Origin of the sequence: Paraperlucidibaca wandonensis (genome assembly GCF_042677145.1) — a bacterium.
Taxonomy (GTDB): Bacteria; Pseudomonadota; Gammaproteobacteria; order Pseudomonadales; family Moraxellaceae; genus Perlucidibaca; species Perlucidibaca wandonensis.
The window spans coordinates 346,029-576,714 of sequence record NZ_JBHTIT010000001.1 but is presented as its reverse complement, the minus strand read 5'-3'; the positions used below and the strand labels follow the sequence as shown (position 1 = coordinate 576,714).

Genomic DNA, 230,686 nt, shown 5'->3' with positions numbered 1-230,686 from the left:
TAAAATTGACTTAGATGTCATGCTCACCGATGAAGTGGTGAATATCATGCAGGAAGGCATAGACCTTGCTATTCGTGGTGCGCCGTTGGCCGACTCCGGGCTGCAAGCCGCCAAGCTGTCGACATTGCCGACCTGCCTTTGTGGAGCACCGGACTACCTCGCAAAACGCGGTCGCCCCACCACACCCGCAGAGCTAGAGCAGCATGACTGGGTTATTTATAAACTGACTGCTGGCGCTATTAAGCTACGTAAAGGTAGCCGCTCGTATAGTGTGGCCGTGAAAGGCAGTATAAGCACCAATAACGCTGCTGCTCGTACAGCCTTTATTGAAGGCGGGCATGGCCTAGGAAGAGTTCCACTCTACGATGCCTGGCCTAAGATTCAGGCCGGATCGTTGGAGCGAGTGATGGACGATTATCAACTCAATGATATCGAGGTCTATGGCGTATTTCCGCCTGGCAGCGCTGGCTCAAAAAAGCTGAGGGTGCTAATCGATTTCCTCAAAGACTACTTCAGCAAGTTTGATCGCCAAGCACTGATAACCTCTGCTGTGGACGCCTAGCAATGCCTTCTATCTAGGCTCAAATGCTCGGCGCGATACGGTTTGCGCCCCAGCTCGACTCAATCAGCGATTTCACATTTTGATAGGACTCGGCCGGCACTTTTTCAGGCTCGCCGTAATCAAGCGTGTCGTAATGGAAAATATATAAGCGCGAGGTAAACAGCTCAAACGGTAGCGAGGCTTCGCCAAAACGCTCGCCATGCCCAGCCGTACTAACAATGACCTCGTTACCCCAATCTTGACCGCTGTCATTGTTGGGGTTGAAGAAGTAAACGCGCATTTCCGAGTCTTGATCCAGAGCCACTCGCATGATGGCGATGGCGTGCCATCCGATAAATCGCGCGGCACTATCGGTAATGGCGATTCCCGCTGGCTGAGGATGAATCAAGGGCTGGTTACCGTTGTAAAACGGATGATAATGCGCATGAAAATTACGGATAAATTCTTCTAAATCAATGAGATGACCAGTTGCAACATCGACATTGATGCAAAATCCGCGGCCAACCCACCAGCCGTGAAACACAGGATTAATCCAGCGATGCGGATCACCCTCACGCCCGAGGCACAAACGACCCATTTCTAAATAGCTGGCATCGAGATGGGGCACTAACAGCATCGACACCGGATCAAGATCGAATGGCAAAGGCGACGTGGAAGCATCCAGACATTTTCGCGATGAAATCTGCTGGCCTTCGAAGTGCATGGTCAGGTCATTGTCACGCGCAATGGAAGTGATCATTTGCAGCAAATACGTGGGATCGCTGGTTGCCCATATCGAGAGCGCCCTTGCCGATTGGCAGGTAGGGTTATTGCCCTGGCCAATGCCTAGCGGCGAGCCCAGCATGCACACCACGCCCTCTAAAAGCCGTGTACGCGGTGTGATGGTGCTATCGCACATAAATTGCAGTCTGGCCTCGGCCCAAGCCGATAACGGCAGGTTGATTTGCCGCCAAAGCGATTGCGCTACGCCCTGCTGATACAAAATGCCACGCTCAAGCAACATGGCTATGCCGAATACCGCTTGTGCGGTGGAAGGATAAACACACTCGCTAATGAGGGATTTAATTAGATCTCGATAACACACCAAACCATCGCGGCCAGTGCCGGAAAGGCCAAGCGCATCAATGAGTAAGTAGTCGTTTTCATTCAAGATATAGCGCAGAAAACTGGCGTGGTAAGGCGACACCAAGCCAGTGTCGTGCATGGCTCTGGAAAATCCCAAGGCTTCTGCTTGCAAGGCATTTTCGTCCAAGCTCGCCAAGCGCTGCTCGTAATAGACCACGCCCGGATCGCCTGTACTTTCATGGGTTGGGCCATAAAGGCTGCTCACCAGCCTTGCCGCGCCTAAGCCGCTAGAGCCCAGATCAATCCCCTCACTCGTATGGCAAATGGCTATTTGCGTGATCATGTTTTTGACGGGATTGATTTGGATTGGGCGTTGGCGCAGTAGTCGCCAAATCTCATCGATTAATTGGTCAATGATGTGCTGAAAACCAATGCGCTGAGCCAAGTGCTGCATAAGCGCTCGCGGCACCATGGCCAGCGCTCCTTGCTTAATCCGCGCGGCCTCTGAGCTAGCAGCAAAAAGCAGCTCAAGATTGAGTGCAATAGACTGCGTTAAAAAATGATGGGCCTGCGCCGCCGAAAATTCAGCATGCTTGTAGTCGCCCAGCGCAATAGCCAGCATGCGCAACTCGCTTAGGCACTCGATAGTGACTGTCGCGGCCACAGCACTCGATAGCGCATAGGGAGTTAGCGCGGGGATCAATGCCTGCGGCTTAGCCCAATCGGTGCCGTCATAGACTCCTGCCGCATCCAGAGTTTGCGAGCGACTCTCGAGTGCGGCCACGCCGCCATCCTCAACAATAATGAGTCTGGCGGCATCTAAGATGCTTTCAACTAGTGCATATTTATCAGCAACTTGGGCTTCCACCAATGAACGTAAGGCAGCGTCAAGGTTGTTAAGTAATTGCGGCAATGGATCATTTTCTAGTTTCATAAATACGTAATTTCAAAACGTTATAAAACCATACTACTACGGGCTTGGGCCTAGCCGGGCTTTTGAGCAAGCCCGTGCCGCCGTATGCACTACACGAAAAAGTCTAAATCTTCCTGAGCTTTTAGCAGGTCGCGCATGGTTTCAGGGTTGTCTCCAAAGAAGAAAATCAAGCCCCAATGGGTGCCGAAAGCTGATCGATCAGGCACGGACTCTTCGGCTGGCGCGACCAATTCATGAGACTCAAAATAAGGATGCTCAGTAGTCTCTTTTGGCATTTCTAACTTGCTGACCACGCGGCGTCTTGGGTATACGCCGAAACAGCCGGCATGGCCCTTCGCATCGATCACTTCACGCGGGAAGAAGGCATCGACCTCTTCTTGCGTGCTTTTCGGGTCAAACACCAACATTGACGCCTGATAAGCATTGAAGCCATAGGCTCTCTCAATAAGCTCAAAGGCTTTGAAGCCTGGTGGTCGATACGCGACCTCACCAAAATACATCACACCATCGGAGGTGACGAAGTATTCGGGGTGAATCAAACCGAACTTGATGTCGAAGGTTTTGATCAGTAGCTCGACCTGTTTAGTAATGGCCGGCCGCCAGCTTTCGAGCCTGTCTGTTGCCGGCACAAACACCGAATATCCGAGCGTGACGTATTCGGAAATATTGAGAAATTTGATTTTGCCATCGTGAATCCACGCCTCAACAGCGAACTCCCAGCCGTCTAAATGGCTTTCCATTAACAGCGGGTATTCTTCGGCTGGAATGGAGTCAATTTCGGCAATCGTGCGAATCATGCGGTGACCAAGGCAACCGGCTTTATCAAAGGCTTTAACGTGGATGGGATCGTCTGGATCGCCATCGAGCTTGAGCAATGTCTGATTGACGCGCTTCATAAAGCGAATAATGTCGTCTTTCTCGTTCGCCTCTTCAAAAATACCCACGCGAATGCCGCCAAGTTGAGCACGGCGTTTCATTAATGATTTATCGCGAAATAAAATAGATTGGCCAAACATACGTGGGCTATTAAGTAAAACCGAGTTAATAGCGCCAGACCACTCAACTGTTTCTTCAAATAGCGGAATGGCAACATCGACACCCTCAGCCTTTAATCTTTGCGCTATTTCTAAAGAGCTGTCATTTAATCGAAGAAAGTTCCAAGAGATATAAGGGATTTTATTTGCCGTGCAAAAATCTTTTGCCCAATCGGGTGCAACTACGATATAGCGACGGTCAAATTGCTGAGCAGCGCGAATGGCGTTAACGCTCCAGCCAAGCAGCGCAATATAGCCTTTATTAGGATCTTTCGGTGTTTCGGTGCCCTTCACGGAGTCCATGGTCGGATCGATCCAGGATGCTACTTCTGGGGATAGCTGAGCTTCTGCTGTTGTCGACATTCGTGGTTCTCCTTGCTGATAAATTCAGATAGCTGAAACACGCTTGACCTCGCATCACGCCTTAATAATTAGTTAGTATATTTCAATACTAACTTTAATAAATATTTAATAAAAACATGCACCACCATAACATTTTAAGGCGCTCCTGACCAGCAAGGACATAAATACAACAACATATATGGCCTAAATAGTTAATCGTATTGTTATTAAACAATGTAGAATTAAACCATCAATTTTCGGATTTCAGCACCAATGACCTGTACATCGCGCCAACGCCTATTGGCACTGTTCTTAGGCACATCTTGGCTATTAGGCGGCTGCTCAGTTTTGCAAGGATTCGCACCAGCGGTGACGATCAATGTGCTGGACGCAAGCGAGGCGATTGAGCTCAAGCGCGGCGACATTCTTACCCGTGGCGAGATCAGCGATGCAACGAAACAGACATTGCGCGTGGCGGCATTAGACGCCGAGCTCTGCGCTACACCCATAGCCACGATATGCCTTGATGCACTCGCTGGAGTGACTGACGTTTCTACCGATCAACGCCTAGCAGCACTCGCAGAATTATGGCTGGCTCGCGCTCAGGCCTCTGACCCTGGCGAGGCGCAATACGCCGCTTGGTTTGAGTCAATCCGCTTCAGCTATGCCTATTTATTTTTCGGCGACCGCACACCTGGCGAGCGCGCATTTGAAGACCGCCAAACGCAAATTCGTGATTGGTACAACTACTCGGTCGAGCAGGCAGTCACCGCTAGTTTTAAGTTGTTGCATAAGCGAGCCAACCCGCTACCTGCAAACGCTATCCGTGAAATCGCTGGCTGGCAGATTCGCACAGATTTGGGCGGAGCTCATCTGCCAGGCAAGGTGGTATTACCAGACGAACTGATGCCGGCTTCATCGTTATCGTTTCGCGGCCTGCGCAGTCTGTATCGGCGCGATGGCTTTGGTGCAGAGCTCATTGCCATCATGCCAAATCAATCGCTCAACACCGCGCCAACGCAAACGGGGCGGCCGAAAAAGCGCAACGGCGATCGCTTGCCGTGGAGCGAGATGCCCGCTGCCTCTTTGACCGCCCTATTGCATCCAGATGGCGATGACTTGAGCTCCGTGCTGAGTGCGCACAGCGCTCGCTTAACGATTGATGACCCCTACGCTAAATCAACCGTACAGATTCATGGCCAGCCCGTGCCATTGGCCGCTAACTTCACCGCAGGCTATGGCGTGTGGCTAGCTCGCGCCGGCTTTAATCAACAATCGCTGCTGAGCTTACTTGGCCGAGATGGCGGCATTGACCGTCCTCACGTGTACTTGATGCAGCCTTATAATCCCAATAAACGCATTATTGTTATGCTGCACGGTCTGGCCAGTAGCCCTGAGGCTTGGGTTGAGCTCGCCAACGAAATATTGGGCGATGATGCGCTGCGTCAGAATTATCAAATTTGGCAGGTTTACTACCCGACCAATTTACCGATCGTGTTAAATCACGCCATGATTCGCAAGGCGCTGACCGATACTTTGAGCCACTTCGACCCTTCCGGTGCGGCACCGGCATCATCTAACTTGGTGTTGGTAGGCCACAGCATGGGCGGCCTGATAGCACGGCTGATGATTTCCACATCCAATGAGTCGCTGGAAAACATCGCCCCAGAAGAGCGAAAGCTAACGGCACGGCAGATTAAGGGCATGGGGCCAATGCTGCGCTTTAAGCCCTTCCCTCACGTCAGCACGTCCATGTTTATCGCAACCCCACACAAGGGCACAGCGGCCGCCGGCAGTCGTTTAGGGCGTTGGATAGCGGGGTTTATTCGCCTGCCCATTACGGTGCTGGAGGAAGTTGCTGAAACCGTCGTGCCCAACGTGACCGCCAACATCCGCGAAAGCCTGCAACTGCTGCCCAATAGTATCGACAGCCTCGATGAAAAAGACCCGTTCATTCAAGCCGCGGCGAGCTTTGAGATTTCACCCAAGGTGCGCTATCACTCCATCGTGGCTAGGGCCAACCCGGCTCAGCCACTGGCTGAGTCCGACGACGGCATCGTGCCCTACACCAGCTCGCATCTACCTGACGCTGCATCCGAGAAAGTCATTACTTCCGGCCATAGCGTGCAGCAAAGCGCGAGCGCGATTTTAGAAATTCAGCGCATCTTGCGTGAGGGCATCACGCCGATGATTGAGCGTAAATCGATGCGCTAGCGCTTCTCCTATTTCAAGCGCTCAATCAGGCGGTATATCGCGGGCAACACCACGAGCGTGAGCAATGTGCTGGTGATTAAGCCGCCTATCACGACAATGGCCAGTGGCTTTTGCACCTCAGCGCCGGTGCCCGTGGCGAGCGCCATCGGCACAAAGCCCAGTGAGGCCACCATCGCGGTCATGAGTACCGGCCGCAGGCGAGACAATGAGCCTTGTTCCACAGCGAGTGTTAACTCCATGCCCTCAGCGCGGAGTTGATTGATGCGACTGACCATCACCAGACCATTGAGCACCGCCACGCCCGAAAGCGCGATAAAGCCAATGGCGGCAGTAATGGAAAATGCGATGCCGCAAATCCACAATGCCAACACGCCACCAGACAGCGCCAACGGCACAGCGGTAAACACCAGCAATGCCTGGCGTACGCTACCCAAGGCCATAAACAGCAAGATGAGAATGAGGCCGAAACAGGCTGGCACGACTACCAGCAAGCGTGATTTGGCGGCTTGAAGATTTTCAAATTGCCCGCCCCAGTCCAGCCAACTGCCAGCCGGTAAGCGCACTTGCTCATCGATGACTTGCTGAGCCTCTTCCACAAAGGATGACAAGTCGCGACCGCGGACATTGGCCGCGACAACAACACGGCGCTTGCTGTCTTCTCGGCTGACTTGGTTCAGGCCATCTCGTAACGTTAGCGAGGCAATGCTGCCGAGGGTGACGAAGCTTTTTTCAGCTGCAGCAGTGCTTACTGCCACCGGTAATGCGCGGAGCTGATCAAGGTCGGTGCGCACGGCTTCGGGCAGGCGCACGACAACGGCAAAACGCCGATCGCCTTCAAATATCTCGCCCGCCTGCTTGCCGCCAATAGCCGCGGCCACCATGTCTTGCACATCGCCCATGCGTAGGCCAAAACGCGCCAAGGCATCGCGATCGAAGTCGATATCGAGCAGGGCCTGGCCTTCGACTTGCTCAACTTTGACCTCACTTGCGCCTTCTATGCCGCGCAACGCTTGGGCAATTTGATTGGCCGAGGCGAGCATTTGCGGAAACTCATCGCCAAAAACTTTAACGGCAACATCGGCTCTGACGCCGGAAAGTAGCTCGTTAAAGCGCATCTGAATCGGTTGCGTGAACTCATAATTATTGCCCGGCAACTGGCTAACTTTATGCTCGATGCGCTCGATGAGCTCAGGTTTAGTCAGGCTTGAATCTGGCCATTGCTCACGCGGCTTCAAAATAATGAAGGTGTCGGATGCACTCGGCGGCATAGGGTCTGCTGCCATCTCGGCGGTGCCTGTTTTGGAGAATACAAAAGCGACCTCTTTGAATTGCTTAACGGTGTTTTCCACCTGCAATTGCATCTGGGTCGATTGCTTGATGCCGGTGCTTGGGATGCGCAATGCGTGCATGGCAATGTCTTTTTCATCTAGCGTAGGCACGAATTCTTGTCCTAACTGCGTAAAGACCACGATGCCCACAGCAAATGATGCCATCGCAATGGCAATGGCTTTACGCGGCCACTTCATAGTCCATGCCAACGCCGGCGTGTAGAGCGCGTGCGCCTTGTTCAATATTCGGCTTTCTTTTTCCTCAATTGTGCCGGTAAAGAAGATGGCTATTAGCGCCGGAATCAAGGTCAGCGACAGCATAAAAGCAGCCAGCAACGCCAAGATAACCGTCGCTGCCATCGGATGGAACATCTTCCCCTCAACGCCTTCCAGCGCCAGTATCGGCAAATACACCGTGATGATAATGGCCTGGCCAAACACCGTAGGCCGCACCATTTCGCGCGTGGCCGCCAGCACGCCAGACAGCCGCTCCTTCAGGCTCAACTGCCGCCCCAATCGACGTTGATTGGCCGACAAACGGCTTAAGCAGTTCTCTACAATAATGATGGCGCCATCGACAATCAGGCCGAAATCTAACGCGCCTAAGCTCATCAAATTACCGCTAATGCCGAGCCTCACCATACCTGTGCTCATCAGCAAAACTGTGAGCGGAATGACCAGCGCTGTAATCAGCGCTGCGCGGACATTTCCGAGCATAAGAAAGAGCACGACAATGACTAGCAGCGCGCCCTCGCCTAAGTTTTTCGCCACCGTAGATACCGTGGCGTCGACCAACTTACTACGGTTTAACACCGTTTGCGCTTCGATGCCCGGCGGCAAACTTCGACGTATTTCAATGAGCTTGTTATCGACCGCGATGGCCACCGTGCGCGAGTTTTCGCCAATGCGCATCAAGGCCGTGCCAATGACAACTTCTTGGCCATCCTCGCTCGCCGAACCGGTGCGAAGCTCCTCGCCAATTTCAACGTTAGCGATATCGCGCACATACACAGGCGTATTGCTGCGCGTCGTTACTACCGTGTTGGCAATGTCATTGATGGTTTTTAGACGGCCATCGACACGAACAAGGTAAGACTCGCCACGCTGCTCAATATAGCCACCACCACGGCTTTGATTGGCCGCCTCTAGCGCCACAACCACATCACTTAGCGACAAACCATACGCGCGTAGTTTTAGCGGGTCGGGTTGGATGTGGTACTGCTTATCGAAGCCGCCAATGCTGTCCACACCCGCTATGCCGGCCAAGCCTTTGAGCTGCGGGCGAATAATCCAGTCCTGAACCGTGCGCAAATAAGCGGCCTGCGCCACCGTGCTGCGTAAAGATTCACCTTCTGGCGTGAGGTAGCTGCCATCGGCCTGCCAACCTGGTTTGCCATCATTGACCTGAGCGCCTTGGCCTTGCGGATGGGCAAATTTCACCGCCCACATATAGATCTCGCCAAGGCCGGTGGAGATCGCGCCCATACGCGGCGATGCCTTCTCAGGTAGCGACTCTTTGGCCTCGTTCAGGCGTTCAGTGACCTGATTTCTAGCGAAGTAAATATCGACATCATCGTTAAAAACAGCGGTGACTTGCGAAAAGCCATTGCGCGATAACGACCGTGTCGACTGCAGGCCAGCAATGCCCGCCAGCGCGCTCTCAATCGGATACGTCACCTGCTTTTCGATATCCTCTGGCGATAAGCCCGCGAGCACTGTATTGATTTGCACTTGATTATTAGTGATGTCTGGCACGGCATCGATGGGTAATTTCTGCAGCGAATACACGCCAAAGCCTGCCATCAGCAGCACGACCATGACCACCAAATAGCGTTGCGCTAGCGAGAAGCCGATGACTTTATCGAGCATGGCGATGCCCCTGATCTGCGCTAGAGGTATTAATGCGCATGCTCAGCCTCCGATTTGCTCAGATCGGCTTTGAGAACAAAGACATTGCCCGTAACAAAGCGCTCGCCCGCGCTCAAACCGCTAATAATCTCTTGGCGATCGCCGCTACGATTACCGACCTTCACCACGCGCGGAGCTAAACCTTCACTGCCTTCAACAAATACCGATGGCTCATTTTCAATCATCACAATGGCCGAGACAGGCACGCTAATCGCCTGCTTAGGCTCGTCGGTTTGAATCATCGCATCGACAAACTCACCCGATCGCCAAGCGCCCTGCGCGTTATCGATCTGCACTCGCACCGAACCACTTCGGCTAGCCGAATCCAGCTCGGGCTGCACAAACACCACCTGACCTTTCGTTTTCTGCCCCGACTTATTGCTAACCCATACCGGTTGGCCTGCACGCACAAGACTTAAGTCATTCACCGAGATGGCTAGGTCTATCCACAACACGGAAAGATCGGCGACTCGAAACAAGGGTTTATCGCTGCCGACTGCTTCGCCCAGCGTTAAGTCTTTGCTCAGTAAAGTGCCCGAAATAGGCGTTCTTAAAGCAAAGCGGGCCAAATGACTGCCGGCCTTTAATGCCCGCGCATTTTTCTCACTAAGACCCAATGACATCAAACTCTGCAACGCGCTCTGCGCCTCGATACGAGCTTCCGCTAATGCACCGCGAGCAGCCAAATAATCCTGCTCTGCGCTGATCTTTTTCTGCCACAGTGCCTGCTCACGCGTAAACAGCGACTGCGCCAAACCTAAGCGTTCTTTAGCCGACAAATAGCGCGCTGAAGCATCTGAAAGTTGCGCGCTTTCAATCGTCGCCAAAACATCGCCAGCTTGCACTTTGCTACCAATTTGAATGGGTGCTGAGCGAACCGTGCCAGAGACTGGGGACGATATTCGCGCCTCACGATCTGTGCTTAAGACCAGCTGTCCAGGCAGTGCCAATGCTGTGACAAAGTCGGCCATTGCCGCCGTTTCAATCGCTAAGTCACTGGCCTGTAATTGAGCCTCGCTTAGCTTCACATGCCCAGAGTCAGCATGGCCATCTCCTTCCTCTGCCATCGACTGCTTCGTTGAACCAAGGTGCATTTCATGCTGATGCTTAAGCGGGCTGTACTCCAACACACACCACATGACCCCAGCACCAACAGTCACAGCGACACATAGCAGTGATAAATTTTGGCTAATTTTCATAATGTATTTCCGGCAGACATAGCGAGGCCAAGCAGCTCATTGAGCGCTGCATCGCTTTGATGAAATGAGAGTCGAGCCGCGAGATACAGGCTCTGAGATTCGATTAGGCTGCGCTGCGCATCGAGCAAATCGAGCAATGAAAACTTGCCGGCTTGATAGCCTTCCCGCGTAGCCTCAGCGATTTCGCGAGCCAAGCGCAGCACGTCATCGCGCAGATACGCCGCCTCCTGAAAACTCGCCGCACGCTGCGTCTCAAGCTGATCACGCTGAGTGCGCCACTCTTGATTCAGCAGTGCTTGATCAGCCTCTGCCGCAGCAATATTGGCTTTGGCGCTGAGCACCGCGCCCTGGTTTCGATTAAAGAGCGGGATAGGAATCGACACCCCAACAAGCAGGCTTTCTTCACGGCTACCAGCCTCACGCTTCATACCGGCCATAAGGGTGAAATCTGACACTCGCTCGGCCTGCGCTAAACGCAATGCCGCCTGCTCTTTTTGCACACGACTGTCGGCCAGCTGAAGGATCGGCGTTTTGCTATTAGTTGTTTCAAGTTCGCTTAGCGTCGGTGGTAGCACAAGCTCATCGAGCAATGACTCAGTGAGCTTAGCCTCGCCCCATAACGCCGCTAGACGACGCTGTGCAAGCTGCCGCCATTGCTGCTGCAAAGCCAGCTCGCGTTGCGCCGACTTCAAGGCAACCGTCGCCCGCGATTGCTCAATGGGCGAGACTTTGCCGGCACTTACTCGTGCCGAAACAACATCCAGCGTTTGTCTGGCCAGCTGCAAGTTTTGCTGAGATGCAGCGAGCTTTTCCTGCGCAGCAATAGCATCGATATAGCGCTCACGCGTTAAGCGAATTAACCTCAATCGCTGGGCTTGGCTGTCGAGAGTCGCAAGCGCTTGCTCGCCTTCCGCTAGCGTCTGGCGAGCACTACGCTTACCAGGTAAGGAAAATTGCTGGCTTAAGCTAAATGTTGTGGTGGCATCACTCGCAGAACGATTTGTGTCGCCAGAGAAGTCTTCGAGCACATAGCTCAACTCCGGATTAGGCAGTGCACCGGCCTGCACAACACGGCCGCTAGCCGCCGCCTCTAGCGCATTGCTAAGAGCGGTTTGTGGGTTCTTTGCCAGTACACGTTGAGTTGCATCAAAAAGACTTAAGCCTGCGGCAGTTGATGTTGCAGAGCACAGTGGCGCGGCGAGCAAGATAAATAGTGAGAAATAGCGAAACATAATGATTTCCTGAAGACGAAAAGATGACAGGCAAAAGCCTGTCTCCAGCAGTCAGCAGGAAGCATCAAATATGTAGGTAGGCAGTATCGCGAATGATGACCGAAAAGGCTTTAACCGGCGGGCCAGTAGAATCTGGCTTTAACACATGCGAAAAAGCGATGGTAGGATTGAGCCAGCTCAGCATCAGCGGCTGAGTGGCAAGCGGGGGGTCAGTCAACTGTAGTTTTGAATAGACCGATGCATGATCGTCATGGCCATCTTGAGCTTGAAAGTCTACGCACGGTGTATCGCTGGCATGCTCTACGAGAGCTGAATGACAAGGATCTCCAGACTGCTCCCACACCACCACACCATCTGGCTCAACACACAGAGTGTCGGCCAATGCTGCGCACGAGCTAAACGACCAATGCAACAGCAGCATCACCATCATGGATAGTGATAAGCGACGCCTTTTAGCTGCTTGCTGGAATGCTGCCATGCTCAAGAAAGTTCTTGCAGGTGGGTAATTAGTGTTGGCAACGATACACGCACAGTTAAAAAATACAAATGCCCTGGGCCATTAACTCAGCTGGTTTTAGATGAGCTTATCTGGCGCTAATAACCCCGCCAGATAAGCCGGATCCAACTCCGTCATCTCAATAGCTACCTCTAACACTGGCCGCTTCTCAGCATAGGCCCGCTTAGCAATTTCAGCGGCTTTGCTGTAGCCAATTTCGCTATTCAACGCCGTGACCAAAATAGGATTGCGCGCCAAATTTTGCTCTAGCACATCGGCGTTAACCGTAAATTCACCAATCGCAGCGGCTAATGCGTGGCAGCTACCGCCGAGTAATTCGATGCTTTGCAGCAAGTTGTAGGCAATCACTGGCAGCATCACATTGAGCTGAAAATTGCCCGATGCGCCGGCCATCGTAATCGTCGTGTCATTACCCATGACCTGCACCGCAGCCATCGCCACTGCCTCAGGCAATACTGGATTTACCTTGCCCGGCATGATGCTGCTGCCTGGCTGCAAAGCCTTCAGGCTGATCTCACCTAAGCCCGCGAGTGGGCCGCTATTCATCCAGCGCAAATCATTGGCAATTTTTAGTAGCGCTACCGCTAATGCCTTGAGTTGGCCCGACATTTCGACCGCAGTATCTTGGCTGCTGAGTGCGGCAAATAAGTTATCGGCAGTGCGAAATGAGCTGCCGCTAAGGCTCGATAAATGCTGAGCAAACAGTCGCGGAAACTGCTCGGGTGCGTTCACCCCAGTACCTACCGCCGTGCCACCTTGAGCGATCTGGCACAGCCGCTTTTGACTATCGCTAATGCGAGCAAGCGCTAGCTCCAATTGTGCTCGCCAAGCAGACAGCTCCTGCCCAAGGCTAATCGGCATGGCATCCATCAAATGCGTGCGGCCAGTTTTTAGCTGACCGGCCAAGGCCTGCTCTTTTGCCAGCGTGACTGCTATTAAGCTTTTTAGCGCCGGCAGTAACTGCTGCTCAAGCGCTAACTGTGCGCTGAGATGAATTGCGGTGGGAATGACATCGTTGCTGCTCTGGCTGCAATTCACCATGTCATTCGGATGCACAGGCTTCTGTAGCTGCCGGCTGGCCAAGGTTGCAATGACTTCATTGGCATTCATATTGGTGCTGGTGCCGGAGCCAGTTTGAAAAACATCGACTGGAAATTGCTCGCTATGATGGCCTTTGGCCAGCTCCATAGCCGCGTGATAAATGGCCTTGCCAATATCCTCATCAAGCAAGCCAAGCTCTGTATTGGCGCTTGCCGCAGCAGCTTTAATTAGGCCAAGGCTTGCAATAAAGCGCTTGGGCATCACCAGATTGCTAATGGCGAAATTGCTCACCGCTCTTTGTGTTTGAGCGCCGAACAAAGCCTCTAGCGGAACTTCAACGTCACCGAGGCTATCGGTTTCTATTCGATACTGAGAGTGCGTCACTGAGTTGGCTCCAATCATGGTGCTCGGTCAAATGAGCTTACACCGCAGCAATGCGGCGCAATAGTTGTGGTTCATTGTATAAGGCAGTTAAGGTGAGTCGAGCATCTACATTTTTTACTTTCGGATTTAGTGTCACTATGAAAAAAAGCTTAAACGACAACGATAAAGCCCTTCGTGCCCGCGTAAGACTGTTTGGCAACCTGCTAGGCGAAGTCCTCAAAGAACAAACAGGCGATCACGTCTTCGATACCGTGGAGACTCTGCGCCGAGGCTTTATTAAATTGCGCACGCAACATAGCCCGAAGCTATACGCCAAGCTCATGACTTTAGTGCGCTCGCTCGACCCAGCCACGTTGAACTTTGTCGTGCGCGCTTACAACCTCTACTTCAGCCTAGTCAATATTGCTGAAGAAAATCACATGCATCAGCAGCGCCGTAAGCAAGTACGGCGAGATTCGCACTTATGGCAAGGGTCGTTCAATGACACCATGCATGAGTTTGCTAACCAAAACATGAGCCCTGATGATTTACAGACTCTGCTCAATCGACTGATTTATATGCCGGTATTTACGGCTCACCCGACTGAAGCTAAGCGCCGTACGGTGATGGATTTGCAGCGCAAAATTTTTCTAATTTGCGTGGAGATGGACCGTCCTAACGCATCGGGCGTTGATCGTGACCATCTACTTAGGCAGGCTAAATCGGTCATTTTATCTCTGCTTAAAACCAATGGAGTCCGCACTACTCGCCCCGAAGTTCATGACGAAATTCGCTTAGGTCTTTATTACTTTAGCGCGTCTATTTTCGATGCCGTGCCGCAGGCTTACCGCCATCTTGAACGCGCGGTGGATACGGTTTTCAACGAAAAAAATCCACAATCACCGGTAACCGTGCCTAGCCTTTTTCGTTTTGGCACATGGATCGGCGGTGATCGTGACGGCAACCCCCATGTCACTCATGAGATCACTCGCTTTGCGGTTTGTTCGGCAACACAAACTATTTTGCAGGAATACCTTGATCGCTTAGCGAGCTTGGACCGCGTACTTACCCACTCTAGCCAGCTCTGCCCAGAAATTAATTACGACGCGCTAGGCTTGCATCAGGATGCGGCCGATTTTGACCTGTCTTCAGTAGACAGGTCAGTCAACGAGGCTTTTGCCGAAGAGCCATACCGATTCAAGTTACACATTATTCGCCAGCGCCTGCAGCATTATCTGGACTACATAAGCGCTATTCAGGACAAGAAAGTCATCACTTTATCGGCGCTTGCCTATGCCAATAAAGATAGCTTTCTCGATGACCTTTATCGCATCCGCGATGTGCTGATAGCCACTGGTGACCGGCTACTTGCCGATGGTGAGGTCAAAGATCTCATTCGTTTAGCTGAAACCTTTGGCTGGCACTTATGCAAGCTCGATGTGCGCCAAGAGTCGACACGCCATAGCAATACCGTGGCGGATATTCTCAAGCAATTACAGCCCGGCACCGACTATTTGGCGCTGGATGAAACAGGCCGGATGGCACTGCTGACTAAGCTTATCGGTAGCAGTCATAAAGCTATCGATATGGCTGCCTTGCCCGCTGAATCTGCCGAAACCCTTATGGTATTTAAGGTGAAGCGCGAGCTCATCGACATCATTAGCCGCGACTGTTTTGGCACCTACGTAATCTCCATGACGCATGAAGCTAGCCACGTGATGGAGGTAATGTTCCTCGCCGTCTTGGCTGGCTTAGCCGGCAAGCGCGACGCCAAATGGTTTTGTGATATTCAGATTTCACCCTTATTTGAAACCATTGAAGATCTTCAGCAGATCGAAGAAGTACTCAGTGTCCTCTTCGAAAACCCTGTTTATCGTGAGCTGCTACGCGTTTCAGGCGACCTACAAGAAGCGATGTTGGGCTACTCCGACTCCTGCAAAGATGGCGGCTCGCTGGCATCGGTGTGGAGTTTGTATAACGCGCAGAAACGCGTGCTATCAATCACTCAGAAGAATGGTATCGAATGCCGTCTGTTTCATGGCCGTGGCGGCACCGTTGCACGAGGCGGCGGACCCACGCACGAGTCCATCCTGTCGCTGCCTGCTGGCACAGTAGAAGGCCAAATCAAATTTACCGAGCAAGGTGAGGTGCTGTCGTCAAAATACAGCAATACCGAAACCGCCATTTATGAGATCACCATGGGTGCGACTGGCTTGATGAAAGCTTCCGCGCATTTGGTCATGGGCCATAAATCGGCTCCCGCTGAGCATGAGCAAGTTGTGGCCGAGCTCGCCGCCTTTGGTGAAAAGGCTTACCGCGAACTCACCGACGACACGCCGTTTTTCTTCAACTACTTTTTCGAAGCAACACCTGTGCGAGAGCTTGGCCTGCTGAATATCGGCTCACGCCCCGCCTCGCGTAAAGTCGGCGACCTATCGAAATCGTCTGTGCGTGCGATTCCCTGGGTATTCGGCTGGTCGCAATCGCGGCACACATTACCCGCGTGGTTTGGCATCGGCTCGGCGCTAAAAGCGTGGCGAGAAAATCACAAAGATCAGCCAGAATTGCTGCACACACTATTTAAGGACTGGCCGTTTTTTCACAGCATGTTGCGCAACACGCAACTGTCGCTAACCAAGGGCGAGATGACTATTGCGCATGGCTATGCCAGCTTGGTTGCCGATCAAGCGCAAGCTCAGCCAATTTATGAGGCTATTCGCGCCGAATATTTCCTGGCCTTCGATGAGTTATTGCAGGTGGCAAAAGCCGAGTCTTTAGTCGAGATCGACGAATACATTGGCATGTCGATGGTGCGGCGAAACCCATACCTCGACGTGCTCAACCATATTCAGATCGTCTTGCTGCGGCGCTACCGCGATGAATCGACATCAGAGGATGAGCGGCAAAGATGGCTGCCGCCGCTGCTACGAACGGTGAACGCCATTGCCGCGGGGATGCGCAACACGGGTTAGCACTGCGTTTTGTCGCAGCTTACGGCGGCACTCATCTGATCAAGGTGATGTCGCTCATAAACTACTTTTGCAGTTGATAAAGCCGGCGCCGAGCATTGGTAAATAGCGAAGGACTCAAGCCTGCTTTAATCAGCTGCATAAACACCGCGTCTGGCAACACTCGGCGCGCGGCCATAAGGACTTTTGCATCAAGACCTACCGAATAGCGAATGCGACTGCTTTGATCGATAGCCGATTTGAAAATAACCTCAGCCGTAGCCTCTTTGCTTGTGCCATTCGCGCCAATTTCATCCATGACGGCTAACTGAGCTTGGCTAAACTCAGCATAGGCACACTCGCCAGTGCTGTTCTCACGATCACTTGAGCCTTGAAAAAAGGCGGTTTTCACCGAGCCTGGCTCAATTAATTTAACGCGAATATTGAATGGCTCAAGTTCATAAATTAAGCCTTCAGAGAAGCCTTCGACGGCAAATTTACTGGCGTTATAGATGCTGTAAAACGGCAGTGGGATACGGCCAACCATGCTGGATACGTTGATCAAGGTACCGCTGTTTTGTGCACGAAAATAAGGTAATACGGCTCGACAGACATCCATTAAGCCATGCACATTGGTATCGAACTGGCGCCGAATTTGCTCATCGCTCAAAGTCTCAAACGCGCCGATAAGACCGTAACCTGCATTGTTCACCACGGCATCTATACGACCAAACCGCTTCAGTGTTTCTGCAACCGCTAGCGCGATGCTGGCTTTATCTGTCACGTCCAATTTTGGACAGATAACTCGCGGTAACGCAGCCAGCGTAGTTTCACTTTCTGGGTTAAGCATGGTCGCTGACACACTCCAGCCCTGTTGCTGAAAATAATGCGCCGTGGCATTGCCGATACCCGTGTCACAGCCTGTGATCAATACGGTGCTGGTCATAATCGTTGTACTCATTCAGGAATCATTAGCGCAGGCTCATCAGCATCTAAGGTACGAGCTGAGGTAGTTGTTATGCCTGAACATTAATGCGAACCTGCATTCGCATTCAACTCGCGTTATGAGTATTTAGTATGAAAAAGTCGGTATGAGAAAGACACCTAAGCAAGAACGCTCGCGGCAAATGATCGATACGCTGATCGATGCCACAGCGCGTTGCATCATCGAAAAAGGCTTAGATTTCACCACCACATCGCGTATTGCAGAGCTTGCCAATGTGAGTGTGGGCTCGCTGTATCAATACTTCAGCAGCAAAGAAGCCTTGATTGAAGCCCTGATGAACAATATGGCGAGTGATATTGGTAAAGGCCTGCAGCGTCTACCGATTAGCGAAACCAGCACCTTGCGTGACCTAGTCACAGGCGCCATTCATTACGGCTTTACCATGCTGAATTCGCGCAATGGGCTGTATCTTGAGCTCGCTAGAAACTGGCACCGCCTGCCCACCGACAAAGTCGCCAACGCGCTGCAGCAGCACTTTCTCGAATTATCGCGCATCTATTTTTTGAAGTATTACCGCGAGTACCCGATAGAAAACCTCGAGGTGCGGATATTCATTATCGTCAATAGCACCATCTTCACCATGGTGCGTTTGATTAGCCAAGAGAACTCTATGTGGCGGGAAGAAGATGTAGAAAACGGCCTTATTGAGATGATTTTGGCCTATCTGCAAACGAAAACTACTGCGGCTTAAACGAGGCGCGGCTACTTTGTAGCGGACTCGGGCAGACCGAATACGCGGTCAAAAAGCCACGTGAAGGCAATGGCGTAAACAAAGAAGAACACTAAAAGGCCCAGATTTGCCATAAACGCACTCAGCAATGAGGTGTTTAGCCAGAAGGAAACCACTGGAACCAATATAGCCACAAGGCCGCCCTCGAAACCAATGCCATGCATTAACCGCCGAGCTAGTGAGCGGCCTCGCACCGACTGGCGCGCTTCCCAGCGCTCAAATATCGTGTTGAATACATAGTTCCAGCCAAGCGCAATACTCGACATAAGCACGGCAAGGCCTATTGTTGAAGAAGCCGGCTCATCAAACATAAAGCTCAAGGCCGGCGTCACGAAGGCAATAGCAAACGCCTCATAAAGCACAGCCTGTAATACCAAGCGTTGTTTCGGGCTCATGACACACGCTCGGTGCTGGTTAGGTGCTTTTTGTGATGAATAAGCAGCCCAATAAAGCACAACACAGCAACCGCTATGCCTATGGGTTTGCCGTAGGCCTCCGACAAGCTCAAGCCAACTCCGGCAGTGGCGATATAAGACACCGTAATCGCCGTACCGATCACCGCTGGCACGCTCGCAACCCAATGAAACGTGCCTCTATCCATCAGGTACTTACTGGCTAACCACAAGACACTGGTCGACAGCAGCATGTTGGAGAAGGCGAAGTAACGCCAAATCAATGAGAAGTCTAGCAATGTCATTAGGTAGGCAATGCCCAATAGCGGCGCTGCTAGCGCTAATCTGTGCGCGGCAGATTGCTTGATATTAAAGGCATCGGTAATGGTCAGGCGTAATGAGCGAAATGCCGTGTCGCCGGATGTAACCGGGAAAATTGCCACGGCTAGAATGGCCATGATCCCACCAAAAGCGCCGAGATAACCGGTAGCGATATGGCTCACCACCAAACCAGGGCCGCCTAAATCGAGTATGCCCTTGAGCTCGGCATAGCCGCCGGGAAACGCAGCAATGCCAGCCAGCGCCCACACGCAGGCAACAATGCCTTCGCACATCATCGCGCCGTAAAACACCGGGCGCGCGTATTTTTCATTGGTCAGGCAGCGAGCCATCATCGGTGATTGTGTGGAATGAAATCCACTGATGGCACCACAGGTAATCGTCAAAAATAGTAATGGCCAAACTGGCAGACCATCAGGATTTGGCGTTAGTAAATCGTGTACATGATGGCCATCGAAATAGGCGAAAACATCATTTGCTTGCGGCAGGTGTGGCGCTTCCAGCAATAGCGCAATGGCGATTAAGCTGGTCATCACAATCATGAGCAAGCCAAACAGCGGATATAGCTTGGTGATGACTTTATCGATGGGCAGCAGCGTGGCCAGAAAGTAGTAGCCCAATATCGCTAGCACCCAGAAGGTGTTGCCCGCGAGTATTGTGCCTTCAAAATACGGCAAATTACTCAGCAGCCCCGCCGGGCTCATGATGAACACCACACCGACAAAGAACAGCAACATGCAGGTAAAAACCAACATCACGCCTTTGAACACCACATTGTAATAATGGCCAGCGATTTCGGGCAGGCTTTTGCCATCTTCTTTTAGGCTCATGACCCCAGAGAAGTAGTCATGCACTGCCCCGCCAAGCACATTGCCAATCACGATCCAGACTAGCGCTATCGGGCCGTACAACGCACCAAGGATGGGGCCGAAAATAGGGCCAATGCCGGCGATATTCAAAAACTGAATGAGAAAGGCTTTGGCTGGACTGATGGCCACATAGTCAACACCATCATGCAGACGCTGCTGCGGCGTTATCGCCTCATGGTCGATGCCAGCTTGCTTCTCAACAAAGGGGCTGTAGAACTTATAACCAAGAATCAGTATGGCTAGGCAGATAAAGAAAATTAGCATGGATTAACCTGATGGCGTATTGGCTTGCACAAGCTCATGAGGAAAGTTCGGCAAGCTCATTGAGCAGTCTGTCGAGAAACAAAGTTTTCACCTCTGGTAGCACTCGCTCTGTCGGATAACAGCGAGCAATGCTGAGGTGATCAACACCCGCCGCTTCGGAGTAAGCAATGTTCTCCAGTCGCGTATTGTCAGACGTTGCGTGCGCTAGATTATCAGCCTTGCGGCGATCTGTGCCCAGCTTATCGTTGGCAGCAAAATAGTTAAGGTAACGGCTCACATTTGCAGGCACTCGACGGCCATTAAAGCCCCATTGAGCGGGATGCCAACGCCCAATACCACCCGCTGCCAACGAAATCACCAGATCACATTTGACCTGCTGCGCCTCCAGTAACTTGGCGACTTTCATCACCTGTATGCCGCCTTGGCTGTAACCAAGCAGCACAATGGGACGCCCTGCCTGCGCTGCTGGCGCTAGATCCTTGGCGATTGAGGCAGGCCTTAAATGGTTGCTATATAAGGTGGTGTCGGCAAAACCATGCTCGCGCAGGAAGCGAAGCAAATGCCATTGCATGTGCACGCCGGCCATAAAGCCATGAATGAGCGCGATGCGAGGGCCGCGGTAATCGCCTGGTACGTTAGGGCGCCACGGCATCGAAGATGTCATCGGAATTACTCAGCTAAATGTTGAAAAATGAGTGGCCAGGCCTGCTCCAAGAGCTTGGGCTGAGCCTTAGCATTGGGGTGAAGGCCATCTTTTTGCATTAACTCTGGCACTCCGCCAACGCCATCGAGAAAAAATGGCAGTAAGGCAATACTTCCTGCTTTTGCCACCTTCGGAAACACGGCAAAAAATGCATTGGTATAAGCCTTGCCGTAGTTCGGCGGAATCTGCATGCCGAGCAGCACCACACGTGCACCGGCCTGTTGCGACAAGCGGATCATTGCCGCCAGATTGCGCTCCATCAGCTTTGGTGGTTGTCCGCGCAGGCCATCATTGGCGCCGAGCTCCAGCACCACGACATCGGGCGTGTGCTGCTTGAGCAAAGCCGGCAAGCGGCGCAAACCGCCAGCCGTAGTTTCACCACTAACACTGGCGTTTATTACCTGATGCTTTCCAGGCGCGCGTTTCGCTAAACGCTTGTCGAGTAACGAGACCCAGCCCTGTTCAATGTCCATTCCGTATGACGCACTGATACTATCGCCGTAAATGAGTACAGTCGCGGCCGAAGCCGGCATGATGGCCAAGCAAAGTACGACACCACACAGATTTCGTATCCAGGTAGACATGACTTTAGACATAAAAACGGCAACTCCAAGCTTGATTGAAACGCGCCAGCTCCAGCAATCGGTGCCCATGCACGACGGTCAGCTGGTCATACTGCATGACATCAACTTGAGCATCAACGCCGGCGAGAGTGTAGCGATTACTGGCAGCTCGGGCTCAGGCAAATCTACACTACTGGGCTTGTTGGCGGGATTGGACACTGCCAGTCAGGGCCAAGTGCTGCTGGCCGGCCATGAGCTTGGCGCTCTAGATGAGGATGCGCGCGCGGCATTACGCCAGCAATTGATCGGCTTTGTTTTCCAAAGCTTCCAGCTCTTACCGCATTTAAGTGCGCTAGAAAACGTCATGTTGCCGCTGGAGTTAGCGGGCTTACCTGCTCGTGATAAAGCCCGACATTGGCTAGCACGCGTGGGCCTAAGTGCGCGCGAGGCGCATACGCCACGACAGCTTTCTGGCGGCGAACAGCAGCGCGTGGCGATTGCCCGTGCTTTTGCCATGGAGCCGAAACTACTACTGGCCGATGAGCCTACCGGCAACCTCGATAGCCAAACTGGCGCACGCATCATCGAACTTTTATTCGAAGCGCATGCCGATGCTGGCACCACGCTGATTTTAGTCACTCACGATGAAGCGCTCGCCTCGCGCTGTCAGCGCCAAATCCATCTCGATGGCGGCCGCATAGTGGCGGGTAGCCACGCATGAAACTGGCATGGCGACTGCTATCGCGTGATATTCGTGCCGGTGAAATCTGGTTGCTATTGGCAGCCTTAATCCTCGCCGTGGCCGCTACCACTAGCCTGCGATTTTTCAGCGCTAGCTTAGAGCAAGGCCTAACGCGCCAAGCTGCCAGCCTGCTTGGTGCCGATCTCGTGCTCGATAGCAGTCGGCCATTGCGCCCAGAAGTGCTTAAAGAAGCCAGCAAGCACGGCTTACAACAGGCCACCGTGACTGAATTCTCCAGCATGATTCAGTACAAGGATGAGTTTCAGTTAGCGGCAGTAAAAGCCGTCAGCGCTGGCTACCCTTTGCGCGGCGAATTACAGGCGCGTCGTGACAAGACACAACTCCCCGCCGGCAGCCTGCCCGCCTCCGGCACACTCTGGCTAGATGAGCGCCTGTTTGGCCTGCTCGCCATCGGCTTCGATGATGAGGTGCAGCTCGGCGATATCCGCCTGCGCGTCACTGCTGTGCTCACCAGCGAACCCGATCGTGCTGGTAACTTCTCGGCATTTGCCCCACGCGCGCTAATCAACGCCGCCGATGTCGAAGCTGCCGGCCTCATCCAGCCCGGATCGCGTGTGCAATACCGCTTATTGCTCGCTGGGCCGGCTAAAGCTGTGGCTGATTTCAACGATGAGCTAAAGCCAAAGCTCGCCATTGGCGAACGCCTGCAAGATGTCGCCAGCGGGCGCTCAGAAGTTGGCACACCACTCGCGCGTGCCAGCGACTATCTGAGCATCGCTGCCATTGCCGCCGTGATTTTATCGGGCTTGGCAGTCGCCCTAGCCGCACGCCGCCATGCCGAGCGTCATTACGACACCATGGCATTGATGCGCTGTTTGGGCGCTAGTCGCCGCCGCGTGCAGGGCATTTATCTACGCCAACTCGGGCTTATTTGGGCGGTGGCCATTGTGCTTGGTGCTGGGTTTGGTGCCTTAGCCTCGCAGCTGCTGTTTCAATTGCTCGATAGCATGCTGCCCACGGCAGAGCTGGATTTTGCCTGGCAACGCCCTCTGCTTACCGGCATTGCCACCGCCACGTTAACCTTGCTGGGTTTTGCACTGCCAGCCCTAATCGGCTTGTTTCGCGTTTCCCCATTGCGGGTTATTCGCCGAGAATTAGCGCCAAACTCGCCCGGGTTAATCGCCGTTACTGCACTGGCCTTATCGGCATTGGCCGCGTTACTGATGCTAGAAACAGGTCGCTGGCAATTAACGCTTTTGCTCGTTGTCGGTGGTAGCGCGCTGGCGTTTTTGCTCACCATCATCTTGCGCAGCGTCTTTGTGCTGCTGCGCAAGACATTCGCTGAGCGTTCACTGCCTAACGCCCTGCTTGGGCTGCGCGAGCTCTGGCGACAACCGCAGGCCAGCACACTGCAAATCCTTGCGCTGAGCATCGGTATGACCGCCATGCTCTTGGTCACCAGTGTTCGTGGTGAGCTCATCACGGCGTGGCAAAGCAAGCTCCCCGCGAATGCGCCCAACCAGTTTGCGCTCGGTATCGACGCACATGACACCGCCGAGTTTCGCCAAACGTTGGCCGATGCCGGCATCAATATCGACGCCTTATATCCGGTGATTCGTGGTCGCCTTACCGCCATCAATGGCGAGTCCGTGGTCACCGCGGTGACGAAAGACAAAGAGCCAAACCTTGAGGCCCTCAATCGCGAGCTAAACCTCACCATCTCCGACACTTTGCCATTGGGCAATGAGCTACTTGAAGGCGAATGGGCAAACCCGTCGAGCGCACCATGGCCGGTCTCGATCGAGTCTAAGTTGGCGGAAAAACTGGGCGTCGGCCTTGGCGATCGCTTGATGTTTACTCTGGCGGAAGGCGATGTTGAAGCTACCGTGAGCAGTTTGCGCAAAGTAGATTGGGACAGCTTTCAGCCCAACTTTTACATGGTGTTTCCGCCGGCAGCGCTAGCCGACTTTCCGGCGACTTACCTTACTGCTTTCCATGTGCCCAGCGGCAATCGTGACGTGCTCAATACATTGCTGCAGCGCTTTCCCACGGTGGTGCTAATCGACGTCGATGCCATCATGACGCAGGTGCGTAAGCTGCTCGATGATGTCTCGCGCGCGATTGAATTTGTGCTGTTGTTTGTGCTCGCAGCCGGCGTGCTAGTGCTGCTGGCTTGCATCGCGGCTGGGCAAGATCAGCGCCGACAAGAAGCGGCCCTGCTGCGCGCGCTCGGCGCTAGTCGTCGCCAGCTTATGCAGCGTGGCTTATCGGAAATGATATTGCTGGGCGGGATGGCAGGGCTATTGGCGGTGGTTTTAACTGAGCTTCTAGCCGCTGCGTTATACATCACGCTGCTGGACTTACCACCCACATGGCATGGTGAGCTTTGGCTTATTACTCCGCTGCTGGGCGCTGCGCTCACAGGCCTTGCCGGCATGGCCGCGACACGGAAAGTCTGGCGCACTGCCCCGGCCATCGTGCTCAGAGACGCTTAGCTTTACTAAGCGCTTGGGTTCAGCCAAGGCTTTATGCCTTAGCGCTGAAGTGCTCGAACTGGCGCAAGGTAATGCCGCACCTCTGGCGCTTTAGCGGCAGAGTGATAAGCACGCACGGCATCATGAATATCTTGGTCATGTTGAGTGACGCGCTCATGCTGGCGTAAATGCTCCGCCCAGCTCGACAGAAAGAACCATTCAAACCAAATGCTTGGATCGGCGGCATCTTGATAAACGCCCCAGCTATGAGCGCCATTACGGTAGCGCTCAGCCGACAAGGCGTGGATGGCCTGCAGAAAATCGTCGGCATTATTCGCTTCGATTACATACGAAATCGTCACCATTACCGGCCCGCGATCGGGGCTATCATCGAAACTATCGGCAATGATCGGCGCGCCCCAACTCATCGCCGGTGTTAAGTCGCGGTGCTCGCCTTGGCCCAGCTGCGCTCGCCACGTTAGCGGTATGGCGACTACTGCACCCACCGCGGCAATGAGCAATGTCGTCGATAGCGACGTGACTGAGGCCACTTGGCCCCAGACGATAGAGCCTGCCGCCATGCAGCCGAAAAATACCATGATGAAGATAGACAGGCCGCGGGCGCGCACCCAGTTTGGCAATGCGGTTTGTGCCGACACATTGAGGCTGGTGAGCACGGCAATCCAGCCTAAACCACCCAATAATGCAGCCGGAACAGCGAACCAAGCACTGGTCGCAAAGCCAAAGCCCAGCATTGCAGCAGCTGTCATGATGGTGCCAAGTACCTGCAGCTGATTGGCATCGAGCTTGGTTCGGATATGAGGCAATGCCAGCGCGCCTACAACAGCGCCAGCACCGATTGCGCCCAATAAAATGCCATAAAATCCAGCGCCACCGCCGGGAATCGCGCGTGCAATCAAAGGCAATAGTGCCCAGTAAGCGCTAGCGAACGTGAAGTAGCCTAGTGCACGCAAAAGCGTCGCCTTCAGCGGTGCATTATGGCTAGCATGCCGTAAGCCGGTGAGCATGCCGCCGAGTAAAGGCTCCGGCGGCAGTGTGCGCGCCGGTGCTGGAGGTCTCTTCCACGCTAGCAGCGCGCCGATGATCACCAAATAGCTCATGGCATTAACAACGAAAGGCGCTGCCAGACCAATATAAATGATCAGTGCGCCCGCCAATGCTGGCCCAATCGCACGGCTAATATTAATGCCCAAGCTATTGAGGGCGATGGCTGGCGGCAAACTCTCGCGCGTCACTAGTTCTGGCACCACCGCCTGCCATGCGGGCGCGATAAATGCCGCACCGGTGCCGATCATAAAGGTGAATACGAGCAACAAAAGTGGCGTCATCCAGCCAAGTGCGACCAGCACTGCGAGGGCAAATGTCACCGCTGCGATGACGATATTTACGATGATCAAAAAGCGCTGTTTATCGACACGATCGGCCAGCGTGCCGGCCAATAGCGCAAAGCAGAAAATAGGCAGCGCGCTAACCGCTTGCACTAGCGCCACGATGGCTGGCGAAGGGTCGAGCGTGGTCATCAGCCAAGCGGCGCCGGCATTGTGAACCCATGCGCCAATATTGGAAATCAGCGTTGCCGTCCATAACAAGGCAAAAGCGCTGTGCGCAAAAGGCGCCCATGTGGACGCCGGCGTTACAATATGTGTTGCGCGCTTGCTCATGCCATCAGCTCGTGAAGCTATTGCGGCAATGGAATGAATTCGTCTTCATCGCCAATCACTTTTGGAAAACGTTGAGCGCTCCAATCTGCCTTAGCTTGCTCGATACGCTCGCGGCGGCTAGACACGAAGTTCCATTCGACATAGCGCTTGCTCATCGTCTCACCACCAACAATGGCGATACGCGAATCGCGCGTTGCCGTCAGCTCAATAGTGGGCGCATTCGACAAGACCGCCATCGAGCGCTCAGAAATCAAGGTATCGCCCGAGCTCAATTCGCCTTCAGCCACATAGACGGCACGCTCTTGCGCATTCGGTACCGTAATTTTCTGTCCTGCGCGCAAATGCGCCTCGACATAAAGCGTGTTCGCATACATTTTGACTGGCGATGTTGCACCATAGGCGCTGCCAATAATCACTCGAATAGCCACTCCATCGACCTCAGCGCTAGGAATATCGGCACTGGGGTAATGGTAAAACGCAGGATCAATTTCCTCGTCGGCCTCTGGCAAAGCCAGCCAAAGCTGCAGGCCATGTAGACGATGTGCCACTTGCGTGACTTCTGGTCGCTCGCGCTCGGAATGGCTGATGCCTTTGCCCGCCACCATCAGGTTAACGTCGCCCGGACGAATAGCCTGAAAGCTGCCGAGAGAATCTCGATGCAGTATTTCACCTTCAAATAGATAGGTGACCGTGGCTAAATTGACGTGCGGATGCGGGCGCACATTAATGCCCTCTCCCGCAGCGAAGTTAGCCGGCCCCATATGGTCAAAGAAGATCCACGGGCCCACCATGCGGCGCTGCCTAGTTGGCAGCACGCGGCGCACCGTGAAGCCACCTAAGTCTTTTTCGCTAGTCTCAATCAACAGGTCGATGGTTTTGCATCCATCGGGATTAGCGCACTTTTGATCAAACTCTTCGTCGGACTTCATTGTCTGCGTGCTCATGGCATGTCTCCTATCTAAAGTTCTGCGGCTATTGCAGCCTAAAAGGCCATATCGAAGATGAGCAGCCATTAAGGCTGCCCATCTCGATGTGATTAACTCGCTTTCTTATTATCGAAATAGGCTAGCAGCGCGTTATCCAGCGCGAATCGGCCTGCACCTTGAACAGTCAATGCCAGCGTCACCACAAGCAAAGTCAGCGCATATTCATAGCCATTATTCGACATGAACAGGCCATTGCTGAAGTGCACGCTGAAGATGGCGATGAGCATGGTAAAGGCGGTAACCAGCGCCGCAGGGCGAGTTAGCAGTCCTAAGGCTAGCGCTAGGCCGCCAAAAAACTCGGCACTACCAGACATCAGTGCCATCAAATAACCTGGCTCTAGACCGATGCTTGCCATCCACTGGCCAGTGCCTTCTAGGCCATAGCCGCCAAACCAGCCGAAGAGTTTTTGCGAACCGTGAGCAGCCAAAATCAGGCCCACAGGTACTCGTAAAATGAACGCAGCGTAGCCGCCAGTAGATTTGAGCAAAGTCTGTATAAATGTGGAGTTCATAATTGTCACCTCAGATGTTGTGTTTTGAGAGTCTCCCGAAGCAACGCCTCAGGTTATGTACACACCTTACTATCATTGATTTAAAATACTAAGCCAGTAATCATTGTTATATTATCAACAAATTGTTGATAATTGCCTCTTTCGGAGTAAACAGTGGATCGTATTGATGCTATGCGCGCTTTCATCACCGTCGTGACCGAAGGCAGCTTTACTCTAGCCGCCGAGCGCCTAGCGCTGTCACCACAGCTTGTTAGCAAGCATATTGCTCAGCTCGAAAAGCATTTGGGCGCACGCCTGCTCAATCGCACCACGCGCAAGCTGCATCTGACTGAGGCCGGCACGCGCTATTTCCAACGCGCGCAGCAAGTGCTCAGCGACATCAGCGACATGGAAAACGAACTAGGCGATATGCAAGCGCACGCTAGCGGCCTACTGCGCATTAGCGCGCCCGCCTCTTTCGCTATTCGCCATATGGCCAAGCTCATGATCGACTTTCAGCAAGCTCATCCAGCCGTGGATATAGATCTGCAAATCAACGATCGCAAAGTCGATATTGTCGAAGAGGGTTTTGATATTGCGCTGCGTATTGGGCATCTAAAAAGCTCGTCATTAATTGCCAAGCGCATCGCGCCAGTACGCCTGGTGATGTGCGCCTCACCTGAGTATTTGCAGCAGCACGGCATGCCTAAAAGCCTGCAAGACCTTAAGGCACATCGTTATTTGCGCTATAGCTATTTAGAGGATGACGCCAATCAGCTAGCGCATCGCTGGCTGCGAAGCAGTGACCGAGCACGTAGCAATGAGCTGGTTTGTAATAACGGTGATGTCTTAGTCGAGTCGGCTATCGCCGGTGCAGGAATCGCCTTACAGCCCACGTTTATCTCAGGCGCGGCAATCAAAGAAGGCAAGCTGACGATTGTTTTGCCAGAGTATGAGCCCGAGCCGCTAACGCTGTATGCGGTGTACGCTAGTCGTCAATTATTAGCGAATAAAGTGAAGTGCTTTGTCGAGTTCTTAGATGGCTATTATGGCGATCGCCCTTACTGGGATCAGTTTGACTAAGCAAAAACTCATATATAAATCATGGGGATAAATAATACTGACACGCCACTGCTATTGAGAACCAAGGCTCAGTCACGCGTTTTTAATCAGGCAATAATACTTGTACATGCGGTGCGCCTAGACTCCATTCCCAATTCAGTAAGAACGACCCCGATATGCTTTGATAAGTGGCGGTTTGCTCTCTGGAATAGCCTGCTTTGATCGGCAGAATGTCATGCGTTGGAAAGCAAAATGACGCAATGCCAGCACGATGCCCAGCCATGCCTAGCGCCTCGACACAGTTGTACTGCTTCATTTTCTCAGCAAGCCACCACTCTGGATTATGCTCACAGACCATCCCAACAATGCTTGGGTCATCGTCTTCACTACGCGGGCAGCTACAGCCGCCAGGGTAGTAACTTAGCTTGACCTGCACCATTTCACCTTCATGGTTTTCGGCAAAATCGAACAAGCGTGCCAGCTCAGACTCTTCCTCTGGTGGCGGCACACCGCAGCTCAATGAAATATCAAAGCTAGGTGTTTTTTTGCTCATGAGCTGCTCGACATATACGCCAGCAGCTGCGAGCAGCGCCAACACGACTATTAGCCCGATAATCTTTAAGCGCTTGCTCATGTCTCAGTCTTCCATTTTGGAAATGATGATGGGGCTAGTTAATTTCTATCGACGTGCCAATCTCAGGCAGCGTGGCTGCAACAAAACGCTCAGCCTGCCAACGCATCACTTTATAGCCCGACAATGCCCCAGGCTTGAAAGAAAATCGAATTTGCAGCGGCTGGCCATCGGCATTTACCTGCTCAACGGTGATGCGCACGTCATCTAGCACCACTTCATGGCCAGCGCTAAAACCATAGGGCTTGGTCGCCATGCTGGCAAAGCCCTGCTCCGACTTCACCACCAAAGTGTCTTCTGATACGCGTCGCAGCCTGAAGGCATGCTCAGTGTCGACCAGACCGCGAATATGCGTCAGCGTTGGCAGGTTTCGACTTGGCGCGGCTCCATACGATAAGGCCTGATCTTTCAACATGGGGAATGTCACGCTACCGATATAGGTCGGGCTCGCCAGCAGCAATAGCCGTGGGTCTGAGTCGGTGGTTGGCAGCGCCACTGTTTCGCTGTCCATGGCTATGTCAAAAGCAGTGGCCATCTGCGGTAGAGCTAAAAATAGTAATGGGCTGAGTAGCAAATGCAGCGCGAGCAAGGTCTTGGCAAAAATGCCGGCACGCCGCAGCGAGGCCTCATTGCCACCAAAAGTCGCTACGGCTTCACGATAATGCGCGACATAAAGCGCTATCAGGCCAAACGCGCCAAAGCTGACATACCAAAGCGAGCGGCTAACTGGTGATGAAGCCACAAGCGGCAAAGCAGCAATGACTAGGCCGAGTGCAAAAAACCGTGCCATCGCTAGTTGCTTAAGCAATGGTCGGAAAAACCAAAACAGCAGACCCAATAGCGCAAAAATATAGCCGCCAGCTAACCATTGCATGGCTCTTGGCAAGGTCTGCAACTCCAGCGCGCCGAAAACTTCTACCGGAGGAAAAGCTATTTGGCTGACTACATACGCTGGCGCTCGATACACCAGCTTTTCAAAAAATAGCAGCGGTTGTTGAGCAATATCGATGTAGAAACCTGGGCCTGAAACGCCATAGCCTTGGGTCGCCCAAAAGCCTATCCAGCACAGGCCAATCACGGCATAGGGCAATAGTCGCAGGGCTTTTGTAGTGTTGGAGCGCCGGGTTAAGTACAGCTCATGCGCGAGTAAGTATCCCGACAAGGCCAATGCAGACTCACTTGCGGCCAAGCTACAGGCAAATAAGGCGACTGCGACAATGCTCATACGCACGCTATCGCGGCGATGACAAAGCAGGCACAACATGCTCAAGGTCATCGCCACTAAGACGTTACGGTTGCATAGCCAAGCAACGCCCGCGGAATGGCCGTGATCGAGCGCGAACATTAAGGTGGCTAAGGCGGCGGCCCAACGCAAAGGCAGCAAGCGCTTATACACCGAGGCGACGGCAGTGAGCAGCACCCCGTACCACGCGATGGAATGCAGATGCATGAGGGCAAAATTATCTGGCCATAGGGCGTAGTCGAGGTGAATGAGCAGCTCGCCGATGGGGCGAAAAAACCGCACTTTCGCCTCTTCCGACATCCACCACGGCAAAATGCCCGATTGCAGCTGCGCCTCGGTGAGCGGGTTGCCGCGACTAAAGAAGTCAAAGAGGTTGCTCGTGGGCGCGGTATACATCGCGATGCGCTGCGGGTAGTCATCCAAGAGCAGGCCGTTAGCTAACATCGGCAGACAAAACAGCATCGCCAAGAAAATGATGGCGATGAATATTTTGGGATGATTTAGCGTAGTTGAAAATTTCATGGCGAGTTACTTACGTCGACTTTTGTTTTTTCTGCGGCATTAATGGCGCTTTTCTCAGCTGCTTTTTGCCGCCATTCATAAGCCGCCGCGACAATGATGGAAAAGCTATTGGCGGCTAAATAGGAAAACCACGGCATGCAGTATGCAATCACCCAAAAGCTTTTCGTTAAGGTGTAGACGAAGTCATCCTGCGCCTCATAAAGCAAAACCAGCAATGGCAATTGCACGATAAAAAACACCGCGCCAATCAAGGGGTAGCGATGCACGGTGTTGGCGTGCATGCCATCGTTTACTGCATGACAGCGCGCGCGATTCAGCTTCATCAATATGATGGCGATATAGAGTAGCGCCACCGGCAAGCTAGCATCGATAAGAAAACGACCCGCACCGGCACTGCCACCGGCCGTGGCTAAGGCGCTATAACCCGGCCACTGCGCGAAATAATCGGGCGCGAGCAATACGAGAATGACTAGGGCGAAGCTCGACAAGAAAAAGTAGGGATAGATGTCGTAGGGCCGTAGCGCTTGGTAGGCACCTAGGTCTTTGAGAAACCGCCAAATAGCGCTTAGCTTTTGCATGCGTTGCTCTCGTTGCATCCGCCGCTGCTGCTTTCGTCACCATTTGCTTCGCCAAAGCGCTGCTGCAACCACGCCACCAAGGCCTGCTTGCGGCCATTGCTAGAGAGTATGCGCGGCAGGCTAATCATCATGCTGATTTCATCACCAATGGAGTACAGCACGACAAAGGCATTACCCGGCATAGGTGAAACGGTGTAGTCGTCGGCCTTAAATATCGACGACTGAAATGCCGTTAAGTAGACTTTGCCCATATTGGAAATGAGCACCGTTTCAACCGGCTTGCGGGTGGTGAAATTGGCTAAGCGCCGCCCCAATAAATAGTCAAACCAGCGCAGCGGCAACCATCGCAACCAATCGTAAATGGCCGGATACGCGCCCTCTCGCCGCGCAGCTAGCTGCTCACGAAGTTGACCATCGAAATCAGTGGCCTGCGCACCTTTATTGAGTCGGACAAACAGCATATTGGCGAAGTTGGCGCTCGCCAGCATGCCCGGCACGTGCTTGCGCAAATCGACAGGAATTGCGATGCGCACCGGCGCATCACTGAACTGATGCGCAAATTCGGTCAAAGCTAGCGCCACTTTCGAGAGCAGGCGCGGCTGCACTGGGCCAAAGCGAACTCGCCACCAGTCATCACCTACGTCATCGCCAGCAGGTGCGCCGGTCAGTGTGCAGGTGTCATAGGGCTCGTGTTTGGTCGACGTGATCGCCATTGCGCGCATCAGATCGGCATCGCTAAACGCCGCGTTACTGCCCAATAAAGGCTCGCCGCGTAGTGCCCGAAACAGCTCACTGAGCAGATGCATGCCGCCCAAACCATCCATCACGGCATGATGCGAACGCAAGATAAGTAAGCCGCGGCCTTGGCCTTGTGAGGCCCAAATAAACTCAGCACAAGGCCCATCGCGCAATGACAAACCAGGTGCATCGAGGATATCGGCACCGGCACTAGACTGCCCATCCCACTGGCACTCAGAGACAACCCTCAAACGCGGCAATGGCCCATCGCTAAGCCAACGTGAGTGGCCAAGACTGCCATGCCAGCGCATACGTAAAATAGGATTGCAGGCAGAAACTTGTGCGATGGCTTGCGTTAGTTTTTGAGTTAATTCCTGCTCATCTGGTGCATCAACGCAGCTTCCGTGCAGCACAAAAAACACATAGCGCGGCGACTCCAAAGTGTATCGACTGGTACCAACACTAGCGTGGTAATACTCAGAGGCCGTGACTGGTCGATCAACGCTAGTTTGCGGCGCTAAGCCTGGCAATTTGCCCAGATAATCAGCCGAATCGGAGGGCATTTACAATCTCCAAACGCGCGGCGCGAATAGCCGGTAAAACACCACCTAACACGCCCATAAATATAGAAAAAACCATGACCTGAACCGCGATGGTTGGAGTCAAAATCAGTCGGAAAACCACTTCAGAAAAGGTTTGAATATTGGTGGTGGAGATCTCAACCAATTGCATAAAACTCGCTAGGCCTAATCCGATGGCACCAGCCAAGGCGCCGAGCAACATCGCCTCTTGGATAAACGCGCTAATGATGTTCATGCGCTGAAATCCTAAGGCGCGTAAGGTGCCGATTTCCTGCGTGCGATTGGCCACACTGGCATACATAGTGATCATTGCGCCGATCACCGCACCGATGGAAAAAATCAGCGTAATCGACTTACCTAAAATCTCAATAAAGCCGGACATCTTCTTCGACTGGTCGGCATAAAACAGCGACTCACGACGAATATCGACTTTGATATTGGGCTTCTGCTCCAAGGCCTCGGCAAACGTGTCGAAGCTATTAGTGTCGCGTAAACCCACCACTAGCGAAGAGTATGACTGCCGGCGAAAGGCCTGCATCATTTGCTCACTATCGGCCCACACTTCGGAATCAAAACCGCTGGATCCCGCATCAAACACACCAACAATGCGCCATTCGCGCTGGCCGAAATTGAGCACACCGCCCAAGCGCAAACCAAGTTTGCCGCGCGTTAAACCTTTACCAATAATGACTTCCGATGAGCCTGGACGAAAGCTACGCCCTTCCAACACGCGTATTTGCTCGCGCATGCCAATGCCGACAGGCGTGGTGCCATGAACCACGATATTGGCCAAGCCCTCGCCATCCTGACGCGGCACATTGACCAGCACGATGACTTCGCGCGAGACCATCGGCCCTTGTGTGGAATGGCTGGCCAAGCCCGGCAGCGAGGCAATGAGATTGGCCTGCTCACGCGTTACTGTGCTCTGCACTTCGGTTTGCGAGCCTTGGCGAATGATAATTATGTTGTTGTAGGAGCCTGTGCCGGCCAAGGTATGGCGCAAGCCTTCGGTCATCATCAGCACGGTGGCGAAAACAAAAACCACCAGCGCCATGCCCGTTGCCGTGAGTAGTGTGGTGAGCTTGCGCGCCATGAGATTGCGCGCGACATAGGAAAACGACAGGCCTCTACGCATGATCGGCCTCAGGTCACAGCGCGCAAACCATCGACAATGCTAATACGCGCACTGTTGATGGCTGGAGCTAAGGCGGCGGCTAGACCGATGACAATGGCGGCTGAAAATTGCAGCACCACGGTCTCGGGCAAAATCGTAAAGACCACGAAAAGATCGCGGGTGGCGGCAAAAAAAGCATCCGCCAAGGGGTAACTCAACGCCACGCCCAAGGCTCCGCCAATCAAGCCCATGGTGAGCGACTCCACCAAGATTAAACTGGTCACAAACGACTGCGAAAAGCCCAGCGACTTCAGCGTGGCGTACTCGCGGGTGCGCTCGCGTGCCGACATCGCCATGGTATTGGCCATCACCGCCATGATGATGAGAATGACAGCATAGGCCACAGTTTGAATCGCCAGCAAAATGGTATCGACCATGGCAATAAAGCCGAGCTGAAAGGCTTTTTGCGTTTCCGTTCGCGTCTCGGTTAACGAGTTTTTGAATTGGCTATCGATAGCCGCCGACATCGTCGCGGCATTGGCCGGGTTTTTAATATCGACAATGATGATGCCGACCTGATCGGCGAGCGATGGCAGCAGCGATTTAATGCGTTCGTTTACATAGGCCCAATGCATGAGAAATTGGCCGGTATCGACGGTGTCATCGCGACCTTGATAAATGCCGCGAATGGTAAAGCTCCACACGCCAGGATAAATCGTGCCCAGCAACGGCACTTGATCGCCAACTTTCCAGCCTTCTTTCGCCGCCAACTTGCTGCCAATAATGACGCCACGACGATCACGGCGGAACTCGGCCAGCTGATTTTCATCCACGATAAATTCTGGATATACCGTGAAATAGCTATCGGGATCGATGGCAAATTGCGGGAAGAAATGTTTGTCGTCGATATAAATACCTCCGAACCAGTTCACCGATGTCACCGCTTTCACGCCATTGATACGACGGATTTGACTGACATGGCTAACCGGCAAGGGAAACGCCAATGACGCCGAATTTCGCGTAATGAGACGGCCTGAATCACTCAACTCCGCGCCGGCATACCAAGAGTCAACGACTGTGCGCAGCAAGCCAAAGGAGATGATCGCCACAGCAATGCCGGCGATAGTCATACTGGCACGCAGGCGCTGTCGCCAAATATTGCGGCTGGCAAGCTTGAGCACATAGAGCGCGTGCATTTAGTGCGACTGCCCGGCGGGCTCGCTGAGCAACAGGCCTTTCTCCAAATGCACTTGCTGCTTCGCGCGCGCCGCACATTTAGGGTCGTGCGTAACCATAACAATGGTCTTGCCTAACTCGACATTAAGCCTATCCAATAAGCTCAAAATATCATCGGCCGATTGACGATCTAAGTCGCCAGTGGGCTCATCGGCCACGATCAACTGTGGGTCGCTAATCAAAGCGCGGGCAATCGCCACACGCTGCTGCTGACCACCGGAAAGCTCATTGGGGTAATGATCCATACGATCGGCAAGGCCAACCATGGCCAGCGCCGTTTCAACATGTTCGCGGCGCTCAGACTTACTGAGATTAGTCAGTAATAAGGGCAACTCAACATTCTCAAAGGCATTGAGCACCGGCATTAAATTATAAAACTGGAAGATAAAACCGACGTTGGCGGCACGCCAATTTGCCAACTCACTTTCCGGTAAAGCAGCAATATCAATATCGTCGATGAGCAGCGCACCGGCTGTTGGTTTATCGATGCCCGCGATCAAGTTCAGCAAGGTACTTTTACCGGAACCAGAAGGCCCCATGAGCGAGACATAATCGCCGGCATGGATTTCTAGATTGATGCCCATCAGCACAGGCACGGGTTGGTTGCCGCGCTGATAGGTCTTGTAAAGCTCGCGTATGCTGATTAATGCCGACATTATTTAGGCTCGTTAATCTGAACTTCGCTGCCATTCTCCAAGGAATCATCTGGCGATAACACCAGCGTGTCGCCGGCCTTCAAAGCGCCGCTCACGGCCACGACATCGCCAAGTGAATTGCCGAGTTTGACCGCTTGCACTTGCACGAGTTTATCGCTGCCAATGACCAGTACTTCATGGCCATCCTTGGTTTTGCGCAGCGCTTTAGGGTCAACTGCTAGCAGAGCTTTCGATGCTCCCTTGGCGATGGCTTGCGAGAGAAAACTCACGCGCGCGCTCATGTCCGGCAAGATGCCATCAGGCTGTTCTAAGAGGCGAATTTTCGTGGTCACGGTAGCGCTGGCTTTATTGATCGTGGGCACAATGGCACTGACCTCACCGCGGAAGCGGCGCTGAGAAAATGCATCCAAGGTGATCTCGCAGGGCTGACCAACACGGATGCTCGACAGCGACGACTCCGAGACTTCGGCATTGATCTCCAGTGTCGACATATCGGCCATCACCATGACCGCACCGCGAGCATCGGCGGCGGATGATAGCGGCGTCACGATGTCACCGATATTTGCCGAGCGTGCGATCACGACGCCATCAAACGGTGCGCGAATTTCCGTGTTATCGATAGAAGTACGCGCATTGTCTTGGTTGGCACGAGCCGCAGCCAAGCTTGCTCTTGCCGAAGTCACTGCCGATTTCGCGCGATTAAAGCGCGACATGGCTTCACGAAGCGAGACTTGCGGTATCAGGCCTTTATTGAACACGGTGGATGTGCGCTGCAAATTAATATCGGCATCGTTGAGCTCAGCTAAAGCAGAATCGACAGCAGCGACAGCGACATTTGAGTTTGCGGCAGCGGCTTGATAGACCGCCGACACATCACTGCTTTCTAAGCGCGCCACGACTGTGCCGGCCTTCACAAAATCTCCCTCATTTGGCCCCAACCACTCCACGCGGCCAGTACCTTTCGAGGCCACAGCCGCGCGGCGCCTAGCCACCACATAGCCGGTGGCATCGAGCACAAGGTATTGCTGCGATGGCCAAGCCGTGACCACTTGCGTGGTTTGCACGGCAACAGGCGCTGGAAATAAGACGCGCCAGAGCAACACCAAGACGGCAATAAGCACAGCCGCATGCCACCAGCGCAAACTGCGGCGCTGCTTTAATTTCGGTGCTGCCGAGGCGGTACGTTCCACCTTGAGTTTGCTTAGATCAATGTCATTCACGAGGTAATTCCAGACGCTTGAAAGTGGTTTACATAAGCTGCCGTGAGGGCATCAAGCTGCCCATCATGGTTATAGCTTGCAGGTACTGAAAACGAGATCACGGTGAAGTCAGGGTAGTTTAAAAACACCACATTGAGCTTACCAACGGCACCGGGAATACCATAGAGCATGCCCGCCTTAAAGCCTGGGAAGCTATAGGTGTCGGCGTTGACTTGCCCCATGGAGACAATGCCGCCGGTGGGTAGCGCCGGCGATACCTCATGCAGCACGTCATCTACTTTTTTCTTGAGCTGGCGCAGCATGTACCACACCGGCAGCCAAAATAGCATTTTTATGCCTGGGAACTGGCGACAATCGGCCTTGGCTTTTAGGCGCTGGCCGAGCTGCACCATGAGCTGGCGCGTGGTTGCACCCTCGGGCACGGTCAGGCGTACATAACCGGTCAAATTGCCGATGCCCATTTCATCGGTGCGCAGACCGCGATAATCCACAGGAATGGTGAAGCCAACAGGGCCGGCTTGCTGCTTGCGTGCCCATTCGGCGAGAAAAATCGCCGAGCGCGGCAGTAGCTGAGCAACGGAGTGATCGATCATCACCCGCCGCCAAATAAAGTCGAGCTCGCCGCGCTGACCTTTCGCCGCAGGCTGCAACACCGGAATGCAGGCAGTTGGCTCAGCGGCTGGCTCTTCGGGTATTTCATCGGCATAACGCGCTTGAATATCTAAGTCGGTCAGGCAGGAATCAGAGCCTTGCAGCGACTCATCACGCATGGCGCGGCACACCTCGCTCACCCAGTGCAAGAAGCCACGGCCATCGATGGCGGCGTGCAAAGTGCGAAAGACAATGCGAGTTTTGCCATCGCGACATGGCACCACGAGCACGTCGGCAATCGGGCCGCCGCCACGCTCATCGAGGCGTTGACGAAGAAAGTCGGCACCGTTTTCGTTGCTGCCATCCCAATCGCTTAATGGCATAAGACGAACTTGCGGTGCTATACCGCTATCGACCCAGCGCGACCACACCAATAGGCCTCGAAAGCGCACCCGAATGGCTGGGTTAGCGGCGGCGGCGCGAGTCACGGCCTGCTGTAGCTGCTTGGCATCAACCTCGCCCTCGCCTTCAAGAATACCGTCGACGTGATAGCGATAGAGGCGATTTAGCACTAAGGAGTAGCGCTCTAAGGCGGAGACGCGGCGCACATAAGGCGTGCTCATGAGGACTGCTCCGATTTTTTAGAGGCGGTTGTGGTAGCTGGTACGGACACCGTAGAGTTTTTCATTCGGCAGACATAAATTAAGGTACGCGTGGCGACTTCAGCTGCTGGCAAATTCCACGCCTGCGCAACCTCACCAGTGGCATAGCAACGCACATCGTCAAAGCCGCATAGCTGCAGATCTCTTGCCACTGCCTCGCGGTCGCGCTCGTCATAGGCAAAGTCACCAGCAATGCCGAACCAATGCACGCGCAGATTGTGCAATACGCGACCCAGAAAACTACGCGCAGGCTCTTCGGTCAGCGGAATATAGTCGAAGATATAAACGCCATCGCTTTTTGCTAAACGCATGGCAATAGCGCGCCATAACGGCAGCTGCTGCGAGCGCGAAAAATACATCATCAGGCCTTCGGTCAATATCGTCATGGGCTTACTGACGGCATCAGCAGAGAAGTCGTATGTAGTGATGTCGCCGGCTTGCAGCGTGAAGTTAGGCCTCGCCAGTACTGCTTTGCCCGCGGCTGTGCGCTGAAATTGCAGGCGCTTGTGCGCAACCATGCCGGGCAAGTCCATTTCCGTGTAATGGCAATCTGGATTGGCACTCAGCGTTGCGCCACGCGGCGAAAAACCAGACGCAACTTCTAGCACGCGTGGGCAGTGCGCCTGTTTCACCAGATGGTCGATGGCGCTATGGCGATGCAAAAGCTGATGGCGCAGGCAGTAGCTTTGCGGGTTCAGCCAGCGATAAAAACGCATATAAGCATTGACCCAGCGAAACACGCCAGTAGCCGACTCAGGGGTGGTGAGCTCAGCATTGCTAAGGCCGGCCCACTGCCAAACGCCTGCGGTGTAAAGCGCCGAAACCGCCACGCCATCTTTATTCATATCCACGATTACCGCGCTCCCGATTGCGCCAAACTGGCAGTGTGCTGAGCGGCGTAAAATGTTTGGATGGTTTGCAACAAGGCCGCGTGCGCCTCGATAGGCACGTCATGGCCGGCATCGAGCAGCACAAGCTGTGCATTCGGCAGAGCCTGTAATAACTCATCACCAACAATTAAACATGGCGACAAACGGCCGTAGGACAATAGTGTCGGCACGTTCAGCGCCGCTAAGGCAGCAGCCGGAGGCCGGCCCATCGCCAATACATCGGCGACTAGGCTGGTATCAAACACTAGCGTCTCAATGCGTTGGCGCAGGCGCTCACGGCGTCGCCCCGTCACCCCTTTTGCCAAGTGCGGCTGCTCATCTATCCATGTCGCCACGCCATCACGCGAATTAGCAGCGAGCAGACTCGGGCCAACCCAATGGTTAGCCGGCATTGGTGCATCCACCAAAACTAAAGAGTGCACACGCTGCGGATGGCGCAGAGCGAACTGCAACGCGATTAAGGCGCCTAAGCTATGGCCAACTAGATCAACTTTGGCATCTTCTGGCAGCAACTCAGCTAAAACTGAACAAAGATCATCGACATGGCTGTCGAGATCAAAACCTTGCCTGGGCATGCTGCTGCTGCCATGCCCGCGTAAGTCATACAAAATTACTTGCCGAGAGGCTGCTAAAGGCAGCGCCACGGTCGAATACCACGTCGCCATATTGCCGGCGACTAGGCCGTGCAAAAACACCGTGGTCGTTTCCGATGGCCGCCCTAAGGTCAGTGTCGACAACTCAACATCACCGGCAGAAATAGTGCGCATCGCTTACGCCCTCGCCGCATTAGCGATGCGAACAATATGTTCAGCCGCACCCACAGCGCCGGAACTTTTGCGCAACACCGCACCTAATCGCGCGGCCTGATGATTCAGCTCAGGCGTATTCAGCAATGCATGAATAGTGGTCTTAGCGGTGGCAACGCTGACTTTGCCATGGCGCATAAACAGTGCTGCGCCGGCGTCTATTGCTTGCCTTGCGATGACCGGCTGATCATCACGAATAGGCGCGACGATCATCGGCAAATTATGCATTAAGGTTTCGCAGACGGTGTTGTGACCGGCATGGCAAATCACGCCGTGCATCTTTTTCAAAAGCTCAACTTGCGGCACAAAGTCGCGCACCAGCACATTAGCTGGAGCCTTTACGCTCAGGCTTTCTGGGCCGACAAGCACCGCCTGCACATTGGGCATATCGGCGATGGCAGCCATGATGACTTCAAAAAAGCGTGTGTCGCGATCACGGCTAATAGTGCCTAGAGTGACCAAAATATGGCGGCAGTCATCGCGCAGCCATTGCCATGGGAAGTCGATTTCACGACGCCCCTGACCGATAGCTGGACCTAGAAAAGCGTAAGGCGCTTCGACTCGCGCGTGCTCAGTGCCGAGCAACTCTTCGATGGAAAACACCAAATTTAGCCATGGCGAAAAATCTGGTCGAGCAACGCGTGCTGACTCTGCCTCACTCGGCATATAGCGCTGCTGCAAGCCGGCATATTGCCCCGCTACCCAGTCATCGAGCATAGGCGACATGCGCAAAATAGAGGCGCTGGTGGTGATGCTAGCGAGCCAAGCAATGCCTAATTTACGCGCCACCAAAGAGCCGGCAATCATCTGGTGGTCGACCACCATGACATCGGGCTTAAAGCTCAGCGCGGCTTGCTCAATTAACGGTAGCGACTGCTCCGCCATCGGCAAAGCATAGTCTTCGAAAAACAAACGCACGCTTTCCAAACCACGCACTTTCGGCAACACCACTGTGGTGACTTGGTCGCCCGCATCTAAGCTAAACACGCGGGCGGCATCGGGCAGGCTCGCACCGAGTTGGTGAGTATGAATAGCCCACGCCAATTCGTGGCCAGCGGCGCTAAGCTGTGCGGCCACTGCCAACATCGGGTTTAAGTGGCCGATGAGCGGTGGCAAGGCGAAAAGAATGCGTGCCACAGCGCTTAAGCTTCGTGCGTCAAAGCAGCGGTGACATAGGCGCTTAAATCGCCCACGCTCAAGCTGATGAGCTCATGAATGCTTTTGCCCGAAAGCCAACCAGAAACATCTAAGCGCTGGCCGAAATGCTGCTGAATGGCGGCGGCAATTTTGATGAATTCGATGCTTTCGATTTCAAGATCGTCATTGAAGCGTGTGTCGCGCTCGATCATGGTGTCGAAAATCCAGTCTTCGTTAATGGTGACTCGAATCTTCTCAATCACGACGGCTAAAATCGCATCTGGCGTCATAGCGTTACCATCAATTTCCATCACAACATCTCACTTTGATTATCGGCTAATGCCATGAGCAAGGGCTCAGCCAGCGCGCTTGGCAGGCTCCAACCCATGACATGGCCTTCTAAAACAATGCTGTAGACCCAGCAGTTATTAATGCGCAATGCACCGCCCTGATACGCCGACACTGGCCAGTTTTTCGGTGCGCCAGCGAGGCCATGACCCGACTGTTTAGCGGCCACTTCTTTTGCCACCCAGCCACGCGTGAACACCAACTCTTCAGGCTCATCGACAGCATTTAATAAGCGCTGCTCATCGCTACCGAAAGCGGCTTGCACGAACTCCTGTGAACGCTCTTTTATCGACTCAAGGTCAATGCCCACGGGCTCATCGGAGACAATCGCCACGGCCAAATTACCTTTATGAGCGATCGATAATGACAAGCCGTCGGGCAGTCTATTGGTGACGTTGGCGTGTATATGCGGCGCGCCCAAGGCATCATTTTCGATGATGATTTCTTGCGGATAAACACCGCTAATGCCGCGTGATTGCAGAAATACGCGGGTGGCATCTTTTGCCGCAACACGGCCATTCAACCAGGAGCGTTTGCGGCGCGGCGAAAGCGCGTCATATACCGTGCGTTCAGTAGCGGTTAAATAGCGGCGGCTTAGGTAGTCACGCAAAATAGCGGTGTCGTAGCGATCATCAAAGAGCACAACATTGGGCGCAATTTCGCGGCTCACTTTATATTCTGAGAGCAGTCGTGATGCCTCCCAGAAGGCTTTGTCCATTTGGTAGCGTCGAGTTTGCCAGTCATCAATGCTGATGATTAAGCGATCGTCGGCAGTGCGTAATTGATGGCTGCTATTACAGCTCAAATCATCAAGATGGTTGATACGAACTTGCGCCTGCAACGACTCCCCGGGCACGGGGTCGGGCCCATAAAAACGGATGCTGCCAACGCCGATGGGCATGGCTAGGCAGTTTTCTGGCTGCTCCATGACCCAATAACCGGCGAGCTGGCCCATATTGTCGAGCAAGGCGCCCTGTCCGCTTGGCACGCGTAATTCGCCATCGATGCCGTTGCTGCCGATGCCTTTAAAGCGTGTCACACCCTGATACGCGGGACCGTGGAACATCCATTGCTGCTGGTATAAATCGTTCGCGGCAACACGGGTGTCGCAAGCTTGAATTAGCGCAGGCAATGGCGCTTTATCGGCCGATGGCCAGTGCGCGGCAATGCGCAGAGTGGCACTGAAATAACCAACAATTTCGCCGCGTACACAGCTATCGCTAATGCTATTTAAGCGCAGCTCAACGTTCAATGGCGTGCTCACTACCAGCCAATTAAAGGCCTTGATATCGAAGACTTCCACCACATGCCAGCCTGGGTGCTGCTGGGCTAATTGCTCGCGTAGCGCATCGCGCAGCAGCAGCACCTCCATGGTCATTGGCACGACTGGGTGGCGGTCGGCGACGATAGGCCAACCTTGGCGTTGCGGATATAGCTCGTGATCACGAACGCAGGCAATGCTCTGCTCTAGGCAGAGGTATTTTTGCTGCACATGGTGGATGGCCTTGGCCTGCTGAGCCTTGGCAAGTGCTGATGTTTGTGTGTGCTCATGCGTCTGCCCAGCGGCTTGCGGCAACACGGCGTTAGGCAACTGCTGATGCTGATGCTGATGCCAGAGGCTAACTATGTCTTGACGAACGCGATCAATGTCGCCCAAAGCATCGGCCACTAAGCCGCCCATTGCGCCATCGAACAACACGGACTCTGTGCGTTGTTGTGGTGGCAAATAAGGCATTTTTACTGTTGCTGGACGCAGGCGAATAAGCGGCACGCCTAAAGCTAGCCTCCGAGTTTGGCCACTCATGGCAGCCAGCATTTTCGCGGGCGGAAGCGCATTAGCCTCAGCTTTAGCAATTAGCAGGCGCATATCGAAATGCGCACCTTCGACCCAAAGCGCCGCACATACTTGCTGCAACTGCACCAGACCCGAGCGTGCATCGTGGTTGGAGTGCAAGGCCAAGTGCGGCCGGCCAGCTAAGGTGTCGCTGATAAAGCCCGGCAGCGAACCGGTGCCGACTTGCACAAAAACGCGCACGCCATCGTCATATAAGCGCTCGGTTAATTCACGAAAACGCACCGGCTCTAGCAAATGCGCAATCGCCGTGTCGCGCTTGGCTTGCTCAAGCACAGGAAACTTATCGACCAAGGTTGCCGACCACACTGGCGTGGTGGGCTCTTGTAACGCTGCCGCATTAAAAAATTCGCGATACCACGGCAGATGATCGATAAATAATGGCGAGTGAAAGCCCGAGACTATCGGCAGTACTTGATGAAAAATTCCGGCCTCGCGCAGCCTTTCCGCCACTTGCGCCACCACAGCTTCGCGACCACAGGCAATGACTTGATGCGGGCAGTTATCATGCGATAGCGCGATCTCATCGAGGCCAGCCATCGCATTTTGCAGCGTGGCAACGTCACAGGCTGCGGCGAGAAAACGCACATCGGGAAATTGCTGAGCGGCGACATCTAACGTGGCATTGGTGCGATCAGACAGCGCCTGATCCATCATGCCGGACGCCAACATCGCGCTCCATTCGCCAATGCTATGGCCAGCGTACGCGTGCGGCGCGATGCCCAACTCGCCGAGCACATCATGCATAAATCGGTTAAAGCCCATCAGGCCGCGCACTACGCGCGGTAGATCTTGCGCAGGATCTAGGCTCTCGCAATGCGCTGGCAATGGCCGCTTAAAGTAAGTAGCGAGATCATCTGCCTGCGGCTTAAACACACTATCGACGCCGGGAAACACAAAGGCGAATTTGCCGCCCTGACTGAGCAGGCCCTGTGCGCTAAACCAGATTTGTTGGCGACCAGACCACGATTTTCCAGCGGCGACAATTTTGCGCGCGGCGAGCAAGCGTTTGTTATCAGGCGCTAACACGACTAATCGGCAGAGTGCTTCGTTCGCTGGCGATGAGCCATTAATCGAGCTTGCCGGCACTGGCATCAGGCTTATAGGCGGTGGCGTCTCGCCGGCAATCACTGCATCGAGTGCTAATAGCAACTCTTCCGGCGTATCGGCCTGCAGTAGTAACGCGCTCGCTAAAGTCGGTACTGGTTTTGGCTCCGCTAGCGCCGGCAATTTTTCCGCCGCAGCCACACCGCTCATCACCACATGAGCATTGATGCCGCCAAAGCCAAAGGCGTTAACTGCGGCAATACGTTCCTGCGCGGCGACAGTCCAAGGCTGTACCGCCGCCAAGGTGCGAAAACGCGTCTTGGCCATCAGCGGGTGTGCTTGCTGGCAATGCAAAGTCGGCGGCAATACGCCGTGATGTATCGCCATTGCTGTTTTAATTAGCGATGCCATGCCGGATGCTGGCATCGCGTGGCCAATCATCGACTTAACCGAACCAATGATCGCTCGCGGCGCATCATCGGCTGGGCCAAAAAACTGCGCCAAGGTTTCCAGCTCAACGCCATCGCCGGTGGGTGTGCCAGTGCCGTGCGCTTCCACCAAGCCGATGGCAGATTTTGCTATTGGCAAGCCGGCCCATGCCCGCTCTAAAGCCAGCAATTGCCCGCTCACCGAAGGCGCAACCAAGCTACTGCTACGGCCATCGCTAGCGGAGCCAATGGCATCGATAACGGCATAAATTCGGTCGCCATCGCGGGTGGCATCTTCTAGCCGTTTTAGTACGACCATGCCGACGCCTTCGCCGGCGAGAATGCCATCGGCATCGGCTGATAATGGTGCGATTACGCCGCGCCGCGAAAGTGCGCCAAGTTGGCAAAATGTCGCCCAAAATGTTGGGTCATGACTTAAATGCACGCCACCGACCATCATCATTTCGGCATCGCCGCTGCTTAATAAGCGCGAAGCTTGCTCAAGCGCCAATAGCGAGCTGGCACAGGCGGCATCAACGGTATACGCCGCGCCACCAAGATCAAGCCGATTGGCTAGTCGCGACGCGGTGAAATTGGGAATCAGGCTGGATGCAACATCGGGCCCATACGTCGTGAGCTCGCCCTGCAAACGCTGCTTAACGTCGGCTAGCGCCGCCTCAGTCATCTCAGGAAATAGATCCTGCAAGGTCTGTAATACTTGCGGCACCAAGCGCACATGCTGCTCAAGGCGCAGCACGCCAGGTGTGACGTAATTACCACGGCCAATGATGACGCCAGTGCGCGCACGATCAAACGCTCGCGTGTCATAGCCGGCATCGCGCAAGGCCTGATAACCCACTCTTAAGGTGAGTAATTGGTCCGGCTCAGCAGCTTCTGCGAGCTTGGGCATGATGCCAAATGGCAAGGGATCGAAGTCTGCTAGGTCATCGACAAAGCCACCGCGACGGCAGTAAAACTGATCAACTGCGCTGGAGTTTGGGTCGTAATAGCGAGCATCCCAACGCGCCTCGGGCACATCGGAAATAGCGTCAACACCGGCACAGATATTGTCCCAGTACTGACCTAAGTTTGCTGCACCTGGAAACAGGCAAGACATCCCGATAATCGCGATACGACTCACAAACTATGCTCCAACCGGTGTCGAAGCATCATTCATAAAGCGCTCAACTTCGCCCGAGACCATGACGACTTGCGTCTCACGAGATGGGTCTACCAAAGCACTAAACAGTGCAGCAACACCCACTTTCTGCGGGATGAGGCCGATGCCTTTGCGGGCATATTCGCGCTGCAAGGCTAGCGACACCATGCCGGTATCGGCCCATGGCCCCCAGTTCACCGACAACACACGACCGCTAATGCGCGACTGCCAATGGTGCGCAATTTTGTCGAGCATATCGTTGGCGGCGGCGTAATCGACTTGGCCCCGATTACCGAAGGCGCTAGCAACGCTGGAGAAAAACACCACGCACTTCACGTCGTTGCGAATGCACGCTAGCAAGCTCAGAGCACTCGCCACTTTGGTGTCATAAACACGGGTGAAACTGTCTTGCTGTTTGTCGCGAATCAGCTTGTCTTCAACAATACCGGCACCATGAAAGACGCCGTCGATGCGCCCTGCTCGCGCGTAAATATCGGCAACCAACGTAGTCAGTGCAGATTCATCGCGCACATCTAAGGAGTGATAATTCACTCGCCCGCCAGCCGCTTTGATGGCTGCAAAGGTGGCAGAAATATCGCGCTCGGCCAGCACACGGCGCACTAAAGACTCAACTTCAGCAGGCTTGCGCGCTGGATTTTCGCTGAGCAATGCTTGGCGCAATTGACGCTGATCCGTCACCCCTTTTGTCGCGACAGACTCTTTATTTATCGGCAATGCGGAGCGGCCCACCAGCTCAAGCTGGCATTGAAAACGCTGGGCTAGCTCGATGGCCATCAACGCCGTAATGCCTCTCGCGCCGCCAGTTAGCAGTACAACGCTGTCTTTGCTCAATGGCAACTCAGTAAGCTCGCCAGCGCTTGGCGCTAAGGCTGTAACCTGGCGCTGCCAACGCTGGCCTTTAGCCCACGCCACTTCGACTAAGCGATCCTTGGCCGTTAATTCTCGCGCAATATAATTCGCTAGCTGCTCCTCACCTTCGCTGGCATCTACGTCGAGGCAACGCACATTGGCTTGCTCGTACTCACGTGCCATGGTTTTGACCATGCCGGCTATGCCACCACCGCGAGGTAGTTGCGGCGCAGTCAGACCGAAGTCGCCGCCCAAGGCCGTTGCCACCAACAAGCGGCCAACACCGGCCAACAGCGCGCGCTGTAAAACAGCAAACTGCTGCACGAGCAAATGCGCATCGGCAGTGAAATCTAAGCCGCTTAAATCTAGCAAGGCATTGGTTTGAGCAAAGTCATAAGTGTCTGCCTCGGCCAAGCTCAGCAAGGTGACTTTTACCTGATGCGCGCTGAGCTGCTCGCTCAACATCGCTCCGAGCTTGCCATTTGGCGCGATAATCACGACGTGCTGACCCGCTAGTGCCGCCCAATTAGCCGTGATGTTTTGCGCATTTTGATTGCGAAAAACTACGCGCTGAAAAGGAAACTCAGCGGCAATATCTTCAGTTTCTTGAAGTGCTAAAGTCTCGGTCGGCGCGGGCTGAGAAGACGCTAAAGCCGTATCTAAAATGGCCGACAGCGTTTTACACGACGACAACTCTTCTACCGACAAAGCCACCGCCTGAGCTGCGTTCGCTTCAGACAAAGCACGCTTTAATTGACCAATCACTTCTAATCGTTTGATTGAATCTATCGATAAGTCGGCCTCAAGATCCAAGTCCAAATCTAGCGCTTCTTCGGGATAGCCAGTGGCTTCGCTCACTACCATGAGCAAGGTGCGCTGCAAAAATGGACGATCCCATTGGGTGCTTGCTAATGATGTAATCGCTGCAGGTTGCAAAGCTGGTGCAACGACCACAGTCACCGGCACATGCTCGCGCAACCAATCAATCACCGCACGCAATGTTTTTTGCCGCGTTAAGGCCTCAATACGCGCCTCAGCATCGACACCCAATTTAGCGCGCAAATCCAACACACGCGCCAGCTCGCCAACCACTTCTAGGCGCTTAATCGAATCGATGGATAAATCCGCTTCGAGGTCTAGGTCCAAGTCGAGCATATCGCTGGGATAGCCCGTGCGCTCACTGACCAAATTCAACAGCACGCTGGTATGGTCTAGCTCAATTGCCAACGCTGAAGCTTCTTGTGGCGCTTCGACCTGCTTTTCAAAAACAGGCGACACAATTTGCGCCGCAGGCGATGCGCGCACAAAAGCAGGAGCAGCCGGTGCCCCCATATAACCCAACAAAACATCGCGCTGTGCCGAAACCAGCTCGCGCATATTGTTTAAATAGCCCGCCAAAGCCTGATCACGCTCAGCAACATGCGGCAGAGTGCTGGAACTTGTAAAATTTGTCGCGGCCCCCAAATGCACCACTGGTGCTTTCACAACCTGCCCAGCATGCGCCGGCAATTTGCCTTTTACAGGCCATGCGCGACCACCATTGATCATCCAAGTTGTTGCCGACCAATACTTCGGTTGGCTCAAATCAACCAACTTAGCGCGACCAGCAAACAGCTTATCCGCATTGAACTCGGGCAATGCCACAGCCATTTTTGCCAATGAACCAAGCAGCCCAGCCAGACCCTTGCCTTCTTGATCTAGCGCAATGGCCATATGCGCTTTTTCAGTCAAAATACGACCAACCAAACCAGTCAATACACGGCGCGGGCCGACTTCAATGAAGGTGCGCGCGCCGTCGGCATACATCTGCTCAATTTCATCAACAAAGCGCACTGGCGAAACAATATGCTGCGACAAGCTCGAGCGAATAGCATCACTTTCAGCCGCATGCACAGCGGCCGTCACATTGGCGTAAATCGGCCATGCCGGCGAGCTCATATCGCACTCGCCCAGCGCCGCAGCGAAGCGCTCACTGGCCGCGGCCATTAACGGCGAATGGAAGGCGCAGGCGGTGTCGATGGCTTTGCCGGCCACACCGCGATCACGCAGAGCAACTAGCGCCGCTTCCACGTCGAGAGTTAGGCCAGAAATCACGGTTTGCTGCGGGCTATTTTGATTAGCCATCACTACTGATGGGAAGTCGCTGAGCATAGGCGCAAGCTCACGCGCCGACAGGCTGATGGCGGCCATGCAACCAGCATCATCGCCAGCGACAGACATCATCGCCTCGGCTCTAGCACGCGATAAATTAATCAGCGCGGCAGCATCATAAACACCCGCGGCAGAGAGCGCAGCGAGCTCGCCATAGCTATGCCCAGCGGCCATATCGGGCTTAATGCCCAATGCCTGCAGACACTCAAACGCCGCCATATCGACCATGCCCAATGCCGGCTGCGCTTGGCGGGTATCGGTGAGATGGCGCTGCTGCTCTGCGGCTGTCTCGGCGCTATAGGCAGATGGCGGATAAATCGCTGCCGCCACCGCCACATCATTCAGCAGTAAGTGTTGTAGCTCGGGGAAATAGATGAATAAGTCGCGCAACATGCCGACGTACTGGCTGCCCTGACCGGGGAATATAAAGGCGACTTTGCCCACCGCCTGATCTGCATTACGAATCGCCACACCGGCTTTACCAGCTAAAGCATCTGAGATCTGCTGCTTTAAACTTGTGATATCGGTCGCGACAAAGCCCATTTGGATCGGGCCTGAACCTGCCTGCCACAGCGTAAAGGCTAGGTCTCGCAGCGATGGCATCACATCCGAGGCAGAAAGAAATTGCTGCAAATTAGTCAGCTCAGCTTTAGCGCTGCTGAGGTCTTTGCCACGTAGCAAAAACAACTCGGCCGGCCACGTCATCGCGCCAACTGCACTTTGATGCTCAGGCCATGCCGACAAAACTGCGTGAAAATTCGCGCCGCCAAAACCAAAGGCGCTAACGGCACCGCGGGCAGCTTGCTCGGCTGGCATCAGCCAAGGCCGAGGCTGCGCGCTAAAAGTAAATGGGCTTGTGGCAGCATTATGCCAAGCATTAGGCTGGCTAATATTCTGCGTGCCGGGCAAGACGCGGTGATGCAGCGCCTTGGCAACTTTGATTAAACCAGCCACACCCGCAGCGCATTTTGTATGGCCAATTTGGCTTTTCACCGAGCCTAGCGCCGCTTGCGCCGGCATCGCGCCACCTTGCGAAAACACATCGGTCAGCGCCTGCAACTCCGTGCGATCACCGACCACAGTGCCAGTGCCATGCGCCTCAATTAGCTCAATGGCGCCAGGCAAAATTCCTGCTTGCGCATAGGTGCGCTCCAGCGCCAATTTCTGGCCATCTTTGCGTGGCGCGGTCAGGCCAAGGCCTTTGCCATCGCTAGAGCCAGCAACGCCGTCGATGAGCGCATAAATGCGGTCGCCATCGCGCTGGGCATCCGACAAGCGCTTTAGCACCACGATGCCAATGCCCTCGCCCAAAGCAATGCCATCGGCCTGATGATCAAATGAGCGGCAACGGCCACTCGCCGAGAGCGCGCCGACCGAGGAAAACATTAAGTAGTCGCTGATGCCATTGTGGAAATCGGCACCGCCGGCCAGCACCATATCGCTGCTGCCGCCACGCAGTTCTTTCACAGCCAAATCGACGGCGGTCAATGAGCTAGCGCAGGCCGAAGTGACCGCGTAATTGACACCGCCTAGGCCTAAACGGTTAGCTATTCGACCAGAAATCAGATTGACCAACATGCCGGGAAAAGAGTCTTCGGTCAGCGTTGGCAATACCTGCGCTAAGGCCGGCGGTAGCTCACCGGCGTATTGCTGCCAAAGATTGCGGAAGGTGTATTGATTGCCTAAGTCCATGCCCGCTTCGGCACCAAAAATTACCGAGGTGCGCTCGCGATCAAACCAGCGCTGGCTATAGTTGGCATCGACCAAAGCCTGCTGCGCAATTGACAGTGACAGCAGCTGCACAGGCTCAATGGCCGCCAGCGATGCTGGTGGAATGCCAAACGTTAGCGGGTCAAATGGCGTGTCTGGAATAAACGCACCCCAGCGGCTGATCGACTTATCTTGGCGCGCCTCATCAGCATGAAAATATTGCTCAACCGACCAACGATCACTCGGTACTTCGGTGACTAAATCACGGCCGGAAAGGATGTTTTCCCAATACGCCTCAAGGTCTGGCGAGCCGGCAAAAAGGCAGGACATGCCAACAATGGCGATAGGCTCTTGCGACTTCTCATTGCTAAATGACGGTAGCGGGCAGTTCGTCACGATGGTCTGCGAATCAATACACACGCGGCGATGCAGCTCGGCCATGGTGATGACTTCATCAGCCATGACAGCGACTTGCCCGAGCATATACATGCCCTCGTCGGCCTGAGTCTGCTCATCGATAGCCTGCAAAACGCCATCGACGCGATCAACACCTTTGCTCGCCACACGCAAGCGCCCAATCGTTAGGGCTTCTAAGTCTTTCCAAATTTGTTTCGGCTCAATGGCCAGCGCCTGCAGCCGCGCTTTTTCGCGCTCAAATAGCTGCGTAAAGCCCGATGGCACACAGCGAATGGCATGCCCCGGCGCGGTCTCCACCAGTTCCGTAGATTGGCTAGCAATAGCTTGTTGCTGGAAGCGCGGCAACACCGCGCCGGCGCTTACCGCTTCATGGGTGGCGATATAGGCGGTGCCCATCAAGACGCCAACTTTTGCCCCTCGCGCCGCCAATGGTGCCAGCAAAGCCGAGGCCATCGCCGCCGATAAAGCATCGTGAATGCCGCCAGCTAGCAGCACGTGAAAACGCTCAGGATGCTCATCGGCTAGCAGCCGCGTTAAGGCCTGCTCCCACAACACAAAGCTATAACGCGGGCCAACATGGCCACCGCATTCGCGGCCTTCAAAGACAAAGTGCGTAGCGCCTTCCGCGATGAATAAATCCAGCAAACCCGGCGATGGCACATGCAAATACGTGGCAATGCCCATGTCCGTAAACGGCTTCGCTTGCGATGGACGACCGCCAGCAATCAGCAGCACCGGCGGCATAAATTCACGCACTAACTCAAGCTGCGGCGCCAGCACATCGGCCTCGGCAAAACCTAAAACGCCAACGCCCCATGGCTTATCGCCCAGTGCGGCTTTTGTGTCTTCAAGCAAGGTACGAGACGACTGCGCATTCATCAGCGACAAAGCAATAAATGGTAGCGCGCCAGCCTCGGCAACAGCAGCAGCAAATGGTGCCGTGTCGCTAACGCGCGTCATCGGGCCTTGAGCGATGCCATAACGCGTGCCATGCGCTCGCGCCCAGGCATTGCCATCGGCTAAAGGTTGTAATGATTGCGCCTGAATAAGCGCCGCCTGCATGCGCGTGCGTAATGCCCGAATCAAGCTCGCAACCGATGTGCACTGATTCAGTGCTAAGCGCGCTAAAGCCGCATCTTGACCAACTGCCAACAAACGCTGATCGCCTAATTGCTCGAGCACTTCTGATCGATTTAGCTCAATAGCTGCACTGCCTTTCGGCGCTAAAACGTGGAGTCCAGCAAGCGCGCGCACTTCGCTGCCATCGAGGGCTAATACGCGCTGCTTCAGCTCTGCCGAAAAATTTGACTCAGGAAATACCGATAAAATCGCATCAATCACGACGCCCGCTGCACCGGCAACCATCGCCGCCACTGCGGTATTCAGCGACATACCGCCCTGACACCACACGGGGACCTGCTTGGCATTGGCCAGTAGCAAAACGCGTTGAAGCAGCACAAATGCACTCTCAGCGCCGCATACCCCACCGCTTTCCTGACCTTTAGCGATTAAGCCCTCTGCGCCCATGGCCAGTGCTTGCTCAGCCTCTTCACAGCTAATGACTTGCGCAATAACAGGTAGCTCACGCCACGCTTGCGGAATAACCGCTGAGTTCGGCAACACTAAGAAGCGCACAGACTCAGGCAGGGTTAAAGCGCCCACATCGACAAAGTCCGGCACACGTAAACCCAGCCACTCGCTACGATGCGTAGCGAGTGTATTTAGCGTAGCCGCCCATGTTTTCGAGTCACGGCCAAGGTCGACAACCACCGGTACTTGCTGGCGAATAATAGCCGCTACGAGGCTCGCATTTGGCTGCTCAAACGGTGTCAATGCCAATAATGGAGCAAAGTTTTTAGGGTGCGTACTCAGAGTGTTCTTGTTAGCGTGCGATTGATTCATGAGAGTTTTGTTTCTAATAATTTGATGCAGTGCTACTGACCAAGTCACTACCAATGCCAATCAGCTCACACGTCCAGTGTTAAGCAAATCCGTAAGTAGTTACAACCTGTGTAATCTGTGCGCATATGATGCAGGCATCTTATGTTACATTTTGTAGCTTATTACCCTACTTATGTATCATTTGCCCAAAAATTAAACGCATGTAGTCGATATAGCCCTAAAAAGCCTCGATACTCCCATGCGTTGGCGCACACACACGCCAAAATGACTTAACTACACTCTTATCGATGACGATTTCGCTCATGACTATCCGTAAATGTGTCACCTTGGCCTCAATGCTTTTCATCAGCCCAGCCACCTTTGCGACCAACTTGCTCGATATTGTGCATACGGCAGAAGTGAAAAACTCACGCTTTGCCGCACTCCGTGTCGAACGCGCTATTGCCAATCAAGCACCAGATATTGCGCGCGCCTCGCTACTGCCGCAGATAGTGCTGACGGCTTCGACTAGCACTGCCAACCTACAGCAAGACCCAATTAAGTTTGCCCCTGGCGTTCCAGCAGTAGGTGGCGATACAGCCTATGACAGCACCGAATGGGGTGGTCGTGTTGTTCAGCCTTTATTCAACTGGGGCGCTTTCCAGCAGTACCAAGTAGCTAAAATTCAGCGCTCCTATGAACAGGCCTTAGCCGATGCCAAGGCGCAAGATTTGTACTTCAATATCGCCGATGCCTACTTCAATGTTTTGCGCGCACAAGACAGCTTGAGCATTGCCAAAAGCCGCCTTGCATCTTTAGCCAAGCGCCTAGAAGAAGCGCAGGCGAAATACGCCTCGGGCTTCGTTTCACAGGTAGATATTTTGGAGCAAGAATCGCAGCGCGACGCCGCTGCCAGCCAAGTGTTAACAGCAGAAGATCAGCTCAATAGCCAGCGCGAAACACTAAGCGCACTGGTTGGCGAACCCACCACTGAGCTTGCCACCTTGCGCACCGACATCCCCGTATTGTTGCCAACACCTAACAGTGTTGATGCATGGGGCAAGCTCGCTATTGAGCAAAACCCCAACTTGCTGGCGTCACTACTGGGCATCGAACAAAGCAAAGCCAGCAAGTCGGCATTGAAGGCTGAATATCTGCCGCAAATTAACTTTTTTGCCAGCTATAGCGACCGTAATTTAAAAGGTAGTGACAGTGCAGCAGTTGCGCTCAACTCTGGCACGACTGATGTTGTAGGCGTTGAGGCGCGTTGGGAGATTTTTTCCGGCGGTGCAACCCATGCGCGCGTTAAACGCGCAGGCCTGCAAACCAACTTAGCGCTACAAAATCACGAATCCGATGCCAAAATCATCGAAAATCAGGCTCGGGCATTATTCCAAACTGCCAAGACTGACGCTTATCGCATTAAGGCAAAGCAACGCAGCCTGAGCTCAAGTGAGCTTGCTTATCGTGCCATTGAAGCAGGATATTCGGCTGGCACTCACAGCATCGTCGATGTCATGAGCTCTGAAACCAAGGTCAACACTGCCCGCGTTGAACTTGCAACCGCGCGTTACGACTATGTGATGAACTGCTTCCGCCTCTACCAAATCATCGGCCTATTAAACGAGAGCGCAATCACCCGCATCAATGGTTGGCTCGTGGCTAACTAAAGGCAACATAAGGGCTTCTGCGCGTTGATGAGCCAAAACTTGAGCCAAACAGCCCTGCCACTGCCACGTATTTGGCGTATTTGTTTGCCTGCTTCTTCCGTGCGAATGGCTAATGAAAACGCAACGGCTAAGTCTAATCCGCAGCCACTATTAACACTTATGTAACAAATTTGTTATATAAGGGGTGTTCCGTCAAAGAGGCTTGTCCAGCTTCCATACATTTTGCCGAGCACTACCTATGCGAATTACACCATGCTTAAGCCTTACCTTGCTTTCAATCTCACTCATTGCCTGTGGTGGTAATGGCTCCGGCAACACAGAACGGGCTGATAGCGGGGCACCAAGCATAGGTAATGAGTCAAGGCCTACTGCCGTTGCTGGCCCTAGCCAAACGGTTCAAGAAAACGATCTAATAATGCTTAGTGGCCAAGCTACTCCAGGGACAGGTCAATCGATACGCCGTGTCTTATGGCAGCAACTGGCTAGCGACAGCACTAAAGCCACATTGCCCAGTGACAACGGGCAAAAAAATATTCAATTTCAAGCACCTCAAGTTGAAAGCGATACGGTGCTGACCTTTATTTTTCTTGTCGAAGACAACCTAGGCCAAACAACAGAGGACAAAACAACTGTTTTAGTCCGCAACGTTCTGCCCAATAGACTTCCAATAGCGCATGCAGGCCAAGACCAAACGGTCGCCCACGGCACCTCTGATGTGACCCTGAATGGGTGTGAATCGATTGACCCCGACGGAGAAATTACCCATTACCGTTGGATTTTGGCCACCTCGCCAGCAGCAGTAGTCGGCACTGACTGTCAAATAACAACAGCGCTCAGCAATACCACCTCAACCGAAGAAGTGTATGTGTATGAGCTCAGCGTTACTGACAATGAGGGAGCTGAAGCTCGTGCCCAAACACGAGTAACTAAACGCGCATCAACCAATAACTCAGCCCCCATCATTGAACGAACTCAAGCCACCCCTACCCCTGCTCGCCCTAATGAACAAGTAGCACTATTAGTAAGCGCTAAAGACATGGATAACGATGGTTTACGTTATACCTGGACTCAAACAGAAGGAGAGGCTGTATATATAGCCAACTCAGAATCTGCAACGGCCTCATTCACTGCGCCGTCTAAAGCAGGTACATTAGTTTTTGCAGTGGCAGTTTCTGATGGCTCGGTAAGCGCCAATGACACCGTCAGTGTATCGGTAGCACCTCAAGAGCAATACGCTCAACCCACTATTGCTGAATGCTTGGCGGCGCCAACACAACCTAGCTGCTTCAGTGCGCTCAAGCAGCTGCTAACGAATAACCCCATTGCGTCCGCAGCCGGACTATCTGGAAGTCAGGACTCAGCGGGCACATGCAACCCTGCCGGCCAAACTAATTGGCCGCACTTCACTGGTGTTTTGCATGATCACACAGCCTATTCCGATGGCTACCAACTCACCAAGCCGGCGGATGTATTTGCCAGTGCCAAAGATAAAGGTTGGTCGTTTGCTTTCACCACGGATCACTCAGACAACTTAGGACTACCTATCCCACTAGTGCTTGCAAAAAACCCAGAATTTTGCGCAACCAACCCACTAGGGTGCCTGTTATCCGACCCAGACAACATCGCAAGTAATTTCACGAAGTGGGATGCAACGCACACTCAGGCACTTCAAGCGAGCACACCAAGCTTTACTGCTATGCGTGGTTTTGAGTGGACATCCGATCGATTTGGCCATGCCAATGTGCTGATGTCGCAGCACTTCATCAATCCAAAATTAGGGCCAGGATACTTGCTCACAATGGAAGGCTTCTGGGCATGGTTTGTCATGCCAACTAGCCTTGGTGGCGGCTCAGATGGCTTAATGATTTTTAACCACCCTGGTCGTGAGGATGCTATCCATGGCCCATTATCGGATTTAAAAAAGGCGCTCTCGCCCTTAGGCTTAGGAAAGCTTGCCGAAGAAAGCCCACTGCCTAGCAATCCACTTCAAGACTTACTGTCAGCCCCTGGCGATCCCGCTTATACCTTCAATGACTTGAAGTACGTGCCAGCCGCCGACTACCGTGTCGTAGGTCTTGAGGTCTTTGGCAAAGGTGATGAATACGACAGCGATGGTAAAAAACAAAGCTGGTTAGGCTACGCTCTAGATAAAGGCTGGTATCTCGCGCCTATAGGCTCAGAGGATCATCATGACAGTCGCTGGGGAGATGGAAATCTGCCAAAGACGGTGATTATTGCTCGCACACAAAGTCAAAGTGACCTTCGAGAGGCCTTATTAGCGCGCCGCGTATATGCCGTCGCGCAAAACTATAACCACTTACAGCTTAGTTTTACCGTAACGGAGTCGCCGCAAGGCAAGGCATACCCAATGGGCTCTCGCTTAGCAGCACCCACCGATCAACTAAAATTTCAGGTCAGCGTGGCCGATCGCTTGGGCAAGAAAACGCCACTACTTGCTCATAACACCATTATTGAAGTGATTAGCTCGCTTGCAGATAACTCCGTGAGTTACTCCCCGCTCATATCGCACAATGCAGCAACTACCACTTTCACCTTAAGCAATAGCGCAAAGCAAAACTGGGCTTTCGTAAGAGTGAGAGATAAGGCTACAGGTGCTCCTGTGGCTGTCTCAGCACCTATTTGGTTTAAGCAAGGAGGCACTGCTCTGCCAACTTGCAATAATGGCAGGTAACAATCTAGAGCTTAATAACAAGACTTTCTAAACGCTATGAAAGCCAGAGGTCAGTAGTGGGCGAAAAGGAGCTACCATAGGCGCTATTCGGCATGGCCTATTTCTCTTTGGGCAGCCAACTGACCTACGAGAAATTGAATGGCGCTGAAAGCCACCATCTGTAAAGTTGAACTCAATATCGCCGACATGGATCGTGGCTACTACGCCGATCATGTGCTCACACTGGCCCAACACCCTTCGGAAAATGACGAACGCCTCATGCTTAGGCTGCTGGCGTTTGTACTTTACGCGCACGAAGACCTCGCCTTCTCCAAAGGCTTAAGCGATCCCGATGAGCCAGACATCTGGCAAAAAGATCTCACCGGCACAATTGATCTCTGGGTCGATCTAGGCCAGCCTGATGAGAGGCGCGTGATGAAATCTTGCGGGCGCTCACGCCAAGTCGCCGTCGTTGCTTACGGTAATGCGGTGCCGATTTGGTGGGCCGCCATCGCGCCAAAATTAGAACGCGCTAACAACCTAGAGGTGCGCCGATTAGTGGTGCAAGGTGATACGCCACTCGCTGTCTTTGTGCAAAAAAACATGAAGTTGCAATGCACCGTACAGGATGGCCAGCTCTGGCTCAGCGACAACGAGCGCAGCATTGAGATCGATGCAATACCGCTGCGCTAAGGTTTACTCAATGGAATATTCAGGGGCAAAAATATGAGCGTAAACACAGAGACCGCTATTTTGGCTGGTGGATGCTTTTGGGGCATGCAAGACCTGATTCGCCAACAGCCGGGAGTGTTAAGCACGCGTGTTGGCTACTCGGGCGGCGATGTGCCAAATGCCACCTACCCCAACCACGGCTCGCACGCCGAGGCCATTGAGGTAGTGTTTGATCCAGCTCAGCTTAGCTTTCGCCTGCTGCTGGAATTTTTCTTTCAAATCCATGACCCCAGCACACCTGATCGACAAGGTAACGACAGAGGCAGCAGCTATCGCTCCGCGATCTTCACCACCTCAGATCAGCAACAACACGTTGCCAATGAAGTAATCGCTGCCGTCAATGTCAGTGGCCGTTGGCCAGGAAAGGTGGTGACAAGCGTTGAGCCCGCTGGCGATTTCTGGCAAGCAGAGCCTGAGCATCAAGACTATTTGCTACACAATCCAAGGGGCTATACCTGCCACTATATTCGCCCCGACTGGACGTTAGGTATAGGCTAAGTATTCGTAGTACAAACTGAAGAGGTGACCGAAATGAACCAAGCTCATCACCGCATGACCGAGCTATTTCAACAGCTTGGACTGCCTTCTGAAGATGCTGAAATACATGAATTTTTGTCTAAGCACCGGCCATTGCCAGCAGAAAAAACACTGGCTGAGGCCGAGTTCTGGACAGCCTCGCAAGCGAGCTTTATTCGCGAGGCACTAATGCTAGACTCTGACTGGACTGGCATCGTGGACCAGCTAAACGAAGCCTTACGGGCTAGCCAATAGCTGTAATCAAACGCGATTACTGAATGCTATTGATCTCGGCTTCGGTCAAGGCGCGATACTCACCCACCGCCAGCGCATCATCCAGCACGATATCGCCGATGCGCTCGCGGTGTAGCTCTAGCACGCGATTGTCGAGCGCGGCAAACATCCTTTTCACCTGATGGTATTTGCCCTCGCAAATCGTCAGGCGCACCTCATTGCTAAACACACGCTCTAGCGTGGCGGGCTTGGTCAGATGCTTTTCGTGATGCAGCTGCAAGCCGGCCTGCAGGCGCTCCTCAGCATCATCAGCAAGATCCGTTAGCAAGGTGGCGTAATAAGTCTTTTCGCACTCACTACGCGGCGATGTGACGCGATGATTCCACGGGCCATCGTCGGTAACTAACACTAAACCGGTGGTGTCGATGTCGAGACGGCCGGCAATGTGTAGCACTTGCCGATTAGGCTCATCGAGCAGCTCAAGCACCGTAGGGTGAACATTATCGCTAGTGGCACAGACATATCCTGCGGGCTTATTCAGCATGAAATAGCGGGGCCCAGCTGAGCTGAGCGTATCGCCATCGAGCTGCACCGTATCATTGGGGCCAATGACTAAGCTGGCACTTTTCGTGAGCTCTCCATTGACCATAACGCGCTTATTTCTTAAAGCTATCTTCACTAAGGCGCGCGATAGATCCGTGGTTTGAGCAATGTATTTATCGAGGCGCATGGATTAAACAATCTCAGAATGGTTGGTGGTTCGGCGCATGAAAGGCTGAACCATGCCCTAGTTTACTAGATACACCAAGGCATCTAAGCGATGGCATTTCGACTCTACAGTCACAAATAGCAATGACTGAGGATACTCGCTCTCATACAATGCGCGCCGCTTCTGGCGTTACGCGGCCAGATAAAATATTGATTTTGGAGACAAAATGGTCACTCCACGCATTGTTATCGTTGGCGGTGGTGCCGGCGGACTTGAGCTAGCAACACGCCTTGGGCGCAATTTAGGCCAGCAAGGTAAGGCCCGCATTATTTTAGTCGACGCCTGCTTAACGCATATTTGGAAACCACTGCTGCACGAAGTCGCGGCTGGCACCATCAACTCCTATGAAGACGAGTTGAACTATTTTGCCCATGCCTCGCAAAACCATTTTGAGTTCCAATTAGGACGTTTTGAAGGCGTCGATCGCGACGAGAAAACCATCACTTTGGCGCCATTATGCGACAGCCACGGCAAACCGTTAGCCAGCGCACGCCATTTGAACTACGACTGGTTAGTGATGGCAATTGGCTCTACATCAAATGACTTTGGTACCGAGGGTGCGCGCGAGCATTGCATATTCCTCGACTCACGCGCTCAGGCCGACCGTTTTCAATCCGAATTTTTGAATATGTATCTGCGCGCTCATGCCTACACTGACCGCCATGACAATCCACCTGAACTCAATATTGCCATTGTTGGCGCTGGCGCCACCGGTGTTGAACTTGCCGCCGAGCTGCATCATGCCGCGCATCAATTTGCCGAGTATGGCCTCGATGGCATTTCGCCTAGCCATGTCAATATCAGCTTGATCGAAGCCGCCGATCGCATTTTGCCCATCCTGCCAGAAGGCACATCGACGGCCGCGCGACAAAAACTAGAAAGCCTAGGCATCAAAGTCTTTACTCGCCAAAAAATCACGCAAATCAGCCAAGATGGCCTACAAGCAAGTAGCGGACTATTTGTACCCGCCTCACTTAAGGTGTGGTCAGCTGGCATCAAAGCACCTGATTTCATGAAAGACCTAAGCGGCCTTGAAACCAATCACATCAACCAATTGATCACTCAGCCAACACTGCAAACCACGCGTGATCCGCACATCTTTGCGATGGGCGATTGTGGCTCCTGCACCCTGCCTGGCAGTAGCCGCCCCGTGCCACCCCGCGCGCAGACTGCACATCAGCAGGCGAGCTACTTGCTCAAGGCCCTGCCCCGCCATATCGCTGGCAAGCCAGTGGCAGACTTCCGCTTCCAAGATAAAGGTTCATTGGTCTCTCTCAATAGCAGCGCTGTTGGCGTGCTCATGGGTTCGATTGCTGTGCAGGGTAAGCTAGCGCGAATTATGTATATTTCGCTGTATCGTCTGCACCAAGTCGCAATACACGGCTTCTTTAAAACCGCTGTGTTGTTTTGTAAAGACATTCTCAGCAGCAAGTCACGGCCTGAAATTAAGCTGCACTGATTGACGCCGCAATGCCGAGTTAGCGCTCGGCATAAAAGCGCTTTAACCATATTGTCTGACAATTTTTGCTTGCCGAAAGCGCACTGGCATTGTAGCGTGACCCCCTAGTCAACTCACTAAGGGATCCGCTGCGCCATGTCCGCCACTACCAATCGCCTGAAATCACTGCCAAAACTCAGCGCCCTCTGGGCAATTATCAAAGTCTTATCCATGCCAAGGCCATTGGTTATGCTTGGCGAAGGCTCAGCGCAACGCCTATGTCGCAGCATGGCCGATCAAGGCATCACACGCGTATTGGTGATTACAGATGATGTTTTGGCCAAACTAGGCACTGTCGATCCATTGATTGCCGAGCTAAAGAGCCATGGCGTGGAAACAACGCTATTCACTGGCGTACGCCCTGACCCCACATTTGAAGTCGTCGAAGCCGGTCTAGCGGCGTGCAAAGCCGCACGTGCGAATGCCATTTTGGTTGTTGGCGGTGGCTCAGCTATCGATGCCGGCAAGGTCATCGCGCTTGCTGCCTCCACAGGCAAAACCCCGCAACAACTAGTCGGCGTGCTAAAAGGCCGCAAACCATCACTGCCATTTTTTGTGGTGACGTCGACTTCGGGTACTGGTTCAGAAGCGAGTGTTGCTGCGGTTATTTCTGATAGCACCACGCACATCAAGTCGCTGCTAGTAGATCCGGCCATGGTGCCGAGAGCCGCCGCGCTAGATCCACTCATCACGCAAGGCATGCCGGCGTCGGTCACCGCAGAAACTGGCGTCGATGCACTCACACACGCGCTGGAAGGCTGGGTCAGTGGTTTCTCCAACGCCGAAACCGACGGCTACAACAGCACTGCCGTTCGCATGATCTTTAAGCATTTAGAAACCGCCTGCAATGAGCCAAAAAACCTCGCTGCGCGTGAAGCCATGGCCTTGGCATCGCACTATGCCGGCATCTGCTTAAACATCACGGCAGTGGGCTATGTTCACGCTATTGCGCATCAACTCGGGGCTAACTATGGTGTGCCACATGGCCGCGCCAACGCCATGGTGCTGCCGCATGTGCTGACCTTTAATAAACCCAACTGCCTGAAAAAATACGCGTTATTAGCACGCGACTTAGGCTTTGCCAGCGCGCAGCAAAACGATAGCGCTGCTGCAGATGCGTTGATCAGCAATGTGCATGAGCTGCTATCGCGACTGCCGCTGAAAAACCAAGGCGACTTGATCAAGCGCAGCGATTACGAACGCATCGCCCACGACGCACTGACTGAAGCTCACGGCATGTATAGCGTGCCGCGCTATATGGTCGAAGCCGACGTTTATCGCATGCTCGACGGCGTGGTTGCAGCTGCTCGCTAACACTAGTGTGAGAGGGTAGCTTTAACGAGCTACCCTCTCACGAATGTTGGTTGCGCGTTTAGGCTTCTGGGTGATGCACGCTGCGTGTTTGCTTGCTCAGGCGATCAAACCGCTGCAGACCACGCACCACTAAAATCGCCGCCACCGGCCCTGCAAACGGATACACAATGCCGGTGAGCACAGGCGATAGCAAAATCAAATTGCGCAGGCCTCGGCCATAAAGTACGCCCGCTCTACGCACATACAAGCCGCCAGTTGCTGTCCAGCGTAGGCGCGACTCTGAGCCAACCGGCATCGCACCGATAAAACCAGCATGAGTGTAATAGCGCACTGCCATTGCCGATGAAATTAGCGATGACAGCAGCAGCACCAAAAGCACCAGCTCCAGCGCTAAACGCGGCGTGAACATGGGCATGCCACCAAGAATAAAACTCTCGCGCAATAGCGGCGCCGACAACGTCACTGCACCCACCAAGCCAAGCACTGCCGTTGAGGCGGTAACGCTAGCCGACATCAATGAGTTGCGCAGAGTTTGCACCGCCAGCACTTCCGTGCCCGGCGTGGTGCTAATGGCAGCAAACCACTCTTCGCGTAAAGTCTCGTGCGCCTGCCGGGCCACGCGCTCAGTTGGACGGCGAGCTCGAATAGCAAAACGAAATTCATATAGCGCCAAAATCGCCATGGTGGCTGCTACCGACAACCAACTAATGGCCTCAATCATTGCTTCTGACATCCCCGCCTCCGCTGCGCTATTTACGCTAGAGTGTAGCGTGACTTCGCTAGCTTATGGAGACGATGACTATGCTACTTAGCGCCAAAACCAGTGTGATTGTCGCGGTCGATTTACAAGGTCGGCTATTGCCCGCCATCGATAATGGCTCGAATGTTTTAGCTCAGGCGCAGCGTTTATTGCGTATGGCTGCATTGCTCGATGTGCCGCGAATATCCACTGTGCACCGGCCCGAAAAGCTCGGGCCAACTGAGGCTATGGTGCGCAGTTTAGTCACGCACGAAGTTGAGAAAACAACGTTCAATGCCTGCCATGCTGAACTGCTCGATGCTCTGCCGAGCGCAGCTGATGATGTCGTGATATTTGGCTGCGAGGCGCATGTTTGCTTGCTGCAAACGGCCATGGGTGTGCTGATGAGCGGACGTCGTGTTTGGGTTGTAGAAGAGGCTTGCGGCTCGCGTCATGCTAGCGATAAAGCCACGGCGATGGCGAGATTACGTCAAGCTGGCGCGCAGATTATTAGCGTGGAAATGGCAGGCTTTGAATGGATGCACGATAGCCTAGACCCACGTTTTCGTGAGTTCCAGGCTTTGGTGAAGGCTGTCTAAAAGCGGCTTAGTAATGGCTTAGGGTTCAGCAGAGTGAATCAGTGCTCGCTACTCATGCGCTGGTTAATCCAACGGCTCATCCACGCCGGTGACAACTTAATCGCCAAGTTCAGCATCTTAGTTTGCAAGCCCACGGGGTAATGAATCGGGCTAGTCTCGCCACGATCATTGGCGGCATACCAAACCGCACGCGCAACGTCATCGGCATTGAGCTTGATGCCCAATGACTTCACGCTCGGCAGCTTATCCAAGCCAACAACCATATTGGTTTGCACAAATAGCGGCCAAATACTTTTCACACGAATGCCCTGCTCCGCCCATTCGCAATCGAGCGCTTCGGTGAGTCCACGCACGGCAAACTTGCTCGATGAATAACTCGCCAAGCCCGGCTGGCCAAACATGGCTGAAGCCGAAGCCATATTGATCACCGTCGATTTCGGCGTTTTGCATAGATAGGGATACGCCGTGTGGCAGCCGGCCATGACGCCGCTTACATTGATATCGATAATGGCCTGATGACGCATCAGCGGAATCTCGTGAAATGCACCCGCGGATAAAATACCGGCGTTATTGACCAACACATCGAGGCGCTCGCCCGAGGCTTTCCAAAAGCTCGCTAAGGCTTTGTCCCACTGTTTGGCATCGGCAACATTGAGCGCCGTCGTGAAGCAACGCTCAGCGCCAATTTCTGACTTCAATGAAGCGAGACCAACTTCGTCAAGATCGGCAGCACCGACAAACCAGCCTTGATGCGCAAACTCAAGCGCCACAGCGCGGCCAATGCCAGCAGCAGCGCCAGTAATAAAGACAGCTTGTTTCATATTCGTATCCAGCTAAAGATTGCGCAAACTTTAGCCTAAGCGCCGCCTTCTCGCTAGCAAAAGACCGAGGCAAGCCATGACAAATACGCCTAAAGCTTGCAGCCCAAGAATGCCATCACGCGCACCTTTGCCAAGACCATCGAGCCACATGGCTTTGTGAATATAGGCAAAGCTATAGCCCTCGACGCGTGCTAAATCGGTGACTACCGAGCTCACAACGGCGTCAATAGGGTCGATATAAATCGCGATGTGATCGGGCGTGTCGAGCTGTAATTGATAGACCGGCAGGCGCTTTTGCACGAAGCCATATTCTGCCGTAAAGCCAGTGACTGCCTGCTGGCTCTCAATACTTGCGCCGAGATGCTGTGCCAATACGCCAGCAGCTAGTTCCTGCACATAGCGCTCGATGGCTACTGGTTGGGCATTTTCGGCGCGCTGTAGGCTTATCGCTAGGTTGGGCGTGGCAGCATGGTGTTGATGTTCGGCATGCTCTTTATCGTGGCCACTATGTTGACTCTTGGCTCCGTGGCCGCGATCAACGGCATAGCTCATCCACAATGGGCCGTTGGCACTAGCCACCGCCAAACTGCGCTCGCCCATCACGCCTAAAACCGGAGGCAATGTGCGCAACTGGCCAGCGCTAAATGCTACGCGCTCGGGCTTAGCGTTGAAGCTAGGCTGGCTTTTATTAATAGCCAAGACGTGAAACATACCGCTGCTCATCGACGCGATGGCGCCAAGCGCGACAAACCAACCAAGGCGGCGATGCCAGCGTCGTGCTGCATGCGGCGCAGATAATTCAGTTGGATTGCTAGAGTTAAGTGCCTTAGACCCAACGACAGTCTTACGCCGAAATAAACGAAAAATCCCAGTGACCACCACAGCTAAACCAAGGCTCAACACAATGGCCATGGCGATATCACGCGAAGGCTCATGCGACCAAAAGCTCCAGCTATGCAGCCGCGAAAAGGTCGCGCTAAACCATGTTTTCCATGGGTCGCTCAGCGCCGATAAACGCAGGCCACGCGGCTCAATAAATGTCACAGTGTCGTGACCGCTAAACTGCACACGCCACACCGGCAAATAGCGATTTATAAAGGGATATTCGGCACTAAACGAAGTGATGAGCTGTAACTCGGCCTCGCCACTGGATATGCCAGTGAAATGCCGCGCCAAAGCTGTCATTAACGCTGGCTCAATGTCGCTTAGCTGGCCATCATGAGCGCGAAAATACTGCCGTGTGCCATCTGCGCCGCCAGCCATCCAGTAAGCCGTGCCCTGCCACGTCAGCGGGCGCAACTCAGTCATCACAAGATCTTTCGACAACACCGAGGCTGGCGCGGGCAAAGCCTGCCAGCTCGTGCCCGATGGCGCGTTGATGATTTCAGGAGGTGGCACCATGGCCGCCGCCGAAGGCTGCCAGCGCGTCATTAGTGGATGCAATAAGCCGGTTAGCGACCACGCCAGCAGCGGCAAAACCACTATCAGCGCCAATGTGCGATGCCAGCGTGCGAGCCGGCTCAAACGAGAAGTTATCATCAAAATGCCTGACTCACACCGGCGTAAACTGCACGGCCATCGCCAGGGCTAAACTGTGCTTGGTCCGCACCGCCAGCATCAAAAATCACCCCTGTGGTGCTGGCATAACGCTTATCGCCCAAGTTACGGCCTTCGACAAACCAAGCAAAACCATTGCTCATTGACTGATTAAGCTTGACGCCATAAACGCTATAGCCCGGTGCGTTTAACGTGTTTTTATGATCAACCCAAGCGCGTGAAGCCGACTGCAACGTTGGACCAAACCAAACATTGCCAGGTAGTTTTACAGCAACCTCAGCATTGAGCACTTGGCTAGGCAAGCCGGCAATGTCGTTGTTGCCAGCGCTAGCATCGCGAACAAAACGGAAGTCATTGTAGAGATAACTAGCTTGAGCACGCCATGCATTAGCTCGTGCCGACAGGCCAAGTTCGACGCCTTGATGTAGGGTTTTATCGGCATTGATGGTGGCAGAGCTAGTACCCACCGCCAAGGTCAACAACTCATTGCGAATGCGTGCGCGATACAGCGATGCATCCCAGCCTAAACGTGCGTCGGCGAGATGGATATGGCCGCGTGCACCGACTTCCGCAGTTATTGCTCGTTGCGCTTTTAAGGGCTGATTATTGAGCGCCTCGGAGAAACTCGGCGGCTCAAAACTGCCACTCACGTTGGCATACGCTTCGGTATCTTTCGCTAGGCGGTAAATCAGGCCTATTTTCGGTGAAGTGCGCTGATAGCTTTCGCTGTAGCTGCCCGTGGGGAGTAGCGTTGCGCCTGTGGCTGGATCTAGGCCGTTGTTGTCGATCTCAACCGTCTGTTTGCGAGTCGCAAAGCTACTTTGCACGCCAGCGACTGTCGTCAATTTTGGCGACCAATCCCAGCTACTTTGGCCATACAGGTCGATATTATCGGCGCTGAGCTGTTGCCGGTGATCTAACGCGCCGCGAGCCTGACCAACGGCAAAGCCCTGCCCTGGTACAAAGGCATTATTGGCATAGCCGTAGCGCTCATCATCGGTCAAACCATGGCGCCATTGCACACCAACAATATGTTGCTGGGTTTTACTATCCCATGTGGTATTGGCGGTGTGGCGCAAACCCACGCCCCAATCTTGTGAGTCCTGCTCAAGCACACCGGGGCCTGTGGGGAAAAACTCTATCGGATGGTACAAACGCTTTTTCGCCACAAATACTGAAGCCTCGGTGCTGTCACCGTTGGCGTGGGTGTATTGCGTGCGATTAGCCAAACGATAAAGCATAAAATCACGATGCTGGTCGCGCGCTACCGCACGTGTATTGGCTTGGCGCGGATCAGCTTTCAGTTGGGCATAGGTCAAATTGCCCGGCAACTCCGAGTCGGTCTCAACCACTGTCACATAAGTACGATTTTCTAGTTGCGGGCTAAGCTGCACACCAACATTGCCAACAAAGCGCGTGTTGCGCTGGCGAGCATGATCGCGAAATCCATCTTGCTCTTGAAAGTTGGCTGAGGCGAAGGCATCGAGCGCACCTTTCTGGCCGCCAGCGCTTAAGTTATAGCGCTGATAATAAAATGAGCCGGCTTCAGCACGTAGCGATAGTACCGGTGAGGTACGGCCAGTTTCGCTGACATAGTTGATCGCACCACCCAAAGTGCCGCCGCCGTAGCGCAAAGCATTAGCGCCGCGCTCAACTTCGATGTAGCGCGTGGCTTGTGGCTCGATTGCCTGCATATCAAAGCCGCCATCAGCGAGATTTATCGGCACACCATCCTGCAATAGCAATAGGCCACGGCCGTGAAAAGTACGCTGCAGGCCGGAGCCACGAATGCTAATGCGCGCTTCATCGGAGCCAAAACGCGAGGCGATAAATACCCCCGGCGCCAGTTTTAAAGTGTCTTCCATGGTGCCGGCGCGACCGGTCAGATAGTCTTGTGCATCGACCACACTGACGCCGCCTGGCGCTTTTTGTAGCTCGTTTAAGGCCTTGGCTGGACTCACGGAAAATGCGGAATTTTGTGCATCAGCATTTATAGTCACAGCCGGTAGCACATGCTCAGCAAATGCCGGCACGCTAAAGCCCGCGCTTATCGCAGCAATGGCCAGCGCTAATGGCCGTAGAGGTCTCGTCTCTTCTTGTTTTATCGGACGCATCTAAAAACTCCAGTAAGATAGACCGAGTTTATGTGACTCATCCGAGCTTTACCTGCGACATAATGTCGCACCTTGCGCATGTTTTCTCACCGCTGAGCCTCTGTGCCGCTGAGCTAAACCCCTGTTTTGGAATGTGTTTGTTATGACCACTGCGTTATCGTCAACAGTACTCACTTTGCCCGCCCTACCCACTCGTGCCGATGACAAACGTCATTGGGGCAGCATCAGCGGCGGCGCACAGGCGCTAAGCATCGCGGAGATCGTGCAAACACACACCGGCCTAGTCGTGGTCATCACCCACAACAGCCAAACTGCCGCGCGCTTAGAAGACGAACTACGATTTTTTCTACCAGATGCCACGAGCTGGCCCATCGCGCATTTCCCTGACTGGGAAACCCTGCCCTACGACCAGTTTTCGCCACACCAAGACATCATCTCGCAACGCTTGCAGGTGCTCTCCACGCTGGCGCAAACACCACGTGGCGTGCTGGTCATTTCTGCTAGCACCAGCGCACATCGCTTAGCACCGAAAGATTGGCTGCTAGGTCAGGCCGTGAGCCTGCGCATCGGTCAAAAACTCACACTCGATGACACTCGCACTCAGCTCGATGCCGCCGGCTATCGCTTAGTCGATACGGTCTATGAGCATGGCGAGTTTGCCGTGCGCGGTAGCCTCATTGATCTGTTTCCAATGGGTGCTGAACACCCCGTGCGCATCGAACTATTTGACGATGAAATCGAAACGCTGCGCCTATTCGACGGCGAAACTCAGCGCACCGTCGAGGCCATCGAAAAGCTCACTCTGATGCCTGCGCATGAGTTCCCACTCGACAAAGCCGGCATACGCCGCTTTCGCGACCAATGGGCCGATAACTTTACTGGCGACCCCAAGCGCAGCAGCCTCTACACCGACGTCATCAACCGCATTGCCGGCAATGGCATTGAGTATTATCTGCCGCTATTTTTTGAGCGCTGCGATAGTATTTTCGACTACTTGCCACGCAATAGCCTGATGGTCATGGAGGCCAATGCCGCCGATCAGTTAGGCCAATTTCGCGTCGAAGTGAGCAATCGCTACGAGCAATATCGTGGCGATTTAAGCCGCCCACTGCTCGCACCCGAAAAGCTGTTTTTAGCCGATAACGAATGGTTTAGCGCCCTAGCTAATTTTCCGCGCATCACGCTACAAGCCGCTGCTTTAAATGACGATCAAGCTTCACGAGCAGGTTTTCATCAGCTCGCCTTTAGCGAAGCGCCGGCGCTGCCCATCGACAGTAAAGCAGAGCAACCACTCGCGGCCTTGCAGCAATTTTTAAACGCTAAAACCACGCCGCGCGTGCTGCTCTGCGCCGAAACCGCTGGCCGCCGAGAAAGCCTAAGCGAGCTGCTAGCACGCCATGATTTACAGCCAGAACCCGTCGCCAGTTGGGCCGATTTCCTACTCAGCGATGCACCATTTTGCCTAACTGTTGCCTCGCTAGAACAAGGCTTAGTAAACGACGCCTTCGCACTGATTTCCGAGTCGCAGCTGTTTGGTGGCCAACGCGTCGCGCAACGTCGCCGCCGTAAAGCCACCTCTGCCGATGGCCAAGCGGAAATGGCCATCCGCTCACTCAGCGAACTACAACCCGGCGCACCCGTGGTGCACAACGACCACGGCGTTGGTCGCTATCAAGGCCTAGTCACGCTCGACATGGACGGCACGGTGCAGGAGTTTTTGCTGCTCGAATACGCCGATTCCGCCAAGCTCTACGTGCCGGTGTCGCAGCTGCAAGTGATCTCGCGCTATGCCGGCGCCGACGACGCCTCGGCACCGCTACACCGCCTCGGCACCGAGCAATGGACCAAAGCCCGACGCAAAGCTGCCGAGCAAGTGCGCGACACCGCCGCCGAACTACTCAACCTTTACGCTCGCCGCGCTGCCCGCCAAGGCTTCAGCTGCGCCTTCGACGAAGTTGAATATCGCCGCTTCTCCGATGGCTTTTTGTTTGAAGAAACTGCCGATCAAGCCGCCGCCATTCTCAGCACCTTGGCAGATATGCGCTCGCAACGGCCAATGGATCGCCTGGTTTGCGGCGATGTCGGCTTTGGTAAAACTGAAGTTGCTATGCGCGCGGCCTTTGTCGCTGTGCAAGCAGGTAAGCAAGTCGCAGTCTTGGTACCAACCACTCTGCTCGCTCAGCAGCATGTCGAAAACTTCCGCGACCGTTTCGCCGACTGGCCCATTCGCATCGATGGCCTCTCGCGTTTTCAATCGGCGAAAGAGCAAAAAGCCACATTGGAAGCCTGCGCCAATGGCCAAGTCGATATCCTTATTGGCACCCACAAACTCTTACAGCCCGATGTACATTTTAAACAACTCGGCCTAATCATCGTCGATGAAGAGCACCGCTTTGGCGTGCGTCACAAAGAAGCATTAAAGCAACGGCGTGCCGAGGTAGACCTACTCACACTAACCGCCACGCCCATCCCGCGCACGCTGAATATGGCCTTCTCCGGCCTGCGCGATTTGTCGATTATCGCCACGCCACCGGCACGCCGACTAGCCGTGAAAACCTTTGTGCGCGAGACCAATGAAGCGGTGATTAAAGAGGCCATCCTGCGCGAACTGCTGCGCGGTGGTCAGTGCTACTACCTGCACAACGAAGTCGATAGCATCGAGAAAACCGCTGAGGAACTTGGCCGCTTAGTGCCCGAGGCACGTATTGGTGTTGCCCATGGTCAAATGCGCGAACGTGAGCTCGAGCAGGTCATGAGCCAGTTTTATCATAAGCAATTCAATATCTTGGTGTGCTCAACGATTATTGAGACCGGCATCGATGTGCCCAGCGCCAACACCATCATCATGGATAGAGCCGACAAGCTCGGCCTTGCTCAGCTGCATCAGCTCCGTGGCCGCGTTGGGCGCTCGCACCATCAGGCCTATGCCTACTTGCTCACACCGCCACACAAATCGATCACTGGCGATGCTGAAAAACGCTTAGAGGCTATTGCTGCAGCTGGCGACTTAGGTGCGGGCTTTGCGCTGGCATCGCAAGATTTGGAAATCAGGGGCGCCGGCGAACTCTTGGGCGAAGGCCAAAGTGGCGACATCCACAGTGTCGGCTTCACGCTCTATATGGAAATGCTCGATCGCGCCGTAAAGGCCATTCGCAGCGGCCATACACCCAACCTCGACCAACCCTTTGAGCTCGCCGCCGACATCAACTTGCGCGTTTCGGCACTCATTCCCGACGACTATCTACCCGATGTCCACAACCGCCTGCTCATGTACAAACGCATCAGCAGCGCCGACACCGCCGACGCGCTCGACGAGCTGCAGGTGGAGATGATCGATCGCTTTGGCCTACTGCCCGAGCCGGTGAAAAACCTATTTGCCGTGAGCCTATTGCGCCTGCGAGCCAATGCCTTGGGCATTCGCAAAATCGACGCAGGACCAAGCAGCGGACGTATAGACTTTGCGCAAGACACCAGCATCGATCCACGCCGACTAATATCGCTGATTCAGCAGCAGCCGAAGAAATACAAGCTAGAAGGTGGCGATAAACTGCGCTTCTCAGAGGTAATGAGCGATGCTGCCGGTCGCTTAAGGGCGGTAAATGGCTTGCTCGATGCGCTAGCGAATTGAGGCAATCAGACTCAGTAGGCTTTATTTAGACAAGCCTTCCTCAGTCATCTTATCCCGCCAAATAATACGGTAGCGCAAAAGTAGCCACTAAGTAGCCAATAAATAGCCCCGGAACAAATGGCCACTCTCTCTTGGCAAGCTCTTCCTCAGGGCTTAAAGGCTCTGCTTTTGGGCTAATAGGTGTAGCGGCTTGGCGCATAGTATCGGCGCGCTGCACCATCAAGCGCTGGCTTAGCGCCACAATCACCAATACCAGAGTACCCACCACAAACGTCATCACTACCGTCAATGGGTCTGTCGCCAAGCCCAGCCCAGCCAGCAGCTTAACATCGCCACCGCCCAAGCGATTAAGCACAAATCCCGGCAAAGTAATCAGCCCCGCAAAAGCAAAGCCCAGTAAACCACTCTGCCAAGATGTGCCGCTCAAAGCCTGTCCTTGCAGCAGCAAACTCGCGGCTGCGGCAAAGAGAAACCCAAAGCTATAGGCATTTGGCACCCGCCGCGAACGCCAGTCACTCAAGGCACAGGCTAGCAACCACATAGAAATGAGTAACTCAGTAAGCGCCATAAGAAAATTCCATTCAGAAAATCACGATGCGACATGCTCAGAGATGCGGCGCGTGCTGTCCATAGGCCTCATAAGTAACACAATACAGTCAATAACAAGTTAGCTATACAGCCGCAACACAGGTCGCGTTATAGTAGAAGCATTGTCATAAAGAGATGCTGCCATGAGGCGCACCATGAAAACAATATTGCGCAAAGATCAAAGCGGAGTCGCGGCTATTGAGTTTTCGCTAGTATTCGCGCTGCTTTTCGCTACTTTTTGGGCGATCATCAGCTACGCGCTGCCGTTTTTTTTATACCAAACAATGAATCATGCTGTCGCAGAAGCAACTCGTGAATTGGTAAAATATGAGTCCCCCACTCCTACAAATGCTACAGACGAACTAAAAAAACAATTAAATAAGTTTTTACCTAGCGCCTTCTTCGACAAGCTGGAGTTTCCAGCACCTATAATCAAGCCAGTAGATTTAACTGGAAATGATGAGGATGGTAATCCTGTCACTTATTCGTATAAAACACTGTCAATCAAAGTGGTATATCCAGGCTGCAATAGCAGTAGCTTACGCACCCACTGCATTACTCCAGCGCTAAATTTATTAGGTGCAAGCATACCTAACTTAGGTCCATATACCGCCGAAACAGAAATTCGCTTGTCGAGGAGCTAAGCCATGCGCACAAAGACGCGCCAAATTTCAAAAAAAGATGCTCAGCGTGGCGTTGCCGTTATCGAGTTTGCTCTTGTATTTACGATCGTATGGGCGGTGTTTTGGTCGCTCATTTGCTATGTTGCCCCATTGATCGTGTTGCAAACAATGCATAGAGCAAGTGCCGAGGGCGCTCGAGTTGGAGCGATGATAGATTCGGCGTCATTACGAAAAGTACAAGCGGAAGCCGCAGCAAGCAAAGAACTAAAATCGCTCCCCGCTAGTTGGCGCGTAGGCATCAAGGCCATCGCTACTGTTTGTGCTGCTCCCAAAGATGATGAGCCTTGTCTACTTACTATTACTATCACTCAGCCATATGCAGCCAATGCACCGCTGAAGCCAATCATTAATCTACCCGGTATTGGTACGATTCCGGCCCTACCTGTGGAGCTGCGCTCAGAAGCTTCATTACTCCTAAATTAGCAAGTAAGCGAGCATCAATTAACTAGCTCTACTGTGTTACCGGCTGAGCAACTTAGATTACCACCAACTTCAGCTGTAGCTAGATTTACACCGAGTAAGCTTAACAAGCTATTGAGTAGAGGATCTAGCAGCCCAGCCACTCCACTTAGGAGCGAGCTCAAAGCGGGAATTAAGCCGTTAACAGCGCTCAATGTTGTGCCCAAAACAACGCCCAAAATCCCACCACCGGAGCTCTTATATGACTTAAGCTCTAAACCGCTTAACGATGTAGCCAACCCGCCTATAGCACTCTCCATCACAATAGACTTAAAGGCAGGCTCCAGATTAATATTTGGTGGACTGAGATAGTTCAATAGAGAGGGGGTCGCAAGCAAAGCTGTTCCTGAACTTCCAGTTTTCACTCCAATGCCAACTAAAACTGTCTTTTTCGCTGTTGATTCAGACCCAGAATTTCCTGATGGCTGCTCCCAAACAACATTACTATAAGAGCAAATAAGTAAAATCGTACACCAAGAGTATTTCTTCTTCTTATAGCCAACCTCTAAAAGAGGTGCAGGCGATAGGTTTACTGTTGAACTACTGTTAAAAAATCCCCCGCTATTTGAATCAGCTTGAATTTTTCCTACATAAACACGCCCAAGCTCAGAGGATGCTAATGCGTTTAAGTTTTTTGACGCGCCACAGCTATGATCAGACACAAATGCATTAGCACCACCTACATCTAGTCCAACATCTATGCTGCCAGCATCAATATATACCGCGTTCGAATATGGGCATGAAAAAAATCCATCACCACCACAACCAAGAAGCGCCTGTAGTGTTCCTCCCAAAAGATCGACAACCCCTCCCAAAACTCCTTTCTCAGACTGTAAAAGATTAATTACTGGGCTTATTAGAGGTCCGACAGGGCCAAGTAAGTTACTAAGCGCTACCGGCAAACCATTTAATTTCAATGAAACAAGTAAACGTATTTGCGCCGTGCGCACAAAAATATCACCACGCGCTAGGTCTGGCTCATAATTAGGATCCGTAATATTTCCGAATCCATTATTTATATCTCGTGGATCTCCCACAGCAGAAAGTTGTGGCTTCTCAATTACACGTGCCTGTATTGATGCAGTGCCTAAACCTGGAAGACTTAATGGCACAGCCGCATTCACTGCGCTGCCCTCTGAAGCCAACTGAACACTTCCCTGAACCAAATCTAAAATATTCAAGTTGATGTCAGCCCCAGATTTTGGAAGCCCCGTTTGCAAGCCTAAAAGCTCACCAAGATTGACCGCTAGTGCACCTACTTTCGGTCTAATAATATCTAGCACGCTCGCGTTAAGCGTATCTCCATTTTTACGTAAGACATCTGCAGAGGCCAGCATTAAGTCAGCCAAAGTCACATCTGTACTTAATAAGCTCTCATAACCGCCAAGATTCAAACCATCAACACCAATCAGATCTAGCAGCTTAATATTCGCACCAGCTAAGCCCTGCCAGCCTACTGCACTTATATTTAATGTCGTGCCTAGTAGGTTACCTAACACAGCATTCAGCAGCGGACTCTGGCTACTATTTACGGTGGCCACATTGCTACGAATGGTTAAACGTGCCAGTGGATTACCCGAGTGAATGGCTACTGCCCTTGCAGTTAATTGTGTTTGGCCGCGAAAAAAACCGCCGGCAACAAGACTAGTGGTTACAGCTCGAGCAACCACTACCTCAACTGCACCTGTAAGAGCAGGATCAAAAACTCGTGGATTACCGCTGACACCGCCACAGGTTACTTTAGAAATAGTTACCGGCTGCGAACCTTGAGCAGCATTGCCCTCAGCCTTCAAGCGAGCCAACGCCACGTTAGCCTTGGCTGCGGCCGTAATTGCACCATCGGCATCGAGCTCGCAACCTCGGAGCGATTCAACCTCTAAAGCAATAACATCCGCAATTCGCTGAAGACTGCGCTTCTCCATATACAGTCGGCCAGTGTCCACAACTAGCGCCAAGCACAACACACCTAGCAGCATGAAGCCGGCGGTCATAATCATGACTGCTCCACGCTGGCGCTGAGTTAGCGCACTGTTGCTAGAAAAGGCTGGCTTGGACATTAGTATTATTTTCCTGGCTTAAAGTTATCGCCGTAATAACTTTCCTTAATGGCATAGTCGTAAGTTTTCATAAAGCGCTCAGCGGCTTTATCGCGCTGTATGCCTTTCGCGGCCTGAATATTTTCAGAGGCCATGGTGCCTTTGCTTTGCGCATTCAGCCATGCGTCTGTTTGCTGGCCCGGAGCGATGATTGGGTCACTGCTTGTGGCTTCATCGGCTAGGGCAAAAGAGCCTACGCTTGCGGCCAGAGCAAATGCCAGTATGTGAATGTGTTTCATTGGGTCACCTCATCAAGACGAACTATCATTAGCCTTACGCCTTATGACAATGGATTAATAGGACAGTTTTGTTGCTGGCCGACAATTGCAGGAGTCGCAGCTTGGCGTTGGCGCATCATTTCGCGGCAGCTTTTAAGCAAATCTAAACGCTCATTTTCGGTAGGCGCTAAACGCTCTCGCCAAAACCACCAATTGGCACGATCACCCTTTAACAACGATAGCACCATCAGGTTGTAGCCAGGCTTACGGTCTGCAGGCGCTAGCTCGAAGGCTGTGCGAAGTTCGAACTCAGCTTGCTGATCATTGCTAGTGAGCATGGCAACGAAGCCTAGGTCATTGCGAAAATTAGCGCTGCTGGGGCGCGCTTTGGCAGCCTGCTGCAGGTAACGATGAGCCAAGGCAAGCTCGCCAGCATCGGCGGCGATGAGGCCAAGGCCGTGATCGGCATCGGCTGATACACAGCGGTCGCGCATAGCCAAGTACCATTGACGTGCTTCCGGAGATTTTAAACGGCGCAGGATGTCGGCGCGCAACACTGCCACAGCAGGCACGGACGCAGGCAAACTTTGCACTTCAGCTAATGCTGCATAGTAGCTGCCTTCGCGCACGCGCTCGGAGACGACATTACGCGTAAGCTCATCGGCAGGGCTTAAGGTCGCACCACAGTCAACTCGCGGGATACTGATGCCTGAAGCTGTCGGCGCAGCTAGGCGTGAAGCACTTTGCTTGGGAGATGCTTTATATGGTGCAGGGCTATTGATGTCGCGCACAGCTGTAGGGGTCTGACAAGCAGAGAGCATCAGCATGCAGCCTGCTACAACGAAAGCGCGCATCACATATCCCCCATGGCATCGCCAATGGAAATAAAGCCTGGGCCAGCCAGCAAAATAAGCAGCGCCGGGAAGAAAAATACCACCATGACAACTGTCATTTTCGCCGTGAGCTTACTCACCTTTTCTTGCAGATCGGTGAGTCGACGGCTCTCCATCACCTCAATTAGCTTTGTTAACGAGGCGCGAGCACTACCACCCTGCTTAATCATTTGTCGCACGATGACCATGACGTCGGTATAGCCAATATGGTCTAGCGCTTCAGCTGAGCTTCCAAGCTCACTTTCTAAATCCAAGCCCTGCTCGGCGCGGCGTAATATCGGTGTTAGCTCAAATACCATTTCAGGCAGAATGGCACTCGACTCTTTCGCCATTACACGCAGCGCCTGCTCTACGGCTAAGCCCGCATCGAACAAAATTCGCAGCATTTGTATAAATAGCGAAAGCTCATCATCGATCAGCTTTAAGCGATCCTCAGCTTTTGAATTAATGACGCGCTTTGGCGCAAGCACACTCAAAATGACAATTGAAATGCCAATAAGCAGTGAGTTTTGCGAGTAGCCATGAATCAGCACCCACAGGCCAGTCAAGGCAATGGCTACAAGCGGCAAAACCACTTGCACACCGTAGAGCATGGCGCGTTGAGTTGCAGAGCGATAGCCAGCGCGGTGCATCGCTAAAGCTAATTCGCTGTCTTTATTGATGTGTTTACGGATGCGCTCTTGATCGTCAAATAGCTCAGAGAAACGAAGACTTAGTAAGCGTGCGTCTTCTTTTGCGTTACCTCGCGTTGTTAGCCGTCGCTCTACCAAACGCCGCTCTGCTGCTATGCGCAAAGCCAACCAAATCGTCACGGCTGCAGCCACCACAATCAATAAAAATATAACGCCGCCATAGTAAGCATTCATTGCTAAACGCTCCTCAGCATTTTCCAAAGGACCAACATGCCTGCAGCCTGCATACCTGCCGCACCCATCAGTACTAGCTTGCCGGTAGGATCATCAATCATTTGATAGATATAGTCTGGGTTGCTAATGAGCATGAAGGCACCAATTAGTAGTGGTAGCGCCGACAAAATCACAGCGCTGGCGCGCGTCTCACCGGTAAAGGCCCTTAGCTGGCGCTGCAACTGCTCGCGCTGCTGAATCAAAGTAATGATGTTGTTCAGCAGATCAATCAAGCTACCACCGAAGCGTGAGTTCACACTCACACCTAGGGCTAATACCTGCAACTCTTTCAAGGCATAGGTGTCGGCCAAGTCAGTAAAGGCCTCAGGAATGGACATGCCTAGGCTGATATTGCGCTGCAGCTTAAGCATCACGGTTTTCAGCGGCTCATCAGCCTCTTTGGTAGCAATGATAAAGCTGTCAGCTAAAGTCTTCCCGGTACGCATCATGCGCACGACTTGATCAAGTAGGCGTGGTAACTGCGTGACAATTTGGCTCATGCGGCGTTGATAAATCGTGCTAATTGCTGCCCATGTAAAGAGCAATAACGTTACAGCTAAAAGCACAGATGCCAAGATACCAAACTGTAGCGCCACCAATAGCAACAACACGCCAAAGCCCAAGCCAATCATGCGCCGATGCGTCGCCTGCAAGCTTATGCCAGCGCGCTCAAGTTGGATTGTTAACCAGTCTTTACCTGTGAGCTCCAAGGTCTTCACACCAGCTATGGCCAAACGCTTAGATACCGCTTCTTCCTGCGCTTGTTTTTGCCCGAGCCATATCAAATATAAAGCGCCAAGGCACATAAATAAGCCAACGGCGACATAGGCAAAAATAATCATTAGCGCAAAGCCTCGGCTTGACGCATAAGCTCAATAACACGCGGCTTTGCCGGCCCACTGCTCGTTCGATGGTGTTCACCGGTTACTCGATCCAGCTTAAACAGAGGGTTAGTCACGTATTGCTCATCGCGAAGATCAACCACTTCTGTGATCTCTGATACACATCGGCGGCCATTCGGTAAGCGCGTAAGCTGAACGACAATATCAACCGCAGACACAACAATGGCACGCAGTGTCGCTTCGGAAATCTTCTGCCCCGACAGACCAACTAAGGTTTCCATCCGCAGCAATGAATCCGCCGCCGAGTTGGCGTGCAAGGTCGACATCGATCCTTCGTGGCCGGTGTTCATCGCCTGCAACATGTCCATGACCTCAGAGCCACGTACTTCACCAACAATGATGCGATCTGGGCGCATACGTAGCGCGTTACGAATGAGATCGCGAGCACTCACTTCGCCAAAGCCTTCGGCATTCGGTGGGCGTGTCTCAAGGCGCACCACGTGATCATTACTAAGCTGAAGCTCAGCAGTATCCTCAATGGTAACAATACGCTCGTGATGACTAATGAAGCTCGACAGCACGTTGAGAAAAGTGGTTTTACCCGTACCAGTACCACCGCTAACTAAGATATTGGCGCGCTGAGCAACCGCTTTCTTAATAAACTGCAGCATATCCTCACTAACCGAGCGATAGGTCACCAAGTCATTTGCCTGCAACAAGTCACGGCGAAATTTACGAATTGAAATGCTTGGGCCATCGAGCGCAATTGGCGGGATGATGGCATTGACACGACTGCCATCGGGCATGCGCGCATCAACCATAGGGCTGGACTCATCGAGTCGTCGACCAATAGGCGCCAAAATGCGCTGAATCACACGCGCCACATGATTATCGTCGACAAAGCAAAGCTGACTGCGCTGAATCACACCGTCGCGCTCATAGAAGATTTTATTCGCGCCGTTGACCATGATTTCCGTTACTGAACTATCACGCAGCAAGGGCTCAATAGGGCCAAAGCCAACAAGCTCATCGACTAGCTCTTCAGCTAAGCGGTCGGCCTCATAACGCGACAATGGCAATGAGTTATCGTTAACGTAAGCACTCAGTTTGATTTGCACGTAGTCAAAAATAGCTTGCCGTGTGCTTTCCAAAATATTGAAGTGGTCATCGTCAACGCGCGCGATTAAGAAGCGATGAAAGCGAAATTTAATATTCGCAATATCTTCATCGACCTTCTTCGGAGAAAGGCGGCCGCCAGGAATATAGCCTGCCATATCAGGCCCCTGTCAGCGTCTGTTTAAGCTTAGAAAGGAAACCTTGATCAGCAGAGCTTTTGCCCGCTTTTTTGGCAATGGCTGGCAGCTGAATCATAGCTGCCAGCTCACGATAACGCTTGGCCAGCACCTCTTGCGGAGCTAGCTCAAATAATAATTGACCAATATTCATCGCGCGCAGGCGAACTTCAGCAGCTGCTGGTAGCTCTATGTACTTGCTACTACCAAATGATTTAGCAATAGCAGAAGAATCTGGCGAAACCTTAGGTTGGTACTGATCCACTACCACGATGGTATCCGCCATAGGCACACCAATTTGACGCAAGCGAGCTTGAAGATCCAAGCCCGCGCGGCAGCTCGTAATCGACTGATCAACAACAAAAACCACGTGGTTAGCATTACCAATCAATAGCTCAGTCATGTCTACCGTTGGCAAGCCACAGGTGTTGAACACCACATGCGTAAATAAACTGCGCAGCGTGCCAACTAGTAGAAACATTTCTGACGTAGTGATTTCAGGAATATTAAGGCCTTCAGCGGGGGCGGATAGCACGCGTACGCCTGATTTATGACGCGAAAATGCGGACTCCACCAAAGTTTGATCTAGTCGACGCAAGTTGCGTAACGTGTCAATAAAACTGAACTGGCCTTCTAGGCCAAACAATAGCTGCGCTTCGGCAAATGGTACGCCAATATCGACTACTAACACCTTCGCCTCGGGTGTCGCTTTTTGGATAGCGGCCGCTATATGTAACGCGTGAAACGATGATTGCAGAACCGGCCTTTCACTCGCCAATACCACTAAGCTACCTTGGCGCATCGGGTTTTCAATGGCATCGGGCACGCGCTCGCCTAAGCGGCGAACCAGTCCAGCGACTTCGCTTGGGCGCGAATCAAAAGTAATAAAATCTTTCGCACCAGCGCGCATGGCACCGAGTAAGCGCTCCTGATCAATCGATTGCCCAACGGCAACACATGCCAATGATGGGCTAGCAGCCATCAGGCCCTCAATAAACTGAACATCGGCCACCCAGTCGTCTCGCCGAATAGGCACAAAAACGATGGAGGCAGTCGCCATGGTGATGAGCTGCAATACATCATTCAGCTCACTCTGCTGCGACATAACGACTTCGGCAGTACCCTCAAGCGCGCTAGACAACCAGTCAAACTGCTCACGATGCTTTGTGATAATTACTACGGATAGATCTTTAGCAGCCATGACTAATTACCTTGAAAAACCAATTGGTGTGTCGCCATAGGGGGATCTAGCACGATCAAAAAACAAGGGTAACGTTTCTGGTTCATAGCGACGCCAAGCATCGCCAGGAAGTTTTGGCGTCGCTGCGCCAGCGGCAATGGGACTAACCAAGTGAGGCGTTACTATCATCAGTAGTTCGCTGTCTTCACTGTTAAAGCTGGTTGAACGGAAAAATGCACCCAACACGGGGATATCACCTAAACCTGGGAACTTGCTGACATTGTCTCGCATCGTGCGCGACACCAAGCCACTAATAACGAAGCTCTCGCCATCACCTAGAGAAACGGTGGTGTCGGTACGGCGCACGCGTAAGGCGGGAACCGATGAGCCATTAACCGTGACAGCATTAGCAAAATCTAGCTCACTAACTTCGGGGGCTACTTTCAGGCTAACCTGTGAGCGACTCAGCACTGTAGGCGTTACCGACAAGCGCACGCCAAACTCTTTGTATTCAATGGTCACAGTGCCATCTGTACCACTCGGCACGGGAATTGGCACTTCGCCACCAGCTAAGAACGTCGCTGACTGGCCGCTCATGGCCGTTAGCGAGGGCTGACTTAGTGTATAGGCATAGCCTGACTGCTCTAGCATATCGATGGCACCAGACAGCTTGCCATTGGATTTTTGCAGAAAAAGACTAAACGGATTATTTAAAGCCGCTGCTGTGGTCACGCCAAAATTGCTCGTTAAACGATTAAGCTCAACACCTAACTCACGCAAACGGCTGCGGCTCAGCTCTACAAAGCGAATGTCTACCTGCACTTGGGAAGGCAAAGCCTCTAGCTCTTCAGGCGTTTGCGGTGCCAACGTTTGCGCCACGCTAGGCGGCGACAGCACGGCTACTTGTGTACGTAGCGGCTCAGCCTGGCATTTGGTCCAAACAAACAAGCTCGTGCTACCAACTTTACGGCCCTGCAAAAGCACGGTTTTGCTATCGATTAGCGCGACATCGGCTGTTGTTGGCTCGCCAATTGAAATACGAGTGATTTGCCCCGGCATGGTAATGGTCTCTTGCGAGCCCTCCACTAAGCTGTAAACACTAGGCAACTCCGTGCCTGGCGCAAAACAGCCCGCCTCCGCAGCCTGAGTTGACGCACTAAAGCCGACCAGCATGAGAGACAGAGCAAAAGATGACCAACGCTTGGACATCATAGTCATAGAATTTCCTTGCGCCATAGAACGGCGAAGCATTGGGTAGGCGGAAATCATCATTGCGTGGCCTGCTGGGCGTTTAAGCCACGATAAATCAATACAGGCGGATCTTTTGGTGCCGAAGGAGCGCTACGTGCGCGCGCCGGCGCTCGTGGTTTAGCCGAGGTCGGCTGGAATTCAGACTCTAAAGCAAACTCGCGCTGCTGCTTGCTAGGCACTGAAGTTTGCTTCGCTACAGAATCGCCGATCTGGTGCTCCGCTGCTTTTTTCGGATCTGCATTAGCCTCAGCTATCGCCGCCTGCGAGTCAGCGAGTGTTTCAGCTGTTGGGCGAATGGCTAAGCGCAAAGTACCCAAGGTACTGATAAGCAATAAGCGCGGAGCGTCTTTTTCGGTAACGGCCAATACTGCCGTGCTCGCCCTACCCCTTGCTTCTTTTCGCGCTGCCTTCGCATCAGTTTGCTCTACACCGCCACCGGAGCTAATGATTTCCGAGCCAAAACTAACTACTCGCAGCGACTGCATGGCAATTTGAGCAGAATCTTTACCACCCTGCTCACCACGCAAAAACAGTAGGACATCGACCAAGTCGCCGGGTTGCACAAACCCACCACTACCAATTACTTCACTAACAGGAATAGCAACTGCGCGCTCACCTACTCTTAATAGACGTGCAACATCGCTGCCAGGCTGCAAATGACCAAGCTCTAAAATAGTGCCTGCCAGCAGTTCCGTATGTACCGGCTGGTCGAGTGCTTCTTCAATTTTTCGGAAACTACGCGGCGGAACTACTTTCAAGTAGTCTATGGTGAGGTCTTCGGCCGTTAGCACATGATAAAGACCGACATCCTGCTTAAGCACGACGACTGACTCTTTACCAGGCACAGTAATTTCGGCTTTCTTTTTAGCCTCAACCACCTGCTGCTCAGCGGCAAGCGCCACTTGCTTGGCATCCTCTGTGGTTTTGTACCCCAGATAGCCAGCCACCCCGGCGCCAATGATTAACAATAACGCCAACAACATCATCACTCGGCTATTCATAGACATCCCTGACACAGACAGGCAAAATTTACGTAATTCGGATCCTATCAACTTACCGCAAGCTGTGGATATAGTTGGCAATAGTTAAGACAAAATATTACATGTTTACGACAAAATGCTGTCTCTAACACTGGAAAGTTGGACGTTAATAGTTACACTGTTGTCTATCCGGCAACGATACCGGAGAATTCCTCCAGGAGCTTCGCATGAAAAAATTACAAGAGTTGATGGCTAAACTGCGCCGTGATGAGAAGGGTGCAACTGTTATTGAGTATGCTTTGATTGCTGCTTTGGTTTCGATCGCTGCGATTGTTGCGTTTCAAACACTCGGAACCAAGGTTAGTAGCACGATGAATAACGTTTCTGGGCAGTTACCTGCGTCATAACAATAGTAAGCTGTATCAAGCAAGCGTAGCTACGCTTGCTTGATACATAGTTACTATAATTAGCCAACTTCATACCTGCGCCATCTGAATCCCCACACTCGCATTATCAAATATGCTATTATCTCAAATTCGCCGCACCAGCCTTATAATGCTGCCCGCAATTTTGCTATTTTTATTACTTGACCAATGGCAATACATATTTGAAACCTTTAATCGCGACCAAGATTTTGCGTGATGCATATAATCTTTGGTCGGCTGGCCTAATATTGCTAGAGGAAGGTAGCGCTGATAATATATATAACAATTCCGCTCTCACTGCATTTCAAATTGATCCTGCCAGCTAAGGCATCGGTTGGAACTCTTATTTTTACCCACCTCAGCATTTTTAACAGCGGCGCTTGTAGGTTTAGCGCCTTATTCCATTGCATTAACCCTTTATAGGCTTTCTGGCCTAATCGCTTTTATATTGGCCGTTAGCGCTCCTCACTACAAACGTAGCGTCATACTGCTGTTGATTATTGCCCCTATGACCAGCTTCAATATCATAATAGGTCAGAATGGCCTAATAAGTGCAGCATTATTAATCGGAGGCTTGCGACTACTCTCCTATCACCCCTCATTAGCTGGAGTTTTATTTGGTTTATTAGCATTCAAACCAATTATCGGCTTACTAATTCCTCTACTATTGCTTATCCGCAAAGACTGGAGTGCATTTATTAGTGCATCACTGACTGTCGTAGCTTCTGCTCTTTTGCCAATCCTACTCTGGGGCCCAGAAGTTTGGACATTATTTTTCTCACAAGCAATAGAGGTACAACAAAACACTCTGCACTACGCTACTGGCATTGGAATGCACTTAGCGCTCAAGATATTTTAATATTTACTCTTGCCACGACGATGATATCACCCTATATATACAACTATGGCCTTAGCATGATTGAGGGAGCTATACTGATATATTGCATCAGCCTTAAAAATAAAACCATAACTCCAACGCTTTATTTTTTAATAGCCTCTTGTTGGTGCACCGGCCTTATATCGCTTTTTGGCAATATGGCGTATATCCCTTTTGCTCCACTGGCTCTAATGATAGCTCTTTATATTATCAGCCGCAGAGCGCCAATAAATGCGCCAATCAACTAACGTCATATACTCTGGCAACCAATCAATAGCCTCACCTTCCGCCATTCGTTGCGCCAATGTGCGCTCATTTTTTCCTCGCTTAAAATTACTATCAATAACTGAACAAGTTAGTATTAAATTAATATTGCGAGTCGCGACTATAGATTGCGCATTAACGTTTGGCACAACGCTGCGATATACATCAAAATAATCTATTAAACCCTGCACATTGTGGTGATAATTACCTGCAATAATTCTGTGCCTAGTTTTAAATAAAATCTCTGGACCATTATTAGAGTTTGCTAATAATGTGCTAGCTGGAAAGCTATTGAGCAATGGCAACACGGAGTCTAATAGACAAACCTTAGCACCATCTCTATTATTATTTTTTCCACCTGCCGAAGGTTCAAAATACTCTAAGCCAATCGTGCCAAAAGTTTGCAATGGAATAATCAATATCAGTGCAGCGCCCATAATCTGCTCAGAAATTGGTAGCGTCTTATTTTTTAAGTCTTTAAAGACCCTAAGCTGGCTTATGCCAATACTAAAGGCCAGTGCTGACATCAACGCAGCAGCAGCTCCCATGCGAATATGGCCTGCACCTAACGCACCATAAATCAGAGTAGATAATGCCAACGCCAGCATCCACAGACTACGTTCTCTCCACGCCACGTAGCCAAATATCCCCGCGCTTATTAACGGGAGTAATAAATATGCCACCCATTGCGATGGATTGCTTACTGCCTGAAGCTCCTCAATCCGATCATACCAAAGTAATCTTAATTCGTTTGGAATCAGCCCATTTGGCCCCGCTAATGCCGCAGGAACTATCACTAACCAAGCGATAGCTAACACTACAAGAGCGAAAACTAATTGGAAAATAGAGGTTGGCAGTGGTGCTCCCCGAGCTATACAAAAGTCCGTTAGCAGCAATAAGCTTGCTAATAGCGCAGAAAATAGTAGCCACGCAAAACTAATATGATCCAGAGCCCAAGCCGAAAAAGTAGGCGGTGGCGGATCAATCGCCCATCCAGTCAATACCATTACCATCAATCCAGCTGCCACGGGCCAAACAGGGCCAGATGATGCATGCTGAAGACAAATAGCAGCCCGAAGTGCAGCAAAAGCAAACACTAACGGCATTGTTTCTGGAGAAATCCATAATGCGACCCCAAGCAATGCACCACCGATGAAATCTAGTAATCGCCCTGCTTGTAAACTTGGGCGCAAAAAGCACGCAGCTGCCGCTGCCACAGGAACTAGCATGAAAATATGATGAGTAATTTGCACCAGTTGCCCATAACCAAATAACGGTGGACTGGAGGCGACCACTAAACCAGACACAACAGCAGCCAGTGGACTCCCTACATTCGCGACTGCAAGTGCAACGAACAAAGCCAATAGCAACATGCTAAACAGCGTCAATCCGCCACCAGCCCAGAGCAAAGCAACATCTTTCTCAATACCAAAAGCCATTAAGCCACGATGAAGCTGCCATATTGACCATGTGTGCGGCAGAGACCAATGGATCCAACTACCGTAAGGAGCGTTATCTCGAGCGATAAATTGGAATCCAGTCTCTGGGGTATAGTCTTTTAAAATGACTAGCTTGTAGTAACTATCAGGATTAGGCAGGTTTGCTTTGCTGAGGTCTCCAGCTTGGGAAATGATATTGCACCCAAGCACTGCCAACATGATTAGCAAAACTGCTAGCAATGCTCTATTTCGAGTCCACGTGATTGACATATAAGCAGGCCCAAACAAGAAAATTACGGGTCATTTAGTGGTCAAGTCAATTAACGCTGACTCTCCAAAATCTCAGCCAGAAATCCAATGAAAACCAACTGAACACTCACAACCACAGCAGTACCAGAAATAATCATAGGCCTTAGCATACTGGCATAAGACAGATCACCAAAAGAGTGAGCGGCCCATTGCCACAAGCAAAAAGCCAAACCACTTAAGCCTGCTAATAAAACGAGCGCTGAACTCACTAGCACACGCTCAAGGCTAAACCATGCTAAATAACGACTAGTACTGTCAGATACTGGCAGCAGGCCTGATTTAGCCCCTTGTCGCCTAGCGATTAGCGCAAAGCCGCTGCTCAGACTCCCGACCATAAGTAATACACAGCCCATGACTAAGCTGTGAATATCTAAATGGATATTCTTTGAAATTGTAATAGGACCAGCGGCAAGACAGAGTACTAAAATAAAACCTAGCAACAAACAGCTAATGCCTGGGTATAAAAACAGCCAACGCGGACTATGAAGCAATAAAAATTTCAAATGCCGCCAACCATCTGCCCAAGTATTCAGGTGTGGTGGACGAGAGCGACCATCTGGAGAAAGCGTGGTTGGAACCTCAAATATGCTGAAGCTATGTAAATGTGCCTTAACAACCATTTCGCTGGCAAACTCCATACCCGTTGAGCTTAAACCAAGCTCAAGCATACGCTCACGATGAAAACCGCGAAGGCCACAATGAAAATCTCTGATGGGCACATTGAAAAATAGGCGCCCTAAAAAGCTCAACACAGGATTTCCTAAATAACGATGTAAAAATGGCATTGCGCCTTGTGCAATGCCGCCACGGAAGCGGTTGCCCATGACTAAATCATGATCGGCGCGAAGCGCTTGTACAAATGGCATAAGGTTTGAAAAGTCATAGCTATCATCTGCATCACCCATGATGACAAACTTACTTTTCGATGCCCGTATGCCGGTGATTAGCGCCGCGCCATAACCACGCTGCGGTACATCAACAACAAGAGCGCCCGCACTTATCGCGATAACTTGAGAGCCATCTGTGCTTCCGTTATCAGCGATTAATACGTCGCCATCGATACCATTGGCAATCAAAAAGCTCTGTGCTTTAGCAATACAGCTTGCAAGCGTTTCAGCTTCATTAAGGCATGGCATGAGTATTGTTAGTTCACTCATGATTAGACCCTGAAGCTTTGCATTCTATCCACCAAAAATTATGCAAGCGCCTGCCAAAAGCCCATAAAAGCGGAGCAGGATATAAGGGCAAGTTATCAACTCTAGATTTTATTTCAGCCCCACTATCACGCAACGCCTCTTGCCATTGCTGGCTAGACCAGTAGTTATTAGGTAACGCAATATGGTGCGCTCTATTGCCGACCCAATCCATAAACGCCAGCACCAAATGCTGCAAGCGATTATTTGCAACGTGATCTTTAATTAAGACTCCTTCGCGCGCGACACGAAGGCACTCTTGCAAAACCTGTAATGGATCGTCGCAATGATGAAGTACATCGATCAACATCACGGCATCTATGCTTTTGCTTGCTAAAGGCAAGTGATAACCGTCGTATGCTTGCACTGGAATCAATGTATTTGGGCGAACAAGAACATCTACACCACTTAGCGCGAGGCTTGAGCGATATTGCTGAAGAGCAATGGCCATTTCGCCGGTTCCAGCACCTACATCAAGCACGCTTTTTACGCGCAGAGGAAGCAGTCTAGCCGCAGAGCTAGCAAGCACGCTGACTCGCCGAGTCATTACAAGTCGCCGATGAAGTCGAACCGCTGCAGAGTCTTTCATTTGCTCAAAACTCGCCTTTTAAAATATAGCTAGAGAAAGCATAACGCTGAAGAGTCACTTTGTTTCTGCAGTAGCTAGATTGTTTGTTGGGGAATTGTTGGTTTACCCGTTGCACTTCATCACAAAAGTACCAAGGAACTACTGCCAAGTGTGCATTAAAGTGCCTACACTCCTTTGAGCAGAAACACTCGACGCGGACTTCGGGCTAATCATGGCCACGTGAGCCAAGGGATCTTAGGCCAAGAGCATGCAGCTGGAAGAAATCAAGCAACTCGACATAAACCGACAATGGGCAGTCTACTGGTATTTGCACGGTAAGCGCTCACCTGTATTTTTGTTTGGCCTGCCCGTGCTAGCTGCTATTTGCGCGCTATTAGCCACTATGGTGTGGCAGCAAACGCCCGCATTAGTTACTTGGTTTCAGTCGTTGCTAAGCCTACAAATGCCCGCACTATCAAGCACGCTCAGATTGCCATTAGCAGCGCTAATTATGTTGGCCGCTCTAGCTTTTTATCTTGCCCACTCGGCTGAGTTGGCCTGGCGCAAAGAGCGTGATGCACGAAACACACTTAAAGAGCGCACAGGCCTAAACCCTAGCAATCTAAATATCAGCACGCTAAAAGGCTTTCAGCCCGACCTACTCGACGGCCTGGAAACACGGGCTGCCCCCTCACCACCACCGACTCTACCTAAGCGGGAGCGGATTGCTGGCCATCACTAAGTAAAGTCGCTAGTTCAAAACCCGCAAAACCTCATCCCGCCGATTACAAATCAGCGCTACATCGCACCCAGCGGCCAGCGCCACATCCACACGATCCTGAATTGATCCAACGCCCACGGCGCCTTCCATGCACAAGTCATCAGAAAATACTAAGCCGCGAAAGCTCAGTTGCTCGCGCAACACGGTCTTCAGCCAAAATGGCGAAAAGCCTGCGGGCAATGGGTCGACCTGCGGGTAAACCACGTGCGCCGGCATGATGCCGTCTAGCTCAGTCGCGAGTGCAGCGAAAGGTTTCAGGTCGTAGGCTTCGATCTCGGCCCATGAGCGATCATCCACAGGCAAGGCCAAATGCGAGTCGGCGGCCACTGAACCGTGGCCAGGAAAATGTTTGCCAATGGTCATCATGCCGGCAGATTTCATGCCGCGCATAAAGCCGCGTAAGAGCGCGATGGCAGGCTCGGGCTGCGAGTGAAAGGCACGGTCGCCGATGACGCCACTAACGCCAGCATCCAAATCTAAGATGGGCGCAAAGCTGAAGTCGACACCGACTTCGCGTACTTCTCTGGCCATTAAGGCGCCGCACTCAAATGCCGCTGCAATCGCAGCTTGTGGGTCTATGTCGTATTGTTCGCCAAAACGGCGCATGGCTGGCAGGCGCGTAAAGCCTTCGCGGAAGCGTTGCACGCGGCCGCCCTCTTGGTCTACGGCGATTTGCAGCTCGGGCTTTACGGCGCGCATGGCATCGGTAAGTGCGCGAATTTGCTCCGGCGTGTCCACGTTGCGGCTAAATAAAATAACGCTGCCGACATTCGGATGCGCAAGAACTTCGCGGTCTTCCGCCGTTAGAGTCAAACCACCCACGTCCACCATTAGTGGGCCGCACATTGCCGCCATTGTTACTCTCCTAAACTGCGCACGTGCCTGAATTACTGCGGCGTGCCGCATATGCAATAAGCCGCTGACAATACCGCAGTGCTAGCCATTCATCTACGCTTTGATGAGACGCTGAAGAAATTCATTAGCGGTGCTATTATCGCGACACTGCGTCGCCAAAATCGTCGCCCACACACCAATCAGTGCCAGAAGCTTATGCCCACGCTGCCCGTCTCGCCCCTTTCCCGTGCTGTGAATTTATCTTTCTTATCGCGCCTTGGCGTGGGAGTAAGCGGCGCTCTGCTGTGCTTGAGCGTGACTACCGTGTGTTACGCCGCCGATGTAAATACGCAGCCGGCTAAAGCAACAGCAAAGGCCGCAGCAAAAGCGCCAGCAAAGGCAGTAGCGGCAAGTAAAAAGCTATCGCCAACCGCCGATCAAGCCAAGGCTTCACGCTTAGTCGCACGCCAACTCAGCGTTTTGCATTACAACAAAACACCACTCAATGACGCGCTTTCTGCGGATATTTGGGCGCGCTATTTAAACGATTTAGACGGCCAACATGTCTACTTTTTGGCCAGCGATATTGAGCAATTTAAAGCACAACGCCTACGCTTAGATGACCAGCTAAAAGCCGGCGATCTTGACCCTGCATTTGCCATTTTTAACCGCTACCAACAACGCGCCAATGAGCGTTTTCAGTTTGTGCTCACCAACTTAGAAAAGAATCGCAAAGGCGTACTCAATTTCACCGGCAATGAGCGCCTGCTCAACGACCGCAAAGATGCGCCATGGATCGGCAGCCTTGCCGAGATGAACACGCTCTGGCTCAACCGCCTGCGTTCGGGCGCTCTGTCGTTAAAGCTCGATGGTAAAGCCGACGATGAAATCATCCAGACCTTAACGCGGCGCTATCGCTCACAGCTAAAAGCCCTGAGCCAAAACCGCAGCGAAGATGCTTTCTCGCTATTTATGAATTCGCTGACCGGTGCATACGACCCGCACACCAGCTATTTTTCGCCGCGCAATTCGGAAAATTTCAATATTAATATGAGCTTGCAGCTCGAAGGTATTGGTGCCGTTCTGCAAACTGACGACGAATACACCAAAGTTGTGCGCCTAGTACCAGCCGGCCCTGCTGATAAAGCGCGCCAACTTAAGCCCAACGACAAAATCGTTGCCGTTGGCGAAGGTGATAAGGATTTGGTCGATGTCATTGGCTGGCGCATCGATGAAGTTGTTGAACTGATTCGTGGCCCGAAAGGCACGACCGTGCGTTTGCAGATCATTCCTAATGGCAATGATGATGGTGCCCGAAAAATCATCAGCATCGTGCGCAATACCGTGGCGCTGGAAGATCAGGCCGCCAGCAAAAAGATTATTGAAGTCACTCGTAATGGCGAAACCAAGCAGATTGGCGTGATCAAACTGCCGGCGTTTTATGCCGACTTCCAAGGTCAGCAAAATGGCGATCCAGACTATCGCAGCACCACTCGCGATGTGCGCAAGCTTATCGACGAACTGAAAACTGCACGCGTTCAAGGCTTGATTTTAGACCTGCGCAATAACGGCGGTGGCTCGCTGTCTGAAGTGAATGACCTGATCGGCGAATTCATTACCACAGGCCCCACCGTGCAAGTGCGCGATGCTCGAGGCCGCCTAGAAACCTTGGGCGACGGTAACCCAGACGTAGGCTATAACGGCCCCTTGGTGGTCATGACCAATCGCTTATCGGCCTCGGCGGCAGAGATTTTTGCCGGTGCCATCCAAGATTATGGCCGCGGTTTAGTCGTTGGCGGCACCAGCTTTGGTAAAGGCACAGTGCAATCGATTCGTGATTTAGGTCATGGTCAGCTGAAAATTACCGAAGCTAAGTTCTATCGCATCTCTGGGGCTAGCACGCAAAATAAAGGCGTTGAGCCCGATATTTACTTCCCTGAAGTCTTTGATCCTAAAGAAATTGGTGAGTCAGCTTTGCCACACGCGATGCCTTGGGACACGATCCGGCCATCGCGCTATCAGCAAGTTGATGATTGGAAATCTAAACTCGGCGCATTAGAACAGGCGTCGAAGCTGCGGCAGGCGAAAAACCCGGACATTCGCTATCTCAATGAGCAAATCAAGCTGCTAGCCGATGTTAAAGCGCAGAACACTAGCTCCTTAAACGAGAAGGTGCGTTTGAGCGAGAAGCAGGCCTTAGAAGAACGCCGTTTAGCCATTGAGAACCGCCGTCGCGTGGCGAAAAAGCAAGCGCAGCTCAAAGCTTGGGATGAAGTTGAGAAGCAGCTCGAGGCACAAAACCCCGATCACGACCCCAATTTTGAGCGCCCAGAAGAGCAGGCATTGTTGAATGAGGCCGCCGAAGTTTTGGTGGATGCTCAGCAGCTCAATACCGCTGCGAGTAACCTGCCCAGTTACTTAAAACGCAACGCCGACTCACCCTTGGTGAATCGCTAATAGGAGATGGCATGAGCGAGTCCAGCGACTCCCCTGCACTCACCGATCCGCGCTTATCGGCGCTGTTTCAACGCACCACCGGTGCCGCTCAGCAAGGCGGCCACCGCCTGCAATTATTGCGCGACAGCAGCGAGCATGAAGCCGCCACATTGGCGATGATTGCTCGCGCAGAGCGCCACATCATTGTTGAAAACTACCGTATTTGTGACGACGACTGGGGCCGCAGCCTACTCACTGCGCTCTGCCAACGCGCGCGTGACGGCCTACAAGTAATGGTTCTCGCCGACTGGTTAGGCAGCTTTAATCAGCTCAGCCGGCGTTGGGTTCGGCAGCTAAATGACGCTGGTGGCGAATTTCGGCGTTTCAACACGCCCGGCCTTGGCGAGCCATTGGCATGGATGGTGCGCAATCATCGCAAGCTGATGAGCATCGATGGCTGCGAGGCCATCATCACTGGTTGGTGTCAGAGTGCGCAATGGCGTGGGCATGCAGACCAAGCCCCATGGCGCGACACCGGCGTGCGCGTTGCCGGTGAAGTTGTCATCAATATGGAAGCCGCTTTCGCTCACACTTGGCAGCTCACCGGCAGCGATTGGCAGCCGCGCTCACAGCCACACTGCATTAATACACCACTTCCTTTCACCGTAAAAAACGCGAACGTTCGCCTAATCACTGGTCGCCCCCAAAACAGCCCGCTATTTCGCTTAGACCAGCTAATCATCAACCTCGCGCAAACTCGCATGTGGATTACCGATGCCTACCCAGTCGGCACGCCGGCGTATTTAGATAGCCTACGCCAAGCCGCAAAAAATGGGGTCGATGTGCGCCTACTCGTGCCTGGCAGCTCCGATTTGCCGTTGATAGGCTTGCTTGCTCGCTCTAGCTACCGCCCGCTGCTATTAGCCGGTGTACGCGTGTTTGAGTGGAATGGTGCCATGTTGCACGCCAAAACCGCCGTGGCCGATGGCTGCTGGGCACGCATCGGCTCCACCAACCTGAATCCCGCATCTTGGCTGGGCAATTACGAGCTCGACTTGGCCATCGAAAATGCCGACTTTGCCGCGGTGATGGAGTCGCAGTTTTTAGACGACTTAGAAAATGCTACCGAGATCGTGCTCAGCGATGCCGAACGCGTCAAACTCGTTGCCCCACGCCGCCCAACAAAGCGCTCACTACGGCATCACCAAAGCTCAACAACAACTCTCCGTGTTTCACGCGCAATGGCTCTTGCCGTACGTGAGTCGCGGCAGCTCGGGCCTACTGATGCCAGCCTTTTAGGCGGCTTGGGCTTGATTGGCTTAGTAGTCGCGGGAGTCGCATTGTGGCAACCCGAGGCCATTGCTTGGCCTGTCGCCGTTATCGCCGCCCTACTCAGCGTGAATTTATTGCGAATAGCACGCCGTCGTTTTGCAGATTACCGCAAAAATCAACAGCCTAAGGCTTGAGGCAGCAGCTCCAAACGGGTAGTATCCCACCCCGTTCAGCACCACAATGGAAGCGTGGCAGAGTGGTTGAATGCACCGGTCTTGAAAACCGGCGACCCGAAAGGGTTCGTGAGTTCGAATCTCACCGCTTCCGCCAAATTCGTAATACTTAAACGCCCTTCGGGGCGTTTTTTGTTTCTGGCTGATGATGCAGGAAACTCTTCACGCATTAGCTAGCTGGCGACCTGAACCAAGGTCACCGCTATACTGGCTAGTCCAGCTCTAGCTAATGGTTACTGTATGCGTCTTACCCAGCACGCCGACTTCGCACTGCGTACGCTCATTTTTCTTGGCCTGAAGTCGCCGGAACAGCTCTCGACTATTCAAGAAATTGCTGAGGCCTACCAAGTTTCACGCAACCATTTGATGAAAGTGGTGAGCCGCTTAGTAGCGCATAACTACGTGGTGTCAGTGCGCGGTGCCGGTGGCGGTATTCGCCTAGCGAAAGCGCCCAATGAAATACTTATTGGCGACGTCGTGCAGCATATGGAGCCTGAGGATGGTTTGGTGGAGTGTTTGCGCGAAAACAATCAGTGCGTGATTACACCGGCCTGCTTATTGCCCGGCATGTTGATGCGCGCGCGTGATGCCTTTACAGCCGAGCTAAACAAGCAAACCCTGCAAGACATTCTGCCGTTTAGCCGGCGCCATGAGCTTAGTGGCTTATTGAATATCTCGCAGGCAGTTAAGTTTGCGACCTAGTCGTCAAATACTCCCGCATATAAAAGCACTTTGTCATCGATAATCACTGCCCAAACACTCCGCCTTTTGCTTTACTCTTAAGCCCCTCGTTTACTGCTTAGGAGTCACACATGGCCACGGTCACCTTGCATGGCAACCCTGTCAGCGTCAGCGGCAATCTACCTACCAACGGCCAAACAGCGCCCGATTTCTCGCTAGTCAAAGGCGACTTATCTGATGTCGGCCTTGCTGGCTTTGCCGGCAAACGTAAAGTGCTAAACATATTCCCCAGTGTCGACACACCAACGTGCGCAACTTCAGTGCGCCAGTTCAATAGCAAAGTCGCCGCCCTCAGCAATACCGTGGTGCTCTGCATTTCTGCCGACCTGCCATTTGCTCAAGCTCGCTTCTGCGGCGCTGAAGGCCTAGATGCCGTGGTGAACTTATCAACACTGCGTGGTGCTAACTTTCTCGCCGACTATGGCGTGGCTATTGCCGATGGCCCACTGAAAGGTTTGGCTTCGCGCGCCGTGGTAGTTCTGGATGAGAACAACCGCGTGTTGCACAGCGAATTGGTGCCTGAAATTGGCGATGAACCTAACTATGACGCGGCCTTAGCTGCTCTTGCCTAAGCTGAGTTCATAGCGCATGGCATCGATCCCGTTTGTTTTGCGCGCCGGCGCTTTAGCTCGCGCGCATATCGAGGCGAATGGCTTCGATGCCAACCAAGTCGCGGCACTTGGCGCACCGGCTGGTGGGCCTAAGTTTCTCATCTTAAAACACCTGGATGACTACTTGTTTGGTCCTTGGCTAGCTCAACGCCGCGAGCGTTTACCAGTGTTCGGCTCGTCGATTGGTGCCTTTCGCTTAGTCGCTGCGGCGCATCAGGACCCTGCTGCTGCGCTTGATCGTTTAGTCGCGGCCTATAGCGCACAGCATTATGCGAGCAAGCCAGATGCCGCTGAAGTGTCACGGCAGGTTCGGCAAATCTTAGATAGCGTGTTGCAGACGGATGAGTTGGATCAGCTCATTGCACATCCCAAGTTGCATTTGCATTTGATCACCGCGCGCTGCAAAGGCTTAAGCGCACATCCGAAAGCTTGGTTGCAGGCGATTGGTTTAGGGCAGGCATTTCTGGCGAATTATCGCGGCCGCGACAAGCTTGCTCGGCATATGGAGCGCTGCGTGTTTCATAGTGGCGATGCTCCCTCGCCACTGCTAGACCGCGATGCCTTCACCACGCATTCGGTCGCGCTTACTGCGGAAAACCTTGCAGAAGCCACACTGGCTAGCGGCACGATTCCTCTACTTATGCGCTCGGTACGAGATATTGCTGGCGCACCCAAAGGCGCTCATATCGATGGTGGCATCGTCGATTACCATATGGATATGCCTTTAACTCCGGCAGAGCCTGGTCAGGCACCGATTTTATTTGTTCCGCATTATGAGTCGCGCTTGGTGCCGGGTTGGTTCGATAAAGGCATAGCTTCACGTCTGCCAACACAGGCAGACCGCCTTTTACTACTATCACCTTCGCCAGAGTTGATTGCCAAATTACCAGGCCAGGCCATTCCCAGCCGTAATGACTTCAAAACCTACCATGGCCGTGATGCTGATCGCCTAGTAGCTTGGCGCGCTGCCGTTGAGGCCAGCCGCGAAATAGCCGAAGCTTTTGCCGAGTTAAGTGACCGTGGTCGTTTGCTCGATGCCGTGCGGTAAAAACCGACTGCGAACGCAAGCTACGATGCCGCAGACTGCAATCACCATGCCCAATACCGCGGCATTATGACCCTGTAAGGCACTGACCACACTAGCTGCAACTGCACCGGAAACACTGCCGATAGTGCCGTAAAGTGCCGATGCTGTGCCCGCCTGCAACTTAAATGGCTCTAGCGCCAAGATCGTGGCATTTGGCAAAACAAAGCCCAAGCAGGCGGTGTAGATGGCTAACGGCGCGATCAGAGCCCAGAAGCCACCCCAGCCCGTATAGGCCAGCAACCCAAAGCAAGCCCCAGCAAACATTTGCAGCAATAGGCTGCGCTGCAACACAGTGCGCGGTGACCAAATGTCGAGAATGCGGCTATTGACCTGAGTCGCCATGATTAAGCAGAAAGCATTGGCGCCAAATAGCAGGCCAAACTGCTGAGCATCGAGACCGAAATAGACCATGAAAACGAATGGCGAGGCGGCAATAAAGGCATAAAGGCCGGCCATGCTAACGCTGCTGGTGAGCGCGAAACCACGGAATTGATGTGAGGCTAATAGTGAACCATAAGCTCTTAGGCTAAGACCAAGATGAAGAGGTTGGCGATCAGCTACCGCCAGGGTTTCGGGCAGCTTTTTATGTAGCAGCCACAGCACTAAGCTGCCATAGAGCGCGAGCATGCCAAAGATGCTATGCCAGCCAAACCAGACTAAAAGCTGCCCGCCGAGCATCGGTGCGACCATTGGCGCCACACCCATCACCAGCATCATCGCGGCATACATTCGCGAGGCTTCAGCGCCTTCGAAGCTGTCACGTACCACGGCACGAGCAATCACTACGCCGGCACAAGCCCCTAACGCCTGCACAAAACGTAGGGCAATTAAGGTTTCAACCGTCGTCACCCACATGCAAGCCAGTGAAGTAATCGCAAATAGACCGATACCGAAATACAGCGGTGGTTTACGACCAAAACGATCGGCCAATGGGCCATAAAATAACTGGCCAATAGCAAAGGCGGCAAAAAATGACGCCAGCGTGAGCTGCAAATGCGCCGGATCGGTCATCAAAGACTTCTGTAAATCGGGCAGCGCCGGCAAATACATATCGATGGACATGGGCGCGAACGCCGTCAAGCTGCCGAGCATAAATACTAGTAATGGTGTGCGCGCTAATGCGGTCATTCAGTGGGCTCGTTAGTGGTGTCGCCATTCGTTATATCGCGGTCAGCATCGTCGATATCAGACTCATCAAGCAAGGTTTGGCTGAGCTTTTTCTTCGGCGTGGTAATGCCTAATTTACGCAGCTTTTCGGCCTGACCTACTAGGTTGCCGCTGCCGGTTTTTAGCTGCTTAAAAGCGCTATCGTATGCCACTTGTGCCTGCGTAATACGCTCGCCAACCTTAGCTAAGTTTTCGCTAAAGCCAACGAATTTCTCATACAGATCCTTACCGCGATTAGCGATTTCCTGGGCGTTACGGGTTTGGTTTTCCTGCTGCCAAACATGCGCAACCATACGCATAACAAAGAGCAGCGTATTTGGGCTGACCAGTAAAATATTGCGCTTCCAAGCATCCTGCCAGAGTGCGGCATCACTGGTTGTTGCCAACAAAAACGCAGGCTCAATGGGCACAAACATCAGCACAAAATCTGGTGAGTTGGTCGGGAAAATATCCTGATAATTACGCTCAGATAAGCCTTTAATATGCGCGCGGATAGAGTCTAAATGCCGCTTCAGGGCTGCCTCGCGAGTGGCGTCATCGCTCGCATTGGCATAGTCCATATAGGCGTTTAGTGACATCTTCGCATCGATGATTAGGTGCTTATTATCTGGCAGATTAATGATGACATCGGGCTGAGCGCGCGTGCCGTCTTCGCGGGTATGGCTGATTTGCACTTCGTATTGCTGGCCTTTAATTAGGCCTGAGCTTTGCAGCACTTGCTCCAAGACCATTTCGCCCCAATCACCTTGGGTTTTATTTTGGCTGGTTAAGGCATTGGTCAGTTGGTTGGCGCGTTGGCTGAGCTCTTGGTTTAAGTTCATCAGCGTGCGCAAGCTTTCCGTTAGCGCCGAACGCTGCTTGGTATCGTCGCTGTGTACCGCATCGACGCGAGTTTGAAACTCATTTAAGCGCGTCTTTAATGGCTCCAGCATCTGCCCCAAAGCCTGCTGATTTTGCTCGCTAAAGCGTTTCGATTTTTCTTCCAAAATGCTTTGCGCCAGTATTTCAAATTGCTGGCGTAAAGAGTTTTTCGCCTCATCTAGCAAGGCGAGCTTTTCTTGACTGATTTGACGCTCAGTCGCCAATCGCTCTTCGCCTTGGCGACGCTCGGCGGCGAGTTGCTGATCTTTAGATTCACGCTCGAAGGCAACTTGCTCGGCTTTGGTTTCGCGCTCAGCCGCCAGCTGCTGAGCATGCGCTTGGCGCTCAGAGGCCAGTGTTTGCGTGAGCGCAGCAACTTGCTCACGCAGCGTAATGTGTTGCGCCTGACTATCTTTAGCAACGGCTTCAGATGTAGCTAGTGCCTGCTCGCTAGCACTCAGGCGAGCCTGCAAGTCTTGCTCACGCTGCACGGCGTGAGCTTGTTGCAATGCCCATTCGCGGCGATGACCACGGCCAAGCAACCACCACAAGATGCTTGCCAACACCAAACCAATAGCACTTCCTAACGCCAACGACACAATATCCATAAGCCTCTCTTAGTTAACTTTTTTGCGTTCTAAAGCGTGAGTTTGAGCGCCGCTAAAAACCGCTATCAAACAGCCCTAGCGGGACTTCGTAAATGAGCCCAATAATCCACGCAATAACTCATTGCCAACCTTACGGCCAATGGTAGAGCTAGCCGCACGCGCGGCGCTTTTGGCTGCGCTTTCCCAGAAGCTATCGGGCTCGCGTGCGGGACGCTTGTTAGCGGCTTTTTCAGCAGCTGCTTGCGCCTTGGCATTCGCAGTATCTGCCTTTGCTTGTGCCGCAGCTTCAGCATCTGCACGTGCCGACACCTCGGCATCTTGAGCCTTTTTCGTCAGTATTTCATAAGCCGATTCGCGATCTAAAGCCTGCTCATAGCGTCCAGCAAATGGCGAGCGCTGCATACTCAGCGCACGTTCTTCTGGCGTGATAGTGCCCATGCGCGAGCGTGGTGGGCGCACTTTAGCGCGCTCCACTGGCATGGGAATGCCGCCCTCGCCTAGGCATGACACGAGTGCTTCGCCAACACCTAAAGCAACAATAGCCTCAGCAACGTCGACACCCGCATTGGCACGGAAAGTTTCAGCCGCGGCGCGCACCGCCTTTTGATCTCGTGGCGTGAATGCGCGCAGCGCATGTTGCACACGATTACCCAGCTGGCCCAAGACGGCATCTGGTAAATCCAAAGGATTTTGCGTGATGAAATAAATGCCAATGCCTTTCGAGCGAATCAAGCGCACCACTTGCTCAATTTTATCGAGTAAGGCTTTCGGCGCGTCCTTAAAGAGCAAATGTGCTTCATCAAAAAAGAACACCAACAACGGCAATTCGGCATCGCCACGCTCAGGTAATGCCTCAAACAGCTCTGACAGCAGCCATAGCAAAAATGTCGAATACAAGCGCGGCTGCATAAACAACTTATTCGCCGCCAGCACATTAATGTGGCCACGGCCATCGAACGTGGTGCGCATGAAGTCGCTAAGCGTGAGCGCTGGCTCACCAAAAAATGCATCGGCGCCTTGCTGCTCTAGGTTAAGCAATGCTCGCTGAATCACACCCACACTGGCTTTACTGATGCTGCCGTAGGTCGAACCGATAGCATCTGGTGAATCACTGGCTAGCTGCAATAAGGAGCGTAAATCTTTGAGGTCGAGAAGGAGTAGCTGATTATCATCGGCATAGCGAAACAGCACGCTGAGCACACCTTCTTGAGTGTCATTGAGCTCTAACATGCGCGCCAATAATAGCGGGCCCAAATCTGACACCGTGGCACGCACTGGATGGCCTTGCTCGCCAAAGACATCCCAAAACACAACCGGATACGCCTGGGTTTGGAAGCCATTCATGCCGGTTTTTGCGGCACGCTCTGCCAATTTTGCATTGCTGGCATCGCCTGCCTGCGAAAGACCTGCGACATCGCCTTTGATATCAGCGAGAAACACCGGCACGCCAAGGTCAGAAAAGCCTTCCGCTAAAATCTGCAAAGTGACGGTTTTACCTGTGCCTGTTGCGCCAGCCACCAAGCCATGACGGTTGGCGTATTTTGTTAGCACGCTGCAGCGCTGCTCACCTTGGCCAATCAATACTTCTGCGCTCATGCCTCGCTCCTATTGCTCAAGCTTAAAACGGTTATTTTTATAACGCGCCAAAAAGCATCTTTGCCGGCGTATGTGTAAAAGTTAGTTCGGCATTCTAAAGCAACACGCCTCAGCCGCACGCGCAATCGGGTATGCTATGGGCCTGCTTGATGATGCGATGTGATCGTTATGCGCTTGAGTTTACTCATTACTGCCGCTCCCGACAGCGAAACTGCCCACCATGCGTGGCAATTTGTTGAAGCCGCTCTAGCAGCCGGCCATCACATCGTGCGCGTGTTTTTTGCCGATGCCGGCGTGCTTCATGGCCAAGCCCTGAGCACACCGCCGCGTGACTTCCCTAGCCTTTGCCAACGCTGGCAAACACTTCAGCAACGCGCCGACCTCGACCTTGTGCTCTGCGTTTCGGCAGCGCTGCATTACGGCGTGCTCGATGATGCCAACGCCAGCAGCTGGGAACAGCCGCACAGCAGCATTGCCGATGGCTTTGTTATCAGTGGCTTAGGCCAACTCGCTGAGGCGCAGCTGCAAAGCCAACACCTCGTAACTTTCCCTGGTCCGGCTTAATCATGCGTATTTTATATATCGCCGCCAGCGACCCTTACGCCAGCCAACGCGCACAAACCTTACTCGATGCATTGCTGGTCGCCGCCAGTTTTGGCGCGCAAGTGAGTTTGTTATTTCAAGGCCATGGGCTGCTGCAATTACTTCCTGATCAAGAGGCGGCATTGATTGATCGCCGCAGCCTAAGCGCTCAGCTCGATGCTTTGCCTTTGTTTGATGTGGAGGCGATTTATGCCGACCGCGCAGATGCTCAACGCCTGCATATCGATGCCAGCTCTAGCCGTGTTGATGTGCAATGGTTGGAGCCAGAAGCCATTGCTAGCTTAATTGCCGCGCATGATCAGGTGATTCGTTTATGAACGGCCTTTTATGGAGGTTTGCTCATGAGTACATTTTTATGAGTGCCTTTTCATGAGCACATTGCATATTGTCTTTGCCAATGAGCTACCGGAAGCGCTCACGCGCTGCTGGTCAGAGGGCGATGCACTGCTGCTAGCCGGGCCCTGTGTTGTGGCCGCACTTACAGCAGATACAAGCCTGCCTTCGCCCTGCTACGCGCTCGATGACGCCGTGCGCAGTCGAGGCCTAAACGCCCAATGGCCGTCGCACATCCCGCGCCTCAGTCACAGCGACTGGCTAAATTTACTGGCGCAACACCAACGCAGCCTGAGTTGGTCATGAGTCTGTTCTGGGATGTCACCGCGCTCGATAGCCGCCTAGGCCATCCAGAGCAATTCGACCCTGAAGGCTTTTTGCGCCAACCTAGCGAATGGACGCCGGAAATGGCAGAGGCCATCGCGGCATGCATTCCAAGCATCGGTGTCACTCACAAAAGCACAAATGAGCCAAATAAAAGCGCAAGCTTGAGCGCCGACCATCTCACCGTACTCAACGCCGCTCGCGACTTTTACCAACGCTTCCAGCGCATGCCAACCACACGCGTCTTTGTGAAGTTTTTAAGCCAAGAAGCACCACACGTGGGCAATAGCATTTCACTTATGCAGCTATTTCCCGACACGCCCATGCGCTGGGTTGCCATATGCGCGGGCCTACCAAAACCACCGAACTGTTTTTAATTATGCGCAATCAATACCTAAACGCCGAACACCCATTTGCCCAATACGTACGCATCTTGGGTAAAGGTAAAAGCTCCAGCCGCTCACTCTCGCTAGATGAGGCGCGTGATGCCATGGCGATGATTGTTGCCGGGGAAGTTGAGCCAGTGCAGCTAGGCGCATTTTTGATGCTGCTGCGGGTGAAAGAAGAAAGCCCTGAAGAACTGGCTGGCTTTGTCATGGCGGCGAAAATAGCCATTGAAAAGCGCCGCGATGAAGCCCTGAAAAACGCAGGCTTACCAGCCATAGCAGTGGATTTGGATTGGTCATCCTATGCTGGCAAACGCAAACATTACCCGTGGTTTTTGCTCGCGGTAAAACTACTCTGCCAGCATGGCGTACGTATTTTTATGCACGGTGCCAGCGGCCATACCAGTAATCGCCTTTACACTGAGGCCGTGTTGCCAAGCTTAGATTTAGCGGCTTGCCAAAGCTGGGCTGAGGCTAGTGCAGCCATTGCCAACAATAACTTTGCTTATCTGCCCGTGCGTGAGCTTGAGCCCATGCTCGATGACATGATTCAGCTGCGCAGCCTGCTCGGCCTTCGCTCACCAGTGCACACACTGACTCGCTTGCTCAATCCCACGCAAGCGCCAGCGGTGATGCAGGCCATCTTTCATCCTGCTTACCGAGAATCGCATCAACGTGCGGCACTGCTCTTGGGCTATGCCAATAGCTGCGTGATTAAAGGCGAAGGCGGCGAAATCGAGCGCAATCCTGACGGCACTTGCTTAGCCAAACGCGTGGTTAGTGGCGAGCCTGTAGACGAAGACTGGCCGATGATTTTTGATCAGCGCCATAGCCCTGAAGAACTGCTAAGCGATGACGTGATGCTGCGCGTTTGGCACGGCGAACAAGCGCACGAATACGGCGAAATGGCGATTATCGGCACGGTGGCGCTAACCTTGCGCACTTTGGCACTCAGCGACACGCCAGAAAACGCGATGATCATGGCGACAAGCTTATGGCAACAGCGCCATGACACGCCCGCCAAAGCATTAATAGCGCGCTTATGAGCGACTTCTGGCAAGCCTTTACGCAACCCGCTGTGCGCGATTTAGCATGGCTGATTGGCACGCCGCCGCTGCTAACACCATTAGGCGACACAGCTGGATTTTCCAACGTATATTGGCCAGATAACGCATTTTTCAGCGAACTTTTAACTGAAACCATGCCGCTACTGCAGAAGCTAGATCGCGAACCCGCAGCACTCATTGCGCATAGCGAAAATAGTCGCGACTACCGTCTTGGTTGCTACCTCGAGCGTCTGCTGAGCTTTTGGCTGGCGCACCCCGATAACCCGCGCTATGCGCTAGTCGCCGCCAATTTACCGATACGTGAAGATGGCATTACGCTGGGCGAGCTCGACTATCTCGTGCGCAACAAACGCGATGGCACACTGACGCATTGGGAGCTCGCGGTAAAATTCTATTTAGGCCGCCCTGAAACCGATCTTGATCAGCAATGGCTAGGCCCAGGTCTGCATGATCGCCTCGATATCAAGCGTGACCATTTATGCCAGCATCAGCTGCAGATAAGCCAAAAGGCAATCGCTCGCGAGATCATTAACGCGCATTTAGTAGCAACCGCAGAGCAGCCCTTAGGCAATGATGAGATAGCCCGCATGTGCTGGCTCAAAGGCCGACTATTTGCCGCCAGCGATAAGCAATGGGCTGTGGCCGACCCTACGCAGGGCAACCCAGAGGCGTTACGCGGCCACTGGTGCATAGACCACGAGCTGCCAAAAATGGCCGATAGCCGCCAAAAGCACGGCACCGTTAGTGCAAATTTCGACCAACCGCGCTTACGAGGCACGCGTTTATATCAGACTCAATGGTCAGTGCCGTCAGATTGGTTAAACACGGCGTATAGTCCTCGCCAACGCTAATTTTTCTGCGCCAAGTCACAATACTTTGTGATTTTATAGTTTAAAGTATGCTTAATTGATAACGAGGGTACGCTAGTGACCGATCCTGCCTTACTCGACGCCTTGATGCTTTCGCGCATCCAATTCGCCGCCAACATCAGCTTCCACATCCTATTCCCAACCATCAGCATGGGCTTAGCCTGGCTCATGGTGTTCTTCAAGATCCGCCACCATGTCACTGGCGACGATGGCTGGCTCCTCGTTTATCGCTTCTGGCTGAAAATTTTCGCGCTTACCTTCGCCATCGGCGTGGTCACCGGCATCACCATGTCATTCCAGTTCGGCACCAACTGGCCGGGCTATATGAATACGGTTGGCAATATCGCCGGACCATTACTCGCCTACGAAGTATTAACCGCGTTTTTTCTTGAAGCCGGCTTCCTCGGCATCATGTTGTTTGGTCGCGGCCGCGTGTCTGAAACCATACACACCATGGCCTGCTTACTAGTCGCCATCGGCACTAGCATCTCGGCGTTTTGGATTTTAGCCCTGAACTCGTGGATGCAAACACCCACGGGTTTCGAGATGATCGACGGCCGCGCGCATGTCATTAGCTGGATGGAAGTCATCTTTAATCCATCTATGCCCTACCGCCTCACACATATGCTAATCGCAAGCGGTCTAACTACCTCCTTTTTGATTGCTGGTGTCTCAGCTTATCGCTGGCTACGCGGCGACCATGGCTCCGATGTGCGCATGGCTTTGCGCACCGGCGTAGTCTTAGCCGCCATGCTCATCCCAGTGCAAATAATGGTCGGCGATGCCCACGGCATCAATACACTGGAACATCAGCCCGCGAAAATTGCGGCTATTGAAGCGGTTTGGAAACGCGAATCTGCGGTACCACTATTGCTATTTGCCATGCCCAATGAGGCTGAAAAACGTAACGATTACGCGATTGGCGTGCCCTACGGCGCCAGCTTAATTTTGACGCACTCGCTAGATGGCGAGCTGCCCGGCCTTGATGAGTTCCCCGCTGGCCACGCGCCGGTTGCCGCTGTGTTTTGGTCATTCCGCGTCATGGTCGGCATGGGTATGCTCATGCTCGCCATGGCATGGGGCTGGGCATTTTTGCTCTGGCGTCGTAAAGATAACTACCCGCGCCTAGCCTTACAGGGCCTAGTCGCCATGACTTTCTCCGGCTGGGTTGCAACCCTCGCTGGCTGGTATGTCACTGAAATGGGCCGCCAGCCCTGGCTCGTCACCAACGTCTTGCTCACCAAAGACGCCGTTGGTGCCGTCCCTGCCGCCACGATTTTCGGTTCATTAATCATGTACTTACTGATGTATGCCTTCCTCATGGCGGCCTATGTCTCGGTAGTGTTTTACCTAGCGCAGAAAGCGCAGCACAGCGATGATCATGTCGACAACAACATCGCTACTGGAGGTCACTAATATGTTGCCTTGGATTCCCGATGACATGCTGCCGCTGATTTTTGCCGGCTTAATGGGCTTTACGCTGTTGCTTTACGGCCTGCTCGATGGCCTCGATCTCGGTGTTGGCGTGCTCTTGCGGCGCGCCAATATTGACGACAAACACATGATGATTGCCAGCATTGGTCCCTTCTGGGATGCCAATGAAACCTGGCTGGTGTTGGGCATCGGCCTATTACTGGTGGCCTTCCCCTCGGCGCACGGCATCATCCTCGGCGAGCTTTATATCCCTGTTTTAGTGCTGCTCTTAGGTCTGATTTTGCGTGGCGTTGCTTTCGATTTCCGCGTTAAAGCCCGTGCCAATCATCAACCCTTATGGAATGCCGCCTTTTATCTCGGCTCGCTGATGGCCTGCTTGGCACAGGGCTTTATGCTCGGTCATTTCCTCACCAATTTCGCCCATTCGTGGATGGCCTACGGCTTCTCCGCCTTTATTGGCCTCTGCTTTGTCGCTGGCTATGCCCTGCTCGGCGCCTGCTGGCTGATTTTGAAAACCGAAGGCCTGCTGCGCCAACGTGCCGTGCATTGGGCTCGCGGAGCTTTGTGGCTAACGGCTGCCGGCATCGCCGCAATCTCCTTAGCCACACCCTTGGTTAGCGCACGTATGGCTGAGCGCTGGTTCAGTCTGCCCAACCTGTACTACTTGCTGCCAATACCCGTAGTTACTACAGCCTTAGTGCTGATGCTTGATCGCGTCTTAGCTAGCCTCATTGGTAACGATAATGAGCGCTATAGTTGGGTGCCATTTACTGGCGTAGTGACCTTGTTTTGCATCGCTTCAGGGGGCCTCGCCTATAGCTTGTTCCCCTATATTATTATCGACCAGATGACCATTTGGGACGCCGCATCAGACCCAGAGGCATTGCGCGTCGTCTTACTTGGCGTGATGTTTGTATTGCCGGTTATTTTGGCTTACACGGCATTTTCATATCGCGTGTTTTGGGGCAAGGCCGAGCCTTTACTCTATCGTTGATAGCGTCACTGGGCGCTAGTTAGCTAGCTTATAGCGCCTTTTAACTGCCATCGGCCTGCTCAAGGATATGACGCACGGCCGAGCGCAACTGCGTTAGCAAAGCCTCAGGATTTACTTTCGGGTTGCGAATGGCGCGAATGCGAATGCCATCAACCATCGCACCCAACATCTCCGCCTTCGCCACCACCACCGCATCACTCAAAACCTGCCCTGGATGCTTAGCTTGCCAAGATCGCCGCACCAAGCACTGCACAGCTTCACTGACTAAGACATCGGCGGCTTGCACCTGCTCAGCCACGCGCGCATTGCGCCCTGCCTCAGACAAAATTTCCATAATGAGTGCATTGCTGCTCGGATCTAGGCTGCGCATTAACGCGCCTTCAGCCTCCTCAACTAAGGTTGCCAAAACATCGTCGCTGCGAGCAAAACCCTGCATACGCGCAACAGTAATTCCGGCCTCATGCGCGACACTGGCGCCGATAATCGCCTCTTTATTTTCAAAATAATGATAAATATGGCCTGAGCTCATGCCCGCTTTTTTGGCAATGCTCGCGATACTGGCACCATGAAATCCACAAGCACGAAAACAATGCTCAGCGGCCTCAAGTACTTGCTGTCGGCGTAATTTAGCGCGGCTATCTGCGCTAGAACAGATGCCAGATTTTTCGGCAGACGCCGCCTTATCCATACTATATGCAGGTGTATGTTCAGACACTTTTTGCCTCATAGGCTATTGCTTATAGGTCAAGACTGACATATTTTAGAATGAACATTCAATCTATATTTATGACAGAGCTATTTCAGTCATAAACTCGAGGTCATGATGCAGCGTCTTCCTTACTTAGCCAGCGCCCTGGTGTTATCAAGCTTACTCAGTGCCTGCGGCAGCCAAGAAGCGCCTGCCAGTGCGCCGCCACCCGCCGAAGTGGGGATTATTACGCTAAAGGCGCAAGCGATTGACTTGACTACGACACTGCCAGGCCGCGTCACAGCCTTTCAAACTGCTGAAGTGCGGCCGCAAGTCGGTGGCATCGTTAAACGCCGTGTCTACGCCGAAGGCACTGAAGTTAAAGCCGGCAGCGTGCTCTATGAATTAGACCCAGCGACTTATCAGGCCGCATATGCCAGCGCCAGCGCATCCCTAGCCAAGGCCAATGCCCTAGCCAAACAGGCCAAATTGATCGCCAAACGCTATGAAGGCTTAGTGGCTATTAAGGCCGTTAGCCAACAAGAAAATGACGATGCCCAGGCCTCAGCCGCCCAAACGCAGGCCGATGTAGCACTCGCTAAAGCCGCCCTCGATAAAGCCCGCATCGAGTTGAATTACACACGCATCACTTCGCCTATCAGCGGCCGTAGTGGCAAATCCAGCGTTACCGCTGGTGCACTACTCACCGCCAATCAAGTGCAAGCACTTACTACCGTGGTTCAGCTAGACCCCATTTATGTTGATATGACGCAGTCGAGCAGCGACTTTCTCGCACTCAAACGCGCAATCGAGCAAGGCGGTGTAAGCCAAAGAAAGCGCATACCGGTGACATTAACGCTGAGTGATGGGCGCAGCTATGAGCATATCGGCAGCGTCGCATTTTCTGAAAGCACGGTAGACCCAAGCACCAATAGCATCACCCTGCGCGCACAATTTCCTAACCCTAGCGGCCAATTGCTACCCGGCTTATTTGTTCAAGCTAAAGTCGTCCAAGGACAACAACAAGGTGTACTAGCACCGCAACGTGCATTGAGCCGAAACCCACAAGGCGATGCCACTGCGATGGTGCTCGACCAAGACAATAAGGTGCAGCCACGCGTGGTGAAAACTTCGCGTGCCATTGGCGATAAATGGCAGGTCGTTGAAGGTCTGCAAGCGGGTGATCGCCTTGTAGTTGATGGCTTGCAAAAAGCTCGGCCAGGTAGCGTAGTAAAGCCCGTGCCATTTACGGGAGATCAGCTGGTAGAAAAAACTCCAGCTAAATCTGATGAAGCTGACACCGCAGCAGAAAAAACCGCCGCACCATCAGCAGCCAAAAAGGCGGAGTAAGTCATGTCACGTTTCTTTATTGACCGGCCTATTTTCGCCTGGGTCATCGCCATTCTCATCATGTTCGCCGGCATATTATCGATAGAAAATTTGCCGGTTTCGCAATACCCAAGCATCGCTCCACCATCCATTAGCATCAGCGGTAGCTACCCCGGCGCTTCGGCAAAAACCGTCGAAGACTCGGTGACTCAGGTTATCGAGCAAAAAATGCAGGGCATCGATGGCCTGAGCTATATGTCATCGAGCAGCGATGCCAATGGCAGCGTCAACATCACGCTCTCATTTGTCAGCGGCACCGACCCCGATATTGCTCAAGTGCAGGTGCAAAATAAGCTGCAGCTGGCCTTGCCACTTTTGCCCGATGAAGTGCAACGCAGCGGCCTGCGCGTGGCAAAAGCTACCCGCAACTTCCTGCTCGTGGTTGGCTTCGTTTCTGAAGATGGCTCGATGAGCCAATACGATTTAGGCGACTACGTTTCCGCCAACCTTATTGACCCCTTGAGTCGGGTGAAAGGCGTTGGTGATACTCAGCTATTCGGCGCTCAATACGCCATGCGCATTTGGTTAGACCCTGCGAAGCTGGTGAGCTACAAGCTAGTACCGGCCGATATTATCGCGGCCATTCAGGCACAAAATACGCAAGTCTCCGCTGGCCAACTAGGTGCTACGCCTAGCGTGCCCGGCCAACAACTCAATGCCACCATCACCGCACAAAGCCGCCTGAAAAATGCCGAGCAGTTTCGCAATATCCTGCTAAAAACTCAGGCCAATGGCGCCACAGTATATTTGCGCGATGTCGCTCGCGTTGAGCTTGGCAGCGAAAGCTACAACACCATTGCTCGCTTTATGGGCAAGCCTGCTACCGGCATGGCGATCAAAATGGCCACTGGCGCCAATGCGCTAGAAACTGCGCGCTTGGTGAAAGAGCGTGTGGCCGAACTATCGCCATTTTTCCCCGCTGGCATGAAGGCAGTATTCCCCTACGACACCACACCATTCGTGAAACTGTCGATTGAGGAAGTGGTGAAAACGCTGATCGAGGCCATAATTTTGGTGTTCTTGGTCATGTTTTTATTCTTGCAAAACTTTCGTGCAACTCTGATTCCCACACTCGCCGTGCCAGTGGTATTGCTCGGTACTTTTGGCGTGCTTGCGGCCTTTGGCTATTCGATCAACACCCTCACCATGTTCGCTATGGTGCTGGCCATCGGGCTCTTGGTCGATGATGCTATTGTCGTGGTCGAAAACGTTGAGCGCGTGATGCGTGAAGATGGCCTTAGCCCTGTTGAAGCCACGCGAAAATCCATGTCGCAAATAACTGGCGCATTGATCGGCATCGCTCTCGTGCTATCGGCCGTATTTGTCCCGATGGCATTTTTCGGCGGCTCCGCAGGCGTCATTTATCGCCAGTTCTCCATCACCATCGTCTCTGCCATGGTGCTCTCTGTCATCGTTGCACTAGTACTCACACCGGCACTTTGCGCAACCTTGCTGAAGCCTATCCACGGTCATGAGCACGAAGCGAAGACTGGCTTTTTTGGCTGGTTCAACCGCCACTTCGAGCGTGGCAGCGATGGCTATAAAGGCATCGTTGCAGGCTTGCTAAAAAAGCCTAAGCGCTGGTTGGTATTTTATGTGCTGATCATCATCGGTTTGGTGGCGCTATTCGTGAAACTGCCCACTTCATTTTTACCCGAAGAAGATCAGGGCTTTATGTACACGCTGATTCAGTTACCGGCAGGCGCGACGCAAGAGCGCACGCTGGCAGTGTTGAAGCAAGTTGAGCATCACTTTTTAGAGACTGAAAAAGACAATATCGAGTCGATGTTTGGTGTCGTTGGTTTTAGCTTTGCCGGCAGCGGCCAAAACGCCGGTCTAACCTTCGTGCGCTTTAAAGACTGGTCTGAGCGCACAGGCGAAGGGCAAAGCGTCAACGCTGTGGCTGATCGTGCGCGCGCTGCATTTAGCAAAATTCGTGATGGCATGGTCTTCCCTATCGTGCCACCAGCGGTGCGTGAACTCGGCAATGCCGGCGGCTTCGATTTGCAGCTGAAAGATCAAGGCGGACTAGGTCATGAAGCCTTGATTGCTGCGCGTAATCAGCTCTTAGGCATGGCGGCGCAAAGCCCAGTCATTGCTGGCGCTCGCCCCAATGGACAAGAAGACACACCGGAATATCAGCTCGATATTGATGCGCAAAAAGCCGCCGCACTCGGCATTAGCTTAGGCGACATTAACAGCGTACTGAGCACTGCTTGGGGTGGCCGCTACGTCAACGACTTCATCGATCGTGGCCGCGTTAAACGAGTCTATGTGCAAGGCGATGCGCCCTCACGCATGCTGCCATCGGACCTTGAGCGCTGGTTTGCTCGCACCAAAACTGGTGAGATGGTGCCGTTCTCGGCCTTCGCCACCGCGCATTGGGGCTTTGCCTCGCCGCGACTCGAGCGCTACAACGGCCAGCCATCGGTAAACATTCAAGGTAGTCCTGCGCCGGGCTATAGCTCAGGCGAGGCCATGGATGCGATTGAAGAAATAATCGGCAAGCTACCCGCCGGCATTGGCTTCGAATGGACCGGTGTATCTGAGCAAGAGCGCAGCACTAGCGGCCAAGCTCCTATCCTCTACGCTATCTCTCTGCTGGTGGTGTTTCTCTGCTTAGCGGCGCTGTATGAGAGCTGGTCGATTCCATTTGCCGTCATGCTTGTGGTGCCGCTTGGCGTGGTTGGCGCGTTGTTGGCGACACAGCTGCGTGGCTTGAGTAACGATGTCTACTTCCAGGTCGGCCTACTCACCACCATTGGTTTGGCAGCGAAAAACGCCATCTTGATTGTGGAGTTTGCGAAAGAGCTGCAAGAGGCTGGGCATGAGTTAATGGATGCCACACTGACTGCCGCACGCCAGCGTTTACGGCCTATTCTGATGACATCTCTGGCCTTCGGCTTGGGCGTGATGCCATTGGCCACCAGCCAAGGCGCAGGCTCAGGCTCGCAACATGCCATTGGCACAGGCGTACTTGGCGGCATGGTCAGCGCCACGGTATTGGGCATGTTTTTTGTGCCGCTATTCTTCGTCTTGGTCCGTGCACGTTTTAGTAAGCAAACACTCGTTACCGCTAAAGATTCTTCGGCAAAACCTGTTGCTAGTGACTCGGAGACGCCGTCATGAACCCTCGTTTAAGTATTCTTTTAGCCGCATCCATGATGGCCTCTGGCTGTAGCTTATTGGCGCCAAACTACGAGCGCCCGCTGCTACCAATCGCCGAGCAATGGCCAGCCGACATAAACAGCAGCGCCGATGGTCGCGAGATCAGCCAATGGCCATGGCAGCAAGTCATCCTTGAGCCGCGCTTGCAGGCAGCGATTAGCCTTGCGCTAGAAAATAACCGTGACGCACGCATCGCTGCCTTGCAGGTGACTCGTGCTCGTGCGGTCTATGGCGTGGGTCGCAGTCAGCTATTTCCTAGCATCGATGTCTCTGGCACCAGCACTAACTCGCGGATCAGCTCATCAAGTAGTGGCTTTAGCGGCATTTATCGCCAGCAGCAAGTTGGCGTAGGCATCAGCAATTTTGAGCTGGATGTCTTTGGCCGTTTAAGCAACTTAAGCGACAGCGCGCGCGAGCAGTATCTCTCCACTAGCGATGCTCAACGCAGCATCGCCTTGAGTCTGATTTCTGAAGTCGCCAATGCTTGGCTAACACTGGCCGCCGATGCCGAGCAGCTCACCCTCGCCGAGCGCACGCAGCAGGCACGCCAAGAGGCCTTCGACATCATCACTGAGCGCGATAAAGCCGGTGTTGGCTCACGCTTAGACATCACCGCCGCCGAAAGCAGCCTGCAAGTGGCTATCGCCAGCGCGGCTGAACTACGTGCATTGGTCGCGCAAGATCAAAATGCGCTGAGCTTATTGCTCGGTACACAGCTGCCCACAGAACTTGCGCCCACGCAGCTGCCCAGCCAAGCCACCATCGATGCCCTGCCCGCAGGCATCCCTGCCGAAGTCTTGGTTGCACGGCCAGATGTGATGTCGGCCGAGCACGTGCTGAAAGCGCGTTATGCCGATATTGGCGCAGCCCGCGCAGCATTCTTCCCGAGCATCTCACTCACGGCCAGCACCGGTAGCGCGAGTACAGAGCTTTCAGGCTTATTTGATGGCGGCACGCGAGTGTGGAGTTTTGCACCGCAAATTCGCATCCCGCTGTTCACCGCTGGGCGCAATTTAGCGAATTTACGCATCAGCCAAGCCGATCGCGACATTGCTGTGGCGCAATATGAGAAAACCGTGCAAACGGCCTTTCGTGAAGTTGCCGACGCTTTAGCGACGCTGAGCACACGCGATGAACAGCGCGAAGCTCGCCGTGCCATTGCCAAAGCCAATGACGAGCGCCTGAGCCTGACACAAGCACGCTACGACGCCGGTCTCGATAACTATCTATCCTTGCTCGATGCCCAGCGCGAAGCCTTTAGCAGTGCGCAAGATCGCATTCGTGCCGAGCTCGCGCATCAGGCCGCAATTATTACCCTGTATAAAGCCCTAGGTGGTGGAACGGCTGTGCCGCCTCCAACTCAAACGCCAGCGCCAATAGACGACGCTCCTCGCCCCTAGCGCCAGAAAGCTGCACGGCAATCGGCAAACCTTCTGCCGTGCGGCCCATGGGCATCGACAGCGCCGGCGTGCCGGCGGCATTGTTTAATGGCGTAAAGCTGACGTAGTTGCGCAGGCGCTCAAACAGCGACTCAAATGACTGCACTGGCGACAAATGCCCGAGCTTCGGAGTGGTGTGCGACAGCACCGGCGAAAGCAGCACATCACAGTTGCGAAAGATTTCCGCATAATCATTGGCTACACGCTTCATGCCCCAAAGCATCATCGGCGTACGCCACATATTTTTCCGATAATACTGCGCCAAACCTTGAGTGAGATTATCCGTCTGCGCTTTATCGAAATCGGCACCTAATAGCTTGTGGCCAAAAGTGCTGAGCAAATACGACAACATGCCCCAATACTGGCTGAAGTCATCAGCAAAGCTTTCGCGGATGGGTAGCTTGATGAGCTCCACGCTATGGCCTAGACCTTCAAGCACGCGCGCAGTCGCCTCAACTGTCTCACGCGTAGCAGCATCGGTGGCCTGGCCGGTGATCGAGTCAAGCACTAGACCAATGCGCATGCGCTTGTTTTCCGGCCCCGTGACATGCCCCACCGGCGACATTTTCTTGCCACGATAATGCTGCTCCATGGCATGCATAAATTCGGCGGTATCACGCACACTGCGCGTCACCACACCTTCACTGACAATATTAACGGGCAATATGGCCGCTGCCTCACCATCAATAAAACGTCCACGCGTAGGCTTTAAGCCAATCAAGCCACAGGCTGCAGCTGGGATACGAATTGAGCCGCCACCATCGTTTGCATGCGCTATTGGCACCACGCCAGCAGCAACCAATGCCGCCGAACCGCCTGAAGATGCACCAGCTGAATAATCCAAGTGCCAAGGGTTCGGTGTTGCAGGGCGGCTTTTGAACTCGGTTGAGGCGTTAAAACCAAACTCTGGCAAATTGCTTTTGCCGAGCACATTCATGCCCGTGCTTAAAAAGTGCGTAGTGAAGGCGCTATCTTTTTTTGCTGGATGCGAACCAACAGCAAGCGAGCCTTGGCGCGTCGGCAAGCCCTGCATATCGGTATTGTCTTTGATGAACGTTGGAATGCCAGCGAAGGCGCCTGAGTGCGACTGCTCAGCATTGCGGCGAGCAGCATCATACGTTGGCAACACGATGGCATTGAGCGTGGCATTGACCTGCTCAGCGCGAGCAATGGCCGCCTCAGTAAGCTCTAGCGCAGAAACCTCGCCACGCTGCAAACGCACGCGTAACGCAACGGCGTCGTCCAGGCCGAGCGCATCGTCGGTGGTGAAGGCGTGACATTGTTTGGATGAAGGCATGGATGTGGCGCTCCTTATTTTTATAGGCCGACTAATGTTTGAATCTAGCAGATATTATTGGCCTCAATTAACTAATAGTTTTTCCAGCACAAACAAAAACGCCCCAGCATAAGCTGAGGCGTTTTCGTGTCATATGGCGCAGCGGACGGGACTCGAACCCGCGACCCCCGGCGTGACAGGCCGGTATTCTAACCAACTGAACTACCGCTGCGCGTTGGTTACACTATGCGATTGGTGGGTGTTGACGGGATCGAACCGCCGACCCGCTCCTTGTAAGGGAGCTGCTCTCCCAGCTGAGCTAAACACCCGCTGCACATCGTGTGGGCCGCATTATAGGGATAATCCTAGCCCTGTCAAAAGGAAAATGCGCCTTAGGCGCTTGATTGGCCGTTTTCTGAACATGCCAGCCCTTTTGCCGCCTCCACAGCCGCATTTAGCGTTGAAAACAGATTGCCAACCGAATCGCCAGCACGATTACTAATCTGATAGCCCTGCACCTGCAGAGAAAAGCTTGCGCGATCGAGCTCACCGACCTCTAGCACGCTCCAGCCGGTATCTTCCACCGGATACACATTGCCTATCATTAGGCTGTCTCGCTGATGAAGACCGGTGTGCCTGCTCGCGTGCGTTCAAATAGCGCCATCATGTCGGCGTTGCGCAGGCGAATGCAGCCATGCGAGCGTGGCTCGCCCATGGGCTCGGAGTCAGGTGTGCCATGAAAATAGATATAACGGCGCTGGCTGTCGACATTGCCACCGCGATTGAACCCAGGCTCGTTGCCGCAAAGCCAAAGAATGCGGCTTAGAATCCAATCACGGTTGGGATGCTGTGCGTGTAGCTCGGGCGTCCAGGTCTCGCCCGTGAAGCGGCGGCCGCGCAGTACGGCGGCCTGAGGTAGGCCATCGCCAATGCGCGCGCGGATACGATGCCAGCCGCGCGGCGTACATTCGCTGCCGTTAAGCTCGCCTACGCCATTGCTAGCGGTGGAAATGTCGTAATGTGATTGAACTTGGTCGCCACGCAGCTGCCAGAGCTGCTGTGTGGCAATGCCTACTAGCAGCCAATTGCCCGCTGGCGTGACTGTGGGCATAAATAACGGCTTAGTGCAGCGTGGTGTGGTCGTCATCGCTGCCATCAGGATTGGCCATTTGATGGCTAGCAAGCTGTACGCCAGCGCCGATCATTGCGCGAGCAATATCTTGCGCACGGTCACCAAGCAATAGACGCGCTTCGCTAGAGAACTTTACGCTCACCAATGGCTCCGATTTGGCGCCGTCGCCACTGCGGCGCAATTGCATCTCGCCGTCTTCACTTTCCGATAACTCTAAGTAAGCAAATTCGCTCATGTTGCCCTCAACACACCGCCGCAAATGGTTTTCGCGGAGGGTTAATGTATTAAAACTCGACCAGCTCCGCGCGGAAAAAGCGAATCATATTGGTCAGTTCGCGATGGATTTCGTGCAGGCCTTCAAGATCACTAGCCGATAGCGGCTGATCTTCCTCGGTCATCACCAATGGAATAGCGATGCGCGCGGGTGACTCGTCGTCGAACTGCATTTCTGGCAGCTCGATAGGTTCGTAGCAGGTCGCACTTAAGGCGCTTAGGCGGCTGACCCAGCTCGATGAGTCTTCGCCCAGACCAAGGATGATCTCGGCCTCAGGAGAACGCGCGCCGCGAACGGCCATTGCTTCACGTAGAGCCTGAGCTGAGCATGCTGCGGGCTGCACTTTGTAAAATTTCGACAGCTCTTGAAACAGTGCGGCTAAACCCGTGTGCAAATGCCAAATTGCCGCCTCACGCGCACTCAGTGCACGCGGCTCACTATTGAACGCTTCACTGTCGGCCAAGGCCTCGGCCAGCATGTCTAGCTGCAAGCGCGCGAAGTACAACTTTTGGTTGGTGCGCGAAGGGTAAGGGTTGCGGTGCTTGCTCATGATTTTTTCACTACCGCCTTTTTCGCTGGTGCTTTCTTAACAGTAGCTTTCTTGGCTGGTGCCTTTTTAGCGGCCGCTGCTTTCGGCTCAGCTTTTTTCGGCTCAGTTACGCGCCATACGCCATCGACAAAGAAAGCCTGCCAACCAGTGGCCTTACCCTCTTCCTCAGTCATCACATACTGCTCTTTGGTTTTGCGGCTATAGCGCAAAATCGCCGGACGACCTTCGCCATCTTCTGCCGGAGCATCGAGCAAATAGACATGTTTCGGGTCGAGCTTTTCAGCCACCAGTTGAATCTCAGCTACCGTTGGCGCGCGAGTCTCACGGTTTTTCGGAAACTTGCTGGCCGCTAGAAATAAGCCGCTGGCACCATCGCGCAATAAGAAGTGATCATCGACTTTGCTACAGGCGAGCATCGGCATGCTGATTGGGTCGGCCTTGGGTGGCGCAGCTTCGCCATTGCGCAAAAGTTTGCGTGTGTTGCCACAGGCGCTATCGGTACAGGCAAAGTATTTACCAAAACGACCGGTCTTGAGCTGCATATCGCTGGTGCATTTATCGCACTGGATGATCGGGCCGTCATAGCCTTTGATGCGGAACTGGCCTTGCTCAACTTCAAAACCGGCGCAATCGGGATTGTTACCGCAGACATGGAGCTTGCGAGTGGCATCGATGAGGTAGCTTTCCATCGCCGTGCTACAAATCGGACAGCGATGCTTTGCACGTAGCTGCTGAGTTTCGGCATCTTCTGCGGTATCGAGATCTACAGCTTCATCGCCGCGCGTCAGGTTAACCGTGTGTTTGCAGCGCTCTTTAGGCGGCAAGGCATAGCCCGAGCAGCCCAAAAATACACCGGTCGAGGCCGTGCGAATTTGCATAGGCCGCGCACAGTCAGTGCAGGGAATATCGGTCGCTACCGGCTGATTCGGGCGCATGCCATCTTCTGCTTGAGCAGCAGCGAGCTTGGCCTTGAAGTCGGCGTAGAAACGATCGAGCACGCGCTTCCAGTCTTCGCTGCCCTCGGCGACTTGGTCGAGCTGCGCCTCAAGGTCGGCGGTGAAGGCGTAATCCATCAGTGCGCTGAAGTTCTCAGTCAGACGGTCGGTAACGATGTCGCCCATTTTTTCCGCGTACAAACGACGGCTTTCCAAGCGCACATAGCCGCGATCTTGAATGGTCGAGATGATCGCCGCATAAGTCGATGGTCGGCCGATGCCGCGCTTCTCTAGCTCTCGCACCAAGCTGGCTTCAGTGAAGCGCGCCACGGGCTTGGTGAAGTGTTGTGTGGGATCAAGCGCGCTCAGGCTCAAGGTTTCGCCAACGGCAACATCAGGCAAGACCACGTCTTCTTTGTCCTTACTCAAGGCACTCATCACGCGTGTAAAGCCATCAAAGCGCAAGATACGACCACGTGTGCGCAACTCGAAGTCGGCGGCGGCCACGGCCAAGCTGGTGCTGGTGTACTCGGCTTCGGTCATTTGGCAGGCCAAGAATTGCCGCCAGATTAAGTCGTAAAGGCGCTCAGCATCTTTCTCTAAGCCTGCGAGTGTGCCGGGTTTAGCGTTTGCGTCCGATGGCCGAATGGCTTCGTGAGCCTCTTGCGCGCCATCTTTGCTGCTGTAGCGAATTGGATTTTCTGGCACATAGCGCTCACCATAATTCGACACGATAAACGCACGCGCGCTGGCGACGGCATCTTGGCTCAAGTTGGTAGAGTCGGTACGCATATAGGTGATATGACCGGCTTCGTATAAACGCTGCGCCAAGGTCATGGTTTTCTTCACCGAGAAACCTAGGCGCGTGCTCGCGGCCTGCTGCAAGGTGGAGGTAATGAACGGTGCCGATGGCTTGGTGCGCGTGGGTTTATCATCGCGCTTCGCCACTTTATAAGCGGCCTTTTGCAGTACCGCTAAAGCGGCATCAGCCTGAGCTTTGTTGACTGGCTTGAAGGCTTCACCAGCTTGGCGAGTAACCTCTAAACGCAGCGCCACATCGCTTGGCGTTAAGGTGTCAGCGTGAATCTCCCAAAACTCTTCAGGCACAAAGGCACGGATTTCACGCTCACGCTCAACCACCAAACGCAGCGCAACCGATTGCACACGGCCAGCGGATAAGCCGCGAGCGATTTTTTCCCAGAGCAGCGGCGACACCATAAAGCCAACAACGCGATCGAGAAAACGTCGCGCCTGCTGTGCATTTACACGGGCAATATTGAGCTCACCGGGCGCTTTAAAAGCCTCGGTAATCGCGGTCTTAGTAATTTCATTAAACACCACGCGCTTATAGCGGCTGTCATCACCACCAATGACTTCGCGCAGGTGCCAAGCAATGGCCTCCCCTTCGCGATCCAAATCGGTTGCGAGATAGATGATGTCGGCATCTTTCGCTAGAGCTTGCAGCTCGCTGACCACCTTTTCTTTGCCGGGCAAAATCTCGTACTTAGCGATCCACTGCTTTTCCGGGTCAACGCCCATTCGACCCACTAACGCAGCTTGCTGCTTAGCACCTTTCTGGGCGGCTTTTTGCTCAGGCGTGAGTTTGCGCGTCTCGGCTGCGGCTTTCGCACGCTCAGCCGGCGTACTGCCACCACCACTAACTGGCAAGTCGCGCACATGGCCTACACTCGACTTCACGATAAAGTCTTTGCCTAGGTACTTGTTGATAGTCTTAGCTTTTGCAGGGGACTCAACGATGACCAGCGATCTGCCCATAGTGGGAGGTTTCCTCAAAAAGTGATGGGGTCGCGCGCTACCAACCCAATAAGCCGCCTATCTTCAAGGCCTTGCGCGAATGGGTCAAGCGCTGGCAGCGGCTAATACTGACCGCATAGTGTCAACCGAGGTGCTTTTTGCATCTTCACGCCAATAGACAATGGTGGCATTGGTCAAAACTTCAATACCCAACCAAGTCTCTGGCGCCGGTGTTGGCCAAGGCATGGCATTGAGCCAAGCTTCGGCGTTATCTACTGGCTGCCAATTGCCTAAACCTGCGTGCCAGCGCCATTTGCCAATGAGCGCTTTCGGTAATGCGTGTGGCCATTGATAGTGCGCAATCATGCGACGACCTTCAGGCAGCTCTAGCCATTCTGGCGCTGGCCGTAGGTGCACGCTGAAACCAGCATCTTTCGCTTGCTTGCGCTGCGCCATGAGTGCGCGATCACGCGGACTAGGTTTCAACCACATGATATTGCCGACAATAAAGGCAATGACTAAGAACAGGATAATGATGAAGGTCATCATGAATGAATTCACTTTTGAATTACTGGAAAGGCGGCAGTCTAGCCTGATTCGCCACTTGTCACACAACTACTGTACATAATGACAGGCTCGGTGTAAGGTTTGTCAACTGCTAATTGAGAACGCCGCCATGATCGCACTAACCACACGCCAAGCTGAAGTTTTAGATTTCGTCCGCGACTGCCTAGAGCGCAATGGCATGGCGCCAACGCGCGCTGAAGTGGCGATCAAATTTGGCTTTCGCTCGAAAACAGCAGCAGCCGATCACCTTCGTGCGCTTGAAAACAAAGGCTATATTCGCCTGCATCCAGAACTGTCGCGCGGTATTCAATTGCTTATTGATCCCGATGAAGATGCCGATCTGATACCAGTCATCGGCTCGGTGGCTGCCGGCTTGCCCTTAGAGGCAGTGGAAAATCATGACCATAGCTTGCCAGTGCCACGCGGCTTGTTTAGTAAGCGACCGACCTATTTGCTGCGCGTGCGCGGCGAGTCGATGAAAGATGCCGGCATTCTCGATGGCGACTTAATTGCCGTCTACAAAACTCATATCGCGCGTGCAGGCCAGATTGTCATTGCCCGTATCGATAATGAAGTCACGGTGAAGTATCTCGATTTCGAGAAGAAGATGATCAAGCTGGTACCAGCTAACACTACGTTTCAGCCACAAATCATCACTCCCGATAAAGTCATCATCGAAGGTGTGTTTGTTGGGCTTATTCGCGATAGCTTTTTGACTTAATAAGCTGGCAGCTCGGGCAGGCTACGCTCTGTGAATGCAAAGCCTAGCCTGCCTACTAACCGCTTCGAGGCTTAGTGCTTGTCCTGAATCAGCTCGATTTTGTAGCCATCGGGGTCTTCGACAAAAGCAATCACGGTGGTGCCATGCATCATCGGGCCAGCTGGACGCGACACCTTGCCACCCTTTGCGATCACTGCATCACAGGCGGCGTAGGCATCGGGCACTGCCAGCGCAACATGACCATAACCCGTGCCTAGCTCGTAGCTGCTGGTATCCCAGTTATGCGTAAGCTCTAGCTCTGCGCCGCCATCACCAAAACCTAGAAATGCCAGCGTAAAGCGGCCGCCCTCGTAGTCTTGGCGGCGAATCAGCTGCATGCCCAACACCTCGGTGTAAAAAGCGATGGACTTATCTAAATTGCCAACGCGCAACATGGTATGCAAGATTTTCATCTGTATCTCCCTCTTCAGTTAGCAAAAAGCCGCGATAGTCGCGGCTTTTTGCAGATACTACTTAAGCTATCAAGATCGCTTAAACGCGCTCGATGATCGTGGCAATGCCTTGGCCCAAGCCAATGCACATGGTCGCCAGACCGATTTGCGTGTCTTTCTGTTCCATCACGTTGAGCAAGGTCGTGGTAATACGCGAACCCGAGCAACCCAGTGGGTGACCCAAAGCAATCGCACCACCGTTGTGGTTAACCTTAGCTTCGGCCTGCTCAAGAATGTTCAGACCTTTCAGTACCGACAAACCTTGTGCAGCAAAGGCTTCGTTAAGTTCAATGGTTTGGATGTCATTGATGCTCAGGCCAGCGCGCTTCAAGGCTTTTTCAGTAGCAGGCACTGGGCCCCAGCCCATGATCGCAGCATCGCAACCAGCAACGGCCATCGAACGAATTTTCGCACGTGGTGTTAAGCCAAGAGCTTTAGCGCGTTCAGCACTCATGATCAGCATGGCAGATGCGCCATCGGACAAAGCCGATGAGGTACCGGCTGTGACTGTACCGCCTTTCGGGTTAAAGGCTGGGCGCAAAGCTGCGAACTGCTCTAACGAAGCATTTTGACGAATCACTTCGTCGATTTCGCAGAACTGCTTGAAGCCATTAGCGTCGTGGCCTTCAATGCCAACGATTTCATTTTTGAAACGACCGTCGAGGGTGGCAGCCCAGGCTTTTTGGTGTGACATAAGACCAAATTGGTCCTGCATCTCACGGGTAATGCCATTCATAGTGCCGAGCATTTCAGCAGTCAAGCCCATCATGTTCGAGGCTTTTGCGTAATGCTTAGACGCCGCTGGGTTCAGGTCGATGCCATGCATCATGCCAACGTGGCCCATGTGCTCAACACCGCCGATGACAAATACATCGCCTTGGCCAGTCATGATTTGTGCCGCTGCGGTGTGCAGTGCTTGCATCGATGAGCCGCAAAGACGGTTCACGGTTTGGCCAGGAACTGAACGTGGCAGCTCGGCGAGCATGGCGATATTACGCGCCACGTTCATGCCCTGCTCTAGCGTTTGGTTAACACAGCCCCAAATCACATCTTCCACTTCTTCGGGGTTGGCATTTGGGTTACGGGCAAATAGCGCCTTCACCAGCTCGGCCGAAATAGTATCGGCACGAACATTACGGAACATGCCATTTTTGGTGCGGCCCATGGCGCTACGCACGCCATCGACAATCACCACATCACGCGGGTTCAAAGTAGTCATGTCAGGCTCCTAGATCAGCCGAAAAATTTCTGGTTATTGGCGGCCATGGTTTTAATCAAGGCTGGGGCTTCATAGGCTTTGCCTAAATGCGCGAACTTCTCGCACAGCGCCAAGTAGTTAGCGATGCCCATCTGGTCGACATAACGGCAAGCGCCGCCACGGAACGGTGGGAAACCAATGCCCATGATCAACGCCATATCGGCTTCAGCTGCGGTATCAACGATCTTCTCTTCCAAGCAACGAGCGATTTCGTTAACCAGTGGCAGCATTAAGCGCGCGATGATTTCGTCTGCTTCAAACTCTTTGCGCTCGCCAACAACAGGCGCGATCAGCTCATAAGTAGTTGGGTCGACAACTTTCTTCGTTTTGCCCTTCTTGTCTTGTTCGTAGACATAGAAGCCTTTGCCATTTTTCTGGCCATAACGGCTATTGTCGAACATGATTTCAGTAGCCGACTTGTAGTCTGGCTTCATGCGATCAGGGAAACCTTCGGCCATCACGGCTGCTGCGTGCACGCCAGTGTCGATACCGACCACGTCGAGCAAATAAGCAGGGCCCATAGGCCAGCCAAATTTTTCCATGACTTTATCGATGGCTTGGAAATCAGCGCCATCACGCACCAACATGTCGAAACCACCGAAGTATGGGAACAGCACGCGGTTGACCAAGAAACCTGGGCAGTCATTGACCACGATAGGTGTTTTGCCCATTTGCTGCGCCAATTTCACAGTGGCGGCAACCGCTTCATCCGAGGTTTTTTCGCCACGGATCACTTCTACCAAAGGCATCATGTGCACTGGGTTGAAGAAGTGCATGCCGACAAAGTTTTCTGGACGCTTCAGCGATTTCGCCAAATGCGTGATCGAAATTGTCGATGTGTTCGATGCCAAGATGGTGTCATCAGTCACTAAACCTTCGACCTCAGACAAGACAGCGGCCTTCACCTTGGCGTTTTCCACCACGGCTTCAATAACAATATCAACGCTGCCGAAATCACCGTAGTTCAGTGTTGGGCGAATGCTCGACAGTACTTGGCCCATTTTCGGTACGGTTAAGCGGCCTTTGGCAACTTGGTTGGAAAGCAATTTAGTTGCCTCGCCCATGCCAAGATCTAGTGCCTCACTACGAATATCTTTCATGATGATCGGCGTGCCTTTGCTCGCCGATTGGTAGGCGATGCCGCCACCCATGATGCCCGCGCCCAATACGGCCGCTTGCTTAATGACTTTCCCTGATTTCGCTGAATGCTTTTTGGTAATTTTCTTCACAGCTTGATCAGCCATGAACAGACCAATTAATGCATTCGCTTGTGGCGTAACTGCTGCTTTAGCAAAACCAGCGGCTTCCGCTTTCATCGCGTCATCGCGAGTCATGCTGGCGTGCTTCTGCATGGTTTTCACTGCCAACACTGGCGCTGGGTAGTTGCTACCGGCTTTACCAGCGACAACGGCCATCGACGTGTTGAACGCCATCATCTGCTCCATCATATTGAGCTTGACGGGGGCGAGCTTCTCGGCTTTTTTGGCTTTCCAGTCGAGCTTGCCGGCAATGGCCAAGCCCAATAGGTCAATAGCGGCATCGCGCAGCATTTCAGGTGCAACAACAGCATCAACTGCGCCATCTTTCAGGGCGGCGTCGGGGCGTTTTTCGCTGCCACCGGCAATCCACTCAACGGCGTTATCGATACCAATGACACGGCTCAAACGCACGGTGCCGCCGAAGCCTGGGAATAAGCCCAATTTCACTTCTGGCAGACCAACTTTGGCGCTTGATGACATCACGCGGTAGTCGCATGACAGGCACATTTCGAAACCGCCACCGAGAGCGATGCCGTTGATGGCAACCACGGTGGGCACATTAATATCTTCAAATGCGCTGAAAACAGATGCCGCTTTAGCGGTCCATTCGATAACGCCGGCTTCGCCATTAGCAAATAGCGAACCGAATTCTGTGATGTCTGCGCCAACAATGAACACGCCTTTAGCGGAACTGACCAAGACGCCTTTGATGCTGCTATCGGCCTTAATGGCGTCGGTGGCAGCGGCTAACTCATTGACCGTTAAAGCGTTAAATTTGTTCACCGACTCGTTGGCGAGATCGAAGGTGAGCTCAGCGAGGCCATTGTCCAGCGCTTCCACGCGGATGGCCGATCCCGAATAAATCATGCAGTGATCTCCAAATCAGGGGATGACACACGCCACAGTCGCAACAAGCGGCTATTACAGCGCGTGACTCGAGTTTACTTATCTTGAAAGGTTTTGGCAGGTTCTAGCCCCGCCAATGCCCGTCTATTTGTGACCCGAGGGTCAGTTTACTACCGATTTGGTCGGCTTAACCGCTGCCGCCGCCTCGTCTTTCTCTTCTACTTTATCGTCATCTTTGTCATCGTCTTTTTCAGCATCGTGCCAGACTGCGAAGCGCTCACTAACGGCGGCAAAGACACTACCATCAGGATATTCACCTTCAGCATCGACAACACCAGCAGGTAACCCTAGCAGCAGTTCAATGGCTTCTTCTACGCGACTAACGGCATAGATGCGAAATTGTCCAGCGGCCACGGCAGCGCGAACATCATCGCGCAACATCAAGTGCCGCACATTTTGCACAGGGATGATAACCGCTTGCTCGCCGGTTAAGCCCTTAATCTGACATGCAGCAAAATAGCCTTCGATTTTCTCATTCACGCCGCCAATCGGCTGCACATCGCCAAATTGGTTCACCGAGCCGGTGATGCCAAACGACTGTTTCACTGGCAAGCGGGCGACGGCCGAGAGCAAGCCGCAGAGCTCGCCCAGCGAGGCACTATCACCATCGACACCAGAATACGATTGCTCGAAGGCAATATTGGCGGCAAAACGTAGCGGATGCTCAGCACCGAATCGTGCCTTTAAATAGCTGGTGAGAATCATCACGCCTTTGGAGTGAATGGCACCACCCAGCTCAACATCACGCTCAATGTCGGTGATCTCGCCATTGCCATAATGCGCGGTAACCGAGATGCGCGATGGCAGGCCAAAGCTAGCATCGCCATAGCTGACCACCGTGAGGCCGTTGACCTGACCAATGACCGATCCGGAGCAGCTAAAGAGCTGGCTGCCCATCTCAATTTCTTCTAAATACAGGCGGCGAATACGATCGTGGCGGCGCTCGCGGCCTTGCAGAGCATGAGTGATGTGCTCGCTGGCGATGATCTCGGCCTTAGCCTGCATCGCCCAATAGTTTGACTCGCGCAATAAATCAGCTACGCCGCGTGCATGCAGCGAAAGCAGGTTTTGATCATCAGCAGTACGAGCGCTCTCCTCGATCAAACGCGCCACGCCAGAACGATCTAGCGGCAGCAGACTTTCTCGATTAGCGATATCGGCAAGGAAATGTGCGTAAGCCAGTTCACTTTCCGGTGTACGCGGCATTTCCGACTCAAAGTCGGCGCGCATTTTGAACACAGTTTCTAGCTCAGGATCGAACTCTTGCAGCAGATAAAATGTCTCACGATCGCCCAAAAGCACCAGCTTTAAATTCAGTGAAATTGGATCCGGCTCCAGCGATACCGTACCGGTGAGCGTGAGCATCTGCTCTAGCGACGACAGCTTAAGATTTTTCGCACGCAATGAGCGTTTCAAGCTCTGCCAAGCGTATGGATGTTCCAGCACTTGCTCGGCTTCTATTAATAGAAAGCCGCCATTGGCCATGTGCAATGCGCCCGGGCGAATCAGCGTGAAATCGGTGGCGACCGTGCCCATATAAGTGACTTGCTCAACATGACCGAGCAAGTTGTAGTGCGTTGGCAAGTCTTCGTAAATCACCGGCGCACCGGCTTTTGGGTCGTTACTAACCACGGCATTGACTTGGTAGCGCACCGGCGGCAGCTGCTCACCAGCCTGCCCCACCGACACCGTCGCGTCTTGGTTTTCTTCGGCGTTTAACACCAGCTCAAGATGGCTGAGCAGGTCGGCCTTATAGGTTTTCAAATAATCCAACAGGCGCGGATGCTCAGCGTAGCGCTGCTGCAATTTCGCCAGTAAAGGCTCCAGCACCGCACGCGCGACTTCATCGTTGAGCTTGTCGATTTGCTCGCGATGACGCTCTTCGGCCTGATCCAGCTTGCGTGCAACTTTACCTAAGCGTTTTTCCATCTCGGTGATAGACACTTTAATTCGCGCACGCTGCTCGCTAGATAACTTGCTATGCGCATCTTCAGTCATCGCCTCGCCAGCGGCATCCATCGGCGAAAAACCATAGCCGCCGGGCGTGCGCAAAATCAGCTTAACGCCCTGCTTCTCGCCGATGCGCGTGAGCTGCGCGAGTGCATCTTGCTGAGCGCGGGTGATCTGCAGTTTCAGGCTATCGCGGCGCTCCTGATAACGATCGCCTTCGAAGGCATTAAGGATCCGATCGGCGAGCTGGCGCCAAAGCTTATGCATATCGGCGCGAAAGCTTTTGCCCATGCCCGCTGGCAGCTCAATGGCCTCGGGGTAGCGTGGATCGAGGAAGTTATTGACGTAAATCCAGTCGCTAGGCGCTGGCATCGACTTCGCCAGACCATCTAAATAGCGGCGAATCATAGTGCGTTTGCCAAGGCCATTGCTGCCGATAGCAAATAAGTTATAGCCGTCGTGTGGCATGGCCACGGCCATCTCGACCGATTCGCGCGCACGTTCTTGACCGAGGAAATCGGTCATCGGCTTTAGGCGTTTTGTATTGCGAAATGGCAGATTTTTCAGCCGCGTGGGGCTGTAGAGCTGACTTAGTAATAATGGCTTCATCATATGCCTTCTCCTGTTGCTGCGGCGCTGGAGGCATCGGTAATACTGGCCTCTGCTGTGCGCGAAAAAGGGATGGCGTAGGTGCCGGTGGCCTGAGCCACCAGGCTGTTATCTAGGCTGGAGCGAATGTGTACATCAATGACCGCCGAGCGACGGCCTAAGCGTAAAAGCCGCGCTTCGGCGAGTAAGTCGGCAGGCTGTGGTTTTTGCAGGAAATTGATATTGAGATTTTGCGTCACCGCCAAGCCTATTGGGCCCAGCGTGGCCAAAATAATCGCATACATGGCGGTATCGGCCAGAGCCATCATGGTCGGGCCAGACAAACTACCACCGGGGCGCAGCTGATCATCGCGGTAAGCGAGGCGCACTGTGGTGCTCTCGGCAGTGACCGTTTCCACTAGGCAACCCGACTCGGCGTAGGCCGGCAAACCGGCGCAAATAAACTGATCGACCTCGGCCGCAGTCATCTTCATAGCATGCATCTCAAAAAAACCTCCCGCAGTTTGCCATAAGCTGGGCTCATTCTCGTAGATAGTTGCGCCCGCAATTCGTAAACTACGCGGCTATATACATCTGCTTATTGAGAACTCAGCCATGCGCGCCAGTCAAACCTTGCTTGCCACCCTCCGCGAAACCCCTGCCGATGCCGAGGTGATCTCGCATCAGCTCATGCTCCGCGCCGGCATGATTCGCAAGCTCGCCAGCGGCTTGTACAACTGGCTGCCGCTGGGCAACCGCGTGCTGAAAAAAGTTGAGCGCATCATCCGCGAAGAAATGGACCGTGCCGGTGCGCTGGAAGTACTTATGCCAGTGACACAACCCATTGAACTATGGGAAGAAACTGGCCGCGCCGTACAATATGGCCCTGAGCTTTTACGCTTTAGCGATCGCCACGGCCGCCCTTTCGTGCTCGGCCCTACGCACGAGGAAGTAATCACCGATCTCGCGCGCAATGAGCTGCAAAGCTACAAACAATTGCCGGTGAATTTCTACCAAGTGCAAACCAAATTTCGCGATGAGATTCGCCCACGCTTTGGCGTTATGCGCTCACGCGAATTCATCATGAAAGACGCCTACTCCTTCCATATCGACCATGCCTCGTTAGAGCAAACCTATCAGGTCATGTTTGATACTTATTGCCGCATCTTCACGCGATTGGGCTTAAATTTCCGCCCTGTGCAGGCCGACACTGGCTCTATTGGCGGCACCGGCTCGCATGAATTCCATGTGCTCGCCGACAGCGGCGAAGATGACATCGCTTTTTCCGACACTTCCGATTACGCCGCCAACGTGGAAATGGCCGAAGCGCTGGCGCCATCGCAAGCGCGTGCAGCGGCTTCTCAGGCAAGGCAGTCGGTCGCAACGCCAACACAAACGCTATGCGAAGAAGTGGCTGAGCTGCTAGGCGTAACTCTCACTCAAGTCGTTAAATCGGTGGCAGTTGTTGCACCCGTGCCGGTTGATGCCGACACGCTGAAAGCCAACCCGAAAGCTCTGCCCGGCCAACGCTTTTTCTTACTTTTGCTGCGCGCTGATCATGAATTAAACGAGATCAAAGCCAGCAAGCTCGATGGCTTAAAAGATATGCGCTTGGCCACTAGCGAAGAGATTCAAGCGGCGCTCAGCTGCGTGCCCGGATTCATCGGACCTGTTGGTGTAAGCGCAGATGTGACGGTGATTGCTGACCGCACGGCGGCGGCAATGAGCGATTTTATCTGCGGCGCTAACCGCGTGGGCGAGCATTTGAGCGGCGTGAATTTTGGCCGTGATCTGCCAGAGCCCATCGTGGCTGATATTCGCAATGTGGTGGCTGGCGACCCATCGCCCTGTGGCAAGGGCACGCTGGCGATCAAACGCGGCATCGAAGTTGGGCATATTTTCCAGCTCGGTCAGAAGTACTCAGCGGCATTGGGCGCAAGCGTGCTCGGCGAAGGCGGCAAGCCACAAGTGATGACCATGGGCTGCTACGGCATTGGCGTCACCCGCGCCGTGGCCTCGGCCATTGAGCAGAACTACGACGACAAAGGCATCATTTGGCCAGATGCTATTGCGCCGTATCAGATCGCTTTGGTACCGATGAACTGGCAGAAATCGCAGCGCATCCAGACAGAAGCTACTGCACTTTACGAGCAGCTAAAGGCCGCTGGTTACGATGTCTTGCTGGATGATCGCAATGAGCGCCCTGGCGTGAAGTTTTCCGACATGGAGCTGATCGGCATCCCACACCGATTGGTGATGGGCGAGAAAGGTTTGGATGCGGGCACGATTGAATACAAAGGCCGCCGAGACACTGAGTCTCGCGATATTGCTTTGGATGAGCTGATGGCGTTTTTGGGCGAATCAGTAAAAGCCTAAAGTTAGAGAAACGCTTGCCTCTGTTGCTTCGGAGGCAAGCGCTTTAGAAGCCAAGCGCATCTAACCCTTCAGCGTCAAAAACAACCTCAAATCTAACTCTAGCTGATGATAGTCCGGCTCCATATGCTGGCAGAGCTGATAAAACGCCTTGTTGTGCTCCTTCTCGCGTAAATGCGCGAGCTCATGCACCACCACCATGCGCAGCAACGGCTCCGGCAGCGTTTTCAGCAACGCCGACACCTTGATCTCATTCTTGCGTTTGAGCTTGCTGCCCTGCACCCGACTCACGAAGCGATGCTGCCCCAACGCGTTATCGATGACATGCAGCCGCGCATCGTAAAACACCTTAGTCACCGCCACACTGCTGCGCATATGCTGCTGCTTTAGCCGCTGCGTGTAGTCATACAATGCTCCATCGTTTTGGATGGCATGCGCCGGCGCATCCGGATAGCGCTTCGCCAGCCACGCGCCGAGCTGACCATCATCGATAAGCTGCTGCACCTGCTGGCGCAGCGCTGGGCTATAGCCCCCGAGGTATTTAAGACTGCTCGTCACACACTAATCTCAATTTCAGTACACCCATAAATACACCTAAAAATCCTCATACTCAGTCAAAATACTGCTTTAAAAAACTTCATCGCCAAGCAATAGTTATCTAGCACTAGAGTGCCCCCGCATATAATGACTCATAGCTCTACCAAATCCATAGTTAACTAACATTATGTAGATAAAGCTTGAATTTTATTTAAAATGAAACTATAAAGCACGTGTCTCAACTAACCTTAGGTTTAACAAATGATTGATGTCTCCCATTTAACAGTAAATCAACTGGATGATTTAATTGCTCAAGCGCAAAAGGAAATTACGCGCAAAAAGGCTTTGGCTCGTAAGTCATTAATGGCAGATATGGAAAAGCTAGCACGCGATGCTGGTGTTTCCTTGAATGAGCTCTTCCCAGAAGCTGGCGCCGCTAAGCCAAGCAAAGTGAAGACGCCGGTTGCTCCTAAATACCGCAACCCCAATGATGCTTCGCAAACATGGACAGGCCGTGGTCGTCAGCCGCTATGGATTGCTGCACTGTTAGCTGAAGGTAAGCGCCTAGAAGATTTGCTAATTAAATAGCAATAACCCTCGTTCGGCGTCTTGCATCTAGACTATTTTGTACTAGAATGCGCGCACGCCGTACGCGGCGGGCGATTAGCTCAGGGGGAGAGCACTACCTTCACACGGTAGGGGTCACTGGTTCGATCCCAGTATCGCCCACCAAACATTAAAACCTGCAAAGCCTTGCGCGATGCGGGTTTCGTTGTTTTTGGGGCTTGGTTTTTCTTTTTATGGGCAATGGCAACTTTGTCCGTTGCCCATGCGTTGCCCAAATATTGCCCAAAGAAAATTCTAAAAAGTAGGGGGTCATTCGATTTATGACCCCTACTCTAAAAACTTATTGTATCGTTGCCCAAAATTAAGCTAAGTAACTGATTATAAATTATTTATTGTAAATAAAAATATCTTCAATCTTGCAATCGAAAAAATGGCACAGCTCTGCCAATGACCCAATATCGATCCGCTGTAAGTCATCTCGGTACATCAAATATAGCAACGTCCGAGATACACCTGTGATTTTATGCAACTCAGCAACTGTCATGCGTTTTTCAGCCAGCAGAATATTGAGGCGGCATGTAATAGAGCCCTTACCCATATAAAATGTCTCCTAAAGATATCCAATGCTTGACAAAGGCACATATTCGCTCTTACAGTGCCTCTTAGAGATCTTTGGTGGCCCTTAAAGGTAACCAGGATCTGTAACCGATACTTTAACTAGCGAGGAAATATCAATGAATCTTACATTGATTACAACAGAAGAGCTTGCCAAACGAATCAAGTACTCACCGCACTACATTCGTCGGCATTTAGTAGACAACAAACTTCTTGAAGGAGTGCACTACAAGCGCCCGTTTGACGGTCGAAAAATCCTCTTCATTTGGGAGCGCATTGAAAGCGAAATCTTCGGCAGCCAAGACAGCATTGTTATCCCAATGGCATCGGGAGGTGCTTATCATGGCTAGCATCCGTGTGCTGAAAAGCAACAAGCTATACATCGACTTTCGCTACCTTGATGAGCGCTTTCGTGAAGTCACCCTACTTGAAAATTCGGTAGCTAATAAAAAGACGCTGGCTCAAATGGCCAAGCGACTAGATGCTGAAATCACCCTTGGCACGTTCGACTACAAAAAGTACTTTCCTGAAAGCAAAAGCCTAAAAAAGGTTGCGCTATTAGAGCGACGAAAAAGCCAAGGTCGTCTAGGTGACGATATCCCAACGCTCAACCAACAAATAGACCGGTGGCTTAAAGAAAAAGAAGTTGAGTGGCGTATCAACTATCGCAACACGATGGCTAACCTCATAAATAAGCATATAAGGCCTGATCTAGGTGGCATATTGCTAGATGCATTCTTGCGAGACGGGGCAATAACCTTCCGGTCAGGGCTCGCAGAATATAGAACACCAAGTGGCAAGCCATTGTCTAATGCAACCATCAATCGAATTATGACGATTTTAAAAGCGATAGTTGAAGATGGATGTATCCAACACAAACTCATCACGCCATTTGACCGTATCAAAAAGCTGAAGGAGGTTAAAACTCACGTTGAGCCATTTAACCTCAATGAAGTGACGGCAATGATTGAAGATGTTCGTTCCGATTTCAGAAGCTATCTAATTACGCGCTTCTTTACTGGGATGCGCTCTGCTGAAATTAATGGACTGCGCTGGAAATGTGTTGACTTTGAACGTCGTGAAATTTTAGTCCGTGAAACCTTCACACAGGGCATTTTTGAGTACACCAAAAACGATCCCTCTCAGCGCGAAATCGCTATGTCTACTCCCGTATTGGAGGCACTAAAGCGTCAATTCGAAAGTACTGGGCATAGAGGACGAGATGGGTTGGTATTTTGCTCTCGACAAGGAACTCCTATCGACGCAAAAAACTTCACCAATCGCATATGGAAGCCCATGTTAGTAGATCTCGATATTGCTTATCGACGTCCCTATAACACTAGGCACACCTGCGCCACACTTTGGCTCGCCTCGGGCGAGGCACCTGAGTGGACAGCTCGTCAACTCGGCCATGCCAATACACAGATGCTTTTTAGTGTTTATAGCCGTTACGTGCCCAACCTCACTCGTAATGATGGCTCTGCGTTTGAGCGCATGTTAGCAAGTACAGGTACAACAGGAGTAGTCGCATGAGCGTTCACTACTTGCACGAAGAGCGCCTGCGTCGCCAGGTTGCTAAAGCGCAAACCCTAGTCACTCGCATGGCTAAGGCTTTGCATGACGGGTACTGCATTCACCCCGACTTATCACTCTCTGAGACATTGGGTTATGACATGGCTCTATCCAATATTGAAGCTATGGAGTGCTTTGTTAAAGACCAGCTTCAACTACCAGACGAGCAAATGGCGCAGTCTATATTTCAAGTCCTTTGCGATCGGCTACAGAACAGATTGACGCGCCTGCCTAGTCATATGCAAGGAGGTTTCCTATGATCTTGGCCAACACAATGTCACTCAACAAACACATTGGCCAAGACATATGCTTGCAGTGTCGCTTGAGCCAGCAAGAAAGCCTTGTTTCACAATATGGTAAGCCTTACTTTCGCCTTAAGCTCGAGGATAGCTATGGCAAAAGCTACGGCCTGATTTGGCCAAATAATGAGCTATATCAACACATACACAGCCTAGACCCACAGCAACTACCGCCAATCGAAGTGTCAGGTCGTGTAGCCCAGCTCAATCACTACATCTATATCAAAGTAGCTGACCTATCACTAATGACTGACCAGCACATAGTGAATGGTGCGCAAGTATTACCAAAAATGCTTGTGCCATTTCTTGCACATGAAGCCCATGCATGGCTAGTCAATTTTATCAGTGCGCTTTCATCTGATGCGCTACGTACTTTTATGACAAGAATGCTGTTAGACCCGAAAATTGGACTTAACTACTTTCGAGCCAGAGCCAGCGTCAGTAACCATCACAACTACCAAGGGGGATTGCTAACTCATAGCGTTGAAGTGGCACGCCTTGTAGCTAGTATGGGAAGGGAAATTGGTCTAAACCAACTCGATCTTGAGCTTTCACAAGTAGGAGCGCTTCTTCATGATCTCGGTAAAATATTAGTCGTTGGCGAGCGCAACCCTCGACCACTGCCATGGAAGTTGTTTCGTCATGAAGCGCAATCATTACTCTTGATTGCGCCACATCTCAGCAAACTAAATATTGAGTACCCAATGCTTGGTTGGGCACTGACTCATATGCTGGACCGCTTAGCTTCTGCTAAGTCATCGATAGATAGCCACTTCATTGGCGAGGATTTGATTCGACATGCTGACTATCTGTCGGCAGCAAATAGCGTTGGCAAGTCATTAGAAGACTTAGTTCAAAATGGTAGGTTTGATCAAGCGTCCAATGATCCTAGCGTCATTGATTCGAAAACTCATGCTCAACCATCGTAGTAATTGGTGTGATCATCAACCGAACCTTAACGATGGTATCGCTTACTCAAACTAGCGCCTAGGAAACTAGGTCCGTATCAATCATCAGGCCTCTACACTCGCCAACACTCCAGCCATTGCGAATCTTTTCAATAGCATGCCATTACGCTCAACTACCTGCTCTTCAACAACATTAAATCCTTTTGACTCAAAGAATGGCCGCGCCTCGATGCTAGCTTCAGTTGATAAGCTACACACCCCATTCGCAAGAAGAACTCTCGAAGTAATTTCATATAACTGTGATGCCACACCTTTGCGCGAGAATGTCGGAGACGTGTAAAGGAATACTATGTGGCCGTTGTCGGTATAAGTGATAAAGCCAACCATCGTCCCATCAAACTCTGCCACCAATGTCTCCAAGGTTGATAGTTTAGTACTCCATTGCTCTAAATCAGGTGATTTTGGTGCCCAAGCCGTCAACTGTTCAGGCGTATAGTTTCGTGCAGCCAAGAGGTGTACTGATGCAGTGAACAAAGCAACAATTGATTCTACGTCGCGACTAGTTGAAGTTCTTATATTCATGATCTAAGCGTCATCAATGCCGAATTTAGTTAGCTTCTGCAGTAGCCTTCACCGACAACAACTGTCAGACAGTTAGTTTTTCCACTCAACCATTTCATGCCAGTTCCATCACCGTCTGTTGCATGGATAGACACCGCCTCTTCATTGCGCTCAAACACGATTTCTTTACCAACAGCCTTGCCTTGGAAAGTCGAAAGGCCATCTAAGTTTTGAATTGTGATTTCATAAATCCCTTTACCACCAGCCAGCGATTAGTGAAACCAAAATAGCGCATACAGTTGGTTGTAGTGGTCAACTAATCTCGGACATAGTTTTAAGTTTTTCTTCCGCCATTGCCACCTCAACCTTAGACAGCAAAAAACACTGCAGCGCTACCTAAGCAGTATCAGCTCAGCTGCATCATTGGTGATGTGCACCACGGCATTCTGCGAAAAAATGCTGCCAATTTGCCTAGCCCCATCGCGACTTAGTGGGCTGATAAGCAGGCTCCGCTCGGCTGGCCATTTTGGATTCCCGCTGGCTAAGCGCGCCAAACCAACACCTTCCCCTAACCGGGTTTGTAGGCCTTCACCCATGACTAACTCAAGCAAATCGTTGTGGAGAGACTCATTAATAGCATCTGCAAGCTGATCGCCTAATGGGTTAACAGCGGTTATGTAGCCTGCTTCTGTGATGCCTTGTTTAGACAACCACTCCTTAACAGCTGGCGAATGCTGGCCTATGCGAAGTGTGATGACCTCGCCATCAGCCTGGATGGTGTAATGAGTCGCTTGGTAGGCTGCGATAAGCTCATTTGAAAGTACTGTCATGTATCGGCCTCCAAAACTCGCCTTCGATAGACAATCAGCAGCATCAACATAAGGCATGCCGCCGTAATGGCTGCTGGGAAAAGAACTGTAGCCACCGAATACCTTTCCAACGCCATCACCACAATACTGTTTCTCACAGCAAATAAGCCAAAAAATGCTAGCGACTCCGAGTTAGGTGCTGCGTAGGCTTTTCTAATGGTTGGCCCGAACCCCAAAAGATCTACAGCCGTCAGCACAATGACTGCCCACATGGGATCTGAGGTGAAGTACCACAGTGGTATAGACGACATAGCCGCTGTAAAAAAGCACCAGTCTGTTTTGGTAATGGCAATGTCTGCTCGCTTTATATAGGCCAGCACCGCAATCAGTATGGTGATTGTTCCGGAAACGCCAATGGCCCATGCTCCAGCACCGCCGCCGGATTGAAGCTGAGCCCCAAACACTACACAGGTTGTACTGCCCCATATAACCCATGAGAACACATGCGGCTGAATTTTCTCCTGAACGATGTCTCGTATATAGGGCAAGAATGCTGCCAATGTGAGCGCTATCGCTATAGCGCTGAGAACTTCTTTAATAGTCATGACGAGGCAGTATTGATCTACTTGTGGTGAGTTCCTCTGTTTTAATCCGCCAAGGCAACACCTGCAAAGCGTTTATTGTCCATGGCAGCACTACGTCTGCAGTGCATTATCCATTGACGATCGCAGACCTTCCAACAGATACTGCCCTTATGAACAGCATCATTGGCACACCCATACTTTCCTCATCACACCCACGCCTGCCATTACTGCAAGGCTCAGTGCCGGCTGGCTTTCCTTCGCCTGCCGCTGACTATGTGCAGAACACCATCGATCTGCATGAGCGTCTCATCCACAACCCTGAAGCCACATTCTTTATTCAAGTCAGTGGCGACTCCATGATTGATACCGGCATTGTTGATGGCTCGGTGCTGATTGTCGATGCATCACGTTCTCCGGCATCAGGCGATATCGTCGTGGCTAGCATTGATGGGCAGTTCACGGTTAAACGCCTTAAACGTGTCGCAGGTCGTTATGAACTTCATGCAGAGAATGAGCGCCATCCCTATCCTGTGCTGCATCCGACTGAAGAACTGCAAATCTTTGGTGTGGTCACGAGTCATATCGTTGAACACGCGACGCTAAAGCGTCCACGGCGCTGATATGACCATCTATGCCTTAGTTGATGCCAATAACTTCTACGCCACCTGTGAGAAGGTCTTTGATCCCTCTTTGGCAGATGTGCCGTTAGTGGTGCTGTCGAATAACGATGGCTGCATTGTGGCTAGATCAGCAGAAGCCAAAGAACTCGGCATTCCCATGGGTGCGCCGATGCATCAGTGGAAGGGATTTTGCGCCAATCATGGCGTGGTGATTAAGAGTTCGAACTACGCACTCTATGGCGACATGAGTTCGCGCATGTTGGCGATCTTGCAGAAGCTCTGTCCTGACGTAGAAAGCTACTCCATCGATGAGTCGTTTTTAAAGCTCGATGGCTTTAGTGATGCCACAGTGCTGGGATATGAGATACGCCAGACCTTACAGCAGCACATCAAAGTCACCTGCGGTGTTGGTATTGGGCCGAGCAAGACACTGGCAAAGTTTGCCAACCACATTGCTAAGAAGCACCCCGAGTATGGCGGTGTGTTTTCCGTAAGCGATGCACCAAAGATTGAGTTTGAGCAGCTAATGGCGTACTACCCGGTCAATGAAATCTGGGGCGTCGGACGCCAGCTTAGTAAGCGCTTAACAGCTGACGGTATTGAGACCGTGTTGGATCTTTCACGCTGTGATGCCAAGGCTATTCATGCACGCTATGGCGTGGTGTTAGCAAAGACCGTGCGTGAGCTGCGCGGAGAGGCGTGCATTAGCTTTGATGATATTGCTGCGCCTAAGCAGCAAATCATTGCATCACGCTCCTTTGCTGGCGTCACCACAGACTATCAAACGGTCAAAGCCGCACTCTCACATCACATTAGTCGTGCGGCTGAAAAGCTAAGACTGCAAGAGTCTGTGTGTGCTCATGTCTATGTGATGATTCGAACCAACCCCTTTCGAGAACAAGATCCTCAATATCGCAAGACCATCCTCATGCCGCTGCCTCATCCAACAGCTGATACCGCCGTATTGATGAAGGCGGCAATGGCTGCTTTGCGCAAAGGCTTTATTCCTGGCTTTCGGTATCACAAATGCGGCGTCATGCTCGGCGAAATACATCCGATGAACGCCTTACAGACCGATCTCTTTGCCTCTGTAGATGATCCAAAGCGACTTCGTCTGATGGGGCTACTGGATAGCATCAATAAGCGCCAAGGATCAGGTACATTGCACATGGCGAGCACACAGCTCAGTGCAGCCTGGCATATGCGGGCTGAAAATAGATCGCCCCGCTACACCACGTGCTGGGAGGAACTTCCAGTTGCCTATGCCTGAGAAAATGAAACTACTTATACTGATCAACCGAGCCCATACGGAGTGTGGCAAATGATGGACTCTCGACTACAGGCCCGTGTTAAAGATCACCTAGACATGCTGATGGCTGACATTCGCCCGCAACCCAGTGCGCGTAAAAACCATGACTTCAGCTATCGCCTGGGTGAAGAGCTATTCATCATTGAGCAGCAAGAGCCGCACGAGAATAGCGATGTCGTGACCTCAACGCCCTTAGTCAAAGTCGTGCATCTGGAAGAGCCCGAAGCCTGGGCTTTGTATGTACTAAGCGATGAGAGCAACTGGCAGGCATATGAGACCGTCAGTACCGCACCAAATTTAGCGCAAGCGCTCGTAGCAGTACGCTCGATCATTGCCAGTAAAGCCTCAAAGCAACTGATCGGCGACAATGTGTAGCGGAATTGAATACCAAGGTGAAATGCATCTGTGGTCTGACCCAGAAGTGCGGCTGCCAGTTCAGTTAAAGAACGGGGACTTGTCGTGGCTTCGCTGGGGTGCTCGGCATGGCATTGAAAGCCCGTTCTATCAAGGTCCTTGCGCTCGGCTTGAGTCCATCAAAATGGGCAAGTGGGATCGCTACCAACCTAAGGCTGTGAAAATCCCCATGGATCGTTACATGGAGCGAGATGCTAAGAACAAACCCTACTGGGTAAAGACTGAGCCTGAGCTAGTACTGCAAGGCCTAGTAGCAACATGGCAAGGCGAACAACGCATTTATGTTGTTACGGTCGAGACACCTGCCGAGTTTCAACATGTACAACCTAGATGGCCACGAGTCATTGGACCTAACTAATTATCACAAGCAGCGACTTAACTTGTCAGCACAATTAAACACAGGAGTCCTTTCGTGCTTAACCGTCTAAACGACACCGAGCTACAAGTCACTAAAGACTTCGGAGAGCTATCAATCCCAAGCAAAGATAGTCGTCTGCGACTGACTGCAATGATTCTTCAGCTATTTCGGCTTTGGAGCATTGATACCAATACGCAATCGGCACTTTTGGGTTTATCGCCAAAAAGCAAAACTATAGATACGTATTTGCTCGGCACAAAAGCAGTACCGAACTCGCCCGACTTACTCGATCGAATTGGTCATCTCCTAGCGATCCACAAATGCCTACGCACTCTGTATCCACATGATCACGACCTTGCCTACACCTGGGTGAGCTGTCCTAATCGTGCGTTTGATGGCCAGAGCCCATTATCGGTGATGCTGGCATACCGTTTTGCAGGCTTGCTGAGAGTCAAGTCATATCTTGAACACGCATGCAAGCATTAAGGGACTGACAAACTAACTTCCATAACTATCTCTATTACTCACGAATTGTGAGGTAAGAAGATGTCTAATGGAATAGGTCCGTATCAACTTCTAGCCTCGCTATTCGCTACAAATGCCGTAGACCCAGCGTGAAAGAATCTAAGCTTCATACTATCAAGTGACCCTGAATGTTTGTCACTTTGAGCGCTCTCGAAATGCACTCACTACAAGCAGCAAAGTAAGTGCCCCCACCACAAGAACTGCCACGTTGATACCAAATATGGCCATTTGCGTGCCATCCGAATGCAGCATCGAACCACCGTAGCTATTGGATGCTGCCCATGCAACTAGAAATGAAACCCCGGTTATTAGACAAAGAGTAATGGCAACCCAAGAGTCTCTGCGGCGTAATGCAAGAGTCAGTGCAAGAATCGCTATCCCTGCGTTGGTTAATAGCTGCCACGCTTCGTGAAGCCTCGCGTGTGATGGCCATAGCGGATTAGTAAGGTGGCTGCTGTTTAGCTCAAGTACGGGTATCAAAAGTGCGAATACAATGGCATGCATCGTGACCGCTACGATGGTTAGTCTGTTCATTTTGAGCCTTTTCAGTCAATATTGACACTGACAATATCAAACAATTAATTGACGGTGTCAACATTGGCCATATCCAAAGACAAACCTTTTCATCATCGCAACCTGAAAGAGGCGCTTCACGACACCGCCCTTTCGCTTCTCGACGCGAATGGAATCTCAGCTGTCACCATTCGAGCCGTTGCTCGCGAGGTAGGCGTGTCCCATGCAGCACCAGTGAATCACTACAAGGATCGGCAATCACTCTTAACCACGATCGCGATTCAACAGTTTCAAAGCATTCTTGTGGATATTGAAAAACAATTAGGCAACTCAGGTCTGAGCAACGCGGAGAGAGTTGAAGTCATTCCCAATGCCATGCTGAGTTATGGATTGAAGCACCCCAACCGCTACCAACTACTCTGGCGCAGAGATCTGATTGACTACGATGACCCGAGCATCATTAAAGTAACAGACCGAATCTACGATTGGTTGTGCGAAGAAATTCAACAAGCTATCCCCGAGTCAGCGTTTGACCGCGATACGGTTGCCATTGCTCTATGGTCAGTGGTGCATGGATATTTAGATATGCGTCAGAACGGGATGTTTCTGGAGAAGTCGGACACCGTTAATGGGCTACCAAGGCAAAGGGCGGTGCTTGATCTATTCCGAGCAATGTTAAGCGGCAGCTAAGGTACTGTGACCGTACTATCTAGGCGGCCGGCCATCATTACTGCGACTATGAACATCGGTATCAACTACTTCACTATCTTGATCAATGACAAGCAAAACTACTGACAGAGATACCCTTCCCTACCAGCAAGTCTTCAGTTTCATGAAGGCTCACATTGAATACGTAGTAGACCAAAACTGCATAGCTAATGATGCTGTGATGAAAGCAATGTCGTATGTCGGTACTCATCAACAAATTTCTCAACTGGCAAATTAACTTGCCAGTACCCTGTTGTTAGCGTATTTAGCTGTATTGTGATGAGCAGTCGGCATTAACTCGCGCTGAGCCACCCTATAACTTGCCAATTTATCAGTGACTATCGTTCGTGGCTCACCGCCATGATTGCGCAACAAGCGCTTAAAGAACTGCTTTGCCGCCGTATCATTGCGCCTACTCTGAACAAAGACATCGACCACTTCGCCATCTTGATCGACAGCCCGCCACAAGTAGTGCTGCTTTCCATTTATCTTGATGAATACCTCATCAAGATAAAACGTATCGCCAAATCCGCAATGCCTTTGCTTAAGCTTACGAGCATAGCTAGGCCCAAACTTGATACACCACAATCGGATCGACTCATAACTGACAGAGATGCCCTTCTCTGCCAGCAAATCTTCGATGTCACGAAAGCTCATGTTGAATCGATAGTAGATCCAGACTGCATAGCTAATGATGCTGGGATGAAAACGGTGTCGTCTGTAGGTACTCATGACCAAATTATCTCAACCCACGAGTTAACTTGTCAGTACCAGCGGGTACTGACAAGTTAACTTTTAAGCTTAGCAAGATTTGACCCTACCGCCTTTTACGCAACCACCGATCTCCACGTTGCAAACGCAGCTGTCCTGCTCCGGCGATAATGGCCTGCTGAAGTTAGGTGCCTGCCTAGATTAAATAAGTTAGATACTGCAGCATGATTCGTTAGAAATAGTTGGGCCTGGTTCGGAGACTTGAACCGTCGCATTCCTCGCTCTCTTAATCGCGTCGACTCATGCGATTGTTCAGCCCTATTGTTGGCGTACTTACTAGTGTCATGATGAGCGAAAGGCATTAGTTCGCGTTGAGCAACCCTATAACTTGCCAATTTATCAGTGACTATCGTTCGTGGCGGACCGCCATTGCTGCGTAACAAGCGCTTAAAGAATTGCCTAGCCGCTGCACCATTACGGCGACTCTGAACATAGACATCGACCACTTCGCCATCTTGATCAACGGCTCGCCACAAGTAGTGTTGTTTTCCGTTTATCTTGATAAATACCTCATCAAGATAAAACGTATCGCCGAATCCGCCGTGCTTATGCTTGAGCTTGCGAGCATAGGCAGGACCGAATTTGATACACCACAATCGGATCGCCTCATAACTGACAGAGATGCCCTTCTCTGCCAGTAAATCCTCGATGTCACGGAAGCTCAGGTTGAATCGGTAGTAGATCCAGACTGCGTAGCTGATGATACTGGGGTCAAATCGATGCCGTTTGTATGTACTCATGGGCAAATTATCTCAAGCAGCGAGTTAACTTGTCAGTGCCCGCTTACCCCTCCATTGGAGGGTATCGATCGAATTCAGGAAGCTCGTGAGCACTCGCCATCCATTGAACTCTTTCCGCAATCTGAATATGTACACGCGCTGGAATCTCGTCCGGCGAATCATATGTCCCACTCTGAATGTCTATAAGATCGGGAAGAGTTTTAGCATTCGAGTAAAAGAGCCCTGTTCCGCAATCTGAGCAAAATTGTCGGCGCGCATTCTCAGAAGATTTGTAAATTTTTGGAACGCCCTTGATGACCTTCAGGGCTTCTTGGGGGTACATGGTCCATCCAACCATCGGCGCGCCAGCATGACGCCGACAATCCGAGCAATGGCATAGCGCATGCGTGTAAGGCTCTCCTTCAACTTCGTAACGCACCGCACCACAATGACAACCACCTGCTAGCTTCATAATTTATTCCTCCAAAATTTCACTGCTTGCTTTCCGACGGTTGCGTCCCTTCTGCCCAAAACACAGATACGTCGCGCCACAAATGGCCGAACCGAAAATCAAACTGTTTGAAAGGACTCCGTCGAAGGAGTATGCGGACTGACTACCGAACGCAAGATGTAGCACTACATGCACCACGAGAAATACAGAAACCCAAAATTGTGCCGCAATTGCGCGTCTGGGAACTCGACTCGATAACCATCCAAGAACAATCGCGAAGATTGGAACGTGCATTGATACAAATATAACTCGACCGATTTCTGGCTCGAGCCAACTCGTCAGCGGCAACACCCGCCACTCCGAATGTGTCATCGCATCCATCTCGTGCGTAAACAGCAAGCTAACGCCAATAAGAAATGTCGCTCGAAGCCAAAACGGTTGTTTATATGAGCTCATAATTGTCCTAGCTGTACCAGCTCGCAAAGCCGACGGACCAAATCTCTCGCAAATATCTCAAGAGTACTGACGAGTTAACTTGTCAGTACCCAATCACTCACCAATCAAGAAGCACTGACTCGATACATCAAAGAGCAAATGCGCATGGTTGATGAGCCATTAGCCTCAGCTGTTTTCAACATCATGTGCGATCGCTTCCAGTACATGCTCAGCCGGCTTCCCTCGCATCAGCATGGAGGGCTTTGATCATGCTAATTAATACCTCCCAGCTTCACGATCACGTCGGTGACTCGATCTCCATTCAGGGACGATTAGTCGGTCTTGAGCAATGCTTGGCGAAGAATGGGCATAGCTACTTTAGGCTCAAGCTTGTCGATAGCGCAGGAGCCATTAAAGCCTATGTATGGCCTGAAGCATCGCTCTATGATTTCATTGAAACCATCAATGTAAGCGAACAGCATTTAGTTGAGCTAAATGGCCGAGTAACCCACTTGAATGGGTGTCATTTTTTGAAGCTCAGCGAGCTGTATGTCGTTTCAGCTAGCCATGTGCGCAATGGTGCTGCCCTGCTCCCTTTGCCATTGGTTCCTGTACGCGCTAGAGAGGCCTTGGACTGGCTCATTAACTTCATTGACGAGCTAAGCAATGAGTCGCTTCGTGCCTTTCTGACCGGCATATTGATGGATCCAACCATTGGCCATCGATTCATTCGCTGCCGAGCCAGTGCTAGCTATCACAGTGCGTACCCTGGCGGATTACTTGTGCACTCCGTGCAGGTAGCTCAACTAGCAGGAAGTTGGGCGGTAATGCTCGGTGAATCGGAGCTCTTTATTGCACTCACTCAAGTCGCTGCGTTGCTACATGACTTAGGCAAAATCGATACGGTCGGCGAGAAGAATCCACGCCCGATGAACCCCTCGTTGTACCAGCACGAAATACAGACCGTTCACCTCTTGGCACCACACATAAGTCGGCTAATAGCGGATGCGCGTATTGAGGGTATGGTGATATCACATTTGATAGGCCGCCTTGCCTCTACCAAGCACTATAGAGAGCAGTCGATGATCGAAGAGCTTGTTCGGTTTGCCGATCAGGCATCCGCTGGGCACCAGCAAAAGCAGTCGCTAGAGCAACTGATTAAGCTGCTCCCGCAACAATCTAGCAATGATGATAGCTTCTATAACCGCTTCTGTGTCTAGTCAGACAACATTGTGTGACTAGCGCCTTCGCCTAAATTAGTGTCTATAGAAATAGGTCCGTATCACAACGGCTCGCCACAAGTAGTGCTGCTTTCCGTTTATCCTGATAAATACCTCATCAAGATATAATGTATCACCGAACCCGCCATGCTTTTGTTTATGTCTGCAAGCATAGGCAGGCCCGAATTTGACACACCACAATCGGATCGCCTCATAACTGACAGAGATACCCTTCTCTGCCAGCAAGCCTTCGATATCACGAAAGCTCAGGTTAAAGCAGTAATAGATCCAGACTGCGTAGCTGATGATGCTGGGGTGAAATCGATGACGCTTGTAGGTACTCATGGCAAATTATCTCAGCAGTCGAGTTAACTTGTCAGTACCGTGCTACTCCTGACTTAATGTTTATCCGGAATAAAGGACATGGCACGCTCAGCCAGAGCAGTGATGGTGAGGCTTGGGTTTACCCCTAAATTTGCCGCAATTACTGACCCATCAATCACATACAAATTTCGGTAGTTAAACACCCTGTGCTTCGCATCTATAACACCGTCTTCTGCGCTACTCGCCATGTTGCAACCACCCATGCAGTGAGCCGTCATTGGGACATTAAAAAATATTTCGCTAAGAGAGCTCATGCCTACTCCACCCGTGGCAGCGGCAGCTTTTCGTGTAAATTCATTTGCCGCAGGGATAAAGGTAGGAATGGGCGCGCCATGAGTGCTTAATGTCTTCTTAAAAGGCCAATACCACGGCCGAGTCCACCGCATATCGAGATGACCTTCCAGAGCCTGCATCACTAGGAAAATTACCGTTTCACGCGAGAAGCGATAAGGAAGTACAGAGCGAATTGCGGTAATTGGGCGAGTTAAAAGCAGGCGAATAAACGCCAAGAGCCAGTACAACGGTCGGCTGGCTCCCTGTCTCCCTGCCGTCAGAGTTGTTAGCAAGCTGCTCAATAGATTGGAGCCATCCGCGTAACGAACAGCTTCAACATGTGTATGTTGATCTATATAAATTCCAGAGCCGATTGCCACACCTTTGGACATATCTTCTTGGCTGCCGGGATAGCGGACACCCAAAATAGATTCAGCATTTGTACGAACACGTTTGCCAAGGCTGACAGAGATATTTGGTAATGACCCAGAGTCACGCAATGAAAATAATAGTGCCTGACTACCCAGTGATGATGCTGAGAAAATCACCTTGCCTGCTGTGATATGTCGAACTTTAGGCTTCCAACGAGAGAATGTTGGAACAGTAGAAACGACATAACCATCAGCACCATCCGCGCAGTCATTCAAAGGCCTCACATCAATAACTTTTGTTTCAGCGCAAACAGTTACGCCTCGCTTCTCTGCCAAATAAAGGTAATTTTTATCCAATGTGTTTTTAGCATTGTAACGACAGCCCACCATGCAACCACCGCAACCTATACATGAGTTACGCGCAGGGCCATCACCTTTAAAGTATGGGTCGGGGTACTCCGTCCCAGGATCATCACCTTCTTTGCCAAAGAAGACGCCTACATCGGTATAGTAGAAGCTACCCCCAACTCCCATGGCATCTGCCATTTCTTTGAGTTTCGCATCAGCTGCAGCGGGGCGCTTATTGACCGTAACACCGAGCATCTCCTTCGCACGCTCATAATGCGCCGGCATCTCCGCATGCCAATCTGAAATCCCTGCCCAACTACCTTCTGCCCACACACTCGTTGGCGGGACCAACAGAGTCTGAGCATAAGTAATAGATCCGCCGCCAACAGCATTGCCATGCAAAATCATGACATGTCGAAAAAGACGTAAGCTAAGAAAGCCTCGAAAGCTAAGCACGGGCTGCCAGAGATAGTCCCAAAACTTCCAATTCGTCGACGGAAGGTTTTCTGGTGTCCAGCGCCGACCTTGCTCCAAAACACATACGCGATAGCCTTTCTCGGCTAAACGTAGGGCTGAAACACTGCCACCAAATCCGGAGCCAATAATTAGGTAGTCGTAATCAAGATGGTCTGTTTTACTCATAGCTTGCTCTTTGAGTTTTATTATTGATGTGAGTGTTCTTCAAAAATTAACGTCTCTCGATTCCTAGCGCAGCATCATTTAAACCTGATGCTCACCCACCAAGAATCCTAAAACCGCGCCGCTAGCGATCAGCTTCCATTCATCCTGCTCAAAAACGGGCCGTAGCACGCCTTCAAACTCCTCTGTCGTCATTTCCTGCATCTTACTGACCAATGTATTACGAACATCCATTGCATCATCTGCATATTTTTCGACATGCGTTAATGTTGCTGGTAATCGCTCAATTAACTTCCCAGCGATATCTTTCTTCATTTGTTGATAGCTTTCGCTTTCAACCGCTAAAACCACCAATGGCTGCGCTAAACCAGCCTGATCGTACACTAAGTCCTGAACATGCTTTTGAATTACATTAAATAACTTGTCAGAAAGTGGCCCTCTGAGCACTACCTAGAATATATTGTGATCTGCTATAGCTTCATCAGCGAGCATTGCGCCATACTCTGTAGAAACTTCTTTACGGCGCTTTAGAAATAACCCTTGCTAACTAATGAGTCAAAAAATATTTCTGCTTTTCTCTGGGTCGGAAAATCATTTTAAGAGCCATCCAGTCAGAGAACCTCCCAACGAAACCACCAAATAGTGGCATTATCCAAGCTGAGTGAGTAAGCGCCCATGCAACTTCCTGAACACAACCAACAGCAAAACCGAAATAAATGCCTGATCACCGAATAAGTTGAAACTACCCACGGCCGGCTTTTTGAAATTTTCTATTAATAAGCTCTTTATCTCTAGATAAATAAACCACCGCCGTGTCTTTTAGATCAATTATATTACCAATATTTCCTTGAATCTCTCTCATCATATCTTCTACTGTGCCCGTGGCTTCAGCCTGTACACGCTAAATCAATCGTTTGCGAATCACTAATGGCATAGAGTCTCAGAGCCCGGGTCGATAATGAGACATAACCTCATGAGTAATATCTTCGACAGCATCTAGAAGCGGAGTTTAAATTTTATGAGCAACACGTTTAGGATCAAGCTCCCTTGAACATCCGCTGCAATTTCAGCCCATGTCATAATGATGCTCCTTATAAGCACTTAATATAATTAGCTAGCGCATTTATTTTTATATATGCCAAGCCAGTTTATTAACTTTCGGCTGATGTCACACTAATTTATTCCACCAACAATGTGCAGAGCAGAAGTTGACAAAGATGGTTCATTTATTGACAATCAAAGAAAAGGCTACAATCATGATCGATGATGAGCTCTATCTAGCCTCTCAATACATTCATCAAATTGCTGAACAAGTCACGCGCATGGGCTCCCCCCTACCTGATTGGTTTAGTCAATTACAGCAGATGGGGCCAACAGGCGAACTTGAAATTCAGCAATTATCATTGCCTGACTTCAAGCGGTTAATTTTGGAAGCAGTCAATGTAACCAATGACACTGCATTTGGTTTATTGGTTGGTGAGCGACTACTCATCAGTAGTCATGGGTTACTGAGCTATGTGTCCTCAAAAAGTGTCTCTCCGAAAGAAGCACTTGAGTTGATCGCTCGCTACCTCCCACTAAGAACATCTTTAATGACTGCCAAGCTAGAGCATACAAAAACTCATACTCGCTTCGTACTCATCGAGAACTGTGATCTAGAAGAGGCATCACAGCCCGTAATAGAGGCCATCACACTAACCATTAAGAACTTGTTTGAGTACGTCACCATGGGGCTTTGCAAAGTGGATGGTGTATCCATTGCCTCTAATACCCCATCTCATCTTTCACTCTCCGAGCAACTTTTTCGCTGTAATGTTACCTATCAAGCAAGCTGGAATGGTTTTGAAGTTCCACACGAACTGCTCAATATTCCAGTACGTGCCTCTAGCAGCAAGGCACTTTTTGAAGCCGTTCATCGTTGCCAAGATGAACTAACTCGGCTCGCAAAGTCTCAAAAGCTCTCGGCGCAAGTCAGAAGCATAATGCTTGAAAGACAAAACAACCTTCCCTCTCTTGCAGTAATTGCACGGATGTTAAACCTGACGCCTCGAACGCTTCATCGGCGGCTTATTGATGAAGGATCCTCCTACCGAGACATCATCGAATATGTGCGCCATCAGTTAGCCATGGATTACTTACTAGATCAGCAGATAACCATAAAAGAAATAGCATTCATGCTCGGCTACTCTGATTTAGCAAGCTTTCGTCGAGCATTTAAACGCTGGACAGGAAAAACTCCTAGTGAGTATAGGACCAACTCCGTAAAGCTCACTTAATCTTGCTTTGGACCACAACAAGATAAAACACCTATCTTGCCTGTGCCCTCACAGCAACTCCTTAACCGCAACGCCGTCATCGACCAGGTGCGAGACATCCAGCGTAAGACCCTCGGCAATCACTCGCTTACTGAGCATGAACTCTTGTGGCCTATTCACGCAGTCGGCGGCAATGAGCTTGCCTGCCTGAAAGTAAAATGCGGCAAAGCTTCGGCCAGTCTCTTTATCACCACGAATAACTAGTTGATCGTAGCCTTGACTAAGACCGGCAATTTGCAGCTTCAGATCATATTGATCGGACCAAAACCACGGCAGGCTTTTGTATTCCTTGCTCAGTCCACACATCGATGCGGCGGCGGCCTTGCCTTGCTCACCGGCATTAGGCACAGACTCGAGGCGAATGCGGCGCTGATAAACCTTGCTGAAATGATTGGCGCAGTCGCCAGCAGCAACTATCGATGGATCATTGGTGCGGCAAAACTCATCGACAATAATGCCGTTTTCCACGGCAATGTCAGCCGCTTCCGCAAGCTCAACATTGGCGATAACGCCAACACCAACGACTACGATATCGGCAGGGAAAATGGCGCCGTTGCCACATAGCACAGCCTCCACTCGCCCATCGCCAAGTAAGCTCGTAATCGACACGCCGGTTTGAATTTGCACACCTTCTTCGCCGTGTACTCGGGCGTAAAATGCCGACAATTCGGGCGCGGTAACACGCTGCAAAATGCGCTCAGCCATCTCTAGAACAACCACCTGCAGGCCTTGTTTACGAAGCGATGCCGCGGTCTCTAAACCAATATAGCCACCGCCAATAATCACGGCAGTTTTGGCCTGAGCAAGCTCAGCTTGAATGCCCTCGACATCGGCAATATTGCGCAGATAATGCACACCTTTGAGCTCACTACCGGGCAGCTCAACACGTCTCACGCGAGCGCCCATGCACAGAGCCAACTTGTCATAGGCCAACTCTGCGCCATCACTCAGCGTGATGGCTTGGTGCTGCCTATCGATCGCAGTTACACGGCCTTGGCGAAACTGAATGTCATTTTTTTCATAAAAAGCTGAAGGGCGAATCGCCAACTCGGCAGTGGTTTTATCGCCTGCCAAAAACGTCTTCGACAGCGGCGGCCGATGATAGGGAAGATGCGGTTCCTCCCCTATCACCACGATATCGCCATCCCAGCCCTCTTGGCGCAGACTAGTGACTACTTGCGCACCAGCATGACTGGCACCAATAACAAGGGCCGTTTTTTTCATGATGGCCTGCCTTATTTTTTCGCGGTCAGCGTGACCATCATCTTCGAGTAGCCACGGACAAAGTTTGACTGCACTAACTCAGGCTCCGACACCACTTTGATGTCATCGAAACGCGCTAACAGCTCTTCCCAAAGGATGCGAATCTGCATTTCGGCTAATCGATTGCCCATGCAGCGATGCACACCAAAGCCAAACGACAGATGGTTACGAGCATTTTTTCTATCAATGATGAACTCATCAGGCTGATCGATCATGCGCTCATCGCGGTTGCCAGAGGCATACCACATCACTACCTTGTCGCCTTTTTTAATGACCTTTCCATTGAGCTCTACGTCCTGCTTAGCAATTCGACGCATATAGGCCAGCGGGGTTTGCCAGCGAATAATCTCCGAGACCATGTTCGGAATCAGGCTTGGATTCGCTTTAAGTTTAATAAACTCATCTGGAAAACGATTGAGTGCCAACACGCCACCGGTCATCGAGTTCCTCGTAGTGTCATTTCCGCCAACAATTAGCAGTGCAAGATTGCCCAAAAACTCCATCGGGCGACGGATCATGTCTTTAGTATCCTCGTTCGACAGCAGCAAGCTCATCAAATCAAAACCAGGCTTCTCTCCGGCAGCCTTTCTCGCCGCCTTTGAATGCCAAAGGTCTGAAAATTGCTTGGCCATATCGGCAACGCCAATGAAAGTATCATTTATATCAACATCACCACCTGTCGTTTCAGGGCTTGCTGCAACGATATCCGACCAGTAAACGAGCTTATGGCGTCTCTCGTATGGAAAGTCCAAGAGCGTTGCGAGCATGCGTGCGGTAAGCTCAATAGAGACCTCATGAACCCAATCAAAAGGCACACCTATCGGCAGGTCATCTAAAACCTCTTGGGCTCTGGTACGAATTAAACCTTCCATTTCTTTCAGATTTTGCGGGGCAACAACGCCCTGAACTGCCTGCCGCTGCAAGTCATGCTTAGGCGGATCCATGGAGATGAAATTAGCCAGCTCCAGTCCATCTGGTGTGTTGCCAATGACGATAATAGGCTCCGCAGAGAACAAATCGTGATGCTTATCAACAAACACAATGTCCTCATAGCGCGTTACAGACCAGAATGGACCGAATGGACTTTGCCTCTGAAAGTGTACTGGCGCTTCATCACGCAGGCGTTTGAAATATGACAGCCAGCGACCTTGTCGATACAAAAATGGATTACTGACATCGATATCTTCAATGGCTAGGGTCGAGACGTCCGGAATGGATGCTTCGACAAACCCAGGAAATGCCGCCCCTTTGACAAAGCGCCGCTTCACACGCTGAAACAAGTGCGCGCCCTTTACTTGTAAATGAATAGGAACGGCAGCGACTGCACCCTCAATTACTGAAGTTAAATTTGTCATATAAATCTCCTAATACGCAGATACGAAGCAGGCATAAAATCTACTTACTCGACGACTTACATTTGGAACTCAGGAAGATGCAGCACCATGCCAGCCATAGCGTCTGACATCTTAATCTGACAAGAAAGCCGCGATGTGTCGGCTTTTTCTGGTGTCATATCTAGCATCTGCAGTTCTTCAGCAGACGCACTCCCAGTTCCATCCATCCAACTTTTCTCAACAATGACATGGCATGTGCCACAAGCGCAGGCACCTCCACAATCGGCATCAATACCCGGTACGCCATTGTCCATAGCGATCTGCATTAATGATTTTCCTTCCTCAATCTCCACCACATGCTCTGTGCCATCATGTTCAATAAATGTAATGTTGCTCATAGCTCTATCTCCGATCTATCAACTACCAGTTTTCAGTATTTGCGCTGCACTCTGAGTCAGCCGAGCTGATGCTGCAGCGAACACGTTTGATAATCTTCAAACCAGGCTTGTCATAGACGCCCTGTTCGGCAATAGCTATGCGTGAATCACGCAGCATGATGGTGTACTTGACCATATTCTCGGGGGTTAAATCACCCCAAGTTGATGCCGGAATATCTTTCTCCGCCTTATTCACGAGTGTCATCGCACGATTAAATTGACCAAGCCAGTACTGGCGCGACTTCAAACCAAAGCCCTCAGGAAACTTCGTCTCGTTGATAATGATTTGATAAGTCAAAATAAGAATTGGGAAGCGTTGAATAGCACCTTTAGTACCAATACCGCGATATAGCTCTAGTGGACGATAAGCCATGGCCGGAGCAGCAATGAAGTCCACAGAGCCATTATTAAACTTGCCGGCAAAGTTAGTAATATCAGCTGAAACCGGTTGCGCGCCAATTTTCTGAATCATAATGGCCTGCGCTTTATCGTAATCAAACGAGGCAATTCGCTTACCTGCTAATGCTTCAACTGTATTAATTTTGCGATCATTAACCACAGGATACGCAGTACCAAACGGAATAATGCCAGCGACCTCATATCGACCATTGACCATCAACTTACTAGCAGCAGGTGATGAAAATGTTTGAATGGTTTTCCGCACTGTTTCATAGCTCGCCGGCATATCGACTTTGCCATTACGAATAATGGTCGACACACCTAACGAGTCTAATGCAGCGGCTGTTGGGTTAAATTGGCGAGTACGAAATCCGGTTGCCATCACCGCATCACACTCTCCAGCCTTCAAATCTTCGGTGGCTACACGCTCATCGGTGTATGCCTTGATTGATATTTTAGCGCCCATGGATTGCGCTGCTAATGAGTAGTCTTTAGCGATATTGACCATATCGCCAGCACTACCCAGTAAGTCATAGACACAAAGTGTTTGGTTTGCCTGCGCGAATGGCGCCACCGAGGCTGCGACTAAAAATGCAGGAAGAATCAGTTTGTTCATGTGCTTTTTCCTTTTTATTATTGAAGCCTTACATTTAATACAAGCAATTAAATTGATGGCATCGGCTTCGATATCCAACAGATACCTATCCTAGCCAGTCAATCCGACGATAGAGGGATCATCTATTGACATATGTGGGATATTTATTGACAAACATCATAGAAATCCTGCTTCACAGAGGTGCTGACTAGCATCTGCATCAGCTGCAAGCGCTCTGATAGGTACTGAAGCGGTTACTGCTTCGCAAGCGTGAGAATGAGCTGTTCATACAGAGCCGAAGCTCAGCAGGTAGCCGCAGCGTCTGTGACATGATGTGGCAGCAACATGGCATTGCCATAGGTCGTTTTAAAGTGGCTAGACTAATGGAAGAGTCAGGTCTAATCAGCATACAACCTGGCAAGCATGCCTATATACAGGCGACTGTTGAACGATCAGATATACCGAACATGCTGAATTGCGAGTTTGCTGTCTCGGCGCCTAATCAGGTCCGGTGTGGCGATATCACGTATCTGTGGGAGCAAGGGGCATTGGTGCTACTTAGCGGCGGTGTTGGCTGGACGCTCCCCGAGCATCTCGATGCTGACCTAGTGACTAAGGCGCTGGACATGGCCGTTGAGCAGTGAGGGTGTGATGCTTCACTCGGACCAAGGTAGCCAATATGACAGTCGCCGGTTCCGTCAGCGCCTATGGCGCTATCGAATTCAGCAAAGCATGGGTCGCCGTGGAGATTGCAGGGACAATGCGCCAATGGAGTGGTTGTTTAGAAGCTTGAAAACTGAATGAGTGCCGAGTGTTGGCTAAATGACTCGGCGAGAAGCGATGCAAGATGTGAGTTACTTGGTGGAGCGTTACACCTGGGTCAGGCCGCACCAGTTTAATGCTGGTTTGGCACCGACAGTAGCGGAAAAAAAACTTAAAACTGTGTCCGAGATTAGTTGACCACTACACTTGCCAACAGCTCGCAACAAAAATTATCTATTGACTGCTTGACCGTGACCAACCAGTCATGACACATTAAATGGAACATTACAAAATGTCACATGAGGTATACTATGGAATCATCCACCAACATCAAGTCATCAGGTTTAGCTGGTGCCAGCGTAGGCATCCCACCTCGCAATATTAAATTTTCCCATGATTACTACAACTCACATCGCTACCCCATAGCCAATAATGCCTTTGCATCCAGTTTTATTGCCGTGCTTTCGGGATCATTCCCACCCGGTGAACGTTTTTTTGTCGAATCTGTACGTCACTTTCGAGAGCAAATCACTGACTCCGAGCTCAAAGCCCAAGTTTCAGGCTTCATTGGTCAAGAAGCCTTACATGGTCGTGAGCATGACCGTCTGAATGCGATTTTTAGCGAGAAAGGTATTCGCGTCGACTTCGTCGATAAAGGCGTAAAAATGGGTCTTTACTTACTAGAACGATTCTCGCCAGAACAACAACTAGCTTGCACCATCTTCATGGAACACTTTACCGCTATTTTTGCCGAGTCATTTTTACAGGATAGTAAGTTCCGTGAGGCCTGTGAGCCTGAATCATTAAAGCTTTGGACTTGGCATGCGCTTGAAGAACTAGAGCATAAATCCGTGGCTTACGATGTATATACGCGAGTTAGCAATAGCTGGCGCTTAAAGTTACAAGCTGGACCACTAGTTGCTGCGGCATTAGTACCCGTCCTGATAGGGAGCTTGGTGGCCATTTTGGCCCATGACAATCAGTTACAAAAGCGACATATCAAATCGCACTTGAAAGGGGCTGCGATGTTGCTTGGTAGGCATGGTCTTTTAAAGCATGTACCTCGACGACTACCAGACTTCTTCAAAAGAAACTTCCATCCCACTCAAGATGACACACGATCATTAGAGCAGCAGTGGCGGGAGAACCTTTTTGGCTCGCAAGGGCTCCTAAGCGACATCTATGCATCTCCCACTTTGCAATAACTAAGATTTGCAAGTTACGAGTTATCGCATCTCAGCCTGCTAGGGTGATGGCTTATCACTAGGCCATCGCTTTGGCTTAGGTGGAGCCGCAACTACTTCAGGCTTAACTGCGACCTTTCCCTGCAATAAGCCTGACCACAGCCTTAAATAATGATCAGGCGCAGCAGAACTGCTCAGCAGGTGTTGATCGATTGTCATGCCACGGATCAGCCAGTGCGTCAAAACAAAGTAATCACTCACTGGATCTTCACTACTTCTACTCACAAAGTAATGTTTGGCTGCATTGTCCAGCATGTCAAAGCCTGCGAGCCCAAGCTTTCGCATCACCTCGGCCAACTCAGTATCGCGGCGACTAGCAAGCGTCAGCTCCAACAACGCAATGGTTTCCTGCTGATTAAATAATGTGCTCCAGCCAATTTGAATCATTTCAGTCAAACGGTTATCTGATGATGCAAGGCCGCTAAATGCTTTACCCAATTCGATATATAGCCGTTGAATGAGACGCGTAGCAGCTGCTTCCATGAGTGCAGCCTTGGTGGCGAAATGATGCAATGGCGCACCCAATGACACATCTGCTTCAGTCACAATGGATTTGAAGGTGGTGCCTGCGTAGCCATCACGATCTAAACAACAGATGGTGGCACTGATTAAGCGCTCACGCATGGCATGGCTGCGCTCAACTTGCGTGCGACGACTGGGCTTCTCAGGTGCCTTTGACGCCATGCGGCCTCTCCAATTCAGTTTTCTTCGAAAGCTAATCATACATCTGACTGATCAGTCATAATTTTATTGACAGATTGGCGCGTCGTGACCTATAAATAATACATGTTGAACGAACATATTGTAAATATTATCAGCGAGGCCCACTTCATGGCATTACGATTTGATCAACGCGTGGCGATTGTCACCGGTGCAGGCAATGGCTTAGGCCGATCACACGCACTTCTTCTTGGCTCACTAGGGGCCAAAGTAGTTGTTAACGATCTAGGTGGCGGCGCACACGGCGATGGCAAGTCTTCCACTGCTGCCGATGCGGTAGTCGCTGAAATTATCGCCGCTGGTGGCGAGGCAGTGGCTAACTACGACTCCGTAGAACATGGAGAGCGTATTGTGCAAACCGCACTAGACGCCTTTGGTACAGTAGATATTGTTATCAACAACGCCGGCATTTTGCGAGATGTTAGCTTTCATAAAATGACTCAGGCCGACTGGGACCTGATCCTCAAAGTGCACTTAACTGGCTCAATGAGTGTGTCACACGCCGCGTGGCCGATCATGCGCGATAAAGGTTATGGCCGTATCATCATGACTACTTCAGCCGCTGGCCTTTATGGCAACTTCGGCCAAGCCAACTATTGTGCGGCGAAGCTCGGCCTTGCTGGACTGGCGAACTGCCTAGCTGAAGAAGGGCGTAGCAAAGGAATTCAAGTCAATACCATTGCGCCAATCGCCGCCTCACGTCTCACCGAAACGATCATGCCGCCGGAACTGCTAGCTAATCTCAAGCCCGAGCATGTCAGTCCATTAGTAGCATGGCTATGCCATGAAGATTGCGAGCAAACCAAGGGAATATTTGAAGTTGGCGCTGGCTATATTTCGCAACTTCGCTGGGAGCGTACACAGGGGCAATCATTCCCACTGGGGAAAAACTTTAGCGTCGATGATGTGGCGAATAAATGGAACACCATTGGCGACTTTACCAACGCTGGCCACCCCGCTACCGTCAACGACTCTTTCGCGCCCATCCTGCATAACATCAATAACCCACGCTTAGGTGGCAACGAATTTATTGATCTAGATGAAGCAGTAAAATGCGAGTTGGTGTTGGAAAATAGCTATGACGAGCGCGATGTAGCTCTGTATGCCCTCGGTATTGGCGCTGCGCGTGACCCACTAGACAAAGCTGAACTAAATTATGTCTATGAGATGGGTAGCGACTTTGCTGTACTTCCAACTTACGGCGTGATGCCACAATCCAACGCCATGCTACAGGCAGCTAAAGCAGGTGGCTTGAAGTTACCCGGCCAAAATTATGGTTTTGATCGCATCCTGCATGGTGAGCAATACACTGAAATCAAACGTCCATTACCGACGAATGCAAAGCTCAAGCACATCTTTAAATTTAAAGAGGCCTGGGATAAAGATCCACACGCTGTGGTCACTTTTGCTGTGCACACCCTCGATGAAAGCGGTGAGGAAATTGCTTATAACGAAATGACCTCATTTGTGCGTGGTGCTGGTGGCTGGGGTGGTGATCGTGGGCCAAGCGCAGACGTCAACACACCTCCAAACCGAGAGCCCGATGCTGTTATTGAAGAGAAAACCGACGCCAATCAAACGCTGCTGTATCGCCTCTCCGGCGACTGGAATCCGCTACACGCCGACCCAGCATTTGCCAAAGCGTTTGGCTTCGATAAGCCCATCCTTCACGGCATGTGTACCTATGGCTATTGTGGTCGGCACGTTATTAAAGCCTTTAGCAATAATGACCCACGCTATTTCAAAAGCATTAAGGTTCGCTTCGCTAAAAGTGTCTACCCAGGCGAAACATTAATTACCAAAATGTGGCGAGAGTCAGACACTCGTATCGTGTTTGAAACCTCGGTTAAAGAACGCAATGAAGTTGTTATTAAAAACGCTGTCATAGAGCTATATACCGAAATTCCAGCACCTAAAAAAGCAGCACACACATCAGATGCAGCATCTGTAGAAGCAGTAAATTCTGTGATTGTGGATGATTACTTCGCCGCTATTGCAGACTTTGTTGCCAGCAAACCCGAGCTTGTAGCTGAAGTGAAAACTACGTTCCAATTTACCTTCCATAATCCTGAATCGAGTTGGTTTATCGATCTGAAAAATGGCCAGGGTGAAGTCGGAGCGGGTGAAATCGCTAAACCCGATGTCACCATTGAGCTGGATAATGAACACGTCAACACGCTGTTTGGCGGCGACCAAGGAGAGGTACAAAAACTCTACTTCGGTGGCAAGATGAAAGTGCATGGCAATGTTATGGCATCAAATAAACTATCGGCGCTAGCTGGCATGGACCCGGCCGCTATAGATGCCGCAAAAACAGCGCGAGTTAGCGCAGAAGTCACAACGCCTGCTGCTGCCGTCGTCGAAGCAGAAAATGCTTTTGTCTTAGCCGATGTATTTGCAGGCATTAAAGCTTTTGTTTCCTCGAAACCACAACTCTCAGAGCAAGTGAAAACTAGCTTCCAATTTAGCTTTCATGCCCCTGAATCAAATTGGTTCTTGGACTTGAAAAGTGCCAAGCCAATTGCTGGTGAAGGGGTGCTACCTAAGCCAGATGTCACTATTGAGATGGATGCAGAATATGCGCCAGTCTTATTTTCTGGCGATCAAGCAGAAGTTCAAAAGTTATTCTTCGGTGGCAAAATGAAAGTTCATGGCAATGTCATGGCGTCAAATAAGTTGTCTGTACTATCGGAGATGGATCCTGCTCTGATCACACAAGCCAAAGCTGATCGTTTAGCTAAAAATACAACAGGCGCTAATCCAGCAGCATCCGCACCAGCAACTAAATCATCAGAAGCTCCCGCTATTTTTGAGCAAATCGCCGCGCACTTAAGTGCCAAGCCTGCGACTGCAGCAAAAGGAGTTGTCCAGTTTTCGCTCAGTGATATAGACAGCACATGGTGCATCGATTTCAGTGCCAGTCCTGCACAAGTAACAGTTGGCTCTGCTGCGCATCCTGATGCTGAAATCACATTATCCGATGCGACGCTACAAGCGCTCTGCTCTGGCGAGCAAGGCTTACAAGACGCGTATCAGCGCGGGGACGTTCGCGTCGATGGCGATGCACTCTTGGCTCGCGAAATGAAATTCTTAAACGCTTTAGGAGCATAAGTTATGAAACAACGAGTCAATGTCATCGGAGTTGGTATGACCCAATTTACCAAGCCCGGCTCTAGCCCTGAATATTATGAAATGGCCGCCGAAGCAGGCAGAAAAGCCCTAGCCGACGCCGGCATTCCCTATGAGTCTGTAGAACAAGCCTTCGTTGGCTATGTCTATGGCGACTCTACTTGCGGTCAGCGCTCGGTGTATGAGCTAGGCCTCACCGGCATTCCTGTGGTGAACGTGAATAACAACTGCTCTACCGGCTCAAGCGCACTGTATTTAGCACGCCAAGCTATCGAGGGTGGTTTAGCCGAATGCGTGTTGGCTCTAGGTTTTGAGAAAATGAGCAAAGGCGCTTTAGGCACCATGTTTAACGATCGCGAAAACCCTATGGGATTGCATGTTCCAGTCATGCTTGACCTGCAAGGGTTTAGCTCGGCACCACCCGCCGCGCAGATGTTTGGCGGTGCCGGTCGTGAATATCGCTGGCAGCACGGCACGAAAAAAGAGACTTTCGGCAAGATCGCTGAAAAGGCACGTAAACACGCAAGCAACAACCCTTATGCACTATTTGGACAAGTACTCTCTCTAGAAGAGATTATGGCTTCACCTGAAGTCTTCGATCCGTTAACCCGCTTTCAATGTTGCCCACCCACATGTGGTGCTGGTGCCGCAATTCTTTGCAGTGAGGCTTTTGCCAAAAAGCATGGCATCAAAAATCCGGTCTACATTGCCGCACAGTCGATGACAACTGACTATGCCTCCAGCTTTGAGCCGCGTTCGATGATCAAAATGGTCGGATACGACATGACTCAAGCTGCTGCTAAACAGGTCTATGAGGAGTCAGGCATTGGCCCAGATGATATCGACGTTGTGGAGCTACATGACTGCTTCACGGCGAATGAACTACTAACTTATGAGGCGCTTGGGCTCTGCCCAGAAGGTGGTGCAGAAAAGTTTATTTGGGACGAAGACAACACCTATGGCGGCAAAGTAGTGACGAATCCATCAGGCGGCTTACTTTCAAAAGGTCATCCACTCGGTGCAACCGGCTTAGCGCAATGTACAGAGCTAGTTTGGCAGTTGCGTGGCACGGCAGAAAAGCGTCAGGTCAGTGGCGCGCAAGTTGCCCTGCAACACAACCTTGGCTTGGGTGGTGCCTGTGTCGTCACCATGTATCGACGTGATTAAAAATTAATTTTTATGATGAATGCTTATGACGATACTAACAAGTAACTTGTCAGCTCTGAGCTCGTGCCACTTTCAGTCAATTAGTCAAACTAAGCGGTACTGATATGTTAACTTCTAGACTCAGCAATAGTTAAACCTTTCACCTCTACGCACCTAACGCCCTCCAAGTTTAGAGCGCGGCTGTCCTAGTAAGTCAATAATGACTTGCTGGGACAAGGTGTCTTCCAAGGTTGAGAAAGTTTGAGACTGCCGCATCGTTCGTTAGGAATAGTTGTACCTGACTCGGGAACTTAAACCGCCCATTCCCCGCTCCCTGAATCGCGTCGACTCATGCAACTGCTCGGCTCTATTGTTCACGTGCTTGGCTGTATTGTGATGAACTTTTGGCATTAGCTCGCGTTGAGCAACCCTATAACTTGCCAACTTATCAGTGACTATCGTTCTTGGTTGGTCGTCGTGGTTACGTAACAAGCGCTTAAAGAACTGCCTAGCCGCAGCACTCTTACGGCGACTCTCAACATAGACATCGACCACTTCGCCGTCCTGATCAACTGCTCGCCACAAGTAGAGTTGTTTTACGTTTTATCTTGATAAATACCCCATCAAGATAAAACATATCGCCTAATCTGCCATGATTTTGCTTCAGCTTGGGAGAATAGGCAGGTCCGAATTTGATACGCCATAAGCGGATCGATTCTTAACTGACAGAGATGCCACTCTCTGCCAGCAAGTCTTCGGTATCACGAGAGCTCAAATTGAAGCGATAGTAGATCCATACTGCATAGCTAATGATACTGGGGTGAAAACGATGTCGTGAGTGGGTACACATCAGCGAGTTAACTTGTCAGTGCTAGGATTCGAACCAACCTTACTAAACTTATAGTTATTCATGGACAAATGCTTGGCCCGCCAAAGCATCTCGACTGATGTGGAAGGCCTTAGCATTGGCGCATCCCCATGTTTATCAAAGTAATAGCTATTGGACAAAGAACAGTTGTGATTTAGGAACACCGTGCTTTGTTGGCGTCGCTGAATATCTGCAAAGTAGCGGTCATGCACATCCTGACGCACTTCCACACAGGTTGCTTGTCTCTTGAGCCCTTCTTTGATGCAGCGTACTGCATGTATTGCATTGCCTTCCGCCATCTTAAAATAAGAAGTACCGATCAGCGCATAGGGACCAAGCATGACATAAAAATTGGGGAACCCAGGCACAGTCAGCCCTTCATAAGCTTGATAGCGATTACTCTCCCAAAAGGCTCCAATCTCTTGGCTCTTGCGACCGACAACATCATACGAGGGAAGGTTTCCTTTTTCGAATACGCGGTAGCCGGTTGCCAGAATCAGCACATCAATTTTCCGCTCGACCCCGTCGCGGGTTTTTATGCCTTTCTCGGTAATTCGCTCAATAGACGTTGTGATGAGGTCAGTATTATCGCGTGCAAAAATACGAAAATACTCATTCGAGAAAGATGGGCGCTTGCAGCCGAAACCATATTTCGGCGTCAGCTTCTCCCAAAGGTCCGGCCTGCTCGGCAACTGCTCTTTCATGTTGCGAATGCCAGCCTCTTCGCATTTGCGTACCAGCCAAGGGGCCTGCCGATAATAAATCGTAGAAATAACCATCAACGACTCGCTTATAACATCAGTACCTACACGCACGAGGCGTTGCGCGGCCGGCAACAGCCGGAACGAGCTTTTCAGCCAGCCAGGAAGCGCGTGGTCTGGTTTTTTCAACAGCCATATCGGTGTGCGTTGATAGACATCAAGCCGCTTCACCAGCGGAGCAATTTCAGGCAACAACTGTACGGCCGTAGCCCCCGTGCCAATCACCGCAACACGTTTGCCCTTGAGGTCTATACTGTCATCCCAGTGCCCTGTATGGATGATCTTGCCCTTGAAGTCATTGATACCTTCGATATCCGGCATCTTCGGCGAAATCAGGCCACCGGTTGCAGACACCAGATGACGGGCTGTGATGGTATCACCACCATCTACTTCAATGCGCCAGTAGTGACGCTCTTCATCGAACTCGGCACGGCTAACACTGGTCTTGAACTGGATGTGTGGATAGAGGAAGTACTTGGCAGCTACCCGTTCGGTGTAATGCTGCAACTCTTTACCCGGTGCGAACACTCTCGACCAGTTCGGGTTCTGCTCAAAAGAGTACGAATAGGTGAACGAAGTAATGTCGACAGCGATACCCGGATAGCGATTGTCTCTCCAAGTGCCGCCGACACGGTCGGCACGCTCAAGAATGATGAAAGACTCAATGCCCTGCTCTTTCAGGCGAATGGCAATGCCAAGACCAGAAATACCCGCGCCAACAATGACAACTTCGTGATCGGGACTTATTGCTCGCGTTCGTTGCACACTTACCTGTTCAGGTTTTGTGATGGCAATATTCATTGCTAATTTCTCCAAATTTATACTGTACGTGTATTTTTACAGTCAATTTAATGCACTAACCTGCTAAGGCCTTGCTTGCACTTTCGTGCTCAGAAGACAACTGAAATTCCGCGCTGCTCCGAACCAGACTTTCTCCCACATGCTTTTCAATAAACCGGATCAATACATGCATGTCTTGCCTGGCTTCAGGAAGCAAAAAATGAAAAATAGGCCACACATGCGGCATATCCAGACGCGACAGCAGCTCCACCGTCACCCCGGCCTGACGCGCGTTATGGACAACACGGTAAGCATCATCACGCAGGCACTCCTCTTCGCTCACCGTCACCAGCAAAGGCGGCAAACCAGAGAAGTTCCCCCGACAGGGAGAGGCATCGGGATGCGTGGAGTCCGCCCCGGCCAGATAAATATCGATCGCCCTATCTATCATTGACTTTGACAGCATGGAATCACTGGCACTGTTGGCCGTCAGCGCTGGCAGTGTGCCTGTTGCATCCGTACCAGGCGACAGGGTCAGCGCACACACTGGCATGGGCAGATTTTCAAGCTTGGCGCGCAATAGCGTGACCAGGGTCAGGTTACCGCCCGCAGAATCACCCGCAATCACCAGGGGCTCAGTTCCCTGCAACTCCGCCGACAATTGCCGATAGACCTGAAATGCATCGTCCGTTGCCGCCGGATAGGGATGCTCCGGAGCGAGGCGGTAATCTGCCATGAAAACCTTGGCATTCAAACGTCTGGCAACCTCGCCGCAAAACGTGTGATAGGTCGCCAGCTTGCCGCCAATAAAGGCACCACCGTGCAAATACAGGATGGTCATGCACGGCTTAGCCACCTCCAGCCACTCACCAAGAACCCCGGCAACGCTTGCCTGCCGGACCGTAATTCCAGAGGGCACAGGGCTGGGGAAGAGCTTGGTGTCCATGGCACTGCGCAAATGACGAACAAGTGCGGCATTTGATGTCAGCTCACGCTTTACCCGCATGCGCAGGAAGAGTTTCAGTAGCTTGGCCTGGCTAGATGCCATATCGATAATTCCGTCAGTGAAGTGTGGGGGTATATGCTGTGCTTGAAGATGGCTGCTACCACATCATCAAGACGGCGCAACAAGCCGGTAGGCCTCACCCAGGCTACGCGCATACAAACGTGGGGCGGCGCGCTTAAACATCCACGCAATGCGTCCGTCAATTTGCGGTAGCATGTACATCTGCCCTTTGTCGAGCGCGTCCAGCGCCTTGCGTACCACCGCGTCGCTGTCGGTCAGGGCAAACTTTGTCATCGCCGTTTTGGCAAACTCGGAGCGATAAGCAGGCAGATGACCATCGTTGACAATATTGGTTGGTACCACCGTCGGACACAGCACTGTCACTTTCACCCCCGTTCCCGTCAGCTCAGCCGACAAGGTCTCTGACAAGGCCATCACGCCCGCCTTGGTCACGTTGTAAGCACTCATTTCTGGTGCTGCGGCAAACCCTGCAGCCGACGCCACATTGATGATCCCGCCATAGCCCAGCGCCTTCAGTTTTGGCGCAAAAAAATGACAGCCGTGAATCACGCCCCAGAGGTTGACGTTGACGCACCAATGCCATTTTTCCAGCGATACTTCACCAATCTGGCCACCGAGGCCAACCCCCGCATTATTCACAACCAGAGTTACAGGGCGACCAAGCAAGCCCTCCGCCTCGTCTGCCAGCACTGCCATCTGTTCAGCATTGCCCACGTCACATGCATAGGCTACCGCGTGCGTATTCAGGCTGCGCAGCATGGCCGCTGTTTCTTCGGCACGTTCAATACGAATGTCTACACACACAACGGCACCACCTCGACGCCCAATTTCATAGGCAAAGCTGCGACCAATACCACTGCCAGCTCCAGTCACAATCGCCGCCGCACACTGTGACAACTTTTGGGCTTTCTTACTCATGAGACATTCCTTTAAAAAGAGCCGGGTGGCTCGAAAAATTACCGCTCTTTATTTACCACCCGCTAAAACCTCGGCACCCGCATAGTCCCCCACGGCGTCAGCTAATGATCAACTCGTCCTGATCGATTAACGAAACGGCATTGTCGCAACAAATGACAACAATGCCGTGATGACCGGGAAACGTCACACTTAGACCGAAGGCATCAGCGGAAATCAGTGCGCTTTACTGGCTGCTCAGGCCGCCTGTACAACAGCCTTCAGCTTCAGCTTGCCTGGCGCATTCTTTTTCAGCTTCCAATCGAGTAAAGCTTGATAGGCCTTATGCGGGTCGCCGGTTTTTTCGTAACTGCGCTTCCAGACATGGATGACTTCACGATTGTCATCATCCCAGGGATGAAAATCAGGCATGAAGTAAGGCAGATAATGGGATTGGAAAATGCGCGCAAGAATGCCGGGATTGCCGAACAGGATATTGCTCATCCTCATGGCTGAGCGCCAGTTGGTCAGCTGCTTGTCCTTGTGCAGCAGATAGGCCTGGTTGCCGACCATGAGCGGCAGACCAAGTACCGTCCCCATCGCCATTCCCCCGACGCGCCTCAGGTAGCCCTTGATGCCGCCACCACTGGCAGCGACATACACATCAAAGCTGACACCCTTGTGCTCCGTTTCTTCAACAAAATGCCAGTACAGCATTGCCCTGAGCTCAGGATCAGACTCGTTGAAAAGCTCAGGGTTCTCCAGCATGACCGAAGAGATGACAGCGGTAAAATGCTCGAATGCTGCTGCCATGGAGCTCTGCATATCAAGACTCAGCCGCTCCTGCATGGTGACCCTGATTTTGGTAAAAACCGCCTCCACTTTGTCAATCGGCACGCCTTGAGCAACGCATGCCTTGTTCATTTCATCATGCTCACGTGCATGAATGCGCTCCTGGCGACAAAAATCGATCGCAGCCTTACGCACTTCAGGGTCGATCAATTTGTCGAGTTGTGCTCTGGCTGAATTCATTACCCAGCGTTCGCCATCAGGAACCGCCGCCAGAATGGAGTTCATCCAGTGCGTGGTCCATGGATCACCGTTGAACCAGTGGCGCGCCACCGTATCCGTATTCATCTTGAAGTGAATGTCACGGGGAACAACTTCTTCATATCCAATTTCTTTGCTGATTACGCTCATGTCATTACTCCCAGCATCCTCGTAAGGGCACACTATCTAAGCCACATAACTTATTCATGATTTTGGTTGTCCAACCAACCAATAATGTATAAATTGATATATCAGCCGTGTCAACAAGTTTTGTATAACAGGTGGCAGTCTCAAGCTCCAAGTGCAAACACATTACAAGCACCTAGGCCCTGAAGAGCGGGCCGTCTTGATGCTGATGCACCTAGATGGGCATTCATTAAATGCCCATCTAGGTGCGATTACAGCGAACAGCGAGCAAGCCCAGTTGCTAGCTCAAGCGCTATTCGTCCTCACCCTGTGCGCCTTACGATGCCGCTAACGCAGGTGACGCAGCGCGACTAAAGCAGCGCCAAGTCCGTTAAATAAAGAAGCTTGCCGCTGAGCGCCATTAATTCCAGATCGTGCTGAGATGCAGGTGTCACATATAACCATTTGCACCGCGCTTTATGCCATGCCTCGTGGTTAGTTACGCAAAGGACTGATTCGCTGCCTTCGACGCGGACATGTCACGCGCCGCCATCGTGGCCAAGGCGAAGACCGGCGCGGCCAACTACCGAAGATGCTCAGTATCAATGAGCGCCCAGCCGAAATAGAAGATCGCTTGGTTCCTGGCCATTAGGAAACCGGCTTGATTGAAAACGCCGGTAATAAGTCAGCTATGGCTACTTAGATCGAAAGTACAACGCGCTTCGTCATCTTGGCCAAAATGCCCAACGTGACTGCCGAGGCGCCACTGAAGGCACTGACGTTGGCGATGAGCCGAATCGATGCACCGTTTCGACTAACGTTCACCTACGATCAGGGCTTGTGAAATGAGCCGTCATGCTAAGAGAACTGAAAAAACTGGCACTACTGCCTACTTCGTTGACCCACACAGCCCATGGCAACGCGGCAGTAATGAGAATATGAATGGATTAATTCGGCAGTACTTGCCCAAGAGCACTGACTTATCGCAGTACTCACAGGAATACCTTGATGTGATTGCACACAGCTAAAATACTCGGCCGCGCGCTGTGCTAAAATATAAGATGCCGATTGAGGTCTATGCTGCGATAACAGAGGCACTAGCTCAATCAAGCGCAGAAACTAAACACTATTGTCTTCGTTGCACTTGGGATTCGAGACTGCCGGTGATAAAAAATTAGCGCGCGCGCTTCGTAAACAAAGGACGTCATACGCTAAACTAAGTATTGTGACGCCATGCCGAGATAGCTGCCAATCTAAATCACATTAAAGTACCATTCGATAAAACCGAACTGCAATTGTGAATACCAATCTCAGTAAGATTAGGTCGATACTAGACTTATAAAGTCTCCGCCTCGTAACAATGCTTCGCAACCAAATACAATCGAATTTCGCTCAAAAATCAACCACACTGCACCTCCACTCAAGCTCTAAAAATAGCATAATTATAGTTCGGGATTTAGTATTTTATTTTGACTTACATGTGGCCAACGTAGGTTAAAGGAAAAACTCACCAGCACCCAAAGGCTAGTATAAATAGCAGCCCCATTGAAAGTGTTAAAGTTTTCCCCATTGCACTTGGTTATAAGTACCGACGTGAAAAATAGTCAATACTTAGAATTTATTTGCAAGCTTAAAATATTAGCATAGGTATCATAGAACTTTCCCCGAAAGGTGCCGCCAATACCAGTGCATGGCCCGGCATCCCCCTCTGGCCGATCATACCTACAGTTATTTCTATACTCAGACTCAGAGTCCGCAAAGGCAAGCAAGCTATATGCACCATCAACAGAGATATTATCGTTAATCTTATGGTTAAAACCAAATGATATCATATACCTATCACTCTCTGGTAGCGCAGGATGCCTAGACTCTTTTGATGGAATTGGCGTCTTATCAAACTGAATACCAGTTTTAAAAGTTGTCATGCTATCGTAATGATAATTTAAACCCAATGAGGTCTTATAAGAGTCGCGCCACTTCAGGGGTATCTTAGCATCACTGAGCACAACACTGTCACCATTTGAATCCTTCTGAACAGCAAACCCAACAGACAATTCACGCATAACAGAAGACTTTATAAACGTATAATCGAACATAATATCAAATTTATCACTTATTTCATTAAAATATGAAAGAGAGACTCTAGCAGGAATATTAAAAATAGCCTTTGTCGTAGTGTCCGGCAACAAATAGTCACTCAAGAAATTCCCTAAGTCAGGATCGCCTCCATTATTCAACAAACTAACAATTGTTGTACCTATAACTGGCCTAGCCTTTAGCCTCTCTGTACTCCATTCAGATTGACCTCTTAGATTAACTTCAACGGCTGAGCGAAAAGACAATCCAAGTCTAGACCGATCATTAAACCCATACATATAGCCAGCATTATAGCCAAATCCATACCCATACATCTCAATCAAACCAGATGCAGTACTTGAAGGGTCAACAACAACGTCAGCCAGTGGCGATGATAAAGCATCTATGGCCGACCCAGGCAATACGTCACCAACATTAATTCCACATACTGAATTTATGACCAATTTAATATTACACACAGAATTTATTATACTTTGAACCTCAGGCGTCACAGTCAATGTGTTTGCATTTAAATTATTCAATGCCTTTGATAAGAGGTATGGCTGTAGCCCTTTCGCATCCAGCTGTGTACTATATCTTAAGTGGCCACCCACTAGAGACACCCCGAAGCCGATGCTGTGCTTATCATCAAACCTCATCGAAATAGATGGATTAATATTCACAAGCTCCAGTGCAATAGCATCAACTTGATAAGCGCCGGACCAATCACTTTTATAATTAATATTTCCGCCGCCTGGAGAGAATATACCAATACCAAGAGTGATATTATCATTATATTGAGTCGTGTAGAATATTGAACCTAAGGCAAGTATTTTTGGCCAAAAACTCCCTGCGGCTCCAGCTGCATAAGGATCAACCCCGTCAGGCCCCAATTGTCTCCCCTCATCACTACTACTATCAAATGGCTCCGGTGTCCCCGTAGACCCCCTATCTTCGACTTTCCCTCTGAATGCTAAAAGTGTCCCACTAATGGAAAGCTGTCGGCCCCGAAGATAACTCATGCCTGCCGGATTATAGTATAGCACTGCAGCATCAGCTGCCTCCGCTCCGTTCGAGTTTGAGGTGCCCTGCTGTGATGCAGAAATCGCAGGCAAGTCGATACCACCAGCCCTAGCAAAACTCGAAAATATTACGACTATATAACAACTACATATCAACAGGAGTCTCATGTTAACTCTCTTTTTAATATTTTGGTTGGTCAATCAACCAAAATATTAGCCTGCACTCTGTATGTCAATAGACAAATGCATTCTTACAAGAAAAACCTCCTATCTAGCAGAAACTCATTTACTTCTTGCCAACAACTTAGACTGATTGGCTGTCAAAGTTCTGCAAAACTGTACTGCGCAACCATCTCAAACCTGTCGACTCTACAAATCATCGATGTTTAATTGGGACTTCGCCCAAGCCAAGCGTATTGATTAATCACAAGTCCGGTGACTACTTGTGCTCCGCACAAATGCTGCATGTAAAGCCACACAAACACATAAGCAAAGAAGCGTGCCATCAGCCATTAGGTCGCCAGCTGTAGCAAATCATATGTGGCTCATGAATGGCTTTTTTATCTCATAACCGAGGTCGGGGTCATAAAAGCCTCACCTCGTTGATAATGCAACAAATGCAGCCTTACCATACAGGAGAGGTAGGTCGGTGCTCAGCTACTCACTTGAGTCCTTGATCTCATATCGCCACAACGCGGCCATCGCTGAGATATCGGCAAGTCGCTGATCTAAGAGCTTGAACGAGGCGTCAAGTTGCTTCTTGTCGTGCTAAAGAACCCTAATCAGAATGCCTATATTAAGCAATTAAATGGGCGCTTCCGGAATGAGCATTGATTAACGACCGTGACCCACGTCCAAGGTCCAAGGTCCAAGGTCCAAGGTCCAAGGTCCAAGGTCCAAGGTCCAAGGTCCAAGGTCCAAGGTCCAAGGTCGCTATCGAAGCTTGGCAGCGGGAACACAACGCTAAGCAACCTAAGAAAACACTAGCGGCATATCGCCTTAGCATATGCCTCGGACCTGAAGAAAGCTTGCCTATTCAATTCGGACTATGAAGCAGGGGTTACTGTGCACGAAGAGAAGTCGGCGTAGCGATAATATTATAACAACAGCCCGACTACATCGAACACTATACTGACTATTTTCAGGCAGCTATGAGTTTATTTTTTAGTTATTGCGCCTGAGAAAGGACTTTTAAAAAATCACTGCACTTTAACTACCAGTAAGCATCAGGCACAATAACTTACTCAAAATATTATTAATGCAAATACCACCCAAGGTGGCGTATGATTAAATCAGCAAGATGGAGATATGACGCTTATTGCCAGAAAGTACTTTGATTTCAGTCGACTAGTGGGGAAGCACAGCCCAGTCAATATGCCGCATGACAGACATCGTAAAGTATAAACATGTGGCATCGTGCTCGAGAAACGAGGCCAACCCACAAACGGAATGGATGCCAACGTAACGTACATGATAATAATAAAAGCCATGACATTTTCTGACCTAATGCTTTTACGAGCCTTAGTTCCGCTAACGCTAGTATAGAATCATCGCAAAGACACCGCCTCTAGGTACGCTAGCGCATTACACTCCCAGCCTGCTCCGTTGCGAATGGCGACGAAAACAAGCTATCCTGAAAAAATCACTACTTATCTACTTTAACAGCGTGATAGAAGCTTATTGGTCAAAGTTACTATATCAAGAAGAAGGGGCAAACGCTAAGCTAGCACAGCGGCGAATTGAGCAACCCCTTAATTGATAGGTAAAGTTAAACAATGGAACGCCTGCAACAGTGCAGAGCCTCTTTGCTCATACGAACGAGTTAATTATATTATATAGATTTAGAGCACTCATTTTATACTAGTTTCGCTTGGCACCACGAACGCACTATTAATAACCAGCCAGACAAAGTCACCGATATCCTCTAACGAATAACGTCCATTTTCATTAAACCAAGTGGCAACCCAATTTAATGCACCAAGGCCAATGAGACGCAATAAGTTCAAGTCTACATCTTTGCGAATAGCGCCGTGCTGTGCTAGTAACGATAACATTGCAGCCCAAAGGGCCTCGTAACGATCGCGCAACTCAATCATTTCTTTACGTGCATCTCCTCGAAGCGCGCGCCATTCAAAAAGCAGCACATAAACCATATCGGAACCAGTGACCAACATTTTCAGATGAGCATTGATACCTCTGCGCAATTGCTCTACAGGATCACTAACGTTTACACAAGCCTCTGTTACTGCCAGGGCAGCACGCTCTAAACCCAAGCGCATAAGGTCGACTAAAATAGCTTCTTTTGTATGATAGCGGTAATGCAAACTACCTGGAAGCATATTACAAGCCTTCGCAACCTCTTTAACAGTCGTTCGCTCATATCCTTGATCTCTGAAAAGACGAGCAGCAGAGGTTAGCACTGCCTCTCGGCCTAACTGATCAATAATTTTAGTAGGTCGCCTTTTATTCACGTAATCCCCTTATTTTAGCTTTTTGAACTTTATCAGATATCTATCAAGCAAGGATAGTCACTCACCATAACCCTTGCCTCAACTGACATCTTTTTCCTCAGTCGGCGCACATTATGACAGAGGCTTTCACGAATAAACTAAGCCGAAATCACTGCAAGCCCTCAGTGGGCAGTCATACAGTGACCAAAATGTCGATAGCTGCAACTGCCTATATAACCTTATATAAATATTTCACGGAAAAGTCTCCGCCTTTACAGGCGCCGGACCGAGTATCGATCTGTAGTGGTCAACTAATCTCGGACACAGTTTTAAGTTTTCTTCCGCCACTGCCGGTGCCAAACCAGCATTAAACTGGTGCGGCCTGACCCAGTTGTAACGCTCCATCAAGCAACTCACATCTTGCATCGCTTCTCGCCGAGTCATGTAGCCAACACTCGGCACTCATTCAGTTTTCAAACTTCTAAACAGCCGCTCCATTGGCGCATTATCCCAGCAATTTCCACGACGACCCATGCTTTGCTGAATTTGATAGCGCCATAGGCGCTGACGGAACCGGCGACTGCAATATTGGCTGCCTTGATCCGAGTGAAGCATCACACCCTCACTGCTCAACGGCCATGTCCAGCGCCTTAATCAATAAGTCAGCATCGGGGTGCTCAGAGAGCGCACAGCCAACAACGCGGCGAGTATATAAGTCCAATACAACAGCCAAATAGCACCTGCGACCCTGAGCCCACAAGTAAGTGATGTCGCCGCACCAGACTTAGTTCGGCGACAAGACGGCGAACTCACGATTCAGCATATTCGGTATATCTGATCGCTTAATCGTTGCCTGTATCTTAATCGTTGCCTGTATATAGGCATGCTTGCCAGGCTGTTTACTAATTATGTAATTCCCCCAGAAATTAATCAGATTCAGAAGTAGAATTTCTCCCAATGCTTTGAGGAAGTTCTACATGCGCACATCTCGATACTCCGATAGCCAAATCATGGCGATTTTGAAGCAAGCTGAGGCCGGCACGCCGGTTCCGGACTTATGCCGTGAACATGGCATGAGCTCTGCGTCGTTTTATAAGTGGCGCGCTAAGTTTGGCGGCATGGATGCGTCGCTGATGTCTCGACTCAATGAGCTTGAGGATGAAAATAGACGACTCAAAAAGATGTATGCCGATGTGCAGCTGCAAGCGGATGTTCTTAAGGAAGCCATCACAAAAAATAGTGAGGCCGTCTCGCAGACGCGAGATGGCCCAACGTGCGGCGGCGACCAAAGGCTTGAGTATCCGGCAGGCCTGCGCTGCCTTTGCCATCAGCCAGGCCTGCTACCGCTACCAACCGCTGTGCCGACCAGTCTCAACGACATGTGGTCTATGGATTTCATGCATGATCAGCTGAGCGATAAGCGAACCGCAAGGCATGAATGGCTGGGCCAATACATGCTTACTGATTTAGCAGAAATGCAGGATCACGCAACGCGCTAGCTCTGGACATATAACCATGATCACCAGAATATGGGCCTGGGTGGCATCACCCCGAAAGTTGGTCCAAATGGCCTAGCCTCTGCTTCTGAGTCCCGTTAAAAATGGGGGGATTACCTCATCACAGGATACTGCCATCAAACGCAAGCGACAATTCATTTTCTTAGGAGTTTCGATTCAAGAGCAAAGCTTGTGAAAACTGGTCGCCAATACTCTTTATTCGACCGAATTACCTAAGCTAGCATAGCACCCCAAACGTAGCAGCAATGCTGAAGCAGTACGTCCGGCCCGCAATAGCAATCCTTACATCAACATGGATAGCTACCTAAAGAAACTCCAAATATACCACCTTAGGCAATAGTGCAAATCGAGATGATCTGGAGTCAATTTGGTTGAATGACCAAATATTGGTATAGTATGGTCGAACCCTTAGTGCTGTATGCGGAGGAGGACTCGCTCTGTCCCCTCACAATCTGATCACGTGGCACAAATCATGACTACATACGACTTCATAATTGTTGGCGTAGGTTCGGCAGGTTGCGTACTCGCCAATCGACGTAACAAAAGTGCCGCGTACAAGGTACGCCTTATTGGGGCAGGGTCGCCCGATAAGAGCATGCTCATCCTCTTTTACCATTCAGAAGCCAATCATGAATTTATTTACCCCATCAGATAGCGACTCCTATCAAATCCTGCCCTCTGCTATCAAAGCAGCGAAACAATTCTCAGATAACGTACCCCACAACCGTGATCTCGGCATGTTGGTAGAGTCACTGGGAGACTCATCTGCCATCATGCGACTTCCCTACCGTGACTTGCTGATTGGGGATTCTGAAAGAGGTTGGGTTTACAGTAGCGTTCTCTACAGCCTGGCAGATGCCACATCCGGCATGGCTGTGTTTTGCGCACTGAATGAACTCACATCAATTGCGACACTGGATTTGCGCATCGACTATCTGCGCCCAACACTGGCTGGGCACGACCTAATTGCCCATGCCATTTGCTATCGCTTAGCTCGCCAGGTCGCCTTCACCCGTTGCACATTACGACTAGAAGGTAGCAATGAGGTCTGCGCCATTGCTACCGGCACTTTTTATTGCGGTAAACGCACCGGCACCCACACTATCAGCACAATCGAGGATTAATCATGCAGGAAAAGCATATCACAGCGATGATTGAGGCCGTTATTGCCGGTCAGTATCAGTCCTTGCTGGACTCTATTCCCTATATCAACCATCTTGGCATCCGCGTGGAAAGTCCCACAGATAATACATCCGCGCCCCTGCACTTTCACCTGCCCTTTCGCGCGGAAATCATCGGCAACCCCATGCTGCCTGCTCTGCATGGCGGTGTTGTAGGCGCCCTTATGGAAACAGCTGGACTCATTCAAGTTATTGTATCCGAGCGTCAGCCACGCCTCCCTAAGGTTATTGACTTTTCAGTGGACTACTTGCGCTCAGCACGGACAAAGGATTGCTGGGCTACTTGTGATGTAGCTCGCATGGGCAGCCGCGTCGCCGCCATCAGTGTGCGTTGCTGGCAGGAGAGTGAATCCCGCCCGATTGCAACCGCACGCGCGCACTTACTACTGGTTGATGATAAGACGGCATGAGCGCGCAGTTAAGTGGCCGCTCAGTGCTGCCATGGACCGTGCGCGAATCAACAAAGAAGACCTGCACGCCCGCGTACCTAGTGAGCGCGACATGAAACTCATCTCTTTACCTCCAGTCACAAGTCAGTGTAATGCGGGCTCCCTTATACGATTAACCACTTTCATCAATGCCGCTGGCAGAAGACATGTAAGTCAATATAAGGTAGTGCATGTTGCGCTCCAGCAGCACCACAGATGATTTGTTGCCTGCACCTTTAATCAGACAGCATCCTAATGAACCGGCACTAAACGACTCTATACTCTCGATGGGCGCTCGTGAATCATCAGCATGTTGAGGATTTGTCACGCCAATCTTCGCCTGCTAAGCGCAGCTTATAGCCCATTATCTCACGCAGTAATTCGCCCTTGGGCATGGTGTAGCCGCAGAATAAATGACGTCGTGGATACTGTCTGATCAGGATACAACGCCCTAAGCTTGCTATTGATTTGCTATGACGATCAGCGAAGTAGCAACATCTTCTCACCTATGCCACAGAATTAGGAGTAGAGAGCGAGCTTACGCTCTCGTCGTCATTCGTACTTGCTTACCCGCCTGAATCACCTCGTAGCAAAACTAAGCATTGCGGGCAATCTCACAAATAATCGTACTGAGCAAGTGGCTTAGAAATAATACAACGTGTGTCAGGTATGGTGCCGAGCATGATGAAGGCATGTCCTTCAGATAAACATCATTAACAAGCTACTGCGTCGCCACCATCAAATATTCATTTGCTGCAAATGTCGTGATCAAGCTCCATGAGCTCCTAGAACGGGACTTATCACACTCGCTAATTTCTCAATTCGGCAAAACCTTTAACAAGATGCGCTCGATCGCCGTGTGTCAGAGACCCGTGTGTAATTAGCCGGAAGTAGTGGCCGACATCAAGCTCCTCGGTAACACCAATGCCGCCGTGAATCTGAATCGCCTGTTGCGCGATACGTACTGCCTTATCTGCATAATAGGCCTTAGCCGCAAGGCTAGCGCGTTGACGCTGAAAATCATCAGTAGACTCTGCCTTAATAGCCACCATCAGCAGCATCGACTCGAGCTGCTGAAGATCGATGAACATATCCACCAGATAGTGTTGAATAACTTGAAAGCTACCTATCGTTACGCCAAACTGCTTACGTATTTTGGCATACTCCAATGTGCGCTGATACAGAGCGCTGGCAGCGCCATACATGCGAGCGCAATCCAGCGCTCTCAAATAGGCCAGCAAACGGCCGAGTGCCTCTTCAACCACTTCACCACGGGCAATTATCATCTCATCCGTGATGACGACGTCTTCGAACAATACGTTGACCATGCGACTACCATCCAGCGCCCGATACCGCTGCGTCTCGCAAAGTTTGAGCGGCACAGCACATAATACCAGTTCACTTCCATTTAGTGCCGTCACCAGCAAGATGTCGGCATGTCCTCCATCAGGAACAAAGTGCTTCTGCCCTGACAGCCGCACGCCGTTGAAGTTCAGCGAAGGCGTCAGCACTTGATAACCGGCTTGGAAATCATATAGCGCGCAGGCAAGCCTCGCCTGCCCGTTAATCAGCTGTGTCAGCATGGTTGATGCAGCATCGGAGCCGATGAATTCAAGCAATTTACCGGGCGCGACTACCACATCGACATAGGGGTCGAGGCAGAGTGCTGCACCCAACTCCCTCACAATCATTGCCACATCCAACAAATCACCACCGTAGCCACCGGAAGACTCAGCAAAAGGCAAACCGAACCAGCCAAGCTCTTGCATCAGCGACCAGCGTGGGCTCTGAAGGTGGTCAGCCTGTTCGAGTTGTTGTCTGTAGGCATCAAAACTGTAGTTATTCTTAAGATACCGACGGGCAGTATCCGCGATAAGGGTCGTATTTTCCGGAAGAGTAAATTCCATCGTCGTGCCTCAAAGACCAAGTAACATTTTTGCCAGCACATTCTTCTGAATCTCGTTAGATCCTCCGTAAATTGTACAGGCTCGCAGAAAGTTGTAACGACGCGTGGCGCGATTGAAAATATCGCTGCCCACTGTTTTCTGGTTATCCCAAGTAAGTGACATCATGCCACCCAGCTCGACCATCGCCTGCGACACCTTCTGTTGAAACTCGGTGCCTTTGATTTTCAAGCCCGAAGACTCTGGGCCAAAGGGTTGACCTTCGTCGGTCGCTGCAACGGTACGAAAATTGGTGTACTCCAGTGCCATCAATTCGATTTCCAACTCGGCGATACGTTGCCATGCTTGACTTTTATCATAGCTGCATGGCGATTCGGCAACAGCCCTCTTCAATCGTGCAATTTCGTGACGGCTGTCCGCTACACCGGCGATGGTTGTACGCTCGTGGGTAAGCAAGTACTTGGCGATGGTCCAACCCATCCCTTCCTGCCCTACTAGATTATTAAGCGGCACCCGAACGTCTGTGAAATAGACTTCGTTAAGGTGGTGATGGCCATCGATCGAGTAGATCGGTCTTACTTCGATGCCGGGAGTTTTCATATCAATCAGCAGAAATGAAATTCCTTGCTGCTGTTTGACTGCCGGATCGGTTCTGACCAAACAGAACATCATGTCCGCCCAGTGCGCCTGAGTAGTCCAAACTTTCTGGCCATTGACCAAATAATGATCGTCTTTGCGTTCGGCGCGAGTCTTCAGGGAGGCCAGATCCGAGCCGGCATTGGGCTCGGAGTAGCCCTGGCACCATAGGAGCTCCCCACTGACAATACCGGGCAACCAGCGATCCTTCTGTTCCTGAGAGCCGAAGGTATACAACACAGGCCCCACCATCGCTACGCCAAACGGACTGGTTGGAGGAGCGCCAACCATGGCTCGCTCTAGATCAAAAATATACCTTTGTGTCGCCGTCCAACCTGGCCCGCCATACTGTTTTGGCCAAGTCAGTGCCAGCCAGCCTTGTTTGCCGAGCAGCTGCTCCCACTTTTGCTGCTGCTCCTTGGCAGGCATTTCACCAAGCGCGGAACATCGTCTGATGTCTTCCGTGACATGGGCACCCATCCAGTCACGAATGGATTGCTGAAACTCCAACTCTTCCCGAGTAAATTCAAGATTCACGGTATACCCCCCACCGATTATTCATTTTCACGGTGTACAATCGCTCAGTTGACTGCACGATCCCTACCTTCCCAGTAGGGCTGCCGCAGTTCGTTTTTGAGAATTTTGCCCGCGCCGCTCACCGGCAAAGGTTCTGCGCGAAACTCGATGCTGCGCGGCAGTTTGTATCCGGCAATCCGAGCTCGGCAATGAGCGACTAGTTCTTCCTCATTGAGCGAATACCCTTGCTTCAAAAGGATAATCGCATGAACCAGCTCACCCCATTCATGATGAGGAATGCCGACTACAGCGCACTCCTGAACCGCTGGGTGGCTGTAGATAGCACCTTCGACTTCCACCGAAAAAATATTCTCTCCTCCACTAATGATCATGTCTTTGGCACGGTCGACAATGAAGACAAAACCATCGTCATCCATGTAGCCGAGATCACCTGTATGCAACCAGCCATTACGAAGCGTTTCCTCGGTCTCCCGTATCATGCCCCAATAACCCAGCATGACATTTTGCCCCCTAGCACAGACCTCTCCGACTTCACCACGTAGCAACTCCACATCATCCTTGTCCATCACCGCAACCTCGACGCCTAAAGCCGCCCTGCCAGCACTACGCAGTTTATCCCCACCCAGCACGTGGTATTCGGGCGGTAAGGCGGTGATAATCGGCGACGCCTCGGTCTGCCCGTAACCCTGAGCAAAAGAGGCACCGGGCATCTGCGCCATGGCAGCGTCAAGTACAGCACCGGGCATCGGCGACGCACCGTAGAGCATGCGCCTGAGGCTGCTGACATCGAAAGCCTTTATGCGACCGGACGATACCAAAAGATTGATCATTGTCGGCACCAGCAGGGTATGAGTAACTTTCTCCTGCTGGATGAAACCCAGAACCTGCTCGACATCGAAGCGAGGAACAATCCCATGGGTACCCGCGGCCAGCGTCACGGCAAAGGTACTAGCCATATCGGCGAGGTGAAACATGGGGGCTGCATGCATATAGATGGAGTCTTGCGTATAGCCCAACTCCGGCACTACGTTCAGTGCATTGAATACAAGGTTATCATGACTAAGCATCACGCCTTTTGACCGTCCGGTCGTACCGCCGGTATAGAAAAGGCCTGCCAGTTGCGCGCCGCCCTTGCTCACATCCGCTATGGGCTGATGCCGCTCCATCAGAGTTTCATAGGCGATGCAACCTTGCGGCAACTGCCCTTCCCCCATGAACACCACATGCCTCACGCTTTCAAGCAACGTGCGAAGACTAGGTAGCATTGTGCTGAACACATCATCGATGAACAGAACTGACGACCCTGAGTCATTTAGGGTATAGGCAATCTCCGGCAACGCGAGGCGGTGATTGACCGGGTTCAGCACTGCCCCCGCCCAGGGGACTGCGTAAAAATACTCCAGATAGCGGTCAGAATTGAGCGAAAGGATAGCGACACGATCGCCCTCAACAACACCTAATGAACAAACGCCTGCTGCCAAACGCGCCACCCTATTCTCAAATTCGCGCCAAGTCTGCCTCCTGCACGCGTAAATCGTGGCCACACCGTTCGGATTCAGCTGAACCGCCCGACGTAATGTCTGGGTAATAAACATAAAGACGTCCTTATTAATCTACAAATAGTTAATATTTAGCGCGTACAGTAAACAATCCAGTCGAGACATATATTTCATATAGGAAAACACCAACAGAGGCCGCAATAAGGAGCTACACACTAATTAAGCTAGGCACAATTCGCCGCAATGGATTACCTTTTCCTGGTGACTTCTACAGTAAAATCCGAACTAAAATCTGCTTATTACCTGATGCACATACTGCGTTTCATGCAACTTGACGCGAATAATTGCAGCCTCAATTTCTCGAATTGGAAATACATCCGACTCCGACGCCATTTTCAGCAACGCTGCAAGCTCAGACCACGCCGTTGCAGAGCACTGCATCAGCCCCACAAGATTCGCAGTATGCACTGCCGGCAGCATCACGCCGGCCTCTAGTAGAAAATCAACATACATAGCCCTGAAGCCAGCGCCGCCGGTGCCACGCTTCTCAATAACCTGATAGGCAAAGCGCAATAGCCAGCGCCAATTTTCCTCCGCTCGCCAGCGAGGCAACAACTCAATCCAAGTATCTAGTGCCGAAAGACCACTATTGCGGTTACCCTCAGCGAGCGCGCGAGCATTGGCGATAATAGCTGCCCTCACCTGCTCAGCACTGACTGTCACCTTCAACGAACGCGGAGCAAACAGGTTGCCATAATGAACGAATGGTGGAGACGTTGAAAAACGAGCATCGGCAAGACTGGCTGCTGGAACAGATATTAACTCGGGGCGCTCGGTATCACTGACCAGCACTTCATCGCGCGCCTCATTCAGCTGCCAAGCAACTATGGCATGGCCTGGGAAATGAGTGCTGCTCCCGAAGTAAGGCAAGTGGTAAATGTCAGTGAGCAGCAGCGCCGGCACCCCATCACGCAGAGCCTCATGCAGGTCTGCGGTGGCCGCCTGCTTGTCCGTATAGCTCGACCAAGCAAATGGCACTCCCAGAGTGCTAAAGACACTTTCCTCAAAACCCATTGAGCGCACATGGACAATGAAGGGCGTGGCCGAGTCCGGAATCTCCACATAGGTAATGCCCAAGCCGGCACCCAGCCCGAAGCAGAAGGCCTCTGTGAGATCAAGACCATGAAACTCCAGCAGGTCACGAATTGCCGAGCTGCCACAGTGCCAACCCGGTCTGTGGCAGTGTTGTATCTGGCGGGTAGAACCGGTAGCGCCCAACATTTCCCCCGCTCCGACAAACTGCATCAGGCCACCCGCTCCAAGTACGCAGTCTCGTAAACTGCAGCCGATGCCTGCATGGGATCACCATGACGAGCATACTCCCCCAGCCAAGCAGCAACTTTCTCGGGCATACCGGAGTCCCAAGGATGAAAACCGGGTCGGAACCAGGCCATAAACTCCGGCAACATGCGGGTAAGAATACCTTGGCGACCGTACAGGCGATTCAGTCCACGCAAAATCACCATAGGCTGACGGGTTACACCATCCAGCTTGAGCATATTCCAGAATACTGGAGCCACCACAAGATGAACCATCAGGGTCGCGACCACCAAAGCCGATGCTCGGGTTACATAACCACCGCCTGCCGCAACCTGATAAAGATCGTAAGCTACAGCTTTGTGCTCAACTTCCTCAACACCATGCCAGAGAAACAGGGCTCGCATTACTGGATCCGCCTCCCGAAACATATCGGTCTCCTCCTTGAGCATGGCTTCACCTAAGGTCGCAGTGAAATGCTCAAACGCGGCTGTCATGGCCAGCTGGTATTTCTTTGGCAGATACTTTTGCGTGACTTTAATAAAGCGTCGCAAATTAACCGTGACCTCCTGTACATCTACTCCTTGCCCAGCCATGACCTGATTGAAACGATCATGGACGATACCATGCTGGCCCTCCTGCCGGATAAAATGGCGAATATCCTCGCGCAAGCGCTCACTGCCAGCCTGATCCTGAAAGTGGCGAACTGACTCAATAAAAAATCGCTCCCCCTCAGGAAAGTGCACGGATAGCGCATCAAAAAAACGTGTCAGAACTGGGTCTCCGCCATTCCAGTGTCGGGGCACGTTAGTTACATCAAAGACAACTTTCCGCGGCTGAATAGTTATCGCACTCATGTGACTCTCCATAACAAGCTTGAGAAGGCGGCAGAACCTCAAGTCGCCCGTATTCTCATATAGTATTGGTCGACCAACCAAATGTCAATTTTTTAGATCACGCTTATATCGCAATCTTTATAACAGGGTATTTTCGTACCTAACTTCATATAGATCCTATCTGCTAGGTACTAACAAGTTAACTTTTAGACTCAGCAATAGTTTTCCTTCAAACCTCTGCGCGACTACAGCTCTACAAGTTGCGCTGTAGTCCTAGTCGATAATAATCTACTGGGATCAGATGCCTTCCAAGCTTCAATAAGCTCGATACTGCAGCATGAGTTTATATAAATTGCTGAGCCTGACTCAGCGACTTGAATCGCTGCATGCCTCACATCCGAAATCGAGTCGATTCATGTGATCGCTCAGCTCTATTGTTCACATACTTAGTCGTGCCGTGATGAAAAATGGGCATTAACTTTTGTGGGGCAACCTTATAGCCGGCCAACTTATCAGTAACTATAATTAGTGGTGAGCAAGCATAACTACTTAACAGACGCTTGAAGAATTGCTTAGCAGCTGCACCATTGCGCCTACCCTGAACATAGACACTATCTACTACTCCGTCCTAATCAACGGCTCGCCACAATTAGTACTGCTCGCCTTTTGTCTTGATAAATACCTCATCAAGACAAAAGGCATCGCCGAACCCACAGCGCCTTCGCTCGGGTTACGGGTGAAGGCGGGTTTGAATTTTATGCACCACAAACGATAGCCTCGTAACTGGCAGAGGCTCCCTTCTTTGCCAGCAAGTCGTCAATATCACGAAAGCTCAAATTAAAGCGGTAGTAGACTCAGACTACATAGTTGATGAATAGACGAAAGCGATGCCGCTTTTAGGTGCTCACCCACAAGCTATCTCAACCGGTGAGTAAGCTTGTCACTAGCAGTAGCTTAACAGCGGTCAATGACCCGCACATGCCACTCAGCCGCCAGTATTTTTGGCATCTTCGAGAATCATGACCGCTCCCTTCTCACCGATCATCGTGGCAGGTTGATTGGTGTTGCCCCCAACCAAGGTTGGCATGATGGAAGCGTCGACCACTCGCAAGCCCTGTAGTCCATGGACTCGCAAACGCGGGTCTACCACCGCCATTGCATCCACCCCCATCTTGCAAGTACCCACAGGGTGATAGGCCGACTCACCGCTAGTCCTCACCCATTCAGCCAGATCATCATCACTCCTCAACGCAGACCCAGGCGAAATCTCGACATCATGGTGCGACTCGAGCGCTTGCTGAGCTAAGATCTTGCGCACCAGATGAACGCCACGAACCAACTGCTCAACGTCGGCAGTCTCAGCCATATAGTTAGGGTCGATCAGCGGTGCCTGGAGCGGGTCTGCGCTGTGTAAACCAACGCGACCACGCGATAATGGCCTAAGCCCGTAAATCATGACGATATAGCCATAACCACTCATCGCCGTCTTAAAGTCCCGGCCATGATCAGCGTACAACATAGGGCCGAAGTGCAATTGCAGGTCGGGTATGGACTCCTCAGGGCGAGAGCGGATAAACCCGCCGGCCTCGGCACCGTTGCTTGTCAGTACACCGCGCCGCCCGGTCAAATATTGCAGTAGCGCCCGCATTCCCTTGAGCCAGTAGCTGGGATGCATGGAGATACCAAGGCGGCTGAGGGCTCTAACACGCATGAATACATCAATATGATCTTGCAGGTTCTGTCCAACACCCTCTAGCGCATGCCGTATTTCGATGCCGTGCCGAGACAACTCGTCGCGCGGGCCGATTCCAGATAGCATAAGTAGTTGCGGAGAGTTAAAGGCACCTCCGCAAAGAATCACCTCGCGGCCGGCACGAACCTGTACCATCCCTGTCGAACACTGATACTCAACACCGGCTGCTCGGGAACACTCAAGCAACACACGCGTAACATGCGCCTCACTACGAATAGTTAAATTACTACGAGCTGCGGCAGGCTCGAGATAAGCTCGCGCATTACTGCATCGCTCGCCATCCTTCTGATAGGTATAGTAAAAGCCTACGCCCTCCTGCTCTCTGCCGTTGAAATCCTCATTATGCCGATACCCCGCCTGCTTCGCAGCCTCAACAAACACCCTACTAAGCGGGTTTGTATAGCGACGCTCTGCAACATTAAGCGGACCAGCTCTACCATGATATGCAACATTGCTCGAGTTCGACTTCGGCTCGAAATGCTCAGATCTGCGAAAATATGGCAGTACATCAGCATACGACCATCCATCGCATCCTAGCCTAGCCCACTCATCATAGTCCCATGCATGTCCGCGAATATAAACCTGAGCATTGATAGCACTGGAACCTCCGAGCATCTTACCTCGAGGTTGAAACAACGCTCGGCCATACATGTGTCTCTGCGGCTCAGTGTTAAACTGCCAATTGAAACGACGACTGAACATTAGCTGCAGAAAGCCCAGCGGCATGCTTACAAAAGGATTTTTTCTGCTCTCGGGTCCAGCCTCCAGTAATAACACTGAATAACGACCACACTCAGAGAGTCGATTAGCAAGGACGCACCCAGCTGAGCCAGCGCCTACAACCACATAGTCGAATTGTTCAGGCGTCATCTTGATCTGACTGATCATTAACTTTTTGCCGTCAGTTTAACCATCAACGTGGAGTAGCCGCGCACAAAGTTAGACTGCACACGCTCCGGCTCACCGACAACCTCAATATTATCAAAACGCTTGAGCAGCTCCTCCCACAGAATACGCAGCTGCAATTCGGCTAGACGGTTACCCATGCAACGATGAATACCGTAACCAAAAGAAATATGATTGCGCGCGTCCTTTCGATCAATAATAAGTTGTTCAGGATTTTCAAATTTACGTTCGTCCCGATTCCCTGATGCATACCACATCACCACGCGATCGCCCTTCTTGATAGTTTGACCACGCAGCTCCACATCCTTCGTAGCAACCCGGCGCATATTTGCAAGTGGAGTTTGCCAGCGAATGATTTCAGAGACCATATTTGGTATCAGCTCTGGATTCGCCTTTAATTTAGCGAACTCTTCAGGGAACTGATTTAAGGCCAGCACACCGCCACTCATGGAATTACGAGTAGTGTCATTACCACCAACAATAAGTAAGGCTAAATTCCCAATAAACTCCATTGGACGATTAATTAAATCCTTTGTTTCTTCGTTACTCTGCAGCATGCTAATTAAATCAAAGCTGGGTTTTTCGCCGGCAGCACGGCGCACTTCTTTGTCGCGCCAAAGCCTAGAAAAAGACCACGCCATTTCAGCAGCAGCATCAAACATGTTATCTTCATCGGTATATTCACCACCGGTCGCCGATGATGCGCCAGACAATCGATCCGACCAGTCTACTAACTTGTGACGCTCCTCATAAGGGAAGTCAAGCAGCGTAGCAAGCATACGCCCCGTCAGCTCTTTCGATACGGTAGGAACCCAATTGAAAGGCTCGCCTAGAGGCAAACTGTCGAGCACCTCGCAGGCGCGACTGCGGATCAACCCTTCCATTTCCTTCAAGTTCTGCGGCGCTACCACACCTTGAACTACCCGACGTTGCACATCATGCTTGGGCGGATCCATGGCGATAAACATTTCTACCGATAGCCCTTCTGGGGGATCACCCAAAACAATTTGTGGCTCGGAAGAAAAAAGCTCGTAATTTTTGTCTACGAACAAAATATCTTCATAGCGCGTCACCGACCAAAATGGACCGAACTGACTATTTTTCTGATAGTGCACTGGAGCTTCATCACGAAGTCGCTTGAAATAAGCATCCGACTGACCTTGTCGATACAAGAAAGGGTTGCTGGTGTCGATGTCCTCGATCGCCAAGCTGTCAACGTCAGGCAAAGTCGCTTCGACAAAATTTACTTGAGGGCGCGACGAACCTAGGGCCTTCTTCTTAACCTTCATTAATATCTTCAGAGCCTTAATCTGCAGATGCATAGGCACTAATTTGGATGTGACATTTATCACTTTTGTTTGAATTGCATCTTGTGTACTTGAGTTCGATGACATGGTGACCTCCGCGCTCACATTTGAAATTCTGGCAACTTAATAATTAAACCGTCCATATCCTCAGAGGTTTTGACCTGGCAACCCAGCCGCGATGTCCTAGCTCGCTCTGGAGTCATCGAAAGCATCTGCTCCTCAGCATCGTTGACAGCCCCTGTCTTTCCGAACCACTCATCTGCAATAACCATGTGACAGGTACCGCAAGCGCACTCCCCACCACAATCTCCATCAATACCGGGAACAGCATTATCTAAGGCAATTTGCATCAGCGTTGTTCCAGCCTCAAACTCTGCGACATGTCTGGTGTTGTCACGCTCAATAAAGATTATTTTGCTCACTGCTACTCTCTTAACCATATGTTGTTTGAGGCTTAGCTTGTCGGTAACCCGATGTGCAAGCGAGGACATTTCTTGACATAACAGGGACATTTCAAGACAATTTAGGGAATTTTCTGAGAAGAGCTTATGGCTATAAAGCCACCGCAGAGAGGAAATCAAACCTCCGAAGCCGACATTCAATCAAGTTACTCGCGACTGATCGCTCGTGAACTTGGCTTATCAGCACGGCAATTGCCAAAGCTGCTATGCGGAACAGGTCTCAACGTTAAACAGTTTCTAATTGAGGACAGCCTCCTCTCCGTACATCAGCAGATCCTAATTCTACGAAATGCACTAACGCTATCTGAAAGATCTGGATTTGGACTCCGACTTGGTTCGCGACTAACCCCTGCAACGCACGGTGTAGTCGGCGTGGTCGCTTACAGCAGCCCAGACCTTCTCTCCGCACTACAAGCGTTTCAAGCATTCCTTCCCACGCGAGCAAGCTTTATTGAATTACACTTACATCAGATTGACGATCGTCTTGAGTGCATAGCTAGCTTTCAGGTACAGCTTGATGAAGATATTGAAAGGTGCCTAGCGGAGGCAGTCATCAAATCATTTTTCGAAATTGGCGAGTTCATCGTAGGTAGCCCTTTATATGAGACAGATGTCTATTTTCGCCATCCCCCACCCCCGTATCAGGATTTCTACTCGGACTATTTGCCGGGATCGATTCATTTTGGTTGCGCTCAATTAAAGCTTACTTTCCCAATGGCATTGTGCAGAGTAGCAAACGCCTCAGCCAATAATGAAAACTATCGCCTAGCATTTAAGCAGTGCGAGCTCATGCTTGCGCGACTTCAAAACCATAAACCGAACTATCAGACACTAGTCAAAAAATTAATGCTTTCACACCCTGCTGGAGCTCTATGCGAAGAAGAAGCCGCTGCAGCCTTATTCATGGGAAAACGCACTCTTTCGCGTAAACTTAAAGAGGAAAATAGTAGTTTTCGGCAAGTACGAGACGAAATTTTATCCCGACGGGCAGCTACCTATTTACGTGATACTCAACTGTCCGTAGAGGCTATCGCTTTGCTGCTTGGCTATCACGATACTGCAAGTTTCAGACGAGCCTTCAAACGCTGGTTTGTTATGCCTCCCGTCCAATACAGAAAATGCAACGGTACTGACAAGTTAACTTCTTAGCTCAGCAATAGTTGACCTTTACGCCTTTAAGCAACCACTGCTCTCCACACTGCGAACGTAGCTGTCCTACTGCGTCGATAATGACTAGCTGAAGTTAGGTGTCTTCCAAGATTGAATAGGTTAGATACTGCAGCATGATTCGTTAGAAATAGTTGTGCCTGGGTAATCCCCCCATTTTTAACGGGGCTCAGAAGTAGAGGCTAGGCCATTTGGGCCAACTTCTGTTTCGGAGTGATGCCACCCAGGCCCATATTCGGGCGATCATTATTATATGTCCAGAGCCAGCGCGTTGCGTGATCCTGCATTTCTGCTAAATCAGTAAACAGGTATTGGCCCAGCCATTCATGTCTTACGGTTCGGTTATAGCGCTCAACATAAGCATTCTGTTGCGGTTTTCCAGGCTGGATATGCGCAATCAATATGCCGCGTTGAGCGGCCCAAGCCATTAGCTTGGCGCTGATAAGCTCAGGACCGTTGTCGCATCGAATCGCTCGTGGCTGGCCGCGCCACTCGATGATCTGATTTAACGATCGAATGACACGCTCAGCAGGCAGCGAGAAGTCCACATCGATGCCTAGGCCTTCACGATTAAAATCATCAAGCACATTAAACAAGCGAACTGAACGGCCATCGCTAAGCTGATCATGCATAAAATCCATACACCACATGTCGTTTGGACTGGTCGGCACAACTAATGGCTCGGGTGTTTCGCGAACTAGGCGCTTGTGCGGTTTGATGCGAAGGTTCAGCTCTAGGTTCCGGTAAATGCGATAGACCCGTTTGTGGTTCCAGCCGTAGTTTTTGACATTGCGCAAATACATGAAGCACAAGCCAAACCCCCAGGCACGCTGATTGTGCGTTAGGCGAATGAGCCAGTCGGCAATCTCGGCGTTCTCAGACGATAGCAACGGCTGATAGCGGTAGCAGGTCTGGCTAATGGCAAAGGCCGCGCAGGCCTGACGGATACTCAACCCTTTGGTCGCCACCGCACGTTGGGCCATCTCGCGTCTGCGAGACGGCCTCACCATTTTTTTGTGATGGCTTCCTTGAGCACGTCCGCTTGCAGCTGCACATCGGCATACATCTTTTTGAGCCGCCGATTTTCATCCTCAAGCTCTTTGAGCCGAGACATCAGCGACGCATCCATGCCGCCAAACTTAGCGCGCCACTTATAAAACGACGCAGAGCTCATGCCATGTTCACGGCATAAATCCGGAACCGGCGTGCCGGCCTCAGCTTGCTTCAAAATCGCCATGATTTGGCTGTCAGAATATCGAGATGTGCGCATGTAGAACTTCCTCAAAGCATTAGGAGAAATTCTACTTCTGAATCCGATTAATTTCCGGGAGGATTACCATAGCTAGGTCCGAATTTGATACACCACAATCGGATCGACTCATAACTGACAGAGATACCCTTCTCTGCCAGCAAGTCTTCGATATCACGGAAGCTCAGATTGAATCGGTAATAGATCCAGACTGCGTAGCTGATGATGCTGGGGTGAAAGCGATGTCGTTTGTAGGTACTCATACGCGAATTATCACAAGCGGCGAGTTAACTTATCAGTACCAGGCTAATGCCATAATGCACCACTGTTTCGACGCTAAACATAGCCAAGTTAATCACCAGCGCAACGATCAATACTGAAACGTGCGCTGGCCTCCGATGCCTTGCTAGCATATTGACTATTGTAGAAATTAGGCCTTCTGGCGCCCTTCTTTCCAATGCTCGATTAATCGATACATTGCCGGCAAGGCTACTAGAGTTAACAATGTGCTAGTAATTAAGCCGCCAATCACAACAATCGCTAACGGTTTTTGCACCTCAGCGCCTGTTCCTGTGGCGAGTGCCATAGGAACAAAGCCGAGCGAGGCAACCATCGCAGTCATCAGTACTGGCCGTAAACGAGACAACGAGCCCTGCTCCACAGCAGTGTTCAATGACACGCCCTCCTCACGGAGTTGATTAATTCGGCTGACCATCACCAAACCATTGAGCACAGCCACGCCCGAAAGCGCAATAAAACCAATTGCTGCAGTAATAGAAAAGGCAATACCAAAAGCCCAGAGCGCAAGGACGCCACCTGATAGGGCAAGTGGCACAGCTGTAAACACTAACAATGCTTGGCGAACGCTACCAAGCGCCATAAATAGCAAGATTAAAATGAGACCAAAGCAAGCTGGGACAACAATCATAAGCCGTGACTTGGCTGCCTGAAGATTCTCAAATTGACCACCCCACACTAACCAACTGCCTGCTGGCAACTGTACTTGCTTTTCAATGAGCTGCTGAGCCTCCTCCACAAATGATGACAAATCACGGCCACGGACATTTGCGGCAACAACTATTCGGCGCTTACTGTCCTCTCGGCTGACCTGATTGAGACCATCTTGCAACGAAAGCGTGGCAACACTGCCTAAAGTAATAAAGCGCTGCTCAGCAAACGTGCTTGCTACAGCCACTGGTAAAGCGCGCAACTGATCAAGATCGGTACGTACAGCCTCAGGCAGCCTAACCATCACTGCAAAGCGACGATCACCCTCAAAAATATCACCAGCTTGCTGGCCACCTATGGCTGCCGTCACCATATCTTGCACATCTCCCATACGAAGGCCCAAGCGTGCCAAAGCATCACGATCGAAATCGATATCGAGTAAAGTTTGGCCCTCAACTTGCTCAACTTTGACTTCACTTGATCCTTCAATACTGCGTAGCGCTTGAGCAACCTGATTAGCGGTAGCGAGCATTTTTGCAAAGTCATCGCCAAAGACTTTGACAGCAACATCGCCGCGTACACCAGATAACAGCTCGTTAAAACGCATTTGAATTGGCTGACTAAACTCGTAGTTATTACCAGGCAACTCAGTCACTTTATGCTCAATGCGTTCGATCAACTCAGACTTAGTCAAATTTGGATTCGGCCATTGCTCTCGTGGTTTTAAAATAATAAAGGTATCCGATGCGCTAGGTGGCATAGGGTCAGCCGCCATCTCAGCAGTACCGGTTTTGGAGAAAACAAAAGCAACTTCCTTAAATTGCTTCACTGTATTTTCAACCTGCAATTGCATTTGGCTCGACTGTTTAATACCTGTACTAGGAATACGCAGCGCTTGCATGGCGATATCTTTCTCATCAAGCGTTGGAACAAACTCTTGTCCGAGCTGAGTAAAAACCAGTAATCCAATTGCAAATGAGCCTAAAGCAATAGCAATGACTTTCCTTGGCCAACGCAACGACCAAGACAAAGCTGGCTTATACAATGCGTTTGCCCTGCCTAATATTCGCCCTTCTTTTTCCTCTATAGTTCCAGTAAAAAATATGCCAATTAGTGCTGGAATCAAGGTGAGTGACAACATAAAAGCTGCCAATAAAGCCAAAATTACGGTCGCTGCCATCGGGTGAAACATCTTACCTTCAACACCTTCCAGCGCTAGAATCGGTAAGTAAACTGTAATAATAATGGCCTGTCCAAACACCGAAGGCCGAACCATTTCACGCGTTGCAGCCAATACAGCCGATAGTCGCTCCTCAAGGCTCAGAGGCCTCCCCATTCGATGTTGACTAGCCGACAGGCGGCTCAAACAGTTCTCAACAATAATGATAGCGCCATCAACAATTAGACCGAAATCCAATGCGCCAAGGCTCATCAAATTTCCACTAATACCAAGCTTCACCATGCCAGTGCTCATTAGTAAAACCGTCAACGGAATAACCAATGCTGCTATTAGTGCAGCCCGCACATTTCCAAGCATCAAAAAGAGCACAGCAATGACCAACAGTGCACCTTCGCTAAGATTCTTAGCTATGGTCGAGACTGTGGCATTCACCAACTTACTACGATTTAGTACCGTCTGAGCCTCTATACCTGGCGGCAGGCTACGGCGTATCTCAATGAGTTTCTTATCAACCGCTATGGCTACGGTGCGCGAGTTTTCGCCAATACGCATCAAAGCCGTGCCAATAACAGCCTCTTGGCCATTTTCGCTTGCCGAGCCTGTACGCAACTCCTCCCCAATCTCCACTCGGGCAATGTCGCGCATGTAAATTGGCGTATTGCTTCGCGTGGCGACTACGGTATTGGCAATATCATTTAGAGTTTTAAGTCGGCCATCAACACGAACCAGATATGACTCGCCTCGCGACTCTATATATCCTCCGCCGCGACTTTGGTTGGCTACCTCCAATGCCTCAACCACATTGTTCAACGATAAACCATACGCTCTTAATTTCAGTGGATCGGGTTGAACGTGATACTGCTTGGCGAACCCGCCAATACTGTCTACACCTGCAATACCGGGCAACCCCTTTAACTGCGGGCGAATGATCCAGTCCTGCACTGTGCGCAAATAGGCGGCTTGCGCCACTGTACTGCGCAAATATTCACCTTCTGGTGTCAGATAACTACCATCCGTCTGCCATCCCGGTTGACCATCGGTAATCTCCGCACCTTCACCTTGTGGGTGCGTAAATTTCACGGCCCACATATATACTTCGCCTAGGCCGGTAGAGATTGCACCCATGCGAGGTGATGCTTTATCAGGTAGCGCCTCTTTAGCTTCATTCAGCCGCTCAGTGACCTGATTTCTTGCGAAGTAAATATCAACATCATCGTTAAAAACTGCCGTGACTTGCGAAAAGCCATTCCGAGATAACGACCGTGTTGATTGAAGGCCAGCAATACCTGCCAAGGCACTTTCAATTGGATATGTCACCTGCTTCTCAATGTCCTCTGGTGATAAACCTGAAAGCACGGTGTTTATTTGCACTTGATTATTGGTGATGTCCGGCACGGCATCGATAGGCAGTTTTTGAAGCGAATACACGCCAAAGCCCGCCATCAATAGCACTAGAACGACAACCAAATAGCGATGCGCTAAAGAAAAACTAATGACTTTATCGAGCATGATGATGCTCCTGCTGAGTCTTGAATAAATTAATCATCATGTGCCGCCTCCGATTTACCTAAATCGGCTTTGAGCACAAAGACATTACCCGTAGCAAAACGTTCACCTTCACTTAGGCCATTCAAAATCTCTTGGCGATCGCCGCTACGACTGCCAAGCACAACAGCACGTGGCGTCAACCCTGCAGCCCCCTCAACAAAAACTGATGGCTCATTTTCAATCATCAAAATAGCTGATTGAGGCACACTAACCACCAGCTTAGGCTCGCCCATTTGTATGGACGCGTCGACAAACTCTCCTGATCGCCAATCGCCCTGCGAATTATTAATCTGCACCCGCACAGAGCCACTTCGGCTGGCAGGGTCTAGCTCAGGCTGTACAAAAATCACGCTGCCTTGCGTCTTTTGGCCAGACTTATTACGAACCCAAACTGATTGACCTACACGCACACTGGCCAGCTCACTTACTGGAATAGCTAAGTCAATCCACAACACAGACAGGTCAGCAATTCTAAATAAGGGTTTTTCACTGTCGACAGCCTCACCTATCGTTAGATCCTTACTAAGCAATGTGCCTGAAATTGGGGCTCTTAAACTAAATTTCGCCAAGTGACTACCAGCCTTCAATTCGCGAGCACTTTTCTCGCTGAGCCCTAATGACATTAAACTTTGCTGTGCGCTCTGAACCTCAATACGGGCTTCCGCCAATGCGCCACGAGCAGCTAGATAGTCTTGCTCAGCACTGATTTTTTTCTCCCACAACGATTTCTCACGAGTAAATACCGATTGCGACAAAGCGAAGCGCTCTCGCGCGGACAAAAACCGAGCAGAGGCATCTGAAAGCTGTGCGCTTTCAATCGTTGCCAAAAGATCACCAGCTCGAACCTTACTTCCGATTTGAATGGGGGCGGAGCGAACCGTGCCTAATACTGGAGACGAAATACGTGCCTCGCGATCAGTACTCAATACAAGCTGGCCAGGCAAGGCCAATGCCGTGACAAAATTAGCCTTAGCAGCAGTTTCTATTGCCAAACTATTGGCTTTTAACTGAGCCTCATTGAGCTTCACGTATTGAGGGTCAGCATGCTCATCTTCAGCTTGCTCAGTCTGTAAGGCTGAGGTGTGTTGCTCATGCTCCTGAGCTAGCGGGCCGTACTCCATGATGTACCAGACAGCTCCGGCGCCAATCATCACGAAAAAGAATATAAGCAATAAATTTTTGATAATTTTCATAGTGTACTTCCGGCAAATGTAGCAAAGCCAAGCAGCTCATTGAGTGCCGCATCGCTTTGATGAAATGTGAGTCTCGCCGCCAAATATTGGCTCTGTGAGTCGATTAGACTGCGCTGTGCATCAAGCAAATCGAGTAGTGAGAATTTTCCAGCGCTATAGCCTTCTTGAGTCGCCTCGGCAGCCTCACGAGCCACGCGCAATACATTGTCGCGCAACTGCTCAGCCTCCTGATAACTTGCCGTACGTTGTGTCTCAAGTTGATCTCGCTGAGTTCTCCACTGCTGATTAATTAGCGTCCGATCAGCCTCTGCAGCAACAACGTTTGCCTTAGCAGTAAGCACAGCCCCTTGGTTTCGATTGAAGAGTGGAATCGGGACGGACACACCAACGAGGAGACTTTCATCACGAGTGCCAGCATCGCGCTTCATACCCGCAGAGAGTGTGAAGTCAGGCACGCGCTCTGCTTGCGCTAAACGCATTGCCGCCTGCTCCTTTTGCACGCGAATATCCGCCTGCTTGAGTATGGGAGTTTTATCACTTGGCTCATTTGGCTCAATTAAGAGCTGAGGAAGCACTAACGCATCATTTAGTGATTCAGTAAGCTCAGCCTCGCCCCATAGCGCTGCTAAGCGCCTTTGCGCTAGTAGTCGAGACTGACTCTGTAACCTCAAAGCACGTTCCGCGCCCCTCATGGCAACGGTTGCTCTAGACAGCTCTATTGGAGAGACCTTCCCGGCACTAACTCGCGCCGACACAGAGTCATGCGTTTGTTTGGCCAAGCCCAGTCTTTGGTCAGCTATATCGAGCTGCTCCTCAGCAGCCACGGCATCGATATATCGTTCACGCGTTAGTCGAATCAGCCGTAAACGCTGAGACTGGGAATCAAGAGCAGTAAGGGTTTGCTCATCTTCAGCAACTGCCTGGCGAGCACTGCGCTTGCCAGGCAACGAAAATCGCTGACTAAGAGTGAAAGTTGTAGTGGCATCGCCAGTAGAGCGTCGAGTATCGCCAGAGAAATCCTCGAGCACATAGCTCAGCTCTGGATTGGGCAATACTCCGGCCTGCACAGTGCGGCCGGCCGCAGCCTCCTCCAGCGCATTACTGAGGGCTGTTTGTGGATTCTTCGCCAGTACGCGTTGAGTAGCGTCAACTAGACTTAAGCTCGCTGCTGCTGTCGTTGAGCACAGCAAAACAGAAAGCAAAGTGAAAACTGAAAAATAGCGGTACATGATAATTCCTTGAGGACAAAAAGTTGACAGGCACGTGCCTGACTCCAGACGTCAACAGGGAAAATCAAATATGTAGGTAAGCGGTTTCGCGGATAATGATGGAAAACGGCTTTACCGGAGGGCCAGTGCCATCAGGAACTTTCAGCTGAGAAAACTCACCTGAGATATACGCGGGATTGGTATAGAAAGGCTGAATAAGCGCTGGAGGATCTGATAATTGCAACGTCGAATAGAGCGATGCGTGATCGTTGTGGCCATCTTGAGCCTGAAAGTCCACACAGGGTGTCTCAGAGCTTTTCTCATCAACTGCCGAAGGGCATGGCTCACCAGTGTGCTCCCAAACGACCACACCATCAGGCTCAAGGCATAAAGTGTCAGCTAGCGCCGTACAAGAGCTAAACGTCCAATGCAGCAACAGCATCACCATCAAGGATAGTGTTAGCCGGCGCCTCTTGGTTAACTGTTGTGATGCTGACATCATGCTTACACTAGGGCTCTTATAAATTAGTAAATACCAATAGAACTATACACAAATTACATCAAATATTCCGACTTTATCCCCGCATAAAGCCCAAAGACAGCTATCAGTAGGGGGGAGCCTCGCAAACTGGCTCGCAGCTTCTTGGATGGCCAACACTTTTATGCGAGCTTTTCACCGTTTACTAGCAGCCTACGAGCAGTTTTGCCCCAAAAAACCAACACTACTGGAATCAAAATCAGTGAATCAGCTAACCAAACACCATACTGCAAGACTCAGCTGGAGCAAATGACACTTCACACTGCTGCCAAAACCCTATCAGGGATTGCTACCTACACTATTTTCTTAGCAGCCTCATCCCATTACCTACAACTAAAAGGCTAGCCCCCACATCAGCGAACACCGCCATCCACATGGTACCCACGCCCATTAGGGTGAGCACAAGGAACACAGACTTGATACCTAATGCCAAGGTAATATTTTGGATCAATATTGAATGCGTAGCCTGCGACAATTTAACGAAAGCAGGTATTTTACGTAGGTCATCATCCATCAAGGCAACGTCAGCTGTTTCAATTGCGCTATCGGCGCCCAAAGCTCCCATCGCAAACCCAATATTGGCACGGGCAAGTGCCGGAGCATCGTTAATGCCATCACCAACCATACCCACTGTACCTTTAGCGCTGAAATCTTCAATTGCTCTCAATTTGTCTTCGGGCAGTTGATTACCGCGAGCCTGATCGACCCCTACTTCGTCAGCAATTGCTTTAGCAGTATGCGAGTTATCTCCGGTAAGCATCACAGTCTTAATTCCTAAGCGATGCAGCTCAGCGATAGCCATACGGCTGCTATTCTTGACCGTATCGGCTACAGCAAACAGGCATAGTACCTGCTTTTCGTCGACAAGCATCACGACCGTTTTCCCTTGGAGCTCCAACTCACTCAAACGTGCCTCTAGCTCAGGGGAACAAAGGCCAAGATCATGCACTAAGCGATGGTTTCCCAACGAGTACAACTGACCATCAATCAGGCCACGCACTCCGCGACCAAGCAGTGCCTCGAAAGAAGCGACATCTTTCCGCTCAATCTCATGTTGATTCACAGCATTTGCTACTGCTCGTGACACTGGATGGTCGGAGCGACCAGCTAAGCTGACTGCCAATTGACGACAGTGAATTGCATCCATATCAGCAAGCACTTTGAAGTCAGTCTGCACAGGCTTACCATGTGTGATAGTGCCGGTCTTATCAAGTGCTAGCCAAACGAGCTTGCGGCCTTCCTCCAAATACACCCCACCCTTTATTAAGATACCCTGGCGAGCGGCGGAGGCTAGCCCACTGACAATAGTCACTGGGGTCGAAATCACTAGCGCGCATGGACACGCGATGACGAGCAAAACTAATGCTTTGTAGATCCAGTCAAACAGATCTCCATTCATCAACAGCGGTGGAAGTACAGCTACCATTATCGCAACGGCGAATACTATCGGTGTATAAACACGGGCGAACTGATCAACGAAACGCTGAGTCGGCGCCTTAGCGCCCTGTGCTTCCTCAACGGCATGAATGATGCGAGCTAGGGTCGTATTACTTGATGCCGCTGTGACTCGATACTCAAAGGAGCCGGACTCATTGATTGTCCCCGCATAAACCGGGTCACCTTCAGCCTTATCCACCGGCAAGCTTTCCCCGGTGATTGGTGCTTGATTCACCGACGAATGACCATTCAGAATTTCACCGTCAAGTCCGATACGTTCGCCGGGCTTTACTCGCACTACGCTGCCTACAGCCACTGTACCGGGATTTTCCTCTTGCCAAGAGCCATCTGCCTGCTGCACAGATGCTGTTTCTGGAGCAAGCTCCATGAGCCCCTTAATTGCATTTCGCGCGCGATCAAGTGACTTAGCTTCGATCAGCTCAGCAATAGTGAACAACACCATCACCATGGCAGCCTCCGGCCACTGCCCCAACGCAAGAGCACCGGTCACGGCGATACTCATTAATGCATTGATATTGAGGTTGCCATTACGAATCGCGACCCACCCTTTTTTATAGGTGGTCAAGCCGCATGCAGCAACGGCCACGATTGCAAAAATAGCAGATAGTGCACTCGGCAACCCGATCCAGCTCACAGTTTCCGACAATACTGCCGCTACCCCAGCCAAAGCTAACGGCCACCAAGAAGTCTTTGCCTCCTTACGATCGACTGGTTTGGCGCTATCAACACTCAACTCAGGTCGAAAACCTAATGAGCGCAGGGCCTCCAACACTTGGGCCAGTGTGTTCGAGGCATGTACTACAGTCAGCTCTCGTCTCATCAAATTAAACGTTAGGCTCTTGACCTGCACCATACCAGCTAGCCTCTTGCGGATAAGCGCCTCTTCGGTAGGGCAGTCCATCTGCAAAATACGTATGGACGTGCTGGTGGTGTCCGTCGTCATTTCCGTTTCTGCTAAGTCGCTAAGTGCAATTGGAGTACTAGAGCAACACTGACCATCTGAGCCATCAAGCAAAACAGAAGGTATTAGGTCGCTACTCTCAATTGCTGAATCTTTAGTGTTTTCAATCTCATGATTTGAGCTTCGGTTTTGCTCAAGCTCACCACCCTCAATGTGATCATGATCTAAATGGTTAGTCATGGTAAATCTCCATTTCTCATCGTATGATTCTCATTCAAAACCCTAAAGTAACTTTAGAGTCAAGCGTATTGGAGTCCAATCAATGAAGATAGGAGAGCTTTCTCACGAGGCACAATGCACCGTAGAAACGGTGCGCTATTACGAAAAAGTTGGACTTCTGCCAGCACCCGCGCGAACAGCAAGCAACTATCGTCACTATGGAAGCGTGCACGTCGATCAACTACGCTTCATTCGCAATTGTCGTGCACTAGATATGACACTGGAGGAGATCCGTGCACTACAGAGTTTTGTCACTCAGCCTGCAGGTGATTGCAGTGCTGTGAATCAACTTCTTGATGAGCACATCGACCATGTCGACTTGCGCATAGCTGAACTGTCCCAGCTCAAAGAAAAACTCAGCGAGCTTAGTCGGCGATGTCAAAACAAACAGTCAATTATAACTTGCGGCATTCTTCAAGGACTGACCTCAATGGAATCAGAACCACAGCATGATAGACATACTCATCTGTAGTAAGCCAAAACCATCTCATAACGGTACTGACAAGTTAACTTCCAGGCACAGCAAAAATTGACCTTTGCGCCTCTATGCAACCACCGCTCTCCATGTTGCGAACACAGCTGTCCTACTTCGGCGATAATGGCTTGCTGAGGCTAGGTGTCTTCCAAGACTGAATAAGCTTGATACTGCTGCATGGTTCGCTAGAAATAGCTGCGTCTGGCTCAGAGATTTAAACCGTCGCATTCCTCGCTCCCGAAACCACGGCGACTCATGCGATTGCTCAGCCCCGTTGTTCGCGTACTTACCTGTATTGTGGTGCGACGTAGGCATTAGCTCGCGTTGAACAACTTTATAGCTTGCCAACCATCAGTAACTATCGCTCTTGACTCGCCACCATTGCTGCGCAACAAGCGCTTGAAGAGCTGCCGGGCTTCAGCACCGGTACGGCGACTCTGAACATAAACACCTATCACTTCACAGTCTTGATCGACTGCTCACCACAAGTAGTGCTGCTTGCCGTTTATCTTGAGGAATACTTCATCAAGATAAAACGTATCGCCGAATCCACCATGTCTTTACTTGAGCTTGCGAGCGCATGCTTGTCCAAACTTGATGCCCCACAAACGGGTTGCCTCATAATTGGCAGAGATACCCTTCTCTGCCAGCAAGTCGCCGATATCACGAAAGCTCAGATTGAAGCGGTAATAGGTCCAGGCTGATAAACTGATAATGATGGAATCAAGGCGATGTCGCTTGTAGATTCTCATCAACCAGTTAGCTAATTTTCGGCACAACCCATCGCCAAAGTAGCCAAGCACAACTTAGCCAAATAGCAATAATCACTACTAAAGCGGCCGCACTGTGTACTTTAGCGGGCTTACTAGATAGCCATATCTCAGCCTTTTTTCTGTTATCCGCAATTAAAGGCGAAGGTATCAGTCGTAAACAAATCCAAACTCCAATAGGCACGATAATAAGGTCATCGAGATAACCTATGACTGGGACAAAATCAGGGATAATGTCAATGGGACTTAACGCATACGCCACGATTACCATCGCAAGCAGCTTTGGCAAGAGTGGTGTCTCTGGATCACGACTCGCAAACATGAGTGTGACAACATCGTTTTTAAGGCGTGTAGCCCAAGCTTTGAGTGAATCTAGCATACCGCTTCTATTCTCTATCCAGATTAGATGAAAGCTGGAGCCAAAACCCTCAGTTTTCATCGAAAAACCCAATCAACCAGCGAGCCAATTTGTCAGAAAAAACAAGGCTAGCTACGCGAGGTAAGTATCCAACTACATCAACTCAATGCCATATCGCCCTCAACATACACCAGACAACTGGCAGGAAGTGCGCTTAAATTAAGCGCAGATTCTTAAGCCGAGTGCTAATGAAGATGGAGGGACGTCGCCTGAGGAGTTTGAGTGGCAGCTTTTGCATATTCGAAGCGAGGATGTGTACGCCTCGCAGAAGGTAGTTTAGCGGTGAGTTTAAGTGGCATCTGCTTGCCAAAATGAAGAGCTATTTGGTACAAGTTATTTGTAGCTTTCTCAGGGAATGCGGTCGCACACCACTTTCGCCAGCGTACCGGCTTGGATGTGCCAATCACCCACTTTGCACTGTCTCCAAGGATAGACTGATCTCATTGCACTACGTCAACTGAGTGGCGGTAGCGTACCTAGCCAGTAATTCACAATTTGTCGCTAGCCTTTTTGTTGTGCAGCGAAATTGTCGCCGCAAAAAAAGCATGGCGTGCTTTACGAAATAGGAAGTGCGGTATTTGATGGCAAAGAGTGCTGCGTTCAAGTTTCCAAGGCTTTGATGTCTTTGAACTCTCTTCACGCTACACTGCCTTATGCAGCTGGTCAAAATTATTAAGCCGCAACCCTGCGGTTTAAACTAAGTTATGAATACAGAAAATTAGAGAAAGAGTACTGAAATGAGTGAAAAAATTAGTCAGTCTTCTCTAAATGCATTGAAAATTGCGTTTACCTACATGCCAAAATCAATTGAAGTAACTAAATTTGAGTATGGGGATAGTTACCAAAAGGTATTGGATCATATTGAAGTAGTTAGAGAGATGTTGTTGATTAATGATGTTGATCCTGATGAGGTTTATGGCGAAATTAACCCCGAGAATACTCCTAACTCAACATATTAATTTTGTAAAAGCAGTGAAATTATATAATGATATTTGTCTTTATTCTGTACATGCGAATTCATAACAAGTTTGTCAACGAACGCCACTTTATGGCAGGAGAGCTAAACCTTCGGTTTGTCTGCCCGTTACAAAGGTGTTAGGACTCATGTACGGCCTTCTGCGATCTTGACTAAATACAGGGGGCACTTCATGAGAGTGTTTCACCTCCAACCAAGGAGTCTCGCTATGAAAAAAATTGCACACGTAGTGGTTCACCTCGACGATGACATGCCAGAGGACATGCTCGTCGTACTTCGCTGCGGCTCGGTCATCTCAGACGATGAAGATGGGAATGAACTTAAAGACCACCAACAGTTGATAGACAACATGGAATTTCATTCCGAAGAGGCATTGATTGCGCATGTTGCAAAGCAGTTCGGCGTCAGCTCAGACTCGGTAACGGTTGAGTCCTAACAATTCATTCAAGCCGAAGCCGCTTCGCGGCTCGGCTTAATTCAGGCCTTAGGCATCCGGTTAAGCCTTGAATAGAAAGAGCAAATGCTATGAAAGATTTACTTGAAAAGCTTTCTACATACAATATTTTCAACTATCTCCTGCCAGGGATGGTTTTTGTCGCGATAGCAAAATCATTAACTAAATATAACTTCGTTCAAGAGGAGATTTTTACTGGTGTTTTCCTATATTATTTCATTGGTTTAGTGATTAGCAGGATTGGTTCTATTATTATTGAACCGCTCCTTAAATGGATAAAGTTTGTTAAATTTTCGGAATATAGAGATTATGTTGAAGCATCCAGTAAAGACAAGCTTATAGAAGTTCTTTCAGAAGCAAATAATATGTATAGAACCTTTCTATCATTGTTTATATTTCTCGCTTTTTTAAGGATATATGAATCATTGTCTGAGCACTTTCAATTTTTGAATGATTTTTCACCAGAGCTAGCAATTATAGGATTGCTAGCTCTATTTGCTTTCTCATATAGCAAGCAAACCGCTTACATAACTAGGCGCGTAGCTAGTGCAAAAGACAGGGAATAAATTATGACTGACTTTTTCGAAATAGATTTTTTAAACGTTGAATCAAAAAAAAGCGGTGATGCAATACCTCTCCGGTATTCAATCGGTGGTGCCACCAGAATTCATGTGACTGACGGAGGGTTCCAAGCCACAGGAGATTTATTAGTAGAGCATATAAATAAATATTATGGGGGGCCGAAATATATTGACGCTATAATCGTTACTCATCCCGACGGTGATCATGCAGGTGGGCTTAGAAAGCTGTTTGATGAGTTCGTAATAGGTGCATTATGGATGCTGCGACCCTGGCTATATGCAGATGAGCTAATTGATCGATTTAGCCGCTTTACCTCTTCAGATAACCTGGCGAAGAGGCTTAAAGAAATATATCCAAACCTAGCGGCTTTAGAAGAGCTCGCAATAGAAAATGGGGTAAGAATATCAGAGCCATTTCAAGGTGCAAAAATAGGAGAATTTAATGTGTTGGCTCCATCTAAAACGAGATATTTAGATCTTGTTGTGGAATCAGAAAAAACCCCTGAAGCCACAAAGGAAGAGGAACAAACTTTGGCCGAGGCAGCCGGCCTGATTATTAGAAAAGCTATAAATTTTATCAGGTCAGCTTGGGGTGATGAGTATTTTCCAGCGGACGATACAAGCCCTGAAAACAACATGAGCGTAATTCAATATGCTTGCTTATGTGATATGAAAATACTACTCACTGGTGACGCAGGAAGAGCAGCTCTTGATGAGGCCGCAGATTTTGCTCCTTATGTCGGGCTGGTACTTCCAGGAGTAGATCGAATACAAATTCCCCACCATGGTTCAAGGCACAATGTGTCAACAGAAGTATTAGATAGGTGGCTTGGAACTAAACATGATACGCAGCCTGATTCGCAGAGTTTTACGGCAATCGTTAGCGCAGCAAAAGAAGATAAAGACCACCCGCGTAAGTCTGTTGTTCGAGCCTTCATTCACAGGGGCGCGAAAGTAATATCGACCGAAGGCGGTCACAAACAAACTGGTCACAATGCACCTGATCGTGAAGGATGGGTGGCTGTAACTCCTCTACCTTATCCTGAGGATCAAGAAGATTAATTTGCGCCCATGCCTATCAAAGAACTGCTACCGGACAAATTTTACGCTGCGCTCCAAATTTGTCGCAGAGCGTGGCGTTGAGTGACAAGGAGCGAGATAAAACCATGAGCACAGTCGAAATACCCGCGATGTGCCCTGAATGCGGGGCAATCTTCGCGTCAAGAATGATCCATATCTCAGGAAATACACGAATACAGGAGCTAGCGCTCGGTAATCCCCCCTTTTTTAACAGGGCTCAGAAGTAGGGGCTAGGCCATTTGGGCCGACTTCTGATTTGTGGGGATTACCAAGCCATCTCAGTCATTTGGCGCTAGATGGAAGCGTATGATCATCTGAGCCACTCGAGGGGCGCCAAATGATATTAAGGTTATTGCATCACTTAGCGATCTAGCTTTGCAAACTCCAAGCGCTCCAGACATATTTGTGGCAATCACGCTGTAAATGCTGAGCACTGTTAGAAGAGGCGCTATGAACAAAATTAATCCCCGAAAACTTCTGCACAGCAAGTGGACAGCACAGAAGCCACAAGCAAAAGAGAAGCATTTCATGATCACTGATGTCGAGTTCGACGAAGAAGGTATTGTTACCTCTTGCCTAATAGAAGCCGTTATGACAAAGGGCTCAATGCCTATTGAATGGCAAGATCTAAAAAATATTGATATCTGGCAGCATGGTTGGACATAGAAATATGTTGACTACCCACTGTCGTGGAAAACTCCAAGCCAACCTTCAACTAACAAAGTTATGAACACTTTGACTTAAGAATCTAAGTTACTGTGATTTAGCAAATACGAATGACCGTATGCGAGATACATCGCTGTCATGACCCACGCCAGTACCGCTGGCTTATAGTTCTCATGCTGATTGACTGCTTCAATTCGCACCATGAGTCGGCCTTTTTTGATCTTCGGTAAGTCAATCAAGCGCTGCACATAGATCTTTTGACCATTTACGTCACGTGGCCCTTTGCCAGGCATACGCTTCTTCTCTCTCTGCCAATAGCACAACTGAACCTGTGAGCGATTTAAGATACCCATCACTGGTGTCAGCACGCGGGAGACATCATCCTTAGGTCCAAAACTAAAGGTCTCAAGATCCCGTGGGCTGTAAAAGTGCATCGCATCGACTAGACGCTCAGCTAACTCACGTCGCTGATCACGTGTCGCTTTGGGCTGATCTGGCACTGTATAAATACGCTCAATTTCGGCCAAGATGGCCCCAATCGCACTTTGTGTTGCTGCATTCACTGGCATGCGAAAAAGCTCAAATCCGTGATCTCTTTTTTTGCCTGTTCCTCGGCCTTCAACCTTCATCAATCCCACTTTTTGGTGGAGATCCACTAAATAATGAGCACGTCGATGTAGCAATGATAAAAATGGTGTGCGGTGACTTTGGTTTGGTAACAGCTCTTGAGTTGCTGTTTGTTTGGCCGCCACCGTTCTAAGCAACAAGATATCCGACACACGTATCAACAGCTTCTTGATCTCCTCACCGTCAGTTGCCAGTACCAAATTAGTCGGCTGCTGAGATGGCGTAGTAATCGAGATCACAGGAACACTCATTTCCTTTATACAAAAATCAAGCTGAACTGTGATGTGCTCATCATTTGGCAAATCGAATGGCACTTCCGTTACCGCCACCAAATAATGTGACTCATCTTTTAATAAGCTAGCCATATTAGTGAGCATCAGGTAGCTAGAGCGCAGGAGGCAGTAAAAATGAAAATAATGTGCTGCCGTGGTGCGATAGCTCAAATGACCTAGAAACGCGCTGACTGTTTTGTGCTCCAAAAAGTTCTGCGTATTTTTTCTTAACAAAGCTTTCTCGATTGCAAGAGACTCTTTTTCGATTTGATCGAAATATCGACTTCCTTCAATTTCAAGAAAGCTCACAAATTCCCAGTGTAAAGACAGCATAAATCGACAAGCAGCGCTGTGGCGCAGGCTATGAAAACTGACATCGGCTAAGCCGGCCACCTCTTTCAAGCTCGCTGAGATCACAGAAAACATCTTGCTCTCAGCACTTTTAATATCGAACCCTCTCGCCTCGAGGATATTGGTATTTTTGTCCTCAGCTGGCTGGCAAGTTGAAAACTGCTGCCAATCTTTAAAAAAAGGCTCGTCCAATAGATGCTGAAGAGTTAGCTGCCGAGTAGAGGCATCTGTTTTTAGAGCTCTGCTTAAGTTTTTCACAAACCTAATCATTGCCTCCAGTGGGCCCAAGACGTCAGAAAAATGAAGTCCTAGCAGCTCCCATCGGCGCGCACCCAAACCAAATGCCAACTCAACCAAGTAACAAGCGACATCTGCCATTAATGGATCGGAAGACTGCAACTTTAATCTGATGCGAGAGACCACCAGATCCTTCTGCTCCATCGTGATGATGTTAGCGTTGACGAGAGCTGCTGCTGAAAAACCAGCAGATGCGAACTGCTCCCCTTCGGTGCGCGTCAAAAAATCCGAAAACTTCGATACCGCGTCGATGGCCTTGGAATAGCGCGTCTCATCACCGAGCATATTTTCAACCATGGACTCCCAAGTGTCAGGGTTATCGATACGGTGGCTTAAGCTCGATACCATCGGAAACAACACCTGAGATAAGTTCTCCAAGTGCATCTTGGTTGTGCTGCTCTCAAGACCAACTACCCGTAACATCCAATCAACAAACTCCGCCAATTGGACCAACAACTCAGGCTGGGTGGTGTCACGATTAATGATGGGGGCCAACATGAAAAGCGTATGTTTCTTTGCTTTTTCCTGAGGTTTTTCAGCCAGTGAACGGCATATCTCTTGCACAAATCCCGGGCGCACAATTTTGGGCTTTTCGATCTCCCGCCGACGCAGTTCTCTGGCCTCCTCTTCGTGAACCAACATACGAAGGTCGGGTTGAAAATCAAACAATCTAGTCCAGCAGCTCTCTGATAGAGAGGTACTGGAGATCTCACCGGTCATGAAATCAACAACGTGTTGAGGCGTATTATCTTGAAGCCTCAAATATCTGATCGCCGCATTCTGAAGCCCTTTAAACTTTCTCCACGTGATATCTGCGTGCTGAGACAGTCTGGAGGCAAGCGCGTCAATGCCAACATTGATCGTAGTGACTGAGAACTCTTGGGCTGGTTGCAAGGTTAGCCACCGAAATATAAAGGCAAGTGTTAAGGGACTTAAAAATAGTCGCCGGAATTGCTGGCCGCCTTTTCCAATCGGTCCGCACACATAAAAAAGCTTTCCAAGTCGAGCCAAACGACCTGACTGCAGCTCAACAAGTACTTGTCTTAATTCAGGAAGCGATAACACCCCGTCTCGGGTCATCAGGCAAAAAATGACACCACCAAATACCTCGTCTTCGGTAAATGGCTTCGCTTTAGCGAGATAGATGCTATTTAACTCCTCGACAAGCGCATGCTGACTCAGGGCAATTTGGTGATAACTAAAGGGTGACAACTCAGGCTCATCCAACACCGCAGTCTCAGCGCCAGCATTGCTCACAAGCAGCTCATTCGCTCGTGCAAAGCCACAGGTCGACAAGTAGCGTCTTACGACTGTTTGCAACTCTATGCGATGTTTAAAAAGTTCATCGCTACTGCCCATGACCTTAAGAATTTCGCGCAGCGCAATCACAGCGCCATTTTTATTCGCTGTTGCCAAATACAATGGTTGGATTGCACCTGTTGTTTCCGCTTTCGCATGCGCTTCTAAGACACACTGCAGCAACCATTGTTGAGTCTCAGTTGATTCATTAAGGAATGAACTCAACCTGTTAGGCCACTGTGAAAAACGTGAAGCTAAAAGTTGCTCAAGAGACTGGGGCATTGGAACAGCCTCGGACGATTGGCCAATTGAGCTCAAAATTCAATAAATCATCGATTTTTTTCGCTATTCGAGACAGCTCGCTCATGCGAGCTCCAGACTGTTGAACCCAGGGCCTTAGCCCCTCTGTTGCATGACCAATAAAGATATCCAAGTAGGGTCCAAAGTCGCGCATCTCATATAGTCGGGTAAAAATCAGCCTACGTAAGCCGTTAAGCGGCATGTCAAAGTCGACACCAAACGCTTCAACATATCTTGAAAATGACTTCGGATGAAACGTTGCCGGATGACCTTCATCATCAAACAGGAAAAAGAGATCGGGATGAATCTCATCACTGGAGTGCGTTAGCCGCCAAATTTTGTTCAAAACAGCGTGGTGTTCGTCATAGGCGAGTAGTTGATCAATGACTAACTTCGGTAAGTACACGACACGCATTTCACTCTTTTCAACATAATGGCAAACGCCAAAACCATTGAAAATCTCAAAGGCATTTGGGTTAAGTGACAGTGCATCTCTGACGCCCACGGAGGCGGCGAGCAACATAATCGTCGCAAGTACTATCTGATTGTGTGCTTTCTGCCACTCACCAGTATCAATCGGAACAGAAGCCAATGTGTGAATCGCATCATGAACACTCGCCTCGGATGGGCACATGTGCAAACCAACAAAGTCATCGGAGCGGTTCCCTTTTTTTGTAAAATGCTCATTAGGTAATCCGAGCATTTCAACCATGGCATCTCTATACGCATCGATCACGCAATCTCGACGAGGAGATAAATAGTGGAGATTTATGAGACGACTCTTAGTACTTACTTCTGTGAGTAACATGGCGGTACAACCATGACCCTCATTTGCAATCAGGGTTTCAGCCAACATATTTTGGATTTGACCTGTAGAGATGCCAAATTGCTTTTGTATGCAAACTAAGTGCCTAGCTAGCGCTCCTCCTAGCTCAACTTCATTGATGACATTTTGATCAAGAGCTTTGACATATTTTAATACATCCATGAAGTCGGGAACGTTTATCCAGCGTTTAGTTTGCCGAGCATTTACTGAGTTAACTGGATAGACATCAGGTTGATTAAGCCGAATCCAGAGACGTCGATCATTCAAATTTAAGGCAACCGTATAATAATCTGGCAGAGTTTCAACCTCTTCATCCGCCCCAATATTGATTAAGTGGCTGCTTAGTTTTTCTACATCACGGCCCGTTACCCATGCCAGAGCGATCAAGATTGATGCTGCTGAATCATTACCTTGACCCATCATATTCGCCTGAAGATAAACCGCTAAACCGTAGCGTGCATCTAGACCGACGTATGACACCCTCGTTGGCTGTCTTTCCGCCATGCGCCGTCGAAAGTCGGCCGCGTTAATTGTCACAACCTTGAGCGTGTGCTCATCCTGCTCCTGGTCTTCGAAATCTAGTTTGTCGACCTCATAGGGCAAAAGCTCGACTACCTCCTCGATCGCTAAATCATTATCCTGCGCAAAGGTTAGATCAACATCAGTGGGCTCACTGAAAATCGGCCCTTCAAGGACTTCCTCCTCGTTACGAAACTCGATTCGAGTGGTTGGTAAAAATGTTGGGTAACTATCGGCATCGATGAGACTTCTGTAGCCACTCACACCAAGGTGATTATCTTTCTCCGGAGGAAAGCGTTGATGCTCTTCTTCTAGTAGTTTTTGCTCCTTAAGATTGGTGTCGGTGTCGGTGTCGGTGTCGGTGTCGGTGTCGGTGTCGGTGTCGGTGTCGGTGTCGGTGTCGGTGTCGGTGTCGTCGGCAGTCTTCCGCTTTGGTGCAGACTTTTCACCCAGCAGCCGAATAATTTTTTGAAGGTGATCTATGGTTATCCTGTGCTCATTTTCATCTTTACCAAAGCCATCTTTACCACGACCATTTGTTTCAGTTAATAAGCTAACTATGTCCGATAAGACATTTGATAATCCAAGTGCATTTTTATTTTTGTCGGCTAGCCTTTTAAAATGCTTAAGTGGTCCATGCATCTGTTGCAGTCGAACAAGACCTTGTGCAGCGGCCGCTGCTCGAGACTGAAATTGGCCTTTGTTGTGCTGCATATACTCCTGAAGGTTTTTGTGACTTACCTTCCTCAAGTAGTCAATCCAATCAACTTTCAAGTTGTACTTTATGGTAATTGCCAGCACCCAAGCTGAAACATGGTCAAACCCTTGCACTAGCGCAGGCAAAGAATCCTTTGTAGGCTTGGTCACAATCAAGGCTGCATAAGTCCCGTGAGACCACATGCCATACCCCTTGAGCGGATGTTGCGCCTCACCGACGGCTTTTTGGCTGGCCTCAATACCGCTCTTGTTGATGTGCAGAGCTAGTTCTCTATACTCATTTGGCCAAGTACTCATCTCCTCTCTAGCGGCTTTTGTCCATGCTCGCATTTCTTCACTGGGAGGAATTCCAAGGCCCGTAAAGGCAGCTGGATATGTATCAACCAAATACGCGAGACGATCAATAGCCGGAATAAAGCAGACGAGATATGCCGAGGCGTCTGTTAGATGAAGAAGCCTGTCGGTTAGCTGGAGCCCACCTAACAGCGATCTGAGGTCATGGAGATTATTTTTTTTCATTTGCCAATCTCCTCAACCGCTCACGACTTTTTCGTTTACGCAATGCGGCTGGAGAGATACCAAGGGACTCAGCCTCTCTTCTAGAAATATCACCCTTTGATAGGGCTTTTTTAGGGATTGGTAATTGTGATGCTTTAGTTGGCTTTGATGCTTTTTGACTCTTCGCCGTACTTTCCACAGTGATGTTACTCACAAGCCGATTCACCCAAACGACAGGATACAAACGCTCAGGATTTAGCTTTCTAATAAGCAAAGTCGAATGGCGAATATCGCCAGTAATGACAGGGTTTGGTTGCTTGACTAGAAGAATTGGTCGCAACAGAACAATGTCGGAAAGATTACCTGCAGGTTCTAACTCGCAATCAGCCTCATCTATGTCTTCAACCAACAGGGATTTAAGATAATTTCCCGATACAAACTCGACACCCTGGAGGTCTTGAATTGGAGGATTATCAGGAGGCTGAATAAATGCCTCTTCAGCCGAATAAGTTATTAAACAATCATCGCTTTTGCTGAAGCCAAGCCATGACTCAGCCAATCGGTCAGTCGGCATTGACCGGGATTGAATAGCTATTTTTTGAAAGGCTGCTTGGGCATCCACCTTGCGCCACCTACATAGCAATGCTTAGTAGTGTTTTTATCGCACGTAGTCACAAAAAAACCAAGTAGGGGTCACAAAATAGTGTCACGATGTCACATTTTTTGTGACATCGTAGTGACAAAAACCACAACCATAAAAACACCTAAAAGCACATTGTGTGCGCGATTAAAAATACCTAAAGCCCGTAAGAGCTAACAAATACAGGGCTTTTGAGTGCTTTAATGTAGAATCAGGTTATTTGTGACGGTAGTGTGTTTTTCTTTCACACGGGGGGTCACTGGTTCGATCCCAGTATCGCCCACCAAACATTAAAACCTGCAAAGCCTTGTGCGATGCGGGTTTTTTGCTTCTGGGATTTGAGAAACTTCATTTATATAAAAAACACCACTGCATTGCATTGCAATAGGACAAGAACAATACTAATACAAGTCACAACAGAAATAACAAATCACATCATCGCCAAGCCTCATCTACACCAAGGCAACGAGCTCGCATATGCGCGTGTTATAAAATCGTGCCGATTTAATTAGCGCTGGCGACGCTTTAATAGAAGTCATTCCATCTAGCGGTAGCTAGCCTCACAACACTCAGCCTTATATGGCCAAATGTTAAATCCAAACCCGGTACAACTACGCGAAAATAAAAAAAGCTCAATAAAGGTTTTGCCGACATTGCCCATGATGCTTTCCATTCATAGGCAATGCGTGATCGCCTAATCCACCGAAGGCTTACTGGCCATGGGTCGTTGGTTAAACCACGCTGAGGCCGATACCCGCACCCTACCGTTGACGCAGAAAATCGCCAGCCTTTTCCGGCGATGGTTGGACGTCACCTGCATACAGTGAAAGTCTTTTGGATCACAAGCAATAGGCAAAAAAGCCGACATTAGGCATTTTTATGACTATTGCTGCCTTCAGAGTCAAAATTGTTACACTATCTATACATAATGTCAGCTAAATTTGATTTAGCGTTACATACAAGAACTTGACTTATCTTGGCTGACAACGTCATCTCATAATGATAAGTTCCTCTGGTGAAACAATAACTACAAAACAGGGCACCTCATGAACATAAAAAAAATCTCGCTCATCGCGCTATGCGCGGCAAGCTTAGCGCTGACAGCCTGTGGCACCGAAGAAAGCTTCGGCACCCTAAGTAATGAAGAATCTGGTGGTGGCACTGGTGGTGGCACTGGTGGTGGCACTGGTGGTGGCACTGGTGGTGGCACTGGTGGTGGCACTGGTGGTGGCACTGGTGGTGAAAGCCCATTAGCAGCACTATGTGCCATCCCAACCCTAGGCCCAGCCATTGTTGAAGGTTCTGGCGGCACTTGTGGCGAAGGCACTGGTGGCACAGACGGTGGACTCCCTGGTGTAGAACAACTAGCAGCTTTATGCGCTATTCCAGCTATTGGCCCAGCATTAGTAGAAGGTGCCGGTGGCACGTGTGAAGCAGGCGCTGGCGGCGACTCCCCAATTTCACTTGAACAGCTCTGTGCCATCCCCGGTGTTGGCCCAGCACTAGTTGGCGGCGCAGGTGGTGCATGTACTGGTGGCGGCTCCATTCCTGGCGTTGAGCAGTTAGCAGCACTTTGCGCTATCCCAACACTTGGCCCAACCCTCGTAGAAGGTGCAGGCGGAACATGCACTGGCTCTGGTGGTGGCACAGCAATTCCTGCAATCCCCGGAGCTGAGCAGCTTGCAGCACTGTGTGCTATCCCAGTCATAGGCCCAGCACTAGTTGAAGGCGCTGGCCAATCGTGTGACAGCGGTAGCGGTAGCGACTCACCCATCTCACCTGAACAGCTCTGCATAATTCCTGGTGTTGGCCCAGCATTGGTTGGTGCAGCAGGCGGTAGTTGCAGCGATGCGCCTGCAGATGGCTCAGGCTTACCTGACGCTACAGCGCTTTGTGCCATTCCAGTAATTGGACCACAGCTAGTTGCAGCAACAGGCGGCAGCTGCGGTGATGGCGGAACAGGTGGTAGCCCACTGGATAGCCTACCCTTAGACATGTTGCCACTGGATCAGGCAGCACCTCTATGCGCACTACCAGTACTCGGCCCACTCGTGCTTGGTCTACTTGGTGTGAACTGTGGTTAGTAAGCAATAGCGTCACAAAAACGAAGAAGCCCCTAACTTAGGGGCTTCTTTTTGCCTGTAAATTTACTTCGACAAATACACATCCAGCGCAACACGGAAGCGACGCTTAATCAGCGTATACGTGGCGCGATCTTTCTTCGCCATTTCAGTCGCCCATGCCATTGCTGTTGGCAACAAAGCCTCCGCGCTCAGAGCATGCTCAATCACGCCTTTAGCCACGGCCTCTTCACCACCCCAGGCCACACCAGTGCTCATCATTTCCCAGGCGCCTGCGCTATTTGGTAATAGGCGCACGACTTCGGTCATCAATGGAGTGAAAGGCACTTTGATATTGACTTCAGGGAAGCAGAAACGGCCACGATCAGCGCGCATAAAGCGAATATCACCCGCAGAAGCCATAATGGCGCCGCCCGCATAGGTGTGGCCATTGAGCGCGAATGCTACTGGCATGGGAAAGCGTGCAACACGCAAGAACAGTGCCTCTAAGCGCGGGGCAAAATCATTGAGAAAGTAGGGAAAGCCATGAGTCGCTAAAATTGGCTCAATATCGATGCCATTGCTAAAAAACTTAGGATCATCGGCAGTAATTACCAAGGCGGCATTGCCTTCAGTGGCTTCGATGGTGTCTAGCGCTTCATTCCACGCTGCCATCGACTCGTTATTAAAGCGGTTATCGCCATGACACAAGGTCATCAGCCAGACATCGCCTTCACGGCTTAAATTCATCCACGACATAATACGGCTCACCATCGGAAAAAACACAGCATACCCAGAGAGCTACCCGCTTGTCACAAGCTAAACGCTTCGCCATCATTGGCGCCTTAGTGCCCAGCGCCCGCCAAGACCCGAAATTATTACTATGAAACTCAATGCCCGCCATTTAATTCTCGATGTCATGCTTGCTAGCGACGCCCATGTGCTTAGTGCACGCGAAGCTATTTTAGCCTGTCGCACCTTCGATATTTCCGAAAACTCCGTGCGTGTGGCTTTGGTACGCTTATCTGCAGAAGGTCTAATTGAAGGCGCAGGCCGAGGTAGCTACCGCCTAGCCACCGCTGCGCGCGACCTTGCTGGCGACATCGCGACTTGGCGACAGGCTGAACAACGCCTACGACCATGGCAAAAAGATTGGCTGGTGGTGTTTTCCGCCGGCCTTGGCCGTAGCGATCGCACCGCCTTGAATCGTCGCGAACGTGCCCTACAAATGCTCGGCTTCCGCGAACTCGACAAAGGCCTGCACGTACGCCCCAATAATATCGAGAAGGATGTTGATGCCGTACGCAAACGTCTGCACAGCCTAGGCCTTGAAAGCGATGCCAGCGTTTTTAGCGCAAATGATTGGGCGCCCGCGCGTGAGAAAGAAATGCTGAAACTCTGGGATATTGAGGCGCTGACTCGGCAATATGAAAGCGTGCAAATTCAACTTCGTGCATGGATGGCGCGCGCTAGTGACTTGGACCCAGAGGTGGCCGCACGCGAATGCTTTTTGCTTGGCGGCCAAGCGATTCGCCATGTGATTTTCGATCCCTTGCTGCCTGAGCCGCTGGTGAATGCCAAAGATCGCCAAGCCTTTGTGCAAACCGTGCGTGAATTTGATCAGCTCGGCCATAGCATTTGGCGCAAGCTTTACGACATTAATGAATAAGTACTACCGCTCATCGCACGATAAAAACAACTTTTGTCGGACTGTCTATGCGCTATAGTCCAAGCGTCGCTGTGCATCAAGCCAGCACTCAATAATCGAGGTCTTTATGACGCCCCTATCCCCGGCCATTTGCGCCCTTCTGTGTTTTACCGCACTCACCGTTGTTTTAGCGCTTGGCTATGTTGGCTATCGCGTGGCATTGGTACTGAGCTTTAAAGCCGCTGCCAATTCATGGACTCGCGGTGCAGCAAGCCATGTCGACCCCGCCATAGTGACTCGTGTTCAGCACGCGCACATGAACTGTATAGAGAACCTACCGGTATTTGCCACGGTAGTGTTTATTGCCTACGCAATGGGTCAGCTAGCACTGATTGATGAGTTAGCCATGGTCTTTATCGGCCTGCGTGTGGCACAAAGTGCGGTGCATGTGATCAACACCAATGCCACCATGGTCTTTATCCGTGGCAATCTCTGGCTCGCACAAATGAGCATCATCGTGTTCTGGCTGTACCAGCTCTACGCCGCTCACTGATCATGATAAGCGCTGCTGAGAGATTAGTAGCGCTGCTTTTATTAAGGCGTAAAAAAGCCCGGCTAGCCGGGCTTCTTATTTTTGGCAGCTGAAGCTTACGCTGTCAGTTCCAAAATTTGCTTGAACAGATTTTTCTGCTCTTCGCTTGGACGTGCAGATTGCAGAGTCATGAGCTTGCTCATGTCGCCCTCTACTTTGATCTGACCAGTCATGAAGCCTTGCATGCCAGCAGCAGCATCACCTTCTAAGAAGATTTTGCGCAGCAAGTCAGCAGGCAGGATCAATTTGGTGCCAGCGCTGGCATTGTGGCCACGCTCAAACTTTCCGCCATTCAGTGCTAGGTCTACGGAGCCATCTGGCGCGCCGTTTACCGTTACGTTCATCACCATGCCTGCAACAGCGGCAGGAATATTCAAATCGCCAGCAGCAGCGGTCAATGCGTCTACTTTGTCGAACCATTCTTGTGACAGGAAAGCGGCCATCGTTGCAATCTCCTAAAGCGACTCAGCGCTATAAATTCAGGGTTAATATCGGAAAACAAAACCGAATGCCGAAACTACACGATGGCTTCGCAGCGCGCAACAGCGCACTGCGAAGCCATCACTTGATAGGCAAAACCTAGAGGTCGTAACCACGCTCATCATGCAGCGCCAAATCCAAACCTGTCCGCTCTTGCTCACTGCTGACGCGTAAGCCACGAGTGATTAGTCCTGTCAGCTTGAGTAAGCCCCAAGTAACCACAGCGGTATAAATAATCGTAACCCCAACACCAAGTGCCTGTACTCCGAACTGGCTCGCAATACTGTCATTGGCGCCCGAAAAACCTTGGCCTGAAAAAATGCCCAAGTTCGGACTGGCAAGCACGCCGACCAACAGCGTACCCAAAATACCGCCAATGCCGTGCACAGGGAAAACATCAAGCGAATCATCAATTTCCCAGCGGCGTTTAACAATTTGAGTCATGTTAAAACAGACCAAACCAGCCAATAGACCAATAAGCAACGCCCCCATCGGCCCAACATTTCCAGACGCTGGAGTGATAGTCCCAAGGCCTGCCACCATACCGGTGACAATTCCCAGCATTGAAGGTTTGCCGAAGCGCTTCCACTCACAGGCCATCCACATCAGTGCGCCGGCCGAGGCCGAAATATGTGTCACCAATAAGGCCATGCCTGCCGAACCATTGGCAGCGAGTGCAGAACCGGCGTTAAAACCAAACCAGCCGACCCAGAGCATACCTGCACCTGTTACGGACATAGTCAGGTTATGCGGTGGCATAGCATGCTTTGGAAAGCCGTTACGCGGCCCAATCACCAGAGCAGCAACTAAAGCCGCAACACCGGCCGTGATGTGCACGGTGATACCACCGGCGAAATCGATCACACCGAGCTGACTTAAAAAGCCGCCACCCCAGACCCAATGCGCCACCGGTACATAGACAGCAGCAGTCCATAGCATCGAAAAGATCAGCATCGCCGAGAACTTCATACGCTCGGCAAACGCACCGATGATGAGTGCTGGAGTGATGATGGCGAAGGTCATCTGGAAGGCGACAAACAGTATTTCGGGGATGTCACCTTGCATGGAGTCGGTGCTAATGCCCTGAAAAAAGGCTTTCGATAGATCACCAATGACTGGCTGAAGGCTGCCACCATCGCCAAAAGTCAGGGAATACAAGCCAAACAACCATAAAATGCTCACACCACCGGCAATAGCAAAGCACGCCATAAGGACTGAAAGCACATTCTTGGTACGAACCAAGCCGCCATAGAATAAGGCCAGGCCCGGGAGAGTCATGAATAGCACTAAGGCCGTGGCTGTTAAAATCCAGGCTGTATTACCTGAACTAAGCGCGGCATCGGCCGCGAACACTGGGCTGGCGCAAGCGACAGCAGATAGGCCTACGGCCAGTTTGCGAAAATACACAATGCTCTCCTCAAAACACTGAGCCTTAAATGGCGTCGTCGTTGGTTTCACCTGTGCGAATGCGCACAACATGCTCTAAATTGCTAACAAAGATTTTGCCATCACCAATTTTTCCGGTTCCAGCAGCTTGCGTAATAACTTCAATCACGCTGTCGACCTGCTCATCACTGACGGCTAAATCAAGACGAACCTTAGGAACAAAATCGACCACATACTCGGCACCACGATACAATTCGGTATGGCCTTTCTGACGACCAAAGCCTTTAACTTCGGTGACGGTAAGACCAGTAATGCCAATGCCAGACAATGCTTCGCGTACATCATCGAGTTTGAACGGCTTAATCACGGCAGAGATCATTTTCATAAGTGAGTCCTTGAGGTTGCAATGAGGTTAGGTAGGAAGAGCATCATTAAACTCGTGAGATAGCATACCCAGAGTTAGTGATTTCTCCCATAACCTATTTTCAATGAGGTCTCTTAGGCCATCGTCAAAAACCCACCAAAACATGCAAATTAAACGCACATTCGTGTTGATGAGTTGTAAATAAAAGCAAAAAAAGGCCAATTAGCTGCATTTTGTCGGTGCACCAAAACGCTATTGGCACTAAAATGCGCCCGTCTAAATATACCCACTGATGTTGAAAGGTTATTTAGCAGCATGTCCGACACTTGCCGAGTTGCCCAGAAGCCCCTGCGATTGCATGCTTAGTGCGCAACCTCTGACGTGTTCGTCTGACGTTCTAATCTGTTAAACAGGAAGCAGCTATGTCCCACGCACAGACAGTCGCCCATCCGCAATACCATATGAAGGTAGTTAGGCAGCTCGCCATCATGACTATTTTCTGGGGCATTATTGGTATGAGTGTTGGGGTGATCATCGCCTCACAACTCGCTTGGCCGGCTTTAAACTTCGATACCGCTTGGTTCTCATTCGGTCGCCTACGCCCATTGCACACCAACTTGGTGATCTTTGCTTTTGGTGGCACGGCATTGATGGCAACGTCATTGTACGTAGTACAGCGCACCTGTATGGCGCCGCTATATTTGCCGCGACTCGCAAGCTTTGTCATGTGGGGCTGGCAGCTCGTCATCATTTTGATATTCATCACGCTACCCATGGGCCTGACCTCAACGAAGGAGTATGCCGAGGCTGAATGGCCTATCGACATTCTCATTACGGTGGTCTGGATTGCCTATGCCGTGGTGTTCTTCGGCACCATCGTGAAGCGCCAAACCTCGCACATCTATGTGGCTAACTGGTTCTATGGTGCTTTTATTATCACCATCGCATTACTACACGTCGTTAACTCGATGGCAATCCCTATCTCAGCCTTCAAGTCATACTCCATGTATGGCGGTGCGATGGATGCGATGATTCAGTGGTGGTACGGCCATAACGCCGTAGGCTTCCTGCTCACCGCAGGCTTCCTGGGCATGATGTACTACTTCGTACCCGTGCAAGCTGGCCGTCCGGTGTACTCCTATCGCCTATCGATCGTTCACTTCTGGGCTTTGATTTCAGTCTATATGTGGGTCGGCGCGCACCATTTGCACTACTCAGCATTGCCTGACTGGACGCAATCACTGGGTATGGCGTTCTCGATCATCCTTATCGCACCAAGCTGGGGCGGCATGCTCAACGGCGTGCTCACGCTCTCTGGTGCATGGGATAAATTACGCTCCGACCCCATCATTCGCTTCCTAGTTGTTGCCTTGTCGTTCTACGCCATGGCCACCTTCGAAGGCCCAATGATGTCGATCAAAACCGTGAACTCGCTGTCACATAACACCGACTGGACCATTGGCCACGTGCACTCTGGCGCTTTGGGTTGGGTGGCGATGATCACCATCGGCTCACTCTATGTGCTGATTCCACGCCTGTTTGATCGCAAAGCGATGTACTCCATCCCGCTGATCAACTTGCACTTCTGGCTCGCAACCATTGGTACTGTGTTCTACATCGTTTCCATGTGGATCTCCGGCATCACACAAGGTCTGATGTGGCGTGCAGTTAACGCTGACGGCACGCTGACCTACAGCTTTATCGAAAGCGTAGTGGCCAGCCACCCGATGTATGTTGGCCGTTTAATCGGTGGCCTGCTCTTCCTCACCGGCATGCTGATCATGGCCTACAACGTTGCCATGACCATCTATAACGATTCGCCAAAAGATCAACCGGCCGCGGCGTAAGGAGTACGATCATGGCATCTTCAAAACATGAGTTAGTTGAAACAAACGTAGGCTTGCTGATTTTCTTTATTGTTATTGCCATTAGCTTCGCCACCTTGGTGGAGCTAGTTCCGCAGTTCTTTCAAAAAGAAACCACGCAGCCGGTTAGCAGCCAAGTGCCACTAAGCCCATTGGCGATGGAAGGCCGCGATGTTTATATCCGCGAAGGCTGCCACGTTTGCCATACCCAGATGGTGCGCCCTTTACGTGCAGAAACAGCACGTTATGGCCACTACTCGGTCGCTGGTGAGTCGGTTTGGGAACATCCCTTCCTGTGGGGTTCCAAGCGCACCGGTCCAGACTTGGCTCGCGTTGGCGGCCGTTATTCTGACGAATGGCACCGTGCTCACTTAAACAATCCACGCGATGTAGTGCCTGAGTCCATCATGCCCTCGTACCCATGGCTTGAAACCACTCAGCTCGATGGCAAGATGACCGCGAAAAAACTGGAAACATTCCGTGGTTTTGGCGTGCCTTACACCGATGAAGACATTGCTGGCGCCGCTGATGCTGTTCAAGGCCATAGCGAGCTAGATGCTGTTGTGGTGTATTTGCAGCAGCTCGGTCACGCCTTCAAAGATCGGGGGATTCGCTAATCATGGATAAAGGCACTCTGCATGGCATTGCCACTATATTGGCGATGATCGCGTTCCTCTCTATTTGCTGGTGGGCATTTAAACCGTCCAACCGCAAACGCTTTGAGGCTGATGGACAACTGGCTATCGATACCGATCCGATTCACGGTATCGATGCCAAGCAGACCCCGAAAGGAGATAAAAAATGAGTGACTTTTGGAGTGGTTACATCATCGTTCTGTCGCTAGCAAACATCATTGGTGTGAGCTGGTTGCTCCTATGGACCCGCAAAATGGATCTGTCGGACTTGGCAGAAGATGGCACAACAGGTCATGAGTACGACGGCATTAAGGAATACAACAACCCGCTACCACGCTGGTGGTTGATTTCATTTTGGCTGTCGATTGCCTTCTCCTTGGGCTATCTCGCGCTTTACCCCGGCCTTGGCAAGTTTCCAGGCCTCTTGGGCTGGACATCGCATGGTGAACACAGCCAAGACCAAGCCAACTACGACACCGAGTTTGGCCCACTGTACAAATCATTTGCCGCCACTCCGATTCCTGAGTTGGCCAAAGATGATCGTGCCATGCGCATTGCCGGCCGTATTTTCGCCAACAACTGCGCGCTCTGCCATGGCTCTAACGCCCGCGGCGGCCAAGGCTATCCCAACCTGACCGACAACGATTGGTTGTACGGCGGCGAGCCCGAGAAGTTAGTTGAGACATTGACACACGGCCGCCAAGGCGTGATGCCAGCATGGAAAGACGCCATGGGCGAACAAGGCGTGAAAGAAGTGGTTGCCTATGCCTTGTCACTGTCTGGACGTAATGTTGACAACGAACTAGCCAAAGCCGGCGAACCGCGCTTTGCTGTCTGTGCCGGTTGTCACGGTGCTGACGGTCGCGGCAACCAAGCCATTGGCGCACCTAACCTAACCGATACTATTTGGTTATACGGTGGTGCTGAGCGTCATGTGCTCGATACAGTGTATTACGGTCGCAAAAACCGTATGCCTAACTTCGATAAAACACTAGGTCCAGACCGTGTGCACTTGATGGCTGCCTACGTTTATTCACTAAGCCACAAATAGACTAGTTGTTGTGAGATCGGTGAGCTGCGGCAATATGTCGCAGCTCATCAGCAGCACCCCCGCGTATAATCTACGCCCCGCTGACCTTAGGACACCGGTGCCATGAGTAATCAGATTCCCACTCGCGACTTATCTCCAGACCCCGTGCGTGTGGTGCAACCGAAATCAGCAGACCTCTACGCCAAGCGTGAAAAAATTCATGCCCGCGCCATCACTGGTTTATTTCAAAATATTCGTCTCGTTACTCTCTATCTCACCATGGCTGTTTTCTTTCTGCTGCCATGGATTGACTGGGAAGGCCGCCAAGCGGTGCTATTCGATCTCTCCAATCGACATTTTTATATTTTCTGGTGGACCTTTTTGCCGGAGGATTTCTTCTTCCTATCTTGGCTATTCATCATTGCCGCCTTCGCACTTTTTGCTGTAACCGTGCTCGCTGGGCGCGTCTGGTGTGGCTATGCCTGCCCGCAAACGGTATGGACAAAGGTGTTTATGTGGATCGAGGAAGTCGCTGAGGGCAACCGTAACGCCCGCTTGCGCCTCGATAAAGCGCCGATGAGCTTGCGTAAATTCATCAAACGGATAATCAAACACTCAGGTTGGGCTGTCGTCTCTATCGGCACCGGCATTGCCTTTATTGGCTATTTCACGCCCATGCGCGATCTCTGGGAGCAATTCACCACGCTCAGCATGGATCCATGGATGTTGTTTTGGATGCTGTTTTTTGCCGGCGCAACCTATCTAAACGCTGGCTGGATGCGCGAGCAAGTCTGCCTGCACATCTGCCCTTACGGCCGTTTCCAAAGCGTCATGTTTGATCGTGACACCCTGATTATTTCCTATGATAACTATCGCGGCGACCCGCGCGGCTCACGTGGCCGCCATCAAAGCAGTGAAGAGGTTAGCTTAGGCGACTGCATCGATTGCAAACTCTGCGTACAGGTCTGCCCTACTGGCATCGATATTCGCGACGGCCTGCAATTCGAATGCATCCAATGCGCAGCCTGTATTGATGCCTGCGACAGTGTCATGGATCAGATGGGTTATGCCCGTGGCTTGGTGAAATACACCACAGAGAATCTGTTAGAAAATACCGGCGATGGTAAATACCATTTCCTACGCCCGAGCTTAATCATCTACAGCTTGGCGCTGACCGTGATGATCTCGGCACTGCTCTTTGCCCTCTTCATGCGCACCCCGCTATCCATCGAGGCCATGCGTGATCGTGGCGCACTCTTTACTGAAAGCTACGATGGCGTAATCGAAAACAGCTACACGCTAAAAGTGCAGAACAAGTCGCAAAAAGACTATCAGTACCGTATTGAAGTTCGCTGTGACTCCATCCCCGTCACCATGGAAGGCGGCACAAAGTACATGACCTTGCAGGCCGGCGAACTCGCCACGGTGCCATTAACCGTAACGCTGCAAGATACCGACATGAAGGGTCGCAGTGCCGATATTGAGTTTGTGGTTACTCGTATCGATGATGAGTCCATACAGGATTCGACCGAAAGCACCTTTATGATGCCACGCCGCTAAACAGAGGATAAGTTGCATGAGTACGACCGCACAACGCCCGTGGTACCGCCAATTTTGGGTCTGGTTCATCATTGTTTTGCCATTTATCTCTATCATGGGCTCGCTGTACTTTGTCTACACAGCGGTAGTGAATCGAGACGATGTGGTGTCTGGCGACTGGTATCAAGACGGCAAGTCCATCAATGAGGACTTCGCGCGTGTAGACGTCGCGCGCGAGCTCAATATGCATGCAAATATCATCCTCGATGATATTTCTGGCGAGGTCTTGGTCAGCATGCAGGGCAACAAGGATGTGCAGTGGCCTGCTAGCCTGAAGCTGAATTTGTATCATGTGACGCAAAAAGTGCGTGATCAAACACTGAATCTGACGGCGGTATCGCCAGGCGAATATCGTGGCCAACTTGCTAAGGCACCAGTCGGGTTTTACACGCTTGATCTCAGCACCAGCGATTGGCATATGAGCAAAGACATCAATCTGCCCGCTGACGGCAATATTGATCTATCAGCGCAATAGATCGTTGATTACTCACTCATTGTGACCCTCTCCTGTTATCACTGCGGCCTGCCTAATCCCGAGCGCATTGGCCCATTTCAGGCGATTGTGCTTGGCGAAACGCGAGCATTTTGCTGCCCCGGCTGTTTGGCTGTGGCGGAGAGCATCGAAAGTAGCGGCCTCAGTGATTATTATCTCAGTCGTGATAGCCAGCCCGGCGCGGCCTTTGCTGCCGCACCGGCAGAACTCTTGGCGCGTTTCGATCATGCCGCCGTGCAGCGCGAATTTGTTAGCCACCAAGGTGAGCTTACGATTGCCGAGCTGAGCATCGAAAACTTGAGTTGCGCGGCCTGCGCATGGCTTATCGAGCGGCGCTTATTGCAGTCCGCTGGCATTGTTGAGGCCAGCGTTAACTTCAGCAATCATCGACTGCGCGTGCGTTGGCACGACGACACCATTCAGCTAAGTCAGGTATTGGCTGAGCTTGAGCATATTGGCTATAAGGCCCGCCCATTCCAACGCGACACGCATGCCGCCGCACTGAAACAGCAGGCGCGCACTCAACTCTTTCGCGTCGCCCTCGCCGGCCTCGGCACCATGCAGGCGATGATGCTTGGCATTGGCCTGTACTTGGGCGCATTTCAGGGCATCGACACCGAATATCGCGACTACATGCGCTATATCTCAGGCCTAGTCACCATTCCTGTGTTTGCTTGGGCTGGTTGGCCGTTTTATCGCTCAGCATGGTTGGCATTGAAAGCGCGGCATTTGACCATGGATGTGCCGGTGTCGATCGCGCTCATTGGTGCATTTTTCGCGAGCTGGTACGCCACAGTCATCGGTCAAGGTGAGACTTATTTTGACTCGGTTTGTATGTTTATTTTCTTCTTACAAACTAGCCGATTTGTCGAGCTAAAAGCCCGCCAGCGCGCCGGCGAACGCGCGGCTGACTTGCTCACCATCAACCCGCGCTTGGTCAAGCGTTGGCACAGCGGACAATGGCACTCGACGCCCAGTGATGAGCTTGTAGCCGGCGAGCGCATTCTCATCGATGCCGGTGATACGGTGCCGGTGGATGCGCAGCTTGAGCAAGACATGGGCTATGTCAGCGAGGCCATGCTCACGGGCGAGCCGATGGCATTGCGCAAGCGTCAAGGCGAGATAATTTTAGCCGGCAGCATTGCTGGCGAGCAGGCTTTGATCGCAACCGTGGTGCGCAGCGGTAATGACTCTGTGTTGGCGACTTTGCATCAGCTGATGTCGCGCGCGCTTGCAGAAAAACCGGCAATTGCCCAACGCGCCGATAGCCTTGCCCATTGGTTCGTCGCTCGCGTACTGGTTTTAGCCGTCTTTGTTTATATTGGCTGGCAGTTTGTTGACCCATCACAAGCCTTCTGGGCAACGCTCGCGGTGCTGGTGGCAACCTGCCCCTGCGCACTCTCATTGGCAACGCCAACGGCCTTAACCGTCGCCACGCAGCGTTTAGCCGAGCTTGGCTTTTTGGTTACGCGTGGTCATGTGCTAAGCACGTTGCCTGAAGCCACGCACATCGTATTTGATAAAACTGGCACGCTAACCGTTGGCGCACTGCAAGTTAGCGCCTGTGATTTAGTCGAGCCCAGTCTGCCACTTGAGCAAGCCTTGAGCTTTGTTGCGGCAATGGAGACTGGCGCAAGCCATCCAATAGCTCGTGCTTTATGCCGCTATGTTGCCGGGCAAGACATTGCGCTAATGACACTGAGCGGCAAAGCCGAAGCGCATGCTGGCCTCGGCATGTCAGTACTGCATGATGGCGCTTGTTATCGCATAGGCCACGCAGCTTTTGCCTTGGCTAAAGCACCACAACAAGCCGACGACACACTGGTGGTTTGGCTGAGCAAAGATCATCAGCCGCTGCTGCGCATTGCCTTAAGCGACCAGCTGCGCCCGGAAGCGGCTGAAGTCATTGCCAATTGCCGCGCTCAGGGTTTAATCACGGTTTTATTATCGGGCGATGCCTCGGCGCTGCCGGCAAGCATCGGCGAAGAACTGGGCATAGACATTGTTCATGGCCAGCAAAGCCCTGAGCAAAAACAAGCGCGCATTGCCGCTTGGCAGGCCGAAGGTGCAATCGTCGTAATGGTTGGCGACGGCATTAATGATGCCGCTAGTCTCGCGCAAGCGCATTGTGGCGTGGCCATGGGCTCAGGCACAGACTGGGCACAAACCAGTGCCGATGCCGTGCTCTTGGGCGACCGACTGGCGGCATTAACGCCCGCTTTCGCTCTCGCCCAGCGCACAGCGCTTACCGTGAAACAAAATATGCGCTGGGCTGTGACCTATAACTTGGCCATCTTGCCGCCTGCCGCCTTAGGTTTTGTGCCGCCGTGGGCTGCCGCCTTAGGCATGTCGCTAAGCTCATTGGTTGTGGTGTTTAATGCGCTGCGCTTACGCCGCGCCAAGCTTCACTAAAGGGTTTTTATGGAAGTTATTTATCTGTTGGTGCCACTGAGTTTGGCCTTTATCAGCATCGGTATTTATGTGTTTTTCTGGGCCATAAAAAGCGAGCAATTCGATGATATGGAAGGCCCAGCGCATCGCATTTTGATGGATGACCAAAGTCAGCGCCGCCGCGACTTAGCCGCGCAAGAGCAACGCCATGCGGAGCGTGCAGCTCAGGCTGCGAAAGCCAAGGACACTGGCAATGACTGACTTTGCTTGGCTGTTTACAGCGGCCACCATGGGTCTGCTCGGCGGCACGCATTGCGTCGGCATGTGTGGCGGCTTAAGTGGCGCCTTCACCTTTGCCCTACCTGCCGATCAGCGCCAAGGCTGGCGTCTTCTGCTCTGGCAACTGGTGTTCAATAGCGGCCGCTTACTGACTTACACCTTGCTCGGTTTAACTGCCGGCTATTTGCTCGCCGATCTGCAAAACCTTGGCCCTGCCAAGCAAATCATCCGCATCATTGCTGGCGTTTTTATGATTTTGATGGGCGCCTATATGGCCGGCTGGTTTTTGGCCTTGGCGCAAATCGAACGTTTAGGCGGGCCGCTGTGGAAAGCTTTAGCACCAATACGCCAACGCATGTTTCCAGTGCGCCATCCTGGCCACGCCATCGCTGCCGGTATGATTTGGGGCCTACTACCCTGCGGCCTCGTCTATAGCGCGATGACATTGGCCATTACCCGTGCCGATCCGGGCCAGTCAGCGCTAGTGATGTTGGCCTTTGGTCTGGGCACGCTGCCCACACTGCTGCTGACTGGCACTGCCGCCGGCCAAATCAAACGCGTATTGCAGCGACCTGGCACACGTAAAACCGCTGGCCTGTTGATTATTCTCTTCGGTCTGTGGACACTGCTCGGCACGCAGATGCACAGCAGCCATCAGCACGGTGGTCATGCGGCGGGAGCTGTGGATCACGAGATGCCAGCAATGGATCATGATATGTCGGGCATGGATCACGACATGCCTCATCACTAACAAGAAATCAGCAACGAGAAATCAGCCATGATTCTAAAATCGCTACGCCTAAGCTCACTACTATTTGGCCTAATGGCCTTCGCTAACCCCGCCCAAGCCGCCATCGGCGATTGGGTACAAGAAACCGCGCTCGGCCTAGAGCAGCATATGGCAAGCCTCGAACGCAGCAGTTATCGCGTCGATAACCATGACATCGTTGTCTTTAGCCGTCACATCGACAGCCCAGCACCGTGCATCGTGATGATTCACGGCTTCACAGCACGCGCCGCACATTGGTTCCGCATGGCAAAATCGCTGCCTAAAGATCGCTGCATCATTGCCATGGACCTGCCCGGCTTTGGCCAATCCAGCTTTCTGCCCACGGCGGCTTATGACCCTGCCACACAGGCCGATCGCGTTAGCGATTTGATCAAGGCCATGGCGCCGAAAAACCCGCAAGTCGACCTTATCGGCAACTCCATGGGCGGCGAAATTTCGGCGCAATTTGCGCTGCGCCATCCTGAGCAAACACATAGCCTTGCGCTGATGAATGCTGCTGGTGTTAGCAGCCCAACCTTAAGCACGCTGCGCAAGCAAATTGCGGCCGGTAAAAATGGCTTTTTCGCCACCACGGTTGATGGCTGGAAGCGCTTCTACGACATCACCATGATTGAGCCGCCCTTTGTGCCAGGTTTTGTCCTCGATGCTGTGGCCGCAGAAGCTATCGCTCGTGTGCCGCGCCATGAGTATATTTTTAAACAGCTAGGCGGCGTGATGGACACTGAATTGGGCAATATTCACACGCCAACGCTGATCATCTGGGGTGATCAAGACCAGCTGCTAGACGTGAGCATGGTCAGTGTTTGGCAGCGCATTGCCGGCTCCAAAGCCTATGTTTATAAAGATATTGGTCATATGCCGCAGCTCGAACGCCCCAAGCAAAGCGCAGCGCTATATCAGCGCTTTTTAGCCGGCGAGCTGAACTAAGCACTGCGAGAATGTCCGATGCCGCGCATTGCATAGGCTTTGCCCCTATCGTCAATGCCGATACCCGGCTGCTGATTTTAGGCAGCATGCCGGGGGTCGCATCGCTAGCCGCTAGCGCGTACTACGCACACCCTCGCAATGGCTTTTGGCCTATCGCGGCAGAATATCTCGCCACAGAGCACGACCTAGCCGCACTTCCTGATGATTTCGATGAGCGTTACGCGCTACTTTTGCAAGCCAACTGCGGCCTTTGGGATGTGCTTGCAAAGGCGCAACGCAAAGGCAGCCTAGATGCAAGCATCCGCAACGATAGCTTACAGATAAACGATTTTAGCCACTTATTCGACGAATTTAGCCGCATATCGCATATAGCTCTTAATGGCCAAGCCGCCAGCAAATGGTTTCATCGCTTGGTGTGGCCAACACTCTCAGCAGCGCAACAGCAACGCCTGCATTGCCACACATTGCCATCGACCAGCCCGACTCATGCCGCCCTGTCATTGCCGCAAAAGTCCCAGCAATGGCAGGCTGTATTTCAGCTAGCTCTGCGGCAGGCTTGAGTCTATCGGCATTAACGCTTAGCTTTAGCCAGTCCAAAATAGCTAAAGCAATACTCACTAACGACTATAAGAGAGAAGACTTATGACGCTTACTCGCACCCTGATGGCCAGCGCGCTGATACTCACCTCAACAGCCACTTTCGCCGGCAAACCTGCAGATATCGTCGTTGAAATGCACCAAGTGACCGATGCCGGCATTGCCGATAGCGTCGGAAGCATCACGCTCAGCCACAACCGCTACGGCACGGTCATCACGCCAAACTTAAAAAACCTGACGCCCGGCCAACATGGCTTCCATATGCACACCAACCCAAGCTGCGAGGCCGCTGAAAAAGACAGCAAAATGGTGCCGGGTTTGGCAGCGGGCGGTCACTTCGACCCAAAGAACAGTGGCAAACACGGCTCGCCCTGGGGTGATGGCCATTTAGGCGACCTACCCGTGCTATTTGTTGACGCCGATGGCAGCTCGACAAATCCTGTGCTGGCGCCGCGACTCAAGCTAAATGACATGCGCGACCATTCCTTGATGATGCATGTCGGCGGAGATAATCATCACGACCATCCCACAGCGCTTGGTGGTGGCGGCGCGCGCATGGCCTGTGGTGTGGTTGGTGCAGCCGCGAAATAATCAAAAATGACCATCCCTTTCTCAGCTGCCGAAGCTCAAACCTCGGCAGTGCTGGTTATTAATGCTGGCAGTTCTTCGATTAAATTTGCCCTGATCTCTTGCGACTCACCACAACCCATTGTGCGTGGTGAGATTGAGCGTTTGGGCAGCGCCGAGGCCACGCTTAATTGGCGCATTGCTGAGGATAAGCAAGCCGAACAAATCTTGGCACAAGCCTCACATGAGCAAGGCTTTGCCGCCATTGTGGCCTGCCTAGCACCTTATCAATCCATGCTGAAAGCCATCGGCCATCGTGTGGTACATGGTGGTGAAGACTTGCAAAATGCCGCGCTTATCGATGCCGAATGCCTAGGCATACTCGAGGCTAATAGTGCCTTAGCGCCACTGCACAACCCCGCCAATATTGCCGGCATTGCAGCTGCCATGGCGGCTTGGCCAACATTGCCGCATGTCGCCGTCTGCGACACCGCATTTCACCAAACACTGCCGGAAATGGCCTATCGCTATGCCATCCCAGATGCGCTGTATCGTGACCATGGCGTGCGCCGCTATGGCTTTCATGGCACCAGCCATCGCTACGTGAGTGAGCGCGCTGCCGAAGCCGCTGGCCTGAGCTATCAAAACAGTAGCTGGTTGGTTGCGCACTTAGGCAATGGTGTCTCCACCTGCGCTGTGCACAATGGCGAAAGCGTCGACACCAGCATGGGACTTACGCCGCTAGAAGGCACCGTCATGGGCACGCGCAGCGGCGATGTTGACCCCAATTTGCATGGCCATTTGCAGCGTAGTTTGGGCTGGAGCTTGGAGCGTATCGACACCATGCTCAACCGCGAAAGTGGCTTGCTGGGCTTGTCTGGCCTGTCCAACGATATGCGCACCTTGCTAGAAGCACGAGCCAATGGCCACGATGGCGCGCGCTTAGCCATCGCCGTATTTTGCTATCGTTTGGCGAAATCGTTGGCCGCCATGCGCTGCGCCTTACCCGCGCTCGATGGCCTGATTTTCACCGGCGGCATCGGTGAACACGCGCCAGATATTCGCCGCGAAACCATGGCGCACTTAAGCTGGCTTGGCGCCACGCTAGATGACGAGCTTAACCAGCAAACTGTTGGCGGAAAATCAGGCCGCATAAGCTCTAGCACGAGCACGGCCATCTGGGTTATCCCCACTAATGAAGAGCGACAAATTGTGCTCGAAACCCTCGCCGTCTTGGCCGCTATCCACTAAATCAAAAGGACCGCCATGCACGCGTTTTTATTAGCTCCGACCAGCACCCGCGTTGGCCTCACGTCCACTAGCTTAGGCATGGTGCGTGCGCTTTCTCGCGCCGGTCTCAGCGTTGGCTTTTTCAAGGCCGTCGCACAGCACCACTACAACGATGTTGGCCCTGAGCGCTCCACTGGTTTGGTGAAGCTCACGCACAATATCGACTCGCCAGAACCTCTAGCTCTGAGTGATACCGAGCGCTACATCGCAGAGCACAATCTCGACGACCTGCTCGAAGCCTTATTAACGCGCTTTCATGTCGCGGCTGAAGGCCACGATGTGGTCATTATTGAAGGCATGGTGCCCACGCAGCAGTCGAGCTATGCCACGCAAGTAAATGTTGCGCTTGCCAATAGCCTCAACGCGGAAGCCATTATTGTTAGCGCGCCGCATGAAGAAAATGCTGAAGCCTTTGCCGACCGTATTGCGCTCAATGTTCAGCAATTTGGCGGCCCTGACCAAGCCTGCATTATTGGTGCCGTAGTCAACAAACTACCCAGTGCAGAGTATGCCAAAGCCTTACGTGCATCCTCGCCATTATTCGCTCGCGATGACTTCCATCTCATCGGCTGCATTCCTTGGGATGAGTCATTAAATACACCGCGCGTGGCCGATGTCATGGCGCTGATGCAGGCCAGCCCCATTTCCGTTGGCGATGCCGCTCGCCGTCGCGTGAAAAAAACCGTGCTCTGCGCACGCGCCATGCCCAATACCGTGCAGCTGCTGCAGCCCGGCGTGCTCATCGTCACTCCCGGCGATCGAGATGACATCATCGTGGCTAGCTGCTTGGCAGCAATGAATGGCGTACCGCTCGCCGGCCTCTTGCTCTGCACCGATTTTCAGCCCGATGAACGCGTATTCACACTCTGCCGCCCAGCCATCGATGCCGGCTTGCCAGTATTTACCGTGGCCTCCGGCTCCTACGATACCGCGCGCGCCTTAGCAAAGATAAACCCGGAAATCCCACTCGACGACGCCGAGCGTGCCGAGGCCATCACCGAATTTATGGCCGGCCATTTGGATCAAGATTGGCTGCAATCACGCTGCGGGCAAGCCCCGATTGTACGCATGACGCCGGCGGCATTTCGTTATCAATTAGTTAGTCGCGCCAAAGCCGCTAAAAAGCGCATTGTTTTGCCCGAAGGCGCTGAGCCGCGCACCGTGCAGGCCGCTGCCATATGCCAAGCTCGAGGCATTGCTGATTGTGTGTTACTAGCCAAACCTAGCGAAGTGCATGAGGTAGCCCGCAGCAACGGCATCACCTTGCCAGCTGAACTAACCATTATCGACCCCGATAACGTGCGCGAAAACTATGTTCAAGCCATGGTAAAGCTGCGTGCGCATAAAGGCCTAAATGCCCCGATGGCACTAGCACAACTCGAAGACACCGTTGTCCTCGGCACCATGATGCTCGCCGAAAACGAAGTCGATGGCCTAGTTTCTGGCGCAGTACACACCACTGCCAACACCATTCGCCCAGCGCTGCAGCTGATTAAAACTGCACCCGGCTATAAGCTCGTGTCATCGGTATTTTTCATGTTGCTGCCGCAGCAAGTCTTGGTCTATGGCGACTGCGCGGTGAACCCAGACCCTAATGCGCAAGAGCTAGCTGATATTGCGCTGCAAAGTGCGGCCTCGGCGGAAGCCTTTGGCATCCCCGCCCGCGTGGCGTTAATAAGCTACTCCACGGGCGACTCAGGCACTGGCGATGAAGTCGAAAAAGTCCGCGAAGCCACGCGCTTAGCCAAGCTCGCGCGTCCCGATCTCGCGCTCGATGGCCCGCTGCAATACGACGCAGCCGCCATCGCTAGTGTCGGCAAGCAAAAAGCCCCGAATAGCGCAGTTGCCGGCCATGCCACCGTGTTTGTTTTCCCTGACTTAAACACCGGCAACACCACCTATAAAGCCGTGCAGCGTAGCGCCAACTGCGTCAGTGTTGGCCCCATGCTGCAGGGCTTAAATAAACCGGTGAATGATTTGTCACGCGGCGCATTGGTCGATGACATTGTCTTTACCATCGCGCTAACGGCGATTCAGGCGGCGACAAAGGCTTAAAACTCAAGCTTAGCCAATGCCAAGATTGCACTGACTAAGCATAAAAAGCCGCACTCGGTTTGCGACGCTAGCCGCATTTGGGTAAGGTCGGGGCTAACAAAAATACAGCCCCGACCCATGCCCTCATCATTTTTAAATCGCACACTCGACCGTTTTGAGCGCCTCGGCAACCGACTACCGCACCCAACCTGGCTATTTGTTTGGCTGTGTTTTGGCGTCGCCGTGCTCTCTGCTATTGCCAGCGGTTTAGGCTGGCAAGCACCTTGGCCCGATGGCAGCCGCGTGGTCACCGCCGCCAACTTAATATCGCTCGATGGTCTGCGTTATGTGCTAGCCAGCAGCGTTACTAACTTCACTCAATTCGCGCCCGTCGGCAGCGTTATGATCGCCATGCTGGGCCTTGGCCTAGCCGAGCGCTCGGGACTGCTCGGCGGCATGCTCTCAGGTCTGGTGCGCCTCAGTGGCGGCCGCGGCTTGGCCTTTATCGTGGCCCTCGCCGGCGTCTTGTCTAGCCTTGCTGTCGATGCCGGCTATGTCGTGATCATTCCGCTCGCCGGCCTGCTGTTTGCGCGCGCTGGCTTGCCGCCATTAGCCGGTATTGCCTGCGCGTTTGCCGGTGTTTCAGCGGGCTTTTCCGCCAATATCGCGATCGGCCCAGTGGATGCCATTTTGGCCGGCATCACCACGGAGGCCGCACGCACCGTCTCGCCCGATGCCACCGTGGCGATTACCGCCAACTACTATTTTATTGCCGCCTCAACGCTGTTGGTGACGCTGGTGATTACCGCGATTAATGCCTGGATTGTTCAGCCGCGACTGCAAGCGGCAGAAGCGATGATGGCGCATGACGCGGTGAAGCATGCACCGGGCATGGCGCTAGATATTGCCGAGTCAGATAAAACCGCCGCCGAGCTTTCAAGCGCCGCCGCCCAGCTGCAAACACACACCGCCGATGAACATGACGACAGCACCTTGCATCGCGCCGGCAGCCTCGCCGCCCTGCTCTGGACGCTGCTCATCATTGCCGCCTGCGTATGTGCCGTGTGGCCCGCCGATGGCGCTTTACGCGGCCCCGATGGCAGCATTTCACGCTCACCGCTAGTACAAGGCATCGTCGTCGTCATTGCCTTTACCGCCGGTGTCGCCGGCATCCTCTACGCACGTTTTAGCGGCCGATGGTCGCGCGCCAGCGACTCTGTCGCCGCCATGGAAGACACCTTTAAAAGTCTCGCCAGCTATCTCGTGCTGATGTTTTTTGCCGCACAATTTGTCGCTTGGTTTAACTGGAGCCAGCTCGGCCAGCTACTCGCCATT

193 protein-coding genes, 4 tRNA genes and 7 pseudogenes (2 of these 204 only partly in view) are annotated in these 230,686 nt (G+C 51.5%); 87 read left to right on the top strand and 117 right to left on the bottom strand.

Features of this window, described 5'->3' with window-relative positions; genetic code table 11:
* Positions 1-562 carry the 3' portion of a LysR family transcriptional regulator gene (locus ACFQ0F_RS02580; RefSeq protein ID WP_340675252.1) on the top strand. 368 nt of this gene lie to the left of the window's left edge, so 562 of the gene's 930 nt are visible here — the last part of the coding sequence; its start codon lies beyond the left edge, outside the window; it ends in the stop codon at positions 560-562.
* Positions 563-581: 19 nt separating this feature from the next.
* On the opposite strand, the gene ACFQ0F_RS02575 is transcribed toward ACFQ0F_RS02580, so the two are convergent.
* Both ACFQ0F_RS02575 and ACFQ0F_RS02570 read right to left on the bottom strand, forming a co-directional pair.
* Positions 582-2,561 carry a hypothetical protein gene (locus ACFQ0F_RS02575; RefSeq protein WP_379068794.1) on the bottom strand — a complete coding sequence of 660 codons (1,980 nt, stop codon included), beginning with the start codon at positions 2,559-2,561 and terminating at the stop codon, positions 582-584.
* Positions 2,562-2,650: 89 nt separating this feature from the next.
* Entirely contained in the window at positions 2,651-3,958 is a 1,308-nt protein-coding gene (locus ACFQ0F_RS02570) for an ATP-grasp domain-containing protein (RefSeq protein ID WP_379068791.1), read from the bottom strand.
* 252 nt (positions 3,959-4,210) lie between these two features.
* Here ACFQ0F_RS02570 and ACFQ0F_RS02565 point away from each other — a divergent pair, with 252 nt between their 5' ends.
* Positions 4,211-6,151: an esterase/lipase family protein gene (locus tag ACFQ0F_RS02565; protein ID WP_340675249.1), complete on the top strand. Its 1,941-nt coding sequence runs from the start codon at positions 4,211-4,213 to the stop codon at positions 6,149-6,151.
* A gap of 8 nt (positions 6,152-6,159) precedes the next feature.
* Here the strand turns inward: ACFQ0F_RS02565 and ACFQ0F_RS02560 are convergent, their stop codons facing one another.
* The 5 genes from ACFQ0F_RS02560 to ACFQ0F_RS02540 form a co-directional block, all read right to left on the bottom strand.
* The gene (locus ACFQ0F_RS02560) at positions 6,160-9,348 is read right to left on the bottom strand and encodes an efflux RND transporter permease subunit (protein WP_379068788.1); all 3,189 of its coding nucleotides are present in this window, start codon (positions 9,346-9,348) and stop codon (positions 6,160-6,162) included.
* Between the two features lie 29 nt (positions 9,349-9,377).
* The gene (locus ACFQ0F_RS02555; RefSeq protein WP_379068785.1) at positions 9,378-10,586 is read right to left on the bottom strand and encodes an efflux RND transporter periplasmic adaptor subunit; all 1,209 of its coding nucleotides are present in this window, start codon (positions 10,584-10,586) and stop codon (positions 9,378-9,380) included.
* Positions 10,583-11,818 (bottom strand): TolC family protein, encoded by a 1,236-nt coding sequence (locus ACFQ0F_RS02550; RefSeq protein WP_379068783.1) that lies wholly within the window; start codon positions 11,816-11,818, stop codon positions 10,583-10,585. Before ACFQ0F_RS02550 ends, ACFQ0F_RS02555 begins: the two co-directional genes overlap by 4 nt.
* Before the next feature lie 64 nt (positions 11,819-11,882).
* Positions 11,883-12,296 (bottom strand): hypothetical protein, encoded by a 414-nt coding sequence (locus tag ACFQ0F_RS02545; protein WP_379068780.1) that lies wholly within the window; start codon positions 12,294-12,296, stop codon positions 11,883-11,885.
* 96 nt (positions 12,297-12,392) lie between these two features.
* Positions 12,393-13,760, bottom strand: a complete 1,368-nt coding sequence (locus ACFQ0F_RS02540) for a class II fumarate hydratase (RefSeq protein WP_379068777.1) — start codon at positions 13,758-13,760, stop codon at positions 12,393-12,395.
* A gap of 137 nt (positions 13,761-13,897) precedes the next feature.
* Between ACFQ0F_RS02540 and ppc the strand changes: the two genes are divergently transcribed.
* Positions 13,898-16,711 carry a phosphoenolpyruvate carboxylase gene (gene ppc / locus ACFQ0F_RS02535; RefSeq protein WP_379068774.1) on the top strand — a complete coding sequence of 938 codons (2,814 nt, stop codon included), beginning with the start codon at positions 13,898-13,900 and terminating at the stop codon, positions 16,709-16,711.
* Positions 16,712-16,772: 61 nt separating this feature from the next.
* On the opposite strand, the gene ACFQ0F_RS02530 is transcribed toward ppc, so the two are convergent.
* The gene (locus ACFQ0F_RS02530) at positions 16,773-17,648 is read right to left on the bottom strand and encodes an SDR family oxidoreductase (RefSeq protein ID WP_379068771.1); all 876 of its coding nucleotides are present in this window, start codon (positions 17,646-17,648) and stop codon (positions 16,773-16,775) included.
* Positions 17,649-17,778: 130 nt separating this feature from the next.
* On the opposite strand from ACFQ0F_RS02530, the gene ACFQ0F_RS02525 reads away from it, so the two are divergent.
* Positions 17,779-18,384 carry a TetR/AcrR family transcriptional regulator gene (locus ACFQ0F_RS02525; RefSeq protein ID WP_340675241.1) on the top strand — a complete coding sequence of 202 codons (606 nt, stop codon included), beginning with the start codon at positions 17,779-17,781 and terminating at the stop codon, positions 18,382-18,384.
* Between the two features lie 11 nt (positions 18,385-18,395).
* Here ACFQ0F_RS02525 and ACFQ0F_RS02520 read toward each other — a convergent pair whose 3' ends face one another.
* Genes ACFQ0F_RS02520 through ACFQ0F_RS02505 form a run of 4 tightly spaced genes read right to left on the bottom strand, consistent with a single transcriptional unit; the run spans position 18,396 to position 21,586 of the window.
* Positions 18,396-18,818: a PACE efflux transporter gene (locus ACFQ0F_RS02520; protein WP_340675240.1), complete on the bottom strand. Its 423-nt coding sequence runs from the start codon at positions 18,816-18,818 to the stop codon at positions 18,396-18,398.
* Positions 18,815-20,287, bottom strand: coding sequence for a carbon starvation CstA family protein (locus ACFQ0F_RS02515; RefSeq protein WP_379068767.1), 1,473 nt, complete (start codon positions 20,285-20,287; stop codon positions 18,815-18,817). Before ACFQ0F_RS02515 ends, ACFQ0F_RS02520 begins: the two co-directional genes overlap by 4 nt.
* 34 nt (positions 20,288-20,321) lie before the next feature.
* Positions 20,322-20,951 carry an alpha/beta hydrolase gene (locus ACFQ0F_RS02510; RefSeq protein ID WP_379068764.1) on the bottom strand — a complete coding sequence of 210 codons (630 nt, stop codon included), beginning with the start codon at positions 20,949-20,951 and terminating at the stop codon, positions 20,322-20,324.
* Positions 20,952-20,956: 5 nt separating this feature from the next.
* Complete coding sequence (locus tag ACFQ0F_RS02505; protein ID WP_379068761.1) at positions 20,957-21,586, bottom strand: arylesterase; 630 nt, start codon at positions 21,584-21,586, stop codon at positions 20,957-20,959.
* Between ACFQ0F_RS02505 and ACFQ0F_RS02500 the strand changes: the two genes are divergently transcribed.
* Both ACFQ0F_RS02500 and ACFQ0F_RS02495 read left to right on the top strand, forming a co-directional pair.
* A complete protein-coding gene (locus ACFQ0F_RS02500; protein ID WP_340675236.1) occupies positions 21,573-22,274 on the top strand; it encodes an ABC transporter ATP-binding protein in 702 nt (233 codons plus the stop codon). The genes ACFQ0F_RS02505 and ACFQ0F_RS02500 overlap by 14 nt on opposite strands.
* Positions 22,271-24,751, top strand: coding sequence for an ABC transporter permease (locus ACFQ0F_RS02495; RefSeq protein ID WP_379068758.1), 2,481 nt, complete (start codon positions 22,271-22,273; stop codon positions 24,749-24,751). Before ACFQ0F_RS02500 ends, ACFQ0F_RS02495 begins: the two co-directional genes overlap by 4 nt.
* Before the next feature lie 38 nt (positions 24,752-24,789).
* Here the strand turns inward: ACFQ0F_RS02495 and ACFQ0F_RS02490 are convergent, their stop codons facing one another.
* From ACFQ0F_RS02490 to ACFQ0F_RS02480, 3 genes are all read right to left on the bottom strand, one after another.
* Positions 24,790-26,412 (bottom strand): MFS transporter, encoded by a 1,623-nt coding sequence (locus ACFQ0F_RS02490; RefSeq protein WP_379068755.1) that lies wholly within the window; start codon positions 26,410-26,412, stop codon positions 24,790-24,792.
* A 17-nt stretch (positions 26,413-26,429) separates the two neighbouring features.
* Positions 26,430-27,356, bottom strand: coding sequence for a pirin family protein (locus ACFQ0F_RS02485; RefSeq protein ID WP_379068752.1), 927 nt, complete (start codon positions 27,354-27,356; stop codon positions 26,430-26,432).
* 92 nt (positions 27,357-27,448) lie between these two features.
* A complete protein-coding gene (locus ACFQ0F_RS02480) occupies positions 27,449-27,910 on the bottom strand; it encodes a DoxX family protein (protein WP_340675232.1) in 462 nt (153 codons plus the stop codon).
* Between the two features lie 153 nt (positions 27,911-28,063).
* On the opposite strand from ACFQ0F_RS02480, the gene ACFQ0F_RS02475 reads away from it, so the two are divergent.
* Positions 28,064-28,972: a LysR family transcriptional regulator gene (locus ACFQ0F_RS02475; RefSeq protein WP_379068749.1), complete on the top strand. Its 909-nt coding sequence runs from the start codon at positions 28,064-28,066 to the stop codon at positions 28,970-28,972.
* Between the two features lie 82 nt (positions 28,973-29,054).
* Here ACFQ0F_RS02475 and ACFQ0F_RS02470 read toward each other — a convergent pair whose 3' ends face one another.
* The 15 genes from ACFQ0F_RS02470 to ACFQ0F_RS02400 are packed head-to-tail and all read right to left on the bottom strand — an operon-like array spanning position 29,055 to position 53,440.
* Positions 29,055-29,585, bottom strand: a complete 531-nt coding sequence (locus tag ACFQ0F_RS02470) for a hypothetical protein (protein WP_379068746.1) — start codon at positions 29,583-29,585, stop codon at positions 29,055-29,057.
* Between the two features lie 34 nt (positions 29,586-29,619).
* On the bottom strand, positions 29,620-31,347 hold the full coding sequence (locus ACFQ0F_RS02465; protein ID WP_379068744.1) for a hypothetical protein: 1,728 nt from the start codon (positions 31,345-31,347) through the stop codon (positions 29,620-29,622).
* Positions 31,344-31,925, bottom strand: coding sequence for a hypothetical protein (locus ACFQ0F_RS02460; RefSeq protein WP_379068741.1), 582 nt, complete (start codon positions 31,923-31,925; stop codon positions 31,344-31,346). Before ACFQ0F_RS02460 ends, ACFQ0F_RS02465 begins: the two co-directional genes overlap by 4 nt.
* Positions 31,913-33,226: a hypothetical protein gene (locus ACFQ0F_RS02455; protein WP_379068738.1), complete on the bottom strand. Its 1,314-nt coding sequence runs from the start codon at positions 33,224-33,226 to the stop codon at positions 31,913-31,915. Before ACFQ0F_RS02455 ends, ACFQ0F_RS02460 begins: the two co-directional genes overlap by 13 nt.
* Positions 33,207-34,379, bottom strand: coding sequence for an ABC transporter permease (locus ACFQ0F_RS02450; RefSeq protein ID WP_379068735.1), 1,173 nt, complete (start codon positions 34,377-34,379; stop codon positions 33,207-33,209). Before ACFQ0F_RS02450 ends, ACFQ0F_RS02455 begins: the two co-directional genes overlap by 20 nt.
* Before the next feature lie 8 nt (positions 34,380-34,387).
* Entirely contained in the window at positions 34,388-35,554 is a 1,167-nt protein-coding gene (locus ACFQ0F_RS02445) for an ABC transporter permease (RefSeq protein ID WP_340675225.1), read from the bottom strand.
* Positions 35,555-36,250 (bottom strand): ABC transporter ATP-binding protein, encoded by a 696-nt coding sequence (locus ACFQ0F_RS02440; protein ID WP_340675224.1) that lies wholly within the window; start codon positions 36,248-36,250, stop codon positions 35,555-35,557.
* Positions 36,250-37,470, bottom strand: coding sequence for an efflux RND transporter periplasmic adaptor subunit (locus ACFQ0F_RS02435; RefSeq protein WP_379068732.1), 1,221 nt, complete (start codon positions 37,468-37,470; stop codon positions 36,250-36,252). The genes ACFQ0F_RS02440 and ACFQ0F_RS02435 overlap by 1 nt, the downstream gene beginning before the upstream one ends.
* On the bottom strand, positions 37,467-38,684 hold the full coding sequence (locus ACFQ0F_RS02430; RefSeq protein WP_379068730.1) for a hypothetical protein: 1,218 nt from the start codon (positions 38,682-38,684) through the stop codon (positions 37,467-37,469). Before ACFQ0F_RS02430 ends, ACFQ0F_RS02435 begins: the two co-directional genes overlap by 4 nt.
* Positions 38,681-39,574 (bottom strand): class I SAM-dependent methyltransferase, encoded by an 894-nt coding sequence (locus ACFQ0F_RS02425; RefSeq protein ID WP_379068728.1) that lies wholly within the window; start codon positions 39,572-39,574, stop codon positions 38,681-38,683. Before ACFQ0F_RS02425 ends, ACFQ0F_RS02430 begins: the two co-directional genes overlap by 4 nt.
* Positions 39,575-39,576: 2 nt before the next feature.
* Positions 39,577-40,380, bottom strand: coding sequence for an alpha/beta fold hydrolase (locus tag ACFQ0F_RS02420; RefSeq protein WP_340675220.1), 804 nt, complete (start codon positions 40,378-40,380; stop codon positions 39,577-39,579).
* Between the two features lie 3 nt (positions 40,381-40,383).
* The gene (locus ACFQ0F_RS02415) at positions 40,384-41,556 is read right to left on the bottom strand and encodes a glycosyltransferase (RefSeq protein ID WP_379068724.1); all 1,173 of its coding nucleotides are present in this window, start codon (positions 41,554-41,556) and stop codon (positions 40,384-40,386) included.
* Between the two features lie 5 nt (positions 41,557-41,561).
* Complete coding sequence (locus tag ACFQ0F_RS02410) at positions 41,562-41,867, bottom strand: acyl carrier protein (protein ID WP_379068721.1); 306 nt, start codon at positions 41,865-41,867, stop codon at positions 41,562-41,564.
* Positions 41,867-46,372, bottom strand: a complete 4,506-nt coding sequence (locus tag ACFQ0F_RS02405; RefSeq protein WP_379068718.1) for a beta-ketoacyl synthase N-terminal-like domain-containing protein — start codon at positions 46,370-46,372, stop codon at positions 41,867-41,869. Before ACFQ0F_RS02405 ends, ACFQ0F_RS02410 begins: the two co-directional genes overlap by 1 nt.
* 3 nt (positions 46,373-46,375) lie before the next feature.
* On the bottom strand, positions 46,376-53,440 hold the full coding sequence (locus tag ACFQ0F_RS02400) for an SDR family NAD(P)-dependent oxidoreductase (RefSeq protein ID WP_379068715.1): 7,065 nt from the start codon (positions 53,438-53,440) through the stop codon (positions 46,376-46,378).
* Positions 53,441-53,742: 302 nt separating this feature from the next.
* On the opposite strand from ACFQ0F_RS02400, the gene ACFQ0F_RS02395 reads away from it, so the two are divergent.
* The 5 genes from ACFQ0F_RS02395 to ACFQ0F_RS02375 all read left to right on the top strand — a co-directional run bounded on the left by ACFQ0F_RS02395 (position 53,743) and on the right by ACFQ0F_RS02375 (position 59,263).
* The gene (locus tag ACFQ0F_RS02395) at positions 53,743-55,089 is read left to right on the top strand and encodes a TolC family outer membrane protein (protein ID WP_379068712.1); all 1,347 of its coding nucleotides are present in this window, start codon (positions 53,743-53,745) and stop codon (positions 55,087-55,089) included.
* A 238-nt stretch (positions 55,090-55,327) separates the two neighbouring features.
* The gene (locus ACFQ0F_RS02390; protein WP_379068709.1) at positions 55,328-57,781 is read left to right on the top strand and encodes a PKD domain-containing protein; all 2,454 of its coding nucleotides are present in this window, start codon (positions 55,328-55,330) and stop codon (positions 57,779-57,781) included.
* A 138-nt stretch (positions 57,782-57,919) separates the two neighbouring features.
* On the top strand, positions 57,920-58,453 hold the full coding sequence (locus tag ACFQ0F_RS02385) for a YaeQ family protein (protein WP_340675214.1): 534 nt from the start codon (positions 57,920-57,922) through the stop codon (positions 58,451-58,453).
* Between the two features lie 33 nt (positions 58,454-58,486).
* Positions 58,487-58,990, top strand: coding sequence for a peptide-methionine (S)-S-oxide reductase MsrA (gene msrA, locus ACFQ0F_RS02380; RefSeq protein WP_379068706.1), 504 nt, complete (start codon positions 58,487-58,489; stop codon positions 58,988-58,990).
* 33 nt (positions 58,991-59,023) lie between these two features.
* Positions 59,024-59,263, top strand: a complete 240-nt coding sequence (locus ACFQ0F_RS02375; protein WP_379068703.1) for a DUF2789 family protein — start codon at positions 59,024-59,026, stop codon at positions 59,261-59,263.
* Positions 59,264-59,279: 16 nt separating this feature from the next.
* Here ACFQ0F_RS02375 and rsuA read toward each other — a convergent pair whose 3' ends face one another.
* Positions 59,280-59,972: a 16S rRNA pseudouridine(516) synthase RsuA gene (rsuA, locus tag ACFQ0F_RS02370; RefSeq protein ID WP_340675211.1), complete on the bottom strand. Its 693-nt coding sequence runs from the start codon at positions 59,970-59,972 to the stop codon at positions 59,280-59,282.
* Positions 59,973-60,177: 205 nt separating this feature from the next.
* Here rsuA and ACFQ0F_RS02365 point away from each other — a divergent pair, with 205 nt between their 5' ends.
* Both ACFQ0F_RS02365 and ACFQ0F_RS02360 read left to right on the top strand, forming a co-directional pair.
* Positions 60,178-61,470, top strand: coding sequence for an NAD(P)/FAD-dependent oxidoreductase (locus ACFQ0F_RS02365; RefSeq protein ID WP_340675210.1), 1,293 nt, complete (start codon positions 60,178-60,180; stop codon positions 61,468-61,470).
* Positions 61,471-61,605: 135 nt separating this feature from the next.
* Positions 61,606-62,823 carry an iron-containing alcohol dehydrogenase gene (locus ACFQ0F_RS02360; protein ID WP_379068700.1) on the top strand — a complete coding sequence of 406 codons (1,218 nt, stop codon included), beginning with the start codon at positions 61,606-61,608 and terminating at the stop codon, positions 62,821-62,823.
* A gap of 58 nt (positions 62,824-62,881) precedes the next feature.
* Here the strand turns inward: ACFQ0F_RS02360 and ACFQ0F_RS02355 are convergent, their stop codons facing one another.
* Positions 62,882-63,556 carry a DUF599 domain-containing protein gene (locus ACFQ0F_RS02355; RefSeq protein ID WP_379068698.1) on the bottom strand — a complete coding sequence of 225 codons (675 nt, stop codon included), beginning with the start codon at positions 63,554-63,556 and terminating at the stop codon, positions 62,882-62,884.
* A 62-nt stretch (positions 63,557-63,618) separates the two neighbouring features.
* On the opposite strand from ACFQ0F_RS02355, the gene ACFQ0F_RS02350 reads away from it, so the two are divergent.
* On the top strand, positions 63,619-64,161 hold the full coding sequence (locus ACFQ0F_RS02350; protein ID WP_379068695.1) for an isochorismatase family protein: 543 nt from the start codon (positions 63,619-63,621) through the stop codon (positions 64,159-64,161).
* Positions 64,162-64,199: 38 nt separating this feature from the next.
* Here ACFQ0F_RS02350 and ACFQ0F_RS02345 read toward each other — a convergent pair whose 3' ends face one another.
* From ACFQ0F_RS02345 to ACFQ0F_RS02335, 3 genes are read right to left on the bottom strand one after another with little or no spacing between them, the layout of a single operon-like run.
* A complete protein-coding gene (locus tag ACFQ0F_RS02345; protein ID WP_379068692.1) occupies positions 64,200-64,982 on the bottom strand; it encodes an SDR family oxidoreductase in 783 nt (260 codons plus the stop codon).
* A gap of 30 nt (positions 64,983-65,012) precedes the next feature.
* On the bottom strand, positions 65,013-66,521 hold the full coding sequence (locus tag ACFQ0F_RS02340; RefSeq protein ID WP_379068689.1) for a hypothetical protein: 1,509 nt from the start codon (positions 66,519-66,521) through the stop codon (positions 65,013-65,015).
* A complete protein-coding gene (locus tag ACFQ0F_RS02335; protein WP_379068686.1) occupies positions 66,521-68,653 on the bottom strand; it encodes a TonB-dependent receptor family protein in 2,133 nt (710 codons plus the stop codon). The genes ACFQ0F_RS02340 and ACFQ0F_RS02335 overlap by 1 nt, the downstream gene beginning before the upstream one ends.
* A 142-nt stretch (positions 68,654-68,795) precedes the next feature.
* Here ACFQ0F_RS02335 and mfd point away from each other — a divergent pair, with 142 nt between their 5' ends.
* A complete protein-coding gene (gene mfd / locus ACFQ0F_RS02330) occupies positions 68,796-72,281 on the top strand; it encodes a transcription-repair coupling factor (RefSeq protein ID WP_379068683.1) in 3,486 nt (1,161 codons plus the stop codon).
* Between the two features lie 49 nt (positions 72,282-72,330).
* Here mfd and ACFQ0F_RS02325 read toward each other — a convergent pair whose 3' ends face one another.
* Positions 72,331-72,849 (bottom strand): prepilin peptidase, encoded by a 519-nt coding sequence (locus ACFQ0F_RS02325; RefSeq protein WP_379068680.1) that lies wholly within the window; start codon positions 72,847-72,849, stop codon positions 72,331-72,333.
* A 175-nt stretch (positions 72,850-73,024) separates the two neighbouring features.
* Here ACFQ0F_RS02325 and ACFQ0F_RS02320 point away from each other — a divergent pair, with 175 nt between their 5' ends.
* Together ACFQ0F_RS02320 and ACFQ0F_RS02315 are read left to right on the top strand one after the other, a co-directional pair.
* Positions 73,025-73,513: a TadE/TadG family type IV pilus assembly protein gene (locus ACFQ0F_RS02320; RefSeq protein ID WP_379068678.1), complete on the top strand. Its 489-nt coding sequence runs from the start codon at positions 73,025-73,027 to the stop codon at positions 73,511-73,513.
* A 3-nt stretch (positions 73,514-73,516) separates the two neighbouring features.
* A complete protein-coding gene (locus ACFQ0F_RS02315) occupies positions 73,517-73,975 on the top strand; it encodes a TadE family protein (RefSeq protein ID WP_379068675.1) in 459 nt (152 codons plus the stop codon).
* A 14-nt stretch (positions 73,976-73,989) separates the two neighbouring features.
* On the opposite strand, the gene ACFQ0F_RS02310 is transcribed toward ACFQ0F_RS02315, so the two are convergent.
* Genes ACFQ0F_RS02310 through cpaB form a run of 9 tightly spaced genes read right to left on the bottom strand, consistent with a single transcriptional unit; the run spans position 73,990 to position 83,695 of the window.
* Complete coding sequence (locus ACFQ0F_RS02310; RefSeq protein ID WP_379068672.1) at positions 73,990-76,068, bottom strand: pilus assembly protein TadG-related protein; 2,079 nt, start codon at positions 76,066-76,068, stop codon at positions 73,990-73,992.
* Positions 76,069-76,073: 5 nt separating this feature from the next.
* Entirely contained in the window at positions 76,074-76,346 is a 273-nt protein-coding gene (locus ACFQ0F_RS02305) for a DUF3613 domain-containing protein (protein WP_379068669.1), read from the bottom strand.
* 41 nt (positions 76,347-76,387) lie between these two features.
* Positions 76,388-77,179, bottom strand: coding sequence for a tetratricopeptide repeat protein (locus tag ACFQ0F_RS02300; protein WP_379068666.1), 792 nt, complete (start codon positions 77,177-77,179; stop codon positions 76,388-76,390).
* A complete protein-coding gene (locus ACFQ0F_RS02295; RefSeq protein WP_379068663.1) occupies positions 77,179-78,084 on the bottom strand; it encodes a type II secretion system F family protein in 906 nt (301 codons plus the stop codon). The genes ACFQ0F_RS02300 and ACFQ0F_RS02295 overlap by 1 nt, the downstream gene beginning before the upstream one ends.
* Before the next feature lie 2 nt (positions 78,085-78,086).
* Complete coding sequence (locus ACFQ0F_RS02290) at positions 78,087-78,965, bottom strand: type II secretion system F family protein (RefSeq protein ID WP_379068660.1); 879 nt, start codon at positions 78,963-78,965, stop codon at positions 78,087-78,089.
* The gene (locus ACFQ0F_RS02285) at positions 78,965-80,239 is read right to left on the bottom strand and encodes a CpaF family protein (protein WP_379068657.1); all 1,275 of its coding nucleotides are present in this window, start codon (positions 80,237-80,239) and stop codon (positions 78,965-78,967) included. The genes ACFQ0F_RS02290 and ACFQ0F_RS02285 overlap by 1 nt, the downstream gene beginning before the upstream one ends.
* 1 nt (position 80,240) lies before the next feature.
* Positions 80,241-81,458 (bottom strand): AAA family ATPase, encoded by a 1,218-nt coding sequence (locus tag ACFQ0F_RS02280; RefSeq protein ID WP_379068654.1) that lies wholly within the window; start codon positions 81,456-81,458, stop codon positions 80,241-80,243.
* A 6-nt stretch (positions 81,459-81,464) separates the two neighbouring features.
* A complete protein-coding gene (locus ACFQ0F_RS02275) occupies positions 81,465-82,655 on the bottom strand; it encodes a type II and III secretion system protein family protein (protein ID WP_379068651.1) in 1,191 nt (396 codons plus the stop codon).
* A 50-nt stretch (positions 82,656-82,705) separates the two neighbouring features.
* Positions 82,706-83,695, bottom strand: a complete 990-nt coding sequence (cpaB, locus tag ACFQ0F_RS02270; RefSeq protein ID WP_379068648.1) for a Flp pilus assembly protein CpaB — start codon at positions 83,693-83,695, stop codon at positions 82,706-82,708.
* Between the two features lie 200 nt (positions 83,696-83,895).
* Between cpaB and ACFQ0F_RS02265 the strand changes: the two genes are divergently transcribed.
* The gene (locus ACFQ0F_RS02265; protein WP_379068646.1) at positions 83,896-84,075 is read left to right on the top strand and encodes a Flp family type IVb pilin; all 180 of its coding nucleotides are present in this window, start codon (positions 83,896-83,898) and stop codon (positions 84,073-84,075) included.
* 352 nt (positions 84,076-84,427) lie between these two features.
* Entirely contained in the window at positions 84,428-84,952 is a 525-nt protein-coding gene (locus tag ACFQ0F_RS02260) for a glycosyltransferase family 87 protein (RefSeq protein WP_379068643.1), read from the top strand.
* Between the two features lie 206 nt (positions 84,953-85,158).
* On the opposite strand, the gene ACFQ0F_RS02255 is transcribed toward ACFQ0F_RS02260, so the two are convergent.
* The 3 genes from ACFQ0F_RS02255 to ACFQ0F_RS02245 form a co-directional block, all read right to left on the bottom strand.
* A complete protein-coding gene (locus ACFQ0F_RS02255; RefSeq protein WP_379068640.1) occupies positions 85,159-86,892 on the bottom strand; it encodes a hypothetical protein in 1,734 nt (577 codons plus the stop codon).
* Positions 86,893-86,993: 101 nt separating this feature from the next.
* Positions 86,994-88,139, bottom strand: a complete 1,146-nt coding sequence (locus ACFQ0F_RS02250; RefSeq protein WP_379068637.1) for a glycosyltransferase family 2 protein — start codon at positions 88,137-88,139, stop codon at positions 86,994-86,996.
* Positions 88,132-88,722 carry a class I SAM-dependent methyltransferase gene (locus ACFQ0F_RS02245; protein ID WP_379068634.1) on the bottom strand — a complete coding sequence of 197 codons (591 nt, stop codon included), beginning with the start codon at positions 88,720-88,722 and terminating at the stop codon, positions 88,132-88,134. Before ACFQ0F_RS02245 ends, ACFQ0F_RS02250 begins: the two co-directional genes overlap by 8 nt.
* A gap of 289 nt (positions 88,723-89,011) precedes the next feature.
* On the opposite strand from ACFQ0F_RS02245, the gene ACFQ0F_RS02240 reads away from it, so the two are divergent.
* On the top strand, positions 89,012-89,485 hold the full coding sequence (locus ACFQ0F_RS02240) for a hypothetical protein (protein ID WP_379068631.1): 474 nt from the start codon (positions 89,012-89,014) through the stop codon (positions 89,483-89,485).
* Positions 89,486-89,494: 9 nt separating this feature from the next.
* On the opposite strand, the gene nagZ is transcribed toward ACFQ0F_RS02240, so the two are convergent.
* Entirely contained in the window at positions 89,495-90,379 is an 885-nt protein-coding gene (nagZ, locus tag ACFQ0F_RS02235) for a beta-N-acetylhexosaminidase (RefSeq protein ID WP_379068628.1), read from the bottom strand.
* Between the two features lie 78 nt (positions 90,380-90,457).
* Between nagZ and ACFQ0F_RS02230 the strand changes: the two genes are divergently transcribed.
* The 6 genes from ACFQ0F_RS02230 to ACFQ0F_RS02205 all read left to right on the top strand — a co-directional run bounded on the left by ACFQ0F_RS02230 (position 90,458) and on the right by ACFQ0F_RS02205 (position 96,699).
* Positions 90,458-92,815, top strand: a complete 2,358-nt coding sequence (locus tag ACFQ0F_RS02230; protein WP_379068625.1) for a carboxy terminal-processing peptidase — start codon at positions 90,458-90,460, stop codon at positions 92,813-92,815.
* 11 nt (positions 92,816-92,826) lie between these two features.
* On the top strand, positions 92,827-94,260 hold the full coding sequence (locus ACFQ0F_RS02225) for a phospholipase D-like domain-containing protein (protein WP_340675145.1): 1,434 nt from the start codon (positions 92,827-92,829) through the stop codon (positions 94,258-94,260).
* 48 nt (positions 94,261-94,308) lie between these two features.
* Positions 94,309-94,396: transfer RNA gene (locus tag ACFQ0F_RS02220), tRNA-Ser, on the top strand.
* A 143-nt stretch (positions 94,397-94,539) separates the two neighbouring features.
* Entirely contained in the window at positions 94,540-95,001 is a 462-nt protein-coding gene (locus ACFQ0F_RS02215; protein WP_340675146.1) for an RrF2 family transcriptional regulator, read from the top strand.
* A 110-nt stretch (positions 95,002-95,111) separates the two neighbouring features.
* A complete protein-coding gene (tpx, locus tag ACFQ0F_RS02210; RefSeq protein ID WP_379068620.1) occupies positions 95,112-95,612 on the top strand; it encodes a thiol peroxidase in 501 nt (166 codons plus the stop codon).
* A 16-nt stretch (positions 95,613-95,628) separates the two neighbouring features.
* Positions 95,629-96,699 (top strand): hypothetical protein, encoded by a 1,071-nt coding sequence (locus ACFQ0F_RS02205; protein WP_379068617.1) that lies wholly within the window; start codon positions 95,629-95,631, stop codon positions 96,697-96,699.
* Here ACFQ0F_RS02205 and ACFQ0F_RS02200 read toward each other — a convergent pair.
* From ACFQ0F_RS02200 to ACFQ0F_RS02190, 3 genes are all read right to left on the bottom strand, one after another.
* The gene (locus tag ACFQ0F_RS02200) at positions 96,661-97,866 is read right to left on the bottom strand and encodes a Bcr/CflA family multidrug efflux MFS transporter (RefSeq protein WP_379068614.1); all 1,206 of its coding nucleotides are present in this window, start codon (positions 97,864-97,866) and stop codon (positions 96,661-96,663) included. The two genes, ACFQ0F_RS02205 and ACFQ0F_RS02200, sit on opposite strands and share 39 nt — an antisense overlap.
* Complete coding sequence (gene rmuC, locus ACFQ0F_RS02195) at positions 97,863-99,374, bottom strand: DNA recombination protein RmuC (RefSeq protein ID WP_379068611.1); 1,512 nt, start codon at positions 99,372-99,374, stop codon at positions 97,863-97,865. Before rmuC ends, ACFQ0F_RS02200 begins: the two co-directional genes overlap by 4 nt.
* A 75-nt stretch (positions 99,375-99,449) precedes the next feature.
* Positions 99,450-100,970, bottom strand: coding sequence for a helicase HerA-like domain-containing protein (locus ACFQ0F_RS02190; RefSeq protein WP_379068608.1), 1,521 nt, complete (start codon positions 100,968-100,970; stop codon positions 99,450-99,452).
* 168 nt (positions 100,971-101,138) lie between these two features.
* On the opposite strand from ACFQ0F_RS02190, the gene tusD reads away from it, so the two are divergent.
* The 8 genes from tusD (at position 101,139) to ACFQ0F_RS02150 (ending at position 106,980) form a co-directional block, all read left to right on the top strand.
* Positions 101,139-101,534: a sulfurtransferase complex subunit TusD gene (gene tusD, locus ACFQ0F_RS02185; RefSeq protein WP_340675152.1), complete on the top strand. Its 396-nt coding sequence runs from the start codon at positions 101,139-101,141 to the stop codon at positions 101,532-101,534.
* A 2-nt stretch (positions 101,535-101,536) separates the two neighbouring features.
* Positions 101,537-101,890 carry a DsrE family protein gene (locus ACFQ0F_RS02180; RefSeq protein ID WP_379068604.1) on the top strand — a complete coding sequence of 118 codons (354 nt, stop codon included), beginning with the start codon at positions 101,537-101,539 and terminating at the stop codon, positions 101,888-101,890.
* A gap of 52 nt (positions 101,891-101,942) precedes the next feature.
* Positions 101,943-102,212, top strand: a complete 270-nt coding sequence (locus tag ACFQ0F_RS02175) for a DsrH/TusB family sulfur metabolism protein (RefSeq protein ID WP_379068601.1) — start codon at positions 101,943-101,945, stop codon at positions 102,210-102,212.
* Entirely contained in the window at positions 102,209-102,607 is a 399-nt protein-coding gene (locus ACFQ0F_RS02170; RefSeq protein ID WP_379068598.1) for a TusE/DsrC/DsvC family sulfur relay protein, read from the top strand. The genes ACFQ0F_RS02175 and ACFQ0F_RS02170 overlap by 4 nt, the downstream gene beginning before the upstream one ends.
* A complete protein-coding gene (locus tag ACFQ0F_RS02165) occupies positions 102,571-103,662 on the top strand; it encodes a glycosyl transferase family protein (RefSeq protein WP_379068595.1) in 1,092 nt (363 codons plus the stop codon). Before ACFQ0F_RS02170 ends, ACFQ0F_RS02165 begins: the two co-directional genes overlap by 37 nt.
* A complete protein-coding gene (locus ACFQ0F_RS02160; RefSeq protein WP_379068592.1) occupies positions 103,659-104,534 on the top strand; it encodes a DUF1853 family protein in 876 nt (291 codons plus the stop codon). Before ACFQ0F_RS02165 ends, ACFQ0F_RS02160 begins: the two co-directional genes overlap by 4 nt.
* Positions 104,535-104,609: 75 nt before the next feature.
* Complete coding sequence (locus ACFQ0F_RS02155) at positions 104,610-105,968, top strand: cytochrome ubiquinol oxidase subunit I (protein WP_379068589.1); 1,359 nt, start codon at positions 104,610-104,612, stop codon at positions 105,966-105,968.
* Positions 105,934-106,980: a cytochrome d ubiquinol oxidase subunit II gene (locus ACFQ0F_RS02150; RefSeq protein ID WP_340675159.1), complete on the top strand. Its 1,047-nt coding sequence runs from the start codon at positions 105,934-105,936 to the stop codon at positions 106,978-106,980. The genes ACFQ0F_RS02155 and ACFQ0F_RS02150 overlap by 35 nt, the downstream gene beginning before the upstream one ends.
* Before the next feature lie 40 nt (positions 106,981-107,020).
* Here ACFQ0F_RS02150 and ACFQ0F_RS02145 read toward each other — a convergent pair whose 3' ends face one another.
* A complete protein-coding gene (locus tag ACFQ0F_RS02145) occupies positions 107,021-107,695 on the bottom strand; it encodes a TetR/AcrR family transcriptional regulator (RefSeq protein WP_340675160.1) in 675 nt (224 codons plus the stop codon).
* A gap of 105 nt (positions 107,696-107,800) precedes the next feature.
* Between ACFQ0F_RS02145 and ACFQ0F_RS02140 the strand changes: the two genes are divergently transcribed.
* Genes ACFQ0F_RS02140 through ACFQ0F_RS02130 form a run of 3 tightly spaced genes read left to right on the top strand, consistent with a single transcriptional unit; the run spans position 107,801 to position 113,625 of the window.
* Positions 107,801-109,018, top strand: coding sequence for an efflux RND transporter periplasmic adaptor subunit (locus ACFQ0F_RS02140; protein ID WP_379068585.1), 1,218 nt, complete (start codon positions 107,801-107,803; stop codon positions 109,016-109,018).
* Between the two features lie 3 nt (positions 109,019-109,021).
* Positions 109,022-112,186 (top strand): efflux RND transporter permease subunit, encoded by a 3,165-nt coding sequence (locus ACFQ0F_RS02135; RefSeq protein WP_379068582.1) that lies wholly within the window; start codon positions 109,022-109,024, stop codon positions 112,184-112,186.
* On the top strand, positions 112,183-113,625 hold the full coding sequence (locus tag ACFQ0F_RS02130) for an efflux transporter outer membrane subunit (RefSeq protein ID WP_379068579.1): 1,443 nt from the start codon (positions 112,183-112,185) through the stop codon (positions 113,623-113,625). The genes ACFQ0F_RS02135 and ACFQ0F_RS02130 overlap by 4 nt, the downstream gene beginning before the upstream one ends.
* On the opposite strand, the gene ACFQ0F_RS02125 is transcribed toward ACFQ0F_RS02130, so the two are convergent.
* From ACFQ0F_RS02125 to ACFQ0F_RS02085, 9 genes and pseudogenes are all read right to left on the bottom strand, one after another.
* Positions 113,537-114,961 carry an amidase gene (locus ACFQ0F_RS02125; protein WP_379068576.1) on the bottom strand — a complete coding sequence of 475 codons (1,425 nt, stop codon included), beginning with the start codon at positions 114,959-114,961 and terminating at the stop codon, positions 113,537-113,539. The two genes, ACFQ0F_RS02130 and ACFQ0F_RS02125, sit on opposite strands and share 89 nt — an antisense overlap.
* 134 nt (positions 114,962-115,095) lie before the next feature.
* Positions 115,096-115,172, bottom strand: a tRNA-Asp gene (locus ACFQ0F_RS02120).
* 21 nt (positions 115,173-115,193) lie between these two features.
* Positions 115,194-115,269, bottom strand: a tRNA-Val gene (locus ACFQ0F_RS02115).
* Between the two features lie 63 nt (positions 115,270-115,332).
* Positions 115,333-115,545 carry a hypothetical protein gene (locus tag ACFQ0F_RS02110; RefSeq protein ID WP_340675357.1) on the bottom strand — a complete coding sequence of 71 codons (213 nt, stop codon included), beginning with the start codon at positions 115,543-115,545 and terminating at the stop codon, positions 115,333-115,335.
* Positions 115,545-116,051: a L,D-transpeptidase family protein gene (locus ACFQ0F_RS02105; protein WP_379072070.1), complete on the bottom strand. Its 507-nt coding sequence runs from the start codon at positions 116,049-116,051 to the stop codon at positions 115,545-115,547. Before ACFQ0F_RS02105 ends, ACFQ0F_RS02110 begins: the two co-directional genes overlap by 1 nt.
* Before the next feature lie 10 nt (positions 116,052-116,061).
* The gene (locus ACFQ0F_RS02100; RefSeq protein ID WP_379068573.1) at positions 116,062-116,307 is read right to left on the bottom strand and encodes a hypothetical protein; all 246 of its coding nucleotides are present in this window, start codon (positions 116,305-116,307) and stop codon (positions 116,062-116,064) included.
* A gap of 49 nt (positions 116,308-116,356) precedes the next feature.
* Entirely contained in the window at positions 116,357-116,896 is a 540-nt protein-coding gene (locus ACFQ0F_RS02095) for a DUF6586 family protein (protein ID WP_340675360.1), read from the bottom strand.
* A 113-nt stretch (positions 116,897-117,009) separates the two neighbouring features.
* Positions 117,010-119,601: pseudogene (gene topA / locus ACFQ0F_RS02090) on the bottom strand (type I DNA topoisomerase); the annotation flags it as partial.
* 90 nt (positions 119,602-119,691) lie between these two features.
* The gene (locus ACFQ0F_RS02085) at positions 119,692-120,135 is read right to left on the bottom strand and encodes a hypothetical protein (protein WP_379068569.1); all 444 of its coding nucleotides are present in this window, start codon (positions 120,133-120,135) and stop codon (positions 119,692-119,694) included.
* Between the two features lie 127 nt (positions 120,136-120,262).
* Between ACFQ0F_RS02085 and lexA the strand changes: the two genes are divergently transcribed.
* Complete coding sequence (gene lexA, locus ACFQ0F_RS02080) at positions 120,263-120,874, top strand: transcriptional repressor LexA (protein ID WP_340675363.1); 612 nt, start codon at positions 120,263-120,265, stop codon at positions 120,872-120,874.
* A gap of 71 nt (positions 120,875-120,945) precedes the next feature.
* Here lexA and gloA read toward each other — a convergent pair whose 3' ends face one another.
* The 5 genes from gloA to ACFQ0F_RS02055 form a co-directional block, all read right to left on the bottom strand.
* Entirely contained in the window at positions 120,946-121,326 is a 381-nt protein-coding gene (gloA, locus tag ACFQ0F_RS02075) for a lactoylglutathione lyase (RefSeq protein WP_379068565.1), read from the bottom strand.
* A 79-nt stretch (positions 121,327-121,405) separates the two neighbouring features.
* The gene (gene fadA / locus ACFQ0F_RS02070) at positions 121,406-122,584 is read right to left on the bottom strand and encodes an acetyl-CoA C-acyltransferase FadA (RefSeq protein ID WP_379068562.1); all 1,179 of its coding nucleotides are present in this window, start codon (positions 122,582-122,584) and stop codon (positions 121,406-121,408) included.
* Positions 122,585-122,598: 14 nt separating this feature from the next.
* Positions 122,599-124,749: a fatty acid oxidation complex subunit alpha FadB gene (gene fadB, locus ACFQ0F_RS02065; protein WP_379068559.1), complete on the bottom strand. Its 2,151-nt coding sequence runs from the start codon at positions 124,747-124,749 to the stop codon at positions 122,599-122,601.
* Positions 124,750-124,890: 141 nt separating this feature from the next.
* The gene (locus ACFQ0F_RS02060) at positions 124,891-127,350 is read right to left on the bottom strand and encodes an AAA family ATPase (RefSeq protein ID WP_379068556.1); all 2,460 of its coding nucleotides are present in this window, start codon (positions 127,348-127,350) and stop codon (positions 124,891-124,893) included.
* Complete coding sequence (locus ACFQ0F_RS02055) at positions 127,347-127,820, bottom strand: PaaI family thioesterase (protein ID WP_379068553.1); 474 nt, start codon at positions 127,818-127,820, stop codon at positions 127,347-127,349. Before ACFQ0F_RS02055 ends, ACFQ0F_RS02060 begins: the two co-directional genes overlap by 4 nt.
* Positions 127,821-127,941: 121 nt before the next feature.
* Here ACFQ0F_RS02055 and ACFQ0F_RS02050 point away from each other — a divergent pair, with 121 nt between their 5' ends.
* The gene (locus ACFQ0F_RS02050; protein WP_379068550.1) at positions 127,942-129,702 is read left to right on the top strand and encodes a proline--tRNA ligase; all 1,761 of its coding nucleotides are present in this window, start codon (positions 127,942-127,944) and stop codon (positions 129,700-129,702) included.
* A 60-nt stretch (positions 129,703-129,762) separates the two neighbouring features.
* Here ACFQ0F_RS02050 and ACFQ0F_RS02045 read toward each other — a convergent pair whose 3' ends face one another.
* Positions 129,763-130,257 (bottom strand): M48 family metallopeptidase, encoded by a 495-nt coding sequence (locus tag ACFQ0F_RS02045; protein ID WP_340675370.1) that lies wholly within the window; start codon positions 130,255-130,257, stop codon positions 129,763-129,765.
* A gap of 240 nt (positions 130,258-130,497) precedes the next feature.
* Here ACFQ0F_RS02045 and ACFQ0F_RS02040 point away from each other — a divergent pair, with 240 nt between their 5' ends.
* Positions 130,498-130,824 carry an H-NS histone family protein gene (locus ACFQ0F_RS02040; RefSeq protein ID WP_340675371.1) on the top strand — a complete coding sequence of 109 codons (327 nt, stop codon included), beginning with the start codon at positions 130,498-130,500 and terminating at the stop codon, positions 130,822-130,824.
* A gap of 69 nt (positions 130,825-130,893) precedes the next feature.
* A tRNA-Val gene (locus ACFQ0F_RS02035) sits at positions 130,894-130,968 on the top strand.
* Between the two features lie 220 nt (positions 130,969-131,188).
* Here the strand turns inward: ACFQ0F_RS02035 and ACFQ0F_RS02030 are convergent.
* Positions 131,189-131,401: a helix-turn-helix domain-containing protein gene (locus ACFQ0F_RS02030; protein ID WP_379068546.1), complete on the bottom strand. Its 213-nt coding sequence runs from the start codon at positions 131,399-131,401 to the stop codon at positions 131,189-131,191.
* A gap of 136 nt (positions 131,402-131,537) precedes the next feature.
* Here ACFQ0F_RS02030 and ACFQ0F_RS02025 point away from each other — a divergent pair, with 136 nt between their 5' ends.
* Genes ACFQ0F_RS02025 through ACFQ0F_RS02010 form a run of 4 tightly spaced genes read left to right on the top strand, consistent with a single transcriptional unit; the run spans position 131,538 to position 134,218 of the window.
* Positions 131,538-131,768, top strand: a complete 231-nt coding sequence (locus ACFQ0F_RS02025) for a hypothetical protein (RefSeq protein ID WP_379068543.1) — start codon at positions 131,538-131,540, stop codon at positions 131,766-131,768.
* Complete coding sequence (locus ACFQ0F_RS02020; protein ID WP_379068539.1) at positions 131,761-132,951, top strand: tyrosine-type recombinase/integrase; 1,191 nt, start codon at positions 131,761-131,763, stop codon at positions 132,949-132,951. The genes ACFQ0F_RS02025 and ACFQ0F_RS02020 overlap by 8 nt, the downstream gene beginning before the upstream one ends.
* Positions 132,948-133,250, top strand: coding sequence for a hypothetical protein (locus ACFQ0F_RS02015; RefSeq protein ID WP_379068536.1), 303 nt, complete (start codon positions 132,948-132,950; stop codon positions 133,248-133,250). The genes ACFQ0F_RS02020 and ACFQ0F_RS02015 overlap by 4 nt, the downstream gene beginning before the upstream one ends.
* A complete protein-coding gene (locus tag ACFQ0F_RS02010) occupies positions 133,247-134,218 on the top strand; it encodes an HD domain-containing protein (protein WP_379068534.1) in 972 nt (323 codons plus the stop codon). Before ACFQ0F_RS02015 ends, ACFQ0F_RS02010 begins: the two co-directional genes overlap by 4 nt.
* An 84-nt stretch (positions 134,219-134,302) precedes the next feature.
* Here ACFQ0F_RS02010 and ACFQ0F_RS02005 read toward each other — a convergent pair whose 3' ends face one another.
* From ACFQ0F_RS02005 to ACFQ0F_RS01995, 3 genes are all read right to left on the bottom strand, one after another.
* Positions 134,303-134,779, bottom strand: a complete 477-nt coding sequence (locus ACFQ0F_RS02005; protein ID WP_379068531.1) for a GNAT family N-acetyltransferase — start codon at positions 134,777-134,779, stop codon at positions 134,303-134,305.
* 371 nt (positions 134,780-135,150) lie between these two features.
* A complete protein-coding gene (locus ACFQ0F_RS02000; RefSeq protein WP_379068528.1) occupies positions 135,151-135,588 on the bottom strand; it encodes a DUF3293 domain-containing protein in 438 nt (145 codons plus the stop codon).
* Positions 135,585-136,172 (bottom strand): hypothetical protein, encoded by a 588-nt coding sequence (locus tag ACFQ0F_RS01995; RefSeq protein ID WP_379068525.1) that lies wholly within the window; start codon positions 136,170-136,172, stop codon positions 135,585-135,587. The genes ACFQ0F_RS02000 and ACFQ0F_RS01995 overlap by 4 nt, the downstream gene beginning before the upstream one ends.
* A gap of 26 nt (positions 136,173-136,198) precedes the next feature.
* Here ACFQ0F_RS01995 and ACFQ0F_RS01990 point away from each other — a divergent pair, with 26 nt between their 5' ends.
* The 6 genes from ACFQ0F_RS01990 to ACFQ0F_RS01965 all read left to right on the top strand — a co-directional run bounded on the left by ACFQ0F_RS01990 (position 136,199) and on the right by ACFQ0F_RS01965 (position 140,580).
* On the top strand, positions 136,199-136,771 hold the full coding sequence (locus tag ACFQ0F_RS01990; protein WP_379068522.1) for a LexA family protein: 573 nt from the start codon (positions 136,199-136,201) through the stop codon (positions 136,769-136,771).
* Position 136,772: 1 nt separating this feature from the next.
* Positions 136,773-138,041 carry a Y-family DNA polymerase gene (locus ACFQ0F_RS01985; RefSeq protein ID WP_379068519.1) on the top strand — a complete coding sequence of 423 codons (1,269 nt, stop codon included), beginning with the start codon at positions 136,773-136,775 and terminating at the stop codon, positions 138,039-138,041.
* A gap of 51 nt (positions 138,042-138,092) precedes the next feature.
* On the top strand, positions 138,093-138,455 hold the full coding sequence (locus ACFQ0F_RS01980; protein WP_379068516.1) for a DUF3024 domain-containing protein: 363 nt from the start codon (positions 138,093-138,095) through the stop codon (positions 138,453-138,455).
* Complete coding sequence (locus ACFQ0F_RS01975; protein WP_379068513.1) at positions 138,448-138,852, top strand: hypothetical protein; 405 nt, start codon at positions 138,448-138,450, stop codon at positions 138,850-138,852. Before ACFQ0F_RS01980 ends, ACFQ0F_RS01975 begins: the two co-directional genes overlap by 8 nt.
* Before the next feature lie 54 nt (positions 138,853-138,906).
* Entirely contained in the window at positions 138,907-139,338 is a 432-nt protein-coding gene (locus ACFQ0F_RS01970) for an MbcA/ParS/Xre antitoxin family protein (RefSeq protein ID WP_379068510.1), read from the top strand.
* 636 nt (positions 139,339-139,974) lie between these two features.
* Entirely contained in the window at positions 139,975-140,580 is a 606-nt protein-coding gene (locus ACFQ0F_RS01965; RefSeq protein ID WP_379068507.1) for a TetR/AcrR family transcriptional regulator, read from the top strand.
* A gap of 252 nt (positions 140,581-140,832) precedes the next feature.
* On the opposite strand, the gene ACFQ0F_RS01960 is transcribed toward ACFQ0F_RS01965, so the two are convergent.
* The 4 genes from ACFQ0F_RS01960 to ACFQ0F_RS01945 all read right to left on the bottom strand — a co-directional run bounded on the left by ACFQ0F_RS01960 (position 140,833) and on the right by ACFQ0F_RS01945 (position 142,995).
* A complete protein-coding gene (locus tag ACFQ0F_RS01960) occupies positions 140,833-141,330 on the bottom strand; it encodes an IS6 family transposase (RefSeq protein WP_379068504.1) in 498 nt (165 codons plus the stop codon).
* Between the two features lie 95 nt (positions 141,331-141,425).
* A complete protein-coding gene (locus tag ACFQ0F_RS01955; protein ID WP_379068501.1) occupies positions 141,426-142,109 on the bottom strand; it encodes an IS6 family transposase in 684 nt (227 codons plus the stop codon).
* 43 nt (positions 142,110-142,152) lie between these two features.
* Positions 142,153-142,560: a GFA family protein gene (locus tag ACFQ0F_RS01950; RefSeq protein WP_379068498.1), complete on the bottom strand. Its 408-nt coding sequence runs from the start codon at positions 142,558-142,560 to the stop codon at positions 142,153-142,155.
* Positions 142,561-142,563: 3 nt separating this feature from the next.
* Positions 142,564-142,995 carry a DUF6713 family protein gene (locus ACFQ0F_RS01945; RefSeq protein ID WP_379068495.1) on the bottom strand — a complete coding sequence of 144 codons (432 nt, stop codon included), beginning with the start codon at positions 142,993-142,995 and terminating at the stop codon, positions 142,564-142,566.
* Positions 142,996-143,243: 248 nt separating this feature from the next.
* On the opposite strand from ACFQ0F_RS01945, the gene ACFQ0F_RS01940 reads away from it, so the two are divergent.
* Entirely contained in the window at positions 143,244-144,194 is a 951-nt protein-coding gene (locus tag ACFQ0F_RS01940; RefSeq protein ID WP_379068492.1) for an HD domain-containing protein, read from the top strand.
* 398 nt (positions 144,195-144,592) lie between these two features.
* Here ACFQ0F_RS01940 and ACFQ0F_RS01935 read toward each other — a convergent pair whose 3' ends face one another.
* The gene (locus ACFQ0F_RS01935) at positions 144,593-146,212 is read right to left on the bottom strand and encodes a GMC family oxidoreductase (RefSeq protein WP_116208087.1); all 1,620 of its coding nucleotides are present in this window, start codon (positions 146,210-146,212) and stop codon (positions 144,593-144,595) included.
* 78 nt (positions 146,213-146,290) lie between these two features.
* Entirely contained in the window at positions 146,291-146,593 is a 303-nt protein-coding gene (locus ACFQ0F_RS01930; protein WP_116208086.1) for a DUF445 domain-containing protein, read from the bottom strand.
* Between the two features lie 833 nt (positions 146,594-147,426).
* Between ACFQ0F_RS01930 and ACFQ0F_RS01925 the strand changes: the two genes are divergently transcribed.
* A complete protein-coding gene (locus tag ACFQ0F_RS01925; RefSeq protein ID WP_379072067.1) occupies positions 147,427-148,485 on the top strand; it encodes an AraC family transcriptional regulator in 1,059 nt (352 codons plus the stop codon).
* A gap of 48 nt (positions 148,486-148,533) precedes the next feature.
* Here the strand turns inward: ACFQ0F_RS01925 and ACFQ0F_RS01920 are convergent, their stop codons facing one another.
* Genes ACFQ0F_RS01920 through ACFQ0F_RS01905 form a run of 4 tightly spaced genes read right to left on the bottom strand, consistent with a single transcriptional unit; the run spans position 148,534 to position 152,573 of the window.
* The gene (locus tag ACFQ0F_RS01920) at positions 148,534-149,748 is read right to left on the bottom strand and encodes an NAD(P)/FAD-dependent oxidoreductase (protein ID WP_379068487.1); all 1,215 of its coding nucleotides are present in this window, start codon (positions 149,746-149,748) and stop codon (positions 148,534-148,536) included.
* An 11-nt stretch (positions 149,749-149,759) separates the two neighbouring features.
* On the bottom strand, positions 149,760-151,142 hold the full coding sequence (locus ACFQ0F_RS01915) for a cytochrome P450 (RefSeq protein WP_379068484.1): 1,383 nt from the start codon (positions 151,140-151,142) through the stop codon (positions 149,760-149,762).
* A 56-nt stretch (positions 151,143-151,198) separates the two neighbouring features.
* Complete coding sequence (locus ACFQ0F_RS01910; RefSeq protein WP_379068480.1) at positions 151,199-151,519, bottom strand: 2Fe-2S iron-sulfur cluster-binding protein; 321 nt, start codon at positions 151,517-151,519, stop codon at positions 151,199-151,201.
* Positions 151,520-151,541: 22 nt separating this feature from the next.
* Positions 151,542-152,573: a putative solute-binding protein gene (locus ACFQ0F_RS01905; protein WP_116208081.1), complete on the bottom strand. Its 1,032-nt coding sequence runs from the start codon at positions 152,571-152,573 to the stop codon at positions 151,542-151,544.
* A gap of 224 nt (positions 152,574-152,797) precedes the next feature.
* Between ACFQ0F_RS01905 and ACFQ0F_RS01900 the strand changes: the two are divergent.
* Positions 152,798-153,512, top strand: a pseudogene (locus tag ACFQ0F_RS01900) (IS3 family transposase); the annotation flags it as partial.
* Between the two features lie 113 nt (positions 153,513-153,625).
* Positions 153,626-154,519, top strand: coding sequence for a metal-dependent hydrolase (locus ACFQ0F_RS01895; protein WP_379068476.1), 894 nt, complete (start codon positions 153,626-153,628; stop codon positions 154,517-154,519).
* A 39-nt stretch (positions 154,520-154,558) separates the two neighbouring features.
* Here the strand turns inward: ACFQ0F_RS01895 and ACFQ0F_RS01890 are convergent, their stop codons facing one another.
* Positions 154,559-155,242 (bottom strand): TetR/AcrR family transcriptional regulator, encoded by a 684-nt coding sequence (locus tag ACFQ0F_RS01890; protein ID WP_181898999.1) that lies wholly within the window; start codon positions 155,240-155,242, stop codon positions 154,559-154,561.
* Positions 155,243-155,389: 147 nt separating this feature from the next.
* On the opposite strand from ACFQ0F_RS01890, the gene ACFQ0F_RS01885 reads away from it, so the two are divergent.
* Together ACFQ0F_RS01885 and ACFQ0F_RS01880 are read left to right on the top strand one after the other, a co-directional pair.
* Complete coding sequence (locus ACFQ0F_RS01885; protein ID WP_116208178.1) at positions 155,390-158,389, top strand: SDR family NAD(P)-dependent oxidoreductase; 3,000 nt, start codon at positions 155,390-155,392, stop codon at positions 158,387-158,389.
* A gap of 3 nt (positions 158,390-158,392) precedes the next feature.
* Positions 158,393-159,574, top strand: coding sequence for a lipid-transfer protein (locus tag ACFQ0F_RS01880; RefSeq protein ID WP_116208076.1), 1,182 nt, complete (start codon positions 158,393-158,395; stop codon positions 159,572-159,574).
* A 261-nt stretch (positions 159,575-159,835) separates the two neighbouring features.
* Here ACFQ0F_RS01880 and ACFQ0F_RS01875 read toward each other — a convergent pair whose 3' ends face one another.
* From ACFQ0F_RS01875 to ACFQ0F_RS01855, 5 genes are all read right to left on the bottom strand, one after another.
* Positions 159,836-160,138, bottom strand: coding sequence for a DDE-type integrase/transposase/recombinase (locus tag ACFQ0F_RS01875; RefSeq protein ID WP_379068471.1), 303 nt, complete (start codon positions 160,136-160,138; stop codon positions 159,836-159,838).
* A 264-nt stretch (positions 160,139-160,402) separates the two neighbouring features.
* Positions 160,403-161,983 carry a flavin-containing monooxygenase gene (locus ACFQ0F_RS01870; protein WP_116208075.1) on the bottom strand — a complete coding sequence of 527 codons (1,581 nt, stop codon included), beginning with the start codon at positions 161,981-161,983 and terminating at the stop codon, positions 160,403-160,405.
* Between the two features lie 55 nt (positions 161,984-162,038).
* On the bottom strand, positions 162,039-163,010 hold the full coding sequence (locus tag ACFQ0F_RS01865; protein ID WP_116208074.1) for an alpha/beta hydrolase: 972 nt from the start codon (positions 163,008-163,010) through the stop codon (positions 162,039-162,041).
* 66 nt (positions 163,011-163,076) lie between these two features.
* A complete protein-coding gene (locus ACFQ0F_RS01860; RefSeq protein ID WP_116208073.1) occupies positions 163,077-163,907 on the bottom strand; it encodes an SDR family NAD(P)-dependent oxidoreductase in 831 nt (276 codons plus the stop codon).
* A 234-nt stretch (positions 163,908-164,141) separates the two neighbouring features.
* A complete protein-coding gene (locus ACFQ0F_RS01855; protein WP_116208072.1) occupies positions 164,142-165,083 on the bottom strand; it encodes a metal-dependent hydrolase in 942 nt (313 codons plus the stop codon).
* Between the two features lie 821 nt (positions 165,084-165,904).
* On the opposite strand from ACFQ0F_RS01855, the gene ACFQ0F_RS01850 reads away from it, so the two are divergent.
* On the top strand, positions 165,905-166,087 hold the full coding sequence (locus tag ACFQ0F_RS01850) for an IS30 family transposase (protein WP_379068465.1): 183 nt from the start codon (positions 165,905-165,907) through the stop codon (positions 166,085-166,087).
* 576 nt (positions 166,088-166,663) lie between these two features.
* On the opposite strand, the gene ACFQ0F_RS01845 is transcribed toward ACFQ0F_RS01850, so the two are convergent.
* The 3 genes and pseudogenes from ACFQ0F_RS01845 to ACFQ0F_RS01835 all read right to left on the bottom strand — a co-directional run.
* Positions 166,664-168,325 carry an OmpP1/FadL family transporter gene (locus ACFQ0F_RS01845; RefSeq protein ID WP_379068462.1) on the bottom strand — a complete coding sequence of 554 codons (1,662 nt, stop codon included), beginning with the start codon at positions 168,323-168,325 and terminating at the stop codon, positions 166,664-166,666.
* A gap of 1,682 nt (positions 168,326-170,007) precedes the next feature.
* A complete protein-coding gene (locus tag ACFQ0F_RS01840) occupies positions 170,008-170,628 on the bottom strand; it encodes a TetR/AcrR family transcriptional regulator (RefSeq protein ID WP_220375720.1) in 621 nt (206 codons plus the stop codon).
* 231 nt (positions 170,629-170,859) lie between these two features.
* Positions 170,860-171,517: pseudogene (locus ACFQ0F_RS01835) on the bottom strand (IS3 family transposase); the annotation flags it as partial.
* A gap of 67 nt (positions 171,518-171,584) precedes the next feature.
* Here ACFQ0F_RS01835 and ACFQ0F_RS01830 point away from each other — a divergent pair.
* The 3 genes and pseudogenes from ACFQ0F_RS01830 to ACFQ0F_RS01820 all read left to right on the top strand — a co-directional run.
* A pseudogene (locus ACFQ0F_RS01830) lies at positions 171,585-171,960 on the top strand (transposase); the annotation flags it as partial.
* 793 nt (positions 171,961-172,753) lie between these two features.
* The gene (locus tag ACFQ0F_RS01825; protein ID WP_116208069.1) at positions 172,754-173,248 is read left to right on the top strand and encodes a PaaI family thioesterase; all 495 of its coding nucleotides are present in this window, start codon (positions 172,754-172,756) and stop codon (positions 173,246-173,248) included.
* A gap of 2 nt (positions 173,249-173,250) precedes the next feature.
* Positions 173,251-173,715, top strand: coding sequence for a PaaI family thioesterase (locus ACFQ0F_RS01820; protein WP_116208068.1), 465 nt, complete (start codon positions 173,251-173,253; stop codon positions 173,713-173,715).
* Positions 173,716-173,866: 151 nt separating this feature from the next.
* Here the strand turns inward: ACFQ0F_RS01820 and ACFQ0F_RS01815 are convergent, their stop codons facing one another.
* From ACFQ0F_RS01815 to ACFQ0F_RS01770, 10 genes and pseudogenes are all read right to left on the bottom strand, one after another.
* Positions 173,867-174,061, bottom strand: a complete 195-nt coding sequence (locus tag ACFQ0F_RS01815; protein WP_147300269.1) for a hypothetical protein — start codon at positions 174,059-174,061, stop codon at positions 173,867-173,869.
* Between the two features lie 481 nt (positions 174,062-174,542).
* Positions 174,543-175,640, bottom strand: a complete 1,098-nt coding sequence (locus tag ACFQ0F_RS01810; RefSeq protein ID WP_116208067.1) for an acyl-CoA dehydrogenase family protein — start codon at positions 175,638-175,640, stop codon at positions 174,543-174,545.
* Between the two features lie 9 nt (positions 175,641-175,649).
* Positions 175,650-176,810, bottom strand: coding sequence for an acyl-CoA dehydrogenase family protein (locus tag ACFQ0F_RS01805; protein ID WP_116208066.1), 1,161 nt, complete (start codon positions 176,808-176,810; stop codon positions 175,650-175,652).
* A 44-nt stretch (positions 176,811-176,854) separates the two neighbouring features.
* Positions 176,855-178,405: a long-chain-fatty-acid--CoA ligase gene (locus ACFQ0F_RS01800; protein WP_116208065.1), complete on the bottom strand. Its 1,551-nt coding sequence runs from the start codon at positions 178,403-178,405 to the stop codon at positions 176,855-176,857.
* Between the two features lie 189 nt (positions 178,406-178,594).
* Positions 178,595-179,614, bottom strand: a complete 1,020-nt coding sequence (locus tag ACFQ0F_RS01795) for a BtrH N-terminal domain-containing protein (RefSeq protein WP_245953022.1) — start codon at positions 179,612-179,614, stop codon at positions 178,595-178,597.
* Positions 179,614-180,483, bottom strand: coding sequence for a metal-dependent hydrolase (locus ACFQ0F_RS01790; protein ID WP_116208064.1), 870 nt, complete (start codon positions 180,481-180,483; stop codon positions 179,614-179,616). Before ACFQ0F_RS01790 ends, ACFQ0F_RS01795 begins: the two co-directional genes overlap by 1 nt.
* A gap of 370 nt (positions 180,484-180,853) precedes the next feature.
* A pseudogene (locus ACFQ0F_RS01785) lies at positions 180,854-181,063 on the bottom strand (DDE-type integrase/transposase/recombinase); the annotation flags it as partial.
* 384 nt (positions 181,064-181,447) lie between these two features.
* Entirely contained in the window at positions 181,448-183,085 is a 1,638-nt protein-coding gene (locus ACFQ0F_RS01780; protein WP_116208175.1) for a GMC family oxidoreductase, read from the bottom strand.
* A gap of 17 nt (positions 183,086-183,102) precedes the next feature.
* Positions 183,103-184,515 carry a cytochrome P450 gene (locus tag ACFQ0F_RS01775; protein ID WP_449304923.1) on the bottom strand — a complete coding sequence of 471 codons (1,413 nt, stop codon included), beginning with the start codon at positions 184,513-184,515 and terminating at the stop codon, positions 183,103-183,105.
* Between the two features lie 14 nt (positions 184,516-184,529).
* Complete coding sequence (locus ACFQ0F_RS01770; protein ID WP_116208173.1) at positions 184,530-184,850, bottom strand: 2Fe-2S iron-sulfur cluster-binding protein; 321 nt, start codon at positions 184,848-184,850, stop codon at positions 184,530-184,532.
* Positions 184,851-184,976: 126 nt separating this feature from the next.
* Between ACFQ0F_RS01770 and ACFQ0F_RS01765 the strand changes: the two genes are divergently transcribed.
* Positions 184,977-186,038, top strand: a complete 1,062-nt coding sequence (locus tag ACFQ0F_RS01765) for an AraC family transcriptional regulator (RefSeq protein WP_379068453.1) — start codon at positions 184,977-184,979, stop codon at positions 186,036-186,038.
* A 200-nt stretch (positions 186,039-186,238) separates the two neighbouring features.
* Here ACFQ0F_RS01765 and ACFQ0F_RS01760 read toward each other — a convergent pair.
* The 7 genes and pseudogenes from ACFQ0F_RS01760 to ACFQ0F_RS01730 form a co-directional block, all read right to left on the bottom strand.
* Positions 186,239-187,326, bottom strand: a protein-coding gene (locus ACFQ0F_RS01760; RefSeq protein ID WP_379068450.1) for an IS3 family transposase whose coding sequence is annotated in 2 segments (ribosomal slippage) — positions 186,239-187,074 and positions 187,074-187,326 — 1,089 coding nt in all. Because the reading frame shifts where the segments join, the coding sequence is not laid out codon by codon here.
* Positions 187,327-187,406: 80 nt separating this feature from the next.
* Positions 187,407-187,568: pseudogene (locus ACFQ0F_RS01755) on the bottom strand (IS6 family transposase); the annotation flags it as partial.
* A 167-nt stretch (positions 187,569-187,735) separates the two neighbouring features.
* Positions 187,736-190,942 carry an efflux RND transporter permease subunit gene (locus ACFQ0F_RS01750; RefSeq protein ID WP_379068447.1) on the bottom strand — a complete coding sequence of 1,069 codons (3,207 nt, stop codon included), beginning with the start codon at positions 190,940-190,942 and terminating at the stop codon, positions 187,736-187,738.
* 29 nt (positions 190,943-190,971) lie between these two features.
* Complete coding sequence (locus tag ACFQ0F_RS01745; protein ID WP_379068444.1) at positions 190,972-192,174, bottom strand: efflux RND transporter periplasmic adaptor subunit; 1,203 nt, start codon at positions 192,172-192,174, stop codon at positions 190,972-190,974.
* Positions 192,171-193,403 carry a TolC family protein gene (locus ACFQ0F_RS01740; RefSeq protein ID WP_379068442.1) on the bottom strand — a complete coding sequence of 411 codons (1,233 nt, stop codon included), beginning with the start codon at positions 193,401-193,403 and terminating at the stop codon, positions 192,171-192,173. Before ACFQ0F_RS01740 ends, ACFQ0F_RS01745 begins: the two co-directional genes overlap by 4 nt.
* Before the next feature lie 64 nt (positions 193,404-193,467).
* On the bottom strand, positions 193,468-193,884 hold the full coding sequence (locus ACFQ0F_RS01735) for a hypothetical protein (protein WP_379068440.1): 417 nt from the start codon (positions 193,882-193,884) through the stop codon (positions 193,468-193,470).
* A 334-nt stretch (positions 193,885-194,218) separates the two neighbouring features.
* Complete coding sequence (locus tag ACFQ0F_RS01730; RefSeq protein ID WP_379068438.1) at positions 194,219-196,519, bottom strand: heavy metal translocating P-type ATPase; 2,301 nt, start codon at positions 196,517-196,519, stop codon at positions 194,219-194,221.
* Between the two features lie 82 nt (positions 196,520-196,601).
* On the opposite strand from ACFQ0F_RS01730, the gene cadR reads away from it, so the two are divergent.
* Positions 196,602-197,030 (top strand): Cd(II)/Pb(II)-responsive transcriptional regulator, encoded by a 429-nt coding sequence (cadR, locus tag ACFQ0F_RS01725; protein ID WP_116208963.1) that lies wholly within the window; start codon positions 196,602-196,604, stop codon positions 197,028-197,030.
* 317 nt (positions 197,031-197,347) lie between these two features.
* Here the strand turns inward: cadR and ACFQ0F_RS01720 are convergent.
* Both ACFQ0F_RS01720 and ACFQ0F_RS01715 read right to left on the bottom strand, forming a co-directional pair.
* Positions 197,348-197,500: pseudogene (locus ACFQ0F_RS01720) on the bottom strand (hypothetical protein); the annotation flags it as partial.
* Between the two features lie 292 nt (positions 197,501-197,792).
* Positions 197,793-198,242: a YkvA family protein gene (locus tag ACFQ0F_RS01715; RefSeq protein WP_379068434.1), complete on the bottom strand. Its 450-nt coding sequence runs from the start codon at positions 198,240-198,242 to the stop codon at positions 197,793-197,795.
* A gap of 716 nt (positions 198,243-198,958) precedes the next feature.
* Here ACFQ0F_RS01715 and ACFQ0F_RS01710 point away from each other — a divergent pair.
* From ACFQ0F_RS01710 to ACFQ0F_RS01690, 5 genes are all read left to right on the top strand, one after another.
* The gene (locus tag ACFQ0F_RS01710; RefSeq protein WP_379068431.1) at positions 198,959-199,180 is read left to right on the top strand and encodes a hypothetical protein; all 222 of its coding nucleotides are present in this window, start codon (positions 198,959-198,961) and stop codon (positions 199,178-199,180) included.
* Positions 199,181-199,405: 225 nt separating this feature from the next.
* On the top strand, positions 199,406-199,633 hold the full coding sequence (locus ACFQ0F_RS01705) for a hypothetical protein (RefSeq protein ID WP_379068428.1): 228 nt from the start codon (positions 199,406-199,408) through the stop codon (positions 199,631-199,633).
* 89 nt (positions 199,634-199,722) lie between these two features.
* On the top strand, positions 199,723-200,217 hold the full coding sequence (locus tag ACFQ0F_RS01700; RefSeq protein ID WP_379068426.1) for a hypothetical protein: 495 nt from the start codon (positions 199,723-199,725) through the stop codon (positions 200,215-200,217).
* Positions 200,218-200,220: 3 nt separating this feature from the next.
* Entirely contained in the window at positions 200,221-201,294 is a 1,074-nt protein-coding gene (locus tag ACFQ0F_RS01695) for a ComEC/Rec2 family competence protein (RefSeq protein WP_379068423.1), read from the top strand.
* Between the two features lie 468 nt (positions 201,295-201,762).
* On the top strand, positions 201,763-201,978 hold the full coding sequence (locus ACFQ0F_RS01690; RefSeq protein WP_379068420.1) for a TIGR02450 family Trp-rich protein: 216 nt from the start codon (positions 201,763-201,765) through the stop codon (positions 201,976-201,978).
* Between the two features lie 74 nt (positions 201,979-202,052).
* On the opposite strand, the gene ACFQ0F_RS01685 is transcribed toward ACFQ0F_RS01690, so the two are convergent.
* The 3 genes from ACFQ0F_RS01685 to ACFQ0F_RS01675 are packed head-to-tail and all read right to left on the bottom strand — an operon-like array spanning position 202,053 to position 208,306.
* Positions 202,053-205,106: a hypothetical protein gene (locus tag ACFQ0F_RS01685; RefSeq protein WP_379068417.1), complete on the bottom strand. Its 3,054-nt coding sequence runs from the start codon at positions 205,104-205,106 to the stop codon at positions 202,053-202,055.
* Positions 205,090-207,705, bottom strand: coding sequence for a hypothetical protein (locus ACFQ0F_RS01680; protein WP_379068414.1), 2,616 nt, complete (start codon positions 207,703-207,705; stop codon positions 205,090-205,092). The genes ACFQ0F_RS01685 and ACFQ0F_RS01680 overlap by 17 nt, the downstream gene beginning before the upstream one ends.
* Positions 207,692-208,306, bottom strand: a complete 615-nt coding sequence (locus ACFQ0F_RS01675) for a hypothetical protein (protein WP_379068411.1) — start codon at positions 208,304-208,306, stop codon at positions 207,692-207,694. Before ACFQ0F_RS01675 ends, ACFQ0F_RS01680 begins: the two co-directional genes overlap by 14 nt.
* A gap of 1,064 nt (positions 208,307-209,370) precedes the next feature.
* On the opposite strand from ACFQ0F_RS01675, the gene ACFQ0F_RS01670 reads away from it, so the two are divergent.
* Complete coding sequence (locus tag ACFQ0F_RS01670; protein ID WP_379068408.1) at positions 209,371-210,408, top strand: hypothetical protein; 1,038 nt, start codon at positions 209,371-209,373, stop codon at positions 210,406-210,408.
* Positions 210,409-210,471: 63 nt separating this feature from the next.
* Here ACFQ0F_RS01670 and ACFQ0F_RS01665 read toward each other — a convergent pair whose 3' ends face one another.
* On the bottom strand, positions 210,472-211,143 hold the full coding sequence (locus tag ACFQ0F_RS01665) for an enoyl-CoA hydratase/isomerase family protein (protein ID WP_379068405.1): 672 nt from the start codon (positions 211,141-211,143) through the stop codon (positions 210,472-210,474).
* Positions 211,144-211,267: 124 nt separating this feature from the next.
* Between ACFQ0F_RS01665 and ACFQ0F_RS01660 the strand changes: the two genes are divergently transcribed.
* Together ACFQ0F_RS01660 and ACFQ0F_RS01655 are read left to right on the top strand one after the other, a co-directional pair.
* Positions 211,268-212,053 carry a PaaX family transcriptional regulator C-terminal domain-containing protein gene (locus ACFQ0F_RS01660; protein WP_379068402.1) on the top strand — a complete coding sequence of 262 codons (786 nt, stop codon included), beginning with the start codon at positions 211,268-211,270 and terminating at the stop codon, positions 212,051-212,053.
* A gap of 106 nt (positions 212,054-212,159) precedes the next feature.
* Entirely contained in the window at positions 212,160-212,585 is a 426-nt protein-coding gene (locus tag ACFQ0F_RS01655) for an MAPEG family protein (RefSeq protein WP_379068399.1), read from the top strand.
* 95 nt (positions 212,586-212,680) lie between these two features.
* On the opposite strand, the gene ACFQ0F_RS01650 is transcribed toward ACFQ0F_RS01655, so the two are convergent.
* The 3 genes from ACFQ0F_RS01650 to glnK all read right to left on the bottom strand — a co-directional run bounded on the left by ACFQ0F_RS01650 (position 212,681) and on the right by glnK (position 214,875).
* Positions 212,681-213,067 (bottom strand): SCP2 sterol-binding domain-containing protein, encoded by a 387-nt coding sequence (locus ACFQ0F_RS01650; RefSeq protein ID WP_340676356.1) that lies wholly within the window; start codon positions 213,065-213,067, stop codon positions 212,681-212,683.
* 136 nt (positions 213,068-213,203) lie between these two features.
* Positions 213,204-214,511: an ammonium transporter gene (locus ACFQ0F_RS01645; protein ID WP_379068395.1), complete on the bottom strand. Its 1,308-nt coding sequence runs from the start codon at positions 214,509-214,511 to the stop codon at positions 213,204-213,206.
* A gap of 25 nt (positions 214,512-214,536) precedes the next feature.
* Positions 214,537-214,875: a P-II family nitrogen regulator gene (gene glnK, locus ACFQ0F_RS01640; RefSeq protein ID WP_379068392.1), complete on the bottom strand. Its 339-nt coding sequence runs from the start codon at positions 214,873-214,875 to the stop codon at positions 214,537-214,539.
* Positions 214,876-215,315: 440 nt separating this feature from the next.
* Here glnK and ccoN point away from each other — a divergent pair, with 440 nt between their 5' ends.
* The 15 genes from ccoN to ACFQ0F_RS01565 all read left to right on the top strand — a co-directional run.
* Positions 215,316-216,701, top strand: a complete 1,386-nt coding sequence (gene ccoN / locus ACFQ0F_RS01635; RefSeq protein WP_379072061.1) for a cytochrome-c oxidase, cbb3-type subunit I — start codon at positions 215,316-215,318, stop codon at positions 216,699-216,701.
* 11 nt (positions 216,702-216,712) lie between these two features.
* Entirely contained in the window at positions 216,713-217,336 is a 624-nt protein-coding gene (gene ccoO / locus ACFQ0F_RS01630) for a cytochrome-c oxidase, cbb3-type subunit II (protein ID WP_340676352.1), read from the top strand.
* A 2-nt stretch (positions 217,337-217,338) separates the two neighbouring features.
* Positions 217,339-217,524: a cbb3-type cytochrome oxidase subunit 3 gene (locus ACFQ0F_RS01625; protein WP_340676351.1), complete on the top strand. Its 186-nt coding sequence runs from the start codon at positions 217,339-217,341 to the stop codon at positions 217,522-217,524.
* Complete coding sequence (gene ccoP, locus ACFQ0F_RS01620; protein WP_379068387.1) at positions 217,521-218,405, top strand: cytochrome-c oxidase, cbb3-type subunit III; 885 nt, start codon at positions 217,521-217,523, stop codon at positions 218,403-218,405. Before ACFQ0F_RS01625 ends, ccoP begins: the two co-directional genes overlap by 4 nt.
* Before the next feature lie 102 nt (positions 218,406-218,507).
* Entirely contained in the window at positions 218,508-219,944 is a 1,437-nt protein-coding gene (gene ccoG / locus ACFQ0F_RS01615) for a cytochrome c oxidase accessory protein CcoG (protein WP_379068384.1), read from the top strand.
* Positions 219,945-219,960: 16 nt separating this feature from the next.
* Positions 219,961-220,458 carry a FixH family protein gene (locus ACFQ0F_RS01610; RefSeq protein WP_379068381.1) on the top strand — a complete coding sequence of 166 codons (498 nt, stop codon included), beginning with the start codon at positions 219,961-219,963 and terminating at the stop codon, positions 220,456-220,458.
* A gap of 21 nt (positions 220,459-220,479) precedes the next feature.
* Positions 220,480-222,888: a heavy metal translocating P-type ATPase gene (locus tag ACFQ0F_RS01605; RefSeq protein ID WP_379068378.1), complete on the top strand. Its 2,409-nt coding sequence runs from the start codon at positions 220,480-220,482 to the stop codon at positions 222,886-222,888.
* 9 nt (positions 222,889-222,897) lie between these two features.
* Positions 222,898-223,128 carry a cbb3-type cytochrome oxidase assembly protein CcoS gene (gene ccoS, locus ACFQ0F_RS01600; protein ID WP_340676346.1) on the top strand — a complete coding sequence of 77 codons (231 nt, stop codon included), beginning with the start codon at positions 222,898-222,900 and terminating at the stop codon, positions 223,126-223,128.
* Entirely contained in the window at positions 223,121-223,897 is a 777-nt protein-coding gene (locus ACFQ0F_RS01595; RefSeq protein ID WP_379068374.1) for a sulfite exporter TauE/SafE family protein, read from the top strand. Before ccoS ends, ACFQ0F_RS01595 begins: the two co-directional genes overlap by 8 nt.
* A gap of 27 nt (positions 223,898-223,924) precedes the next feature.
* Entirely contained in the window at positions 223,925-224,863 is a 939-nt protein-coding gene (locus ACFQ0F_RS01590) for an alpha/beta fold hydrolase (RefSeq protein ID WP_379068371.1), read from the top strand.
* 11 nt (positions 224,864-224,874) lie between these two features.
* Positions 224,875-225,423 carry a DNA-deoxyinosine glycosylase gene (locus ACFQ0F_RS01585; protein ID WP_379068368.1) on the top strand — a complete coding sequence of 183 codons (549 nt, stop codon included), beginning with the start codon at positions 224,875-224,877 and terminating at the stop codon, positions 225,421-225,423.
* 82 nt (positions 225,424-225,505) lie between these two features.
* Complete coding sequence (gene sodC, locus ACFQ0F_RS01580) at positions 225,506-226,051, top strand: superoxide dismutase [Cu-Zn] SodC (RefSeq protein ID WP_379068365.1); 546 nt, start codon at positions 225,506-225,508, stop codon at positions 226,049-226,051.
* Between the two features lie 6 nt (positions 226,052-226,057).
* Positions 226,058-227,278, top strand: coding sequence for an acetate/propionate family kinase (locus tag ACFQ0F_RS01575; RefSeq protein WP_379068362.1), 1,221 nt, complete (start codon positions 226,058-226,060; stop codon positions 227,276-227,278).
* Positions 227,279-227,293: 15 nt separating this feature from the next.
* The gene (pta, locus tag ACFQ0F_RS01570) at positions 227,294-229,372 is read left to right on the top strand and encodes a phosphate acetyltransferase (RefSeq protein ID WP_379068359.1); all 2,079 of its coding nucleotides are present in this window, start codon (positions 227,294-227,296) and stop codon (positions 229,370-229,372) included.
* A gap of 117 nt (positions 229,373-229,489) precedes the next feature.
* Positions 229,490-230,686, top strand: partial view of an AbgT family transporter gene (locus tag ACFQ0F_RS01565; RefSeq protein ID WP_379068356.1) — the 5' portion only. 399 nt of this gene lie beyond the right edge of the window; 1,197 of the gene's 1,596 nt are visible here — the first part of the coding sequence; it begins with the start codon at positions 229,490-229,492; its stop codon lies off the right edge, out of view.

Excerpts from the sequence above, each read along its gene's own strand:
- ACFQ0F_RS02575 (WP_379068794.1), bottom strand. The coding sequence starts at position 2,561 with ATGAAACTAGAAAATGATCCATTGCCGCAATTACTTAACAACCTTGAC.
- ACFQ0F_RS02570 (WP_379068791.1), bottom strand. The coding sequence starts at position 3,958 with ATGTCGACAACAGCAGAAGCTCAGCTATCCCCAGAAGTAGCATCCTGG.
- ACFQ0F_RS02565 (WP_340675249.1), top strand. The coding sequence starts at position 4,211 with ATGACCTGTACATCGCGCCAACGCCTATTGGCACTGTTCTTAGGCACA.
- ACFQ0F_RS02560 (WP_379068788.1), bottom strand. The coding sequence starts at position 9,348 with ATGCTCGATAAAGTCATCGGCTTCTCGCTAGCGCAACGCTATTTGGTG.
- ACFQ0F_RS02555 (WP_379068785.1), bottom strand. The coding sequence starts at position 10,586 with ATGAAAATTAGCCAAAATTTATCACTGCTATGTGTCGCTGTGACTGTT.
- ACFQ0F_RS02550 (WP_379068783.1), bottom strand. The coding sequence starts at position 11,818 with ATGTTTCGCTATTTCTCACTATTTATCTTGCTCGCCGCGCCACTGTGC.
- ACFQ0F_RS02545 (WP_379068780.1), bottom strand. The coding sequence starts at position 12,296 with ATGGCAGCATTCCAGCAAGCAGCTAAAAGGCGTCGCTTATCACTATCC.
- ppc (WP_379068774.1), top strand. The coding sequence starts at position 13,898 with ATGAAAAAAAGCTTAAACGACAACGATAAAGCCCTTCGTGCCCGCGTA.
- ACFQ0F_RS02530 (WP_379068771.1), bottom strand. The coding sequence starts at position 17,648 with ATGAGTACAACGATTATGACCAGCACCGTATTGATCACAGGCTGTGAC.
- ACFQ0F_RS02525 (WP_340675241.1), top strand. The coding sequence starts at position 17,779 with ATGAGAAAGACACCTAAGCAAGAACGCTCGCGGCAAATGATCGATACG.
- ACFQ0F_RS02520 (WP_340675240.1), bottom strand. The coding sequence starts at position 18,818 with ATGAGCCCGAAACAACGCTTGGTATTACAGGCTGTGCTTTATGAGGCG.
- ACFQ0F_RS02515 (WP_379068767.1), bottom strand. The coding sequence starts at position 20,287 with ATGCTAATTTTCTTTATCTGCCTAGCCATACTGATTCTTGGTTATAAG.
- ACFQ0F_RS02510 (WP_379068764.1), bottom strand. The coding sequence starts at position 20,951 with ATGACATCTTCGATGCCGTGGCGCCCTAACGTACCAGGCGATTACCGC.
- ACFQ0F_RS02500 (WP_340675236.1), top strand. The coding sequence starts at position 21,573 with ATGACTTTAGACATAAAAACGGCAACTCCAAGCTTGATTGAAACGCGC.
- ACFQ0F_RS02505 (WP_379068761.1), bottom strand. The coding sequence starts at position 21,586 with ATGTCTAAAGTCATGTCTACCTGGATACGAAATCTGTGTGGTGTCGTA.
- ACFQ0F_RS02495 (WP_379068758.1), top strand. The coding sequence starts at position 22,271 with ATGAAACTGGCATGGCGACTGCTATCGCGTGATATTCGTGCCGGTGAA.
- ACFQ0F_RS02490 (WP_379068755.1), bottom strand. The coding sequence starts at position 26,412 with ATGAGCAAGCGCGCAACACATATTGTAACGCCGGCGTCCACATGGGCG.
- ACFQ0F_RS02485 (WP_379068752.1), bottom strand. The coding sequence starts at position 27,356 with ATGAGCACGCAGACAATGAAGTCCGACGAAGAGTTTGATCAAAAGTGC.
- ACFQ0F_RS02480 (WP_340675232.1), bottom strand. The coding sequence starts at position 27,910 with ATGAACTCCACATTTATACAGACTTTGCTCAAATCTACTGGCGGCTAC.
- ACFQ0F_RS02470 (WP_379068746.1), bottom strand. The coding sequence starts at position 29,585 with ATGAGCAAGCGCTTAAAGATTATCGGGCTAATAGTCGTGTTGGCGCTG.
- ACFQ0F_RS02465 (WP_379068744.1), bottom strand. The coding sequence starts at position 31,347 with ATGAAATTTTCAACTACGCTAAATCATCCCAAAATATTCATCGCCATC.
- ACFQ0F_RS02460 (WP_379068741.1), bottom strand. The coding sequence starts at position 31,925 with ATGCAAAAGCTAAGCGCTATTTGGCGGTTTCTCAAAGACCTAGGTGCC.
- ACFQ0F_RS02455 (WP_379068738.1), bottom strand. The coding sequence starts at position 33,226 with ATGCCCTCCGATTCGGCTGATTATCTGGGCAAATTGCCAGGCTTAGCG.
- ACFQ0F_RS02450 (WP_379068735.1), bottom strand. The coding sequence starts at position 34,379 with ATGCGTAGAGGCCTGTCGTTTTCCTATGTCGCGCGCAATCTCATGGCG.
- ACFQ0F_RS02445 (WP_340675225.1), bottom strand. The coding sequence starts at position 35,554 with ATGCACGCGCTCTATGTGCTCAAGCTTGCCAGCCGCAATATTTGGCGA.
- ACFQ0F_RS02440 (WP_340675224.1), bottom strand. The coding sequence starts at position 36,250 with ATGTCGGCATTAATCAGCATACGCGAGCTTTACAAGACCTATCAGCGC.
- ACFQ0F_RS02430 (WP_379068730.1), bottom strand. The coding sequence starts at position 38,684 with ATGAGCACGCCTTATGTGCGCCGCGTCTCCGCCTTAGAGCGCTACTCC.
- ACFQ0F_RS02420 (WP_340675220.1), bottom strand. The coding sequence starts at position 40,380 with ATGCGCACTATTTCTGCCGGTGATGTTGAGTTGTCGACACTGACCTTA.
- ACFQ0F_RS02410 (WP_379068721.1), bottom strand. The coding sequence starts at position 41,867 with ATGGAAATTGATGGTAACGCTATGACGCCAGATGCGATTTTAGCCGTC.
- ACFQ0F_RS02400 (WP_379068715.1), bottom strand. The coding sequence starts at position 53,440 with ATGAATCAATCGCACGCTAACAAGAACACTCTGAGTACGCACCCTAAA.
- ACFQ0F_RS02395 (WP_379068712.1), top strand. The coding sequence starts at position 53,743 with ATGACTATCCGTAAATGTGTCACCTTGGCCTCAATGCTTTTCATCAGC.
- ACFQ0F_RS02390 (WP_379068709.1), top strand. The coding sequence starts at position 55,328 with ATGCGAATTACACCATGCTTAAGCCTTACCTTGCTTTCAATCTCACTC.
- ACFQ0F_RS02385 (WP_340675214.1), top strand. The coding sequence starts at position 57,920 with ATGGCGCTGAAAGCCACCATCTGTAAAGTTGAACTCAATATCGCCGAC.
- msrA (WP_379068706.1), top strand. The coding sequence starts at position 58,487 with ATGAGCGTAAACACAGAGACCGCTATTTTGGCTGGTGGATGCTTTTGG.
- ACFQ0F_RS02375 (WP_379068703.1), top strand. The coding sequence starts at position 59,024 with ATGAACCAAGCTCATCACCGCATGACCGAGCTATTTCAACAGCTTGGA.
- rsuA (WP_340675211.1), bottom strand. The coding sequence starts at position 59,972 with ATGCGCCTCGATAAATACATTGCTCAAACCACGGATCTATCGCGCGCC.
- ACFQ0F_RS02365 (WP_340675210.1), top strand. The coding sequence starts at position 60,178 with ATGGTCACTCCACGCATTGTTATCGTTGGCGGTGGTGCCGGCGGACTT.
- ACFQ0F_RS02360 (WP_379068700.1), top strand. The coding sequence starts at position 61,606 with ATGTCCGCCACTACCAATCGCCTGAAATCACTGCCAAAACTCAGCGCC.
- ACFQ0F_RS02355 (WP_379068698.1), bottom strand. The coding sequence starts at position 63,556 with ATGTCAGAAGCAATGATTGAGGCCATTAGTTGGTTGTCGGTAGCAGCC.
- ACFQ0F_RS02350 (WP_379068695.1), top strand. The coding sequence starts at position 63,619 with ATGACTATGCTACTTAGCGCCAAAACCAGTGTGATTGTCGCGGTCGAT.
- ACFQ0F_RS02345 (WP_379068692.1), bottom strand. The coding sequence starts at position 64,982 with ATGAAACAAGCTGTCTTTATTACTGGCGCTGCTGCTGGCATTGGCCGC.
- ACFQ0F_RS02340 (WP_379068689.1), bottom strand. The coding sequence starts at position 66,521 with ATGATAACTTCTCGTTTGAGCCGGCTCGCACGCTGGCATCGCACATTG.
- ACFQ0F_RS02335 (WP_379068686.1), bottom strand. The coding sequence starts at position 68,653 with ATGCGTCCGATAAAACAAGAAGAGACGAGACCTCTACGGCCATTAGCG.
- mfd (WP_379068683.1), top strand. The coding sequence starts at position 68,796 with ATGACCACTGCGTTATCGTCAACAGTACTCACTTTGCCCGCCCTACCC.
- ACFQ0F_RS02325 (WP_379068680.1), bottom strand. The coding sequence starts at position 72,849 with ATGGCGCTTACTGAGTTACTCATTTCTATGTGGTTGCTAGCCTGTGCC.
- ACFQ0F_RS02320 (WP_379068678.1), top strand. The coding sequence starts at position 73,025 with ATGAAAACAATATTGCGCAAAGATCAAAGCGGAGTCGCGGCTATTGAG.
- ACFQ0F_RS02315 (WP_379068675.1), top strand. The coding sequence starts at position 73,517 with ATGCGCACAAAGACGCGCCAAATTTCAAAAAAAGATGCTCAGCGTGGC.
- ACFQ0F_RS02310 (WP_379068672.1), bottom strand. The coding sequence starts at position 76,068 with ATGTCCAAGCCAGCCTTTTCTAGCAACAGTGCGCTAACTCAGCGCCAG.
- ACFQ0F_RS02305 (WP_379068669.1), bottom strand. The coding sequence starts at position 76,346 with ATGAAACACATTCACATACTGGCATTTGCTCTGGCCGCAAGCGTAGGC.
- ACFQ0F_RS02300 (WP_379068666.1), bottom strand. The coding sequence starts at position 77,179 with ATGCGCGCTTTCGTTGTAGCAGGCTGCATGCTGATGCTCTCTGCTTGT.
- ACFQ0F_RS02295 (WP_379068663.1), bottom strand. The coding sequence starts at position 78,084 with ATGAATGCTTACTATGGCGGCGTTATATTTTTATTGATTGTGGTGGCT.
- ACFQ0F_RS02290 (WP_379068660.1), bottom strand. The coding sequence starts at position 78,965 with ATGATTATTTTTGCCTATGTCGCCGTTGGCTTATTTATGTGCCTTGGC.
- ACFQ0F_RS02285 (WP_379068657.1), bottom strand. The coding sequence starts at position 80,239 with ATGGCAGGCTATATTCCTGGCGGCCGCCTTTCTCCGAAGAAGGTCGAT.
- ACFQ0F_RS02280 (WP_379068654.1), bottom strand. The coding sequence starts at position 81,458 with ATGGCTGCTAAAGATCTATCCGTAGTAATTATCACAAAGCATCGTGAG.
- ACFQ0F_RS02275 (WP_379068651.1), bottom strand. The coding sequence starts at position 82,655 with ATGACTATGATGTCCAAGCGTTGGTCATCTTTTGCTCTGTCTCTCATG.
- cpaB (WP_379068648.1), bottom strand. The coding sequence starts at position 83,695 with ATGTCTATGAATAGCCGAGTGATGATGTTGTTGGCGTTATTGTTAATC.
- ACFQ0F_RS02265 (WP_379068646.1), top strand. The coding sequence starts at position 83,896 with ATGAAAAAATTACAAGAGTTGATGGCTAAACTGCGCCGTGATGAGAAG.
- ACFQ0F_RS02255 (WP_379068640.1), bottom strand. The coding sequence starts at position 86,892 with ATGTTGGCAGTGCTTGGGTGCAATATCATTTCCCAAGCTGGAGACCTC.
- ACFQ0F_RS02250 (WP_379068637.1), bottom strand. The coding sequence starts at position 88,139 with ATGAGTGAACTAACAATACTCATGCCATGCCTTAATGAAGCTGAAACG.
- ACFQ0F_RS02245 (WP_379068634.1), bottom strand. The coding sequence starts at position 88,722 with ATGACTCGGCGAGTCAGCGTGCTTGCTAGCTCTGCGGCTAGACTGCTT.
- ACFQ0F_RS02240 (WP_379068631.1), top strand. The coding sequence starts at position 89,012 with ATGCAGCTGGAAGAAATCAAGCAACTCGACATAAACCGACAATGGGCA.
- nagZ (WP_379068628.1), bottom strand. The coding sequence starts at position 90,379 with ATGGCGGCAATGTGCGGCCCACTAATGGTGGACGTGGGTGGTTTGACT.
- ACFQ0F_RS02225 (WP_340675145.1), top strand. The coding sequence starts at position 92,827 with ATGAGCGAGTCCAGCGACTCCCCTGCACTCACCGATCCGCGCTTATCG.
- ACFQ0F_RS02215 (WP_340675146.1), top strand. The coding sequence starts at position 94,540 with ATGCGTCTTACCCAGCACGCCGACTTCGCACTGCGTACGCTCATTTTT.
- tpx (WP_379068620.1), top strand. The coding sequence starts at position 95,112 with ATGGCCACGGTCACCTTGCATGGCAACCCTGTCAGCGTCAGCGGCAAT.
- ACFQ0F_RS02205 (WP_379068617.1), top strand. The coding sequence starts at position 95,629 with ATGGCATCGATCCCGTTTGTTTTGCGCGCCGGCGCTTTAGCTCGCGCG.
- ACFQ0F_RS02200 (WP_379068614.1), bottom strand. The coding sequence starts at position 97,866 with ATGACCGCATTAGCGCGCACACCATTACTAGTATTTATGCTCGGCAGC.
- rmuC (WP_379068611.1), bottom strand. The coding sequence starts at position 99,374 with ATGGATATTGTGTCGTTGGCGTTAGGAAGTGCTATTGGTTTGGTGTTG.
- ACFQ0F_RS02190 (WP_379068608.1), bottom strand. The coding sequence starts at position 100,970 with ATGAGCGCAGAAGTATTGATTGGCCAAGGTGAGCAGCGCTGCAGCGTG.
- tusD (WP_340675152.1), top strand. The coding sequence starts at position 101,139 with ATGCGCTTGAGTTTACTCATTACTGCCGCTCCCGACAGCGAAACTGCC.
- ACFQ0F_RS02180 (WP_379068604.1), top strand. The coding sequence starts at position 101,537 with ATGCGTATTTTATATATCGCCGCCAGCGACCCTTACGCCAGCCAACGC.
- ACFQ0F_RS02175 (WP_379068601.1), top strand. The coding sequence starts at position 101,943 with ATGAGCACATTGCATATTGTCTTTGCCAATGAGCTACCGGAAGCGCTC.
- ACFQ0F_RS02170 (WP_379068598.1), top strand. The coding sequence starts at position 102,209 with ATGAGTCTGTTCTGGGATGTCACCGCGCTCGATAGCCGCCTAGGCCAT.
- ACFQ0F_RS02165 (WP_379068595.1), top strand. The coding sequence starts at position 102,571 with ATGCGCGGGCCTACCAAAACCACCGAACTGTTTTTAATTATGCGCAAT.
- ACFQ0F_RS02160 (WP_379068592.1), top strand. The coding sequence starts at position 103,659 with ATGAGCGACTTCTGGCAAGCCTTTACGCAACCCGCTGTGCGCGATTTA.
- ACFQ0F_RS02150 (WP_340675159.1), top strand. The coding sequence starts at position 105,934 with ATGTCGACAACAACATCGCTACTGGAGGTCACTAATATGTTGCCTTGG.
- ACFQ0F_RS02140 (WP_379068585.1), top strand. The coding sequence starts at position 107,801 with ATGATGCAGCGTCTTCCTTACTTAGCCAGCGCCCTGGTGTTATCAAGC.
- ACFQ0F_RS02135 (WP_379068582.1), top strand. The coding sequence starts at position 109,022 with ATGTCACGTTTCTTTATTGACCGGCCTATTTTCGCCTGGGTCATCGCC.
- ACFQ0F_RS02130 (WP_379068579.1), top strand. The coding sequence starts at position 112,183 with ATGAACCCTCGTTTAAGTATTCTTTTAGCCGCATCCATGATGGCCTCT.
- ACFQ0F_RS02125 (WP_379068576.1), bottom strand. The coding sequence starts at position 114,961 with ATGCCTTCATCCAAACAATGTCACGCCTTCACCACCGACGATGCGCTC.
- ACFQ0F_RS02110 (WP_340675357.1), bottom strand. The coding sequence starts at position 115,545 with ATGATAGGCAATGTGTATCCGGTGGAAGATACCGGCTGGAGCGTGCTA.
- ACFQ0F_RS02105 (WP_379072070.1), bottom strand. The coding sequence starts at position 116,051 with ATGCCCACAGTCACGCCAGCGGGCAATTGGCTGCTAGTAGGCATTGCC.
- ACFQ0F_RS02100 (WP_379068573.1), bottom strand. The coding sequence starts at position 116,307 with ATGAGCGAATTTGCTTACTTAGAGTTATCGGAAAGTGAAGACGGCGAG.
- ACFQ0F_RS02095 (WP_340675360.1), bottom strand. The coding sequence starts at position 116,896 with ATGAGCAAGCACCGCAACCCTTACCCTTCGCGCACCAACCAAAAGTTG.
- ACFQ0F_RS02085 (WP_379068569.1), bottom strand. The coding sequence starts at position 120,135 with ATGATGACCTTCATCATTATCCTGTTCTTAGTCATTGCCTTTATTGTC.
- lexA (WP_340675363.1), top strand. The coding sequence starts at position 120,263 with ATGATCGCACTAACCACACGCCAAGCTGAAGTTTTAGATTTCGTCCGC.
- gloA (WP_379068565.1), bottom strand. The coding sequence starts at position 121,326 with ATGAAAATCTTGCATACCATGTTGCGCGTTGGCAATTTAGATAAGTCC.
- fadA (WP_379068562.1), bottom strand. The coding sequence starts at position 122,584 with ATGACTACTTTGAACCCGCGTGATGTGGTGATTGTCGATGGCGTGCGT.
- fadB (WP_379068559.1), bottom strand. The coding sequence starts at position 124,749 with ATGATTTATTCGGGATCGGCCATCCGCGTGGAAGCGCTGGACAATGGC.
- ACFQ0F_RS02060 (WP_379068556.1), bottom strand. The coding sequence starts at position 127,350 with ATGATGAAGCCATTATTACTAAGTCAGCTCTACAGCCCCACGCGGCTG.
- ACFQ0F_RS02055 (WP_379068553.1), bottom strand. The coding sequence starts at position 127,820 with ATGAAGATGACTGCGGCCGAGGTCGATCAGTTTATTTGCGCCGGTTTG.
- ACFQ0F_RS02050 (WP_379068550.1), top strand. The coding sequence starts at position 127,942 with ATGCGCGCCAGTCAAACCTTGCTTGCCACCCTCCGCGAAACCCCTGCC.
- ACFQ0F_RS02040 (WP_340675371.1), top strand. The coding sequence starts at position 130,498 with ATGATTGATGTCTCCCATTTAACAGTAAATCAACTGGATGATTTAATT.
- ACFQ0F_RS02030 (WP_379068546.1), bottom strand. The coding sequence starts at position 131,401 with ATGGGTAAGGGCTCTATTACATGCCGCCTCAATATTCTGCTGGCTGAA.
- ACFQ0F_RS02025 (WP_379068543.1), top strand. The coding sequence starts at position 131,538 with ATGAATCTTACATTGATTACAACAGAAGAGCTTGCCAAACGAATCAAG.
- ACFQ0F_RS02020 (WP_379068539.1), top strand. The coding sequence starts at position 131,761 with ATGGCTAGCATCCGTGTGCTGAAAAGCAACAAGCTATACATCGACTTT.
- ACFQ0F_RS02015 (WP_379068536.1), top strand. The coding sequence starts at position 132,948 with ATGAGCGTTCACTACTTGCACGAAGAGCGCCTGCGTCGCCAGGTTGCT.
- ACFQ0F_RS02010 (WP_379068534.1), top strand. The coding sequence starts at position 133,247 with ATGATCTTGGCCAACACAATGTCACTCAACAAACACATTGGCCAAGAC.
- ACFQ0F_RS02005 (WP_379068531.1), bottom strand. The coding sequence starts at position 134,779 with ATGAATATAAGAACTTCAACTAGTCGCGACGTAGAATCAATTGTTGCT.
- ACFQ0F_RS02000 (WP_379068528.1), bottom strand. The coding sequence starts at position 135,588 with ATGACAGTACTTTCAAATGAGCTTATCGCAGCCTACCAAGCGACTCAT.
- ACFQ0F_RS01995 (WP_379068525.1), bottom strand. The coding sequence starts at position 136,172 with ATGACTATTAAAGAAGTTCTCAGCGCTATAGCGATAGCGCTCACATTG.
- ACFQ0F_RS01985 (WP_379068519.1), top strand. The coding sequence starts at position 136,773 with ATGACCATCTATGCCTTAGTTGATGCCAATAACTTCTACGCCACCTGT.
- ACFQ0F_RS01980 (WP_379068516.1), top strand. The coding sequence starts at position 138,093 with ATGATGGACTCTCGACTACAGGCCCGTGTTAAAGATCACCTAGACATG.
- ACFQ0F_RS01975 (WP_379068513.1), top strand. The coding sequence starts at position 138,448 with ATGTGTAGCGGAATTGAATACCAAGGTGAAATGCATCTGTGGTCTGAC.
- ACFQ0F_RS01960 (WP_379068504.1), bottom strand. The coding sequence starts at position 141,330 with ATGAGTACCTACAGACGACACCGTTTTCATCCCAGCATCATTAGCTAT.
- ACFQ0F_RS01955 (WP_379068501.1), bottom strand. The coding sequence starts at position 142,109 with ATGAGTACATACAAACGGCATCGATTTGACCCCAGTATCATCAGCTAC.
- ACFQ0F_RS01950 (WP_379068498.1), bottom strand. The coding sequence starts at position 142,560 with ATGAAGCTAGCAGGTGGTTGTCATTGTGGTGCGGTGCGTTACGAAGTT.
- ACFQ0F_RS01945 (WP_379068495.1), bottom strand. The coding sequence starts at position 142,995 with ATGAGCTCATATAAACAACCGTTTTGGCTTCGAGCGACATTTCTTATT.
- ACFQ0F_RS01940 (WP_379068492.1), top strand. The coding sequence starts at position 143,244 with ATGCTAATTAATACCTCCCAGCTTCACGATCACGTCGGTGACTCGATC.
- ACFQ0F_RS01935 (WP_116208087.1), bottom strand. The coding sequence starts at position 146,212 with ATGAGTAAAACAGACCATCTTGATTACGACTACCTAATTATTGGCTCC.
- ACFQ0F_RS01925 (WP_379072067.1), top strand. The coding sequence starts at position 147,427 with ATGGTTCATTTATTGACAATCAAAGAAAAGGCTACAATCATGATCGAT.
- ACFQ0F_RS01920 (WP_379068487.1), bottom strand. The coding sequence starts at position 149,748 with ATGAAAAAAACGGCCCTTGTTATTGGTGCCAGTCATGCTGGTGCGCAA.
- ACFQ0F_RS01915 (WP_379068484.1), bottom strand. The coding sequence starts at position 151,142 with ATGACAAATTTAACTTCAGTAATTGAGGGTGCAGTCGCTGCCGTTCCT.
- ACFQ0F_RS01910 (WP_379068480.1), bottom strand. The coding sequence starts at position 151,519 with ATGAGCAACATTACATTTATTGAACATGATGGCACAGAGCATGTGGTG.
- ACFQ0F_RS01905 (WP_116208081.1), bottom strand. The coding sequence starts at position 152,573 with ATGAACAAACTGATTCTTCCTGCATTTTTAGTCGCAGCCTCGGTGGCG.
- ACFQ0F_RS01895 (WP_379068476.1), top strand. The coding sequence starts at position 153,626 with ATGGAATCATCCACCAACATCAAGTCATCAGGTTTAGCTGGTGCCAGC.
- ACFQ0F_RS01890 (WP_181898999.1), bottom strand. The coding sequence starts at position 155,242 with ATGGCGTCAAAGGCACCTGAGAAGCCCAGTCGTCGCACGCAAGTTGAG.
- ACFQ0F_RS01885 (WP_116208178.1), top strand. The coding sequence starts at position 155,390 with ATGGCATTACGATTTGATCAACGCGTGGCGATTGTCACCGGTGCAGGC.
- ACFQ0F_RS01880 (WP_116208076.1), top strand. The coding sequence starts at position 158,393 with ATGAAACAACGAGTCAATGTCATCGGAGTTGGTATGACCCAATTTACC.
- ACFQ0F_RS01870 (WP_116208075.1), bottom strand. The coding sequence starts at position 161,983 with ATGAATATTGCCATCACAAAACCTGAACAGGTAAGTGTGCAACGAACG.
- ACFQ0F_RS01865 (WP_116208074.1), bottom strand. The coding sequence starts at position 163,010 with ATGGCATCTAGCCAGGCCAAGCTACTGAAACTCTTCCTGCGCATGCGG.
- ACFQ0F_RS01860 (WP_116208073.1), bottom strand. The coding sequence starts at position 163,907 with ATGAGTAAGAAAGCCCAAAAGTTGTCACAGTGTGCGGCGGCGATTGTG.
- ACFQ0F_RS01855 (WP_116208072.1), bottom strand. The coding sequence starts at position 165,083 with ATGAGCGTAATCAGCAAAGAAATTGGATATGAAGAAGTTGTTCCCCGT.
- ACFQ0F_RS01850 (WP_379068465.1), top strand. The coding sequence starts at position 165,905 with ATGAGCCGTCATGCTAAGAGAACTGAAAAAACTGGCACTACTGCCTAC.
- ACFQ0F_RS01845 (WP_379068462.1), bottom strand. The coding sequence starts at position 168,325 with ATGAGACTCCTGTTGATATGTAGTTGTTATATAGTCGTAATATTTTCG.
- ACFQ0F_RS01825 (WP_116208069.1), top strand. The coding sequence starts at position 172,754 with ATGAATTTATTTACCCCATCAGATAGCGACTCCTATCAAATCCTGCCC.
- ACFQ0F_RS01820 (WP_116208068.1), top strand. The coding sequence starts at position 173,251 with ATGCAGGAAAAGCATATCACAGCGATGATTGAGGCCGTTATTGCCGGT.
- ACFQ0F_RS01810 (WP_116208067.1), bottom strand. The coding sequence starts at position 175,640 with ATGGAATTTACTCTTCCGGAAAATACGACCCTTATCGCGGATACTGCC.
- ACFQ0F_RS01800 (WP_116208065.1), bottom strand. The coding sequence starts at position 178,405 with ATGTTTATTACCCAGACATTACGTCGGGCGGTTCAGCTGAATCCGAAC.
- ACFQ0F_RS01795 (WP_245953022.1), bottom strand. The coding sequence starts at position 179,614 with ATGCAGTTTGTCGGAGCGGGGGAAATGTTGGGCGCTACCGGTTCTACC.
- ACFQ0F_RS01790 (WP_116208064.1), bottom strand. The coding sequence starts at position 180,483 with ATGAGTGCGATAACTATTCAGCCGCGGAAAGTTGTCTTTGATGTAACT.
- ACFQ0F_RS01780 (WP_116208175.1), bottom strand. The coding sequence starts at position 183,085 with ATGACGCCTGAACAATTCGACTATGTGGTTGTAGGCGCTGGCTCAGCT.
- ACFQ0F_RS01775 (WP_449304923.1), bottom strand. The coding sequence starts at position 184,515 with ATGTCATCGAACTCAAGTACACAAGATGCAATTCAAACAAAAGTGATA.
- ACFQ0F_RS01765 (WP_379068453.1), top strand. The coding sequence starts at position 184,977 with ATGGCTATAAAGCCACCGCAGAGAGGAAATCAAACCTCCGAAGCCGAC.
- ACFQ0F_RS01750 (WP_379068447.1), bottom strand. The coding sequence starts at position 190,942 with ATGCTCGATAAAGTCATTAGTTTTTCTTTAGCGCATCGCTATTTGGTT.
- ACFQ0F_RS01745 (WP_379068444.1), bottom strand. The coding sequence starts at position 192,174 with ATGAAAATTATCAAAAATTTATTGCTTATATTCTTTTTCGTGATGATT.
- ACFQ0F_RS01740 (WP_379068442.1), bottom strand. The coding sequence starts at position 193,403 with ATGTACCGCTATTTTTCAGTTTTCACTTTGCTTTCTGTTTTGCTGTGC.
- ACFQ0F_RS01735 (WP_379068440.1), bottom strand. The coding sequence starts at position 193,884 with ATGATGTCAGCATCACAACAGTTAACCAAGAGGCGCCGGCTAACACTA.
- ACFQ0F_RS01730 (WP_379068438.1), bottom strand. The coding sequence starts at position 196,519 with ATGACTAACCATTTAGATCATGATCACATTGAGGGTGGTGAGCTTGAG.
- cadR (WP_116208963.1), top strand. The coding sequence starts at position 196,602 with ATGAAGATAGGAGAGCTTTCTCACGAGGCACAATGCACCGTAGAAACG.
- ACFQ0F_RS01715 (WP_379068434.1), bottom strand. The coding sequence starts at position 198,242 with ATGAAAACTGAGGGTTTTGGCTCCAGCTTTCATCTAATCTGGATAGAG.
- ACFQ0F_RS01710 (WP_379068431.1), top strand. The coding sequence starts at position 198,959 with ATGAGTGAAAAAATTAGTCAGTCTTCTCTAAATGCATTGAAAATTGCG.
- ACFQ0F_RS01705 (WP_379068428.1), top strand. The coding sequence starts at position 199,406 with ATGAAAAAAATTGCACACGTAGTGGTTCACCTCGACGATGACATGCCA.
- ACFQ0F_RS01700 (WP_379068426.1), top strand. The coding sequence starts at position 199,723 with ATGAAAGATTTACTTGAAAAGCTTTCTACATACAATATTTTCAACTAT.
- ACFQ0F_RS01695 (WP_379068423.1), top strand. The coding sequence starts at position 200,221 with ATGACTGACTTTTTCGAAATAGATTTTTTAAACGTTGAATCAAAAAAA.
- ACFQ0F_RS01690 (WP_379068420.1), top strand. The coding sequence starts at position 201,763 with ATGAACAAAATTAATCCCCGAAAACTTCTGCACAGCAAGTGGACAGCA.
- ACFQ0F_RS01685 (WP_379068417.1), bottom strand. The coding sequence starts at position 205,106 with ATGCCCCAGTCTCTTGAGCAACTTTTAGCTTCACGTTTTTCACAGTGG.
- ACFQ0F_RS01680 (WP_379068414.1), bottom strand. The coding sequence starts at position 207,705 with ATGAAAAAAAATAATCTCCATGACCTCAGATCGCTGTTAGGTGGGCTC.
- ACFQ0F_RS01670 (WP_379068408.1), top strand. The coding sequence starts at position 209,371 with ATGAACATAAAAAAAATCTCGCTCATCGCGCTATGCGCGGCAAGCTTA.
- ACFQ0F_RS01665 (WP_379068405.1), bottom strand. The coding sequence starts at position 211,143 with ATGTCGTGGATGAATTTAAGCCGTGAAGGCGATGTCTGGCTGATGACC.
- ACFQ0F_RS01660 (WP_379068402.1), top strand. The coding sequence starts at position 211,268 with ATGAAACTCAATGCCCGCCATTTAATTCTCGATGTCATGCTTGCTAGC.
- ACFQ0F_RS01655 (WP_379068399.1), top strand. The coding sequence starts at position 212,160 with ATGACGCCCCTATCCCCGGCCATTTGCGCCCTTCTGTGTTTTACCGCA.
- ACFQ0F_RS01650 (WP_340676356.1), bottom strand. The coding sequence starts at position 213,067 with ATGGCCGCTTTCCTGTCACAAGAATGGTTCGACAAAGTAGACGCATTG.
- glnK (WP_379068392.1), bottom strand. The coding sequence starts at position 214,875 with ATGAAAATGATCTCTGCCGTGATTAAGCCGTTCAAACTCGATGATGTA.
- ccoN (WP_379072061.1), top strand. The coding sequence starts at position 215,316 with ATGAAGGTAGTTAGGCAGCTCGCCATCATGACTATTTTCTGGGGCATT.
- ccoO (WP_340676352.1), top strand. The coding sequence starts at position 216,713 with ATGGCATCTTCAAAACATGAGTTAGTTGAAACAAACGTAGGCTTGCTG.
- ACFQ0F_RS01625 (WP_340676351.1), top strand. The coding sequence starts at position 217,339 with ATGGATAAAGGCACTCTGCATGGCATTGCCACTATATTGGCGATGATC.
- ccoP (WP_379068387.1), top strand. The coding sequence starts at position 217,521 with ATGAGTGACTTTTGGAGTGGTTACATCATCGTTCTGTCGCTAGCAAAC.
- ccoG (WP_379068384.1), top strand. The coding sequence starts at position 218,508 with ATGAGTAATCAGATTCCCACTCGCGACTTATCTCCAGACCCCGTGCGT.
- ACFQ0F_RS01610 (WP_379068381.1), top strand. The coding sequence starts at position 219,961 with ATGAGTACGACCGCACAACGCCCGTGGTACCGCCAATTTTGGGTCTGG.
- ccoS (WP_340676346.1), top strand. The coding sequence starts at position 222,898 with ATGGAAGTTATTTATCTGTTGGTGCCACTGAGTTTGGCCTTTATCAGC.
- ACFQ0F_RS01595 (WP_379068374.1), top strand. The coding sequence starts at position 223,121 with ATGACTGACTTTGCTTGGCTGTTTACAGCGGCCACCATGGGTCTGCTC.
- ACFQ0F_RS01590 (WP_379068371.1), top strand. The coding sequence starts at position 223,925 with ATGATTCTAAAATCGCTACGCCTAAGCTCACTACTATTTGGCCTAATG.
- ACFQ0F_RS01585 (WP_379068368.1), top strand. The coding sequence starts at position 224,875 with ATGTCCGATGCCGCGCATTGCATAGGCTTTGCCCCTATCGTCAATGCC.
- sodC (WP_379068365.1), top strand. The coding sequence starts at position 225,506 with ATGACGCTTACTCGCACCCTGATGGCCAGCGCGCTGATACTCACCTCA.
- ACFQ0F_RS01575 (WP_379068362.1), top strand. The coding sequence starts at position 226,058 with ATGACCATCCCTTTCTCAGCTGCCGAAGCTCAAACCTCGGCAGTGCTG.
- pta (WP_379068359.1), top strand. The coding sequence starts at position 227,294 with ATGCACGCGTTTTTATTAGCTCCGACCAGCACCCGCGTTGGCCTCACG.